Below are 227291 nucleotides of genomic sequence, written 5' to 3'. Positions count from 1 at the left end.
GACCAGCGCCGGATCCACCCCGCGCAGCCCGACGATGGCGTTACGCACGACCGGCAGCAGCCCGTACAGGGTCAGCGCGATGACGGTCGGGGCGACGCCGAGGCCGACGATCGGGATCAGCAGACCGATCAGGGCCAGCGAGGGGATGGTCAGGACGGTGGCGGTCGTGGTGGTGGCGAGATTGCCCGCCCATTCGCTGCGGTAGGTGACGACGCCGATGAAGACCCCCAGCAGGGTGGCGATCACCATGCACTGGAAGACCGCGCTGGCGTGCTGATACGTATCCGTCAGCAGCTGCGCGTGCCGACTGCCGACGTACTCCCAGAAGCTCACCCGTCGCTCTCCTCGGTTGGCCGGTCAGTCTCCTGATGCCTGCTTCACCAGCGGGATGATCCGCAACGGAACCGGATTTTCCATGACGATCGCCGTTGACGCCCGCACAATCCCATCAAAGCCCACAACCCGGTCGATCACCCGCTGTAGATCGGCGTTGGATCTGGCGACGAGCCTGCAGAGCATGTCCCCATGTCCCGTCGTTGTATGCAGCTCCAGCACCTCGGGAACGGTCGTCAAGTGCGCCCGTACGTCATTTCCTTGACCCTGTTTGATCTCCAGGGTCGCGAAAGCGGTCACGGGATAGCCGATCGCCGCCGGGTCCACATCCGGCCCGAAGCCCCGGATCACTCCATTCGACTGAAGCCGGTCGAGCCTGGCCTGGACCGTTCCGCGCGCCACCCCCAGCCGCCGGGACGCTTCCAGAACGCCGATCCGCGGTTCCTGGGCGAGCAGCTCCAGCAGCGCCCCGTCCAAATGATCGATCGTCATCGTCCGCTCCTTCGATTTCGATGGTCATCATGTACAGATAGCCCGGCGATACTGTCCTCTCGCTATGCATAATGCCCAAGGGATTCGCGAACTATTGCGCACCTTGTGGATCGGAGGGACTCTGCGACCATGGCAGACACCACGATGCACACCCAGCCCACCACCCCCAGCTCGGCCCGGCAGGCGGACCCCTTCCCGGTCAAGGGGATGGACGCGGTCGTCTTCGCCGTCGGGAACGCCAAGCAGGCCGCGCACTACTACTCGACCGCCTTCGGCATGCGGCGCGTCGCCTACTCCGGGCCGGAGAACGGCAGCCGCGAGACCGCGAGTTATGTGCTCGAATCCGGCGGCGCCCGGTTCGTGTTCACCTCCGTCATCAAGCCCACCACCGCCTGGGGCCACTTCCTCGCCGAGCATGTCGCCGCCCACGGCGACGGCGTCGTCGACCTCGCCATCGAGGTCCCGGACGCCCGCGCCGCCTACGAGTACGCCGTCGCCCACGGCGCCACCGGCCTGGAGGAGCCCTACGACCTCAAGGACGAGCACGGCACCGTCGTCCTGGCGGCCATCGCCACCTACGGCCGGACCCGGCACACCCTCGTCGAGCGCACCGGCTACGACGGCCCCTACCTGCCCGGCTTCGTCGCCGCGACGCCTGTCGTCGAGCCGCCGGAGAAGAGGTTCTTCCAGGCCATCGACCACTGCGTCGGCAACGTCGAACTCGGCAGGATGAACGAGTGGGTGGCCTTCTACAACAAGGTCATGGGCTTCACCAACATGAAGGAGTTCGTCGGCGACGACATCGCCACCGAGTACTCCGCCCTGATGTCGAAGGTCGTCGCCGACGGCACCAAGAAGGTCAAATTCCCGATCAATGAGCCGGCGATCGCCAAGAAGAAGTCGCAGATCGACGAGTACCTGGAGTTCTACGGCGGCCCGGGCGTGCAGCACATCGCCCTCGCCACCAACGACATCGTCGCAACGGTCCGGCAGATGCGCGCCGCGGGCGTCGACTTCCTCGATGTGCCCGATTCGTACTACGACACCCTCGGCGAGTGGGTGGGCGACACCCGCGTACCCCTCGACGAGCTGCGTGAGCTGAAGATCCTCGCCGACCGGGACGAGGACGGCTACCTCCTGCAGATCTTCACCAAGCCGGTCCAGGACCGCCCGACCGTCTTCTTCGAGATGATCGAGCGGCACGGCTCCCTGGGCTTCGGCAAGGGCAACTTCAAGGCCCTCTTCGAAGCCATCGAGCGCGAGCAGGAGCGGCGCGGCAACCTCTGACCGCCCGCCCGTCACCCGACCTCCACCCCCAGAAGACAGCGCTGCGCGCCGACCGCCCGCCCGTCGCCCGACCTCCACCCCCAGAAGACAGCGCTGCGCGCCGACCGCCCGCCCGTCGCCCGACCTCCACCCCCAGAAGACAGCGCCGCGCGCAGACCGGACCCGTGGGCCGTACACGATCTTCCGTGTACGGCCCACGGATGCGAGGCTGGAGGCATGGACCTCATCGCACGTCTGCGCGCCGGACTTCCGGGCGAAGCGATCCTCACCGACCCCGACGTCACCGGCTCCTACGCCAACGACATGGCGAGCTTCTGCGAGGCCGGCACGCCCGCCGTGGTCGTCCTGCCGCGCACCGTCGAACAGGTCCAGCACATCATGCGGACCGCCACCGAACTCCGCGTGCCGGTCGTCCCCCAGGGCGCGCGCACCGGCCTGTCCGGGGCCGCCAACGCCTCCGACGGCTGCATCGTGCTCTCGCTCGTCAAGATGGACCGGATCATCGAGATCAACCCCGTCGACCGGATCGCGGTCGTCGAACCGGGTGTGATCAACGCCGTCCTCTCCCGCGCCGTGAACGCACACGGCCTCTACTACCCGCCCGACCCCTCCAGTTGGGAACAGTGCTCCATCGGCGGCAACATCGGCACCGCCTCCGGCGGCCTGTGCTGCGTCAAATACGGCGTCACCGCCGAGTACGTCCTCGGCCTGGACATCGTCCTCGCCGACGGACGGCTGCTGACGACCGGTCGGCGCACCGCCAAGGGCGTTGCCGGCTACGACCTCACCCGGCTGTTCGTCGGCTCCGAGGGGAGCCTGGGCATCGTCGTACGCGCCGTCCTCGCCCTCAAGCCGGAACCGCCCGAGCAGCTCGCGCTGGCCGCCGAGTTCCCCTCCACCGCGGCCGCCTGCGAGGCCGTCTGCGAGATCATGGCGCGCGGCCACGCCCCCTCGCTGCTGGAACTGATGGACCGTACGAGCATCCGCGCCGTCAACGACATGGCGCAGATGGGGCTCCCGGACACCACCGAGGCGCTGCTGCTGGCCGCCTTCGACACCCCCGAGCCGGCCGCCGACCTCGCCGCCGTCGGCGAGCTGTGCACCGCCGCCGGCGCCACCCAGGTCGTGCCCGCCGAGACCGCCGCCGAGTCCGACCTGCTGTTGCAGGCCCGCCGGTTGACCCTGACCGCACTGGAACGGGTCAAATCCGCCACCATGATCGACGACGTCTGTGTACCGCGCTCCCGGCTCGCCGAGATGCTCGACGGCACCGCCGCCATCGCCGAGAAGTACGGCCTGACCATCGGCGTCTGCGCGCACGCCGGCGACGGCAACACCCACCCCACGGTCTGCTTCGACGCCGCCGACCCCGACGAGTCCCGCCGGGCCCGCGAATCCTTCGACGACATCATGGCCCTCGGCCTCCAACTGGGCGGCACGATCACCGGCGAACACGGCGTCGGCGTACTGAAGAAGGAGTGGCTGGCGCGCGAACTGGGCCCGATGGGCCTGGAGTTGCAGCGCGGCATCAAGCAAGTCTTCGACCCCCTGGGCATTCTCAACCCCGGAAAGTTGTTCTGAGGACCACAGGGGGCGCACCTCCCTGTCGTGTCCATGGCCCCAGCCCCACGAGCCCTGCCCACCGCCTCGTAAGGTTTCCGCATGGACTCCTTGCTCCCCGGAATAGCCCTGCTCGTGATCGCCCTCGCCATGGTGGCCTCGTCCACCGACCGCCGCTCCAAGACCCTGGACCGCCGGCTGCAGCGACTGGAGCGGAAGGTGGACCTGCTGCTGGCGCACGCCGGCATCGAGGAGCCGCAGGACGCCAGGATGACCGAGATCGACGAGCTGCTGCGGCAGGGCAAGAAGATCCAGGCGATCAAGGTGCACCGCGAGCTGACCGGCGCCGGACTCGCCGAGGCCAAGGAAGCGGTCGAACGCCGGATGCGCTGACGCCGCAGTGGGCAGAGGATGGCCAGAAGGACCACCGGGGCCCACCGGGCCACTCCTGACCGCGCAGGGAGCGAGAGCCGATGGCAGCGACCGAAGCGACCAAAGCCGCCGATGAGGCCTATGACGTCATCGTGCTGGGGGCGGGTCCGACCGGCGAGAACCTCGCCGACCGGGCGCATGCCGCCGGGCTGAGCGCGGTGATCGTGGAGAGCGAGCTGGTCGGCGGCGAATGCTCCTACTGGGCGTGCATCCCCAGCAAGGCCTTGCTACGCCCGGTCACCGCCCGCTCCGAGGCGCGCCGGGTGCCCGGCCTCAGGGACGCGGCGGACGTCGCGCTGGACTCCTCCGCGGTGCTCGCCCACCGTGACGAGTTCGCGGCCTACTGGAAGGACGACGGACAGGTCCGCTGGCTGGACTCGGTCGGCATCGACCTGGTGCGCGGGCAGGCCCGGCTGGCCGGGCCCCGGCGGGTGGTCGTCGACGGCGGCCGGGTGCTCAGCGCACGGCACGCGGTCGCGGTGTGCACCGGCAGCCGCGCCGTACTGCCCAACATCCCGGGACTTGCCCAGGCCAGGCCCTGGACCAGCCGCGATGCGACCAGCGCGAAGAACGTGCCGGGCCGCCTGGTGGTGGTCGGCGGCGGCGTGGTCGGCGTCGAGATGGCCACCGCCTGGCGGGCGCTGGGCGCCTCCGTGACACTGCTGGTACGCGGCGACGGACTGTTGCCCCGGATGGAACCGTTCGCCGGCCACCTCGTCGCCGAATCGCTCGCCGAGGCGGGCGCCTTCCTGCGCACCGGCGTCGAGGTGCGCGAGGTACGCCGTGAAGCCCCGGGCGGCCCGGTGACCGTCGTCCTGGACTCTCCCCCTGGGCCTGGCGGCCCGGGAGGTACCCCCAGCGACGAGATCATCGCCGATGAACTCCTGATCGCCACCGGCCGGGCCCCGCGTACCGAGGACCTCGGCCTGGAGACGGTCGGCCTTACGCCCGGCTCCTGGCTGGACGTCGACGACAGCTGCCGGGTGAAGGGGGTGACCGGCGGCTGGCTCTACGGCGTCGGCGACGTCAACCACCGCGCGCTCCTGACCCACCAGGGCAAATACCAGGCCAGGATCGCCGGCGCCGCGATCGCCGCGCGTGCCCGGGGCGTCCCGATCCTGGAGTCCGACCGCTGGGGCGCACACACCGCCACCGCGGACACCCTCGCCGTCCCGCAGGTCGTCTTCAGCGACCCCGAAGCCGCCTCGGTGGGCCTGACCGCCGCCGCGGCCGAGCGGGCCGGGTACCGGATCCGGGTCGTCGACCAGGACCTGGCGGCGGTGGCCGGGGCGTCCTTGTACGCGGACGGCTACCGCGGCCGCGCCCGGATGGTCGTCGATCTGGACCGTGAGGTGCTGCTCGGCGCGACCTTCGTCGGCCCCGGCGTCGGCGAACTGCTGCACTCCGCGACGGTCGCGGTGGCCGGCGAGGTCCCCATCGAGCGGCTGTGGCACGCGGTGCCCGCCTTTCCGACGATCAGCGAGGTCTGGCTGCGGCTGCTGGAGGCCTACCGCGGCTGACCGCCCGGTTTTCGGCCCGGTCGTCAGGTCCGTGCGCCGGGACCGCTCGCGCTCAGGCGCCGTCCGCACCCAGCGCCGCGGCGAGCCGCAGCTGTCCGGCGGCCTCGGCCGCGCGGCCCTGGCGCTCCAGGGTGCGGCCGAGCATCAGATGGGCGTACGACTCCACCGGGTCGCGGTCCAGCACGGCCCGCAACTCGGTCTCCGCGCGGTGCAGTTGGGCGGAGTGGTAGTAGGCGCGGGCGAGCAGCAGCCGGGGCGCGACCGGCTGCGGGTCGTCGTCGACCAGGCCGCGCAGGATCCGCGCCGCGGCGTTGAAGTCCTTCGCCTCGAAGAAGAGCTGGGCCCGCGCCCAGCGGTCGGCGGCGGCGCCGTGCTCGTAGTAGCCGGCGTCATGCGCCGCGGAGCCGGAGTCGTACGCCGTGACAGCGGTGTCGTACTCCGGAAGCTCGGTCTCGTGTCCCGTACGTGCGAGGCGGTTCTCGGTCATGCCGGCTCCAACACCACGGCTTGGTTGAACATTCCACAAGTCTGGCCGGCGCGGCACGTGGCTGCGCCGGCCTCCCCGTCCAAGGCCTAAGGCCGCACCCCCGGTGGGCTTCCCGGGCACCCCTTACGCCCCGGGCTCCGGCGACTCGTCCGAAGGACGGCTGTCACCGGGCCACAGGTCCTCCCGCGACGCCATCGCGAACAGTTCGCCCAGCCCTTTGTCGAGGCCCAGATGCCGCTGCTCGGACCCCGGCGGGACCAGCCGCAAGGTGCGCTCCAGCCACGCCGACACCGCCGCGGCCGGCGCCTGCAGCAGCGCCTCGCCGTCCGGCGAGTTCAGCGCCATGCAGACCAGGCTGCGGCCGTCCACCTTCGTCGGCCACACCCGCACATCACCGTTGCCGCACGGCCGGAACACGCCCTCGACGAGCAGCTCGCGGGCGAAGGTCCAGTTGACCGGGGAGTCCGAACCGATATGAAAGGTGACATGGACGGCGTACGGGTCATCCGACCGGTACGTCAGCCGGGCCGGCACCGGAATGCTTCTCTCCGGCGACAGGACCAGGCCCAGTTCCAGCTCTCGTTCCACCACGGTGTGCATGACGTCCGCCTCTCTTCGTTCCCTGCGGACACCCGGAAACGGGCCCGCACAGAGTAGAGAGGCGCCCGGTGCCGGACTCTTACGCGACTTCGTACAACTTTTTTCCCGGGCCTCTTCCAGGTGGTCGTGGGCGGGCATGGACACCGATGCGACCCGGGGTCTGATAGATGTGGACGCTGCGTTGCGGCAGACTGCACCCCAACACCCACCAGGCCGAGAACAGATACGGGACTTCGGACATGAGCGCCCCTACCTCAGGATCCGCCGGCGGCAGCCCCACGCCAGGCTTCTACCCGGACCCGTCCATCCCCGGCTACATCCGGTACTGGAACGGTGCCGCATGGGTGCCGGGCACCAGTCGGCCGGCCCCGGCCGAGGGTGAGGCGATGCCCGCACCGCCGCCCGGCGCGGCCCCACCGTCCGCGCCCGCCGTCGAGGAGACCGGCCCGGTCTTCTTCGACGAGGAGGCGGCCGGCGACGCCGCGCTGCCGGCGGTACGCCGGAGCGGCGAGATCGAGACCCGGCCCGCCGCCAGTTGGGACGATCCGTCCCGGCTGCACGGCACCAGCCCGGAAGCAGCCTCCGCCTGGCAGGCCGACGCCTCCCGGCAGGCCGGCTTCGGCGGTGAGACGGACCGCCGGATCTCCTGGGGTTCGCCCGACCAGGCACCCTCGGGGACGCCGTCGGGCGCCGCCTCGTGGGGCTCGGTGCCGCCGCAGCGCGACGAGCAGGGCGACGGGTCCGCGTCCGGCGATCTGCCCGGCACGCCCTCGTCCGCCTCGCCCGCCCCGGGCAAGCCCGGGGTCCCGGCCGACGGGACGGTCGCCATCCGCGCGGTCAACCCGGCCGCGCGCCGTGGCGGAAACTCCGGCGACCAGGGCACCACCGCGATCCGTGCGGTACGGCCGGACGCCAACAAGCCCGCCAAGCCCGCCAAGGCCAACGAGACGATGGCGATCCGCGTCGCGGGCGGCGCCGGGACGCCGTCCGCCGGGTCCGGTACCGGCACCCCGCAGTCGCTCCCGTCCGTCGGAGCCCAGCAGGGCCGCCCGGCATCGCAGAACCAAGCGCCCCAGCAGCAGACGCCCCAGCATCAGGCACCGCAGCACCAGACGCCGCAGAATCCGGCGCCACAGAACTCCGCACCGCAGAACCCGGTGCAGCAGCAGCCCGGTCAGCAGCCGCCCGCACCCTCGTCCGGCTTCCCGGCGCAGGGTGGTGCCGCGCCCGGACCGCAGGGCGCGGGCGCCGAGGGCGTCATCCCCTGGAAGCCGCCGGCCGCCGCCGACCCCTTCTTCGCGGCCGCGCAGGCCGCACAGGGCCACCCGGCCGGGCTCGGCCGCAGGCTCGCGGCCCGGCTGATCGACACCCTGGTGCTGGGCGCGGCCACCGCCGCGGTGGCCGTCCCCATGTGGGGCACGGTCACGGACCACATCGACGCCAAGGTCGAGGCGGCCAAGCAGTCCGGCCGCCAGGTGACGGTCTATCTGATCGACGGCACCACCGCGCCGGTCTTTGCCACGATCCTGGCCGTCCTGCTGGTCGGCGGCGCGCTCTACGAGGCGCTGCCGACCTTCAAGTGGGGCCGCACCCTGGGCAAGAAGCTGTGCGGCGTGCGGGTGCTCGACATCGAGAGCCATGACACCCCGCTGCTCGCCGCCGCGCTCAAGCGCTGGTTCCTCTACAGCGTCCTCGGTATCCTCGCCGTCGGTGTGCTCAACGTCGTCTGGTGCCTCTTCGACCAGCCGTGGCGCCAGTGCTGGCACGACAAGCTGGCACGGACGTTCGTCGCCGCCGACAAGGCCTAGCCGCCCGGCCGCCCACCGGCGATTTCTCGTTCGGCCGATCCGCCGGGCGCCAGCGGTCCCCCGAACGGACTTCGCCGGATGCGCCCGGCCGTGACAAGGGGTCGACTCGGGCCATGAGCACCGACCAGCCCCGGCCCGGCCCCGGTGAGCCGCCGGAGAACGATCCGTTCCTGAAGAAGCCGCAGGAGCCCCCGGCGGGCGGCGCTCCTCGCAACAGCTCTCCTCGTAGCAACGGCTCCCCTCGTGACGACTCACCGCAGGGCGGCGGCACGGGCGGGGGTGAGGGCGGTACACCACCTCCGGGCGGCACACCACCGCCCCCTCCGGGCGGTACGAAAGGCCCGCCGCCTCCCGGGGGCACGCCGCCCTATGGAGGAGCCCCGCCGTATGCCGGTGATCCCTACGGGGGGCAGTACGGGCCGGCCGATCCGCTGGCCGGAATGCCGCCGCTGGCGAACCGGGGCCGCCGGCTGGTCGCGCGCATCATCGACGCGATTCTCATCGGTGTGCCGGTGTCCTTGATCATGACGTTGATCGTCGGCGGGGTGGATTACTTCAGCACCAGCAACGTGGAGGCCGGCAAGCAGTCGACGGTATCGGGTGTCACGATGCTGGCGTATCTCATCTACGAAGGGCTGATGCTGACCAGTCGCGGCCAGACCGTCGGCAAGATGGCGATGAAGATCCGGGTGGCGATGCTCTCGAACGGCTCGATCCCGACCGCCCAGGCGGGCTGGATCCGGGCCGCGGTCTATACGCTGCCGGAGATCGTGCCGTGCTGCGGCTTCATCTTCTGGCTGGTCAACGTCCTGTGGTGTACCTGGGACAAGCCGTATCAGCAGTGTCTGCACGACAAGGCGGCGAAGACCGTGGTGGTCTCCACGGAGCCTGCGTAGCGCGGGTGTCCCCGTGCGCGCGCCCGTCCGGGTGCGCGGTGGTGCGCGCGCTCGTCGGCGCGCGTGCCCGGCGGTGAGAGTTGCCCGTCAGTGAGAGTGCTCGCCGACCCGTGCCTCGACGGCGGCCGGTTCGGTGAGCCGGGCCCGCGGCATGCGGTCGGACGGCGTCGGTACGGGCCTCAACGGGGCGGGCACGGCGGGCGACTTGGCGCGTACGACATGCCGGCGGACCACTCGTGACACCCCCGGCATCGGTGCCGTCATGGCGACGAGCAGACCGAGCCCCAACCCGGCGATGGCGATGACCGCGACCCCGATCCCGGTCTGCGTCTGTGAGAGCAGCAGCATCGCGAGGGTGGAGAAGAAGACGGTGGCCGAACCGTAGGCGAGCTGGGTGGCAGTCGGACGAGGCATGGCGAAATCCGTCCTCGGAGGGTCGGCAGGGGGTGTCGGTCAAAGAGGCGCCATCAAACGAGCCTACGGTCCTTACTGCCCGAGCGGAACGCCAAGTAAGCGTGACCTAACCCACGGGGCGGTGCACAGGGGGCGCACGAACAGCCGCTCGCTCGAACGCGCGTTGCTGTCATGGCTGTTGAGGGCGGGGGCGCATGCCCCGCAGGCATATACACCCGGGTCCTGCCCGCCCGGGGGAGTACCGGTACGGCATGGCCGTCCGGTGTCCGATAGCTGAAACCAGCGGATCGAGAAACGTACTTCGCTGACGTGCGCAAGTCAAGATCTGTCTTTTCCCCTGTATTTCCGGTCGAATGCCCTTCGACCAGTGGGACCGCTCAAAGGGGAGGACAGCGCCAAGTGAGAGACAACAGAAGGGTGTTCAGATCGGCCGCCCTGGCCACGGCAATCGCCGCGATCGGGGCGGCCGCTTTGTCTTCGGGGGTGGCCACGGCCGACGCGCAGGGGCCGTCGCCCGTCGCCAAGCGCCAAGACCCGGCCCCCGAGCGGTCCGTGGACCACGACCTGGCGGGCCCGTTCAGCGAACGGCAGGCGGCCGAGCGCAAGGAAGCCCTCCAGCAGGTCATGTCCGGCGACGCCAAGGCCACCGAACGGGGTGGTTCGAAGGTCGTCAAGCTCGGCAGGAGCAAGTACGTCGAGCTGGCCCGGCAGAAGACCGACAAGATCTTCACCGTCCTCGTGGACTTCGGCGACAAGGTCGACGACACCACGATGTTCGACCCGGACGGCGACGGCCCCAAGCCGCCGGTGAAGAAGTACGGCGGCGAGGCCGGCCCGGCGCACAACCAGATAGCCGAGCCGGACCGTGCCAAGGACAACAGCACGGCCTGGCAGAAGGACTTCAACCAGAAGCACTTCCAGGACCTCTACTTCTCGCACGACAAGAAGAAGCAGTCGCTGGCCAAGTACTACGAGAAGCAGTCCTCGGGCCGCTACTCCGTCCAGGGCGAGGTCTCCGACTGGGTCAAGGTCGACTGGAACGAGGCCCGGTACGGTTCCAACTACTGTGGCCAGACCAACTGCGCCAGCGCCTGGGACCTGATCCGCGACGGCGTCAACCAGTGGGCCAAGGACCAGAAGGCGGCCGGCCGTACCGACGCGCAGATCAAGACCGATCTCGCCAAGTACGACCAGTGGGACCGCTACGACCACGACGGCGACGGCAACTTCAACGAGCCCGACGGCTACATCGACCACTTCCAGATCGTGCACGCCGGCGAGGACGAGTCCGCAGGCGGCGGTGTCCAGAAGACCAACGCCATCTGGGCGCACCGCTGGTACGCGTACGGCACCGACGCCGGCAAGACCGGACCGGGTGAGAACAAGGCCGGCGGTACCCAGATCGGTGACACCGGCATCTGGGTCGGCGACTACACCATGCAGCCGGAGAACGGCGGCCTCGGCGTCTTCGCCCACGAGTACGGTCACGACCTGGGCCTGCCGGACGAGTACGACACCACCGGCACCGGCGAATCCTCGGTGGACTTCTGGTCGCTGATGTCGGGCGGCTCCTGGCTCGGCAGGGGCAAGGACTCCATCGGCGACCTGCCCGGCGACATGAGCGCCTGGGACAAGCTGCAGCTGGGCTGGCTCAACTACGGCAAGGCCAAGGCCGCCAGCAAGTCGACCCACAAGCTGGGCGTCGCGGAGTACAACACCAAGGACAAGCAGGCGGTGGTCGTCGAACTGCCCGCCAAGGCGGTCAAGACGGACATCGTCCAGCCCGCGGAAGGCTCCAAGCAGTGGTGGAGCGACATGGGCAACGATCTGAAGAACACCCTGTCCCGGCCGGTGGACCTCACCGGTAAGGCCAAGGCGTCGCTGACGCTCAAGGGCTGGTGGGACATCGAGAAGGACTACGACTACCTCTACGCCGAGGTCTCCACCGACGGTGGCAGCAACTGGACGGCCCTGGACGGCACCGCGAACGGCAAGGCCATTTCGCGCGACGGCAGCGACAAGCCCGCACTGACCGGCACCGTCGCCGCCTACCAGGACCTCGCCTACCCGCTGGACGCCTACGCGGGCAAGAAGATCGACCTCCGCTTCCGGTACCAGACCGACGGCGGCGCGGCCCAGAAGGGCTTCGCGGCCGACACCGTCAGCGTGGTCGCCGACGGCAAGCCGCTGTTCAGCGACAGCGCCGAGGGCGACGACAACGGCTGGACCAGCAAGGGCTTCTCGCGCATCGGCGCGTCCTTCACCAAGGACTACCCGCAGTACTACATCGCCGAGAACCGCCAGTACGTGTCGTACGACAAGACCCTCAAGGTCGGCCCGTACAACTTCGGCTGGACCACCGACAAGCCGAGCTGGGTGGAGCACTTCCCGTACCAGAACGGTGTGCTGATCTGGCTGTGGGACACCTCGCAGGCGGACAACAACGTCGGCCAGCACCCCGGCTCCGGGCAGATCCTCCCGGTCGACGCGCACCCGAAGGCCGAGCGCTGGGCCGACGGCAAGCTGATGCGCAACCGCTTCCAGTCCTACGACTCGACCTTCACCCGCTTCGCGACCGACGCCCTCACCCTCCACAAGGACGGCAAGCCGGTCACGATCACGTCGAAGAAGGGCGTGACGCTCTTCGACGACCGGAACGGCGTCTACTACGACAAGGCGAACCCCACCGGTGGTGTGATCGTTCCTGACACCAACACCCGGATCAAGATCACCAAGGAGGCCAGGGACGGCTCCTCGGTGACGGTTCTGGTCGGCCCCGCCGGTAAGTAAAAGGTAAAATCGCAGGTCAAAAGGTAATCGGCCGTCGCCCACTAGCGGGCGGCGGCCGATTCGCGTTTAGATGCGTCCTACAGTTCCTTGTTGACGCCGAGTCTCACGGGGGAGATATGTCGATGTCCGGTGGTGGCTTCATCAGGCTTCCTGACGGAAGTGTGGTGGTCGCCCTCTCGCTGCCCAGACCGAGCCATGCCCCGTTGTCCGGCCCGTACGACTGCGGCTGCCGGGTCCGGGTCCTGGTCCATGCCGTGAACCGCCAGCGCGCCCTGACCAGGCTGCGCAACCTCGGGCTGCGGCGGGTCTATCTGCGCGGCAACACCGTGCCGCCCACACCCGACGAGATCACGGCCGTACTGCATCACCCGGACGGCCTGGTCTGGCGCGAGACCCCGGACGACGACACGGAGTCCTGGCATCCGATACGGGCCCTGCTGCGGCCGCAAGCCGTCGTTCCGGCACCTCCGGCCCGGCTGGGGGTCGCCCCGGCGGCGCTGGGGGAGTTCGAGGACACGCTGGCCGAAGGCCACGGGCGCGCCGCGCCGGCCGCGTAACGCGGCTCACCCGCCGATGAGCACCGGCTTACCGGTCAGCTCGGCGCCCGCCGCCCGCAGCTCGTCGAGCGCCCGCTCGGTGGTGTGGGCGGCGACCCCGGCCGTCAGATCCAGCAGGACATGGGTGTGCAGCCCGGCGCCGATCGCGTCCAGGGCGGTGGCGCGCACGCAGTGGTCGGTGGCGATACCGACCACATCGACCTCGGTGACGCCGTGCTGGTGCAGCCAGTCCGCGAGCGGTGTGCCGTTCTCGTCCGTGCCCTCGAATCCGCTGTACGCGGCGGTGTGGGCGCCCTTGTCGAAGACCGTGTCGATCGCGCCGGACGCGATGGCCGGGGCGAAATTGGGGTGGAAGCCGCTGCCTTCCGTGCCGGCCACGCAGTGCACCGGCCAGGAGTGCTCGTAGTCCGGGTGGTCGGAGAAGTGATCGCCCGGGTCGATGTGGTGGTCCCGGGTGGCCACGACATACCGGTAGCAGCCGCCGGCCGCCTGCCCGATCAGATCGGTGATGGCCGCCGCGACATCCGCACCTCCCGCCACCGCGAGGCTGCCGCCCTCGCAGAAGTCGTTCTGCACATCAACGACGATCAATGCCCGGTGCATGGTGCGTGCCTTCCGGCTGGGAACTGGAGGAGGAGGGGCGCGAAGTGGTGGTGTGACCGAGGGTAGCCACTGGAGGGGGATTGCGGGAGTGGGGCGGAGGCGTACGCGCCGGCCGCAGGCGACGGCCCGTACGCCCCGCCCTCCCCTGAATCCGTACCGGGCTCAGACGTACTCGGTCGGCAGCACGGCCTCACCGCGCGAGAGCTGCGTCGCCGACAGCGGCAGCTGGGCACGGGCGGTGATATGCCGGTCGCGGGCGGCGTCCAGCGGCTCGCGGGCCACCACGTCGCCGCCGCTCACCAGCGGCACCTGTAGCCGGCGGTCGGCCAGCTCCGCGGGGACCGGACCGGTGCCGACGACCTCGGCCTCGGCGATGCCGTCCTCGTCGAGCCGGCGGGCGGCCCACTTGCGGCCGCCGATCGAGGTCTTGGCGCCCATCGACTTCTTCGCGACCGGCCGCAGCGGGGCGCCGGGCTCGTCGCTCTCGGCCCGGGCGACCAGCTTGTAGACCATCGAGCAGGTCGGGTGGCCGCTGCCGGTCACCAGCTGGGTGCCGACGCCGTACGCGTCCACCGGCGCGGCGGCCAGCGAGGCGATGGCGTACTCGTCCAGATCGCTGGTCACCACGATCTTGGTCTTCTTGGCGCCCAGCTCGTCCAGCTGCTGGCGCACCCGGTGGGCGATCAGCAGCAGGTCGCCGGAGTCGATCCGGACGGCGCCGAGGCCGGGCCCGGCCACCTCCACGGCGGTACGCACCGCCTCGGTGACGTCGAAGGTGTCCACGAGCAGCGTCGTGCCGCTGCCGAGGGTGTCGACCTGCGCGGTGAAGGCGTCCCGCTCGGTGTCGTGCAGCAGGGTGAAGGCGTGCGCGCTGGTGCCGACGGTGGGGATGTTGTAGCGGAAGCCGGCCGCCAGGTCCGAGGTGGTGTGGAAGCCGCCGACGTACGCGGCTCGGGCCGCGGCCACCGCCGACAGCTCGTGGGTGCGGCGGGCGCCCATCTCCATCAGCGGGCGGTCGCCGGCCGCCACCGACATCCGGGAGGCGGCCGCGGCCACCGCGGAGTCGTGGTTGAGGATCGAGAGGATCACCGTCTCCAGGAGCACCGCCTCGGCGAAGGTGCCCTCGACGCGCATGATCGGGGAGCCGGGGAAGTAGACCTCGCCCTCCGGGTAGCCCCAGATGTCGCCGCGGAAGCGGAAGTCGGCCAGCCACTTCAGCGTGGGCTCGTCGAGGATGCCGCGCTCGCGCAGGAAGCCGAGGATCGTCGCGTCGAAACGGAAGTTCTCCACCGCGTCCAGCACCCGGCCGGTGCCGGCCACCACGCCGTAGCGGCGGCCCTCGGGCAGCCGGCGGGTGAAGACCTCGAAGACCGAGCGCCGGTCCGCGGTGCCGGACCGCAACGCGGCCTGCAGCATGGTGAGTTCGTACTGGTCGGTGAAGAGCGCAGTCGACGGCACGGCCACCGGCAGCCCCAGGTCTGCTGTGTTCATGAGGGAGATGCTACCCCCATTACTCGTCACTTTGACGATAGTGGGGTGAGTGCTGCCGGAGGCGCTCCGGAGCGGGGGCGCGCGGCTCGCCGACGCGACCGTACGAGGGGCATTTGTGCACCGCCCGCCCCCGGGTGGCAGCATGGGGCCTGTGAGCGCCCACCCGTCACCCACGATCACGCCTCGGCCGCATCACTGCACGCTCAGTGTCCCGGTCGAGATCGAGCGTCCAGAGTCGAGCGAGGCTCCCTTCGAGGTACCCGAACCCGACGTCCCGTGGGTCACGATCGTCCACAACGACCCCGTCAACCTCATGAGCTACGTCTCCTATGTCTTCCAGACGTACTTCGGTTACTCCAAGGACAAGGCGCACCAGCTGATGCTCGACGTCCATCACAAGGGCCGCGCGGTCGTCTCCAGCGGCAGTCGCGAGGAGATGGAACGCGACGTACAGGCCATGCACGGCTACGGCCTGTGGGCGACCCTTCAGCAGGACCGCCGATGACCGGTCACTTCGAGCCGCTGCCCGACGGCGGCGCCGCCGTACCGCTCGACGAGATCGAGATCTCCATCCTGCGCAGCCTCGCCGTCCAGCTGATCGAGCTGCTCGGCCCGGGCGAGGAGGCGGGCGGCAGTGAGAGCGACGACCTGCTCGCCTCGATCTTCAACGACGGCCCCAGTGAGCCGCCCGCCGACCCGGTCCTGGCCCGGCTCTTCCCCGACGCCTACGGAGGCCCCGACCTCGTCCCCGACGACGACGTACGCGCCGCCTCCGCCGAGTTCCGCCGCTACACCGAGAACGATCTGCGCTCCCGTAAGCGCGAGGACGCCCTCGCGCTGATCCGCGCGCTGGACACGCTCTCGCCCGAAGGCGGCAGCGCCCAGCTGCGGCTGAAGCCCGACGAGTGCCGGCGGTGGCTGGGGGCCCTCAACGACCTCAGGCTGGCCATCGGGACCCGCCTGGAGGTCACCGACGAGGAGGACGGCGGCGAGCTGCTGCGCCTCCCGGACAGCGATCCGCGCAAGCCGATGGTGATGGCCTACCTCTGGCTCGGCGGGCTGCAGGAGACCCTCGTCGAGTCACTGATGGGCTGATATCGGGACGTACCGTCCGTGAGTGTTTGCGTGGTGTTCGCTCAGCGGATGCTCAAATCCGCATAACGATCGCGTCACCACGCCTGTGTGTTGTGCTGCCACTTTTGGCCTTTGTCCCATTTTCCCCGTGGTTTCCCTCACGGCCGTACTGGTCGATCTTTAAACGGCCGTGATAAATGTTCACGATCTGCCGTGAGTGACACCACCCCTGTCGCTGCGGGAGCGCTTAGCCGGCCGACCGTCGGCGTGCAGGAACTCCATCCGGGGGGTCGGGACCCGACCCGGACAGACCGGGTCGGTATGGAGAAAGGCACACCACACATGACCTCTGTGCAGGTCGACAAGCAACACGACGGCAACGAGGCCGCTGGGACCGCTCCTGAAGAGGGCTACCAGCGGGGTCTGGGAAACCGCCAGATCCAGATGATCGCCATTGGTGGCGCCATCGGTACCGGCCTGTTCCTCGGAGCGGGCAAGGCGATCTCCATGGCGGGGCCGAGCATCATCCTGGCCTACGCCATCGTCGGTCTGGTCATCTTCTTCATCATGCGGGCCCTGGGCGAACTGCTCATGTACCGGCCCGTATCCGGCTCCTTCTCCGAGTACGGCCGTGAATTCCTCGGCCCGTTCATCGGCTTCGTGACCGGCTGGACGTACTGGCTCTTCTGGGTCGTCACCGGCATCACGGAAGTGACTGCGGCTGCCACCTATGTGCAGTACTGGAACAAGGGCATACCGCAATGGGCCTCGGCACTCGTCTTCACGTGTGCGCTCTTCGGTATCAACCTGATCTCCGTGAAGATCTTCGGTGAGCTGGAATTCTGGTTCTCGATGGTCAAGGTCACCGCGATCCTCGGCATGATCCTGATCGGCCTCGGCGTGATCACCCTCGGCTTCTCCAACGCCGGTGACACCGCCTCCTTCACCAACCTGTGGTCCCACGGCGGGTTCTTCCCCAAGGGCATCGGCGGCACGCTGATGACGCTGCAGATTGTGATGTTCGCCTTCCTCGCCGTCGAACTCGTCGGCGTCACCGCGGGCGAGGCGACCAACCCGAAGAAGGTCCTGCCCAAGGCGATCAACACCGTGCCGTGGCGGATCGGTCTCTTCTACATCGGCGCGCTGATCATCATCCTGTCCGTCGTCAGCTGGACGGTCTTCGAGCCGGGCGTCAGCCCGTTCGTCCGCGCCTTCCAGGAGATCGGCCTGCCCGCCGGCGCCGGCATCGTCAACTTCGTGGTGCTGACCGCGGCGCTCTCCTCGGCCAACTCCGGCATGTACTCCACCGGCCGGATGCTGCGCGACCTCGCGCTCAACGGCCAGGGCCCGAAGCTCTTCACCAAGCTCAGCAAGAACGGCCTGCCCACCTGGGGCACCGGAGTGTCGGTCGGCATGATGCTGTTCGGCGTCTGGATCAACTACCAGTGGCCGGGCGACGCCTTCAACTACGTCGTCTCCTTCGCCACCATCTCCGGTATGTGGGCCTGGATCGTCATCCTCGCCTCCCAGCTGCGCTACCGCGCCAAGGCGAACCGAGGCGAGCTGCCGCAGTCCGAGTTCAAGGCTCCCGGCAGCCCCTACACCTCGGTCTTCGCACTGGCCTTCATCGCCATGGTGATCGTGATGATGGGCGTCGACCCGGACGCCCGGATCTCCCTCTACGCCGCCCCCGTGTGGGCGCTCATCCTGGGCGTGGGCTACCTCTGCATCAAGCGGCGCGAAGCGGCGAACGGCCTGGCGGCCGATGCTGCCCCGCAGGAGGTCCCCGCCAAGGACGCGAAGAACTGAGGCCGCGGTCGGGGTGGGACCACCACCCCGGCCGGACGGGCTGATTCCGTTCAGCTGTCCAGCATGCGGGCCCGTGCGTACCATCCCTCGGTACGCGCGGGCCCGCATGCTTATTCTTGGCGCCATGCTGACCCTTACCAAGGCCCTGTACGACCAGATCGTCGAGCACTCCCGCCAGGACCACCCCGACGAGGCGTGCGGTGTGGTCGCGGGCCCGGCCGGCAGCGGCCGCCCCGAGCGGTTCATCCCGATGCTGAACGCCGCCCGCTCGCCCACGTTCTACGAATTCGACTCCTCGGACCTGCTCAAGCTCTACCGCGAGATGGACGACCGGGACGAGGAGCCGGTGATCATCTACCACTCGCACACCGCCACCGAGGCCTACCCCTCGCGTACCGACATCTTGTATGCGAACGAGCCCGATGCCCACTATGTCCTGGTCTCCACCGCCGACACCGACGACGCCGGACCCTTCCAGTTCCGCTCGTTCCGTATCGTCGATGGCGAGGTCACGGAGGAAGACGTCGAGGTCGTGGCGGCGTACTCCTGATCGCGTCCCACCTGGTGTACACCGATCGTCCGCATCATGGGACGAGGTTCCAATACCCGGACCGGGAATCGATACGATGACCGCATGGTTGACCACGACGTGAGCGAGAAGAGGCCGGGCATGCTGCTGCTCGCTCCGCTCGCCACGCGTCGCTCCGCATCTGCCCTGCTGGGCGCGTTCGGCTGCGGAGCCGCACGGCTGCACGTGGATCTGTGCCGCCTTTCCAGCGCCATCTGTCCGCGCTGCGCCGCCGCCTGACCCGGGCCCGCACCGGGCGCGCGGCGCGCGCCGGTCCGCACCCCGCACCGCGTCACCCGACGCCCCCCGGCACGCCGTACCGCCGTGCACCCGGGACGCACCAGCCCCGCCACCGCACTCACTCCGACAGGAGCACTCCCCATGGCCATCGAGGTCCGAATCCCGACCATCCTGCGCACCTACACCGACGGCCAGAAGGCCGTCGAGGGCAGCGGAGAGACCCTCGCCGACCTCTTCACCGACCTGGACAGCCGGCACGTCGGCATCCGTGAGCGCCTTGTCGACGGCGAGCAGCTGCGCCGCTTCGTGAACGTCTACCTCAACGACGAGGACGTGCGCTTCCTCGAAGGCATCTCCACCAAGCTGGCCGACGGCGACAGCGTGACGATCCTCCCGGCCGTCGCCGGCGGAATGGTCTGACAGTGCGGTACGACTCCCCGCTGGCGGCGGTCGGGAACACCCCCCTCGTCCGCCTCCCGCGCCTCTCGCCCTCCGAGGACGTCCGCATCTGGGCGAAGCTGGAGGACCGGAATCCCACGGGCTCGGTCAAGGACCGGCCCGCGCTCCACATGATCGAACAGGCCGAGAAGCACGGCCGGCTCACCCCCGGCTGCACGATCCTTGAGCCGACCAGCGGCAACACCGGCATCTCGCTCGCCATGGCGGCCAAGCTCAAGGGCTACCGCATGGTGTGCGTCATGCCGGAGAACACCTCGTCCGAGCGGCGGGAGCTGCTCGCCATGTGGGGTGCCGAGATCATCTCCTCGCCCGCGGCCGGCGGCTCCAACACCGCCGTCCGGGTCGCCAAGGAGCTCGCCGCCGAGCACCCCGACTGGGTGATGCTCTACCAGTACGGGAACCCCGACAACGCGGGTGCGCACTACGCCACCACCGGCCCCGAGATCCTCGCCGACCTCCCCTCCATCACCCACTTCGTGGCCGGCCTGGGCACCACGGGCACGCTGATGGGCGTCGGCCGCTTTCTGCGCGAGCGGGTCCCCGGCGTCCAGATCGTCGCCGCCGAGCCGCGCTACGACGATGTCGTCTACGGTCTGCGCAACCTCGACGAGGGCTTCATCCCCGAGCTCTACGACGAGTCCGTGCTCACCACCCGCTTCTCGGTCGGCTCCGAGGACGCGGTCCGCCGCACCCGCGAACTCCTCGCCGAGGAAGGCATCTTCGCGGGCATCTCCACGGGCGCGGCGCTGCATGCCGCGATCGGCGTCGGCAAGAAGGCGCTGCGCGCCGGACAGAGCGCCGACATCGCCTTCGTCGTCGCCGACGGTGGCTGGAAGTACCTCTCCACCGGCGTCTACACCGCCGAGACGACGGAAGCGGCGATCGCCACGCTGCACGGCCAGCTCTGGGCATAACCGCCTGCCGGCGGGCTGCGCCGCATATGCCCGGGGGTGTCCCAGTAACGCTGGGGCGCCCCCGCAGAACTTCAGGCCGCATGGCGATTCAGCCACCGCGTCCAGGGCCCGGCGGAATGAATGCGGCGGTGGCCACTACGTACGGGCGTACGGGGCGTCAGCCCGGACTGGTGATTCCGCCCACAGCTCGCCCCGCTGGAGGCGCCACAGGACCTTTTGCGCCTTACGCTCGTGGGCACCGCACAGACCGCCCAGGACCCGGCAGAACCCGGCACGGCCCCGCCGGGAAGACCCGCCGGCCGCCGGCCGCCGCCCCCGCCCACGGAGGTTCACGCCCGTATGAAGCTCACTGTCGTCGGATGCTCGGGGTCGTTCCCTTCCATGGAATCGGCCTGCTCGAGCTACCTCCTGGAGGCCGACGGCTTCAGGCTGCTCCTCGACATGGGCAACGGCGCCCTGGGCGAGCTGCAGCGCCACTCCGGCCTCTATGACCTGGATGCCGTACTCCTGTCGCATCTGCATGCAGATCACTGCATCGATCTGTGCGGCTACTTCGTCGTGCGGTACTACCGCCCGGACGGCGGCCGTTGCGCGCCGATGCCGGTCTACGGGCCGGCCGGCACCGAGCAGCGGCTGACCGTGGCACACGCCGATCTGCCCCACGAGGGCGCGATGAGCGAGGTCTTCGAGTTCCGCACCCTGACGCCGGGCACGTTCACCATCGGGCCGTTCACGATCCGTACGGAGCGGGTCAGCCACCCGGTGGAGGCGTTCGGCTTCCGTATCGAGCACGACGGCAGGTCCCTGACGTACTCCGGGGACACCGGCGTCTGCGACGCGCTGGACTCCCTCGCCGCGGGCACCGACTTCTTCCTGTGCGAGGCGTCCTTCACCTACGGCAAGGAAGACATCCCGGATCTGCACCTCAACGGCCGGGAGGCCGGCGAGCACGCCCGGCGGGCCGGTGCGGGCCGGCTGGTGCTGACCCATATCCCGCCGTGGACCGACCCGGACATCAACATCCGCGATGCGCAGAAGGTCTACGACGGACAGGTCGAGGTCGCCAAGGCGGGCGCGGTGTACGAGATCTGAGGCGGCCGCCCCCCTGATCTGAGCCGGCCGTCCCCTCATACGACGAAGGGCCCCGGAACCGTGGGTACGGTTCCGGGGCCCTTCGTGTGCCAGGGGCCTGTGCGGCCTTGCGGCCTACGCCTTCGTCAGGTCCTCGACCTCTTCCTCGGGCTCCCGGCCCGGGGTGGTGAGGTTGAACTTGGTGATCGCGAAGCGGAAGAGCAGGTAGTAGACCGCCGCGAAGACCAGGCCGATCGGAATGATCATCCAGGGCTTGGTGGCCAGGTTCCAGTTCAGCGCGTAGTCGATGAAGCCCGCGGAGAAGGTGAAGCCGTCGTGCACGCCGAGCGCCCAGGTGACGGCCATCGAGACGGCGGTCAGCAGCGCGTGGATCGCGTACAGCACCGGCGCGATGAACATGAACGAGAACTCGATCGGCTCGGTGATACCGCAGACGAAGGAGGTCAGCGCCAGCGAGATCATCATGCCCAGGACGGCCTTGCGGCGCTCGGGGCGGGCGGTGTGCGCGATGGCCAGCGCGGCGGCCGGCAGGCCGAACATCATGATCGGGAAGAAGCCGGACATGAACTGTCCGGCGGACGGGTCGCCGGCGAAGAAGCGGCCGATGTCGCCGTGCGCGACCTTGCCCGCGGCATCGGTGAAGTCACCGAGCTGGAACCACGAGACGGTGTTGACGAACTGGTGCATACCGATCGGCAGCAGTGCGCGGTTGATGAGGCCGAAGAGGCCGGCGCCGCCGGCACCCAGGCCGGTCATCCACTCGCCGAAGCTGGAGATGCCGCTGCCGATGGGCTCCCAGACCAGCAGGAAGAGCACGCCGACGGCGGTGCCCACGAACGCCATGATGATCGGGACGAGCCGGCGGCCGTTGAAGAAGCCCAGCCAGTCCACCAGCTTCTTGCGGTGGTAGCGCTGCCACAGGATCGCGGACAGCAGACCCATCACGATGCCGCCGAGGACACCGGGATTGTTGACGACCGGTTCGACCCACTTGCCGGCCTCGATGTGGCCTTCGGTGACCGGGAACGCCTTGAGAACATTGCTGTAGACCAGGAAGCCGACCAGGGCGGCGAGCGCCGTCGAGCCGTCGGACTTCTTCGCGAAGCCGATGGCGACGCCTATGCAGAACAGCAGCGGCAGATTGTCGAAGACGGCGCCACCGGCCGCGGCGAAGACCTTGCTGACGTCGATCCAGCCCAGGCCCTTCTCACCGAAGACGTCCGGCTGGCCGAGGCGGTTGAGGATGCCCGCGGCGGGCAGTACGGCGATCGGCAGCTGGAGGCTGCGGCCGATCTTCTGCAGGCCCTGGAACAGGCCGGAGCCCCGCTTCTTCGCGGGGGCCGCCTTCGTAGCGGTGGCCGAACTCATCGGATTCCTCCTGGTGAGGCGGGCACTCGGGGAAGGGGGGACGGCCCGCTGTCTGGTCTACACCTTGGTCTACACCACTGGTGGTTTAGACCATTCTTAGCATGTAGCCCGGGCATAAAGGAATCCATTCTTCCAAGTGGTGTGGACCACATGACGACCGGCCCCCGAGTCCCAGGACTCGGGGGCCGGCGGATGCGGCACGGAAGGCCAGGTGGGGGCTGTAAAAGCCGCTACCGGCGCGGGTTTCCCGCGGGTGGTCCGCTCACCTACTTGATGTTCTCCCGCTCCATCGCATCGCCCACCTCGTCCGGCTCGCGGCCCGGGGTCGGCAGATTGAACTTCGTGATCACGAAACGGAAGAGGGCGTAGTACACCGCCGCGAAACACAGCCCGATGGGAATGATCAACCAGGGCTTGGTCGCCAGCCCCCAGTTGATGACGTAGTCGATCAGGCCCGCCGAGAAAGTGAAGCTGTCGTGCACCCCCAGCGCCCAGCTCACCGCCATCGACACACCCGTCAGCAGGGCATGCATCGCGTACAGCACCGGCGCGACGAACATGAACGAATACTCGATCGGCTCGGTCACACCCGTCACGAACGATGTCAGACCGACCGACAGCATCATGCCCGCGATCTCCTTACGGCGATGCGGCTTGGCGCAGTGCGCAATCGCCAGCGCCGCGGCCGGCAGCGCAAACATCATGATCGGGAAGAACCCGGTGGTGAACTGCCCCGCATCAGGATCGCCCGCAAAGAACCGGTTGATATCACCGTGGACGACCGTGCCGTCCGGCTGGGTGAAACTGCCGAACTGGAACCACACAAAGACGTTCAGGAACTGATGCAGGCCGATCACCAGCAGCGCACGGTTGGCGACGCCGAAAATGCCCGAACCCCACGCACCCAGCGCCGACAGCCACTCACTGAAACTCGTCAGCGCGGCGCCGATCGGGGGCCAGACGAACAGGCACACCACCGCGAATGCCACACCGACAAAGGCCATGATGATCGGCACGAGCCGACGGCCGTTGAAAAAGCCCAGCCAGTCCACCAACTTCACCCGGTGAAAGCGCTGCCAGAGCCAGGCGGACAGAAAACCCATGACGATGCCGCCGAACACACCCGGATTCTGGAAGGTGGCCAGGGTGACCGTGAGGGTCTTGTCCACGCACACCCCGCTCCAGTGGCCCGCCTGTGTGTACTTCTGGCCCGGGACGCAGCTCGACGGGAACGCGTGCAGCACCGAGTAATAGACGAGAAAGCCGACCACCGCGGCCAGCGCCGTCGAACCGTCCGCCTTCTTGGCCATACCGATCGCCACACCGATGCAGAACAGCAGCGGCAGACCGAGCCCCGAATCCAGCAGCGCACCACCCGCGGCCGCGAACACCTTCGCGACGGCGGTCCAGCCCAGCCCGTCCGCACCGAACACATCCTTCTGGCCAAGACGGATGAGAATGCCCGCAGCGGGCAGGACGGCAATCGGCAACTGCAGACTGCGCCCCATCTTCTGCAGGCTCTGGAAGAGACTCGATGCCCAGCTCTTCCCCGGTGCCGCCGACGCTGCGTTCGAGCTCATCCACGTCCTCCCGGCAGTCGGCCCGTCGACAACCGGCCCGGTGCTTGCCGCATACTGGTGGTGTAGACCACTTGTGGGTGCGCGCCGGCCGCCGTTGCGGTCGTCCGGTGCACATTCCGGTGATCGCCATCCTTCGTCAGACAGCGGACAAACGCCCAGATAGTTGGGCTGAACGTGCGTTACGGTGTGAAAACCGCACGGCATAACCGCCGGCGGCCGAGACAAGCAGGAGTGGACATGGCCAGCAAGGCTGAGAAGATCGTCGCCGGGCTCGGCGGACTCGACAACATCGAAGAGGTCGAGGGCTGCATCACCCGCCTTCGCACCGAGGTCGTCGACTCCTCCCTCGTCGACGATGCCGCCCTCAAGGCCGCCGGCGCCCACGGCGTCGTGAAGATGGGCACCGCGATCCAGGTGGTCATCGGCACCGACGCCGACCCCATCGCCGCCGAGATCGAAGACATGATGTGAGCTGACGAGCCGGCCTCAGGCCGCTCCCCGAAGGCCCCGCACCGGACCATCCACCGCCCGGAGTGGGGCCCTCGCCATTCCCGATAGGGTCTACGCCATGTCTCGCATCGACGGCCGCACCCCCGAACAGCTCCGACCGGTCACCATCGAACGCGGCTGGAGCAAGCACGCCGAAGGCTCCGTCCTCATCGCCTTCGGTGACACCAAAGTCTTCTGCACCGCATCCGTCACCGAAGGCGTTCCGCGCTGGCGCAAGGGCACCGGCGAAGGATGGGTCACCGCCGAATACTCGATGCTGCCCCGCTCCACCAACACCCGCGGCGACCGCGAATCCGTACGCGGCAAAATCGGCGGCCGCACCCACGAAATCAGCCGCCTCATCGGCCGCTCCCTGCGCGCCGTCATCGATTACAAGGCCCTCGGCGAAAACACCATCGTCCTGGACTGCGATGTCCTGCAAGCCGACGGCGGCACCCGCACCGCCGCCATCACCGGCGCCTACGTCGCCCTCGCCGACGCCATCACCTGGGCCAAGGACAAGAAGCTCATCCGCCACGGCCGCCAGCCCCTGACCGGAACCGTCTCCGCCGTCAGCGTCGGCATCGTCGACGGCGCCCCCCTCCTCGACCTCTGCTACGAGGAAGACGTCCGCGCCGAAACCGATATGAACGTCGTCTGCACCGGCGACGGCCGCTTCGTCGAGGTCCAGGGCACCGCCGAGGCCGAACCCTTCGCCCGCGAGGAGCTCAACTCCCTCCTCGACCTCGCCGTCGCCGGCTGCGCCGAACTCGACGGCGCCCAGCGAGCGGCACTGGCACTGACCCTCTGACAGCACGACAGCACGACAGCACGACAGCGCGACAGCGCGACAGCACGACAGCACGAGACCAAGACGGCACGAGAGCACGACAGCGGGGCCAGGGCGCGAGCGCGGACACGAGGCACACCAGCCACCCACCCGCGCCCGCCCCCTGTCACCCTCATCGCCCCTCTCCGCCCTCTCCTCCCCCTCGCCCCTGTCCGAACCTCGCCCCCGGCCACACCCACCGGGCAACCAAACAACCCCACTCCGCGTTTCTTCCTTTGCCCGAGCATGACCCAACGGAAGGAACCGCTCCATGGCCCCCCGTACGCGCCGGCACCGCCGCCCCGCCACCACCGCACTCGCCGCGTTAGCCGCCGCCACCCTCGCGATACCGCTGCTCTCCGCCTGCGGAGCGGTCCAGAAGGCCATGGATTGCGCCAAAACCGCCACCGCCGTCGTCAACGCCGTCGACAAACTCCAGCAGGCCGCGGACAACGCCCTCCTCGACCCCGACAAAGCCGAAGAGGCCCTCGACAAGATCGACAAGAGCCTGAAGAAGGTCAGCACCGAGTCGAGCGACCCGGAGCTGTCGAAGGCCATCGACAAGGTCAACAACGGCATCAAGGACGCCCGCAAGGACATCAAGAACAAAAAGGCCCCCGACATCAAGCCGATCATCGACGGGACCGGCGAGATGACCAAGATCTGCACACCGGGATAATCACTCCCCATGCAGCCACGAACCGGCGGGCGCCCCGCAACTCCCCGCCTCATCCTCGCCACCCGCAACGCCGGCAAGGTCAGCGAACTCCGCGCCATCCTGGAAGCGGCCGACCTCGACGTCGAACTCGTCGGTGCCGACGCCTACCCCGACATCCCTGACGTCAAGGAAACCGGCGTCACCTTCGCCGAGAACGCCCTCCTCAAGGCCCACGCCCTCGCCCGGGCCACCGGCCACCCCGCCGTCGCCGACGACTCCGGCCTCTGTGTCGACGTCCTCGGCGGCGCCCCCGGCATCTTCTCCGCCCGCTGGGCCGGCACCCACGGCGACGACCGGGCCAACCTGTCCCTGCTCCTCGCCCAGCTCGCCGACATCTCCGACGAACACCGCGCCGCCCACTTCGCCTGCGCCGCGGCCCTCGCCCTCCCCGACGGCACCCATCGCGTCGTCGAGGGCAAACTCGAAGGCACCCTCCGCCACGCCCCCTCCGGCACCGGCGGCTTCGGCTACGACCCCATCCTCCAGCCCCTAGGCGACACCCGCACCTGCGCCGAACTGACCCCCGACGAAAAAAACGCCATCAGCCACCGAGGCCAGGCCTTCCGCGCGCTGGCACCGGTGGTACGGGAGTTGTTGGGCTGATCCCGCACAGCAAAACGGCCTCCCTGTCCAAAGACAGGGAGGCCGTACGCGTAGGTGGGCCCGGTGGGACTCGAACCCACGACACACCGGACCTAAACCGGCGCCCTCTGGCCAGCTGGGGTACGGGCCCGCCGCGCTTACTTTACTGTGCTCGGCCGCGCCGCTGCGAAGGGATGGGTATGTGCGGTGAACGGCGGGAGAAAGTCCTGGTCTGGCTGTGGCAGGAGGGGCACAGGTAACGCAGGTTGGTCACGCGATTGTCCAGCCGGTCACCGTTGATGTGGTCAATCTCCAGGACGAGCCGCCGGCCCTGCCAGGTGTCCCCGAGCCGGCACTCGGCGCACTCGTGGACCACCCCCTTCTCATCGAGGGCACGGCGCAGAAGTACGGTCTTCTCCCGCCGGGCACCTGGTTCGAGACACCGCAGGATGTCGTCCGCCGACCTGCGGGCCGGGGAAGGCAGGCCACGTCGGTGTGCCTGGCCGGTGAAATGCGCGGTCGACAGGCCGTACGTCTCGATGCTGTTCTTCACGGCTCTTCGGGACACGCCACTGCGGGTCCGGGTGAGGCGTCTGAGAGCCTCGGCGAAGCTCCGCGAGGCGGCCACGGCCTTCGCCACTTCGCCGCGTGGGAGGAGAGAGCTCTCTCCGCGGCTGGTGAAGTGCGGGGTTTCGATGCCGAACTGGTCCAGCTTCTTGCGGAGGTAGCTGTACGCGCTTCCGTACGGCGGAACTTCCAGGTACTCCAGCATTTCCCGGATGCTGTGGGAATGAGAGGCGGCCTCTCTCAGCAACGCTTCTGTGTACGAACGGCGTTGACGACGGGGGAGCGGCTCGTCGACAAAGTGCATGGTGTTGATGCCGTAGTGCTCAAGCCGGGCACGTAGGTATCTGCGGGGACCGCTGCCCAACGGTGTGTCGAGTCGGCGCAGCATGTCGACCAGACTGGTGGAGACGGCCGCTGTACGGGTCAGCAGGTCTCGGCTGTAAGTGACGCGCTGGGGCATCGTCGACACGTCACTTCCGACGCGGCTTGCGGCCACGGTAAGTATCCGTCACCGCATGGCAGTTGGGACACAACAACCGTAAGTTGCCCGGGCGGTTGTCCCACCAGTCACCGTTGCGATGGTCGACTTCCAGTCGTAGCGGTTTCCCGCGCCACACCGCGCCCGTGCGGCACATCGCGCACCGTTCCGGAACTCCCTGTCGCAGCAATTCCTTACGAAGACGCTCTCCCCCGATGCGGCCGTCGGCTGGTGACCCCAGAACCAGACGATGCCCCGCCGCGATGCTGGGGCGCCGCCTGGGTGCGGCGGTGAAGTGGGAGGTATCAATGCCCAGTTCGGCAATACGTCGGCCGATGTTCCCGCCGACCGGACTGATGCCGAGGCGGCGTACGACCTCGGCGATGCTGTGTGAGCAGGCCGCCAGTTCGCGGAGGGTGACTTCGGTGTGGCGTACGCCGCCCAAGGTGAAGTGCGAGGTGTCGATGGCTTCCGCGGTCATCCTGGCGCGCAGATAGCGACGGCTGCCCGGTGTCGGCGTCCCCCCGAACCACCGCACGGCGTCGTCGTACGACGACGATGCGCGCGCCGCTGCCGCCAGCGCCTCGCGGGTGTATTTGACCGGCATGCTTCCCCCGTCCCGCGCACCAGGCCCACCCCCGTGCGCTTCCTCGAACTGAACAACGATCGAACGCGGGGGCGGTTACGCAGGGCAAGGGAAAAGAGGCCCCGGAGGCGGCGGCCCGAGGCCTCAGTTGCGTCGATCCGCAGGTCAGAAGCGCGGTTCCGGGGTCTGGGTCGTGATGAGTTCGACGGCTTCCTGCTTGGTGGCTACGGAGGGTGGGGAGCCTTCGAGGGGTTGTTGGGCGGTTTCCTTCATGAAGGTGATGGCGATGGCGCCTACGAGGGCGGCGGCCATCGTGTAGTAGGCGGGGACCATGACGTTCTTGTCGACGGCGTCCATGAGGGCGGTGATCACCAGGGGAGTGGTGCCGCCGAAGAGGGAGACGGCCAGGTTGTAGCCGATGGAGAGCGAGCCGTAGCGGACGTTGGTGGGGAAGAGGGCGGGGAGGGCGGCGGACATGGTGCCCAGGTGGCAGACCAGGGAGAGGCCGAGGAGGGCCATACCGCCGCAGACGGCCGGGATGCCGCCCTGTTTGACCAGGAGGAAGGCCGGGATCGCGAGGATGAAGAAGCCGAGCATGCCGGCCATCAGGAGGGGCTTGCGGCCGTAGCGGTCGTTGAGTTTGCCGACGGTGGTGATGACGCACATCAGGGCGATCATGATGCCGAGGAGGATCAGTAGGCCGTGGGACTCCTCGTGGTGGAGGGTGTCCGTGAGGTACGTCGGCATGTACGACAGCAGCATGTAGTCGGTGATGTTGTACGCGCCGACCAGGGCGACGCAGAGGATGAGGGTGGGCCATTGCTGGGCGAAGATCTCGCCCAGTTTTTTCTTGGGGGCGTTTTCGGAGAGGTGGGAGAACTCCGCTTCCGCCTCGACGACGGAGCCCGTCGCGCTGTGGGTGTGGGCCGCCTCGAATTTCTGGAAGGCGGGGGTCTCGTCGAGCTTGATCCGGAGGTAGAGGCCGACGAGGCCGAGCGGGCCGGCGATGAGGAACGGGAGGCGCCAGCCCCAGGCGAGCATGGCGTCGTCGCCGAGGGTGGTGTTGAGGAGCAGGACGATGCCGGCGGCGCCCGTGTAGCCGATGAGGGTGCCCAGTTCGAGGAAGCTGCCGAAGAAGCCGCGCTTCTTGTCGGGGGCGTATTCGGCGATGAAGGTGGAGGCGCCGCCGTATTCGCCGCCGGTGGAGAAACCCTGGACGAGTCGGAAGGCGATGAGGAGGACGGGGGACCAGAAGCCGATGGCGGCGTAGGAGGGGATCAGTCCGATGCAGAAGGTGCCCGGCGCCATCATGATCATGGTGAGGACGAGCACCTTCTTGCGGCCGACGCGGTCGCCGAGCGGGCCGAAGTAGGCGCCGCCCAGGGGCCGTACGAGGAAGGCGACGGCGAAGGTGGCGAAGGACGACAGCAGGCTGGTGGTGTCGCTGCCGCCGGGGAAGAAGACCTTGCCGATGGTGACCGCGAGGTAGCTGTAGATCCCGAAGTCGAACCATTCCATGGCGTTACCGAGGGCGGCGGCCTTCACGGCGCGCTTGACGACGCGTTCGTCGGTGACGGTGATGTCGGTGCGCCGTAGTTTGGGGTTCCGGCGGCGGGCGACGGCGCGGAACAGCGCCCGGTGCGCTTTTGCGCTTCGCGGTCCAGAGCTCGGAAGCGGGGTCGGCTTCGGTGCTGCCCATCGGCACGAGGCGGTCCTCTCGGTCGGTCGGCGCGCGATGCGCGGTGGGGTACGACGGATACGACAGGTGCGCCTGTGCAGTTGAGCGCGGAGCAAACCCCTCGGGCGGGACGAAGCGATGTACGTCACGACGTCACGCGAGGCTGCGCCGTCCGGATCACCGGGTCGGCGCGAGCGCCGGAATAGCGGCGCGCCAGAGGTATGGCGAGGCTTGTTACAGGACTGGTACACAGCCGCGCGGTCACCGCAGTATTCGGGCAATCAGCCTGTGTGGCGGGGGCGGGAGAGTGGCATCGCCGGTCGCGGCATTCGTGTTTGCTGGTGGGGGTACGGGGCGTTGTCCCCGGGAGGAGATCGTGATGACCGACCGCGAGGGGTCCCGCTGGGTTCGGGGCCGTACCGCGCTGGCGGCTTTCGTCGTGGTGACGGCGCTGGCGGCCGGCGGGGTGTGGTTCAGCCAGGCGCCGGACCGGGCGTCGGCGGTGGATGCGGCGCCGAAGACGTCGGCGGTGCAGGACATCAAGCAGGACGCCAAGCAGCCCGTGGGGCTTCCGGGGGTGCGGGACTGCGGGTTCGGCGAGCCCGAGGTCAAGCCCCAGGTCATCACGCTGACCTGCGCGGATTCGGGCATGGTGGCGACCGCGATCACATGGAAGAAGTACGGGTCGCGGGATGCGTTGGGGGTCGGTGTGGTGCAGGTGGAGAAGACGGCGGCGGGGGTCGGGACGGATTCCGGTTTCCCGGCCACCTTCCGGCTCTACGGGCCGAAGGCGGTCGACGGCGAGCTGGCCTTCACGGGGCTCGAGGTGACGTACGAGGGCTCGACGCCGCTCGGTGACACGACGGAGATGTACAACCTCGCGTGATGGGCATTCGAGGCCGGATCGCCCTGGCCATTTCATGTATGACGGCGCTGGCTGTGGTGGTGCTCGGGTTTGCCGTGCACCACATAGCGGACGCGGAGCGCGAGCGCTCGGCGCGGGCGTATCAGGACGACCGGCTGAGTGCGGCGCTGCAGATATACGAGCGGGACGGCACGCTGGCGCTCGGCGCGCAGTTGGACGATGCGACGTTGCCGTCGCCGCTGCGGGAAGCGGTGTTCAAGAACCGGTCGGGGACGTATGTCAGCGGCGGTGAGGATCCGCGGGTGTGGGCGGCGACCGGGGTCGGTGACGGTGGCGGGAGCGCCCCGGCGCGGACGTTGTCGGTGTCGGCGGCGTATCCGGCGCAGATGACGCTGGACCGGGCGCTGCTGATCGCGGGGTGCGGCACGGTCACGTTGATGGCGGTGGTGTCGTGGTTCGTGGCGCAGCGGCTGTCGCGGCGGCTGCGGCTGAGTGCGGCGGCGGCGCGGCGGATCGCCGCGGGTGAGGCGCCGGACGCGGATGCGCTGGCGAGCCATGGCCGGGACGAGGTGGCCGAGTTGGGCCGCAGTGTGCATCACATGGCGACGTCGCTGGCGGCCCAGGCGCAGGCGGAGCGGGAGTTCACCGCGGATGTGGCGCATGAGCTGCGGACGCCGGTGGCCGGTCTGGTGGCGGCGGCGGAGCTGTTGCCGCAGCCGCGTGCGGTGGAGCTGGTGCGCGACCGGGCGCAGGCGATGCGGCGGCTGGTGGAGGATCTGCTGGAGGTCTCGCGGCTGGACGCGGGGGTGGAGCGGGCGGATCTGGACGCCTGTGAACTGCCGTCGCTGGTGCGCGGGATCGTGAAGCGGGCGGCGCGGCAGCGCGGGGTGGACGACGGGGCGGACGAGGTGTCGGTGACCGTCGAGGGCGAGCCGCGGATCGTGGAGACGGACCGGCGGCGGGTGGAGCGGGTGCTGGTGAATCTGCTGGCGAACGCGGCCAAGCACGGGAAGCCGCCGATCGAGGTGGTGGTGGCCGGGTCGCGGATCGTGGTGCGCGATCACGGTCCGGGCTATCCGGCGGAGCTGTGTGCGGAGGGGCCGCGGCGGTTCCGTACGGCCGCGCCGGAGCGGGGGACCGGGCACGGTCTGGGGCTGACGATCGCGGCCGGCCAGGCCGATGTGCTGGGGGCGCGGCTGGACTTCGGCGCCGCCGCGGAGGGCGGCGCCGAGGCCGTGCTGGAGCTGCCGGACCGGGCGCTTACAGGCCCAGGTCCTTGATGATCTTGGCGACGTGGCCGGTGGCCTTGACGTTGTAGAGGGCGCGCTCGACCTTGCCGTCCTCGTCGAGGATGACGGTGGAGCGGATGACGCCGGTGACGGTCTTGCCGTAGAGCTTCTTCTCGCCGAAGGCGCCGTACGCGGTGAGGACCTCCTTGTCGGGGTCACCGAGCAGGGTGACCTTGAGGTCTTCCTTCTCCCGGAACTTGGCGAGCTTCTCCGGCTTGTCGGGGGAGATGCCGATGACGTCGTAGCCGTGGCCGGCGAGGAAGTCGAGGTTGTCGGTGAAGTCGCAGGCCTGCTTCGTGCAGCCGGGGGTCAGCGCGGCCGGGTAGAAGTAGACGATGACCTTGCGGCCCTTGTGGTCGGCGAGCGAGACCTGCTTGCCGTCCGCGTCGGACAGGGTGAAGGCGGGGGCGGTGTCGCCGGGCTGCAGTCGCTCGCTCATGGCTCTCCTTAAGCGTGGGTCCTTACGCCCCCGACATTAGCCAGCCGGGGCGCGGAACGGAGCCGGGGGCGCCTCGGGTGCGCGAAACGGGGGTGCTGTGGGGCGTGTGAGGGTGTGAGCTGACAGACTGTCCATCACGAATCGGCAGTCAGCAATGTGGCCGGTTCCGTACGGGGCCCAGTGCCCCTGTACGCATCGGCGCGAGATGACGGAGGCAGCGCGGTGGCGGAGGCCAGGACCCCGGCGCAGATCGAGGCGGACATCGTTCGCAGGCGGCAGGAGCTCGCCGTCACGCTCGACGAGATCGGTGTGCGGCTGCACCCGAAGACGATCATGGACGATGCGAAGGCGAGGGCGTCGGCCGCCGTGGACCGTACGGCCGGGCGGGCATATGTGGTCGCCAACCGCGCGGTGTCGGATGTGCGGGCGCAGCTGGTGTCGACGGACGGGGCGCCGCGGCTGGAGCGCATCGTTCCGGTGGCGATGATCGGGCTGGCCGTGGTGGGCCTGCTGACGCTGCGCGCCAAGCGGCGGCGGTAGGGCGTAGGGCCGGCGGGCGGGCACGCAGTCGGGTTGCGGGCCGCCGTTGCCCGGCTCGACCCGGCCCGCGGTGCGTGCTGGGCCTCGCCGGGCAGGTACGGTCATGCCGTGAGCCCGAATAACACCAAGGACACCCACGACAAGCTGCCGATCCGGATGCTGCACGACCGTGTGCTGGTCCGGACGGACATCCCCGAGGGCGAGCGCCGCTCGTCGGGGGGCATCGTCATTCCCGCGACCGCGGCCGTCGGCCGCCGCCTGGCCTGGGCCGAGGTGGTCGCGGTCGGGCAGAACGTGCGGACCGTCGAGGTAGGTGACCGGGTGCTGTACGACCCGGAGGACCGGGCCGAGGTCGAGGTGCGCGGTGTGGCGTATGTGCTGATGCGCGAGCGCGATCTGCATGCGGTGGCCGCGGAGCGGCTGGAGGGCGCGGACGACGCGACCGGGCTGTATCTCTAGCCCGCGGTAGCGGTATCCCCTGACCGGGCAGTGACGGGCGGTGACCGGGGTCACCGCCCGTTCGCCTGCTCTTTTGCTAGCCTCGGAAGACCCCGACGAGACGCGCCGTACCGGGTCATGACAAGACGACGCACCCCTGTTGAAGCTCTTTTCACGGAGGTGCCGTCATGGCATGGATCCTGCTCATGGCCGCCGGTCTGTTGGAGGTCGGCTGGTCGATCGGGATGAAGTTCACCGACGGTTTCACCCGGCTGTGGCCCAGTGTGTTCACCGGCGCGGGCATCGTCGCCAGCATGCTGCTGCTCTCGTACGCGGCCCGGACCCTGCCGATCGGTACCGCCTACGGCGTATGGGTCGGCATCGGCGCGGCCGGTGCGGCGGTGGTCGGGATGCTGGTGCTCGGCGAGCCGGCCACGGCGGCCCGGATCTTCTTCATCTGTCTGCTGTTGGTGGCGGTGGTCGGGCTCAAGGCGACCTCCGGCCACTGACCGTACGTATCGCCCGGCGCCCCGTCCGTCCGTCCGTATGGGGCGTGCGCTACCCGCCCCACCGTGACCGCAGCCGCCACTCCAGGTCGTCGCTCTGCGGTCCCACCGTCGGGAAATCGTCGGTGGGCTCGCTCGTCGGCGGTGTCTCGGTGGGGAAGGTGGGGCTGGGCGCCTCGGTGGTCGGCGGGGTCGGGGCGCCGGTGGGCGGCGTCGTGGGTTCGGTGGGGGAGCCGGTCGGGCCGGTGGACGGCGCGCCCGACTCGCTGGGCGAGGCCGAGTCGCTGTCGGACGGCTCGGGTGACGGCGACTCCGCGCCCTTCGCCAGCCGCAGATGGAAGTCGTGGACCGGGCGTCCGGCCAGGGCCGCCGCGGTGTAGTCGGCCCAGATCTCGGCGGGGAAGTCGCCGCCGTTGACCCGCGGCAGGCCCGCCGCGCCGTACAGCGGCTCCTGTGCGGCGCTCTCCGGGTTCTGGCCCAGCACCGCGACGACGGTGGCGAGATCGGGGGTGTAGCCCGCGAACCACGCGGCCTTGTCCTCCTCCGCGGTGCCTGTCTTGCCGGCCGCGGGCCGCCCGGCGCCCTGGGCGGCGGTGCCGGTGCCGCCGTCGACGACGCTGCGCAGGATCGAGGTGGTGGTGTCGGCGGCATCGCGCGCAAGGGCGGTGCTCACGGGGCGCTCGGGGAGTTCGAGCTCGTCGTCGGACTTGCTGACCTTGTCGACGAGTGTGTACGGCCGCTGTTTTCCGTGGTGCGCGAGGGTTGCGTAGACCTGGGTCATGTCCAGGACGCTGGGGGTGGCGGTGCCCAGCGAGATCGCGCCCTGGGAGGAGGCGAGGCTGGGGGTGTCGGCGGGGATGCCCAGGTCGACGGCGGTGTCCTTGACCTTGCCGGGGCCGACGTCGATACCCATCTGGGCGTAGACGGCGTTGACGGATTTGTCGGTGGCCTCGGTGACGGTGATCGGGCCGTAGGAGCGGTCGTCCTCGTTGGCCGGTGCGAAGCCGGTGGGACGGCCGTGACTGATCGTCATCCGTTTGTTGTCGCCGTCGTAGAGGGTGTGGGGGGTGATGCGGGCGCCGTCCTGGGTCGTGGAGTGGTGGGCCACGGCGGAGGCGAAGACGATCGGTTTGAAGGTGGAGCCGACCTGGTAGTCGCTGCGGGTGGCGCCGTTGACGTACTGCTTGGCGTAGTCGATGCCGCCGTAGAGGGCGACGACCCGGCCGCTCGCGGGGTCGATGGAGGCGCCGCCGGCCCGGACGTAGGTGTCGACCTTCCGGGAGTCGTCGAGCCGGTCCATCAGGCGGGTGTTGACCGCCTTGACGAAGGCGTTCTGGCGCTTCTTGCTGATGGTGGTGGTGATGCGGTAGCCGCCGGCCCGCAGGGTGTCCTCGCCGAGGATCTTGTGGTCGGTGAGGTAGTCCTTGACCGCTTCGACGAGATAGCCGCGCTGGCCGGTCAGGCCGGGGGAGGTCCTGGCGGGGCTGGGTGTGGGGAAGCGCATCGCGGCCCGCTCGGCGGGGGCCAGCCACTTCTGCTTCACCATGCCGTCCAGGACGTAGTTCCAACGGGCCAGCACCCGCGGCCTGTTCCCGGGGTGGGCGGTGATGTCGTAGGCGCTGGGGGCGTTGAGCAGGGTGGCGAGGTAGGCGCCCTGGGCGGTGGTCAGCTGTTCCGAATTCCGGCCGTAGTAGGCCTGGGCGGCGGCCTGGATGCCGTAGGCGTTGCGGCCGTAGTAGCTGGAGTTGAGGTAGCCCTCCAGGATGTTGTCCTTGCTCACCTCGCGGTCCAGTTTGATGGCGATGAAGAACTCCTTGGCCTTACGGGTGACGGTCTGTTCCTGGCCGAGGTAGTAGTTCTTCACGTACTGCTGGGTGATGGTGGAGCCGGACTGTTTGCCCTTGCCGGTGACGGTGTTCCAGGCGGCCCGCAGCATCGCGGCGGGGTCGACCGCGGACTCGGAGTAGAAGTCGCGGTCCTCGGCGGCGAGTACGGCCTGCTGGACGGACCGGGGGACCTGACTGAGCGTGACGTTCTGCCGGTTGACGTCGCCGTCGCGGGCCAGCTCGGAGCCGTCGGAGTAGAGGTAGACATTGCTCTGCGCCTTGGCGGCACTGTTGGCCGGCGGGATGTCGACGAGGAGATAGCCGGCGATCAGACCGCCGACGACGAGCAGCAGGAAAAGCAGCACGGTGCCCAGCATCGTGCGCCAGGTGGGGAGGACACGGCGCCAGCCTGTGCGTTGTCCGCTCATGTCTGTATGGACTCCTCGGCCGCCGCCGAAGGTTGTACTGCGGCGGATCGGTGTCGTATCAGGGGGTTCGCGCCGTACGCCGGAAAAGCAACTGTCGCCCGTTGGGAAACTCTCGCATCATGTGTCCCGGTCGGGAGGGGTGGCGCGCACCTGAAGCCGCCACCTGACCGGCTGATTGGCGCCCCTCGCTCACCCGAACCGGTGATAATTCGATGGTGCCCGCCGCGTTCACGACTTAGGCTCCGGTGCTTTGCTGTCCGAAGAGAGCGGGGCGGGTGAGCGCGGCTGTGTGGTGTGTAGCGGTGGCGGCCGGCAGCTTCCGGCGGTACGCCACGTATCGGATCGCCACGGTGGCGGGCGTGTTCACCAACACCGTTTTCGGCTTCATCGTCGCCTACACCTATATCGCCCTGTGGGACGCCCGGCCGCATCTGGGCGGTTACGACCAGGCGCAGGCGTTGACGTTCGTGTGGACCGCGCAGGCGCTGCTGGCGGCCTCGGCGCTGATGGCCGGCGGTGGCATCGACGAGCTGCAGGAGCGGATCCGTAGCGGCGATATCGCGGTGGACCTCTACCGGCCGGCGGATCTGCAGCTGTGGTGGCTGGCCGCGGATCTGGGGCGGGCCGCGCTGCAGCTGATCGGCCGCGGGGTGGCGCCGATGACGGTGGGCGCCCTGGTCTTCCCGCTGGCGCTGCCCTCCGATCCGCTGACATGGGGCTGGTTCCTGCTGTCCGTGACGCTCGGCGTGGTCGTCAGTTTCGCGCTGCGGTATCTGGTCGCGCTGGCGTCGTTCTGGCTGCTGGACGGCTCGGGGCTGGCCCTGATCAGCGGGCTGGCCTGCATGTTCTTCTCGGGGATGGTGCTGCCGCTGCGGGTCTTCCCCGGTGATTTCGGTGCGGTCGCCCAGCTGCTGCCGTGGGCGGGGATCCTCCAGGTGCCGGCCGATGTGCTGGTCGGCGCGCGGAGCGGGGCCGCGCTGGTGTCGGGGCTGCTGTTCCAGGCGGCGTGGGGTGTGGCGCTGCTGGCGTTGGGCCGGCTGGTGCAGACGGCGGCGACCCGCAAGGTGGTGGTGCACGGTGGCTAGGCCCTGTCGTCGAACTCCCGTCGTTCGCCCGAAGGGCGGGCCCCGCGGCGTCTGGTGCACTACATTCGCTCCGCTCATTCCGTCTCGGCTCTTTCGATCCTTCTTCGGAAGCCGAGCGCGATCGCAAGGCGGAGGGTCGCCCCGATACTGGGTGTATCGGGGTGATCCCGACAACGCGGCGAGCGCGCGTGCCAGGCGTCGCGGGGCAGGCGGGAGTTTGACGACAGGGCCTAGCGACGGGCCGGCGGACGGCAGGGGCGGCGGCCGGGCGGCGGCGATGGCCCAGGGGCTGCGCGCGTACGGGCTGATCGTACGGATGTGGGTGCGCTCCACCCTCGCCTACCGGGCGTCGTTCGTGATGATGGCGTTCGGCAACTTCGCCGCCACCGCCCTGGACTTCGTCGCGATCATGCTGATGTTCTCGCAGATCGACGCCCTCGGCGGATTCTCGCTGCCCGAAGTGGCCTTTCTGTACGGCACGTCCGGGGTCTCGCTGGGCCTGGCGGATCTGCTGCTGGGCAGCATGGACCGGCTGGGCCGGCGGGTCCGTGACGGCACCCTCGACACCCTGCTGCTGCGCCCGGCACCGGTCTTCGCGCAGGTCGCCGCCGACCGTTTCGCGCTGCGCCGGCTGGGCCGGATCACCCAGTCGCTGCTGGTGCTCGGCTGGTCGCTGACCCGTCTCGATGTGGACTGGACCGTGGGCCGGATGCTGATGGTGCCGTTGATGGCCGTCTGCGGAACGGCCATCTTCGGGGCGGTGTTCACCGCGGGGGCCGCCTTCCAGTTCTGGGCGCAGGACGCGGCCGAGGTGCAGAACTCCTTCACCTACGGTGGCAACGCCATGCTGCAGTACCCGCCGACGGTGTTCGCCAAGGACCTGGTGCGCGGGGTCACCTTCCTCGTCCCGCTGGCCTTTGTGAACTGGCTGCCCGCGCTGCGGCTGCTGGGCCGCCCCGATCCGCTGGGGCTGCCGGGCTGGGCGGACTTCCTGGGGCCCGCGGTGGCGGCGCTGATGTGCGCGGGTGCCGCGGTGGCCTGGCGGTTCGGGCTCCGGGCGTACCGCAGCACCGGTAGCTGATGAGGCGTCAGGTGCTGTATCGCGACGGGGACGACGTCGTATGGCAACGGGGACGACAAGGAGGGCACATGATGAGCGGTGCTGCCGCGGCGGAGCAGCTGATCGAGGTGGACGGCGTCGAGAAGGTCTTCTCGGTGCGGCGCAAGGCGGGCCGGCTGCGACGGGTGCGCCACGAGGTGCGCGCCGTGGACGGCATCACCTTCCAGGTGCCGCGCGGCGAGATGGTCGGCTACATCGGGCCGAACGGCGCCGGGAAGTCCACCACCATCAAGATGCTGACGGGCATTCTGGTGCCCAGCGGCGGCCGGCTCCGGGTCGCCGGTATCGACCCGGCACGGGAGCGGACCCGGCTCGCCCGCCGGATCGGGGTGGTGTTCGGCCAGCGCACCACGCTGTGGTGGGACCTGCCGCTGAAGGACTCCTACGAGCTGGTGCGGCGGATGTACCGGGTCCCGGACGCCGTCCACCGCGCCAACCTGGACCGCTGCGTCGAACTGCTGGATCTGGGCCCGCTGCTGTCCGTACCGGTACGGCAGTTGTCGCTGGGGCAGCGGATGCGCGGCGATATCGCGGCGGCGCTGCTGCACGACCCCGAGGTGCTCTATCTCGACGAGCCGACCATCGGCCTCGATGTGATCAGCAAGGCGAAGGTGCGCGAATTCCTGCGCGAGGTGAACGCCGAACGGGGCACCACGGTCCTGCTGACCACCCATGACCTGACCGACATCGAGCAGCTGTGCCGCCGGGTGATGGTCATCGACCACGGACACCTGGTCTACGACGGCGGGCTGGACGGGCTGCGGGCCGCCGGGGACGGCGAACGGACCCTGGTGGTCGACCTGGAGCGCGAGCTGCCGCCGATCGAGGGCGTCCCGGGGGCCCGTACGGTCAAGGTGGAGGGCCCCCGCCAGTGGCTGGCGTTCCCGGCGGCGCAGAGCGCGGCGCCGCTGGTCGCCGCGGTCGCCGAGCGCTATCCGCTGGTGGATCTGTCGGTGCGGGAGCCGGACATCGAGGATGTGATCGCGACGCTGTACGCCGGCGGCCGGGTCCCCGAGGGGCGCGCGGTGGCCGATCCGGCGTGATCCGCACCGATCGATCCGGCACGCCGTAACCTGTTCGTATGACTGACGAACTCCCCGAGTTGCGGGCCTCCGACGCCGACCGCGAGCGGGTCGCCGAGATCCTGCGGGACGCCCTCACGGAGGGCCGGCTGGTGATGGAGGAGTTCGACGAGCGGCTCGAAGCGACGTACAAGGCGCGTACGTACGGGGAGTTGGAGCCCATCACCGCCGATCTGCCGGCGGCCGCGGGGCCGCCGGCCGCCTCCGCGCGGCTGTCGCTGCGCAAGGACAGCGGTGCGCCGACGGCCTGGTCCGAGCGGATCGTGAGCGGTACGGAAGGGGCCTCGGCGGGCGTCGGCATCCTGGGCGGCTTCCAGCGCAAGGGGCGGTGGACCATCGGGCGCCGCTTCACGGCCCTCTGCTGCATGGGCGGCGGCGAGATCGACCTGCGCGAGGCGAACTTCGCCGGCCCCGAGGTCGTCATCGACTGCTGGGCCATCATGGGCGGGGTGAACATCGTGGTGCCGCCCGGCGTCGAGGTCGATGTACGCGGCCTCGGCATCATGGGCGGCTTCGACTCCGCGGAGGACGGGGTACCGGGCGACCCCGGCGCACCCCGCGTGATCGTCAAGGGCCTGGCCCTGATGGGCGGCGTGAACGTCGAGCGCAAACTCCTCAAGGCCGAGCGGCGCCGCCTCAAGGAGGAACAGCGCCGCCTCGACGCCGAGGAGCAGGGCCGGCGCAAGGAACTGGGCTGAGGCCGGGGCGGGGCCGCTCCCGCTAGTCGGTCGACTTCCCGGCGGGTGGCATCTCGGCGGCAGCCTCGCCCTTGCGCTTGCCGAGAAGGAAGGTGGCCGCGGCGACGGCCGGGGTCATCGCCGTACCCAGCGCCGTGATCCAGGTGGGCGCCGCACCTCTCGTCTGCCCGAGCTCTACGGCGATGTTGACCGGTCCGACAGCCACTTGAGGGCTGGGTGACGGCCGTGGCGTCGACGGGGGTTCGGACGGCGTCGCGGGAGGACTGCTCTCCGGCGGCGTGGACGACGGCGTGAAGGGGTTCGGCCCCAATTCCGAGGCCGGCTGGAGGAATACCTCGGACGGGCCGGCGGACGAGACCAACAGCAGCGGGACCGACAGCAGCGATCCGACGACCGCCACGAGAATCGCCAGTGCCGTTGCGACCCACCGTACGTCGTGGAGGCGTGAGGTGAGCCAGGCTCCGGCCGGTCGGTCGCTCCGGCGCTTGTGTTCCTCCATGTCGAAGAAGTATCCGGGGCAGGCCGATCACCCACGGCAGAACGCGCCAGGCGCGAGGCTCACTTCGCGTCACCACCTGCTTGGAGCAATCGGCCGACAGCCGAAGGCGCTACAGCGACGCGGGCGCCGACTGCTTGAGGTGGTCGAGGTTTACGGCGTTGGCCATGGCCAGGAAGCCCTCGTCGCTCGGGTGGAGGTGGTCGCCGGAGTCGTAGGCGGGCCGTAGGCGGACCGGTGCGGACGGGTCGCGCAGCGCCTTGTCGAAGTCGACGACCTCGTCGTAGACGGTGCCGGAGCGGATGAGGCGGTTGACCTGTTCGCGGACCGAATTCAGCTGGGTGGAGTAACCGCGGTGTCCGCCGAACGGCGTAAGGGTGCTGCCGGTGACCCGCAGTCCGCGGGCGTGTGCCTCGCGGACGATCTCCCGCATGCCCGCGACGATCTTCTGCGGGTCGAGCTGGCGCGGGGACTTGAACAGGTCGTTCAGCCCGATCTCGACGATCACCGCCTTCACGCCGGTGCGCGAGAGCGCGTCGCGGTCCAGGCGGGACAGCACGCTGGGTCCGTTGTTCGGCGAGAACCTGCTGCCGTTGACCAGCAGGCGGTTGCCGCTGATGCCCTGGTTGAGGACGCCGTAGCGGGGCGCGCCGGGCTCGTTGCGGAGCCTCGCTGCGAGGAAGTCCGTCCAGCGGTGGTTGGCGCCCGCGGTGGAGGTGATGCCGTCGGTGATCGAGTCGCCGATGGCGACGACCGAGCCGCGGGCCTCGGTGCTCCATACGTCCACGCCGGTCAGGTAGCGCCAGTAGGGGCTCTGCTCGGTGTAGGCGGCGCCGGTGGCGTCCTCGGCGCGGTCGCCGCGCGCCAGGTAGGAGGTCTGGCGGGCGTACGGGTGGTAGGTGGCGGGGCCCGAGGGGGAGGGGGAGTAGGTGGTGACCAGGAGGTCGGCGTCGGCCGGCACCTTCAGCCGGGTCGGGTCGCTGGTGACCGCGCCGCCCGCCGGGATGGTCACCGCGGGTTTGCCGCCGAAGGTCAGCCGGCGCATGGTGCCGGTCGCGGCGGTGGGGTTGCTGGGGGCCGCGGCCAGCGCCAGCGAGGCGTGGCTGACCACCAGCGGGCGGGTGCCGTAGAGGTTGGAGAGCTGGATACGGACGCCGGTGCCGCCCACGCTGGTGTGCACGACATTGCGTATCGACATTCCCGCGTAGCCGTCCAGGGTGCCGGGCTCGGCCGCCGCCGCGGCCGCCGACCAGGTGCCGACCCACTGTCCGGAGACCGCCGGTGCCACCGGATCGCGCGGCTTGTGCGGAGAGCTGCCCGGTCCGCCGCCGTCGCCGCCGAAGCCGACGAATATCGCGGTCGAGATCAGCATCACCACCGCCGCCAGACCGGCGAGCAGGGCGTAACCCACACTTTTCTTCATGCGGGAGAGGTCTCCTGGGGAAAGCGGAGCAACTCGCTCCGGGCGGGCAAGGGCAGCGGATGATCAGCGGCACCGTTGCGGTCCGATCGGTGCTCCATGATCCCACGGACCTCCGGGGAGCCGCCCGGCGCCCCGCTCGGTGCCGGCCCGGCCCGGACTCGATGCCGTCATGGCATGGACGTGGGGAACTCGTGGTTCGTTCCGGGAGTAGGTCACAGTGGGACATACGGCCGGATCGGCGGCCGGACGTGCGGCGTGGGATGGGCCGTATGGATGGCGGGGGCACGGTGGGAGCGGTGGAGCGGATGGAACGCACGAAAGCGGACATGGCGCCGAATGCGGAGCGGGCCCCGGTGGCGGGCGCGGTGCCGGCGGGCCGGGCGATGACGGCCGACGGCTTCGCGTACGGCGTGGCCGACGAGGAGCGCCGGCGCGCCGTACGCCGGATGAAGACGCTGGCCACCAGCCTGCTGCTGGCCGTCGCGCTGGTCTATGTGCTGGCGAAATGGGCCGGGTCCTTGGGGGCGGGCGGCTGGACCGGGTTTGTCGCGGCGGCCGCGGAGGCCGGCATGGTCGGTGCGCTGGCCGACTGGTTCGCGGTCACCGCACTGTTCAAGCGGCCGATGGGACTGCCGATCCCGCACACCGCCATCATTCCGACGAAGAAGGACCAACTGGGTCAGAGCCTGGGTGATTTCGTCGGGGAGAACTTCCTCTCCGGTGAGGTCGTACGGCGTCGGCTGCGCTCCGTCGGCATCGGCCGGCGCCTCGGCGGCTGGCTCGCCGAGCCGAAGAACGCCGACCGGGTCACCGCCGAGCTGTCCACCGCGCTGCGCGGCGCGCTGACCGTGCTGCGCGACTCCGATGTGCAGGCGGTGGTCGGCGAGGCGATCACCCGTCGCGCGGACGCCCAGGAGATCGCGCCCGGTATCGGCGCGATGCTGGAGAAGGTGGTCGCCGAGGGCGGCCACAAGCGGGTGGTGGATCTGATCGTCGCCCGCGGCCACGACTGGTTGGTCGAGCACGGCGATTCCGTCATGACGGCGGTCTCCGGCGGCGCCCCCGGATGGACCCCGCGGTTCGTCGACCGCAAGGTGGGCGACCGGGTCTACAAGGAGCTGCTGCGCTTCGTCACCGAGATGCGGGACATGCCCGAGCATCCGGCGCGCGGTGCGATCGACCGCTTCCTGAAGGACTTCGCGGGCGATCTGCAGTCCGACCCGGACACCAGGGCCAGGGTCGAGCACCTGAAGTCCGAGGTGCTGGGGCGCGGCGAGGTGCAGGACCTGATCGCCTCGGCCTGGGGCTCGGTGCGCGCGATGATCGTGGCCGCCGCCGAGGACGAGCGCAGCGAACTGCGGCTGCGGGTACGGGCGGCGCTGCTGTCCCTGGGCCGGCGGCTGTCCGGCGAGGAGCGGCTGCAGGGCAAGGTGGACGGCTGGCTGGAGGGCGCGGCCGTCTATGTGGTGACGACGTATCAGAGCGAGATCACCTCCCTGATCACCGAGACCGTCGCCGGCTGGGACGCCGAGCAGACCTCGCAGAAGATCGAGGCGCACATCGGCCGTGACCTGCAGTTCATCCGGATCAACGGCACGGTCGTCGGTGCGCTGGCCGGGCTGTGCATCTACGCCGTCTCGCAGGCCTTCGGCGGCTGACGCCCGTAAGCGCACAGGGGGTGTGTGCTGCCTCTGGTGACCTGCGCCCGTAGGGCTTACGGTGCCCGCGTGCGGGAGCGGATACCGGTAGTCGTGCAGGGGCGGCGCACCCGTCGCTCCCGCGCCGCGCGGGCGCTGTGGACGGGTGCGGAGCTGGCCGTGACGCTCGGCGCCGTACTGCTGCTGCTCGTCGTCCACCAGCTGTGGTGGACGAACCGTCAGGCGCAGCACTCGGCACAGGACCAGGTGGACCGGCTGGAGCGGCGGTGGGGCGCCAGGCCGCCGTCCTTCGCCGCGACCCCGGCGCCCGAGGACGACGGAGCGGGGGCGCGGGGGTCCGGCAAAAGCACCCCTCCGCCTGGGACGACCGGTCGCCGCGCGGCCGACCGGCCCCTGCCGCCGCAGGACCTGGCGTACGCCGTCCTCCGCATCCCCCGGATCGGCGTCACCGCCCCCATCGCCCAGGGCGTCGGCAAGGCCGCGGTCCTCAACAAGGGCTATGTCGGGCACTATCCGCACAGTGCGCAGCCGGGCGAGGCCGGCAATGTCGCGCTGGCCGGGCATCGCAACACCCATGGGGAACCGTTCCGGTATATCGGCCGGCTGCGGCCCGGCGACACCGTCGTCATCGACACCGCCGAGGCCCGCTACACCTACGCCGTCCGCCGCACCCTGCCCGAGACCACACCCGGCGACGGCACGGTCCTCGCCAAGGTCCCCTACAGCAGCGTGCACCCCGCCTACCGCTTCACCGCGCCCGGCGCGTATCTGACGCTGACGACCTGTACGCCGGAGTACACCTCGACCTACCGGCTGGTGGTCTGGGGCGTGTTGCGGTCGACACAGTCCCGGTGAGACCGGCCGTGCGTCGCCTAGGCTCTTGCCACGTGCGAAATCAGTCCTCCGGCGGTCGATCCCCGGGCTCCCGAAAGCGCCCCGCGCTGCTGTGGCTGCTGCTGCCGTATGTGCTGTTCCTGGCGGTGCTGCCGCTGGTGAACCGGGTGACACCGTCCGTGCTGGGACTGCCGTTCCTGTTCTTCTGGATGCTGCTGGCGACGCTCGCCACACCGCTGGCGGTGTGGCTGGCGCGGCGCGCCGACCTCAAGCGGGGCCGGTCATGAACGCCGCCGTCGCCACCGCCATCTTCGGCGCCTTCATGGTGCTCACCGTCGCCCTCGGACTGCTCGCGGTACGCGGCCGCGGCTCCGGCGGGGGCCTCACCGAGTGGTCGGTGGGCGGCCGCAGTCTGGGCACCGTCTTCATCTGGGTGCTGATGGCCGGCGAGAGCTATACGAGCTTCAGCTACCTCGGCGCGGCCGGCTGGGGCTACAACTTCGGTGCCCCGGTGCTCTATGTGCTGGCCTATATGTCCTGCGGCTACGGGATCGGGTACGTCGTCGGGCCGATGCTGTGGGCCTACGCCCGCCGGCACGGCCTGGTCGGCATCACCGACATCGTCGCGCACCGCTACCGGCGGCCCTGGCTCGGCGCCGCCGTCGCCCTCCTCGCCACCGTCTGTCTGCTGCCGTACATCCAGTTGCAGATCACCGGCATGGGCGTGGTCGTCTCCACCATTTCCTACGGTGCCATCAGCCTCAACTGGGCCTACTTCACAGGCTTCGCCGTCACCACCGGCTTTGTCGTGATCAGCGGACTGCGCGGCAGCGCCTGGGTCTCGGTGCTCAAGGACATCCTCGTCATCGGCACCCTCGGCTTCCTCGCCGTCTACGTTCCGTTGCACTACTTCGACGGCTACGGGCCCTTCCTGCAGCGGATCGTCGCCGAGAAGCCGCAGTGGCTGACCTTCCCCGGCCATGCGTCGGGCGGACTGGGCCAGCTCTGGTTCATCACCACCACCGTCATCAACTCCCTTACGGTGGTGATCTTCCCGACGACCGTGGCCGGCTACCTCGGTGCCCGCAACGCCGATGCGCTGCGCCGTAACGCCATGTACCTCCCCTTCTACAACGTGCTGTTGTTCGTGCCGATGCTGCTGGGGCTGGCCGCGCTGTTCGTGGTGCCCGGGCTGACCGGCGCGGACTCCAATCTCGCGCTGTTCAAGCTGGTGGTGGACTCCCTTCCGGCCTGGGCCGTGGGCCTGATCGGGGTGGCCGCCGCCCTCTCCTCCATCGTGCCGATGGCCGTGTTCATGCTGGTCATCGGCACGATGTGGGGGAGGAGCGTAGTGGGCGCGATCCCACGGTTCGCGGGCCGGGAGAAACTGTGGTCCCAAGTGGTCGTGGTGGTGGCCGGAGCGCTGGCGCTGGTGCTGACCTACACCGCCCCCAACACCCTCGTCCGGCTGTCCCTGATTTCGTACGAGGGCATGGCGCAGCTCGTGCCGATGCTGCTGCTGGGGCTGGTGTGGCGGCGGCTGACGGTGCACGCCGCGGTGAGCGGCCTGGTGGCGGGCTTCGCTCTGGTCTGTGTCCTGGTCTTCGGGGGACACGACCCGGTGTGGGGGATGAACGCGGGGATCGTCGGGCTCGCCGTGAATGTGGTGGTGGCGCTCGCGGTCACCTGGCTGGGGCCGCGCGATACGGACGAGCGGCCGGATGCCCAGGTGCTGGCGCTGGACGACGAGTTCCCCCGCGACGAGGCGCTCCCGCAGGGCGGGCCGGTCAGCCCGTCGGCGTCGACGTGATCTTCTTGCCGTCCTTGGAGACCGCGAACCACAGGCCCATCTTGCCCTGGCCGTTGATGTCACCGGGCTGCTTGTCGCCGGTGAAGGTGTAGACCGGCCAGCAGTCGACGGCCAGCTGACGGAGGCCGTCGGGGCGGGTGACGGTGGAGATGAGCTTGGACGGGATGCCCTTCAGCTTGGAGCGGTCGGCGGGCTTGGCGGGCTTCCAGGTGTCCAGGCAGGCGTCGTTGCAGCCGAACTTCATCGGCCAGGCGCTGTCCTTGTTGAAGCGGTAGAGGGTCAGGCCCTTGCCGTCGACGAGGAGGTCGCCGAGCTCGGGCTGGTTGAGCACCGAGACATCGCCGGGCTCCTGGGCGACGGCCTTCTTGCCCTCGGCGGTCAGCGCGTTCCAGGTGCCGCCGACGCCCTGGCCCTTGGTGTCGCCGGGCTGGGTGTCCTTGGCGTAGCGGTAGGCGGGCCAGCCGCCGATGGTCAGCTGCTTGGTGCCGTCGGCGCGGGTGACCGAGCCCAGTGCGCTCTTGGCGATGCCCGCGGGGGCCGTCGCGCCGTCGGCGGGGACCGGCGGCCAGGCGGTGGCGCAGGAGCCCGAGCAGTTGGACTTGGGCGGCTTGGCGGTGTCCTTGTCGAAGCGGTAGAGGGTCATGCCCTTGGCGTCGGCCACGATCGGGCCGAGCTTGGCGTCCTGGTGCAGTGCCAGCGTCCCCGCGCTGGGCCCGGTCTGCGGGGCCTTGCCGCTGTCGCCGCCCGCCTGGCCGCCGTACGGGTCGTCGCCCTGGCCGGAGCCGGAGGAGCCGTAGTCGCTGGTGCCCTGGCCTGCCGGCTGGACGGTGTCGGTGGTGGGGGTGCCGGCGCTCTGGTTGCCGCTGGTGCCGCAGGCGGCGGTCAGCGCCAGGGTGGCGAGCGCGGTGGCCGCGAGTCCCGCACGACGTCGAGTGATCATTGGTGTCTCCTCTGTCGGTTGCCGGTTCCGTCGCTTGCTGAGTGACGTGCTTGGTGCGTGTGCTGTTGCCGGTCGGTCCCGGCCGGGTGGTCTCGCCGGGGGAATACGGGCTACGGGGTGCCGGGCGTTCAACGGGCGCGAAGTTTTTCTTCGTCGGGTCAAGAAGCCAGCGCAGAGGCTCAGTTGCCGCCCTGCACCCGGAGCGCCAGCGCCGGGCAGCGCCGTACCGCGAGCTGCGCCCGTCGCCGCATCCGGGCCGGCAGCGGCATGCTGGCCTGCTGCGGATAGCCGTCCGGGCCCAGCTTCACGACGCCGGGCACCACATCCGCGCACAGGCCGTGGCCGCGGCACAGCGTCCAGTCGACCAGCAGCCGCTCCTGCGGCGGCGCCGGCGCGGCGGCGGGCGTGGCGACCGGTGGCGGCTGGTGCCCGGTGACCGGCAGCGCTCCGGTCACCGGGCGGCCGCACCCGAACCCCTGCGCATGGCGCTCGAACTCCTCGGGGAAGGCGGCGAGGGCCGAGGCGACGAAGCGCGAGGTGCCGTCCGGGTGGCTGCAGGCGCCGCGCTTCTCCACCGCCCGCATCCGGGCGCGCACCGCTTCCAGGGCGGAGTCGCCGCCGCCCCGTACGGCGCGGGCGAGTTCATCGGCGAGCGCGGGCAGGCCCAGTACGCAGGGGCCGCACTGGCCGGCCGACTCGGCGGCCATCCACTGCGCGACGCGTACGGTCTCGCCCGCCGGACAGGTGTCGTACGGCATCGGCAGCACCGCGCCGGCGCCGAGCACCGCACCGTAGGCGGTCAGCGCATCCCGCGAGAGCGTCGCGGTCTGCGCGTCGGCGGGGGAGATGAAGGTGCCGTGATAGCCGCCCAGCAGGACGCCCTGCCCCGGGTCGGATCCGCACAGGGCGAGGACCCGGGTGAGCGGCACCCCGTAGGGGACCTCCACGACCCTGCTGCCGCCGACCGTCAGCAGCAGGGTGCCGGGCTCCGCGGGCAGGCCCGCATTGCGGTAGCCGAGCGCTCCCATGCGGGCGGCCACCGCGAGTTGGGCGTAGGTCTCGGTGTTCGACAGCAGCGTCGGCACCCCGTTCAGACCGCGCTCGCTGGAGCGGACCTTACGGCCCGAGGGCAGGCCGGGGCCGCCGCCCAGCCCGTTGGTCATCGCGGTGCCCTCGCCCGTGACGAACCGCTCCGTCAGCAGGGTGACCCGTAACGTCGGCCGGACCGGGCCGCGTTCGCCGATGGCACGCCGCACCGAGTCCTCGACGTCCTTACGGGTCACCCCGATGGCGACCTCCTGCGCACCGAGCGCCTCGGCGGCCAGCAGTGCGCCGTCGATCACCAGATGCGGGGCGTGCAGCAGCAGCGCGGTGTCCTTGAGGCAACTCGGTTCGCCCTCACTGCCGTTGACGACCACCGCGCCCTTGCCGTCGGACCGTTTTATACCGTCCATGACGGCCGTCAGCTTGCGGGCGAAGGGGAAGCCCGCGCCGCCGCGGCCGCGCAGATCGGTGTCCTCGGCCAGCGCCACCAGCTCTTGAGGGGACAGCTGGGGCAGGCTGCCGTGCCGGGCCAGATGCGCCACCCGGTCCATGCGCGGTGCCTCGTCGAGGCCGGCCAGCAGCCGCGGTGGGCCGAAGGACGCCAGCGTCGGCACGGGCTCCGGGCCCGGGAGGGCCGGCAGCAGACGGGTGGGGGCGGGGGCGGTCATGGGAGTTCTCCTGAGTTCCTGCGTGAGTCGCGCAGCCGCAGTGCGAGCCGTACGGCTACCGCGGCGAGACAGATGGCGTATCCGGCCAGCGCCCAACCGGCGGCGGCACGCCCCGATTTGAGGCCGTGCACCAGGGCCAGCGCCCAGGCGAGGTAGGCGCTCATGTGCAGTGCCCGCCACCAGCGGGAGGCGGCGATGCCGGTGAACGCGCCGCGCACCGCGCCGGTCACCGCGACGGCGAGGAACACATACGCGGCGAGTGTGCCCAGGCCGATGAGCACCGGCCGGGCGCCGTCGGTGAACGGCACCGCCGCGGAGGCCGAGTTGGTGTGCCCCTCGGCGATCTTCACCCAGATGTGCAGGCCCAGGAAGCCGAGTCCGGCGACGCCGGTGCCGCGGTGCACGGCCTGGGCGAGCAGCCGGTGGCCGGAGTGCAGCACCATCCGGTCGGTGGCGGCCAGCCCCCACAGCACCGTGACCGACAGCGAGACCAGCGCGAGCACCCCGGCGCCGAAGTCCAGAAAGCGCATGAGGGTGTCCATCGCGCCGGAGTGCAGGGTGACGGCGATGAAGAGCAGCAGTGCGGCCGGAAGTGCGGGGCGCAGCATGGCAGTTCCGTTGATCCCGCCGGCCGGACGGCGAACCGGCGGGCCGGGTTCGTTCGGCGGGCGCCGGGGGCGGGGCAGTGTGGGCGAGGGCCTGGCGCGGTGTGCTGCCCGTCGGTTCTGCAAACGCGGTGCGGACATCGGACCTCCCGGTGTCGGGGCACGGGTGCGGGATGCGAATTTCCATGAAATCTCCCGGCGGCGGTATTTGCCCCGGGGCTTTTGTTCGGGTGACCCCCGGTAACACTAAACATTCTGTAACCGGGTGGATACGCAGGGCCGTAATCCGGATGTGCAAAAGCATCTACGAGCGTGTTCAGGATTTCGTAAGCTTTATCGTGCTGTGACAAATTCCTGCACCGGCGTCGCGGTCGCGCGGCGGTACTCCGGATGATGCCCAATCAGGCGCACGGGGGCGCCGCCCATCTCCTGTCCCACCAGCACCCCCCGCCAGGATCGAGGTAGCGATGTCTGATCTCCTGAACCGCATCTGGTCGCGTCCCCGAGGCGAGTGGACCCGGGTAGTGAGAAATGAACTCCCGGACCTCGCTGAGGAGGTGGTAGCGGAGTTGCAGCGCGGTTTTCCCGCATTGTCCGCACTTCTCGGTGATACTCCCGTAGAAGAGGCGCAATGGGCACTTGAACAGGCCCTGCTGACAGTTCTTGGGTACCAAAACGAGTCGGAAAGTAAACGTCCGGCCGTCCCGTCGGTGGTCACCCCGATGCCCGTGGCGCGGGCCCGTCAGGACCTCTTTGACGTTCTCGCCGGCAAACGCGGGGTACCGGACGAGGGGTTGAACGACCTGGCCCGCGCGGCCGGCTGGCCCGTCCCCGACACCCTCCAGGCCGTCGTTCTCGCCACCCCCGCCGAGGCACCCCAACTGGCCGCCGCTCTGGGCCATGCCCTCATCGGCACCGTCGACGGCTACACCTGCCTCTTCGTCCCCGACCCGGCCACCCAGACCCGGCCCCGCCTGGAGGCAGCCCTCAAGGGTCGCGCGGCCGCCGTCGGACACGCCGTACCGTCCACCGACACCGCCTCCTCTCTCCGTTGGGCCCGCTATCTGCTCACCCTGGCCCCCGGAAGGGTCGGCCCGGAGACCCGACCCGCGTTCGTCGACGACCACCTTTCGGCGCTCCTGCTCCTCCAGGACGAGTCCCTGGCCGACGCCCTGACCTCCCGTTGGCTCGGCCCCCTGGAGGAACTGACACCCCGTCAGAGCGAACGCCTCGAAGTCACCCTGCTCGCCTGGCTGGAGGGTGGCGGCGCGCCGGAGGCCGCCAAACTCCTCCATGTACACCCGCAGACGGTCCGCTACCGCCTCCGCCAGATCGAGAAGCTCTTCGGCCCCGTACTTCGCGACCCCCGCGCCCGCTTCGAACTCGAAATGGCCCTGCGCAGCCGCCGTCTGATGGCCCATGTCCGCAGCTACCGCGCCCGCGCCGGCCGCCGTGCCCGCGCCGTCGGCTCCTCCATCCGTCCCTTGGGAATGGCGCGCGAGGCCCGCGTCAACGGCCTTTGAAACACCGGAAGATGACGCACCGCCCCCGTTGATCTGACCACAGCCACTCAACGCGGACCAGCGGCCCCGATCCCCGTGACAACGGGCTCGGGGCCGCTGTGCTGTACGGCCTCGCGTCCGTACGGCCCTCGTTTCACACCCTCACCACGATCTTGCCGGTATGGGTGTTGGACTCCATCAGACGATGGGCGTCAGCGATCTGCTCCAGGCCGTCGAAGGTCTCGGCGATCACGGGCGCCAGCGCACCGCTCGCCAGGCCCGAGCCGATGAACGCGGCGGCGCGGCGGCGGTAGGCCTCCTTGCGGGCCAGGACTCCATTGGCATACGTGTGGACGGTGAGCGGCCAGTTCATCGACAGCTGGATGGGGCGCGGGTCCAGCCAGCCGTAGAGCACCGCCGTGCCGCCGGGCATCAGCGCGTCACCGAGGGCCGCGAAACCGGGGCCGCCCACCGCGTCGAAGGCCAGCCGCGCGCCCTGGCCGCCCGTGATTCGTTTGACCTCCTTCACCAGGTCCTCGGAGTCCGTGGTGATCACATGGGCCGCGCCGAGCTCCAGGAGCCGCTGCCGCTTGGCCTCGCCGCGCGTGGTGGCGATCGGGACGGCGCCCATCCGCAGGGCCGTCTGGATCGCGGCCGTACCCACACCGCTGGACGCGCTCGTGATCACCACATGGTCGCCGGGGGCCAGCTCGCCCGTCGCCACCAAGCCGCCGTACGCCGTCGAGTACGTCAGCCACGCCGCCGCGGACGTCACCGCGTCCACTCCGTCGGGCCTGCGCACCACCGACTCCTCCGGCAGGACGACCCGTTCGCCGTACACCCCGTGGACACCGAAGTCGAAGTTGGCCGCGGCCATCACCGCATCGCCGGGCACGAACGCGCTCACGCCCTCGCCGACCGCCTCGACCACCCCGGCCGCCTCATAGCCGAGCCGGGACCCCGGCAGCGTCGGCCGGTAGTAGTACGTGCCCGCACGGAACAGCGCCTCGGCCCGGTTGAGCCCGATCGCCTCCACCCGGAAGAGAACCTCGCCGGCACCGGGCTCGGGCAGAGGCACCTCCTCCACCTTCAGAACCTCGGGCCCCCCGAGCTCATGAAAGAGAACGGCCTTCGTCACCGCCTCCGTAGCGGCCTTCGTCGCGGCCTTGCCGGTGACTGCCTTGCCGTCGGCTGCCCTGTCGTTGACTGCCGTGTCCGCAGAAGAAGTTGTCATGGAAAAGACCGTACGGAGCACCCACGAGACGATCCATATCTCAAACCCTCCCCTTCATATCTCATCGTCCTTCATCCGCTGCGCTACGGTGCACTCATGGACGTACTGAGCGATGCGATCGCCGTCATGCGCACCGGACGCCCCCACTCCTCGCGCACGGTCAAGCACGCCCCCTGGGGTGTCCGTTTCCCCGCCTCCGACGGGGCCGGGTTCCATGTCGTGCTCCAGGGCTCGGCCTGGCTGCTGCCGCCCGAGGGCGCCGATCCCGTCCGGCTCGGCCCCGGAGATGTCGTCTTCCTGGCTCATGGCTACGGTCACGGTCTCGCCGACCGGCCCGAAACCCCGCTGGAGGACGCCCAGTTGGCACCGGACGGCTCCTGGCCCACGCTCCGCCACCGCGGGCCCGTCCACGGTGACGACACCCTCATGCTGTGCGGCGCCTACCAGCTGAACAAGGCGAGGGCTCATCCCCTCCTCACCGACCTGCCGCCCTTCATCCACTTCCCGGCCCGCGTCGGCGCCCACGACCGGCTGCGCTCCGCCGTCGATCTGCTCGGCGCCGAACTCGCCGAACCCCAACCAGGCTCCGACGCCATCGTGCCCGCGCTCCTCGACACCCTGCTGCTGTATCTGCTGCGCACCTGGTGGCTGGCCGAGCGCCCGGAGGAACCGACCGGGTGGGCGGGCGCCCTGAGCGACCCGGCCGTCAGCGCCGCGCTGCACGCCATCCACGACGCCCCCGCGAGGCCCTGGACGGTCGAGGAACTCGGCGCCCGGGCGGGCCTGTCCCGCGCCGCGTTCGCCCGCCGTTTCACCGCGCTGGTCGGCCGGCCACCGCTCGCGTATCTGACCTGGTGGCGCATGACGACGGCGGGCCGACTGCTGCGCCAGGCCGACGCCCCGTTGCGCACCGTCGCCGAACGGTCCGGCTACACCTCGGAGTTCGCCTTCGCCAAGGCCTTCAAACGGGAGTACGGGGTGGCCCCCGGCCAGTACCGCAAACAGGGCGCCACAAGGTCGGCGTGATCCACCGGCTTTCGGGGAGGACGGCACGGCCGGGCCAGGCCCGCGGCTATGACTGTCCCGACCTTGACGGCGATACGCCCTGGCCGTCCGCCCCGTACAGCTCGGCGCGGATTCGCTGGGCGGCCCGTGCGGCGACCGAGATGCCGGTGGCCTTGTCGCCGCCGGCATGGACGAGGGCGAGCACGCCGCCGACCCGGACGTCGACGGCGTAGGACGGGGCGCCGTCGTATGCGTCGCCGCCGGTGGACCGCGAGATCTCGCACAGCGCCTGGTCGCCGAGGCCGGTGATCTCCCGGGCCTCATGGTGCTCCTGGACGGGGGCGGCCTCCGTGTCGACGTCGACTTCGGGGCAGGTCTCGTGGAGCAGGCGCCGGACCTCCAGGTAGCGCGCGCTGCGACGGGCGGGCATCGAGACCAGCTGGACGGTGACGATCCGGCGGCCGTACCCGGCGGCGGGTGCGAGGCGTACGGTCTGCTGGGCGCCGGCTCCCTCGAAGCCGGTCAGCTCCTCGCGCAGTTCGCCGCCGGGCTCGCACCCGGTCCAGTCGCCGCCGCCGTACCGGCCGAAGGTCCCCAGATCCGTCCCGGTCACCTTCGCGCGCCCGCCGAACGCCCCGACGGGCAGGAGCGCGGCCTCCAGGTCGGCTTCGGTGAAGACCCGGTCCGGGTCGGCCTTGCCGTCGACGCCGGGCGCGGTGGAGGGGGCGCCCGACGGCGCCCCCGACGCGGCGGGAGGCTCTGGATCGGCCGTCGCCTGCGTATTGCCGCATCCGCTGAGGAGACTCGTCAGCGCGACGGCACAACCTGCGATTCCCGCGCCCGCGGCAGCTCGCACGGCGCCTCCCCGGTTCGGTGAACAGTTCGACCGGCACCCTAGATGATCGATTCCAAGGAGTCAGTGATCGTACGAGGTAGGTGAGCGGAGGGTGGCTCGTCCGCCGCGTGGTTGCCCAGCCACACGCCGACGACGGTGAGCACCACCAGCAGGGCCACGGCATAGGGCCGGCCCGGCGCTCCGCCGGCCGCCGGACCGACGACCGGCTGAGCGGCGCAGCCCCACGGGCCTGACCACAGCTCGATCCGTTCCACGACCGGCAGACGGTGTCCGGCCGCCGCCCAAGCGGTCTGCGCGCCCAGCAGAACCAGCACCGAAACCGCCGCGGAACTCCAGGACTTGACCTTCCGGGCCCGGTCCACCGGCCGGCCCAGCAACCACGCCGCGTCGCTCGCGGGCACGACCACCGGCCCCCGCCCCAGGGCGTCCCGCGCGGCGACCAGAGCAAGGCCCGGCCCGACCAGGGTTGGACCGGCGGGCAGGGACCGGCCGATCATCTCGACGGTGTCGCCCTGCGCTGCGCTGCCCTGCAGACTCCTGACGAAGCGATAGGCGAAGGTGCTGCCGTAGCCGCCGGCCAGCAGGACCAGGGCATAGGCGGTCACCGCCAGGTCGGCCACCGACTCGGCGAGGTCGGCCTGGTGTGTTGCCGGCAGCACTGCCACACCGTCCTTCTTCTCACCGATCAGCAGCTCGGCCAGGCGCCTGCGCGCATCCGGGTCGAGCCGCTGCTCAGGCTCGTCGAGGATCAGCAGGCGCGTCGGCGGGCATCGCCGCCGGTCCGGGACGGACCAGATCGCCACCCTTCTATACGCCACATGTATACATGCGGGTTATAGTCAGCTTGCCCGGCGATCTCGCCACCGTTCTGGAGAAACCCCTGTGCACAAAGGCAGTTCGACGCTTTCCGTCCAACGCAGAACCGGCCTCGACGAGGCTCCCGCCGACCGTAGAGGCGAGCGGAAGCCGAGCAGGCCGGCCGGGGGGACGCGGCTGGCCGCCATCGACGGACTGCGCCTCGTGGCCGCCCTCGCGGTGGCCGCCTACCACTACGTGGGCACGACGACGCCCAACTTCTGGGGCGCCAACGACCCCAAACAGTTCGCTCCGGCATTGCACGAGATCAGCCGGTACGGCTGGCTGGGCGTGGAGTTCTTCTTCATGATCAGCGGATTCGTCATCTGCCTGAGCTGCTGGGGACGCACCCCCGTGCAGTTCGTCGTCTCCCGCGTCTCCCGGCTGTTCCCGTCGTACTGGTGCGCCGTGCTGATGGTCGTCGGCCTGGTCCTCGTCGCCCGGCTCGTCCATCTTCAGGCAGCCACACCGATCGACCCCCGAACCGTCCTGGGGAACCTGACGATGGTCCCCGGGCCGCTGGGGCTCCAGTTGATCGCGGGAGTTGCCTGGACGCTGTGGGTGGAGGCCCGTTTCTACCTGCTGATGGCGATCATGCTGTTCTTCGGGCTCACCTACCGCCGCATGATCGCCTTCTGCGGGGCATGGCTCACCCTCGCGGTCATCGCACGCGAACTGGACTCGACCGTCCTCGACGAGCTCTTCGTCAGCCAGTACGCGGGCCTCTTCATCACGGGAATAGCGCTCTACCTGATGCACCGCTTCGGACAGAACCTCGTACTGTGGCTGCTGGCCGGATTCGCCTGGTGCTACGAACTCACGGTACTCAATGACCGGGTGACCGCCCACGCCGTGAAACCCGCTGACGGCGGCGCCATCTCCTGGGCCGTCTGCGCCGCGATACTGACCTGCTTCCTCGCCGTCCTCGCACTCGCCGGAATCGGCCCACTCGCCCGACTCCGTTGGCGGTGGCTGGTGACCGCCGGCGCGCTCACCTACCCCTTCTATCTGGTGCACCAGAGCATCGGCATACCCGTGGCAAAGGGGCTGCTGCAGACGGTCCCCGCGCTCGGCGTCCTCCCGTCGATGGCTGTGGGGGCCGTCTTCTCCCTGCTGCTTTCGGGCGCCGTCTACCGCATGGTCGAAAACCCCCTCATGCGCGTGCTGCGCCGCCAGCTCACACGCGGCATGAGCCCCCGGCAACCCTCGACGGACACCACGGCGTCACGCCAGGACGAACAAGGCGGCACCCGACGGCAGTTGACCCCACCGGCGGGACAGAGCACGAAACCGGCCATCCCCGCAGATGCCGACAGCGTCCGAAGCGACGCGTGAACCAAAGCGGTACACGCCCCTCTCGTGGCGGGCGGCCGCTGCCGGCGAAGGCGAATTGGTCACCCTGGCGATGATGCAGACGATGCTCGGTTTCACCTCCGAGGTCAGGTGGCTCCGGCACGCCGGGGCCACCCGGCACCTGGCCACCAGCACCTCGGTGTGGAGCGACGATGTATGGATCGTGGACTCCACACCCGTGGAATGCGGCCGCTCGCGGGAGACCGTCAAACGCTCCGACCTGGCCGGATGGGCCCAGTACGGCTACTGCGCCAGCCACAGCCGCTTCTTCTGGGGCCTACGGCCGCACCTCCTCGCCGCCCGGCCCGGCCAGACACTGATCGGCGACAAGAACTACTTCGGCCGCGACTTCGAACACGAACTCGCCCAGCAGGGAGTCCAGTTGCTACGGCCGCTGACGGCCTACGATCACTGACCCCTTGGTGAGGGGCTGGACGCGTTGAAGGCCCCGGCCGCGACGGCGGTCTTCGGACGGTTCGAGGCCGACGGCCCCAACGAGTTGTGGACCGGCGATGCCCTGCACGGGCCAATGGTCGCCGGCCGCAAAACGTATCTGTTCGCGTTCGTCGACTCGTGGTTGCTGTGGGCCTGCGCGAAACTCGGCATCAAGCTGGTGCACTCCACCCCAGGGCGCCCGCAGGGCAGAGGCAAGATCGAGCGGTTCTTCCGCACCATGAACGGCGAATTCGTCGTCGAGATCGCCTCCGGTGACGGTCAGGCCGGACGGCAGATCGACAGCCTGCTGGAGATGAACCGCCTGTTCACGGCCTGGACCGAGAACGTCTGCCACCGCCGGGTGCACTCCGAGACGGGAGCCGCCCCGCTGGCCCGCTGGATGAACGGCCACCAACCGGAGAGCGCGGCCCCGACGCCGGGGCTTCCCGTAGTCCGGGAAGGCCGGTCGGGGCCGTCGCCCGTCAGGGGTGGGGTTCCCCTGAGGTCTAGAAGCGCATCACTTGCACTCCTGCCCGTTGTTGATGCAGTTGACCGCCTTGCTCATCAGGTTGTCCGGCATCACGTTGATGAAGTCGCCGTGGTCGGTCACCGGCTTGTGGAGCTGTTCGGGGAAGCTGTCCACCGCGAAGCTGTTGCCCTGGGGGACGTCGTAGGTGATGCGCTGGACGAGTTGCGGGATGGCCGTGAAGCCGTTGGGGCAGTTGCCGTTCTGGTCCGAGAAGGTCACGTGGTCGCGGTGGTTGGCGCTGTCGATGTCGCGGCCGTCCCAGCAGTTCTGGAAGGCGAAGGTGCGGACGACCTGGGAGCCGCTGGGGCAGAGCGGGTACTTGTCCTTCAGCTGCCGGTCCTCGAAGCCGGTGCAGCTCCAGGAGGCGTTGGCGTTCTTCGTGCCGTTGGTGAAGGCCTTGGCGTCGCCGGTGATGATGCGCAGGAAGCGGGGCATCGCCTGGACCTGGCCGGCCTGGCTGCCGCGGAAGGTGAGGGTCACCGTGGCCGGGGTCAGGGTCGTGCCGACGTTGGCGTCCTGCGCGGCGCCCGGCTTCTGCTCCGCGTTTCCGTCCAGCTTGCGCAGCACCGGCCAGTAGTGGGTGGACTGGTCGCCGTTGGTGCAGGTGGTGTCGGACTGGGCGAGCTTCTGGTCGTTGGCGAAGGCGTCGGTGGCCTTGTTGCCGACGTAGTCGTGGGTGTGGTGGGCGCCGTTGCTCACCCCCGGGGTGACGATGACGTTGTCGGAGTTGAAGTGGCCGTCCTCATTGCGGCCGCATTCGGTGGTGAAGGTGCCGGTCGAGGCGCCGTTGCCCCGGGGAGCGGCGAACGGCGGGGTGCCGGCGTTGGGCTGGACGGTGGTGATGTCGATGAAGTCGTCGGGGGAGGGGCCGCCGGGCTGGCCCTGCTGCCCGCCGTTCTGACCCTGGTCCTGTCCCTGGTCCTGTCCCTGGTTCTGGCCCGGATCTTGGTTCTGGTTCTGGTTCTGGTCTTGGGGCTGGGGCTGGGGCTGGTTCTGGTACCAGCCGTTCTTCGTGGTTTTTGTGGAGTCGTAGCCGCCGGAGCCGGCCGCCTCGTCGACGGGCTTGGTGGTACAGCCGCTCATCTTCAGCAGATAGCTGGGCCGTTTGGCGTTCTTGGCGATGGCGGTGACCATCGTGCCGATCGTCTTCTGCCGCTGCTGCTTGAGCCGGACGAGGACGGTGCTGCTGCTGCCCTCCATCATCTTGTGGTAGGCGTCGTGCACTTGGCGGTCGAGCGAGGACAGCCCCTTGGACACCTGGAGCTGGGCGCTGCGCGGCACCTCGCGCAACCGGTCGCCCACGTCGGGGCAGGAGATGGTCGTGGCGGTGATGGTGTGCGGGTGGCCGGCCGCCGGCTCCGGGCCGGAGTTGCCGGCCAGTGCTGTGGTGGCGACCGCCGCCAGTCCGCCGCCGCCGAGCAGGAGCGCGGCCGCGCCCACGAGCATTCTGTTCGTCAATCGCGAGCGTTTATGGGACTGGGCCTGTTGCCGTTGCCTCATGGGATCACTTCGCTTCGTCCGGTGTGAGGGGTGTCGGTTGCTGCGGGTGTCGATTGCAAAGGGTGCTGCGGGTGTCGTTTCGGTCGGTTCGCAGGTGGTCAGGGGCGGCCGGGCGTCGTCCGGCGTCGGGGCCGGTGTCGCCGCCGTCGTGACACGTCCGCGCGCCCGGCTCAGCTGCTGTGCAGGGTGTTGAAGTCGACGTTTCCGGTCTTCTCCAGCACCGTGATGTGGTCCAGGACGACGGTGTTGGCCCGGTTCGCCAGCGCGCGCACCATCGAGTTGCGGGTCTGGTCCCGGACCATCGCGACCAGCCCGAAGACCTTGCCGTGGGCGCGGCGCAGCAGTTCGGCGAAGAGCGGGCCGAAGTCGTTGCCCTGGGCGGCGTTCAGCTGCCCGAGCCAGCCCTGCTGATCGGCGTTGGGCTGGTTGGGCAGCGGGATGCCCAGCGCCCGTCCGGCCTCGATCGAGCGGCGGTCCAGCTCGGTGTGCCCGGCGACGAGGTGGGCGCCGGCCGTGCGCACCGCGGCGGTCGTGCCGCGTTCCTGCGCCTGGCGGCCCGCGGGCAGCTCCCACAGGCCGGCCAGTCTGACCTTGCGTACGAAGTCCCGGTCCATCGCGGTCAGCGGGCCGTAGCGGGTGTTCACCGTCCCGCCGCCGTCATCCTCGTACGTGACCGTGTTGGTCGCCGCCGATGCGGTCTCACCGAAGAGCTGGATGGGCAGCAACAGTGCCGCAAGCGTGGCCATGAGAGCGGCGACCACCAGTCCGGTGGCGATGGTCCGCCCGGATGTTGCGGAGTTGCTGAGGATCGACCGCACACGGCCTCCCGGTTCGTCCTACTGGAATGCCACCGGACGCTAGGGGCCGCGCCCGGTCCACGGACGCGGGTCCTCACCCCTGGACAAATAACGGCCGGGTCCGCCGCGACACTGCTACGGTGCCGTGTGCGGGCCCGGCTGCGTGACGGGTGACGTACGCCGGTCGGCGCATGCCCGAAGTAGCGTGTGGCACAAGGTGGTTGGGGGTTGCGTTCAGCGCGCGTACAGTCCCGCCGCCGCCCACCGACGGCGCTCTTTCCGGGTGTCCGGCGCCTCGCGCTCGCCCTGTGCGTACAGGGCGTCGATCTCCGCCGTATACGCCCGTACGATCGCCGCCCGCCGCAGCTTCCGCGACGGCGTCATCAGCCCGGAGTCCTGGCTGAACTCGCCCGGCAGCACACGGAACGCCCGGATCGACTCGGCCCGCGACACCGACGCGTTGGCGCGCGCCACCGCCCGCCGCACCTCGGCCTGCAGCTGCTCCTCCGGCGACGGTCCCTCGCCGGCCTCGCACGGCTCACCGCGCAACTGCCGCCACTGCTCCAGCGCCTCCGGATCCAGGGTGATCAGCGCGGTCACATACGGCCGGTTGTCGCCGACCACCACACACTGCGAGATCAGCGGATGGGTGCACAGCCGCTGCTCCAGCCCCTGCGGGGCCACGCTCTTGCCGTTGCTGGTGATGATGGTGTCCTTCTTGCGGCCGGTGATGACGAGATAGCCCTCCTCGTCCAGGTGCCCGAGGTCACCGGTCGGCAGCCAGCCGTCGTACAGCCCGTTGCCCGGCTCGCCGTCGTCGAGATAGCCGGCGAAGACCACCGGGCCACGCACCCACACCTCCCCGTCCAGCGCCAGATGCACCGCGCTGCCCGGCAGCGGCAGGCCCACCGTCCCGAACCGCACCCTGCCCGGCGGCTGCACGGTGATCGCCCCGGTGGTCTCCGTCAGGCCGTAGCCGTCGTAGACGGTGATACCGATGCCGGCGAAGAGCAGTCCCAGCTCCCGGAAGAGAGGTGAGCCGCCGGAGACCGCCGTGCGTACCCGGCCGCCGAGCAGCTCGCGGATGCGGGAGTACACCAGCCGGTCGTAGAGCGCGTGCCGGGCCCGCAGGAACGGGTCGGGGCCGCGCCCGGTGCCCTGCGCCTGCTCGGCGAGCGCCTCCGCGTGGCGCACCGCCACCGTCATCGCCGCGTCGAACGTCCGCTGCCGGCCCGCCCGTTCGGCGGCCAGCCGGGCGCGGGCGCAGATCTTCTCGAAGACGTACGGCACCGCGAACAGGAACGTCGGACGGAAGGACGCCAGGGCCGGCAGCAGCTCGTCCGAGGACGGGTCGGGCTGGTGCGCCAGCTTCACCCCGCCGCGCAGACACGCCACCTGCACCATCAGCCCGTAGACATGCGCGAACGGCAGAAAGGCCAGCAGCGAGGGGCGCTCGCCCGGCGCGGCCAGCAGACCGCCCCAGCCCGCGTAGAGGGTGTCGCACTGGGCGGCGAGATTGGCGTGTGTGATCACACAGCCGCGCGGGCGACCCGTGGTGCCCGAGGTGTGGACGATCGCGGCGATACCGCCCGGCGTGACCGCATGGCGCAGCCGGTGCACCTCCGCCTCGGGCAGCCGGGTGCCCTCCTCCACCAGCCGCTGTACGCAGTCCAGGTCCAGCTGCCACAGCCGGCGCAGCCGGGAGCGCTCGTCGCAGGCCTCCGCCACGGTCATGGCCTGCGCCTCGTTCTCGACGATGATCGCGGTGACCTCCGCCCCCGCGAGGATGCAGCGCAGTTGCTCGGCCGACGCGGTCGGGTAGACCGGTACGAGCTGGCCGCCGATGGCCCACAGCGCATAGCTGAACAGCGTCCACTCGTAGCGGGTACGGGACATCAGCGCGACCCGTGTGCCGGGCCGCACCCCGTCCGCCAGCAGCCCCCTTGCCAGCGCCATGACCTCGTCGCGGAATTCCGCCGCGGTAACCTCCTGCCAGTTGCCGGATCCATCGGTGTCGCGGCGGGCGAGCTGAGCGAAGTCCGGCTGGTGGGCGGCGGTTTCGAAGACGGAGTCGGCCAGACCGCCGGTCCGCAGTGGAGCCGCCAGGGCCGGAACGCTGATGTCGCGCACAGCACCTCCTAGGTGTTCCCCCTTGGTTCCCCCCTGGTCCACCGCCGTCCCAGCGGCAGCGAGGGCAAGTTACCGGCCGGTCTCCCGGCTGCCCAGATCTATGGCTACTCTTGAGCGGAAGACGACAAGTCTTGGAACGAGCCATACGCGAGGAGGGCGCCTGATGTACCGCATCGTCGATGCCTGGCGCCTCTACACCTCCGCGCTCTTCTTCCTCCTCGCCGGACTCCTGCTCGCGCAGAGCGGTCTGACGACGGCTCTGACCGCCGCCGCGACCACCGCCGCCGTGCTGCTCCTGTGCAGCGCCTTCCTGATCGCGGCCTGCGCCGGGCCCGTACCACCGGGCCGGATCCGGACCGCCATCCGCGACCGCGAGCGACGTACGGCCTTCCTTCCGCAGCGCGATCCCGATGCGGCCGGCCGGCCGCGCCCCCGAGCACCGGGCCGTCCCCTCCCGACGGCCGCGTAGGCGCACGCTCCGGGCAACACCCCGCTTTTGCGTCCGCGCGGCTCGTCACGCCGAATCCACATCCCGGCACGACGAGACCCGTGGAGGGCTCACCCATGTCCGTTTTCGGCTTTCTCGGCGATGCGCTGACGCGTGGCGCCCAAGCGATCGATCCGCTCTTCGGCACCGCCGCCATGGCCGTCGCCATCGTCCTCTTCACCCTTGGCGTACGCGCCGCGCTGCATCCGCTCGCCCGCGCCGCGGCCCGTGGTGAGAAGGCCCGCTCCGCACTCGCCCCGCAGATCGCCGAGCTGCAGCGCAAGCACAAGGGCAACCCCGAGCGGCTGCAGAAGGCGATGTCCGACCTCTACGCCAAGACCGGCTCCTCACCCCTGGCCGGGTGCCTGCCGACCCTGCTCCAACTGCCCGTCTTCTTCCTCATGTACCACCTCTTCTCCACCGGGGGCGGCGGGCTGCTCGACCACACGCTGCTGGGTGCGCCGCTCGGCGGCCACTGGCGCGAGGCGCTCGCCGACGGTGGTCTCTTCGGCCCGCAGGGCCTGGTCTACCTCGCGCTGTTCGCCCTGGTCGCGGCCGTCGCCACCTGGAACTTCCGGCGTGCGCGGGCCGCGGTGGCCAAGGCTCCGGCACCGGCCGCGGGCGGCAGCGGGGGGAGCGCCGCACTGCCCGGCATGGCCTCCATGGCGAAGGTGATGCCGCTGCTGTCGTTCGGCACGCTGATCACGGTGGCCGTGGTGCCGCTGGCCGCCGGGCTCTACATGGTCACCACGACGATCTGGACGGCGTGCGAACGGGCGCTGCTGCACCGGGACCGGGAGCCGGGTGCGCAGCGGTCGGCCGCCGTGGCCGTACCGGCCGAGGCGAAGGCGTCCGCACCGGCCGGCGACGCGTCCGGTGACGGCGCCGCGCGGCAGCGCTCCACCCAGCAGCGCTCCACCCAGCAGCGCCCCGCCCAGCAGCGTTCGCCGAAGAGCCGCGCGGCCCGGCAGCGGGCGGCCCGGGCCAGGGCCAATTCCCAGGCCAAGGCCCGCTCCGCCGGCGCCGCGAAGCCACGGGAGGCCGCCCCCGAGGAGATCGTTACTACCGCTCAGTAACGATCCAGTCCTTGAACGGGGTCTTGCGGACTGGACCCCGTTCTTGGAGGATCGGCCAAATCGCTCGATGGCCGTCCCCCATCGGCCGGCCCGGAAGGCCCCTTCCAGGGCCGACCTTCGACCACGGGAGTTGAACCGATGAAGCTGCTGCGTGTCGGTACGGTGGGGGCGGAACGCCCGGCGCTGCTCGACGAGACGGGGGTCCTGCGGGACCTGTCGGGCCTGGTGCCGGACATCGACGGAGCGCTGCTCGCGGACGACGGGAAGTTGGCCCGGATCCGTGCCGCCGCCGCGTCCGGCGAGCTGCCCGAGCTGGACGCCGCCGGGCTGCGCACCGGTCCGCCGGTCGGCCGGATCGGCAAGATCGTGTGCATCGGGCTGAACTACCACGATCACGCCCGCGAGACGGGGGCCGCGCCCCCCGAGGAGCCGATCATCTTCATGAAGGCCCCGGACACGGTCGTCGGCCCCGACGACACGGTGCTGGTCCCGCGCGGCAGCGTGAAGACCGACTGGGAGGTGGAGCTGGCGGTCGTCATCGGCCGTACCGCCCGCTACCTGGAGAGCGATGAGCAGGCGCTGGCGGCGGTGGCCGGCTATGCGGTGGCGCACGACGTCTCCGAGCGCGCCTTCCAGATCGAGCGCGGCGGCCAGTGGGACAAGGGCAAGAACTGCGAGACGTTCAACCCGCTGGGCCCGTGGCTGGTGACCGCCGACGAGGTGCCCGACCCGCAGGCGCTCGGCGTACGGCTGTGGGTCAACGGCGAGTTGAAGCAGGACGGCACCACCGCCGAGCAGATCTTCCCGGTGGCCGAAGTGGTCCGCTACGTCAGCCATTTCATGACGCTGTACCCGGGCGATGTCATCAACACCGGCACCCCGGCCGGCGTCGCGATGGGCCGGCCGGAGCCCAAGCCGTACCTGCGGGCCGGCGATGTCGTGGAGCTGGAGATCGACGGTCTGGGCCGTCAGCGTCAGGAGCTCAAGGACGCCTGACGCTGCGCTTGGCTGCCTTCCCACGTTTTCGGCTGTCCCGCCGTGGTGGTGGTTCACCGTTGCGCCTGCGGCGGGCGTGGGTTGTCGGGTGCGGTGACGGCCCTCCGGGGCAGGGTGTCCGGACTGCTTCGCTTTACGTCCGGACACCCTGCCCCTCCGGCCCGTCCCCTCCCGTGGGTGGGTGGGGAGAGGCCGGTGGGGGGCGGGCGTGGTCCGTCGGCTGCGCGCGCGTGATCGCTTATGTGCACCCCCACCGGTCTTTTTCCCTCCCCAACGGGAGGGGGCGGACCGCAGGACGGAGGGCCGGTTCCGCAGTCGAACAGCCCCGCGCAGCGGCACCAGCCCGCCGCGTGCGCGCCCTTTAGGCCGTGGGGGAGCAACGGCGGGACCGCCGAACACGCGGGGATCAGCGAAGCGCAGCGGAGGGGCCCGCCTCGACCCGCACCGTACGGCCTTCGGCGGCCGAGAGCTTGGCGGCCTCCAGGACGCGCAGCGCGGCCGCGGCCTCGGTGGCGGTCACCGGCGGCTCGCCGCCCTCGCGCAGGGCCCGGGCGATCGCGGCGTAGTACGCGGGGTAGTCGCCCGGGAGGGTCGGCACCGGCTCACCGCCGCCGTTGCGCGGGGACGCCCCGGCGCCCATCCGGCCCCAGCGGGACTTCGGCTCCACGCCCCACTCCTCGCCCTCGTCGCCGGGGCGCCGGCCCTCGCGCAGCGCCTCCTCCTGTGGGTCCAGGCCGTGCTTGGTGTAGCCCGCCTTGCTGCCCAGCACCCGGAAGCGGGGGCCCAGCAGGGCGGCGGTGGCGCTCACCCACAGATGCGAGCGGACGCCGCCTGCGTGGGTGAGGGCGATGAAGGTGTCGTCGTCGGCCTCCGCACCCGGGCGGCGGATGTCGGACTCGGCGTAGACCTGGACGACCGGGCCGAAGAGAGTCAGCGCCTGGTCGGCGAGGTGGCTGCCGAGGTCGTAGAGCAGCCCGCCGATCTCCGCCGGGTCGCCGGACTCCCGCCAGCCGCCCTTGGGCTGCGGCCGCCAGCGCTCGAAGCGGGACTCGAAGCGCTGGATGTCGCCGAGCGCGCCGTCCTCGATCAGCTTGCGGACGGTGCGGAAGTCGTTGTCCCAGCGGCGGTTCTGGAAGACGGAGAGCAGCAGCCCGCGGTCCTCGGCGAGCGCGGCGAGCTTCTCCGCCTCGGCGGCGGTCGCGGCCAGCGGCTTGTCGACGACCACCGGCAGACCGGCCTCCAGCGCGGCGGTGGCGAGCGGCACATGCGTCTTGTTCGGCGTCGCCAGCACGATCAGATCGAGGTCGGCGGCGCGGTCGAGCACCGCCTCCGGGGTGTCGACCGTACGGACCTGCGGATGCTCGGCGCGGGCCTGCGCCTGCCGTTCCGGATCGGCGGTCGAGACGGTGTCGAGCAGCAGGTCTTCGGTGGCCGCGATCAGCGGGGCGTGGAAGACCGAGCCCGCCAGGCCGTAGCCGATGAGGCCGACGCGGAGCGGGCCGTGGGGGGTGGAGGTGCCGGTGGAGTCGCTCATGCCCTCCACTTAAGCAACGCTGTTGCCAAAGTGCAAGCGATGCGGACAATGGGTGGGTGAGCAGCAACGACATCACCCACGGCGGCTTCACCGGCAACCCGGGCGCCAACCTCCCCGCACTCCGCGGCCACAACACCGCGCTGGTGCTGGGGCTGCTGCGCGCGGCCGGCGAGGAGGGGGTCAGCCGTCTGGAGCTCGCCGCGCAGACCGGCCTCACCCCGCAGGCCGTCAGCAAGATCACCGCACGGCTGCGGGCCGAGGGGCTGGCCGCCGAGGCGGGTCGCCGCGCCTCCACGGGCGGCAAGCCCGCCACCGTCCTACGGCTGGTCCCCGGTGCGCGGCACGCCGTCGGGCTGCATCTGGACCGCGATGAGCTCACCGCCGTACTCGCCGACCTCGCCGGTGACGCGGTCGCCGTACGGCGCGCCCCGCTGGCCTTCGAGGCGGGCGCCGAACAGGTCCTCGCCACCGCGGCACGGGAGGTCGCGGCGCTGCGTGCGGCGGCCGGCGGCCCGTTGGTCCTGGGAGCCGGCGTGGCCTGCCCCGGCCCGCTGGACCACACCACCGGAGTGCTGCACCGGGTCACCGGCGCGCCCCGGTGGGACGGCTTCCCCCTACGGGACGCGCTCGCCGAACGCCTCGGTCTGCCCGTCGCGCTCGACAAGGACACCAACGCGGCCGCACTCGGCCTGGCCCAGGGCATACGGGCCGGCGCCGGCTCCTTCGGCTATCTGCACCTGGGCACCGGCCTCGGCGCCGGACTCGTACTGGGCGGCAGCCTCTACCGCGGGCCGCGCACCGGCGCCGGTGAATTCGGCCACCAGGTCGTGCAGTTGGACGGGCCGCTGTGCGGCTGCGGGCAGCGCGGCTGCATCGAGGCGCTGTGCCTGGCGGCGGTGGCCCGCGGCGATCTGCCGGGCGCGGCACACGCACTGGGTGTGGGCGCCGCCAACCTCGTCGAGCTCCTGGACATCGACCGTGTGCTGCTCGGCGGCCGGACCGTACTGGAAAACCCCGACGCCTTCCTGACCGGCGTGGCCCAGGCCCTCGCCACCCAGGCCCGCCTCCGCGGCCGAACCGGGCCCGGCACCGGCCTTGCGGCCGCGGTACCGGTGGCCCTCGCCCGGGGCGGCGCGCGGGCGGTCGCGGACGGGGCCGCGGAGCTGGTGCTGGCACCGCTGTTCGGGGCGTGACAGCCCGACCTCGCGGCGGGGCGGGGCGCGGAGATCTACGCGGAGGTGGCCGGCTTCGGCGTCCTGGCCGAGCCGGCTCCGCGCTCAGACGCGGACATCGGCGGCGTGGCGTTCGGCCACGATGCCGCCCCACTGCTCGGCGAACGCACCCCAGAGCGCACGCAACCTGGTCTCCTCGCGAGCCACCTCCGCGACGACACCGGCGGGGTCGAGTCCGAGGGCATGCAGCGCACCGACGTCCGACGTCCCCCAGGTGCGGATGTCGTCGGCCAGCACCTCGGGGTGGAACTGCACACACCAGACAGCTGTGCCGATCCGATACGCCTGGTGGGCGCAGCGCTCGCTGGTGAGCAGCGGAACGGCGCCCTCGGGCAGGGTGCTGGTCTCTTCCCAGTGCCATTGCACCGCGCGCAACCACATGCCCGGGTCCGCGAGGGGTCCGAACAGCCGGTCTCCGGCGGCCTCCTGGAGTGGCATCAGTTCACAGAGCCCGACCTCGGGTCGTGCGGCGTGCCGGACCTCGCCGCCGCAGGCCACGGTGAGCAGTTCCATACCCAGGCAGATCCCCAGCGTGGGCAGGTCCCGGTCCACGGCCTGCCGCAGCAGTTCCCGCACCGTCGGAAGCCAGGGCGCCTGCTCCTCGTCGTGCGGGCCCATGGATCCGCCGAGGACCAGCAGCGCGTCGTGGCCGTCCAGAGTCCGGGGCAGCACGTCTCCCGCCCAGGGGCGGCACAGGTCGATCACCAGCCCCTGCCCGGCCAGGCGTTCACCGACCTGGGCCGGGCCCGTACCGTCCTCGTGCTCGACGACGAGCACCCGCGCGCCGCTCACAGTCGCCCCGCCTCGACGATGCGGCGCAGGAAGGCGCGGGTGCGCTCCTGCTGCGGGTCGCCGAATATCTGCTCCGGCGGCCCTTCCTCCAGCAGTACGCCCTGATGCAAGAAGCACACCTTGTTCGACACCTCCCGGGCAAAGCCCATCTCGTGGGTGGCCAGCAGCATGGTCATGCCGCCTTCGGCCAGTTCGCGCACAATGGCCAGCACTTCGGCGACGAGTTCGGGGTCGAGGGCCGAGGTGATCTCGTCGAGCAGCAGGGCGCGTGGCCCGGTGGCCAGGGCGCGCACGATGGCCACGCGCTGCTGCTGCCCACCCGAGAGCTGATCGGGCATGCTGTCGGCCTTGTCGGCGAGGCCGACCCGCTTGAGCAGCACGCGGGCCTGTTCCTCGGCCATGGCCCGCGGCACCCCGCCCACGCGCATCGGCCCGAGTGCGACGTTGCGCACCACGCTCATGTGCGGGAAGAGATTGAAGTGCTGGAAGACCATGCCGACATCGCAGCGCAGCCGGTCCAGGTCGGTGCCACGTCCGGAGGCGGCATCACCGTCGACCCGGATCTGACCCGCGCTGATCTCCTCCAGCCCGTTGATGCAGCGCAGCAGGGTGGACTTGCCGCTGCCGGAGGCGCCGATCAGGGTCACCACCTGGTGCTGTTCCACGTTCAGGTCGATGCCTCGGAGTACGGGGACGTCCCCATAACTCTTGTGCACCGCGTCGATCTCGATGAAGGCCATGTCAGGCTCCCTTGCCGCGGCGCTGCTCACGGGCCACAAGCCGGTCGACCAGCCGGGCCTGCGGAATGGTGATGAGGATGAAGAGCGCCGCGACCACGGTCACCGAGGAGAGGTTGAAGTGGTTGGAGGCGAAGATCTTCGACTGGTTGAAGGCATCGATGGTGCCGATGACATTCACCAGCGCGGTGTCTTTCTGCAGGCTGATGAAGTCATTGAGCAGCGGCGGTACGACGCGGCGGGTGGCCTGTGGCAGCACCACATGGCGCAGTGTGGCGCTCTGCGAGAGGCCGAGCGAACGGGCGGCCGCACTCTGTCCGGGCGCGATGGACTCGATGCCGGCCCGGAACACCTCGGCGACGTACGCGCCGTAGGTGAGGGTGAGCGCCAGGATCGCGAACCAGACCGGGCTGAGCGAGCTGAGGAACGGCACCTTGGCCAGCGGCAGTCCGAAGCCGATCAGATAGATGATGATGATTGCCGGTACGGCACGGAAGCCGTCGATGTAGGTGGTGGCGAGCAGCCGCAGCGGGCGGCCGGCCCGGCCCGGCGCCATCCGGGCGAGGGCGAGCGCCAGTCCCCAGATCAGGATCAGCACCTGAGCGACGACGGCGATGAACAGGTTGGTACCGAAGGCGGAGGCGATCTCCGGGATACTGATCCCGATCACTTCGCCGTCGAAGAACGTTTGCTGCACGGCACGGTCGTTGGCGAACAGGAACCAGACCGCGCCGAGCAGGACGAGTGCGGTCAGGCACCAGCCCAGTACGGTCCAGGCGTCCTCGCGGGCCTCGGACGCGGCCCGCCGGGCGTCGGCCCGCCGGTCCTCGGACCAGGCCTTGGTGGCTGTACGGCTCGAACGCACCGCCCGTAGCGCGGGCCGCAGTTGCGTGAGGACGGCGGCGGCCACCACGAGGGCGCAGACGGCCACCGGCAGGCTGAAGCCGGGCAGGGCCGCGCTCACGGACCGCGCGGTCGCCGCGGTCAGCGCCACGGCGACCAGGACGCCGGCCACCGCGGCGGCCGCGAGCGGCAGGGCCGGCCGGGGCGGGGTGGCCACCCGCGGCGTGGTCCGCTCGGTGGTCAACAGATCGGATGTGACGGTCACTTGGCGCTCCAGGTGGGGATTGCGGACGGGTCTCCGCCGAACGCCTTGGTCAGGTAGGTGGAGGAGAGTTTGTCGAGCGTGCCGTCCTTCTTCATCGCCTCGATGGCCGCGTCGAGGGCGGAGGAGTTCTTGCTGCCCTTGGGGTAGAGCGCTCCGTAGGACTCGCCGGTGTGGTACTGACCGATGACGCGGAGCTTGCCCTTGGACGCCTGAGCCTTCCCGAGCACGATGGCGACGTCGGTGAGCGCGGCGTCGATCTGGCCTGCCTGGAGGGCGGCCTGCAGCTCGACATCGCCGGTGAAGACCTTCGGTTGGCTCTTCGGGCGGAGGTGGTCGCGGACGAAGTCAGCGCCGGTGGTGCCCTGCTTCACGCCGAGCCGCAGGCCCGCGATGTTCTCTTTGGTGGCCTTGGACTCCGATGTCACCAGGACGCCGATGTTGGAGGCGAAGTACGGGGCGGAGAAGTCCACCACCTTGCGGCGGGGGGCAGTGATGGAGATTTCGGCGAGCGCCATGTCGAAGTCCTGGGCCTTGCCCGCGACGAGCGCATCGAAGGACACATTGCGCACGGTGAGCTTGGGCAGACCGGCCCGGTAGGCGAGATTCGCGGCCATGCAGTACTCGTAGCCGTCTGCGATCTGCCGCACGGTGTCGCCGTTCCACCAGCCGGGGCTGGGGAGGTCACCGACGACGGTGAGGGTGTCCTTCTCGACGGTCGTGAGGTGGATCGAGCCGCGGGCTCCGGTCACCTTGCACTTGCCGTAGTCGCGGGACCCCTTGGAGTCGGTGGTGTGGGTGGTGGAGTCGCCGCTGCCCGCCGCGGAACCGCCGCATGCGGTGAGGGCTGCCAGCATCAGAGCGGTGAGTGCGGGCACGGCAGACGTACGGATGCTGCGCATGGTGCTCCTAGGGAAAGTGCTGGGAACCAGTGGTGCGCTACAGTGCCCAAAACGTTTTGGGCACGTCAAGACCCCGAGCTCAACGCAACAAAAACGTTTTGGGCACCAAGGTCGGAAAGCGGGTCTCCGGCACCCTCTGGAGGCCGCACGGTGAACGACACGGAGAGGCGGACCGCGGCATGACCAGCCGGAAATCGACACGGGCCGAGACGGCGGGCCGGCGTCCCGGAATCCGCGATGTGGCGCGGGCCACCGGGCTGTCCATCACCACGGTGTCCCACGCCCTCAGCGGTAAGGGACAGATCGCCCCGGCCACCCGTGAGCGGGTGCGCAGCGCCGCCGAGAAGCTCGGCTACCGCCCCGACCCCGTCGCCCAGGGTCTGGTGTCCGGGCGCACCGGCATCATCGGGCTGGCCGTCGGCCATATGACGGACCGCCCGTGGGCCAGCACCTACCGCCCGTACTACGCGGCGTTCTCTGCCGGGGCCACCATGGCCGCGGTCGAGCGCGACTACGCCCTCGTCGTCGTCCCGGGCGACCCGGCCTCCGGGCTGTGGGCCCGGGTTCCCATGGACGGCCTGATCATCGTCGACCCGGTAAGGGAAGACCCACTGCTCGCCGACTGTGCGCGCCGCGGACTGCCAGTGGTCACCGACGGCCGGCCCATCGATCCGGGGTACGAGGATGTGCCCACCGTGGAGAGCGACTTGGAGAGCGGCATGACCGAGGTCCTCGGTTTTCTGCGGGACGCCGGCGCCACCCGGGTCGGTCTCCTCTCGGGAGCCGAACCCGATGCGTACACCCAGGATTCCGAGCGCCTCTACCGCCAGTGGTGCGGCGCGGCCGGGCAACCGCCGGTCGTGGAGACCCCGGCCGCCTCGGAAGACGTGGTGGAGGCGGCGCTGCGACTGCTGTCCGGCCCCGGACGCCCGGACGCGGTGTATGGCCTCAACGAGACCTACGGCCAGGCCCTGGTGGTCGCGGCACGACGGCTGGGCCTGAACATCCCCGACGATCTGATGATCAGCGTGATGCGCGAGAGTGACCAGTCAGAGGGCGCCGGGGGCTGGGACGTGCCGCTGGTCGCGCTGAACCTGGACGCCCGGCGCCTGGGTGCCGAGTCCGTCGCGATGCTGATCGACGTACTCGACGGGAAGGCACCGCGCAAGGTGGTGGTCCCGTGCACCGTGGTCGTACACGACTCCAAGTGCCGCCCCTGAGCGGTGCGAGGCCGACATACAGCTCTTGGCGCAACGCCGGCACGCGGTCGGCTCCGTGCCGTGGGAGGAAGGGCGGTCGCTCCGAAACGCCGAAGGACGCGCCGGCGAGTACACCCGACCAAGCCCTACCAGTGCCGCATCAGGACTCCGGCCGGTACCTCGTCAGGGCTCCCGCGGTTCCTGGATGCGGCCGCCCTGGTGCGAGGATCACGCCGTGGAGTTCCCGTACGGCCAGGATCCTGGCGCACCCATCAGGTCCGGCGTCCCCGAGCACGGACGCATTCCCAAGTACTACGCGGCCAAGGTCGAAATCGCCGCGCTGCTCGACGAGTTGGGCGAGGGCGAGGTGCTGCCCACCGAGCGTGAGCTGGCGGCGCGCTTCGAGGTCTCCCGCGAGACCCTGCGCCAGGCGCTGCGCGAGCTGATCCTGGAGGGGCGGCTGCGGCGGCTGGGGCGCGGCACGGTCGTCGCCGGGCCCAAGCTGGAGCAGCCGCTGTCCCTGGCCAGCTATACGGAGGGCGTACGCGGCCAGGGGCGCGAGCCGGGGAGGCATCTCGTCGGCCTGGACCGGTTCCCGTGCCCGCCGGTGCTCGCCGGTGATCTGGGGCTCGAAGTGGGCGATGCCGTGTGGCACATGGAGCGGGTGCTGCTCGCCGACGATGAGCGGGTCGGGCTGGAGAGCACCTATGTCGCGGTCGAGCGGGTGCCGGACCTGGCCGCCGACTTCGAACCGGACTCGTCCTTCTACGCCTACCTCCACCAGCGGCTCGGCATCGGCTTCGGTGACGCGGACGAGCGGCTGGAGACCGTACTGGCCACCCCGCGCGAGGCGCTGCTGATCGGTACGCCGGGCGCGCTGCCGATGCTGCTGATCCATCGTCTGTCACGGGACACACAGGGGCGTCCGCTGGAGCGGGTGCGCTCGCTCTACCGGGGGGACCGGTTCTCGTTCACCACCCACTTGGGGAAGCCGACGCCGGGCTGAGGCGGCCGTCCGCGGTCCGTAACCCGACCCCCTGAATATCACGAGAAGATAACGGGTCTAGGCCAACTTTGAGGCCCTGTTCACCATCGCGTCGCCGAGTCGCCCCCCACGGGCCACCCACCGCCACGACCGTCTGGGGCATGCGAGTCATAGTTGTCGGAGCCGGCGTGCTGGGAACCATGCACGCCTGGCACGCGGTCGAGCGGGGCCACGAGGTCCTGCACATCGAGCGGGAGGCCGAGGCCCGCGGCGCCTCGGTCCGTAACTTCGGACAGATCTGGGTCAGCGGCCGGGCCGGCGGCGAGGAGCTGGCCACCGCGCTGCGCGCCCGCGAACTGTGGGAGGGCATCGGCGCCCGCGTCCCCGGGATCGGCTTCCGTGCCATCGGCTCGCTGACCGTCGTCAAGAACGACGCCGAGCGGGCGGTCGCCGAGGCCGCCACCCGCCGCCCCGACGCCGCCGCCCGCGGCTACGAGCTGCTGGACGCCGACCGGGCCCGCGCCCTCAACCCCGCCCTGCGCGGCGAGTTCGCCGGCGCCCTGTGGTGCGAGCGGGACGCCGCCGTCGAGCCCCGGGTCGCCCAACGCGCCCTGAAAACAGGGCTGTTGGAGTCGGGCCGGTACACCTACCTCGGCGGCCGCGAGGTCCGTGAGGTGGTCGGTGAGCGCGCCGTACGCGACGACCACGGCGATCTCCACCACGGCGACGCCGTCATCCTGTGCACCGGCGCCTGGCTCGGCGGCCTGGTCCGCGAGCTGATCCCCGACCTCCCGGTGCGCCGCGTACGGCTACAGATGATGCAGACCGACCCGCTCGGCGAGCCGCTGACCACCTCCGTCGCCGACGCCGACAGCTTCCGCTACTACCCGGCCTACGCGAGCGACGCACTGGAGGCGATGGCCGCCGCGCAGTCCCAGGCGCCGACCGCCGCCGAGCACAAGATGCAGCTGCTGATGGTCCAGCGCGCCGACGGCGGACTGACCATCGGCGACACCCACGAGTACGAGACGCCGTTCGCCTTCGACACCGTCGAGGAGCCGTACGAGCATCTGACCGGCGTCGTCGAGTCGATCCTGGGCCGCCCGCTGCCCCGCATCCGCCACCGCTGGGCCGGGGTGTACGCGCAGTGCACGGACACGTCCCGCGTCGTGCACCGGCAGCAGGCCCGCGACGGCGTCTGGCTGGTCACCGGGCCCGGCGGGCGCGGCATGACCTGTTCCCCGGCGATCGCCGAACAGACCGCGAACGAACTGGGCTGGTGAGTGAGTTGACCGACAACACCGACAACGCCGACAACACCGACAACGCCGACAACGCCGACAACACCGACAACGCCGACAACACCGACAACGCCGACAACACCGCGATCGAACTGGTCGTCCTCGACATGGCCGGCACCACCGTCGCCGACGGCGGCCTGGTGGAGCAGGCCTTCGACGCCGCCGCCCGCCACCTGGGCGTCGAACCGGGCAGCGCCGACCACGCCGAGAAGCTCGGCTATGTACGCGCCACCATGGGCGAGTCCAAGATCTCCGTCTTCCGCCACCTCTTCGGCGACGAGAGCGCCGCCCGGCGCGCCAACACCGCCTTCGAGACGGCGTACGGGGAGCTGGTCGACGGCGGCAGGATCGCGCCCGTCCCCGGCGCCCGCGAGGCGATCGAGGCGCTGCGGGCGGCCGGCCGCACCGTCGTGCTGTCCACCGGCTTCGCCCGGGTCACCCAGGACGCCATCCTCGACGCACTCGGCTGGCAGGACCTGGTCCCGCTCACCCTCTGCCCGGCCGACGCGGGCGGCCGCGGCCGCCCCTACCCCGACATGGTCCTCACCGCGCTGCTGCGCACCCACGCCACCGACTCCGTCCGGCGGATCGCGGTGGCCGGTGACACCTCGTACGACATGCTCTCCGGGCGGCGGGCCGGCGCCTCGGTCGTCGCCGGTGTGCTCACCGGCGCACACGACAGGGAGCAGCTGGAGTCCGCCGGCGCCACCCATGTCCTGGGTTCGGTCGCCGAACTGCCCGCGCTGCTGGGAGTGGTGTGAGATGACCGTCCCGGCCGCCGCGGCGCCCGCCCGGGCCGTCGCCCCCGACGCGAAGGCCCCCGCGTCGGGCATCCGCTTCGACAATGTGTCCGTCGCCTACGGGAAGCGCGGCGAGCACACCGTTCTGGACTCCTTCGACCTGACCGTCGAGCCGGGTGAGGTGATGGCGCTGCTCGGCCCGTCCGGCTCCGGCAAGACCACCGCGCTGCGGGCGGTCGCCGGGTTCGTCCGGCCGGTCTTTGGGCGGGTGCTGATCGGCGGCCGGGACGTGACCGGGCTGCCGCCCTACAAACGGGGCATCGGCATGGTCGTCCAGCAGTACGCGCTGTTCCCGCACATGAAGGTCGCCGAGAACGTCGCCTTCGGCCTCAAGGCGCAGAAGACGCCGCGCGCCGAGATCCCCGGCCGGGTCGCCGAGGCGCTGGAGATGACCGGGATGGCCGCCTACGCCGGGCGGCACCCCCGGGAGCTGTCCGGCGGCCAGCAGCAGCGGGTCGCCATCGCCCGGGCGCTCGCCATCCGCCCCGGGGTGCTGCTGCTGGACGAACCGCTGTCCGCGCTCGATGCCCAGCTGCGCTCCGGCATGCTCGCCGAACTCGCCCGGCTGCACCGCGAGTTGCCCGACGTATCGATCCTCTACGTCACCCATGACCAGATCGAGGCGCTGACCCTGGCCGACCGGATCGCGGTGCTGGAGGCGGCCCGGCTGCGCGACTGCGGCACCCCGCAGCAGCTCTACCGGCGCCCGCGCACCGAGTTCACCGCCTCCTTCGTCGGTACGGCGAATCTGCTGCCGGTGACGGTGCGCCGGGGCGGCGACGGCGACGGCAGCGGTGACGGTGTCGACTTCGCCGGCCGGAGGCTGACCGTGCCGGTCGGCGACGACGTGGCCGAGGGCGCCACCGCAACCCTGTGCGTACGCCCGCATCTCATCGGCCTGGGTGAGAGTCCGCAGGCGGACGGCAACACGCTGCGCGGCAGGATCACCGAGGTGCAGTGGCGCGGCTCGACCCACCGTCTGTACGTGGCGGTCGACGGCCACCGGGTCATGGCCGATGTCCGCGAACTGCGCGAAACCCCGGCGCTCGGCGACGAGGTCACGCTGCACTTCGCCCCCGAGGACGCGGTCCTCATCCCGGCGGGGCTCGCGGAGTCCCCGGCGGGGCTGGCCGAGTCCCCGGCGGGGCTGGCCGCGTCCCCGGCGGGGCTTGCCGCGGACGGGGCACCGGATGCCTGACACGGAACCGGGCCGCACCAAGGCCCTCTGGGCCCTCCCGCCCGTCGCCGCCCTCGCCCTGGTCTTCCTCTACCCCCTGACCCTGGTGGTGTGGCAGTCCGTCACCCCCGAGGGCGGCGGCCACTCCACCGCCCCCTACACCCAGGTCTTCGCCGAGGCGTCCTTTCGCGACGCCCTCACCACCACCGTGCTGATCGCCGTAGGAGCGACCGTCGGCGCACTCCTGCTGGGCCTGGCGCTCTCCCTCGTGATCGCCTTCGTCCCGTTCCCCGGAGGCAAGGCGCTCACCCGCTTCATCGACATCTTCCTCGCCTTCCCCTCCTTCCTGATCACCCTCGCCCTGCTCTTCCTCTACGGCACGGTCGGCATGGCCAACGGCCTGTGGACGGATGTGACGGGCGCCGCCCACGGCCCGCTGGACTTCCTGCACACTCCCTGGGGCGTACTGCTGGCCGAGGTCACCTACTTCACCCCGTTCGTGATGCGACCGCTGCTCGCCGCCTTCTCGCAGGTGGAGACCGGGCAGGTGGAGGCCGCCGCATCGCTGGGCGCCCGGCCGTGGCGGATCGCAGGGAAGGTGATCCTGCCGGAGGCGCTGCCCTCACTCGCGGCGGGCGGCGCGCTGGTCCTCGTCCTCTGTCTCAACGAGTTCGGCATCGTCCTGTTCACCGGCGCCAAGGACGTCGTCACGCTCCCGATGCTCGTCTACACCAAGGCGATTCTCGACGGTGACTACACCGGAGCCTGCGTCGTCGCCGTCGTCAACATCGCCCTGTCCGTCGCGCTCTACGCCCTCTACCGGACCGTGATGTCCCGTACGGGCGGCGGCGCCGGCTCGCGCACAGGAGGTGCGCCACACCGTGCTGGTGCATAGCAAGCCCGCCCGCCGGGCCGTCCACACCCTCTTCTTCCTTCTCTTCGTCCCCGTCTTCGCACTGCCCCTGCTGGTGATCGTCGCCGCGTCCTTCGCGAGCAGCTGGAGCGGAGCACTGCCCTCCGGCGCGACCCTGGCGCACTATCGGGACATCGCGCAGGGCGATGCGCTGAACGCCCTGCTCACCAGCGTCCTGACCGCACTGACGGCGAGCATCGCCGCGCTCACCGCCGGCACCTGGGCCGCCCTCGCCGCCGAAAAACTCGGCCGTCGCACCCGCCGTCTCCTCGACGGCCTCTTCCTCCTCCCCGTGGCCGTCCCCTCCGTGGTCGTCGGCCTCTCCCTCCTCGTGGCCTTCTCCCGGCCGCCCGTCCTGCTCAACGGCACCCCACAGATCGTGATCACCGCCCACACCGTGCTGGTCACCGCCTTCGCCCACCAGTCCGTGACGGCCGCACTGGCCCGTCTCGACCCGGCGTACGAACAGAGCGCGGCCGGCCTCGGCGCCCGCCCCGCCTACGTCCTGTGGCGGGTCAAACTCCCCCTGCTGCTGCCGTCCCTCACCGCGGCCGCCGGCCTCTGCTTCGCCCTCTCCATGGGCGAACTGAGCGCCACGATGATGCTCTATCCCCCCGACTGGATGCCCCTCCCCGTCCAGATCTTCGCCGCCACCGACCGCGGCTCCCTCTTCGCGGGCGCCGCACTGGCCGTGGCCCTGATGGCCACCACCCTGCTCGTCCTCCTCGGCGTCTCCCGCATCCGCACCAAAGCCTCCTACCGCTAGGGCCTGTCTTCAAAGTCCCGTCTGCCTCGCGGCGCCTGGCACGCACGCTCACCGCGTTGTCGGGATCATCCCGGTACACCCAGTACCGGGACGACCCTCCGCCTTGCGATCGCACGCACCAGACGCCGCGAGGCCCGCCCTACGGGCGAACGACGGGACTTTGAAGACAGGCCCTAGCCCAACGCCCTTGCCGCCCTTAGGAGTTACCGCGCCATGTCACCCTCCCGCCCCCTCCTCAAGCCGCTCGCCGCCTGCTGTGGCGCCCTCACCCTCGGCGCCACGCTCACCGCCTGCGGCGGCGCCTCCACCGCCGACCCCAACGCCAAGGAGATCACCGTCTACAGCGCCGACGGCCTCAAGAGCGAGAAGGGCGACGGCTTTTACGACACGGTCTTCAAGGACTTCGAGAAGAAGACCGGCATCAAGGTCAACTACGTCGAGTCGGGCTCGGGCGCGGCCGTCCAGCGGCTGGTCCGCGAGCGCGCCAACACCAAGGCGGATGTGATCGTCACCCTTCCGCCGTTCATCCAGCAGGCCGACGGCAAGGGCCTGCTGGACACCTACCGCCCCAAGGGCTCCGACCAGGTCGCGGCCGCGGACAAGGACCCGGCCGGCAGGTGGACCTCGATCGTCAACAACTATTTCTGCTTCATCTACAACAAGAAGGAGCTGAAGCAGGCCCCCGCCACCTGGCAGGACCTGCTGGACGCCACGTACAAGAACAAGCTCCAGTACTCCACGCCGGGTGTCGCCGGCGACGGCACCGCCGTCCTCATCAAGGCCCTGCACGACTTCGGCGGCCAGGGCCCGGCCATGAACTTCCTCAAGAAGCTCCAGGCCAACAACGTCGGCCCGTCCTCCTCCACCGGCCAGCTCGCCCCCAAGACCGACAAGGGCGAACTCCTGGTCGCCAACGGCGATGTCCAGATGAACTACGCCAACATGAAGTCCATGCCGAACCAGGGCATCTTCTTCCCCGCCGCCGAGCCCGGCGCCAAGCCCACCACCTTCGCGCTCCCCTACGCCGCCGGCCTGGTCAAGAACGCCCCGCACAGCGCCAACGCCAAGAAGTTCCTCGACCACCTCCTCTCCACCCCCGTCCAGCGCCAGGTCTCCTCCGTCGGCGGCGGCTTCACCTCCCGCAAGGACGTCAAGCCCACCGACCCCCACGCCACCGAACTCGCCAAGATCATGAACGGCGTCGACATCTTCCACCCGGACTGGAACGACATCGACGAGAACCTGGACACCTATGTCGATGCGTGGAGGGCGGCTACGGGGGGCTGAGCCGCTGTTCGCTGGTGAGCCGTGCCCGCCTTCCCGGGCGGGCACGGGACTCACTCGCCGGTGAACTCGTACTGCACCTCGTAGAGGTGTCCTGCCTTGACCATCGCTGTGACCTCGATGGGCCGTTCGTGGTCGCTGTAGACGACGCGGAGGGTGCGCAGCACGGGCAGATCGCCCGGCAGCCGCAGCGCTGTGAACTGCTCCTGGGTGGGCACCCGGGCCGAGACCCGGTCCACGCTGAGCCGGGGCGGGTATCCCAGCTCAGCGAGGAGGACCGGGGTACCACCCTTGATCTTCTGGCGCTTCGTGATCGCTGTGCCGCGCGCTATCTCTATCGGGTAGTAGGAGCTCACGAGTTCTACCGGATCGTCGTCGATCAGGAGAAGCTGGTGACGGAGCAGTGCTGTGCCACCCTCTGGGAGCTTCAGTAGCGCGGACACATCGGCCGGTGGAGCGACTTCCGCTACCCGGAGCAGCTTGCTGCGCGCATGGCTGCCGTGCGTCTCGGCTTCTGTGAGCCATCGATAGCGATCGCCGGCGGTGGCCGGGGCCATGTACGAGGCGGGCCGCATGGTCCGCTGGCGGCGTTCACGTACGGAGACCGATGCTCCCGGGCGTCCGATGACCAAGCGTTCGTCCTTCAGGAGCCGCAGGGCCTTTTGAACAGTTGCGTTCGAGGCGCTGAACCTCGCTGTGAGCTGGGCTGTGGACGGTACTTTGGCGCCGGGCGCGAGGTCGCCATTCATGATCTCGTCACGCAGATCGGCGGCGATCCGCTCGTGCAGTGAGCGGCTGTCGAAGGTGTCGGTCTCGTCGTTCGGCACGGTCATCAGATCCTGACGGTGTAGCGCAGTTGCTGAAGCTGGGCGGGCATGACCATCTTGTCCACCTGGATCGGCCGGTCCTGAGCATCGAACGTGAGCCGGAGCAGCTGCATGACCGGCTGCGTCAATTCGGCCTCCAGGGACTCGGCTTCCTCGCTGTTGGGCAATCGTGCGCTCACGTCCTCGCGGGCCCGGACCCCGGTATACCCGAGTTCGGCGAGCAGCGTGATCGCCCCTCCCGGGATCTTCGCCGTCCCGGCGAGACGGGTGCCGCGGGCGATGGCCAGTGGGTAGTAGGTGTCCGTCAACTCGCAGGGTCGTCCGTCGAGGTACATGATGCGTCGGCGTACGACGACACCGTCCCCCTGCTTCAAGCCCAGCGCCTCCACGATCTCGGCGGGTGCGGCCACTTCCCCCGCCTGCACGATGCGCTGGCTGCCCCGGCGCCCTTCGGCTGCGGCCTCGGCACTCCAGGCGTCGGGCTGTCCTTTCTCCCGTGGAGTCAGGTACGGCACTGACGTGCTGATCCATTCGACACTGCTCACGGTGCCCTCCGAGGTGACGGTTATTCCACCAACCTTGCCGGAACGAGGCGGAGGTCCACCATGTCCCTGCAGCATCCACAGCACGCCCGGCTTCTGCCGTGGTCAGGCCCTGAAGGCAAACGCTGCTACGTCTTAGGTGACGGAAGCGGCCCCGTATCGCGTCTGGTCGACGAGATGGAGGCGGCGCAGCTCGGAATGGGGGCCGACTTACTCGGCCACGCCCGAGAGATGCTCAACGACCGCCGGGTGTCGAACGGCGAGCTGCGTTTCCTCGGTGAGCGGCTGACCGAGGCACTGCGCGACGTCCTGCGGATCGCCGAGAGCCGGGGTGCGGGGCGTGCTGTGGCCGCGGAAGATCAGAAGTGATCGTCGGGGTCACGTCACCCTGGGCTGACTTACGCTGGGGGACGTCGACCGTACGTACGACGCGTGGGTCACTCGCGTGACCCACGATGCGTGTCCGAGGCGGTCGGCGCCCCTGGTCATCACGCACGGCAGGAGTCCGGCAGTGGCAGAGCGCAAGCCGATCGAGTCATGGCTCACCGACATGGACGGCGTCCTGATGCACGAGGGCGTTCCGGTTCCTGGGGCGGAGGCCTTCATCAAGCGGCTGCGCGAATCGGGCAAGCCTTTTCTTGTGCTGACCAACAACTCCATCTACACCCCGCGCGACCTGCACGCCCGGCTGAGCCGGATCGGGCTGGACGTGCCCTGGCAGTCGATCTGGACGTCCGCGCTGGCCACCGCGAAGTTCCTGGAGGAGCAGCGGCCGGGCGGCACCGCGTACGTCATCGGGGAGGCGGGCCTGACCACCGCCCTGCACGACATCGGCTATGTGCTGACCGACCACGCCCCGGACTATGTCGTTCTCGGCGAGACCCGCACCTACAGCTTCGAGGCGCTGACGAAGGCGATCCGGCTGATCAACGACGGGGCCCGGTTCATCGCGACCAACCCCGACGAGACCGGCCCCTCGCCGCAGGGTGCGCTGCCCGCCACCGGGTCGGTGGCCGCGCTGATCACCAAGGCCACGGGCGTCGAGCCGTACTTCGTCGGCAAGCCCAATCCGCTGATGATGCGGCACGGGCTGAATGTCATCGGCGCCCACTCCGAGACCTCCGCGATGATCGGTGACCGGATGGACACCGATGTGCTGGCCGGCCTGGAGGCGGGCATGGAGACCTTCCTCGTGCTGACCGGGCTGACCCGCCCCGAGGAGGTCGACCGGCACCCGTTCCGGCCCTCCCGTGTGGTGGACTCCATCGCGGACCTCATCGACCTGGTGTGAGTCCGGGGCGTGGTGTGAGTCCGGGGTCTGATGTGAGCCCGGGGGCCGGTGTGGGCCCGGGGGCCGGTGTGGGCCCGGAGCCTGGCATGAGCCCGGGGTCTGGTGTGAGTCCGGGGTAGCTCTCCGGTCCGTGGCTCCGGGGTGGCCGCGTCCCCGCGTCGCGGACCTCCAGGAGCCCGGGCCCCACCCGAACGGCGCAGTCTCGGACCGCACCGGATGCGGCCGGGCTCGCGCGGGCGGACCTTCGGAGTTATCGGAGGTTCACCATGCGCTCACCGCAACTTGCTTTCTGTGCCGCGGTCGCGGCGTGCGCGGTGACGACGGCGCCCGCGTACGGCGGGGATGCGCGCGGCGCCGGGACCGGCACCGGAACGGTCTCCGTCACCCCGGCCGTGGCCGCCGCGTCCGGCAGCGCGGGCACGGGGGCTGTGCCGAGTGCGGGGCCCAATGCCGTGCCGCGAGCCGTGCCCAGTGCCGTGCCGCCGCACGGTCGCCCCGGTCCGGCCACCGAAGCCGGCCCGCGCCGTGAGCTGAGCAGTACCTCGGCCGTCGGACTGGTGCTGGCCGGCGGCACCGTCCTGGTCATCGCGGGACAGCTGCTGCGGCTCCGGCTGCGGCTGCGCCGCGAGCGGCAGGGCGACGTCGATGAGAGCTGAGGAGGAGGGCCGGGCCATGGCACCGGCCGAAGCCGGCACACTCGCCACACGCAGCTCACACAGCACACCCGCCGCGACGAGAACCGGTACCGGCCCCGCCCCCGGGCGCCTGCTGGCCGGCGTGGCCTGGGCGCTACTGCTGCTGGGACTGTGGCTGTGGGGCCGCGATCTGCCGGGCGGGATGGCCGCACAGCTCGCCACGACCGGTGATGTCGCCGCCGTCGGCCGCCCGTTGGGCCGTCACGGGCCCCCGCACGCGCACGCCCCGGTGCCCGCCTCCGCCGCCGTCAAGCCCAGCCGGATCAGCATCGACGCCCTCGGCGTACGGGCGGCCGCCATCGTCGAACGAGGCCTCGACGAGAACGGCACCCTGACCCCGTCGCCGGAAACCTCCCCGGAAACCTCCCCGGACAGCTCCTCGGACACCTCCCCGGGCCTCGTCGGCTGGTACGGCGGCGGTCCGCGGCCGGGGGAGGCGGGCGCGGCGCTGCTGGCAGCCCCCGCAGCCCCCACAACCGCCGCCGGCGCTGACGCCGACGTCGGCAGGCCCGCCCAACGGGCCGTCTTCCACTCTCTGGCCGGCATCAAGCCGGGGCAGCGGGTGGAGATCCAGCGCTCCGACGGCAGCACGGTCCGCTTCGTCATCGAGGACGTACAGCTCCACGACCGCGCGCATTTCGACGCCCGCAAGGCCTACGCCGCCCGTGAGCCCGGCCGTTCCGAACTCCGGTTGATCAGCGAGAGCGGCAGCCGCGGCCGCGAAGGGCGCGGCGGTGACGGCACCGTGGTCGTGATCTCCGCGTACCTGACGAGCTATCAGGCTGCCGCGCCCCCGGGGCCGTCGGGCCGCACAGGGCACGGCTGAGTCGCCACGACGGCCATGCGTCAAGCGCCTCGGCAGCCTGTGGACGGCTTATCCACAGGCCGGCCGCGGCAGGCGGGCGGTGTGCCACGATGGATGCGGCCGGTGGTCTCCTGCCGGCTGTGTTCCATGCTCCGAGGGGGGAGTGGATGTACGGCAACCTGCCGTGGACGACGGGGAGCGGGCCGCCGGGCGGGTCCCGCGACGGACGGCGGCGCCCCGCGCATGCCGGTGCGGTATCGGCGAGAGTGGCGGTGGGGGCGCTGGCCCTGCTGCTGCTCGCCGGTTGCTCCTCGTCCGACAGCAACGACGACAGCATCCCGGCCAAGCCGGGCCAACGCCCCAAGTCCGTCACTCCGTTCTGGGTCAACCCGGACAGCAAGGCGGCCCGCCAGGTCTCCACATACGGCGAGGACGACCAGGCAGGCGACGCCCGCCTGGTCAACAAGATCGCGGCGCAGCCGGTCGCCGAATGGATAGGCGTCGACGACCCGCAGGGGCAGGCCCAGGGCTTCACCGAAGCGGCCGCCAAGGCCGACCGTGAGGCGCTGCTCGTCCTCTACAACATCCCGCACCGCGACTGCGGCAGCTACTCCCAGGGCGGCGCCGCCGACGGCAATGCGTACCGGGCCTGGCTGGACGGTGTGGTCAAGGGCATCGGCGACCGCGCCACCACCGTCATCCTGGAGCCCGACGCCCTGCCGCACATCGCGGACAAGTGCACCCCGCAGCAGTTCCACGAGGAGCGCTACGCCCTGCTGAAGGAGGCGGTCGGCAAGCTCAAGGCGCTGCCGCACACCAAGGTCTATCTGGACGCCGGCAATCCGCACTGGATCAAGGACGCGGGCCGGATGGTCGAACCGCTCCAGCGGGCCGGCATCGACCGGGCCGACGGCTTCGCGCTGAACATCTCCAACTACCAGACGACGCAGGAGAACACGAAGTACGGCAAGCAGCTGTCCGCCCTCGTCGGCGGAAAGCACTTCGTCATCGACACCAGCCGTAACGGCAACGGGCCGGCCCCCGGCGGCGACGACCCGGAGAACTGGTGCAATCCGGCCGGCCGCGCCCTGGGCACCCCACCGACGGCCAAGACCGGCGACCCCCTGATAGATGACTACCTCTGGATCAAACGCCCGGGGGAATCGGACGGCACCTGCAAGGGCGGCCCGAAAGCGGGGGACTGGTGGCCCAAGTACGCCCTTGAGCTGGCCCGTAACGCGAAATAGCCGGCCCTGCCGTGACGGCACCCACCATCAGGGTGCCGTCACGGCCGAAGGCCGGGGCGTGTCTTTGGGATCACTGACCCCGCTCCGCCGGCACCTTCACCCACACCGCCTTCGACGGGGTGCCCGCCCCGTCCACCGCGTTCAGCATGTACCACCCCGGCGGCACCAGCGACGGATCCTTGGGCAGGGTGACCGTCACGCCGTCTCCGCCCTTCGTCACCGTGAAGTCCAGCGCGATCGACCGCTGTTCGATATTGGTGACATGGGTGAAGGAGCCGGGGCGGATCAGCCGCATCTTCTTGATCGCGGAGGCCTGCGGGGAGCTGTATGCCGCGCTGCCGCCGAGCGGGATCGTCCTGGAACCCGGGCCGGTCAGCTCGGGACGCGACTTCCGGAAGAGGTACGGCGGCGTGTAGAGGTCGATCTGCTGCTGGAAGACGCCCGGCTTGGTGTTGTCCTTGTCGGCGTAGAGGGAGTCGGAGCCGAAGGTCATCACCCGGCCGTCCGGCAGCAGCAGCGCACCGGAGTGGTAGTTGCGGCCCACCAGCGGATCGGCCACCTGCCGGGCGGTGTTGGCCTTCGGGTCGTACAGCTCCGCCTTGAGGACGTTGGAGTCGCTGCGTCCGCGGTAGTCACCGGAGCCGTTCGTGGTCAGCACCGTGTCGTCCGGCATGATCACGCTGCTCGGGTAGCGGGCCTTCGCATACAGCGGCGGCCCGTCCTTGAAGCGTGGTGAGGGGACGTGCAGATCAACGATCCGGGTCTTGTCCGTGGCCCTCGGGTCCTCGCCGACCCCGCCCCCGCCCAGCACCATGTACCGCTGATCCTGGGCGGGCGGCAGCAGCACCGACATCGACGTCTCCAGGATCTTCGGATCGCTCATCCCGGGCACGACCTGGAACTTGTTGGACTTCAGGTCCCAGATGCCGGGGGTGCGGCCGATGTTGTCCGGGCCGTAGCCGGCGTTGGAGCCGGTGTAGAAGATCCGGCCCTGGTCGGTGAGGAAGAGCGCCGGATAGGTGGGGAAGAAGCGCTGCTTCGGCAGATAGCTCCACTTCTTCGTCTTCGGGTCGTAGACCTCCTGTTTGCCGGGGACGACCTGTCCGATCTCGTCCAGCCCGGAGACGGACAGGACCTTGCCGTCCTGCAGTGTGGTCAGCGTCGGATACCAGCGGGCCTCGTTCATCGGGTCGACGGGAACGTAGCGCTCGGCCACCGGGTCGAACTCGAAGGTGTCCTTGATCCCCTGGAAGTCCTTCTTGTCGAAGGACAGCTTCTGTGCGATGCCGTAGAAGTTACGGGCATCCGCGCCGGTCAGGCCGTGGATGCGGTAGTTGTCCTGGGCACCCGTGGAGTAGTCGCGGCCCTCCTTGAGCGCCTCGACATAGACCCGGGCCTCGCTGTGGACCACGGTGACCTTGCCGGTCGCCGGGTCCTTGGTCTTCTTCGCCCGCGGCACCACGACCGGGTCCTTGGAGGCGAAGGTCTTGCCGTTCTGCTTGCCCGTGAAGAGCGTGCCGGCCGGGAACGTCCTGGGCGCGTCCGGATCCTCGTTGTAGAGGATCATGAGGCCGCCGGCCTTCTTCACATCGCCGCCCAGCTTCTCGTAGCGCTGGGTGCCGCCGGCCACCAGGAGCTTGCCGTCCGGGAGCTGGGTGTGCCCGGAGCAGAAGAGGTCCTTGGGGGTGTCGATGTTCTTGAAGGTGTTCTTCTCCGGGTCCCACAGGACCGTACGGAACGACTTGGCCCGGAAGTTCGCGGCGTTGTTGCCCGAGCCGGCGACCAGCAGCACCTTCCCGGTGTGCAGCAGGGCCGCGTGAATGGTGTTGATGCGGTACTTGTCCGGGACGTCGACGACATCCCAGTGACCGTTCGCCGCCTTGTACTCGGGCTTGTTGATCTTGTACTGGTGGTACTTCTCCGAGGCGAAGCCGTAGAGAGCCGGCCCGTTCATCCCGGCCAGCGCAAGCACCACCGCCGTCGCTATCGCCACTCGGCGGGTGCGACGGCTCGGACGGTACTTCATGTGTGACGTCCCCCAAGGGCGATCTGCAGGGTCTCTTCGGCGGTGGCCGGCTGGTCGGCGGCCGGGGTGGCCGGTTGATCAGCGGCCGTGGTGGCCGGCCGGTCTGCGGCCGTGGTGGAGGGCTCATCGGTGGCCGTGGTGGCGGGCTGGTCACCGGCCGTGGCGGGGGCCTGGCCACCGGCTGCGACCGCGGGACCCTCGCCCCCCGGCGGGCCGTCATCCGCCCGCTCGGCCGCACTCGCCGCACCGGCCGCCGCCCTCCGCTTCCGCTTCTCACCGCGTACGGTCATCCGCCAGGCGATGATCGGTGCGGCGGTGACCAGCAGCGCCAGCGCGGCCCAGGTGATCATCGCCGGATGGCTGTGTCCCAGGACGAACGAGGCACCCAGCGAGCCCCCGAAAATCAGCAGGAAGAACAGGTGCACCCGGAACGTTCCGAAGAGCGTGTCCGGGCTGGAGGAGTCGCCCTTCGGCGTGACCACGAACTTGCTCTTCCGGCGCAATACGGCATCGAACAGCGACCGGGCGTAAATCGGCGCCGACAGCGCGGACATCACCATGCCGGCAATACCGCCGGAACCCTCCGGCTCATGCGGCGAGACATTGTGCCGGCGATTCCACACATACAGGCCGATCTGCAGCGCCGAGGCATTGCCGTAGAGCATCATCCACACCGCCGGATCGATCTGCACACCCGAGGCGCCAAGACCCAGGAACAGCGCACAACTCAGCGCCGCCAGAATCCAGTTCATGGCCGACATCGGGTAGAAGATCACCATCATGGTGTAGTTGAACAGCCGGCCCGGCGGCAGTGTGAACGGCGCCTTCCAGAACTGCTTGAGGATCGTCTCGTACGTCCCGCGCGACCAGCGCAACTGCTGGGTGAAGAAGTCCGTCCAGGCCGTGGGCCCCTCGCCGACCGCCAGCACGTCCGGCGTATAGACCGAACGCCACTTCCGCCCGGTCTGCGGATTGCGGTGCCGGTGCATTTCAAACCCGGTCGCCATGTCCTCGGTGATCGAGTCGTACAGCCCGCCGATCTGCTTGAGCGCGCTGATACGTACGGCGTTGGACGTGCCGACGAACATCGGCGCGCCATAGCGGTTACCGGCCCGCTGGATCAGCGCATGGAAGAGGAATTGCTGCGATTCGGCGGCCTTGGTGACAAAGGTGTCGTAATTCCCGTACACCTGCGGGCCGATGACAAAGCCGACGTCCGGATCGCGGAAGAAACCGAGCATCCGCTCCAGGTAGTTGGGCAGCGGGACATGGTCGGTGTCGACGGACGCGAAGTAGTCGTAGGCATCGCCGTGTGCCTGCAGCCAGGCGTTGTAGTTGCCGTGCTTGGTCTTGGCTCGATGCGGTCCCTTGGCCTGGTTCCACTCCGGTACGCCCTTGCGGCTGAAGTGGTGTACGCCCAGGCGTCGGCAGACCTCCTTGACCTCGGGGTCGTCGCCCTCGTCCAGCAGCCAGACGTGCAGCAGACCGCGGTGGCGCACCTTGACCGCCGCCTCCAGCGTCTTCGTCACCATCTCCAGGGGTTCCTTGCCGGGGACGAAGGAGGTGAGGAAGGCAACGCGGGTGCCGCTCTCCGGTATGACCGGGACGGGGTCGCGGGCGACGAGCGTGGCGTGCGCGTTGGACAGCACATTCATGCACCGGAAGAACTCGATCAGCCCGATCGAGACCAGCATGACGGTGTCCAGCACCGGCAGGAAGTCGAAGGCGGGGTAGTCGCGTTCGGTCCAGTGGGCGGGCTGCAACAGCCACGCCAACAGCCCCAGCGACACCAGCGGCGCCGCGCCGAGCAGCAGCGCCGCCCGGATGCGGTGCGGCTCGTCGGCGAGCAGCGAGCGGTAGCGGACCTTGTAGGGCTTGTCCGGGTCGGGCTGGGTGAGCGGCCCGGCCAGCCGGCTGTAATGCTCGTAGTCGTACCGCGGCAGCGGCTTGCGCTGGGTCCGCCGCTGCCAGTGCTGGCGTGGTACGCGCAGGCGCGCCGTGGCGGACGGATCGTACGGATGCTGCGGCCGAGCGCCCTCAGGCGGCGACGTCATGAGTCCATCCCCCCGCACGCAGCGCACTGCGTGCCGATCGCTGATGGCCCGAGTGCTCGGTCCCCCTCGACCGACTCGGGCTCACTGGTGTCGGCCGCCCGCACCGTCAGACGGTGACGGCCGTGTTCCGGTTGCATGATGAACGCCCCGCGATCCTGCCAAGCGGCGGGTCCCCCGCGTCCACATCACGCCAACCGGCACATCCCCCTGCCTCCAACATCCTGGGATCCAGCCTCTTTTCGGCCGACTTCCCAGGTCAGGGTCCCGAACCCACCCCATGATTGCAAGACGGAACCACAGGGGATACGGACAAGACTGTGCAATGCGGGACGGTGCATGGCGGAGCGCGCATCACTCGCGACCGAGAGCGACCGGCGCAGTCCGGAACCGACCAACTTCCTACGCCACTTGACGCGATGGCCGGTACGGTCCGCTACCTCGTCGCCACGCTCCCGGCCGGCGAAGAGGGCTCCGAGGGCGACCCGGCGTCCGCCGAAGGGTCCGAGAAGGGTGCGAGAAGGGGGGCTGAGAAAGGGGCTGAGAAAGGGCGCTGGAAGCAGCCCAACCGACCGGCCGGATTCCCGACGTCGGCCATGTGATCAAGCAGCTGCCGGGCCCGGCGGTGGCCAGGGCGTCCCTGTCGCTGAACGGGGGTGCCGGGAAAGTCACATCCCGCAATCGACATCTGACCCTATGTGTCGAGGTCGGCGGCGCCCCTCGGACTTGCGATATCGAACAAGCGCACTACCCCGACCGCTCGTCGGCGTGAGGGCGGTCGATTGCCCTCACGGGTCGAGACGCGGGCCGGTGCGGGATCGGCCACCCGGGGGACCGGCCGCCTGGTCGCCCCAATGACTGAGGCCCCTCGCATGGCGAGGGGCCTCAGTGTTACGTGCGCCGCCAGGGACTCGAACCCCGGACCCGCTGATTAAGAGTCAGCTGCTCTAACCAACTGAGCTAGCGGCGCGCGCTGACCTGAAGAACTCTACACGAACTCCGGACGTGCTCTGTACCCGCGACCGCGCAGCTCACGCACTCGGGCCATGTGATCCCTGCCACTCCGGATCGCTTCGGGTGCGGATCTCCATGCCTCGCCCGAATCCCTCCCAATATGGGCCAAAAGCCACTTGATCTTGGGGCCTTCGGCTGGCAGCTCGCCCGGTTTGCTCTATGAAGATCGAGTTCATCGAGTCCGTGGCGGTAGATCATCAGTTGCCCCGTCAACATGCGATATCTCCTACCGGTTGAGAGGCTGAGGGGCGAGCGCCAAAGCGAAAAAACTGAACAAGCCAGGAGCGAGTCGGCCATGGCGTCCGTCACTCCTCCCTCGCCTCTTGCAACCCCACCCTCCACAGCGACGTCTGCCAGGACGCGCGCCCCGGACCGGGTCCCGGGACTCGCCCCTCCGTCGGAAAGGTTGATCGTCATGGTGTCGACAGCCAAGCGCACCCTTGAGATGCAGCTCCTCCTCGGGCCGGACGAAGCGGTTCCGGTAGCGGGTCGGTTCAGCTATCGCAGCGACCGCCCGTACGAGGTCGAGGTCGCCTTCATCAGTCGCGGGCACACGGTCGCCACCTGGCTGTTCGCTCGCGAACTGCTGCTGTGCGGGCTGTACGACGAGGCGGGGGAGGGGGACGTACGGGTGTGGCCGTTCCGCCGGCTGGGCGAAGCGCGTCGCGTACACATCGAGCTGTCCACCGACGACAGTGTCTGCGAGCTGTCGGTGCGGGCGACGGAGCTGACCGCCTGGCTGGAGCAGACCGCGGCGATCGTCCCGCCCGGCCACGAGGAGCGCTACCTCGACATGGACACCCATCTGGCCCGGTTGCTCGCGGGGAAATGCTGAGGGGGAACATGACGATCACGACTGCCACTACGGCTACGGCCAGGGCTACAGCTGAGGATGCGGCTACGACCGTGGAGAGAGCCATGGGTGCGGACGCGGCCGCCGCAGGGGACGGGGCCACAGCCCGTACCGGCACGGCGGCCATGGCCGCGACCGCGGCCTCGCCCGGTGCCGGCATACCGGACGGCGCGGCCGACTCTCCCGCCGCGCCCGCGCCCCACGACCCCCGTGCGCACGGGTTTCTGCCCGAGCGGCCGCCCGTTCGTTCCATGATCGGGACCTGGACCCGGCTGGACGCCATGGCCCGCGCCGCGGCGATCGCGCCCGACCGCGAGGCCGCCATCGCCCTCGTCGAACGCGCCCATCGCGCCGAGGAGTTGTCCGCCCTGCGGCAGCGCGTCTCCCGCCTCTCCACCCGTAACGCGGAAGCCGCCGCCATGCGTATCGCGGTCATCGCGGTCTCGTGCGGATGGTGTGGCCTCGACCCGCAGGCGCCGGCCGCACGTCAGGTCGCCGACGAGGCGTTTCTCGAACTGTGGGCGGCCATCGCGCACCGCATCGACCACGACCAGTTCGTCGCCCTGCCCACCCTCGCGCTCCACAACTGGGCCCCGGAACGCAAACCACGCCGCCACATCCCCATCGACCAACTCGCCCGCACCGAACAACTCGTCCCCATCGTTCGCTGGGCGCCGGAGGGCCAACCGCTCAGCCGTCTGGACCGGTTGATGCTGGCCGCGACCCGGCTGGAGGCGCACGGGATCTGGCTCTTCCGGCTCGCCGAAACCCTCGCGGGACGCTCGCCCGACGACTCCTCCACCCCGACGGCGCTACGCCGTCTGGTCCGCGTCCAGCACGCCCTGCGCGCCCAGCTCCACGCCGAGGCGGCGGAACTCGCGGCCGCGCCGGCCACGCCGCAGCAGCGCGCGGTGCTCGGCGCGCTCGCCGAACAGGGGGCCCTGGAACCGCCGGTACTCCAGGCCGCCGACGCGGTGCTGGGCATCGGCGGCCGCCGCCCGGGCGAGGGCAGGCGCCAGCTCGTACGACGCCACCTCCCGGCGCAACACCGGGCCTGGCTCAGCGCGATGGACCGCCACTGCGCGCCGGTGCGCACCCTCGCCCACCGTGGCGGCCCGGACGCCGCCGTCTACCGGGAGGCCCAGGAGTCCCTGATCGCCCTCCGCCGCACCTACACCGCCCTCGTACAGACCGCCGCCCGCCCTACGACGACCCCGCTCCCGGCGGCGGCCTGACGTCCCCGGCCCCGACGACATCGACCTCGCCTTTGGCCCGACATCGACCGTGACATTGACCGCGACACCGACTGCGGCATTGACCGCGACATTGGTCTGGACATGACCAACAGCTCTCACTAGTCTGCGAGTTGGTCTAGACCGCGCTTCACTTCCCCTGCCTCACTACTTCCCCTCAGTCACCACATCCCCTCAGTCACCACATCGCCTCACCTCACGTCACACAGCTCACGGAACTCCCCCCACGTTCTCCAGGAGCAAGCATGCGCAAAAAGCTCAGCGCTGCCGTGATCGGCCTCGGCGTCATCGGTGTCTCCCTGCTCTCGACGGGCAGCGCCTCCAGCCACGGCTACAGCGACGCACCCCCCAGTCGGCAGGCGCTCTGCGCCAATGGCACCGTCAAGGACTGCGGTGCGATCCAGTACGAACCGCAGAGCGTCGAGGCCCCCAAGGGCTTCCCGGCCGCCGGCCCCGCCGACGGCAAGATCTGTTCCGGCGGACATGAGAACTTCGCCGAACTGGACGATCCGCGCGGCGGCAACTGGCCCGGCACCAAGCTCTCCCCGGGGCAGGGCTACACCTTCACCTGGCGACTGACCGCACGTCACTCCACCGCGGACTTCGAATACTTCATCACCAAGGACGGCTACGACCCCAGCAAGCCGCTCACCCGCGCCGACCTCGAACCCGAACCGTTCATGACCGTCCCCATGGGCGGGGCGCAACCGGGTGAGACCGTCCAGCACCAGGGCACCGTTCCCACCCAGAAGTCCGGCCGCCACATCATCCTGGGCGTCTGGAACATCGCCGACACGGGCAACGCGTTCTACGCCTGCTCGGACGTCGACCTCTCCTGACGCCCCCGGTCCACCGGGCGACGACGTCGGCAACCCCTCCCACCGGGCCTCCCCGCTTCCCCCGGGGAGGCCCCGTCTTCCGCCCCCTTCCTGCCGGCAGGCGGCTCGCCCTGGGAATCTGACGCTACGTCAGCTACCCTCCGGCGCCATGGCAGCCAACGGCACCGGCAATGCCGGCACCATCGCCGAGCTCGTACGCGCACAATGGGGCGACCACCGGATCGGTGCGAAGTACGGGGACCGCGTCCTTACCCACCATGAGCTTGCGGGCGGTGCTGCCGCGCGGGCGGCGTTGCTCGGGGAGCTGTTGCCACGGGGAGCGGAGCCGCATGTCGGGGTGCTGCTCGACAATGTTCCGGAGTATCCGCTGTGGCTGAGCGCGGCGGCGCTCGCCGGGGCTGCCGTGGCCGGGATCAACCCCACCCGCCGCGGGCCGGAGCTCGCTCGTGACATCAGCCATACCGACTGCGCGCTGTTGATCACCGAACGCGCCCACCTGCCGCTGCTGGCCGGTCCGGCTCTCCCTCTTCCGCCCGAGCGGGTCCTCGTCGTGGACGACCCGGCGTACGAGGAGCTGCTCGCACCGTACGAGGGCACGCCGCCCGCCGAGATCGTGACCGGCTCCACCGCGGCCCGCCCGCCGACGCCCGACTCCCGGATGCTGCTCTACTTCACCTCCGGCTCCACCGGTGCACCCAAGGCCGCCCTCTGCTCCCAGGGCAGGCTGGCCGCCGCCGGCCAGTCGCTGGTCGGGTATTTCGGGGTGCGGCGGGACGATGTGCACTACCTCTGTATGCCGATGTTCCACGGCAACGCCGTGATCGCCGGCTGGGCCCCGGCGCTCGCCGGCGGCGCCGCCATCGCGCTGCGCCGCCGTTTCTCCGCCTCCGCCTTCCTCCCCGACGTACGCCGGTACGGGGCCACGTACTTCACCTACGTCGGCCGGTCCGTGCAGTATCTGCTCGCGACCCCGCCCGCCCCCGACGACCGGGACAATCCGCTGCGCACCGGTTTCGGCACCGAGGCGGGCGCCGTGGACGCCGCCCGCTTCGCCGCACGGTTCGGCGTCCGCCTGATCGAGGGGTACGGCTCGTCCGAGGGCGGCGCCGCGATCCAGCGCACGCCGGACACCCCGCCCGGCGCCATCGGACGGCCCGCCCCCGGCGACGACCTCGCCGTCGTCGACCCGGAGACCGGCGCCGAGCTGCCGCGCGCCCGCCGCGACCCGGCCGGCCGGCTGCTGAACGGGGAGCAGGCGATAGGAGAGCTGGTCAACCGCGGCCGCAGCTCCTTCGAGGGCTACTGGCGCAACCCCGAGGCGACCGCGGCACGCACCCGCGGCCGGGCCGAGGGGCGGGTCGGCGCGGGCTGGTACTGGACCGGGGATCTTTTCTTCCGGGACACCGAGGGGTTCTTCCACTTCGCCGGGCGTACGGATGACCGGCTGCGGGTCGACAGCGAGAATCTCGCCGCCGCGATGATCGAGAACATCCTCGCCCGTTACGCCCCGGCCGCCGGCGTCGCCGTGTACGCCGTGCCCGATCCGGTCGCCGGGGACCAGGTCATGGCAGCCCTGGCCCTCCATGAAGGCGCCGTGTTCGACCCCGATGACTTCGCGGCCTTTCTTGCCGCCCAGCCCGATCTCGGTACGAAGATGGCGCCCCGGTTCGTCCGGACGGTGGCGGCGCTGCCGGTGACCGCCACGAACAAGGTGCACCGGGTGGCCCTGCGGCGGGCCGGCTTCCGGTGCCCGGAGCCGGTCTGGTGGTCGCCGGTCACGTCCGCGGCCCGCACGGCTCCCGCCGGAAGCGGGTACCGCCCGTTCACCGACGAGGACCGGGTCGCCCTCCTGGCGCTGTATCGCGATCACGGCCGTGCCCATCTCCTGGACCAATGACCCTCATGATCCCGATGAGTGATCGACACACAACGAAATGGGCGCCCCCGGAGAACCGAGAACGCCCACTTCTATACGTGCGCCGCCAGGGACTCGAACCCCGGACCCGCTGATTAAGAGTCAGCTGCTCTAACCAACTGAGCTAGCGGCGCGCGCTGACGAAAGAAATACTACCTGGTCGAGAGGGGTGCTCATGACCACGGTCGGAACCACGTCAGATCGCCAGTGACAGCAGCACCGGTGCGGCCTTGCGGTTGAGGGCGTCGGCGGCCTGGCGCAGGCGATGGGCGTGTTCGAGCGGCATGGACAGCGCGAGGCAGCCGACCGTCGAACCGGCGGTGATCGGTACGGCCGCGCAGACCGTGCCGACGGCGTACTCCTGGAGGTCCAGGACGGGGACCGTGGGCGGCTGGCTGTCGAGCTTGTGGAACAGGACCTTCTCGTTGGTGATCGTCCGGGAGGTGAGCCGGGCGGTCTTGTGGCGGGAGAGGTGGTCCTTGCGGCCGTCGTGGTCCAGCTGTGCGAGCAGGCATTTGCCGACCGCGCTGGCGTGTGCCGTGCGGTGGAATTCGGCCCACTCGTTGACCTTGGGAGCCAGCGGTCCGTCGGCGTAGTGGAGGATCTTGACCTCGCCGTCGATGTACCGGCTGATGTAGACCGCCGCGCCGACCGAATCGCGCAGCTGGTCGAGGGTGAGTTGCAGTTTTTCGCGCAGGGCCCGGTCGCGGTCGCCACCGGATCCCAGGAGCAGTAGCGATTCGCCGACGACATACGCCCCGTCGGAGACCTGCTCGACATAGCCCTCGCGCCGGAGCATCGCCAGCATGTGGGCGAGCTGACCAGAGGACAGGCTGGTTTCGCGGGCGATCTGCACATCGGTCACGCCACCGGCGTGCCGGGAGATCGTTTCGAGCACGCGAAGTGCGTACTGCACCGAATGGAACGGCGCGGTCGGCTCGGGCTTCAGCGCCACGGTGTCCCCCTAGCAGGTTGTTACCGCTTGCGTCGTGGCCGTCGTTGTTGGCACGGCCGACGTATGCGCGACCGCTCCCGGACAACGGGGCTGCTATCACGATAGCGGTCAACGGCCCTCGATGGAGGGGGTCTTGACCGAAAAGAGGTGGGCCTCGGTTTTCTGTACTGCGGCTCGAGACTGTGGCATATGCCAAGGTCACGGAGCCGCGTACCCAGGGGTTTTGCTCCCCCGAGGACACCCGGTCATCCCGGCGCGGGCCCGGGGAGCGCCTCTGGAGGGAGCGGAACCAGCCATTTCCCTGGCCGGTTCCGTGAGCGGTCCATCGGGAGCAGGTCACCCGGTCGGGATCGACAACTCCCTTGTTCCACCCCGGTCATGAGGTGGTGTCATGAGCGCCGCGTGGGCGGTCCATGGTGCCGGTGTGCGGAAAGGGGAAAGGGTGGCGCGCCCCGACCCGATGAAGGGGGCACACCACCCGAATCCGTCGCCTACCGCGCGCCGTTCACCGCGCGATACGCACCGCGTTCACAGCACCGCACTCAGGAATTCCCGGGTGCGCTCGTGCTCCGGGTCCGTGAAGATCTTCTCCGGGGAACCGGATTCGATGACCCGGCCGGCGTCGAACATCAGCACATCGTCGGAGATGTCCCGGGCGAAGTTCATCTCGTGGGTGACGCACAGCATCGTGATGTCCGTGGTGTGCGCGATGTCCCGCAGCACGTCCAGCACACCGGCCACCAGCTCCGGGTCGAGCGCGGAGGTCACCTCGTCCAGCAGCAGCACCTGTGGGCGCATCGCCAGCGCCCGGGCGATGGCGACCCGCTGCTGCTGGCCGCCGGAGAGCTGGGTGGGGTACTTGTCGAGGTGTTCGGTCAGGCCCACCAGGTCCAGCAGTTCGCGGGCGCGCTCCTCGGCGGCGTCCTTGTCCAGGCCGAGGACGTGCACCGGGGCCTCGGTGATGTTCCGCAGCACCTTCATGTTCGGGAAGAGATTGAACTGCTGGAACACCATGCCGATGTTCTTGCGGACCTCGCGGATGTGCTTCTCCCCGGCCGGTACGAGCTTGCCGCCCTTCTCCTCGTGCATCAGATACTCGCCGCCGACCTTGATGGTGCCCTCGTCCGGCTTCAACAGCGTCATCAGCAGCCGCAGAATCGTGGTCTTGCCGGATCCGGACGGGCCGATGAGGGTGACGTGCTTGCCCGAGGAGACGGTGAAGTCCAGCGAGTCGAGGACCGTGTTGGACCCGAACCGCTTGGTGACCTTGTCGAAGCGGATCAGCTCGGTGCCTCCCCCGGACTCCGTCCGGGAGGTGCTTTCATCCGCGGGGTTGGCGGTTTCTTTCGAGGGGGTGCTGTCAGCGGACAAGGCGACGCTCCAGAGCTCGCAGAAGGAGAGAGGTGGGGTAGGAGATGACCACGAAGAGGATGCCGACGACGGTGATCGGCTCCAGGTAGTCGAAGGTGGTGGCGCTGATGCTGTTCGCCTGGAAGAGCATGTCGGCGACGGTGATGCCGGCCAGCAGCGGCGTGTCCTTGAACATCGCGATGACGTAGTTGCCGAGCGCGGGCACCACCCGGCGGAACGCCTGCGGCAGGATCACCGCGGTCCAGGTGCGCCGGCGCGGCAGGCTCAGCGCCGTGGCGGCCTCCCACTGGCCGGGCGGGACGCCGTCGATGCCGGCGCGGTAGACCTCGGCGGTGTACGTCGAGTAGTGCAGGCCCAGGCCGATGACACCGGTGGTCAGCGGCGCGAAGGTCAGCCCCCAGGCCGGCAGGACGAAGAACAGGAAGAACAGCTGCACCAGCAGCGGGGTGTTGCGGATGAACTCGACGACGATGCTGACCGGCCAGGTCACCCAGCGGCTCGGCGAGCGCAGGGCCAGCGCCCACACCAGCCCGAGCGCGAAGGCCACCAGCGAGCCGTAGATCGTGGCCTGGACGGTGATCCACAGCCCTTTGAGGAGGTCGGGCATGATCTCGCCGACGTAGCTCCATGACCAGTTGTTCACGGCTTGCCTCCGGTGGCCAGCGCCTCAGGGCCCTGCTTTTCGACGGGCAGCTTGCGGGAGAACCAGCCCTCGCCCTTGGGTACCGCCCGGCCGATCGAAGCCTTGGCGCGGCGCTCCAGCACCCGCATGATCCGGGTCATCACGAACGCGACCACGAAGTACAGGACGAGGATGATTCCGTAGACCTGGGCGCTCTGGCCGGTCGACAGCCGGGCGAGCTTGGCCTGGAAGGTGAGCTCGCCGATGGACAGCAGCGACGCCAGCGCGGTGCCCTTGAGCAGCTCGATCAGCAGGTTGTTGAACGGCGGCATCATCTCGGGCACGGCCTGCGGCAGGATCACCTTCTGCAGCCGCTGCCAGGGCGAGAAGCTCAGTGCGATGGCCGCCTCACGTTGGGCGGGCGCCACCGCCTGGATGGCGCCGCGGACGATCTCGGAGCCGTACGCCCCGTAGGACAGGCCCAGTGCCAGGGTGCCCGCCCAGATGCCGACGAGCTGCCAGCCCAGCAGCGGCAGCGCGAAGAACAGCCAGAACATCAGCACCAGCGCCGAGGTGCCGCGGAAGAATTCCACATACACACCCGACAGGAAGCGGACGGTCTTGAACCGCGAGGTACGGGCCAGGCCGATACCGAAGGCGACGGCGGCGGCCAGGGCGGCGCTGTAGACCATCAGCTGGATGGTGATCCACAGTCCCTTGAAGAAGAGTTCCCACAGCGCTCCGGTCACTTTTTGCAGAGCTCCTTCGCGGTGAGGTCGGTCATGAACTCCTCGGTGAAGCCGAAAGGCCGGGCGATACGCAGGAGTTCGCCGCTCTTCTTCATCTTGTGCAGCTCGCGGTTGAAGGCGTCGCGCAGCTTGGTCTCGCCGATCCGGAAGCCGTATCCGCCGCCGTCCCGCTGGGGTTTCCCGTCGACCTCCGGCGTGAACGGCCGGGTCATCGTCACCTTGGGGTGCTGACCGGTCTTCAGCGCCTCGATCATGGTCAGCGCAGTGCCGGCGAAGGCGTCGATACGGCCCGCCTCCAGGGCCTCCATTCCGGCGATCTGATCGCCGTACGTCTGGATGGCGCTCTTCTTGACGCCGTTTCCGACCGCGTAGTCGATCTCCGCATAGCCGATTCCGGAGCCCATCCGGAATTCGCCCTTGGCGATATCCGCATACGAGTCGATCTTCTTCGGGTTTCCCTTGAGTACGAGGAAGGCGTCCTTGTTCTCGTAATCCGGGTCGGAGAAGAGTACCGCCGCGCAGCGCGCTTTGTTGATGAACATGCCCGCGACGATCACGTCGTACTGGAACGAGTGCAGACCGGGCACCAGCGCACCGAATTCGACCGGTACCGGCTCGAAGTTCTTGATCCCCAGCCGTCGGAAGATCGTCTTGGCGACCGCGGGCGCCTCGCCGGTCAGCTCGCCCTTGTTGTTGATGGAGGCGTAGGGCGGCTCACTGGCGATTCCCATGCGTACGGTGCCCTTGCGGCGCAGATCGTCGAGCAGATGTCCGCCGTCCGTCGCCCCGGAGACGTCGACCCGTGAGCATCCCGTGGCCGCTCCCACCGCCCCCGCTGCGCCGAGCGCCGCTACCCCCGCGAGCAGCGAGCGGCGGCGGATGCCGCTTGTCGATTTTCCTTTGATCACTGTGGTGTTCTCCTGTGGTGGAGCCATGGGCGCGCGGCTACCCGAACGCCTCACACATATGCCGATCGTTTCCGGCCCTTGATGTAAGCGCCGTGGAGTTGTTCCGTACGTCGGTATTGCCCACCTACGATCGGGACATGACCGATCGCTTCATCGAAGTCACCCTGGACAAGCGCGGCGTGAGCTGCACGGCCAAGTTGCTCGACGACCGCGCGCCGATCACCTGCAATGCCGTATGGGACGCCCTCCCGCTGGGCGGCGACGTTTACCACGCCAAATACGCCCGCAACGAGATCTACACCCTGGTTCCGCCGTTCGCTCCCGAGGAGCCGCCGCTGGAGAACCCGACGATCACTCCGATCCCCGGTGATCTGTGCTATTTCACCTTCAGCGACACCCAATTGGGTACCAAGTCCTACGGATACGAGAGCCAGGCCAAGCACCAGGGCCGCGCCACCGTCGTCGATCTCGCGCTGTTCTACGAGCGCAACAATCTGCTGATCAACGGTGACGCGGGCTGGGTCCCCGGCATCGTGTGGGGCAGCGTCGTCGACGGCCTGGACCGGATGGCCGACGCCTGCCAGGACCTGTGGCGGGCCGGCGCCCTGGGTGAGACGCTCAACTTCCGGCGGGTCTAAGGCCTGGAGGCCGGGGGCGCGGGGATCTCCGCGGCCCCCGCCTCGTAGAGGGCGTGCGCGACGCGCAGCACCAGCGCGTCCGCGTGCCTCGCCCCGATCAGCTGGACGCCGATCGGCAGCCCGTCGCCGTCCACCCCGCAGGGCACGGTCGCGGCCGGCTGCTGGGTGAGGTTGAAGGGGTAGGTGAACGGCGTCCAGCCCGTCCAGCGGGTGTGGCCCGATCCGGACGGGACCTCCGCGCCCGCCTCGAAAGCGGTGATCGGCTCGGTCGGTGTCACCAGCAGGTCGTAGGCGCTGTGGAAGCGGCCCATCGCCTGGCCGAGCGCCATCCGCGTATCGACCGCCGCCAGATAGTCCAGCGCGCTGTAACGGGCGCCCTGCTCGCAGATCTCCCGCAGCCCCGGGTCCAGCAGTTCGCGGTCCGCGTCGCCCAGATGCTGCACCACCCGCGCCGCGCCGCTGAACCACAGCGTGTGGAACGCCTCCACGGGGTCGGCGATGCCCGGGTCGATCTCCTCGACGTACGCGCCGAGCCCGGCGAGCGTGTCGACGGCCCCGCGCACCGCCGCGGCGACCTCCGGAGCCACCGGCACGTCCCAGCCGAGCGACGGGCTGTAGGCCACCCGAAGCCCGGAGACCGGACCGGCCAGCGCCGCCCGGAACGAACCGGCGGCCGGCCCCAGCTGCGACCAGTCCCGCCAGTCCGCGCCGACGATCACATCCATCATCAGCGCCGCGTCCGCCGCGTCCCGGGTCATCGGCCCGACATGCGCCAGCGTCCCGAACGGGCTCGCCGGATACAGCGGCACCCGCCCGTAGGTCGCCTTGAGCGCGAAGATCCCGCAGAAGGACGCCGGGATACGGACCGAGCCGCCGCCGTCCGTGCCCAGGCTCAGCGGCCCGGCGCCCAGCGCCACCGCCGCCGCACTGCCCCCGCTGGAGCCGCCCGCGGTGCGCCCCGGGTCGTACGGATTGCCCGTCACCCCGTGCCGCGGACTGTCGGTGACACCCTTCCAGCCGAACTCCGGGGTGGTCGTCTTGCCGACGAACACCGCACCGGACGCCCGCAGCCGGGCCACCGACGGCGCGTCCTCCTCCCACGGCCCCTCGGCCCGCACCGTCCGTGAACCGCGCAGCGTCGGTGTGCCCCGGGTCAGGATCAGATCCTTGACGGTGACCGGCACCCCGTCCACCGGACCGGCCGGATCCCCGGCCCGCCAGCGCTCCGCCGACTCCTTGGCGCTCGCCAGCGCCTCGTCCGCGTCGATCAGGGTGAAGCAGTTGGTGGCGGCCTGGGCGGCCTCGGCGCGCTCCAGGACCGCCCGGGTGACCTCGACGGGGGAGAACTCGCCGGCCGCGTACCCGGCCGTGAGGCGGGTGGCGCCGAGGTCGGCGAGGTGGGTCGGTTCGGTGGTCATGCGTCCTCCGAGCGTTGGCCGCCAGTGCTAGGGTCCTTGGCATCCGGGCTGGTCTCAACCCGGCTGGTGTTGATCGCGTAAGACTCGATTGCTCGCTGAAGCTACCGAGCGGCGTGAGCCAGGAATCCCCCGCTCGCGGGGGAGGGGTCAATGCACCGGTACGTACCCGAGCCGCTTATCGACGATGTTGATAAGCGGCTCGCCGGCCGCCCACCGGTCGAAGTTGTCCTGGAACTGCTCGGCGAGCGCGTCCCGCCAGCCCAAGGTGTCCCCGCTCATGTGCGGTGAGACGATCAGATGCGGCACGTCCCACAGAGGGCTGTCCGCGGGCAGCGGCTCCTGCTCGAAGACGTCCAGCGCCGCCGCCGCGATCCGCCATTCGCGCAGCGCCGCGACCAGCGCGTCCTCGACGACCAGCGGCCCGCGTCCGACATTGATGAACCGGGCCCGCGGCGGCATCCGGGAGAACGCCGCCTTGTCGAAGAGACCGCGGGTGGCGTCGGTCAGGGGTGCGGCACAGACGACCCAATCGGCGTGCGGCAACAGGCCGTTCAGCGCGTCACTCGCATGTACGAGGCCGAATTGCGGGTCGTCCGAGCGCTCCCGGCGGCCGACCAGATCGACCTTGACACCCAGTGCCAGGAGGGTGGCGCCGATGGCCCGGCCGATCGGCCCGGAGCCCACCACGACCGCCCGGGTGCCGGCCAGCCGCAGCGTCTCGCGATGCTGCCAGCGCCGCTGCCGCTGCAGCTCCCAACTTCCGTAGAAGTCCTTGGCCATGGCGATCACCAGTCCGGCGACGTACTCGGCGATCGGCTGCTCGAAGACGCCGCGGGCGTTGGTCACCAGGGTGTCGTCGGCGATCAGCGCGGGGCACAGCAGCTGATCCACGCCCGCGCTCGCGGTGTGCACCCACCGGGGTTTGGGCCCCTTCTCGGGCCATGCCGCGCGGATCGCATCGGAGGTGAAGTCCCAGGCCAACAGTACGTCGGCGGTGGGGAGTCGGTCGGCCAGCGAGGCCTCGTCGGTGAAGATCACCCGGGCCCGGCCGGTCAGCCGGTCGAGCTTCGGCGGCGGGTCGGAACCAAGGACGAGGACGGTACTTTCGGACATAGGCCAGAAACCGTTCTGAAACGTGAGCCCCCTTCACTGAAAGGAGGGCGCCGACAGATGCCTGAGATGCGAGGATTGACCACGCTAAGAAGTCGTATCTACCGTGTCAACAACGGCTCTGTCCCGACGTCCCGGCTTGCTCCGGCTGCTCCTCATCCCCGGCCACTGGCCTGGCCAATCCAGCCCTTCGTTTCTAGGGGCCTTCAATGGACGTCTCCTTTCTGGGTGGTCCCCAGCCACAGCTCGGCGTGGGCGTTGTCGCCCCTTTTGACTTCGCGCTCGATCGCGAGCTGTGGCGCTGGGTGCCCGACGATGTATCCCTCCACCTCACCCGAACCCCTTTCGTGCCCGTCGAGGTCAGCCTCGATCTGGCCCGTCTGGTCAGCGAGCACGAAACGCTGGACGCTGCCGTCCAGGCGTTGTGCGCGGTATCACCGCAGGTCGTCACCTACGCCTGCACCTCCGGCAGCTTCGTCGGCGGTGTGGCGGGAGAGCGGGCCATGTGTGCCGCCATGGCCCAGGCGGGGGAGGTTCCCTCCCTCACCACATCGGGCGCGCTGATCGAAGCGCTGCGCGAGATCGGCGCACGGCGCATCGCCGTGGTCACGCCCTATACGAAATCGGTCACCGACTCACTGGAGGACTATCTCGGTGAGGCGGGCATCACGGTCACCGGCCGCGCCTACCTCGGGCTGACCCGGCACATCTGGAAGGTGCCCTACCGCGACGTCGTCGACATGGCCCGCGCGGCCGTCGTCGGCGCCGCCGACGCACTCTTCATCAGCTGTACCAACCTGCCGACCTACGACGTCATCCCGCAGCTGGAGGCCGAGCTGCGGATGCCGGTGCTGTCCGCCAATCAGGTCACGATGTGGGCAGCGCTGCGCGTCATCGGCGTCCAGGCGGTGGGCCCGTACCAAGCGCTGCTCGATCCGGTGGCGCGGCGCGGCCCGGCCGCGATGACCGGGTCGGAGCCGGCAGGGCCGGGTGACGGAGGGCCGCGGGTGACCCCTGAGGCCGCCTTCGCCGGGCCTCCCGCGCCCCCGGAGGGGGAGCCGCTCGACGGCATCGATCCGCCGCCGTATCCGCCCGAGGATCCGGGACCGCTGCCCCCGGTGTGAGGCCGGTCCGAACCCGACCCCTCCCCGGACCGCTGCCGGCGTCGCCCCTCTCGCCGGCAGCGCTTCTCCCCACCCGCACCGCACCACCCGTGAACGCACCCGCACCCACGAACGCCCCGGCACCCGCAGCCGTACACGCAAGGGAGACCCGCATGGCATCGGTCGGCTTCCTCTACCCCGGCCACTCCGCGGAGGACGACTACCCCCGGCTCGAAACGCTCCTGGGCGGCGCGGTCCGCCTGCCGCTCGTGCACACCGACATCGGCGAGGACGCCCACCGGGCCGACGCGCTGCTGGAGATGGGCTCCGCCGCGCGGTTGGCGGCCGGCGTCGCCGAGCTCAAGGAACGCGGCGCCGAGGCCGTCGTATGGGCCTGTACGAGCGCCAGCTTCATCTTCGGCTGGGAGGGCGCCCACGAACAGGTCAGGGAGCTGTCCGCCACCGCCGGCCTGCCGGCCTCCAGTACGTCCTTCGCCTTCGCGCATGCCATCCAGGCGCTCGGCGCCCGACGGGTCGCGATCGCCGCCACCTACCCCGCCGATGTGGCCGAGTACTTCCACGCGTTCTTGAAGTCCGCCGGTACGGAGGTCGTCTCGACCCGCGGCAGCGGCATCATCACCGCCGCCGAGGTCGGCACGTGGGGCCGCGAGGAGGTGCTGGCGCTCGCCCGCGCCGGTGACCATCCGGACGCCGAAGCGGTGCTGCTGCCCGACACCGCCCTGCACACCGCCGAGCATCTGCCCGCGCTCGAAGCGGAGCTGCGCAAGCCGGTGCTCACCGCCAATCAGGTGACGGCCTGGGAGGGGCTGCGGCTCCTGGACCGCACGCTGTCCTGCCCGGAACTGGGCACCCTCTTCTCGCGGACCGGGAGCTGACCCGGGAATAAACGGAGATTCTCTCCGGTTGTCCTCCTGGCAGACCAGCGACGCGAGGAGGACCCGCACCGTGAGCGGCGAAGACGACCAGACCCGGGGCAGTGGCGAGGCGATCGAGGACGGCAAGGACGGGATACGGGGCGCCGCCCGGGGCAGCGCGCCCGTGCCGCTGTCGGTGCTCGACCTGGTGACGGTCGGCGCCGGCCACACCGCATCCGATGCGGTGCGCACCGCCGTCGACATCGCCCGTACGGCCGAACGCCGCGGCTTCCATCGCTACTGGGTCGCCGAGCACCACTCCATGCCCGGCGTCGCCTCCTCCTCACCCGCGGTGCTGCTCGCCCACCTCGCCGCGCACACCGAGCGCATCCGGCTCGGCTCCGGCGGCGTCATGCTGCCCAACCACGCCCCGCTGGTCATCGCCGAGCAGTTCGGCACGCTGGAGGCGATGGCCCCCGGCCGGATCGACCTGGGCCTGGGCCGCGCGCCGGGCACGGACGGCGCCACCGCCGCGGCGCTGCGGCGGACGGAGCGGCTGCATGAGGGCGCAATGGGGTCTCCCCTGCTTGAGCGAAGCCGAGAGCTTGGGGATGAATTCCCGCAGCAGCTGGCCGAGTTGACCCGCTTCCTGGACGACTCCTTCCCCGACGGCCACCCGTACGCCAAGATCCACGCGGTCCCCGGCCCGGTCCAGGCCACCTCGCCCGGTGGCGTCCAGGCTGCGCACCGGCCGCCCCTGTGGCTGCTGGGCTCCTCCGGCTTCAGCGCCCGGCTCGCCGGCTCCCTCGGCCTGCCGTTCGCCTTCGCGCACCACTTCTCCGCGGCCAACACCGTTCCCGCGCTGGACCTCTACCGCGCGTCGTTCCGCCCCTCCGAGGTGCTCTCCGAGCCGTACGCCCTGATCGGGGTCGCGGCGCTGGCCGCCGAGGAGGAGCGCGAGGCCCGCCGTCAGGTCATGACCGGCGCGCTGTCCATGGTCCGGCTGCGCACCGGCCGCCCCGGCCTGGTCCCCAGCCCGGAGGAGGCCGAGGCGTACCGCTTCAACGAGTTGGAGCGGGGCTTCGTCGACAGCTGGCTCGGCAATGTCGTCCACGGCACCCCGGACGCCGTCCGCCAGGGCCTGGACGATCTCGCCAAGCGCACCGGCGCCGACGAACTGATGATCACCGCCAACGCGCACGGCGGCGCGGCCCGGCTGAGGTCCTACGAGCTGATCGCGGACGCGTACGGCCTGCCGCGGGCCTAGGGCGGCGTACGTTGGCCGACTGCCGTCGTTGATTCCGCCGGACCCTCGCCGTGGTGGCGCTGGCGAGCAACCCCAGTGGCGAGGGCCCGGCGGCATGTGTACGGCCGATGAGGCGCGTTCGGCCGGAGCCGCCGCGCCGGCTTTCAGCCGTCGGTGCGCCGTCCCGCGTCGAGAAGCGCCTCGACGCGGTCGGGGGCGACCGGGCGGGAGTAGAGCCAGCCCTGGCCGGTGTCGCAGCCGATGCGGCGGAGGCGTTCGGCCTGTTCGGCGCTCTCCACGCACTCGGCGGTGACGGTCAGACCCAGCCGGTGCGCCAACGCCACCAGGGCTTCCACGATCATCTCGTCCGCCGGGTTCGGATGCTCCTGCGAGCGGAAGCCGCGGACGAAGGAGCCGTCCAACTTCAGCACGGACACCGGAAGGCGGCTGAGGTAGGCGAGGTTGGAGTAGCCGGTGCCGAAGTCGTCGATGGCGATCCGTACGCCCATGTCGCTGAGCGCCTGCAAGGCCTGTAGCGGCCGCCCGGCCGAGCCCATCACCGCCGACTCGGTCAGCTCCAGCTGGAGCAGCCGCGGCGGCAGCCCGGTCTCGGCGAGGATCCCGGCCACGTCCGCGACCAGGTCGGAGTCCCACACCTGACGTACGGCCACATTGACGCTGACGAACAGCGGCTCGTCACCGGGGTGCGCCAGCTGCCAGGCGCGTGCCTGGTAGCAGGCCCGTTCCAGCACCCAGCGGCCCAGCTCGACGATCGCGCCGTTCTCCTCGGCCAGCGCGATGAACCGATTCGGCGACAGCGTCCCGAACTGCGGATGCCGCCAGCGCACCAGCGCCTCCACGCCCTGCGCCCGGCCGTCACCCAGTCCGACCAGCGGCTGGTACTCCAGGGTGAATTCGCCGCGGTCCACGGCCGGCCGCAGCGTGCTGGACAGCGCCTGCCGGGTCATCCGGTGGGCGTTGCGCTCCGGGTCGAAGAGCGTCCAGCGGGCCTTGCCGTCCTCCTTGGCCCAGTACAGCGTGGTGTCCGCGGCCTGCATCAGACCGGTCGCGGTGGTGCCGGTGGCGGCCCGCTCCACGACGCCGATGCTCGCCGACACCGACAGCCGCTGCCCGGCCAGGTCGAACGGGCGCTGCAACGCGTCCAGCACACACTGGGCCAGCTCGGCCAGCTGCTCGGTTCCGGTGGAGTCCTCCACCAGAAGAGCGAATTCATCACCGCCGAGCCGCGCCACCAGATGCCCGCCGCGGCCCGCCCCGCAGTCCGCCGCGCTCTCCGCGCAGCGCGTCAGACGCTGCGCCACCGCGCTCAGCAGCCGGTCGCCGACGCGGTGCCCGAGGGTGTCGTTGACGGCCTTGAAGCCGTCCAGGTCGAGGTAGCACAGCCCGATCCGGCCGGTGCCGGACGGTTCGAATGCGGCGGTCTCCAGCGCGGTGGAGAGCCGCTCGAAGAACAGCGCGCGGTTGGGCAGCCGGGTCACCGGGTCGTGCATCTGCAGGTGCCGCAGCCGGGCCAGCAGATCGTGCCGGTCGCTGATGTCCGCGACCGACAGCAGCATCCGCTCCTCACCGCTGAGCGGCTCCGGCGTCAACGGCTCGACGGTCACTTCCACCCATACGGAATGTCCCTCGGGGTGTTTGAGGCGGCGGGTGCAGCGCAGCCGGTCGCTGCGGCCGCACAGCACCTCGCGGTAGGCGGTCCACACCCGTGGGTCCGCGCCGAGGTCGGTGAGGTCCGCGGCGGTGGCCGCGACCAGCTCGTCCGGGTCGGTGCCGACCAGCTCGCCGAAGGCCGGGTTGGCGGCCAGGACCAGGCCGTCGCGGTTGAGGACGGCCATCGCCAGGCGCCCGGCATGGAAGGCGGCGCGATAGTCGCCGAGCGAGGCGGCACCGTCGTCGCAGTGGCTGCTGGGGGTGTGCCGGGTCTCGGCGGATTCTTTGGTCGTACCGTTACGCTCCGTCACTGAGGGCAGCGTCGCTCCGGGCATGCGGCCCGGGCTGTCGGGGTGTCCGCTCACTGCTCGCTCCCGCATGGCGCTTGTCTCGTGATGGAGGGTGGATCTCGCGCTGGAAAGTGTGGCGATCATAGAGGCTGGCACGACGGCCGATCCAGCGACGCAGCCGTGATCGTCGGTGCGCATGACGGAACTTCAGCCATTTCTGTCCGTCTCTGTTCGTGACGATTGCCCCGTTGGTCGTTTGTGACTTTCCGTTACGGGGCGGCTGAGACTCGCCGGTCACTCGTCTGGGCCTTCAAAACAGGACGAATAGCATTAAATCGCCACAGGGTAGATGAGGTCTCCGAATCCGTCCCTGGAGGTATATGTGCCGCGCGCCCGGACACCTGACGGGGTGGACCGCCGCCTGCGGCGCGTGGCCGCCGTCGTCACGTCCCTGAGCGCCCTCATCGCGACGTCCATCGTCGCCGGACCCGCCACCGCCTCCGAGGCCGCCCTCTCCTGCGCGCTGGGGCGCACCGACGCACACCACTCCGAAGGTGTCGATGGCTGGAACGACGCCTATCCGCGCCCGGACCGCGCGATCAACGCCGTCATGATCTTTCTGTCCTTCCCGGACTCCCGGCCGCTCGCCGCCCCGCAGCAGCTGTCCCGCGACTACTTCCCCGCCACCTCGGGCTTCTTCCAGCGCGCCTCCTACGGCGCCTTCCGGCTGCGCCCGCACATCCACCACACCTGGGTGCGGATGCCGCGGACGTCCACCGCGTACGGGATACAGCGCGACTGGGACGCAAGCCGGCGCGCGGCCTACCTGCGGGACGCGGTGGCCGCCGCCGATCCGTCGGTGGACTTCGGTCGCTACGACGTGGTCTATTTCGTCGCCGATCCGGAAGCACCCGGTGTCGATTCGGACGCGACCAAAGTCGTCAATCTCGAACAGCCGATGCACGCCGACGATCACGATCTGCGCCGGTTCGTGACCGTCTTCGAGCAGAGTCCGCCCGACCGCAACGTCCTCGCCCACGAGACCGGACACGTCTTCGACCTTCCGGACCTCTACCACCGGCCGGAGGACGGCAAGGGTGACTGGGACACCTACGTCGGCGACTGGGACCTCATGGGCAGCCAGTTCGGCCTGGCGCCGGATTTCTTTGCCTGGCACAAGTGGAAGCTCGGCTGGATCGCCGACAACCAGGTTGACTGCGTCGAGCTGGCCGGCCCCACCATCCACTCGCTGCGCACGCTGTCCGCACCGAAGGAGGCCGGCGGCCGGCGCCGCCCGCGGCTCCTTGTGGTCCGTACCGGGCCCGACAGCGCGCTCGCCATCGAGGCACGCGGTGCCACGGGAAACGACCGCTCGCTGTGCACCGAAGGCGTCCTGGTCTATCGCGTGCACAGCGAGACCCCCTCCGGTTCGGGGCCCGTACACGTCCTCGACGGGCACCCCGGCACCTCGGCCTGCTGGGGCACCTCCGTCTACCCGCCGCTCGCGGACGCGCCGCTGGGCGTGGGGGAGAGCATGGACGACGGCGAGGACGGCGTACGTGTCCAGGTCGAGGGGCGGTCGAGCGACGGGGACTGGGCGGTCAAGGTGGGGCGCGGCTGACGGCTCCGGACGCGCACAGATGTCACGCGCACGGAACATCACGCGCAGAACATCACGCACGGAAAATGCGGACATGACGAAGGCCCCCACCGGAGTGAGGGCCTTCGACTGTCTGTGCGCCGCCAGGGACTCGAACCCCGGACCCGCTGATTAAGAGTCAGCTGCTCTAACCAACTGAGCTAGCGGCGCCTGCTGACGGGGAAAACATTAGCATCCTGATCGGGGAGGACAAAAATCGGTTTGTCGCAGCCCTACGAGAGCACCGAAACAGGGTGCTGAGCTGCGGCTTCGCGCTCGTAACCGGCCACCGAGCGGGCGGCGCGGACACAGGCCCACAGCAGTACGTCGGGGCCGGGCAGCCAGGGATTGCGGACGTCCGGGGCCACCAGCCAGCGGGAGACGGTTGGGCCGACCGGGTCATCGATCGCCGGAAGGGCGCCGTCCGCGCGCGTGCCGGCGGCCGTGCCGGGGCGGGGGTGCAGCGGCGGGACGGTCACCGCGTCGCCGCTGCCGTGGCACAGCAGCGGCGGGACGGCCGCGGCCCACTCCTCCCAGACGAGCAGGGCGGGCAGCCGCTGGGCCGTGCCCGGCGCGGCGAACAGCAGGATCCGGCCGCGGTGCGCCGCGACCGGACCCGAGCCGGGGCCGTCGGACCATAAGCGGTCCACCATCCGCCGCCCGAAGAGCGCCGGGGCGTTGATCACGTCGAAGGCGGAGCCGCAGGGCAGCACGCTGGGCGCTGCCGGCTGGGTGGCCCACAGTGCGTGCATCTCGTCCGGATGAGGGCTGGCGGAGGCGAGCCATTCGGCTCCCGCGAGCGTGACATATGCGGCGGTGGGAAAGGCCAGGGTGCGGGGGGTCTCGGGCAGCCAGTCGCTCATGGGGACAGGTCTACCGATGCGAGGCGTAGCGGCTTGGCTGATTGCCGGAAACCGGGACAGCGTCGGCCGGGGGCCGGTATCTTGCCCGCTCGCATATGCCAGCGGCTCATGGTCATGGACCATGAGCCGTAGTGAGGCGTGTGGGGTGGGTGTGAATCGGCGGATGTGTCGGTGGGTGGGATCCGGCCTACGAGCTCGGGCCTATGAGGTCCTGCCTACGAGGTCCTACCTACGAGTTCCTGCCTATGAGGTTCGGCCAACGGGACCGGCGACCGGTCATTCCATGTCGCCCAGCAGGGTGCTGCCGCTCCGCATCAGGCTGCGGCCGAACTCGACCATCTTCTGTGCGTAGTCCTCGGTCCACTCGGCCTGCTCGGCGAGCACGGCCAGCGGCAGCCGGTCGAACCGGCTGGGGTCGGCCAGCTGGGCCGCGGCCAGCGCCTGGAACTCCGTGGCGCGATCGGCCGCGGCGCGGAAGGCCAAGGTCAGCTCCGTGGCGCGGCTGAGCAGCTCGCGCGGGTCCTCTATCGACTCCAGGTCGAAGAAGTGCTCGGGGTCGGCAACGGCCTCGGGTGGCTCGAAGAGCAGTTGCGCGGGCTTCATGCGCCGTGGTCTCGGCGCCGTACCACGTGGGTCGGGAGCCGGTCGCGGCTCGGACATGTACCTACCTCCAGATCGTGTGCCGCATTCCATTGTCCCGCCCTGCGCAAGGGGGCCTGAAATCTCCGCTCGTCCGGGAGCACTCCCTGCGGCGGCCGGGGGAGTGTGGCGATGAGGCGACCGTAGGCCGCGCGGCGCACCGGCGACGTGTGGCGGCGGCACTACGGGCGCCATACGACGCGATGTTCGTTCAGATGCGCCAGCACGGAGTGATTGGCCTCCCAGCCGTCCGGGAATTTGACCGTGACACCCAGACGGACCGGCTCCGTCGAAGGGTGTTCGTCCAGCAGGTCGGCGACGCCCGCGCGGCACACCACGATGCAGGCATGGCGATGGCGGGAGGCGAGGACGCACAGCCGGCCGGTTTCCAGGTGGAAGGCGGTGGCATCGGGGCGGCCGGAGAGCGGGTGCAGGACGACCGTGACATCGAACTCGCGGCCCTGGAGCCGGTTGGCGGTGTCCACCGCGACACCGGTCACGCCCAGGCCGGCGAGCGCGGTGCGGACGGCCGCCGCCTGATCGCGATGGGCCGTGCCGACCGCGATCCGGCCGGCGGTGAGGGGCACCGGGTCAGCGGTCCCGCCGGCCGAATCCGGGGATTCGCTGGTCGCGGCGCCGCCCCGGTCCAGCAGCCGGCGCACCACCTGGGCCACCGCACGCACCGCCTCCGGATCCGTACGCGGCGTATGGCGGGCGGGCAGCTCCAGCAGACCCCAGCCGGACTCGGCGGCCTCGTCCAGGACACGGTCCACGCCCGAGCCGTCCCCCGGCACGCCGAACGCCAGCCGGCGGTCACCGTGGCCGGTGCCGCTGCGGAACGGGGTGTACGGATAGAACGCCGCGGAGACCAGCGGCGCGGCCGAGGCGGGCAGCCGCCAGGAGACCGGCAGCCGGTGCTGCGGCAGATCGGGATTGTGGGCCAGGAGCGTGGACACCGCGCTCGACGAGGGGTCGTACGCCAGCCCCGCCCACTGCTCGGCGCCGACCACGCTGAAGGGATCCAGCTGGCCCGGGTCGCCGACGAACAGCGCCCGCTCGAAGAGCCCGGCGACGCTCAGCAGCGCATCGGAGCGCATTTGGTAGGCCTCGTCCACGATGGCGTGCCGCCAGGGCTCGTCGACCTTGGTGTAGGCCCATTTCGCGGCCGTCGAGACGACGACGTCCATCCCGGCCAGATCGGCGATCTTCGCGGACGTACGGACCGCGGGCAGCTCGGCCAGCGCCGGATCGAACGCGCCGGGCTCACTGCTGTGCAGCCGGCCGACCGGCAGCTCGGGGTCCTTCCCGGCGAGCCGCAGGACGAGATCGTCGACCTGGGCGTTGGTCTGCGCCACCACCATCAACGGACGCCCCGCGGCGGCCAGTTCGCGGGCCGCGCGGACCACGAGAGTGGACTTTCCGGCGCCGGGCGGGGAGTCCACGACCACGCCGCGCCTGGTGCCCTGCAGCGTGTCGCGCAGGATCGCGTCGGTCGCCGCGGCGGCCGCGGCGGCGGGGTCGAAGGGCCGGTCGGTGGTGGACCGGGGGTCCTGAGTGGCCGTCATACGGCGGTGTTCTCCAGGGCGGTCGAGTGCCGGGCGCGGATCACAGGAAGTCCTCCGCGGTCACGGGGTCGGGGGCGGCGTGCGGCGAATCCCCGGCGGCGGGCGGCGGGCCGCCGTGGGTCCAGGGGATGTCCTCGGGGTCCGGCAGCTCCGGGCCGCCGCGCGGGGCGTGCTCGAACAGCGTCCAGCACACCACGTCGGCCGGCTCCGGCACCGAACCGGGCTCCGGCGTCTTCCCGCGCCCCATCCCGCCCGTCAGCCGCACCACCAGCACACCCGGCTCCTCGGCCGCGTACGCGCAGAACTCGCCGGGCTGGGTCCTGCCGTCCGCCAGCGGGCGGTAGAGCTTGGCGCCCTCGGCCAGATGGGGGCGGTCGGCCGTGCGGAGCGTGACCAGTGGGCGCGGCATCGGACGCCGGCCCTCGGACATGGCCATCTCGACGTCGATGACCGTGCCCTGGAACGCCTCGCCGGCCAGCCGGCGCCCCGCCATCACCAACGGGTCGTCCAGCGCTTCCTGGGCGTCCAGTTGGGCCTGCGCGCTCTCCCGCGCGGAGAGCTTCTGCGCGGCGGTGACCGCATCGTCCTGCTTGGGCTGCGGCGGCTCCCCGGCGCGCACCCGGTCGCGGTGCGCCGTGTACGACCAGCGGTCACGCTTCCAGCGGTCGGCGACCCGCGCGCCCACCGGGAGCGCGCGCAGCAGATCGATGCCCTGCCACACGGCGTCCCAGGTCGGCCGCAGCTGACCTTCGACGAGGGTGCGCAGCTCGTCCTCGGCGCCCGGCAGCCCGGCGTCGTAACGCGCCATCGCCGGGGCGAGCAGCCGGTTGTCGAACGCCGGGTCGGTGGCCGGGCCGGCCGGCGGGCACAGCAGCTGTCCGGCCGTGTCACGCGCCGACTCCGCGCGCTCGGCCGCCTCCCGGCCCGACAGCCCCGGCGGAGGGTCGATCCAGGCCAGCAGCGCACCCAGATGCTGGTCCTCCAGCACGCTCTGCCCACTGGCCCAATGGCGGGTCAGCAGGCCCGTCATGGACAGCAGCAGACCGGCGCCCGGGACCCGGGCCCGCTCGCCGAAGTGGGTCAGCCAGCGGCCCAGCAGCGGGACATGCGGCGGCGCGGGAAACGGCGCCTCCGGCTCCTGCTCGGCCGTCCGCCGAAAGCGCATCGAGCGGCCCAGCAGTCGTACGTACTCGATACCGGCGGCGCTCGGCACGATCAACTGCGGTGCGTCCGCGCACAGTTCGACCTGCACCGGGACCTTTTTGCCGGTCTCCGGGTCGGTCTCCTTGCGTTCCTCCCACTCGATGGCGTCGGCGAAGCCGTCCACATACGGCAGCACCGTCTCGGCCAGCTCGGCGAGGAACGCGAACCGCAGATCGCGGTCGCGCGGCTGCGGAACGGCCAGCAGCGCCGGCTTCTCGCGGTCCGTGCCGACCAGCGCGCCCAGCGGGGCGCCGGCCTCGCCCGCGGTGGTCAACGGGACGAAGACCAGTGGCCGTTCGGACAGATGGCGGTGGCGGACCGTGCACCGCGGCCGGGCGCGGCCGGCCGCCACCGCCTCCATCCTGGCCAGCGTCTCGATCAGCGACATCCCGCCTCCTCCGTCCGCTGCGTCGGCACCGCGGTGCCCGCCAGCGCCTCGGCACGCAGCGCGGCGGCCCGGCGCAGCGCGACCACGGCCGGATCGTCCGGATCGGAGGCCCCGAGGCCGCTCGCGTCCTCCGGGCCGGCCGCCGCCAGCACCTCTTCGATGGTGCGCAGCCCGCCCAACTCGCCCCGTACGCCACGCCCCAGCGCCTCCACCGCGCCGTCCTGACGGGACCGCTTACGGCAGTGGAAGGCCAGCTCGCACGCGGCCAGGCACTCGGGGGCGTAGGCCGCGTCGACCGTCTCGACGGCCTTCGCCAGTTCCTCGGGCGGACGGGTCGCCGTGCCGTCGTCCGTGAGCCGCAGGTCGAAGGTGGTCTCAGCCGGCAGAGTGGCGGCGATCTCCTCGACCCGGGTGAGGCGGGCCAGCTGCCGGCGGGTCGTGGCCAGCTGCTTGCGGACATCGACGGCCGCGGCCGTGGGGAGGTTGGAGAAGTCCTTCGGGCAGACCAGCAGCACCCGGTCGCGGACCCGGACCGCGCGGCCGGTGTGCGCGCCGACATGCCCCGCGACCGGCTCCAGGGCCAGCACATAGACCGCCGCCTGGCGCGCGGCGGCGCCCACCTTGGCGGCGTCCGCCGAACCGTCGATCATCGGGAAGGACTTGATCTCGACGACCGTCCAGCTGCCGTCCGGATGCACCACCACCGCATCCGGCTCCACATAGGCCGGCGAGCCGGCCACCTCGACGGCCAGCATCGGATGGTCCAGCAGCGCCCAGCCGCCGGCCGCGGTCGCCTCGCGCAGCGCCAGCGCCGAGGGCCGCCCGGCCCTCGGGACCGGCCGCGGACAGATCGGGGGTGGCGACCGTCTCCGGCTCGGGCGGCGGGGTGCCGGGCGCCAGGCGCTCGTGCAGCAGCCGCAGCAGCTCCGTGCCGCCGTCGCCCTTCACCCGGGCCTCGAACGCATTGCCCCGGACTATCGCGAACTGCGACTGGCCGTATGCCGCGGGCGAGCCCAGCGCCTGGGCCAGCGCGCCCTTGTCGATGCCCGCGCCGTCCAGCAGTGCGCGGCGCCGGCAGCCGGGGTTGGCGGCCAGCGCGGCGAGCGCGCGGGCGTCCAGGGAGCGGGGGCGAACACCGGGACCGCGCAGCTCGGTGAGCCTCTGGCGCAGGCTCGGCGTCGGCGTCGGCGGCGCCCCCGGAGGGGCGGCCGACGCGGGTCGACTGTCGCGGGAAACGTTCACCTGCGGAAGTCTCGCATCCGGCACTGACATGCGGGGCGCCCGGCCGCGAATCGGCGGCACGCGTGCCGTCTGTCCCGGGGTGAGCGCCGTATGGCGCGAGGTCCTCGGCGGGGCGCCGTGGTGCCTTCCCGGCAGGGCCGCGACGCCTCGGCGGCCTCCCCGCCCACGGACAAATCGACCCGATGCGCGATGATGGAAGGCCCGCGGTCAATGCCGCCCGCACCGAGCAACGATCAGCCGAGAAATCGGCGAGAGGTACGACCCATGGCAGCGCGCATATTCCTGGCCAGGCACGGGCAGACCGAGTGGTCCCTTTCCGGCAGGCACACCGGCCGTACGGACATCCCGCTTCTGGACGAGGGCCGGCGCGGCGCCAAGCTGCTGGGCGAGCGGTTGCACCGCGCCCCCTGGGACGGCCTGCCGGGCGTCGAGGTCCGCACCAGCCCCCTGGTACGCGCCAAGGAGACCTGCGAACTGGCCGGTTTCGGCGACCGGGCGCACGAGTGGGACGCGCTGATGGAGGTCGACTACGGCGCGTACGAGGGTCTGACGCCGGCCGAGATCAAGGCCGGCCGGCCGGACTGGCTCATCTGGCGCGACGGCGTGCCCGAGGGGGAGACGCTCGCCGAGGTCGCCGCGCGGGCGGACGAGGTCGTCGCCTGGGCGCGGTCGGCCGACCGCGATGTGCTGGTCTTCGCCCACGGCCACATCCTGCGCGCCCTGGGCGCCCGCTGGCTGGGCCTGGACATCTCCTTCGGCGCCCGGATCCGGCTGGAGCCGACGTCCCTGTCGGTGCTCGGCTGGGCCTACGGGGAGCCCGCGATCGAGCGCTGGAACGACACCGGGCACCTCGGCTGACGGAGCCGCCGGCGGCCGCGCCTCAGGCCTGCTGACGGGCCGTCGGGGCGCCGGCCGACTCCGCGTGCCGCGCCAGGAACCCGGCGACCGGAGCGCTGTCCCGGTGCGCCCGCAGTCTGCGGGCCGTGCCGTCGAGCATCGTACGGATACGGGCCGAGCGGACCTGCTCCAGCAGCGCCAGCACCTGCATCCCGGCCACGGCGGCCTCCTCCGGCGCACCGGAGGCCGCCAGATCGGCCGCGAGCTCCGCGGTGAACAGGGCGATGTTGCGGGTGAAGTGCGGATCCTGCAGAGCCACCGCCCGGCGGGCGTGGTCCGCCGCCCGCTCCGCGTCGCCCAACGCCGCCCAGCACTGCGCCTCCAGGCCCGCCAGCTCGGCCTCGCCGTAGAACGTCATCCACTCCGGGTCGCCGTCCCGCGGCCCGACCGCGAACAGCCGCTCGGCCCGGGCCAGCGCCTGCTCACAGCCGGCCCGGTCCGAAAGCCCCGCCCAGCCGCCCGCCTCCCGCAACGCCAGCAGCGACAACAGCCGCGGTGAGGCGAGCTGCTTGGCGGCCTGCTGTGCGGCCTGCGCGGCGCGCACCGCCTCGCGCGGCCGGCCGGCATCACGGGCGAGAAAGGCCGTATTGCAGAAGGCGTGCGCCTCCAGGGCGGCATCGCCGCAGACCCGGGCGGTGGCCAGCGCCTCGGCGTAGTGCGAGCGGGCGTCGTCGAAACGGCCCGAGTCGTGCGCCAGCCATCCGACGGTGATGGCGAGTTCACCCGCTCCGGCGTGCAGCCGGTCGGAGACCGAGCGGCGCTGCACATCGGAGTCCAGCAGTTCGTAGGCGGCGCGCAGCGGCTGGGTGGCGAGGCGGTAGATGCCCTCCGCGCCGTGCCGGTCGTCCAGCAGTCGGATCTGGCGGACGGCTTGCTCGACGGCGGTGGCCTCGGCAGCACCGGCCCGGCCGCCGGGCGGCGTACGCGGGCCCGGGAAAGGGGCGGATGTGGCGGCGGCAGCGGCCTCGATGGGGTGCAGGGCGGCAATGCCCAGGGCTGCGGCCGGGCCGCCGGTGATGAACGCGCGACGCAGCACGTCGCTCTCCTCGCAGATCTGGATACAGGTATCGCGGTGGTCGGGGTCGGTTGCCAGGGGCGCGGCGCTGACCGCCGCCGTACGCGCCCCCCGTCCGCGTACCGCCTCGCGTGACGCGAACCCCATGTCGGGCAGCGTCAGCCCGGGGAACATGTGCCGGAACACCCGCTCGTAGGCGTAGTTCGGACACCGGATCTCCCCGGACTCGACGCGCCCCACATAGCGGGCGTCGCACGAGACCTGCTCGCCGATCTCACGGGCGGACCGTCGGACCGCCGCCGCGAACTCGCCGGGTGACAGCCGGCCGCGCAGCTGTCGAAAGGCGATGTTCGGGCGAGCGGGTACGGTGCGGGACGACGCTGATCTTGCTGTTGGCGACGCCATGGCGGACCCTCTCCGTGCCCTCTCCGTGCCATCTTGTGGCGATGCCGTTCCTGGCGGTGCGGCGGGACGACCGTACCGGCTGTGACGGCTCCGATACGCACAGTTTGGCTACAAATCGGATATCTCGCGCGTGATCTGCCATGAACTGCCATCCTTTGCAGCGTTACGCCGCCGTAGCTGTTGACACGCCTGACCGTTGAACTCGGTGTAAAGGGTGGCGCGTGCAGGAGGAGGGGTTCTCCGTGTGGGAGACCGGCGTGAGCAGGGGCGGCAGCGGGTCCGCGGGCCAGGCCGGCGACGGGCGGGGGCAGATCGTCCCGGTCGGCGGGGCACCCGTCGTGGTGGCACAGCCCTGTGACCTTGTCACGGTGCCCGCCCGGCAGGGGCTGGAGGCCGTGGACATCCTGCGGCTGCGGGACGGCGTCGGCCCGGTCCTGCACGACGGCGCCTGCGACACCCTCGGCTTTCTGGTGCCCCCGGGCACGGCGGACGGCTGGGACGTGCCGGGCAGCGCATGCACCCAGACCTACGGGCGCGGGATCGCGCTGGGCGCGCTGTGCGACGAAGGGGTCACGGTGGAGCCCCCGGTGACCGGCACCGGCTGGCTGGTGTCCCCGGAGGGCGCGGGCGCCGCCGCCACCGACCCCGCCGTGCTGCGGGCGGCGCTCGGCGAGGCGGCCCGGACCATCGAGGCCGTCGACCGCTGCCAGTGAGCGCGTGACCTGTAGAACCTCAAAGACCCGACCTGTGCGGCCTGACCTGTCAGACCTGACGCGTCGAAGGGGCCGCCCCGGGGGGGGCGGCCCCTCAGGCGTGGGACGGGGCGCGACTCCGTCAGTGCGCGGGTTCGCCGGCCGTCGTGTCCGGTGCGGGACCGCTCGCCGCGACCGGTACGCCGTTCCTGGCCGGCCGGGGGATGGTGGCGGTGCCGCGCCGGTCACCGAGCCGGCGCTGTACGCCGCGCAGCAGCCGTGCCGCGGTGAAGGCCGCGCCGTACACGAAGCGCATCGACGGGCCGTACGACGGCGCGGTCAGCAGCCCCGCGAAGAACAGGCCGGGCCAGGACGATTCGAAGCCGGAGCTCAGCTCGGGGGCGCGGCTGCCGCCCACCGTCCGCAGCGTGGTGCGCACCCGGGGGTGGAGCAGCCGCAGCCGGCCGAGGTCGGGTGTGAAGCCGGTCGCCGCCACCACATGGGCGGATTCCAGGGTCTCGGTGCGGCCATCCGTATGGGTGAGATGGAGCCGCACCCCCTCGCCATGGGGAGCCGCGGCCCGGATCCGGTGGCCCAGCAGGACCGGCACCGTGGGCTCGAAGCGCTCCCGCAGCCACCAGGCGCCGGCCGGGCCCAGCGCGGTCTCCGCGATCTGCACCCGGGTGGCAGAGGGCAGCCGGCGCACCGCCCAGGGGATCTCCGACCACACCCAGCTCGGCCAGCCGGTGCCCAATCCGCAGTGCGGGTCGCGCAGCGCGCGCAGGAAGCCGCGCTCCAGCGGCTGCGGCACGGTGTCCCAGTGCAGCCGGTCGGCGCGGGCCACGACGCGGGGCCGTGCGCCCTGTTCGGCCAGCAGGGTCGCGGTCTCCAGCGCGGCCTGCCCGGAGCCGATCACGGTGACGTCCTGGCCGGCGAAGCGGCGCAGATCGCGGTGGTCGCTGCTGTGCGAGGCGAGTTCCGGGGGCAGTTCGAGCAGCGGCCAGGGGCGATTGACGAACGGCATCACGCCGACGGCGAGCGCGACGTTCCGGGCCAAGATCAGCTCCCCGGTGTCCGTCTCCACCTGGAAGCCGTCGTCGTCCGGGCGTACGGCGGTGACGGTGACCTCCTCGATCCGGGGCACCGCCCGCTCGCCGAACCATCGGCCGTACGCGGTGAAGGTGTCGAGCGGCAGCGGGACGCCGTGCTCGGCGGTGAGGTCGTGGGCGGCGCAGTAGTCCGCCAGGGTGTGGCCGCCGGCCGGGTCGGACAGATTGGAGGAGCAGGGCTCGGACTTGAGGAGCATGCCGTCGGGCATGTGGTCGCGCCACGATGCCATCGGCCGGCCCAGGACCCGTAGCCGCAGTCCGGCCGCCGCCGCGTGTGCGGCGATCGAGAGTCCGTAGGGGCCGGCGCCCACCACCACCAGGTCGTACATGGGTGTTTCCTGCTCTTTCTCATCGTGCGGTCGTCAATGTCAGGGCCCGCGGCCGTCACGGCTGTTGAGGCGCGGCGATCGCGCCACGGTCGTCCAGGGGAAGGGGGACGGCCGGTCTGCCGATGCCGTCGGAGATATCGCGCGGCATGTCCGGCAACGGGGCGGGCGCCACCGTCCCGGCCGGGAGTTCGTATGCCCGGTGCAGGTACCGGGACCGGCCCACCGGACCGCGCGCCGATTCGACCACGGCATGGACCTCGATTCCCGCCCGGCCCGGTGATCCGATCGCGCCGAGGGTGCCGTGAGGAAAGGGATGGGGATCGAGGCGGAGCAGCAGTACGGGCACATCGGTATCGAACGACGACATGGTGGGGAAGCCTTCACTTCGATGGACCGTGTGGGGGACGGGATTCACCGATGGGCTATCAGAATGCGTTCGGGCGGGCCGTACGGGTTATCTCCTGAACGCCGTCAGGGGATCAGCGCGCTGACCTTCCGGCGTCCCCGGAGGAGTCACCATGTCCCGGCGAAGCCGGAGACCGGCGGGCACCGCAATCGGGGCGATCACGATCTGTCTGCTCGCCGCCGGTCCTCTCGTGTCCACCACCGGCCGCACCGGCGGCCCGCGCCCGGCCGTCCATCCGGCACCCGGCCGGCATCGCATCACCGTTGCCGGCCAACTCCCGGGTGGCGCACGCCAGATGCGCGGCGAACCGCTCCGGGTCGCGGCACGGCGCGGTCGTCATCGCACGGCTTCCCCGGCCGCCGGTACCGCCCCCGAGGCGGCCGCGGCGGGCGCCGGCGCCGGGACCACCCCCGCGCGCCCGGCCGAAGGCTCCGCCTGCTGCCGCTTCCGCCGCCGTACGAGCAGCAGCAGACCGCCCAGCAGGCCGCCCGCGCAGCCGCCCACCCCGATGGACAGCGGCACGGACGGTGAGACCGGGTCGGTCGGAGCCGAGGCGCGGGAGAGGACCAGCAGCGCGGCGCCGGTACGGGCGGCCGTGTCGTTGGCGGTCCGGGTCAGCGAGCGGGCCACCGCGTTGGCGAGCTTCGCCGAGGTGCGCGGATCGTGCGCGGTGCCGGTGACCTCGATCATCGGGGCGTCCGGCGAGGTCATCGCGCGCACCCCGCCGCGCAGCGCGGCAATCGGTACGCCGAAGGCCTGGTGTGCGTCGGCGAGCACCTCCCCGCCGGTCGCGACCCGGCCGTAGGCCTGCGCGAGGCCGAGCGTGCCGGCGGGGTCGGAGCCCTTGGCGGGCACCACCACGACATAGCTGGTCGCTGTGTACCGAGGCGGCTCCAGCAGCCCGTACGACGCGCCGGCGGCCGCGCCGAGCAGCGCGCACAGCGGCAGCGGCCACCAGCGCGGCAGCCGGCGCAGCCGGGCCCGCAGCCGGCCGCCCGCCCGCCACGCTCCCGGTGCGGGCACGGTCGCCCCGTCCCTTCCCGTCGCCGTCTCTTTCCGCATGTTCTCGGCCATGGCGAGGCCTACCTGTTCGAGAGCTGGGACGGGGCGGGCGGCCGGGCCGGATCCGGCAGCGATACGCCCGGCGCTTCGAGCGCCACGGCCCGGCCCTGTGGCGGGGGCACCGCCACAGGGCTCCGCCACCGTGCCGGGGCGGCGGCCACGGCCTGCTCGTACACGGACATCAGCGCCTCGGCGCTGCGCGTGATGTCGTAGCGCCGCACCACCGGCGGGACCGGCAGCCGGCCCGGCCCGTGCCGCCGCAACTCCCGCAGAGCGGTGGCCAGTTCATGGACTCCGGGGCTGAAGCGGCGGGCGCCGGGTGCCTGGTCCTGGGGCAGTTCGTCCACCGCCGGGCAGCTGCCGTACAGCACATGCAGCCCGGAGGCGAGCGCCTCCAGGACGGCCAGACCGAAAGCCTCGTCCGGGGACGGTGAGACAAAGACGTCGATGGCCGCCAGCAGACCGGGGATGTCGGGCCCGGCGCCCGGCCCGTCGTCGGCGACCGGGTCGACCGGGCCGCCGCGCTCGCCCAGCAGATGGATCCGGTCGCCCGAACCGAACTGCTCCGCCATCCGCCGCAGCATCTCCCGCTCCGGCCCCTCGCCCGCCAACAGCAGGTGTACGCCCGGGAGTTGGGTCACCGCCCGGACCAGGACATCGAACCGTTTGCCGGGCACCAGCCGGCCGACACCGCCGACCACGAAGGCGTCCAGCGGCAGCCCGAGCCGGGTGCGGACCAGGGCGCGGGCGGCCGGGTCGAAGCCGAAGCGGTGCGCCTCGATGCCGTTGGGCACCACATGGATCCGCTGCTCCGGCACGCCCCAGCGGCGCAGCCGGGCGGCGACGGTGTCCGAGACGGCGACCGTCGCCGTCCCCAGCCGTTCGGTCGCCCGGTAGAGCGTGCGCACGCCACGGGTCAGCCGGCGGCCCTCGATGACCGCATCGCCCAGGGAGTGCTCGGTGGCGACCACGGCCCGTACGCCGGCCAGCCGGGCGGCGATCCGGCCGTAGACACAGGCCCGGTAGAGGTGGGTGTGCACCAGGTCGTAACCGCCGCCGCGGATCAGTCCGGTGAGCCGGGGGAGCGCGGTCAGATCGCGGTTGCCGGTCATGCCGAGGTGGGTGACGGGCGTGCCGTCTGCCTCGATGCCCTCGGCGACCGCGCCCGGATTGGTCAGGGTGATGACCTCGCACTGCGCGGGCAGCCGGCGCAGCAGCAGACGCAGCTGCTGCTCGGCGCCGCCCATGTCGAGGCCCGTGATGACATGCAGAACCTTCATCTGATGCCTCCAGTGGTGGCGGCCGGGGTGGTGGTCTCTTCGGCGGGGACGGGCGCGGGGGCGCGGGGCGGCGCAGGTTCAACGGGCATGGGCGAGCTTTCCTTTGACGGCGACGAGCAACGGCCGGACCTCGGGGGCCCGAACGGTCAAGGCGGTACCGGCGAAGGCGACGGGCACCAGCGGCGCGGCCGGCCGCAGCCGGCGCGGCGCACCGGCATCCGGAGTAAGGCCCAGCGCGAGCGCGAGCGCGGCCGTCAGGCCGTACCCGACGACCGTGGCCGTCCCCATGACGTCCAGCGGGCCGAAGGTGCCGACCGCCCGGAGGGCGCGCCCTATATAAGAGGCACCGGTCGCGGTCGGATACCGGTGGACTCCGCTCAGGACCGGCACGGCCGTACGGCTCAGCGTGGACGCCGGCGCGCCCGCGCTCATCTGTCCTCCAGCCGGAACAGCCAGGCCACCGTGCGCAGCATGATCCGGATGTCCTGCCACAGCGACCAGCTGTCGATATAGAGGTTGTCGAAGCGGGCCCGGTCCTCGATGGAGGTGTCACCGTGCAGCCCGTGTACCTGGGCAAGTCCCGTGATGCCCGGCGGCATCCGGTGCCGGGCGCCGTACTCGGCGTAGCTCCGGGTGAACTGCTGGACGAAGAAGGGGCGCTCCGGACGCGGTCCGACCAGGCTCATATGGCCCCGCAGGACGTTCCACAGCTGAGGCAGTTCGTCCAGCGAGGTACGCCGCAGCAGCCGGCCGACCCGGGTCATCCGGCCGTCGTCCGCCACGCTCCACCGCGTTGCCGCCTCGTGCGCGTCGCAGGGGGGCAGCGTGCGGAACTTCAGCAGGGTGAAGCCGCGGCCGCCGCGGCCGATACGTTCCTGCCGGAAGATCACCCCCGGCCCGTCGCCGAGCCGCACCGCCAGCGCGCAGCCCAGCAGCACCGGGGCCGCGGCCACCAGCGCGAGCGCGGCCAGCACGATGTCCAGTGCCCGCTTGGCCCAACTGCCGTGCCGTGGCGGTGCGGTGTCCAGCGGCCGGCAGGCGAAGCCCCACAGGTGGTCGGGGTCCGGATGCGGCGGGCGGCCCTCGCGGGCGGCCGCGGCGCCGGCCAGCCAGATGGCCGAGCCCTGGTCGATGAACCGGCGCAGCAGCGCGAAGGTGTGCGGGTCGGCGTACGGCGGCAGCGTGAACACCGCGTCCCGCACGGTGTGCTGGATGACGGCCCGGGTGATGTCCTGTGCGGAGGTGAGCCGCGGCAGCGGCAGTCCGACGCCGGCCGGGGGCGCGTCGGGCACGGCGGGCAGCATCGACGACGGCGTGACCAGGCCCACCGGGCTCATCCCGTACTCGGGGTGGGCGTGCAGTGCGGCGGCGAGCTGCCGCGCGGCCGGGTCGGTGCCGACGATCAGCGCCGCGCGGGGTGTGCGGCGGGCGGCGCCGCGGCGCGCCCGGTAGACCGCGCCCCGGCCGCCGCACCCCAGCACGGTGTGCGCCGCCACCGCGCACACCAGCAGGGCAAGCGGCAGCGCCTGCCCGGGGCGTACGGCGGCGACCACCGCGGCCGTCGCGCACCAGCAGACGGCGGCCCGGCCCAGCAGCGCCGGCAGATCGCCCAGCGCGCTCGGCGCGGGCCCGGGACGGTAGAGCCCGGCCCGGGCGTGGAGCAGCAGCAGTGTCAGGGCCATGGCGCCGAGCAGCGTCGGCGGGGTGTCCGGGCCCAGCACGAGGAGCGCGGTGCCCGTGGTGGCAAGGCAGTCGGCGGCCATCAGCGGGGCGACGGTCCGCCGCCGTACGCCGCGGCCGGGCCGGGGCGGCGGCAGGGTCTCCAGGCCCGGCCCGCGCGGCGGATGGACCGCGACGGTCGCCGGCCGGGGGGCCGCCGACGGGGGCAGGACCCGGGCGGCATGAGGTGCATCCGCGCTCTCCGTCGTCATCGCCTGATCCGCTCCCTGCTTTCCGTGCACGGCACACCGAGCAGTTCGCCGTACAGGTCGAGGACCGCCGCCGCGGTGCGCCGCACGTCGTGTCCCGCCCGTACGTGTTCCAGGGCCCGGCGGCCCAGCGCCAGGCGCAGCCGGGGATGCGTCAGCAGGTCACGTACGGCCCGGGCGAGGGCGGACGGGTCCGCGGGCGGCACCAGAGCGTGCGGCAGGGCCTCCGGCGGCAGGCTCTCCCGGGCCCCGCCCACATCGGTGACCACTACGGGGCGGCCGCAGGCCATCGCCTCCAGAGGGGGCAGCGCCATGCCCTCCCAGCGCGACGGCAGGACGACCAGATCCGCCGCCCGGTACCAGGGGACGATGTCCTCGGTCGCGCCCGCGAAGCGCACACCGGGCGGTGCGGCCGCATGCAGCCGCTCCCGGTCCGGCCCGTCGCCGACCAGCACCAGCCGGGCGTCGGGGACGGCCGCGCCGATCGCGGGCCACGCCCGCAGCAGCACCGACTGGCCCTTTTGCGGGCACAGCCGCCCCACGCACACCACCAGTGGCGCGTCCGGCGCCAGCCCGCTGAGTGCGGGCAGCGCGCCGCGCAGTGCCCGCCGGGCCGCGTCATCGCTGTACGCGGGGGAGTAGCGGTCCAGGTCCACACCGTTGCGGATCACCGCCCACCGGGCCGGCACACCCGCTTCGATCCCGCGCAGCCGCTCCGCCTCGCTCACACACAGCACCCGGTGCGCCCAGCGCGCGGCATACCGTTCCCAGCCGAGCGCCGGCCCCGCCACCGGCCCGCCGGCCCCCTCGAAGGGCCAGACGTGCGGCTGATGGACCGTCGGGATCCGGCCGCGTACCGCCAGCCGGGCGGCGAGCCCGGCCTTGGCGCTGTGCGTATGGACGAGGTCCGGGCCCAGGCGCCGGACCAGCCGGGCCAGCCGCCCGGTCTCACCGGCCAGCGCGGGCCCGGGGGAGCGGTGCGCGGGCCAGGAGGCGACCTCGGCGCCCGCCGCCACGGCCTCCCGGTGCAGCCCGCCGCCGGGCGGCGCGGCCACCACGGCCCGCAGTCCCGCCGCCACTTGGGCCCGCACCAGGTCGGCGACGACCCGGGCGACCCCGCCGTCGACGGGCTGGGAGACATGGAGCACCGTGGGCCGCTCTTGGGACTGCAGGTCTTGCGTCAGCACGCACTGCTCCCCTGATTACCGGGCTGACAGAACTCTCCGCGGGATGTGCGGTGGGCGCCGCTCAGCGCTTGGTGTCGGCCTGGACGAAGAGCGCGCCGAGCAGATATCCCCGATTGCCGGTGGTGAAACGGAAAGTGAGCTGATCGCCGCCGGACCGCAGTGCGGGCTTGATGGTGAATACGTCGGAATCAAATCCGAGGGTGTTCCGGTAAGCGGGCTGCCGCCTCGACTCCCGGCCGAATTCGGTGACCGTCGAATTCATCACGTCTGTCGCCGGGTTGGCGGTGTCCCGCAGTGCATGCGGGTGGCGGCGGTCGGTCTGTACGGAGAGCGAGTCCTTTCCGCGGCCGCGGTCGCCGTCGTACGCCACCACACCCACCCGGCCACTCGAATGCGCCGGGATCCGCAGCTCTTTCAGCCGCACCGAAAGCGCCCGGCGGTCCCCACCCAGCGACTCGAAGCCGTCCCACAGTGCGAGTGTGCGCAGCGGCAGCTTCTTGTTCTCGTACGCGGCCACCAGCGTCCAGCCGCCCCAGGCACCGGCCTTGGAGCGGCCCCTCGCGATATTGATCTGGCTCACCGTGTACGAGCCCGCGCCGCTCTTTTGCACCAGCTCGGTGACGTCCGCGGACGCCTGGAAGCCATCGGCCCTGGAGCCGGTGCGGTGGCCGGTCATGGTGTCGGCGAGCACCTTCTTGTACCGGCCGCCGGGCTCGGCGATCAGCACCCGGCCGTTGCCCTCGGCCGGCTTCCGCTTGCCGGCCCGCAGATTGCCGCTCCAGTAGAGCCGGGCGTAGCTCACCCGGGAGCCGGCCGGGATCCGCAGGTGCGCGCGGCTGGAGTTGTAGGTGCGGGTGTCGGAGTCGACGTCGATGTACGCCATCCGGTAGCGGCCGTTGACGCCGGCGCCGCCCTGCTGGGCCGCCGCGCACGGTGTGTCCGCGCGGCCGGCCGGCCGGCCGCAGGTGATCGAGGAGTTGGCCGCCCGCGCGATACCGCCGTGCTGCGTCACATGAAAGCGTTCCGCGAAAGGAATGCGTGCGGATTCCTTGGGAGTCGGCGCGGCCGCCGCCGAAGACAGGGCGGCCGACAATGCCAAGGACGCCAGCGCGCATACGACGCCGCGCCCGGTGCGGTCCATCGACTTCCGCATGTCTTCCTCTCCGCCTTCTATCAGTCAAACAGGAGAGCACTCTGACAGAAATCATGTTGGAAACCGCGGCAGGCACGCCGGATCCTGTCAGGGATTCCGATCAACGGAATACCGGACTTCGTCGATGTACCTGCTGTCTTCTGCCAAAAGGGCTAACGATTTCTCGTAAGAGGGAACGACCGCATCTCTGACTCATTCCGTTCGTTGTGACCGGGTGCCCCATTCGCGAACTGAAAGGAGAATGGGATGAAGCGGTTTGTTACGGCCGCCGCGATGGCTACGGCCAGCTGTGCCATGGTGCTAAGTGGCGCCGGCATCGCCTCTGCAGGTGATCACGGCCGTGGTCACCACGACCATCACGACCACTACCGTCACGACTCCCGTGGTCTGTACAACCACCGCAGTGGTGCCAACGCCGCCGGGTTTGCCGCGGGCTCCCCGGGCATCCTCAGCGGCAACAATGTCCAGGTTCCGATCAACATCCCGATCAACATCTGCGGTAACAGCATCAACATTCTCGCGGCGCTGAACCCGTCGTTCGGGACTGCCTGCGTCAATAGGTGACCCGCCCGCCGGTCCGGATGGACATCGGGCCGGCACGGGTCATGGTGTGCAGCTGGCGGATCACCCGTGACCTCGGTCGTGGGTGGTCCGCCACTCTGCTCCGCACGCCCGGCCCCCTGGCCTCCGGACGCCGCTATCGCGCTGACCAGCGGATACGGCAACCCGGACGCAGGCCATACTGGAGGGCATGGCGAAGAGCAGGCGTGGGCGCGGCGGCCCGGAGTCCGTCACGGAGACGGTGGACGGCGGGCTCGCGGAGCTACGGCCCGACCGGGACCGGCCGCGCGGCTGGACCCTGCTGATCGACGGCGCACCCCAGTCGCATGTCGATCTCGACGACCCGGCCTACCTGGACTTCTCCTACCAGCGGCGGCTCGGGCACATCGCCGACCTCGCCGGACCGCCCGGCAAACCGCTGCGCGCCGTCCATCTCGGCGGCGGCGCGCTGACCCTGCCCCGCTATGTCGCCGCGACCCGCCCGCGGTCCACCCAGCAGGTGGTGGAGATCGACGCGCCACTGGTCCAACTCGTCCGCCGGCACCTGCCGTTGGACGCCGGCTGGCGGATCCGGGTGCGCGGTGGCGACGCCCGCGCGGGTCTGGCGAAGATCCCGGACGGCTGGGCGGATCTGATCATCGCCGATGTCTTCGGCGGGGCACGCACGCCCGCGCACCTGACCAGCACCGAGTTCGTGGCAGAGGTGCGCAGGGCGCTGCGGCCCGGCGGCTACTACGCGGCGAATCTCGCGGACGGGCCGCCGCTGCGGTTTCTGCGCGGCCAGATCGCCACCGTCGGCACGGTCTTCCCCGAGCTGTGTCTGACCGCCGACCCGGCCGTACTGCGCGGCAAGCGCTTCGGCAACGCCGTCCTGCTGGCCGCCGACACGGAGTTGCCGATCGCCGAACTGACCCGGCGGGCGGCGACCGACCCGCAGACCGGCCGGGTCGAACACGGCCGTGCGCTGCGGGACTTCGCCGGGGGCGCGGCACCGGTCACCGACGCCACGGCCGTCGCCTCGCCCGCCCCGCCGGCGAAGACCTTCGACTGACGCCGGCCCCCCCGGGGCGGATCCGTCCTACGTCGCGTTGTTGCTGGTCTCCACGATCGGCGGATGCCCGTTCCAGGTGCAGATCACGGACGTATGCGCGGTGCCTCCGGTGAAGTCGACGCGGATCCACTGGTCCTGCTTCCACACCTGCATCTCCCAGCCCGAGTTCGGGGTCGCCGACACCAGCTCGGCGGACCGGTTGTCCAGGTCGAAGACGACCCGGCCGCCCGACGTGGAGTAGCTCTTGATCCGCCCGTCGGAGGCCGGTGCGGAGCTGCCCGGCGGGCTGGTGGCCGGGTGCTGCGGCCGGGTCGCGCCGGTGGGGGACGGCGTGGCCGATTTTGACGGTTTGTCATCGGTGTGCGACGGGCCGCGGCCGGCCGAAGTGGACGGTCTGGGACGGTGGGTGGAGGAGACGCGCGGTGAGGCACCGCCGTCCGCCTGCGCCCCCGAGGACGCCACCTGGTCGGAAAGGGGCAGCGCGCGCGGTGCGTCGTACGCCGTGCCGGACAGTACGGTGTGCACGCCGAACCACGACAGCGTGACCGCGGCGCCGGTCGCCAGAGTCCAGGCCGCCGCGTGAACCAGACCTCGTTGCATTTGGCTCATACTGCACCACCGTCCCACCCGGTCGCAGCCCGTCCACAACGGCGGAGGACACCGCTCCGGTGTCAATCTCAGGTAAAGAACCTGGCCCGAATGGCGTACGGTGCCGCCCATGGCAAGTGTGCTCGTGGTCGAGGACGACCAGTTCGTACGCTCGGCCCTCATCCGGCATCTGACCGAGGCCGCCCACACGGTACGCAGCGTCGGAACCGCTCTGGAGGCGCTGCGCGAGGTGGCGCACGTCGGATTCGACGTCGTCATTCTCGACCTCGGCCTGCCCGATCTGGACGGGGGCGAGGCGCTCAAGATGCTCCGCGGGATCACCGATGTCCCGGTGATCATCGCCACCGCCCGGGACGACGAGGCGGAGATCGTGCGGCTGCTGAACGACGGCGCCGACGACTACCTCACCAAGCCGTTCTCCGTCGAGCACCTCTCGGCCCGGATGGCGGCCGTACTGCGCCGCTCCCGGGCCACCGCGGCCGGCGCGGAACCGCCCTCACGAGTGATCCAGGTCGGCGGTCTGTCCATCGACCCGCTGCGCCGACAGGCCGAACTGGACGGCGTAGCACTCGATCTGACCCGCCGGGAGTTCGACCTGCTGGCCTTCCTCGCCGGGCGCCCCGGCGTCGTCGTCGCGCGCCGGGAACTCCTCGCCGAGGTCTGGCAGCAGTCCTACGGCGACGACCAGACCATCGACGTCCATCTGTCCTGGCTCCGCCGAAAACTGGGCGAAACCGCGGCCAAGCCCCGCTATTTGCACACCCTGCGGGGTGTCGGCGTGAAGCTGGAGCCACCGCGGTGAGATGGGCCCTGGTCAAGGTGGCGCTGGCGGTCACCACGATGGTCGTGGTCGCCTTCGCCGTCCCGCTCGGGCTCGTCGTCAAGGAGCTGGCCCGTGACCGCGCCTACGGAAGCGCCGAACGCCAGGCCGCCACCATCGGCCCGGTCCTCGCCATCACCACCGACCGCACCCAGCTGGAGCGGGCCGTGGCCAGCGCCGAGACCGGTCCCGGCGGCCGGATCGGCGTCCATGTCCCGGCCGGCGGCAAGAGCGGCACGCCCGTCGAGATCGGCTCCCGGCGTGCCGCGCCGGCGGATGTGGCGGCCGTCGTGAAGCTCGGCCGGGCCTCCATCTCCCCGGTCCCCGGCGGCTCTTCGCTGCTGCAGCCCACCGCCGTCGCCTCCGGCATCGCGGTCGTCGAGGTCTTCGTCCCCGACGCCGCGCTGACCAACGGCGTCACCACCTCCTGGGTGGTACTGGCCGGCGTCGGCCTCGCCCTGATCATCGGCTCGGTCGCGGTCGCCGACCGGCTCGGCACCCGGATGGTGCGGCCGGCGGAGCGGCTGGCCGGCGCCGCCCACGACCTCGGCAAGGGCAAACTCGGCGTACGCGTACCGGAGGACGGCCCCAAGGAGCTGCGGTCCGCGGCCAGCGCCTTCAACTCCATGGCCGACCAGGTCGTCCAACTGCTCGCCAACGAACGCGAACTGGCCGCCGACCTCTCACACCGGCTGCGCACCCCGCTGACCGTGCTCCGGCTCAACACCGCCTCGCTCGGCGACACCCCGGCCGCCGAACAGACCCGGGCCGCCGTCGAACAACTGGAGCGCGAGGTCGACCAGATCATCCGCACCGCCCGTGAGCAGAAGGCCCAGACCCGGCAGGCGGCGGCCGCGGCCGGCTGCGACGCCGCCGAGGTGATCCGCGAGCGGATGGCCTTCTGGTCGGCGCTCGCCGAGGACGAGGGACGCACCGTGCGCATCGCCGGCGCGGACCGCCCCGTACGCATCCCCGTCGCCCGCCCCGAACTCGCCGCCGCCCTGGACGCGATGCTCGGCAACGTCTTCCGGCACACCCCCGAGGGCACCGCCTTCGCGGTCGATGTCCACAACGCGGAAGACGCGGTGATCGTGCTGGTCTCGGACGCCGGCCCCGGCATCGCCGACCCGGACGCGGCGCTGCGCCGCGGCTGGTCGGGCGGCGGCCGGGGGCACCCCCACCCAGCGGCAGCCGGGGGAGGCTCCACCGGCCTCGGCCTGGACATCGTGCGGCGGCTGGCCGAGTCCACCGGCGGTGACGTCCGCATCGGCCGCTCCGTCCTCGGCGGCACCGAGGTGCGGGTCTGGCTGGCGCTGGACGACCGGCGCGCCCACCACGGCGTACGACGCGGCCACCGGCTGCGCCGCACACTCGGCTCCCGGCGGCGGCGGACGGCGCGAGCCGGCAGCTCCTGAGCGGGCCGCGCACCGGCTCCTGACCGGGCCGCGCACCGGCTCCTGACCGGGCCGCGCACCGGCTCCTGACCGGGCCGCGCACCGGCTCCTGACCGGGGCACGTGCCGGTGGCTCTTAACCACCCCCTTCCGCTTCCTTAAGGCCGCCATAATTCCGCCAACCTCCGTACCGAACCAGGCATTTGTCCGTTTCCCGGCCGCTAGCGTGCGGGACGCACCACGGTGCACCCCAGCCCCCCACGTGACGACAGGCAGGCACGAGATGAGTTCCTCGGCACACCGCCGGCGTATGAGCCGCACCACCAAGCTGATCACCACCGGCGCGGCGGCCGTGGTCGCGGCCGGCGGTGCCTTCGCCGTCGCCGGTTCGGCCATGGCCTCCAAGGCGCCGCAGCGCACCGACGCCCCCGCGAAGGCCGCGGCCGGCTTCGCCCCGTTCGTCGACACCTCCCTCGCCCCCGCCTACGACCTGGCCGACACCGCCAAGAAGACCGGGGTGAAGAACTTCAACCTCGCGTTCATCACCTCCGGCGGCGGCTGCAACCCCAAGTGGGGCGGCTCCGGAGAGCTGGGCAACGACCCGGTCGCCCAGCAGATACCCGCGCTGCGCAAGGCCGGCGGCGACGTCCGGGTCTCCTTCGGCGGCGCCAACGGCTCCGAGCTCGGTGTGGCCTGCGGCTCCGCGAACGAACTGGCCGCGGCCTACGGCAAGGTCATCGACCGGTTCAAGCTCACCAAGGTCGACTTCGACATCGAGGGCGGCGCGCTGCCCAACACCGCCGCCAACACCCGCCGCGCCCAGGCCATCGCCCAGCTCCAGAAGAAGCACCCCGGCCTGGATGTGTCCTTCACCCTGCCGGCCATGCCCGAGGGCCTGACCCAGGACGGTGTGAACCTGGTCGCCGACGCCAAGAAGAACGGCGTCAAGACCTCCGCCGTCAACATCATGGCGATGGACTACGGCGCCTCCTACAGCGGCGACATGGGCACCTACGCCACCCAGGCCGCCACCGCCACCCAGGGCCAGATCAAGAAGGCGCTCGGCCTGAGCGACGCGGCCGCCTGGAAGACGGTGGCGGTGACCCCGATGATCGGCGTCAACGACGTCCAGAACGAGGTCTTCAAGCTCGAGGACGCCACCCAGCTGGTGAAGTTCGCCAAGGACAAGCACCTGGGCTGGCTGTCGATGTGGTCCTCGACCCGCGACAAGGCCTGCGAGGGCGGCACCTCCCCGTCCGCGCAGCCGACCTGCAGCTCCATCGAGCAGGGCCCGCTGGCCTTCACCAAGGCGTTCGGCGTGTACACCGGCTGACCCCCACCGGCGATCCGGGCGCCGTCCCGGACCGTCCGCCCCCGGGCGGGGCGCAGCGGGCCTTCCCCCCACCCGCTGCGCCCCGCCGCTTCTTTCGCTCGCGCCGGCCCTCCCGTACGCGGCAACTGCTCAGCCCGCGCCGCCCCGTACCGTCACCCGGAAGGTGATCGGGGTGGTGCCCGTCTGCCGCTGGAAGTACTTGCTGAAGTTGGTGGCATCGGCGAAGCCCAGCCGGTCCGCTATCCGGGCCGCCGACTGGTCGCCGTGTGCCAGCAGCCGCTTGGCCTCCAGGACCACCCGGCGGTCGATGAACTCCTTCGCCCCGACGCCCGCGGTGGCCTCGGTGGCACGGGAGAGGGTGCGCGGCGCGTACCCCAGCGAGCGGGCGTAGTCGGCGACCCGGCGACTGCGGGTGAAGTCCCGCTCCACCGCGTCCCGGAAGCGCAGATAGGTCTCGCTCGCCTCACAGGCCCCGCTTCCGTCCGCCGCCTCGCCCGCCGGCCCGCCCGGATACGCGGCCCGCAGCACCAGGACGGCCAGCAGATGCCGCAGCACCTCGATATGTATCTCCAGCGGCAGCCCGCCCAGCGCCCCGAACTCGCGGTGCAGCTGCCGCATCGCCTCGTCCAGACGCCGCGCCGCGGCACCCTCCGGATGCCGTACGGGTGGCCCGTACCAGTCCTCGATCCGGGCGGCGGCCGCGGTGGCCGGGTCCAGGAACCCGGCCTCGAAGAGCACCAGCCGCCCCTCCGCGCCCGTCAGATCACCGAAGTGCTGGACCTGCCCGGGGCGCGACCACAGCAGATCGCCCGGGCTCAGTACGTGCTCGCGGAAGTCGACGCTGTGCACCAGCCGGCCGCTGTCCAGGGTCAGCAGATGGTGGAAGCCGGGGCGGTGCGGGATGGACAGCTGACAGGCGTTCGCGCGCTCACGCAGCTCGGCGAGCGTCATCACCTCCACCCCCGCGGGCCGCCCGGCCGGCGCGGAGAACGCCACCTCCCGGATCTCCGGTACGGGCTCCACGCCCTCCTGTCGTTTTTTGACCATCACTGGTCCCCTCGCTACCCCGAAATGCCCCGCTGGTCCCCCTAGCGTAGAAGACGTCAGCACGGCCGCTGGCGGAAAACGGAAGTCCGTAGAGCCGGACACACAGCACAGCTGGGAGACCCACCATGTCCACGATCGCCATCTTCGGGGCCAACGGCACCATCGGCAGCCGCATCCTCGACGAGGCCCTCCAGCGCGGTCACCAGGTCACCGCCGTCGTCCGGGACCCCGCGAAGATCACCACGACCCACCCGAACCTGACCGTGACCACCGGCGACGTCCTCGACCCGGCCTCCGTCGCCGCCGTCGCCAAGGACCAGGACGTCCTGATCAGCGCGGTCGGCGGGGGTGACGGCCCGGGCCATCTCGCCACGATCAAGCCCGCCGCCGAGTCCCTCGTCGCCGGACTGCGCCCCCTCGGCGACGCGGCGCCCCGCCTGATCACGGTCGGCGGCGCCGGCTCGCTGCGCACCCCGGACGGCAAGCAGGTCTGGGACGCCGAGGGCCTGCCCGAGTTCCTGCTGCAGATCATGCACGCCCACGGCGACGCGCTGGACTTCTACCGCTCGGTCTCCGACGTGCGCTGGACCAACCTCAGCCCGGCCGCCTCCATCGAGCCCGGCGAGCGCACCGGCAGCTACCGCACCGCCACCGACGATCTGGTCACCGCTGCTGACGGGAGCAGCCGGATCTCCACCGAGGACTACGCCGTTGCCGTCCTCGACGAGGTCGAGCAGCCCCGTCACCTCGGCGAGCGCTTCACCGTCGGCTACTGAGCCGCGCGCCCGCCCCCTATAGCCGCCCGTCCCCTTATATACGCCAAGGCCCCCGACCTGAGGTCGGGGGCCTTGAAGTGGGGTGAGTAACGGGACTTGAACCCGCGACATCCTGGACCACAACCAGGTGCTCTACCAGCTGAGCTATACCCACCATGACCGGTGCTGTGTGGTTCTTTTTCCCCACCGGCTGAGAAAAAGTGTACAGGGTCCGGAGGGGTGCTCGCGCCCAGGTTTCGAGTCCCGGTGCGAGGGCGTGTCGTGTGGGTCCCCGCAGATCCGCGGGGACCCACACGACACGCTCCGGCTGCCTTGCTACGAAGTGGCCTGCTGCGGCTCGGCCGGCAGGACGTACTTGGCGGCGATGGCCTTGGCGGTCTCCGAGTCGGGGCCGGGCTGCGGCACGAAGACCGCCTCCCGGTAGTAGCGCAGCTCCGCGATGGATTCGCGGATGTCCGCCAGCGCCCGATGGTTGCCGTTCTTGTCCGGACTGTTGAAGTAGGCCCTCGGGAACCAGCGCCGGGCCAGTTCCTTCACGGACGAGACATCGACGATCCGGTAGTGGAGGTAGCTCTCCAGCGTCGGCATGTCACGCAGCAGGAAGCCGCGGTCGGTGCCGACGGAATTGCCGCACAGCGGCGCCTTCCTCGGGTCCGGCACATGCTGCTTGATATACGCAAGCACCTGCGCCTCGGCCGCCTCCAGCGTCGTCCCGCCGTCCAGCTCCTCCAGCAGTCCGGAGGCGGTGTGCATCTGGCGCACCACCTCCGGCATGGTGCCGAGCGACTCGGCCGGAGGGCGGATCACCACATCCACCCCGTCGCCCAGCACATTCAGCTCTGAGTCGGTGACCAGTGCGGCCACCTCGATGAGCGCGTCATTCGCCAGCGAGAGTCCGGTCATCTCGCAGTCGATCCACACCATGCGATCGTTCATACATCTCACCCTACGGGGCGCTCGCGCTGACCGGGCAGCACGGGCCGTCCCGCTCCCCGGCCGACCGGGGTTTCCGGCAGCCGGGAGGCGTACGCGTCCGACTGCGGTTTGCCCGGATCGCCCGCTTCGGCGGTCGCCAGCCCATGGCCGGCCAGCGAGGCGGCGGAGAACCGGTCCGCGCCGCCCGCCCCCAGCGCCGCCCGCTCGCGCTCCGGCCGCTCGGCACGCTCGGCCCGCTCCGGTCTGAGCGCGGGCTCGGGCGCCCCGTTCTGCGGCCGGCGCGCACGGTAGGCCGCCCGGTAGGCGGCGGGCGAGGCGCCCAGCTGCCGCCGGAAGTGGCCGCGCAGGGCGACCGGCGAGCGGAATCCGCAGCGCCCGGCGACCTCGTCCACCGAATAGTCGGAGGTCTCCAGCAGCCGCTGGGCCTGGAGGACCCGCTGGGTGATCAGCCACTGGAGCGGAGCGCTTCCCGTAAGGGAGCGGAAGCGCCGGTCGAAGGTGCGACGGCTCATGTATGCGCGCGCGGCCAGCGTCTCCACGTCGAACTGCTCGTGGAGGTGCTCCAGCGCCCAGGCGACGACCTCGGCGAGCGGGTCGGCGCCGATCTCTTCAGGTAATGACCGGTCGAGATAGCGCTGGTGCCCCAGGTCGGAGGCGGTACGGCGGGGCGGCACGACGAGCCGGCGGGCCAGCGCGTTCGCGGCGTCCGCGCCGTGGTCGGTGCGCACGATGTGCAGACACAGATCGATGCCGGCCGCCGTCCCCGCGGAGGTGAGCACATCGCCGTCGTCGACGAAGAGCTCGCGGGGATCCACATGGACGGACGGATAACGCTTGGCGAGCGTCGGCGCGTACATCCAATGGGTCGTGGCCGGGCGGCCGTCGAGCAGTCCGGCCGCGGCGAGGACGAACGCCCCCGTGCACAGCCCGACGATTCTGGCCCCTTCTTCATGCGCGCGGCGCAGCGCGTCGAGCGCTGCGGGCGGCGGAGCCTGGGTGATGGAACGCCAGGCCGGTACGACGACCGTCCCGGCACGGGAGATCGCCTCCAGCCCGTAGGGGGCTGATAGTTCGAGCCCCCCGGTCGTGCGCAAAGGCGCGTCTTCGCCCGCGCACACAAGTAGCCGGTACCGCGGAACGCCTGCGTCTTGGCGGTCGATGCCGAAGACCGAGAGCGGAATGGAGCTCTCGAAAATGGGGCCGCCGCTGAAGAGGAGCACCGCGACTATTTCGCGGCGTCGTCGGGCGGCGAGCTTGCGTGCGGCATCTGGTACGGCAGCGGAGTCCTGGCTCATGGCACTTAAGCCCCCCTCGGTCGTCTCGCCCTCTCGGTCCTGCACAGTTCCCCCGCCGTTACTACCAAGATCGAATTTACTGTGTCCCGTGAGGATGGAGTGCCAAGTTCACCACCCACTGGTATGTCGATATGGCAACTTGGCGCGAAGCATTCGATCACGAAGCGTTCCACTCGTCGGGCCTACATGGGAAGTACGCGTCTCGGCTCTGCCCGTTCGCAGTAGGGCACAACCATGCCCAGCGGTCCTTTCCTCCCTGCTCACACCAGGGTTGAGGGGTGCTCAGGACAAGGGAGGGGCCCTGGCCGGAAGTTGGCTGAAAATGGTCGCGCGCAGACTTGCGGGCGCCTCAATCGACCGGCGTACGCCTTTCGGAGTGCCGCCCGCCCCCGTGCGCCGTCGGCCCCGAACGTCCGCTTCTGTCCCGGTGTCGTCCCGCGTCACGGACGCGGATCCGCGCCGCGGTGCGTTCGGATTGCCTCAGCAGTGCGCGACAGGCACAGGTCACCGCGGCCAGACCGGCGGCGGTGCCGGCCGCACCGATCCAGGAGGCGCCGCTGACGATCAGCACGAGGGGCACCAGGGCGCAGCTGAACGCGCCCCAGCGCACGACATCGCTCACTGGGTCGGGTGATCTGCCGGACGGCAACGGCACCTCGCACTCCCCTCGGACGGGCTGCTACTACAACGCCGCCGACGATCATGGGTCACCGCGAGGGGTACGTACGGGGGCAGGCCGGGGCATTGCCATCCGCGCCACGCTCCGGCATGCTCCGGGGAACGTTCGAGGCCGCTACCCGCCTCCACCCACCTTGCGCGGACGCCGGGCGTCCGCGGCGAGCTCTGGGCAGCGGGGGAGTGGCGCCGTACTCTTGGGGTATCTGGTTGGGAAGATGATTCCCAGTCGTATCGTTCCTCTTTGAACTATGGCTCCCGCACCTCGATCGAGCCAGCTCAGTCAACTGCCGGATCAAGTCAATCGCCGTTCCCCGTTCGCCCCTCCGCAAGAGGACGTCCTCGCCGAGACATCAATGGCCGGTCACGAAATCCCCGAACCCGCGGACCGCAAGCAGGTCGCCGATCCGATGGCGGACCTCGAAGCGGCGGAAAAGACGCGCCACTCCTGCGACCCCGCGTTCCGGCACGGCGTCGTGGTCGGCTTCGACGGCTCCATGTCGAGCGAGCGAGCGTTGGCGTATGCAATCGGTATGGCCCGGCGCCTCGGCTCCGGGTTGATCATCGTCCATGTGGCCAATCGGCTGCCGACGACCGTCTGGGCGGGCTGTGAGCCCCCGGTCTTCGTGGACGTACCGGATCACCGCACGGAAGTGCTCGGCCTGGAACTGGCCTGCGCCGACCACCTCACCGAGGTGCCCTGGATCCTCGTCGAGCGCGGCGGGGACATCTGCCACGAGCTGGAAGAGGTCGGCCGGGAGTACGAGGCCGATGCGATCGTGGTCGGCTCCACGCACGGCATCGTCGGCCGGATCTTCGGCTCGGTCGCCGGACGGCTGGCCCGCCGGGCGCAGCGCCCGGTGATCGTGATTCCCTGACGCGCCCCGGCGCCTTCCGGTGAACCCCTCGCGCCGGCTCGGGACTTCGGCGCGCACGCCGGTTCGGCGCGCGATCGACTCTCCCCGTCATGCGCACAGTTGAGGGGGCGTCATGAGGATTGTGCGCAGCCGTATTTCTTCTGCCGCGTACAGGTGGATTGTGCGCTTGTGAGGGGTAGAAAACCGTCACGTGGGCGCGCCGCATCACGGGCCCGGCGGCCGCGCGCACGGCAACTTCGTGCTGCCGGCCGGGAGGTGACGGTTCCCGGGGCGGCGGCATCCTGCCGGCGATCGGGCGATGCCGGCAAAAGGGGAGGCGGCGGCTTCGCGCGCGTATGGTGGCACGCGCGCGAAGCTCGCCGCCCGCTGTGCGCCTGAACCGGCGCCGCTCTCGCGGAGCTGGTTGCCCGCCGCGAGGGTTGCTCGGTTACCGCTTCGGTGGTCCTGGGAGAGTTACTCCACCGTGACGGACTTTGCGAGGTTCCTGGGCTTGTCGATGTCCCGGCCGAGGGACAACGCCGTGTGGTAGGCGAGGAGTTGCAGCGGGATGCCCATCAGGATCGGGTCCAGCTCCGGCTCGTTCTTCGGCACGACGATGGTGTGGTCGGCCTTCTCCTGCTCCTGGTGCGCGACCGCCAGGATGCGGCCGTGGCGGGCCTTGATCTCCTCCAGCGCGGCGCGGTTCTTCTCCAGCAGGTCGTCGTCCGGGACGATCGCGACGGTCGGCATCGCGGGCTCGATGAGCGCCAGCGGGCCGTGCTTGAGCTCGGAGGCCGGGTAGGCCTCGGCGTGGATGTAGGAGACCTCCTTGAGCTTCAGCGAGGCCTCGCGCGCCACCGGGTAGCCGCGCACCCGGCCGATGAACATCATCGACTTGGCGTCCGCGTACTGGGCCGCCAGCTTCTTGATGTCCTCCTCGCCCTTGAGGATCTCGTCGATCTGCCCGGGGAGCTTGCGCAGGCCCTCGATGATCCGCTTGCCGTCCGAGACGGACAGGTCGCGGATCCGGCCCAGGTGCAGGGCGAGCAGCGCGAAGGAGACCACCATGTTGGTGAAGCACTTGGTGGAGACCACGCAGACCTCGGGGCCGGCGTGCACGTAGATGCCGCCGTCGGTCTCCCGGGCGATCGCCGAGCCGACCACGTTCACCAGGCCCAGCACCCGCGCGCCCTTGCGCTTGAGCTCCTGGACGGCCGCCAGCACGTCGTAGGTCTCACCGGACTGGGAGACCGCCACGTACAGCGTGTCGGGGTCCACGACCGGGTCGCGGTAGCGGAACTCGGAGGCCGGCTCGGCGTCCGAGGGGATACGGGCCAGCTCCTCGATCATCTGCGCGCCGATCTGGCCCGCGTGGTACGAGGTGCCGCAGCCCAGGATCTTCACCCGGCGCACCCCGCGCGCCTCGCGGGCGTCGAGGTTCAGACCGCCGAGGTGGACGGTGGAGAAACGGTCGTCGATCCGCCCGCGCAGCGCGCGGTCCACCGCGTCGGCCTGCTCGGAGATCTCCTTGTGCATGTACGTGTCGTGGCCGCCCATGTCGTACGACTCGGCCGCGTACTCGACGGTCTCCGGCGTCGCCGTCGTACGGGAGCCCTCGGTGGTGTACGTGCGGTAGTCGTCGGCCTTGAGGGTGGCCATCTCGCCGTCGTCGAGGGTGACGACCTGGCGGGTGTGCGAGACCAGCGCGGCGACGTCCGAGGAGACGAACATCTCGTGCTCGCCGATGCCGAGCACGACCGGGGAGCCGTTGCGGGCGACCACGATCCGGTCGTCGAAGTCGGCGTGCAGCACGGCGATGCCGTAGGTGCCCTCGATGTGCCGCAGCGCCTCGCGGACCTTCTCCTCCAGCGTCTCGGCCTGGGAGCGGCCGATCAGGTGCGCCAGGACCTCGGTGTCGGTCTCGGAGGCGAAGGTGATGCCGTCGGCGGTCAGGCGGGTGCGCAGCTCGGAGGCGTTGTCGATGATGCCGTTGTGGACGACCGCGACCTTGCCCTCGGTGTCGAGGTGCGGGTGGGCGTTCTCGTCGGTGGGCGCGCCGTGGGTGGCCCAGCGGGTGTGCGCGATGCCGGTGGTGCCCGCGAACCGCTTCGGCAGCCGGGACTCCAGCTCACGGACCCGGCCCTTGGCCTTGGCGGTCTTCAGGCCGCCCGCGGCCTTGCCGGAGCCGCCTGCGTGGATGGCGATGCCCGCCGAGTCGTAGCCGCGGTACTCCAGGCGCTGCAGGCCCTCCAGGAGCAGGGGAGCAACATCACGTTTGCCGATATAGCCGACGATCCCGCACATACAGTGACCCTCCGAGAAAAAACGTTGTGGCGGTTGTGGTTGCCCGGCGCCCCGGGCGTGAACGTCAGCCGTAGACGAGGCGGCGCAGCTGGCGGGCCGAGAGATCGGGCGGGGCCACGGCGCGGTGCGGCATCTCGTGGCGGATCCGTTCGAAGATCTCTTCGTTGCGCAGTCCCTGGGACTGCAGCTCCCGATGGCGCCGGCGGACGAATTCCTCCGTGGTCTCGTCGAAGTACGCCAGCACATCGAGCACCACCCGGGCGGCCTCACCGCGCTGCAGCGGTGTGCTGCGCACCAGGTGGTCCACCAGGTCTTCGTGCGGCGCGTCAGCGCTGCGGTTACGGCGTTCGAGCACCCGTTGATACTGCTGGGCGCCGCCAAGATTCGCAAGAAATCTGCCCGATATCGGGCACGTCCCCAGTTTGGGGGTCGGAAAGTGGTCTAAACCTTGACCGGAATCGAGGCTCACGGTACGCATGGTCACCGTTCGGTCGCTCCATGCCATGCACGATGCCATGCACGCCATGCACCACGCCATGCACGACGTTCGCCGAAGGGACCGTCGATGAGACGACGCAGACTGCTGTTCTCGCTGCTGCTGGTCGCGGCGGCGGGGCTGGGAACCGCCGCCGTACCGCCACCGGGCGCCGCCGCCCCGGCCGCCGCCCCCGTTCCCCTGGACCAGGTGATCCCCGCGCCCGCGTCCGTGCACAGCGGAGGGAGCGCGTTCATCCTCGGCGACCGCACCCGGATCCGGGTGCCCGGCGGGTCCGGCGAGGCCAAGAAGATCGCCGGCCATCTGGCCGGGCTGCTGCGGCCCGCCACCGGCTTCGACCTCCCCGTGACCACCAAGGACGGCCGGGACGGCATCGTCCTCCGGCTCGGCGGCCGCGGCACCAAGAGCCTCGGCGACGAGGGCTACCGGCTGACCTCCGGCAGCCGCGCGGTCACCATCAGCGCCGCCCGCCCCGCCGGCCTCTTCCACGGCGTACAGACGCTGCGCCAGCTGCTGCCCGCCGACGTCGAGCGGCAGAGCACCCAGCGCGGGCCCTGGCGGATCGCCGGCGGCACCATCGCCGACTCCCCGCGCTACGCCTACCGCGGCGCGATGCTGGACGTCTCCCGGCACTTCTTCACCGTCGCGCAGGTCAAGCGCTATATCGACCAGCTCGCCATGTACAAGATCAACAAGCTGCATCTGCATCTCTCGGACGACCAGGGCTGGCGGATCGCCATCAAGTCCTGGCCGCGGCTGGCGACCTACGGCGGCTCCACCCAGGTCGGCGGCGGCGCCGGCGGCTACTACACCAAGGACGACTACCGCGAGATCGTCCGCTATGCCGCCGACCGCTATCTGACCGTCGTCCCCGAGATCGACATGCCGGGCCACACCAACGCCGCGCTGGCCTCCTACGCCCAGCTCAACTGCAACGGCCAGGCGCCGCCGCTGTACACCGGCACCGAGGTCGGCTTCAGCTCGCTGTGTGTGCCGAAGCAGGAGACGTACGACTTCATCGACGACGTCATCCGGGAGATCGCGGCGCTCACACCCGGCCCGTACCTCCACATCGGCGGCGACGAGGCGCACTCCACCAGCCATGAGGACTACGTCGCCTTCATGGACAAGGTGCAGCCGGTGGTCGCCAAATACGGCAAGACCGCGATCGGCTGGCACCAGCTGACCGGCGCGCACCCCGCGAAGGGCGCCGTCGCCCAGTACTGGGGCTATGACAAGACCGGCGCGGCGGAGCGCCGGCAGGTCGCCGACGCCGCCAAGAACGGCACCCGGCTGATCCTCTCGCCCGCCGACCGTGCCTACCTCGACATGAAGTACGACAGGAACACGCCGCTTGGCCTGGCCTGGGCCGGCTATGTCGACGCCAAGCGCTCCTACGACTGGAACCCGGGCACCTATCTGCCGGACGCTCCCGCGCAGTCCATCCTCGGCGTCGAGGCGCCCCTGTGGTCCGAGACCCTCTCGACCTCGGCGCACATCGAGTACATGGCCTTCCCGCGGCTGCCGGGTATCGCGGAGCTGGGCTGGTCGCCGGCGAGCACGCACGACTGGGCGTCGTACCGCGAGAGGCTCGCGGCCCAGGGGCCGCGGTGGGACGCGCTGGGCATCGACTACTACCGCTCACCGGAAGTGCCCTGGCCCGCGGAGTGAGCCGGCCGGCCGGGCGTTGTCCGACGCCCGGCCGGTCCCCGGCTAGACCCCCAACTCCCGCGCGATCAGCATCCGCTGGACCTCGCTGGTGCCCTCGCCGATCTCCAGGATCTTGGCGTCCCGCCACATCCGGGCGACCGGGTACTCGTTCATGAAGCCGTAGCCGCCGTGGATCTGGGTGGCCTCGCGGGCGTTGTCCACCGCGATCTCGGACGAGTAGAGCTTGGCGAGCGCGGCCTCCTTCTTGAAGGGCTCGCCGTGCACCAGCCGGGAGGCGGCATCGCGCCAGGACAGCCGGGCGGTGTGGGCGCGCATCTCCATGTCGGCGAGCTTGAACTGGATCGCCTGGTTGGCGCCGATCGGCCGGCCGAAGGCCTGCCGCTGCTTGGCGTACGCCACCGATTCGTCCACACAGCCCTGGGCCAGGCCGGTGGCCAGCGCCGCGATCGCGATCCGGCCCTCGTCGAGGATGCGCAGGAACTGGGCGTAGCCGCGGCCCTCCTCACCGAGCAGGTTGGCGGCCGGCACCCGGACGTCGGAGAACGACAGCTCGCGGGTGTCCGAGGCGCTCCAGCCGACCTTGGAGTACGGGGCGCCGACCGTGAAGCCGGGCGTCCCGGACGGCACGATGATCGAGGAGATCAGCGGGGCGCCGTCCGCCTTGCGGCCCGTCACCGCCGTGACCGTCACCAGGCCGGTGATGTCCGTACCGGAGTTGGTGATGAAGCACTTGCTGCCGTTGATCACCCAATAGTCGCCGTCGCGCACCGCGGTCGTCCGCGTGGCGCCCGCGTCCGAGCCGCCGTCCGGCTCGGTGAGGCCGAAGGCGCCGAGCATCTCGCCGCTGCACAGCTTGGGCAGCCATGCGCGCTTCTGCTCCTCCGTGCCGAACTGGTAGATCGGCATGGCGCCCAGGGAGACGCCGGCCTCCAGGGTGATGGCCACCGAGGAGTCGACCCGGGCCAGCTCCTCCAGGGCGATGCCGAGCGCGAGATAGTCGCCGCCCATCCCGCCGTACTCCTCGGGGAACGGCAGGCCGAACAGGCCCATCCGGCCCATCTCCTGCACGATCTCGTACGGGAACGCATGCTGCTCGTAGTACTCGCCGATCTTGGGGGCGATGACGTCATGCGCGAACGCCTCGACGGTGCGCCGGAGTTCTTCCAGCTCGGCGGGCAGACGGTGGTCCAGGGACATGAGGGTCACTCCTTGTGGGAGAGGGCACGGAGGGTACGCGAGGGGCTGGGCCGGCCCAGGGCCTCGGCCATCCACACGCTGGTGGCGGTCAGTCGGTCCAGGTCGACCCCGGTCTCGATGCCGAGGCCGTGCAGCATCCACACGAGGTCTTCGGTGGCGAGGTTGCCGGTGGCGCTCTTGGCGTAGGGGCAGCCGCCGAGGCCGCCCGCCGAGGCGTCGACGGTGGTGACGCCGTGCTGGAGCGCGGCGAAGGTGTTGGCGAGGGCCTGCCCGTAGGTGTCGTGGAAGTGGACGCCCAGACGGGAGGTGGGCACGCCCGCCTCGTTCAGGGCTGCGAGCAGGTGCTGGACATGGCCGGGGGTGGCGACGCCGATGGTGTCGCCCAGGCTCAGCTCGTCGCAGCCCAGGTCGAGCAGCGCCCGGCAGACCCGCACCGTCTGCGCGAGGGGCACCGGCCCCTCCCACGGGTCGCCGAAGCACATCGAGAGATAGCCGCGGACATGCACCTTGGCGTCCTTCGCCCGCGCGAGGACCGGCGCGAACATCGCCAGCGCCTCGTCGACCGTGCGGTTGAGGTTGGCCTTGGCGAACGATTCGGTGGCGCTGCCGAACACCGCGATCCGGCGGGCGCCCAGGGCCAGCGCACGGTCCAGTCCGCGTTCGTTGGGCACCAGCACCGGGAGCCGGTGCGGGGCGATATCGCCCAGCAGCGGGAACAGCTGCTCCGCGTCGGCGAGTTGGGGCACCCACTTGGGGTGCACGAAGCTGGTGGCCTCGACGACCGGCAGGCCCGCGTCGGCGAGCCGGTGGATGAACTCGGCCTTGATCTCCGTGGGAACGACGGTCTTCTCGTTCTGCAGGCCGTCGCGCGCGCCGACCTCATGGATCCGTACGCGGGTGGGCAGCCCCTCCGCGGTGACCTCCATCGGCAGTCCGACTGCGGTCATGATGCGCTCTCCTGCTCGCCCTCGGATGCGGTCGCGGACTCCCCGGCCGGCTCGTGCGGGGCGACCACGGCCAGGATCTGGTCCATGGCGACGGTCGTGCCCGCGGTGACGTCCAGCTCGGTGACGGTCCCGGCGTGCGGTGCGGAGATGACGTGCTCCATCTTCATCGCCTCCACCACCAGCAGGCCCTGCCCGGCGGCCACCTCGTCGCCGACGGCGACCTTGACGACGGTGACGGTGCCGGGCATCGGGGCGGCGAGGGTGTCCGCGCCATGCGCCCCGGCGGCCCCGCGCAGCGCCGCGGCCACCGGGTCGTGAGCGGTCACCTGCCAGGAGTCACCGTCCCGGCCGAGCCAGTCGCCGCTGCGGTGGAAGGTGTGCAGCACACCGTCGACGGTGATCCGTACGCGGTCCGGCTCGATCTGCGCGGCCACCGTGCCCGGCTCCCCGGGCCGGATGTCGTACGCGACGGGGTCATGACCCGGCACCCGCAGCCAGTGGCGGACCGGGGCACGCTCGCCGCCGAGCCGGAAGCCGCTCGGCGCGGCGAACGGGTCGCGCCAGCCGCCGTCGGCCACCGGCGGCTCCAGCGCGGCCTGGCGGACCGCGGCGGCCGCCGCATACACCTCGTCCGGCACCTCCCCGTCGACCAGACCGGCCGCCTCCCGCTCCACCAGCCCGGTGTCCAGCTCGCCGGAGACCACGTCAGGGTGGGCCAGCAGCCGCCGCAGGAAGCCGGCGTTCGTCGTCACACCGAGGGTGACCGTCCCGGCGAGTGCGGCCCGCAGCGCGCGCAGTGCGCTCGCCCGGTCCGGGCCGTGGGCGATGACCTTGGAGAGCATCGGGTCGTAGCGGCTGCCGACCTCGACGCCCTGCGACAGGCCGGAGTCCGTGCGCACTCCGTTGCCCTGCGCCTCGTGCAGCGCCAGCACCGTGCCGCCGGTCGGCAGGAAGTCACGCGTGGGGTCCTCGGCGCAGATCCGGGCCTCGATGGCGTGCCCGGTCAGGGTGATGTCCTCCTGGACGTACGGGAGACGCTCACCGGCCGCGACCCGCAGCTGCCACTCCACCAGGTCGATACCGCGCACTCCCGCGAGGGTCGCCGTGAGCTCGGTGACCGGGTGCTCCACCTGGAGGCGGGTGTTCATCTCCATGAAGTAGTACGAGGCGGGGTCCTTGCCCGGGACGATGAACTCCACGGTGCCGGCGCCGCGGTAGCCGCAGGAGCGGGCCGCCTGGACGGCCGCCTCGCCCATCGCGGCGCGGGTGGCCTCGTCCAGCAGGACCGACGGGGCCTCCTCGATGACCTTCTGGTGGCGGCGCTGCAGGGAGCACTCGCGCTCGCCGAGGTGGATCACGTTGCCGTGGCCGTCCGCCAGGACCTGGATCTCGATGTGCCGCGGCCGGTCGATCCAGCGCTCGACGAGCAGGGTGTCGTCGCCGAACGAGGAGCGGGCCTCGCGCCGGGCGGCGGCGATCTCGTCGGCCAGCAGCGCCTCGTCGCGGACCAGCCGCATGCCCTTGCCGCCGCCGCCCGCGGACGGCTTGAGCAGCACCGGCACGCCGATCTCCCGTGCCGCGGCGGCCAGTTGGGCATCGTCCAGATCGCTGCCCGAGGAGCCGGGCACGACCGGGACACCGGCCGTACGCACCGTCTCCTTGGCGCGGATCTTGTCGCCCATCAGCTCGATGGCCTCGGCGGACGGGCCGATGAAGACCAGCCCGGCGTCCGCGCAGGCACGGGCGAAGGCGGCGTTCTCGGCGAGGAAGCCATAGCCCGGGTGGATGGCCTGCGCACCGGTCCGCGCGGCCGCCGCCAGCAGCCGCTCCACGGACAGATAGCTCTCGGCGGCCGGCGCCGGACCGATCCGTACGGCCGTATCGGCCTCGCGGACATGCCGGGCATCGGCGTCCGCATCGCTGAAGACGGCGACCGAGCGGATGCCGAGGGCGCGCAGCGTACGGATGACGCGGACCGCGATCTCGCCGCGGTTGGCGATCAGGACGGTGTCGAAGTTGGTGGGCATTCCTGTGGACATCCCTCTCACATCCGGAAGACGCCGTAGCCGGGCGCGGTGCTGTCCTTCTGGGGAAGCGGCGCGTTGGCACAGGCGGTCAGCGCCAGCCCCAGCACCTGCCGGGTCTCCAGCGGGTCGATGACGCCGTCGTCCCACAGCCGCGCGGTCGCGTAATAGGCGTTGCCCTGGGTCTCGTACTGCTCGCGCACCGGCGCCTTGAAGGCGGCCTCCTCCTCGGCGCTCCACTCCCCGCCGTGCGCCTCCAACTGGTCGCGCTTGACGGTGGCGAGGACGGATGCGGCCTGTTCGCCGCCCATCACCGAGATCTTGGCGTTCGGCCACATCCACAGGAAGCGCGGCGAATAGGCCCGGCCGCACATGGAGTAGTTGCCCGCCCCGTACGAGCCGCCGATGACGACCGTCAGCTTCGGGACGCGGGCGCAGGCCACCGCCGTCACCATCTTCGCGCCGTGTTTGGCGATACCGCCCGCCTCGTACGACCGGCCGACCATGAAGCCGGAGATGTTCTGCAGGAACAGCAGCGGGATGCCGCGCTGGTCGCACAGCTCGATGAAGTGGGCGCCCTTCTGGGCGGATTCGGAGAACAGGATGCCGTTGTTGGCGATGATGCCGACCGGGTGGCCGTGCACATGGGCGAAGCCGGTGACCAGCGTCGTGCCGTACTCGGCCTTGAACTCCGCGAAGCGGGAGCCGTCGACGATCCGCGCGATCACCTCCCGTACGTCATAGGGCGTACGGGAGTCCGCGGGCACCGCGCCGTACAGACCGGCCGGGTCGACCTTGGGCTCCTCGACGGTCCGCACCGACCAGGGGAGCGGGGCGCGCTCGCCGAGGGTGGAGACGATGGTGCGCACGATGCGCAGCGCATGGGCGTCGTCCTCGGCGAGATGGTCGGTGACCCCGGAGGTCTTGGAGTGCACCTCGCCGCCGCCCAGCTCCTCGGCGGTGACGACCTCACCGGTGGCGGCCTTCACCAGCGGCGGCCCGCCCAGGAAGATCGTGCCCTGGTTCCGGACGATCACGGCCTCGTCGCTCATGGCCGGGACATACGCGCCGCCCGCCGTACAGGAGCCGAGGACGGCGGCGATCTGCGGAATGCCCGCCCCCGACATCCGGGCCTGGTTGTAGAAGATCCGCCCGAAGTGCTCCCGGTCGGGGAACACCTCGTCCTGCATCGGCAGGAAGGCACCGCCGGAGTCCACGAGATACAGACAGGGGAGACGGTTCTCCAGGGCGATCTCCTGCGCCCGCAGATGCTTCTTGACCGTCATCGGGTAGTACGTGCCGCCCTTGACCGTGGCGTCGTTGGCGATGATCAGCGTCTCGCGGCCGGAGACCCGCCCGATGCCGGCGATCACTCCGGCGGCCGGTGCGGACCCGCCGTACATCCCCTCCGCGGCCAGCGGCGCCAGCTCCAGGAACGGCGACCCGGGGTCCAGCAGGGCGTCCACCCGGTCGCGGGGCAGCAGCTTGCCGCGCGCGGTGTGCCGCGCCCGGGCCTTCTCGCCGCCGCCCAGCCGGGCCGCCGCGAGCTTCTCGCGCAGCTCGGCGGCCAGCTCGCGGTGCGCGGCCTCGTTGGCCCGCCAGGAGTCGGACGCCGGGTCGGCGGCACTCCCCAGCACCGGTGCCTGCTCCATCAGTACGAGCCCCCTTGCTCGGTCAGCTGTCCCGGGGCCGCGGTCCGCGGCTGCCGGGCCATCCGGGTTAATGGGCGTTAACCTCATCTCCTTCAGGTTAACGAGCACTAACCCGGCTGTCTACAATCGACGGCATGAGTAATGCGCAGGCTCCCGACCGGACCAGCCGCCGTGAGCAGATCCTCAAGGAGGCGGCCCGGCTCTTCGCGGAGCGCGGCTTCCACGGCGTCGGCGTGGACGAGATAGGGGCGGCCGTGGGCATCTCCGGCCCCGGCCTCTACCGGCACTTCGCCGGCAAGGACGCGATGCTGGCCGAGCTGCTGGTCGGGATCAGTGAGCGGCTGCTCACGGGCGGCCGGATGCGGGTCGCGGAGGGCGGTGAGAGTCCCGAGGCGGTGCTGGACGCGCTGATCGACGGGCATATCGACTTCGCGCTGGACGACCGGCCGCTGATCACCGTGCACGACCGCGAGCTGGACCGGCTGAGGGAGGCCGACCGCAAGCGGGTGCGCCAGCTCCAGCGGCAGTACGTCGAGCTGTGGGTGGGGGTCGTCCGCCGGGTCCACCCCGGCCCCTCCGAGTCCCAGGCCCGCGCCGCGGTGCACGCCGTCTTCGGCCTGCTGAACTCCACCCCGCACCTCGGCCGCCCCGGCGCCCTCCCGGGCCGTACGGAAATGGCGGAGCTGCTGCACCGGCTGGCGCTGGGGGCGTTCGGCGCGGTGGCGGGGGAGTCGGTGACGGGGGAGTCGGTGGGGGCGGGGGTCCCGGGGGCGTAGGGCCGGCCCCGGTTCGCACAGGGTTTCGTTCACCTCTGGACAGCTTCGGTAACTGGCCGGTAGCTTTCGCTGAGCAAGCGCTTAGACATGCGTTTGACCGGCGACCTGGAGGAGGCGACGTAGCAATGCGCCGTACGGTGTTCAACGAGGATCACGAGGCGTTCCGGGAGACCCTGCGGGCCTTCATCGAGGCCGAGGTCGTCCCCGTGTACGACGAGTGGTTCGCCGCGGGCCAGGCGCCGCGCGACTTCTACTACAAGCTCGCCGAGCTGGGCATATTCGGCATCCGCGTCGACGAGGAGTACGGCGGCGCGGGTATCGACTCGTACAAGTTCGAGGCCGTGATGTACGAGGAGACCGCGCGCGCGGGTGTCTCCTTCGGCGGCTCCGGCGTGCATGTGCTGCTCGGTCTGCCGTACATCAAGATGCTCGCCACCGACGAGCAGAAGAAGCGCTTTCTGCCGAAGTTCGTCTCCGGTGAGGAGATGTGGGCCCTCGCGATGACCGAGCCGGGCACCGGCTCCGACGTCGCGGGCATGAAGACCACCGCGAAGCTCTCCGAGGACGGCACGCACTACGTCCTCAACGGCGCCAAGACCTTCATCACCGGCGGTGTGCACGCCGACCGCGTGATCGTGTGCGCCCGTACCGCCGCGCCGAAGGAGGACGACCGCCGCTTCGGCATCTCCCTGTTCGCCGTGGACACCAAGTCCGAGGGCTACTCCGTCGGCCGCAAGCTGGACAAGCTCGGCCTGAAGGTCTCCGACACCGCCGAGCTGGCGTTCGTCGATGTGAAGGTGCCGGTCGAGGACCTGCTCGGCGAGGAGAACAAGGGCTTCGGCTACCTGGGCATCAACCTCGCCTCGGAGCGCTGGGGCATCGCCTTCGGTGCGTACGCGCAGGCCGCGGCGGCCGTCCGGTTCGCCAAGGAGTACGTGCAGGAGCGCACCGTCTTCGGCAAGCCGGTCGCCGCCTTCCAGAACACCAAGTTCGAGCTGGCCGCCTGCCAGGCCGAGGTGGACGCCGCGCAGGCCGTCGCCGACCGCACCCTGGAGGCCCTCGACGCGGGCGAGCTGTCCCCGGCCGAGGCGGCTTCGGCCAAGCTCTTCTGCACCGAGGTCGCGCACCGCGTCATCGACAAGTGCCTCCAGCTGCACGGCGGCTACGGCTACATGAACGAGTACCCGATCGCCCGCCTGTACGCCGACAACCGCGTCAACCGGATCTACGGCGGTACCAGCGAGGTCATGAAGTCGATCATCGCCAAGTCGATGGGCCTCTAGGCCGTACCGCAGAGCGATACGAACGACACGAGCGATACGGCGATACGTACGTGAACGACGCACTCCGGTCCCTGCTCGATCTGCTCGCCCTGGAGCGGATCGAGCAGGACATCTTCCGTGGCCAGAGCCGCGCGGCGGTCGTCCCCCGGGTCTTCGGAGGCCAGGTCGCCGCACAGGCGCTGGTCGCGGCCGGCCGGACGGTCCCCGCCGACCGTCCGCCGCACTCCCTGCACGCGTACTTCCTGCGCCCCGGTGACCCCGGCGCGCCCATCGTCTACACCGTCGACCGCATCCGCGACGGCCGGTCCTTCACCACCCGCCGGGTCGTCGCCGTCCAGCACGGCCAGCCGATCTTCCACCTCTCGGCCTCCTTCCAGTCCCACGAGGAGGGCCTGGAACACCAGGAGCCGATGCCGTCGGCGCCGGATCCGCTGACCCTGCCCACGGCCGCCGAGATGCTGCCGCGCTACGCCGACCGGTTCGTCGAACCGGGCGTCACCGAGCGGCTGCTGGAGGCGCGGGAGGCGATCGATCTGCGGTACGTGGACGAGCCGCCGTTCGGCACCGTGGGCCAGGCCCGCGAACCGCGCTCCCAGGTGTGGTTCCGTACGAACGGCGACCTGGACAAGGCGCTCGCGGACGGCGCCGGCTGCGGCGACACCGTCACCCGCCCCCTGCTGGACATCTGCCTGGTCACCTACGTCTCCGACATGACGCTCCTGGACTCGATCCTGCTCGCGCACGGCCGGGGCGGCTGGGCGGTCGGCGATGTGGTCGGCGCGAGCCTGGACCACGCCATGTGGTTCCACCGTCCGCTGCGCGCCGACGACTGGCTGCTGTACGACCAGGAGTCACCCACCGCCCAGGGCGGCCGGGGCCTGGGCAAGGGCCGGATCTTCACGGCCGATGGGCTGTTGGCGGTCTCGGTGATTCAGGAGGGGGTTATTCGGGTGCCGCGGGGGTAGCCGGGTGGGCAGAGCAGGGGTGGGGCCATTGCTGGGCATCGCGTTGTACGCCCTCGGGGGTGTCGTTGCCCATAGGGCACGGCACCCCCGCCACCCAGCGGACGGTTCCGTTGAACCCCATCAAACGCCTCTGGTTTGCCAGTTCGCCGCTACAGTCGCCGTATGACTGACTTTCTTCAGGTGTCCACCGCGACGGAGAACCGCGACGCGGCTGTGAGGCTGGCGCAGTCGGTCGTCTCCGCACGGCTCGCAGCTGGGGCACAGATTGTCGGGCCGGTCGGATCCGTGTTCTGGCACCAGGGCGAGTTCGGCTCAGGCGAGGAATGGCAGCTCGTCCTCAAGATCCACTCCGACCGGTACGCCGAGGTCGAGGCGCATCTGCTCAAGCACCACCCCTGGCAGAACCCGGAAGTCTCCGCAGTTCCGATCGTTGCCGGGTCGGATGCGTATCTGCACTGGCTGGAGACGACCACGGCACAGGACTGACCTCAGGTCTGTGCCAGTTCCAGTACCTCGGCCACTGCTGGCAGTTCGCGGTGCGAGCTGAGTCGGCGCAGGGTCGGTTCGATGCGCTGACGTGGGCGCACGGACGCCACGCCGGCCGAGAGTTCCAGGGAACGTCGGGCGGTGCTTGCTGCTTGCTCGACCTCACCGGCGGACATGTACGAGTCGGCGAGCCAAGAAAGGTACAGGCTCTTGTCGCGGGCGTGGGTGTCCTCGTACTTGGCCAGGGCGTCTTCCAAAACGGGCACAGCGCGGAGCGGACGGCGCAACTCTGTCCAGCAGCGGCCAGTCATGATCTGGAGTTCGTTGTGGTCAACCCATGCCGCCCAGTCAGGCTGCGGCATCCCGTCGTGTTCGTTGAGCGCGGTCTCTGCATCGTTGAGAGCTTGTTCCGTCCCGTTCACCTGCCCTGCGGCGGCGTAAGCCCACGCAAGACGTTCATGCAGCAGAGCACGGACGACAGGTGGGGCGTCGGGACCTGCAGTGCGGCATGCAGTGCGAGCGGTCTCGATTCCCGCTTCCCGGTCCCCACTGATCTTCTGATAGGAGAGGAAGGCCAAGGCGTTGCCAGCGAGGGCGGTATCTCCGGCCTGAGTGGCGGCTTGGTGGCTGTCCTCGTACAGGCTGCGGGCGTCGGTGTGGTTACCTCCGTCGAATGCGGCCCACCCGGCTTGTTGCGCCTGTTCGGCGAGCACCGAGAGGAGGGCGAGCCCCGTCTCCTCGCTGTAGTCGCAGTCTCGGATCAGGCGTTTGGTGGCCAGTTGCTCGCCGAGATAGACGCGGTAGGTGTCACCCCCACCCAGAAAATCGTCAAGGCGTCGCAGGCGTGCTGTGCGCTTTCGCAGCTGGTCGGGGACGGCGCGGCCGATCCGTCGGCCGGTGCTGATCTGACTGAACTCTGGCAGACCAACGGCTAAACCAGCGCCGGCCGATGCTGTGAAGAACTCCCTACGCCGCACTGTGTCTTCTCCGTCCCGGCTCTTGGTGATGGTGTGTGCGGACACGACGGGCGGGCGGCCGGGTTGCGTGATCGACTCCCACGCGCGAGGAGCGAGGCCGAGCATGTCACCCGGGATGCGTAGGGCATCTGCGATCTTGGCGATCTTTTCGAAGGTCGTGACACTGCCGTGACCGCGCGCCAGAGCGCCAACTCGTTCGGGTTTGATATCGGACTCAGCCGCAATCTTTGAATAGCTGATCCCGGCCTCGCTGCGTGCGATACGGAACACCGTGCCGAAATCATGAGCCGCAATCGCGGTTCTCACGTCGTCCCGGCCCAGTAAGTCTCGCGGTAACGCTGTGGCCGGTTGGTAAGCGGTCATGGAAGGTCCCGTCGCGCCTGCTGGTGACAGTGTGCCGCAATGGTCTGGTCGGCAGCCTACCCATGATGGGGATACCCACGGATGGGAAGACGACTGCTTGCCATGGCGCGACAGTTGCGGCGAAGAGACCCCCGCGACCGTGTTGGGACGGCCCGGGGGAATGGCCAACCTGAGGAAAGCAGGTCGACATGCCGAACTGTATCGCCCGCACCTTCGAGCCGCTGTTGCGGCGATTGACGCCAGCCCCGGGACGCCATCGGTCGGCGGACGCGTACCCGTACGCCTCCGTGCCGCCGCGTACGGATCGGCAACGGACGGTTGCGCACGCGGTGGAGGTGGCCGCGCGATGAGCGAGCACCACACGACTACCCGACTCCTGCCCTGGACGACCCCGGAAGGGAAGACCTGCTTCCTCATGAGCGACGACAGAGGAGAGGGCGGCCTCTCCCGCGTCGCCGACCGCATCGAAGCCGTACAGCTCGACATGGCGGACGGGCTGCTCGACCACGCGGCCGACATGCTCGGGGACAACAAGGCGACGGAACCGGAACTCCGCTTTCTCGGGCGTCAGTTGAGTGCTGCTCTGCGTGACGTACATCGCGTCGCGGAGAGCAGAGGTGCACGTCCGAGCCGGTGACGAGTGGCAGCTGATCGCGTCTCATCGTCGGCACGACGCTCGCCACACCGGCCCTCAGTCCTGGACAGCCTGAGCGGTCGGGGTGGGTAGCACGTACAGGGCACCACCAACTGAATGAAGAAGAGGAGCACGTGATGCGCATGCAGGTCGTCACCACTGCCGATGGCGGGCAGTACAGCGGAGAAGGAGACGGCGGGGACGGGCACCCCGGCCAGCCCTGGACGCCGCCCCCGCCGCCGCCCCCGGACGGTGACATGCCGCCCGGCGACGGGACGCACCGCAAGTGACGCTCAACTCTCGGCAGGAGCACCGCGCCAGTGCCGAGCTGGCGCGGTCCCTCCTCGAAGCAGGAGCCCTGACGCCAGATTGGGCGGAGACGTTCAGGGCCGTTCCGCGATCGATGTTCCTGCCGGATCTCGTCTGGGCTCACGACATGGCGACCGGCCGAAGTGTGTCCGTCTCCCGGAGCAACGACCCCGCAGGGTGGGAGCGGGCCGCGTACGCGAACGTCCCGCTCGTCACCCAGTGGGACGACGGACAGCACACGGGTAGCGAGCCTGGGACCGTGCCGACCAGTTCGGCGAGCATGCCGTCAGTCGTGGCCGCGATGCTGCGCGACCTGGACGTGAGCGACGGTATGCGGGTGCTCGAAGTCGGCACCGGCACGGGGTGGAACGCCGGACTCCTCGCTCACCGGCTGGGCAGCGGGAACGTGGTCAGCGTCGAGATCGACGAGGCGGTGACCGATCGAGCCCGAGGAGCGTTGCTGCGCGCCGGACTCCACCCCGAGACAGTCCACGGGGACGGCGGGGACGGGTGGCCGGACGGGGCGCCGTATGACCGTGTGATCGTCACGGCAGGGGTGCGAACCGTGCCGCCGCGTTGGTTGGAGCAGTCACGGCCGGGCGGGGTCATCCTTGCCCCCTGGGGCACCCACTACAGCGACCAGGACGCACTGATCCGGTTGACCGTGCGGGAGGACGGCTCCGCGTCGGGTCCGTTCCTGCGCATGGTCGAGTTCATGAAGCTGCGGGATCAGCGCTTGGACTGGAACCGGTTCAGGGAGCACGTTCCGGAGTTCCCCGGCGACGCCGACGTCTCCGGTACGACGGTCGCTTTGACGGACCTGGGGGACCGCTACGAGCCCGCACGGTTCGTCATGGGGCTGTGCGTGCCCGACTGTGCCCATGTCATCAACAGGTCAGACGGGGGGACTGCTAAGGCGTGGTTCTTCGACCTGACGAGTCAGTCATGGGCCGCCGCCGTGTTCCGCAGCGGCGAGCCGGACGCCACGGTCTACCAGTCGGGGCCGCGTCGCCTGTGGGACGAAGTAGCGGCGGCCTACCGATGGTGGGTCGGCCGGGGCGAGCCGGACCACACCCGGTTCGGTCTCACCGTCACGCCGGAGGGACAGCGGGCGTGGCTGGACGACCCGGCCGACTCCTGGGCCGTGTGACGAACTGAACCGGCCCCGTCCGCGCGCTGTCCTCCGTGGCGCGGTGGGCGGGGCCTTCGCATGCTCTGGCCAGCCGCTGTGCTCCAGAGCTCGCCCTTACCCGGGATTCACCGCGCGGCCTTCGCTCCCGTGGAGACGCCGAGCCGGGAGACAAGCCTCAGGGGTCGTTCAGCCTAGCGGGCCCCCTCAGCCCAGCCCCGCCGCATCCAGCAGATAGGCGGTCAGCGGGTCGTAGTAGCGCGGGCTCAGGACATGGTCGTCCAGGGGGATCGTCACCTGTAGCGTGCCCTCGGCCTCGGCCAGGAACAGGGCCGGGTCGTTGGAGTCCGCGAAGCCCACCGCCTCGATGCCGCGCTGGGCCGCGCAGCCCGCCCAGCCGTGGTCGGCCATCACCAGATCCGGCTGCGGCCGGCCCTCGCGCTCCAGTCCGTCCAGGATCGCGGCCATCGGCTCGGGGGAGTGGGTGTGCCACAGCGTCGCACCGCGCTCCAGCACCGCCACGTCGGCGAACTGGAAGACCAAGCCGTCATCCGCCCGCAGCCCGTCCGGGATGACGATGATCTCGCAGCCCTGGGCCCGCAGCGCCTGCGCCGTCGCGCGGTGCACATCGAGCAGCCCGCCCGGGTGGCCGGTCGCGAACAGCACCCGCTGCCGGTCGGCGGCCGCCTTGCGCAGCACCGCCGCCGTACGGTCCAGTGCGTCCACCGTCAGCTCCGGGTCGATGGTGTCCTGCCCCTGTCGGTGGTGCGGATCGTCACTCACCCCGCAGCGCTCCGCCATCACGGCCAGCACATCCTGCTCGTCCGCCCACCGGTCGCCGAATTCCAGGCCGAACCAGTAGTAGCGGTCGCCGTTGGCGAGTCTGCGGTAGTGGGAGAGGTTGTTCTCGCGGGGAGTGGCGACGTCACCGGCGATCCGGGTCCGTACGAGATGATCGACGAGTTCGGCGCGCGTGGGGGCGGCGGCTGCAGAGGCTATCGGCATAGCGCCATTGTGCCCGGACGCCTGTTCCGGGGCGGGGGAGTTCCGCAGCCCGGACACGGGAGTGCGGATGCCGGTGGGGGGACTCCGCGGCGCGGACATCCACGGCCCGGGGGCACCGAGGCGCGGACATCCACCGGCCCGCTGGACAAAATGTCGAATGCCTGTCGCTCGTCCTCCCGGAAATGTCCATGTGCCACGCCGGGGGATGTCCCTACTCTCCCCTTTATGACCACCGCAGCCAGCGCATCCAACGAGCCCGTAGGCCCCGTCGACTCCTCCCGCATCCCGCGCTACGCCGGACCGGCGACCTTCGCCCGTCTGCCCCGACTCGACGAGGTCGGTGGCCGGGCCGATGTGGCCGTCGTCGGTGTCCCCTTCGACAGCGGCGTCTCCTACCGCCCCGGCGCCCGCTTCGGTGGCAACGCCATCCGCGAGGCCTCCCGCCTTCTGCGCCCGTACAACCCGGCCCAGGACGCGTCCCCGTTCGCGCTGGCGCAGGTCGCCGACGCCGGTGACATCGCCGCGAACCCCTTCAACATCAACGAGGCCGTGGAAACGGTCGAGGCCGCCGCGGACGACCTGCTCGCCTCCGGTGCCCGCATGATGACCCTCGGTGGCGACCACACCATCGCCCTGCCCCTGCTCCGCTCGGTCGCCAAGAAGCACGGCCCGGTCGCCCTGCTCCACTTCGACGCCCACCTGGACACCTGGGACACGTACTTCGGTGCCGAGTACACCCACGGCACCCCCTTCCGCCGCGCCGTCGAGGAAGGCATCCTCGACACCTCCGCGCTCTCCCACGTCGGTACCCGCGGTCCGCTGTACGGCAAGAAGGACCTCGACGACGACGAGAAGATGGGCTTCGGCATCGTCACCTCCGCGGATGTCATGCGCCGCGGTGTCGACGAGGTCGCCGACCAGCTGCGCCAGCGCATCGGCGACCGCCCGCTCTACATCTCCATCGACATCGACGTGCTGGACCCGGCCCACGCCCCCGGCACCGGCACCCCTGAGGCCGGCGGCCTCACCTCCCGCGAACTCCTGGAGATCTTGCGCGGGCTGGCCTCCTGCAACCTGGTCTCGGCCGATGTCGTCGAGGTCGCCCCGGCGTACGACCACGCGGAGATCACTTGCGTGGCCGCCTCCCACACGGCGTACGAGCTGACGACGATCATGTCCCGGCAGATCGCGGCCGGCCGGCAGGGTCAGTAGGCGCAGCGGCTGGGGCCAGTAGGCGCAGTGGCTGGGGTGTGCGGCTGACCGGCCTGCGCCCGCACGACGACCGGCCCGCCACGGATTCGGATTCCGTGGCGGGCCGGTCGTCGTCGGCGCTTCAGGTCAGGTGTTGGGCGCCTTGAAGCTGGTGATCAGCTGGCTCTGCGCCTCGGCGTTCGCCACGTGCTGCTTCATCAGCGACTCGTTGAAGTCCTCGTCGGCCTGGTGGTTGTCGGCCATGGTGTTCAGGGCGCCGCCGATCTCCTGGAGCTTGGCGGCCAGATGCCCCATCGACTCGTACATGCCGTCGCGCAGGCCCTCGTAGACCACGCCGAACTTCTCGCCGATCTCGTCATCGCCCCACGGCGGGGTGTCCTGGCCCTCCAGGCCGGTCAGCGTGTTCTTCAGCTTCTCCACCTCGGTCTGGTAGCGCTGACCGACGTTGGTGAAGTCCTTGCCCCCGCTTTTCAGCGACGGGATGTCCGCCTGCAGTCCGTCTCCGGCCACAACTTCCCCCGATCAGGGTGCCCGTGGTGTCGTATGGCACAGCGTCCGGCAAGTTTAGGCACGCTCGCCCGTATTGCCTCAAGGTGTGGACTGTCACAAGGCCGTCACCGATGGCGGGGCGGGGCACTCCCGCGCTCCCCGCGCAAGTTGCCGTGAACAGCCGGTATATGGCGCTGCGTCAGGATGCTCGCACTCACGCCTGAGGGGTGGTGCCGTCCCGGTCGAGGGAGCGGAGGGCGAACCACAGCTCCATGCGGACGTCGGGGTCGTCCAGATCGGCATCGAGAAGCCCGGCGATACGGGCGATGCGCTGGCGGACGGTATTGCGGTGGATTCCCAGGGCGGTCGCCGTGCGGTCCCAACTGCCGTGCAACGAGAGCCAGTTGTGGAGGGTGGAGAGGAGGGGCGGGGAGTCGGCCAGCGGGGCGAGCAGGGCCTGGGCGTGCTGCCGGGCGTCCGCGGGGGCGACGAGGGAGGCGATGCCGTGGGGGCCCGGGGCGCGATGGCGTACGAGGGAGGTGCGGCGGGCCAGGGCGCGGCGCAGTGCGGTGGCGGCGTGCCGGTCGGCGGCCGGCAGCTCCTCGACCGGGACGGGTTCGCTGACGCCGAGCGTCCAGCCGGGGTGCGCGGTGACCTTGCGGCCGGCCGGGACCAGGGCCCGTAGGACGGGGGCCGTCGCCGCCCCGGCGTCCGGCTCCGAGGCGACGAGCGAGGTGCCGAGGGCGGCGGCCAGCGCGGTCGGCGACTCCGTCGTGTCGCGGCGCCGCTCGGCGTGTACGACGGTCCACAGCGGCGGGCCGAGGAGCGCGGCGACCTCGGCCGGGCGGGCGCCGAGGAGCAGGCGGACCAGGGCCGCGGAGTGCTCGGCCTCGGCCGGGCCGCGGTCGGCGGCCGGGCCGGTGATCAGGGAGAGAAGCACGGCGGCGACGCCCGCGATGGCATGCGCGGGCGGGTCGTGCGGGTCCGCGGAGACCACCAGGGCGAGCGCCGGCCGGCGGGGGTCGCGCCCTGTCAGGGCGTATGCGGACAGCTGTGTGCCGGGGAGCGTATCGGTGGCCGAGGACGGGCCGCCGGCGCCGACGACCTGCGCGAGCCGGTCGGCCGCGGCCCGGACGGCGGCGGTGGGACGGGGCCCGGCAAAGCCGTGTTCCGCGCCGTCCGGGGCGAGCAGCGCGGTCCAGCCGTGCACATGGCGGGCCAGCGCGCGCAGCACGGCGGACGCCGGATCGGGGCGGGCGGCGGCCGCGGCCAGGGCGCGCTGCGCCTCGCTGAGCCGGGTCAGCTCGCGGTGCCTGGCCTCCGTGACGGCCTGCCATACGGCGCTCTCCACGGCGGTGAACGGGGTGCCCGCCGGGACCTCGACGAGCGGCAGACCGTGCCGGTCGCAGGCCTCCACCAGGGCCCGGGGGACGGTGTCGTGCACCGGCGCGATCCCGAAGCCGAGGGCCGCGGCACCGGCCGCGACGGTGCGGGCGGCATAGCCGTCCAGATAGGCGTCGAGGGCGCCCGCACCCCCTGTCACCTCCGCCAGGTGCACGCCCGCCGTCAGCAGCATCTCGCCGCCCAGGAGGTACGGCACCGGGTCGGCCATCTCGGACGTGTGCACCCAGTGGATCGCGACGCCCTCGCGGGGCCCGGCCACCTGGCGCAGACCCAGATCCGTACGCGCGAGGAGATCGGCCAGCGGCACCGGCGGGGTGGACGGCGCGGGCAAGAGGTGCGGCATGTGCGAACCCTCCACATCGGCGGTTGGTGAGTGGAGGAAACGTACACTTCAGCGCCGCCTTCCCGCCTCCTAGGGTCAACCCCCGGGACGAGGCGCTTGGCCGAGACCCCCGCTCGCCAAGCGCCGTCGTCTCCCCTCACGTCGCACCACCTCCCTCTCCCTCCCTCCCCCCTCGGCGCAGCTGGAAGGTATGGCCCATGGCTGTCGACTATGCGGTGATCGTGCTCTATTTGGCCGGAATGCTCGCCATGGGCTGGTGGGGAATGCGGCGCGCCAAATCCAAGAGCGACTTCCTGGTCGCGGGGCGCCGCCTCGGCCCCGCGATGTACTCGGGAACCATGGCGGCGATCGTGCTCGGCGGCGCGTCCACCATCGGTGGGGTCAGGCTCGGCTACCAGTACGGTCTGTCCGGCGCCTGGATGGTCTTCACCATCGGCCTCGGACTGCTCGCGCTGAGCATCTTCTTCTCGGCCCGGATCGCCCGGCTGAAGGTCTACACGGTCTCCGAGATGCTCGATCTGCGCTACGGCGGCTCCGCCGGGCTCATCTCCGGCGTCGTGATGTGGGCGTACACGCTGATGCTGGCGGTGACCTCGACCATCGCCTACGCGACCATCTTCGATGTGCTCTTCGGCCTGGACCGGTCGCTCTCGATCATCCTCGGCGGGGCGATCGTCGTCGCGTACTCGACGCTCGGCGGGATGTGGTCGATCACCCTCACCGACATGGTCCAGTTCGTCGTCAAGACGATCGGTGTGCTGCTGCTCCTGCTGCCGATCGCCGTCATCAAGGCGGGCGGCTTCGCCGAGATGAAGGCGCAGCTGCCGGACGACTACTTCGCGCCGCTCGGCATCGGCGGCCAGACGGTCTTCACGTACGTCCTGATCTACTCCTTCGGCATGCTGATCGGGCAGGACATCTGGCAGCGGGTGTTCACCGCGCGCGGCGACAAGGTGGCGCGCCTGGGCGGTACCGCGGCCGGTACGTACTGTCTGGCCTACGCACTGGCCGGTGCGGTCATCGGCACCGCGGCCAAGGTGCTCTACCCCCATCTGGGCAGCCCGGACGACGCCTTCGCGACGATCGTCAAGGACGCGCTGCCGGTGGGCGTGCGCGGGCTGGTGCTGGCCGCGGCGCTGTCCGCGGTGATGTCCACGTCCTCGGGCGCACTGATCGCCTGTGCCACGGTCGCCAACAACGACATCTGGGCGCGGGTGAAGGGCTTCGCCTCGGGGCGGCGGGAGGAATCCGCGCAGCCGCATGACGAGGTGCGCGGCAACCGGGTCTTCATCCTCCTCATGGGCGTCGCGGTCATCGTCATCGCGATCGCGCTCAACAATGTCGTCGAGGCGCTCACCCTCGCCTACAACGTCCTGGTCGGCGGTCTGCTGGTGCCCATCCTCGGCGGCCTGGTGTGGAAGCGGGGCACCGCCGCCGGCGCGCTCGCCTCGGTCGTGGTCGGCGGCGTGACCGTCATCGGCCTGATGATCACGCTCGGCGTCCTCGCCAACGAGCCGATCTATTACGGGCTGATCGCCTCGCTCGTGGCCTACCTGGCGGTCAGCCTGGCCACCAAGCCGACGGACGCGGCGGTGCTGGCCGCTTGGCGGGCGCGGCTGGCCGGGCGGCCGGACGCCGCTACGGACGCCGATCCGGTCGGGGGAGCGGCGCCGGCCACCCGGACTGCTGCCGAACCGTCCTGACCCCCCACTCCCGGCTTCTCCCGTTCGCCGCACGTCGTCCCCACCCCACGTCCTCCGCCCCACGTCCTCCGCCCCACGTACGCCCCGGCAAGGAAGGCAGCACGTATCCATGAGCACCACCCACCCCACGGCGAACCAGCACCGGCGCAACGGCGGCGACCTGGTCGTCGAGTCGCTGGCCGCACTCGGCGCGAGCACCGTCTTCGGACTGCCGGGGCAGCACGCGCTGGGGGTGTTCGACGCGCTGCGCCGCTCCGCGCTGCGCTATGTGGGGCTGCGGGTGGAGAACAACGCGGGCTTCGCCGCCGATGCCTACGCCAGGACCACGCACGGCGTCGCCCCGCTGCTGGTCTCCACCGGCCCCGGCGCGCTGATGACGCTGGCCGCGCTGCAGGAGGCGGCGGCCGGCTCGGCCGCCGTACTGGCCATCGGCAGCCAGGTGCCGCTGGCCGGGATCGGCGGCGGACGCCATGGCTATCTGCATGAACTCACCGACCAGAGCGCCTCGTTCCGGGGCGTGGTCAAGTCCGTCCACACGGCCCGTACCGCCTCGCAGATCCCGTCCGCGGTGGCCGCCGCCTGGGAGTCGGCGCTGAGCGCCCCGCACGGGCCGGTGTGGCTGGAGATTCCGCAGGATGTGCTGCTGGCGGAGGTGGACGTACCGCCGGTGACGCAACTCGACGCCACACCGGGGGAGTTGGTGCCCCGCCCCGAGCTGATCGCGGCGGCGGCGGACCGGCTGACGCAGGCCGGGCGGCCGGTGATCCTGGCCGGCGGCGGAGTCGTACGGGCCGGGGCCGAGGCGGAACTGCTGGCGCTCGCCGAGCAGCTGCGGGCACCGGTGGTCACCACCTTCGGCGGCAAGGGCGCCTTCCCGTGGGAGCATCCGCTCTCCCTCCAGTCCTGGCTGGAGGACCGCTACACCACGGCCTTCCTTGAGGACGCGGACACCCTGCTGGTCGTCGGCTCGGGGCTGGGCGAACTCTCCTCGAACTACCACACGTTCCGGCCGCGCGGCCGCGTCGTACAGATCGAGGCGGACCTCGGCAAGCTGGAGTCGAACCATGCCGCGCTGGGCATCCACGCGGATGCGCGACCGGCGCTGGCCGCGTTGGTCAAGGAGGTGGGGGAACGCGACGCCGGAGGCGTCGGCACCGCCTACGCGCCCACCCCCGAGGCCGCCGTCTCCGACCTCCTGGCGCGCGTCCGTGACCGTATCGCCGGACAGCACCTCGACCTGGAGCAGCAGGTCCTGGCCTCGGTGCGGGACGCGCTGCCCGATGGCGCGGTCAGCTGCTGGGACATGACGATCCTCGCCTACTGGGCCTGGTCCGCCTTCGATCCGCGGCGGACCAACGCCCTGCACTCCGCGCAGGGCGCCGGTGGCCTGGGATACGGCTTCCCGGCGGCGCTGGGTGTGGCCGTCGCCGACCCGGCGCGGCCGGTGCTGGCGGTCTCCGGCGACGGCGGCGCGATGTACTCGATCGCCGAACTGGCCACCGCCCGGCAGTACGACCTGCCGGTGACCTGGCTCATCGTGGACGACGGCGGCTACGGCATCCTGCGCGAATACATGACCGACGCCTTCGGCGAGGCCACCGCCACCGAACTCACCCGGCCGGACTTCGTCGCGCTGGCCGAGTCGTTCGGCGTCCCCGCGGTCCGTACGAGCCCGGAGCAACTGCGTACGGACCTGGCAGCGGCGCTCGCCGCCCCCGGCCCCTCCGTCGTCGTACTCCCGGCCCATCTGCGGATGTTCGCACCCACGCATCTGAATTCCTGACCCATGCTCCTGAGTTCCGGATCCACGCAGCCGATTTCCTGACGTCTTCCTGGCGATTTCTTAACCTGAACAAACTCCCCCTCAGGCCCCCGTCAAGATCACGTCAGGTGACCGCAAATCTCTCCCCGTGCTTCTTACCTCGCCGCACCGGGCGCTCGTAGCGTGCCCGGGACGAACCGGGAACAGCAACGGGGGAATGGCACATGTCATCCGAGCACTTCGAGGTACACCCCGAAGGCATACGGGAATTAGCGTCGGAGTTCCGCACCGCCGCGGAGGAGATCGACAGCCGGGTCAAGGGATTCGCCGCGCAGGCCGGCCGGATCGGCACCGCATTCGGGTTGTTGGGCGCGTGCACGGGAGTCACCTCCCAGTACACGGAGATGCTGAACCACACCGACGAGGGCCTGGTCGAACTCGCCGGACTGCTGCGGCATTCCGGCGCCGGCCTGGAGCACTCGGCCGCCAATTACGACGCGGTCGAATCGCACACGGTCTCCACGATGGACGGCCGGGCATGAGCCTCAACAGCTTTCTCGTCGACAAGATCACCCCGGTCCTGGAGATGCTGGACATCCCCTGGCCCGGCGGTGACCCGGAAACCCTCCGCGATCTCGCCGCCCGCTGGCACACCTTCGGCCAGGATCTCCACCAGACCGCGGAACACCTCAACGGAAAGGTGAACGCGGTCGTCGGCGACACCTGGAACGGCGCGGCGGCCGATTCCTTCAAGAAGCACTGGCAGCAGCAGTACAAGGCGCTCCAGGACACCTCTAAGAACTTCGCCGAGGTCCGTAAGGAACTCGACGCCTACGCGGACGAGGCCGAGGCGATTCTCAAGGAGATCGTCGAAATCGCCCTCGAAATCGCCGAGATGGAGTTGGCCGGCGCCCTGCTGACCGTGGTCACGGCGGGTATCTCGGACGTGGTGGCGACGGCCGCCTCCGGGGCGCGGGCGATGAAAATCATCAGCTTGGTGGAGAAGTTCGCGGCGCTGGCGAAGCGGGCTGAGATGGCCGTACAGAAACTGGTCGGCGATTCCAGAGTCCTCAAGCACCTGGTCAAGGGGCTGACCAAGCTTCTCGGAGATGCCCTCAAGAACACCGCAATGAACTACGCGGGCACGGTGGGTACGAAATTGGCCACGGGCAAGCCGAGCGAGGGGTTCGGCCTCGGCTGGCAGGATCTGCAGAACGCGGCGGTCGCGGGCACCGTGGCGGCCGCTCCCGGTGCGCTCGGCAAGGGGGTCAGCTCGGTCGGCAGGCACGCGGCGCCTGGTATGGCGGGCAAGATATTGAGCGGTGACGGGCTGACGGGAGGCGCCGCAACCGCGCAGAAGGTCGTCTCCGGTGCCGCGGGGAGTGCGGCCGGCACCGCGGTCGCGGAGCAGTTCGACCCGAATGCGTCGACGGTGGGCGCCGATACGGCGACGAGCGCCCTTACCGGCGGCTTGGGTGCGGCCCGCGGAAACCTCTATCCGGGCAAGAACGAGCCCAAGGATGTACAGGGGCAGATCCGCAACGGTTATGAGATCGGTGCGAACGGTATTACTTACGCAGAGGGGCGGCGCCGTCGAAACCACTATCAACAACGGCTCCGGTCTTCCGAAGGCAAGGGCCGAAATGACCGATGAAGACGGCGCGGTGGACCTTCCGGGCCAATGATGCGATCCGGAGCGGAAGGTGGCGGCGGGCATGTGGCCCTTTGGTAAGAACCAGCGCCGGGGCACCGGCCGCAGGAGGCGGATGGACGGAGCGCCTCCGCCGCCGCCCGTCACCTACAGGGTGTGGGCGGAGAAGTGGGACAACGTCCGTCCGGAATGGCGGGCGTTGCCGAAGTTCAACGACCTGATGGCCGCGCATAAACGTGTTCAACGCGCGCAGCCCTTCAACTATGGAGGCTATGCCTTCGACCACGCCACGGTCGGCGAGACCCCCGATCCACGGGGCTCGGAGCAGCCGGTGGAAGTGCTCCTCTGGCAGCTCACGCAGCACTACTCCGACCTGGGGCACCTCCAGTACGACCTGCGTTCGTCCGGTGTCGTCCTGTGGTTCCCCTATCGGCTCCCGACGTTCGGCGTATATCCCGAGAGCCCGCATTGGAAGCCGAGGATGAAGGACTTTTCGGCGTACACCGAGTACCTGCTCTTCGAAGGGGACGCGGAGGTGGCCGGGCTGCGTTTCGCCGGAACGAAGGTGGTGGCGGCCGATGCGGGGAGCGTGGCGGCGCTGATGACGCCGGAAGTGCTCGGACTTCCCCAACTGGGCGGCCGACATTGGCGTCTGGACGGAAATACCGCGATCGCCTGGTCCAAGGGCCACAAGAGCCCCGACATGCTGGCCGAAGCCGTCGTGGACATCTGCGCCATGGTCGCCGGAATTCCCCAGGAATTGCTGAACATTGCTGAACTTGGCCGCCGGGGCCGCCCAGGCACCCCAGGACCTGTCCGGCGGATCATGTGACCGCCCTGGGCTGAGTCGTCGGCGTGTTCATGGGTCGGGGAGATCCGACGAACGATGAATGGGCGCGGCTGCAGCCGCATCTACCGGAGTCCGGTCAGCGGGGTGGGCGTTGGGCGAGCCATCGCAGAGTGACAAACGGAATCCTCTTTCGACAGCGCACCGGGGTGCCATGGCGGGATCTGCCGGCGCGGTTCGGTAAAGGGAAGACCGTGTACGAGCGGCACAGAAGCTGGTCGGCGGACGGCATGTGGGACAAGGTTTACGCGGCCGTCCTGGCCGACGCCGACACGGAAGGCCGTATCGACCGGTCCATGGTGAGTATGGACTCGACCTCCTGCCGGGCCCACCAGCACGCCGCCGGGGCACGAGAGAGACCCCCGCGGTGCCGGGAAGAGACGCACGCCCCGGGAGCACCGCCCCGACGAGGGACTCGGACGCTCCCGGGGCGTCCTCACCTGCAAGAGCCATCTCGCCGGAGAAGGCGGGCGCCGCGCCTTGGCCCTGCTGATCACCCCCGGCCAGTAGGGCGACGCCCCGCAACTCATCCCCGTCATGGAACGTATCCGCGTCGGCCGCCTCGGTGGCGGGAGCCCCCGCACCCGACCGGACCATCTCGGCGGTGACAAGGCTTGCTCCTCCCGGCGCAACCGCTGCTACCTGCGGCGACGCCAGATCGAACACACCATCCCCGAGCCGCCGTTGCCGCGATCCGACTGTGGCTCAGGACGTGGTCGAACGGACGGAATTCAGAGCCACCGCTGTGCCGCCTCGACGCTGTCCCCACCACTGGTGTTGAACGCAATGGCGGCCTGGGGCGCATGGCGGTGGATCAGGTTCACGATCTGCTCGAAGAGCGGAAGCAGTTGCTCGGTCTTGCGGATCCCGCCGCCGACGACCACGACATCCCACGGGCGCTCGGTCAGCGACGCGACGAGGGTGGACTCGGCCGATTCATCGAACACGACCAGCGTCATGGCCGCGTCGATGCCGTGCTCGCCAAACCGGGCCAGCTCCGCATCGAGAGCCGCGCCAAGAGCCTCCCTGTCGATGCCGGGTATCGCCTGCGGGTCGTAACCAACAACAAGTACAGAAGACATGCGGTCAACCTACCGGGCCCTGCCCGATCGTGATCCGCCGGGCAGGCCCTGGCTCCCCGCACACGAACGGCCCGTGCCCAGGGGACGGGCCGTTAGCTGTTCACTCGCTACGGGCGAGGTGAGTACCGTTCTGGTGTCGAGCCTGAACGCACTCGGCCATCCCGAGCTGATCGCCACCGCGTGCGAGCGTGCGTCCTGGGCGTCCCGGCTTTCCGGCGATCCGGTCATGCCTGCGGTCGCGGACTGGATGCGGGCGTGGGACATGTGGGCCACGGCCGACCGCGCCGACTCCGGCAGCCGGCTGCCGGTCGATGACCGGCACTCGCTCACGTTCTCCACCGGAAACGTGGGCCGACCCGGCTGACGGCTCGATTTCCGTAGCGGCGACCTGCGAGCACTCCGAGCCGTCGCCCGCGGGGTGCGGTGCCGACTGCTCGAACACCGGACCCGACTGATCCGTCGCCCTGTGCCCGCTCCCCAACGGCTCTACTGTCGTTGGGGAGCGGAGGAGACTGACATGAGTGAATGGATCAGCCCACAGCACGCGGCGACGGTGTCCGCCTACCGCAAGAGCGTTGATGCGGGCAGCCACCCCCGCCCACCCCGTAGCAAGTGGGGCAAGCATCGGCAGCGCCGGTGCTCCGGATGCGTGATGGTGGTGGACACGGCGACCGGAACGCCCTACACGGTGGCCTGCGCTTGCCCGAGCGGGCCCGCATAGGAGTGCGTTTGCTCCGGGTGTGTCCGAATGTTCGGAGGAAGCAAACGGTCGCCGCCTGTGGGCCCTTGTGGCCCGGTCAGCAGGACCCGTCGGCGCGGCCCTGGCGCGCCGCCCCGCTCACCCGCCCCTGTACCAACCGCGACAGCGACGCGTGCACGTCCTCGACCGATCGGTCCGGCTGGAAGGACTGCCAGTCCAGGGCGGCCACCAGGACCATGCCGAGGAGGGCGGAGGCGGTGAGGGGGATGTCGAGTTCTTCGGTGAGTTCGCCGGTGCGGACGGCGTCGCGCAGGACGGACTCGACGACCGTCAGTGCCCGGCCGCGCACCGACATCAAGGTGGTGCGCCAGGTGCGGTTGGTGCGCCAGAGTTCGGCGACGTAGAGCTGGGTGAGGGCGGGGGAGCGGGCGATGAAGTCCAGGCCCGCGCGGATCATGGCGTCCAGGGCGTCGACCCGGGTGCCGCCGCGGGCCGCTGTGGTGTCGGCCGCCTGCCGCAGCGAGTCGGTGAGCAGATCGATACCGTCGCGCAGCAGCTCCTCGTAGAGGACGTTCTTGCTGGGGAAGTTGTAGTAGACGGTGCCTTTGGCGACGCCTGCGCGGTCGGCGATCTCGTCGACGGTGGTGGCGGAGAAGCCCTGTTCGGCGATGAGGGTGACGGCGGCGTCGAAGAGCCGGCGCCGGGTCGATGCGCGGCGGGGGCCGGGGGCGGCCCCGGGGGCGGTGCCGTTGCCGGCACCGCCCCGTCGGTCTGAGCGAACGCTCATGCCGAGACTCCCCCAGCCTTCGGCCGGGGGGACCCCCACGCGCGCTCGGCTTCGCATGCGCTCAGTGCGCACCTCTCCATGGTGAGCTCACTTCGTTCGCTCACAGGCTGAGCTCCGGATGCAGATCCTTCATCCGTACGACCTGCCGGCCGCGCGCCGCGAGTGCGGTGAGGGCCAGCGCGCCGAGGGTGAACGCCGCGAGGACCGCGCAGCCCTGCCAGACGACGGTGACATCGCCGCCGGTGATCAGGCGGCGCAGGCCGTCGACGACGTAACTCATCGGCAGGAAGGGGTGGATGGCGCCGAAGAACCCGGGGCTGGTCTGCACCGGGTAGGTGCCGCCCGCCGAGGTCAGCTGGAGCATCAGGACGACCAGGGTCAGCACCCGGCCGGCCGGTCCGAAGAACGCGCTCAGCAGCTGGATGATCGCCGTGAAACACGCCGTGGCCAGCAGCAGGAAGCCGATGGTGGCGCCCGAGCGGGCCATCTCCAGGCCGAGGCCCCAGTGGAGTACGGCCATCAGGGCCAGCACCTGTACGGCGCCGATGGCGAAGGCCGGCAGCCATGAGCCGAGCGCGATCCGCCAGCCGGGGGCGCCCGCGGCCAGTGCGCGCTTGCTCAGCGGCTGGAGCAGCATGAACGCGACCATCGCGCCGACCCAGAGGGACAGCGGGATGAAGTACGGCGCCAGGCCGGTGCCGTAGTTGGGCGCCTTGTGCAGCGACTTGGCGGCCAGCTCGACGGGGTCGGCCATCACCTCGGTGCGGGCGTCCCGGTCCTTCTTGTCGTAGTCCGGGATCTTGGCGACGCCGCTGTGCAGCCCGCTCGCCAGCTGGTTGGAGCCGTCCTTGAGCTTGAAGAGACCGCCGGTGAGCTTCTCGGCGCCGTCCTTGGCGTCGCCGAGCTTGTCGTGCACCTGGCCCGCGCCGTCGGCCACCTTGCCGGTGCCGTCGGCGAGCTGACCGGCACCGTCGGCGAGCCGGCCGGTGCCCGCGGCGATCTTCCCGGCACCGTCGGACACCTGGTGGGCGCCGCTGTTCAGCTGGTTGATCTTGGCGACGGCGGCCTCCAGGTCCTGCTGGGAGGTCGGCGCGCGCTCGGCGACCAGGTTGGCCACCCGCTCAAGGGTGTGCAGATCGCCGGTCAGCCTGTCGATGTCGGAGGAGTGCGACGCGACGATGGAGTTGACCTTTTCCGCCGTGTCGGCGGCCAGTTCGGTGGCGTCCTTGGCCCGCTTCAGCGCGGGGCAGTCGGGGTCCAGGCCGACGGCGCCGGAACAGCGCTGTTCGTACATCTCGGCCAGCTGGTCGGCCGACTCACGGGCGTCCTGGGCGGCCTTGGAGGTGTCCTGCGGCAGCTTGCGGAGGTCGGCGGCGAGGGCGCGGGAGGCGTCGGCGACCAGCCGGGCCTTCTCGCCCAGGTCCTTGGCGTACTTCTTGAGGACCGGACGGGCCTTGCCAGCCGCGTCGTTGGCACGGTCGGCGAGCTGCTGGGTGCCGTCCGCGATCCGGCGGGCGCCCTGGCTGAGCTCCAGCATCTTGGAGCGGGCGGTGCCGACGCCGTTCTTCAGGTCCTCGGCGCCCTGGTGTGCCTTGCCCGCGCCGTCGCTGACCGCCCCGGCGCCCTTGCCGAGCTTGCCGAGGCCGTCCGCGAGTTCGCCGGAGCCCTTCTTGGCCGAGCCGACGCCCTTGTCGAGCTTGCCGGCGCCGTCGGCGGCCTTGGCGGTCTGGTCGTGCAGGTCGGAGAAGGACACAAAGATCTTGTCGAGCATGGCCCGCGACGACGTCGCCGAGGTCTTGGCGCGGAGCTCGGAGAAGACGGTCTTGGAGATCGAGCCGACGACGTAGTTGTTGGCGTCGTTCGTACGGACCTGGAGCGCACCGGTCTGCGGGTCGTCACCGGAGCTGGAGGCGATCCGCTGGCTGAAGTTCTTCGGAACGGTCAGGGAGAGGTAGTACGTGCCGTTCTCGACGCCCTTGGCGGCGTCCGCGGCGCTGACCTCCTCCCAGTTGAAGGTCTTGCTGTCCTTGACCTTCTCGGCCAGGTCGTCGCCCGCGGTGATCTTCTTGCCGTCGGCGGTGGCGCCCCGGTCGTCGTTGACGAGTGCCACCGGGATCTTGTCCAGGCGGGCGTAGGGGTCCCAGAAGGAGCAGAGGTAGAGCGCTCCGTACAGCAGGGGGATCAGCATCAGGGCCACCAGGCCCAGCCGGGGCAGCTTTCCCCTGCCGAAGCGCCTGAGCTCAAGCGCGGCCAGTTTCGGCGAACGCATGCGCCGCTTCCTCCTTGGGAGTGTGGGGGTGGGGGTCGGCCGGCTCGTCCTCGCCGGGTGCGGGGGTTGCGCTGTCCGCGGGCGCGGTGCGCACGATCAGGGCGTCCGAGGGGGCGTCGCTGCCGGTGGCCACCACGGTGGTGCCCTCCAGCGCGAGGTCCCGCAACAGCTGCCAGGCCAGGGCCCGTTCGGCCGCGGACAGCTTGAGGTCGACATCGTCGACGGCCAGCAGATGCGGGCCGTGCATGGCCGCGAGCGCGATCGACAGCCGCAGCGCTTCGAGCCGTTCCAGATCGCGGACGGTCGTACGCAGGCCCTTGGGCAGGGTCTCGGGGTCGAGCCGGGCGGCCGCGAGGGCGGCGTCGAGCCGGGCCCGGGTGGTCTCCTTGTGGCGCTTGCCCCAGGGGAGCGCGCCGCTCAGGGATCCGTTGAGGCGGTGGCCCAACAGGGCCTGTTCCTGGAGGTGTTCGCCGACGGTGAGGGCCGGTTCGAGGTCGGCGACGCCCGGTACGTGGGCGATGGCGGTACGGCTGCGCACCGTACCCATCCGCTTGGGCAGCGGGAGGCCGGCGACCGTCGCCTCGCCCTCGGTGATCCGCATCCGGCCGGTGAGAGCCAGCAGCAGACAGGTGCGACCGGAGCCCGAGGGGCCCTGGACGGCGATCAGCGCGCCCGGATCCGCGGTGATGTCGACGCCTCTGAAGGCCCACCCCCGTGGGCCCTCCACTCCGATCCCTCTGGCGTTGACCGCCGCCCCCTGGCGGGTGGTGTTCACAAACACCCCTCCCCTTTTGATCTGACTGGTCAGTCTAAAAGTGTGCCGCACGAATGGCTCGTTGACAAAAAACGGGCGGAATCGGTCGCCCCGCCAGGACATCCCGCCGACTGGCTGACTCCCCCCTGCGTGCGGACCTAGGGTCGAAGACGCTTGTGATGTTGAAGGTGACGTCCGTGCCGAAGGCGCGGTACGGGCCGCGTACGTACGACGGAGAACCATGGAGCACTCGGAACCCCACCCCGTGGACCGGCCACCGCGGCAGCCGGCGGAGCAACGGCCCGGGCCCGTGGCCCGCCGCTCGCGCAAGGCGGTCGCCCCGCTGGTCGCGGGGGCGCTGGTCGCGGTCCTCGCGCCCGTATCGGCCTCGGCCTCGGCGCCGATGCCCACCCCGGGGCCACAACCGGCCCACACCGCACACGGATCCTGCACCAAGGGGCCCGACGGCGACGGCTGGACCGCCACCGCCACCAGGATCGACACCAAAGACAGCCACCACGCCTTCGTCGGCAACGGCTATCTGGGGCAGCGGGTGCCGCCCAACGGCACCGGATACGCCGCGCCCGGCGGCGAGACCGGCTGGCCCCTCAAGACGCCCGAATACGACGGATCGTTCGTCTCCGGGCTGTACGCCAAGGGGCCCAGGAACGTCGAGGGCCGGCAGGCCATCGCCGCGATCCCCACCTGGACCACCCTCGATGTCGCCACCGGCGGCCCGCACCCCGACACCTTCTCCTCCGCCACGAAGCCCGGCCGCATCTCCCACTACCGCCAGACGCTCTCGCTGCGCTGCGGCTTCGTCCGTACGTCGCTGACCTGGACGGCCGCCGACGGCCGCACCACCGACCTGGTCTACGACGTGCTCGCCGACCGCAACGACGCGCACACCGGTGCCGTACGCCTGCGGATGACGCCCCACTGGAGCGGATCGGCCACGGTCACCGACGCCCTCGACGGACGCGGCGCCCGCCGGATGACGCCCGCCGCCGGCCGGTCCGGCGCCGGCGGCAAGGAGACCGGCCGCACCATGGACGTCGCCTTCCGTACGGACGGGACGAAGACCGAAGGCGCGGTGGCCTCCACCCTGCGCACCGGTCCCGGGGTTCGCGCCGGCCGGATGTCACCGGCCCCGCAGGCAAGCGGGTTGAGCAACCGGCGGCAGCTGACGTTCCCGGTCCGCAGCGGCCGCTCGTACGAGCTGACCAAGTACGTCGGCGTGGACACCGCGCTCACCTCCCGCTCCCCGCGCGCCGCCGCCGACGCCGCCTCGCGCCGGGCCGCGGACCGCGGCTGGGACGCCCTGTTCGCCCGGCACACCGCCGCCTGGCAGCGGCTGTGGCGCAGCGACATCGAGGTGAAGGGGCAGCGCGAGCTGCAGTCCTGGGTGCGCTCGGCGCAGTACGGGCTGCTGTCCTCCGCGCGCGCCGGCGGCGACAACAGCATCGGACCCACCGGCCTGACCAGCGACAACTACGCCGGCGAGATCTTCTGGGACGCCGAGACCTGGATGTACCCGGGCCTGCTGGCGAGCCACCCCGAACTCGCCCGGTCGATCGTCGACTACCGCTACAAGACCCGGGCCGGGGCCCGCGCCAACGCCAGGAAGCTCGGCTACGACGGGCTGTTCTACTCCTGGACCAGCGGCAGCAAGGGCGATCTGTGGAACGAGTGCCACAGCTGGGACCCGCCGCACTGCAAGACCCAGAACCATCTGATGGGCGATATCTCCCTCGCCGCCTGGCAGTACTACCTCGCCACCAAGGACACCGCCTGGCTGCGCTCACGCGGCTGGCCGGTCCTCAAGGGCATCGCCGAATTCTGGGCCTCGCGAGCCACCCGTAACACCGACGGCAGCTACTCCGTCAAGAACGTCGCCGGGCCGGACGAGTACAGCAACGGCGTCACCGACGGTGTGTTCACCAACGCCGGCGCCGCCACCGCGCTGCGACACGCCACCCGCGCCGCCGCCGTCCTCGGCGAAAGGGCGCCGGCCGCCTGGCAGACCATCGCCGACAAGCTGCGGATCCCCTACGACAGCAAGAACAAGGTTTTCGAGCAGTACGCCGGTTACCGGGGCACGACCATCAAGCAGGCCGACACCGTGCTGCTGATGTATCCGCTGGAATGGCCGATGTCGCGGCGGCAGGCCTCCGCCACGCTGGACTTCTACGCCGCGCGCACCGACCCGGACGGCCCGGCCATGACGGACTCGGTGCACGCCATCGACGCGGCCGGGATCGGCGAGGCCGGCTGCTCGACGTACACCTATCTGCTGCGGTCCATCAAGCCGTTCGTCCGCGGGCCGTTCGCGCAGTTCTCCGAGGCGCGCGGCGAGAAGGCCGGCGCCGAGGACCCGCACGCCGGCAGGCCCGCCCAGGACTTCCTCACCGGCAAGGGCGGCTTCCTGCAGACCTTCACCCAGGGGCTGACCGGGCTGCGGCTGCGCGAGGACACGGTGCGTCTCGACCCGATGCTGCCGCCGCAGCTGTCCGACGGCGTCACGCTGCGCGGTCTGCACTGGCAGGGGCGGACGTACGACGTGGTGATCGGTGCGCACCAGACCACCGTGCGGCTGACCGCCGGTGCGCCGATGCGGATCGAGTCGCCGGAGGGCGAGCGGGTGATCAGCCGGGGCGTGCCGGCCGTGCTGAAGACCCGCCGCCCGGATCTGGCGGCGACCTCCAACGCGGCCCGCTGCACCCGGGCCACGGCGACCTCGGACGAGCCCGGGATGTACCCGGCCGCCGCGGTGGACGGCAATACCACCACCGCCTGGGTGCCCAACGCCGCCACCGGCACCCTCACCGTCGACCTCGGCCGGATCACCCGCGTCGGACAGATCACCCCGCACTGGAACGCGACCCGGCCCCGGCACTGGAACGTCCAGGTCTCGCAGGACGGACAGCACTGGTCAGGGACCGGATACGCGGGTCGCACCCCGGCCCGGTACGTACGGGTCGTGGTGGAGGGTGACCGGACCCCGGCGGCCAAGGGGAAGCCCGCGCCGCATCCGGGGATCGCGGAGCTGACGGTGGAGCGGGTGAAGTGATCACGCGCCGGCGCCGGCCGACCGCCGGCGCCGGCCGACCGCCGGCGCCGGCCGACCGCGGCCCGGACGCTGCCCGGACCGGCCGGTGAATTGTTGCGGCGGGATGAAATCCGCTCCCCGCGGTGTTGGTGCCTTGCGGTAAGGCGTCGATGCGTGGGAGGCACCGGGTGGCGGGGACGGATACGGAACGAGTGGGCTGGGCGCGGCGACTGACCCGCGACTGCTGGCAGTACAGGAAAGATGTGCTGCTCGCCCTCGGCTCCTCGCTCGCCGGGATGGCCGTGATGGCCCTGGTCCCGCTCGTACCGAAGCTGATCATCGACGATGTCATCGTCCAGCACGAGCGCTCCCTCGCCCCCTGGGCGAGCCTGCTGATCGCCGCCGCCGTCGTGGTCTACGTCCTCACCTACATCCGCCGCTTCTACGGCGGCCGGCTCGCCCTGGACGCACAGCACGATCTGCGGACCCGGATGTTCGGTGCGATCGCCCGGCTCGACGGCCGGCGGCAGGACGAGCTGAGCACCGGCCAGGTCGTCGGCCGCGCCACCAGCGACCTTCAGCTGATCCAGGGCCTGCTGTTCATGGTCCCGATGATGATCGGGAACGTCCTGCTGTTCGTGATCTCGCTGATCGTGATGGCGGTGCTGTCGCCGCTGCTCACCGTCGTCGCGCTGGCCGTCGCCCCCGCCCTGTGGTTCATCGCCAAGCGCAGCCGCACCCGGCTCTTCCCCGCCACCTGGTACGCCCAGGGGCAGGCGGCCGCGGTCGCCGGTGTCGTGGACGGCGCGGTCTCCGGCGTCCGGGTCGTCAAGGGCTTCGGGCAGGAGGAGCAGGAGACCGGCAAGCTGCGCGAGGTCGGCCGCCGGCTGTTCGCCGGGCGGCTGCGCACGGTCCGGCTCAACGCCCGCTACACCCCCGCGCTACAGGCCGTACCGGCGCTGGGCCAGGTCGCGATGCTGGCCCTCGGCGGCTGGATGGCCGCCCGGGGCCAGGTCACCCTCGGTACCTTCGTCGCCTTCTCCACGTATCTGGCGCAGCTGGTCGGACCGGTCAGGATGCTGGCGATGATGCTCACCGTCGGGCAGCAGGCGCGGGCCGGTGTGGAGCGGGTCTACGAGCTGATCGACACCGAACCGTCGATCGAGGAGCGGCCGGATGCGCGCGAGCTGCCCGCGGACGCCCCGGCCACCGTCGAGTTCGACCGGGTCACGTTCGGTTATGGACGGCCGCACGACGACGGGGAGAGCGAGGGCCACCGCCCCGTCCTCGACGATTTCTCGCTGCGCATCGAGGCCGGTGAGACGGTCGCCGTGGTCGGCACGTCCGGCAGCGGCAAGTCCACCGTCTCGCTGCTGCTGCCCCGCTTCTACGACGTCTCCGCGGGCCGCATCCTGGTCGGCGGCCACGATGTACGTGACCTGACGCTGGAGTCGCTGCGGGCGGCCATCGGCCTGGTCCCCGAGAGCAGCTTCCTGTTCTCCGACTCCGTACGCGACAACATCGCCTACGGCCATCCGGACGCCACCGACAAGGAGGTGCGCGCCGCGGCCCGCGCCGCCCAGGCCGACGGCTTCATATCCGAGCTTCCCGAGGGCTATGACACCAAGGTCGGCGAGCAGGGACTGACCCTGTCCGGCGGCCAGCGGCAGCGCGTCGCCCTGGCCCGCGCCATCCTCACCGACCCCCGGCTGCTGGTCCTGGACGATGCGACCTCCGCGGTCGACGCCCGGGTCGAGCACGAGATCCATGAGGCGCTGCGCGGCGTGATGGCGGGCCGTACGACCCTGCTCATCGCGCACCGCGCCTCCACCCTGGCGCTCGCCGACCGGGTCGCCGTCCTCGACGGCGGGCGGCTGGTCGACATCGGCACCCAGGAGGAGCTGGAGGACCGCTGTCCGCTCTACCGCAAGCTGCTGACCGACCCGGAGGAGCTGGGCGGTGTGGAGCGCGACCCGGCGGGCGAGCTGGCCGGCGCCTTCGACGGAGAATTCACCGCCACCGGGCTGCTGGAACGGGCACCGGACGCCGTCGGGCGCGCCGAGCTCGACGGTGAGGCGGAGGACGCGGCGGAGCGGGCCGGGACGGTCGGCGCCATCACCCCCGAGCTGTGGGTGCGCCGGGAGCAGGACGCCGAGGCGGGCGCGGCCGACGTGGCCCCTCGCACGGCCGCCGCCGGGCCCGGAATCGCCGCGACGATGGCCGGCACGCCCGGGACGCCCGAGCTGCTCGCCCAGGTCGCCGCGCTGCCGCCGGCCACGGACACCCCCGACATCGACGAGGACCGCGCCGTACGCCCCGAGCGCGCCTACGGGCTGCGCCGGCTGCTGCACGGCTTCGGCGGGCCGCTGGCCGTTGCGCTGGCACTGGTCGCCGTGGACGCCATCGCAGGGTTGTTGCTGCCGGTACTGATCCGGCAGGGCATCGACGAGGGCGTCCGCCGCGGCGCCTTGGTCGGCGTCTGGACGGCCGCGGTGCTCGCCCTGATCGTGGTCCTCGTCCAGTGGGCGGCGCAGATCGGTGGCAACCGCATGACCGGACGCACCGGCGAGCGGGTCCTCTACTCCCTCCGCCTCAAGATCTTCGCGCAGCTCCAGCGCCTCGGCCTCGACTACTACGAGCGCGAACTGACCGGCAAGATCATGACCAGGATGACGACCGATGTTGACGCTTTGTCGACATTTCTGCAGACCGGCCTGGTCACCGCCCTGGTCTCGATGCTGACCTTCTTCGGCATACTCGTCGCGCTGCTCGCCATCGACATCCAGCTGGCCCTGGTCGTCTTCGCCACCCTTCCGCCGCTCATCATCGGCACGTACTTCTTCCGCAAGCAGAGCGTGAAGGCCTACGAGCTGGCCCGCGAGCGGATCAGCACCGTCAACGGCGACCTCCAGGAGAGCGTGGCCGGACTGCGGATCGTCCAGGCGTTCCGGCGCGAGCGGCGCGGCCAGGAGCGGTTCGCCGCCCGCAGCGACGCCTACCGCCAGGCCCGGATCCGCGGCCAGTTCCTGATATCCGTCTACTTCCCGTTCGTCCAGCTGCTGTCCTCGGTGGCGGCGGCGCTGGTGCTGATAGTCGGGGCCGACCGAGTCGGCTCCCACACCCTCACCGCCGGCGCGCTGGTCGCCTATCTGCTCTACATCGACCTGTTCTTCGCCCCCGTCCAGCAGCTCTCCCAGGTCTTCGACGGCTACCAGCAGGCGTCCGTCTCCCTCGGCCGCATCCAGGAGCTGCTGCGCGAGCCCACCACCACCCCGGCCGCCGAACAACCCCGCGAGGTGCCCGCGCTGCGCGGCGACATCGCCTTCGACGATGTGCACTTCCACTACGGCGAGAGCGGCGAACCGGCGCTGGCCGGCATAGACCTGACCATCCCCGCCGGCCAGACCGTGGCCTTCGTCGGCGAGACCGGCGCCGGCAAGTCCACCCTGGTCAAACTGGTCGCACGGTTCTACGACCCATCATCGGGCGCCGTCCGTATCGACGGCACGGATCTGCGCGAGCTGGATCTGACCGGCTACCGCCACCGCCTCGGCGTGGTCCCCCAGGAGTCCTACCTCTTCGCCGGCACGGTCCGCGACGCCATCGCCTACGGCCGCCCGGACGCCACCGACGCCGAGGTGGAGGCCGCCGCCCGCGCGGTCGGCGCACACGCCATGATCGCCACGCTCGACGGCGGCTACCTCCACGAGGTCGCCGAACGCGGCCGCAACCTCTCCGCCGGCCAGCGCCAGCTGCTGGCGCTGGCCCGGGCCGAACTCGTCGACCCGGACGTGCTGTTGCTCGACGAGGCCACCGCGGCCCTGGACCTCGCCACCGAAGCCGTCGTCAACCAGGCCACCGACCGCCTCGTCGGCCGCCGCACCACCCTCGTCGTCGCCCACCGGCTGACCACCGCGGCCCGCGCGGACCGGGTCGTGGTGCTCGACCACGGCCGGATAGCCGAGGACGGTAGCCACGCCCAACTCCTCGCCCGCGGCGGCCGCTATGCGGAGCTGTGGCGCACCTTCACCGGCGAGGAGGAGCTGGTGGCCTGAGGCCCCGGCGGCCGTCCCGCGAAGATCCGCCGGACGGCCCTCGGGGCTGGTGGTCCCCCCGTAGCGCCGATAGGTTCAGCCCGACCTTTGCTATCCCAAGGGGAGGGTGCATGCGCAAGGCCACCAGATGGCTGCTGTCGCTCGCCGTGCTCATAGGCACGGTAGGAGCCGGCAGCGCGTCGGCAGGAGCGGCCACCGCCGCCGAGCCGAAGACCGAGGACATCAAGGACCGGATCCTGGCGATTCCGGGCATGAGCTTCACCGAAGAGAAGCCGGTCGACGGCTACCGCTACTTCGTCCTGAACTACACGCAGCCGATCGACCACCGGCACCCCTCGAAGGGGACCTTCCAGCAGCGGCTGACCGTGCTGCACAAGTCGGTGGACCGCCCGACGGTGTTCTTCACCTCCGGCTACAACGTCAGTACCACGCCGTCCCGCAGCGAGCCCACGAAGATCATCGACGGCAATCAAGTCTCCCTGGAATACCGCTACTTCACCCCGTCGCGGCCCGCGCCCGCCGACTGGAAGAAGCTGGACATCCGGCAGGCGGCCAACGACCAGCACCGTATCTTCGAGGCGCTGCACCGCATCTACGGCAAGAACTGGATCGCCACCGGCGGCAGCAAGGGCGGCATGACCGCCACGTACTACCGCCGCTTCTTCCCGCACGATATGAACGGCACCGTCGCCTACGTCGCGCCCAACGACGTCCGCAACGACGAGGACTCCGCCTACGACCGGTTCTTCCGGAACGTCGGCACCGCGCAGTGCCGCGCCGACCTCGCCGCCATCGAGCGCGAGGCCCTGGTGCGCCGCGGGGAGATGGTCGGGCGCTTCCAGGACTGGGCCGACAAGGAGAAGCAGACCTTCGAGAAGGTCGGCAGCGCCGACCGGGCCTATGAAGTCATGGTCACGGACCTGGTGTTCGGGTTCTGGCAGTACCAGCCGGCCGAGACCGCCTGCGCCGAGGTGCCCAAGCCGACCGTCTCCACGGACGACCTGTGGAAGTGGATGGACAAGGTCGGCGGCTTCGACAGCTACACCGACCAGGGCATGGAGTCGTACACGCCGTACTACTACCAGGCGGGCACCCAGCTCGGGGAGCCCGGCTACGGCTACCCGCAGCTGGCCGATCTGCTCAAGTACCCCGGGATCAACAACTCCCGGTCGTTCGTGCCGAAGGACATCCCGATGCGCTTCGACAAGCGCGCGATGCCCGACGTCGATCGCTGGGTGCGTCACCACGCCGACCGGATGATGTTCGTCAACGGCCAGTACGACCCCTGGAGTTCGGAGCACTTCGAGCTCGGCAAGGGCGCCCGGGACTCGTATGTCTTCACCGTGCCCGGCGGCAACCACGGCTCGAACATCGCCAAGTTGAAGGACGCCGACCGCACCAAGGCCACCGCCGAGCTTCTCGACTGGGCCGGCGTCCAGGCCCCGAGCGGCGAGGCCACCCCGCTGGCCCCGTACGACAAGAAGCTGGACAAGCAGGAGGTCCGGCGGATGCCGATGCTGCGGCCGTAAGGCCGTAAGGCCGTAAGGCCGTAAGGCCGTAGGGCCGTAGGACCGCAGGGCTTGTAGGGCTTGCAGGGCCGTAGGACAGCAGGGCGGCCCGTGACGGATGCGGCGCGCTCCCCGAGGGTGGGGAGCGCGCCGTACCTGTCCGCGGGCTCAGTACGACAGTCCGTGCCCGATCTGGTAGAGCGCCTGGTCCGGAGTGTCGGCGCGCATTATCGCGACCGGCAGCCTGCCCGTCGGATCCCGCCGGCCGGCGATCACCCGGGCCGCGGCCCGCAGCTCCACATCCGTCCAGGAGTAGCTCGCCAGGGCAGCCCTGACACCGTCCAACCGGGCGATGTCGTAAGGGTTGCGGACCGCCAGCTGCACCACCGGCTTGCCCGTGTCCAGGAGGGCGCCCACCAGCTTCCGCTGCGGCGACTGCGCGCTCACGTTGTACGTGGCCACCACCACCGCATCCCGCTCGCCGAGCGCCGCCACCGCCGCGTCGATCTGCTGCTGGGTCGGCGCCAGGCCCGTGGAGAGCGCGAGGGCCGAGAAGCCGAGCTCGGTGAGGGTCTTCGCGAGGACCGTGGTGGGCGGCCCGCCGGTGCCGGACGGCGCGGCCGCATCGACGCCCACCACCAGCACCCTGCGCTCCCGCCGCCGGGACAGCGGCAGAATGTCGGCGTCGTTGCGCAGCAGCGTGGTGGTGCGGTCCGCGATCCGGTCCGCGGTGGTGAGATGGCTGCGGGTGCCGACCACCCGGTCCACGTCCCGGTGTGTGGTGTACGGGTCCTTGAACAGTCCGCGCCGCTCCTTGAGCAGCAGGATGCGCATCAGCCTGGTGTCGATATCGCGCTCGGTCAGCTCGCCCTCCTGGATCGCCTTGAGGACGGCCGCATGCGCGAGGGACAGGTCCGGGGGGTTCAGCAGCTGGTCGACGCCGGCCTTGAGGGCGAGCACCGGCACCCGGGCATCGCCGTACTTCACCCGTACGCCCTCCATGCCGAGCGAATCCGTCACCACCACACCGTCGTAGCCGAGCCGTTCGCGCAGGATGCCGGTGAGGATCGGCCGGGAGAGCGTGGCCGGGTCCTCGCTGGAATCGAAGGCGGGGACGACGATATGCGCCGTCATGATCGAATCGATACCGGCGGCGATCGCGGCCTTGAAGGGCGGTGCGTCCAGCCGCTCCCACTGCTCGGCGGTGTGGTGGATGTACGGCAGCCCGACATGGCTGTCGGTGTCGGTGTCGCCGTGCCCGGGGAAGTGCTTGGCGCAGGAGGCGATGCCGGCGCCCTGATAACCCTTCACCTCGGCGGAGACCATACGGGCCACGGCCTGCGGATCGGCGCCGAAGGAACGGACGCCGATGACCGGGTTGGCCGGGTTGACATTGACATCGGCGTCCGGCGCGTAGTTCTGCCGGATGCCCATGGCGTACAGCTCCTCGCCGGCGATCCTGGCGGCTGTGCGGGCATCGTCGCGGGACCCGCCCGCGCCGAGCGCCATCGCCCCGGGGAAGAGCGTCGCGGGCGCGCCGACGCGGGCCACTATGCCGTGTTCCTGGTCGGTGGAGATCAGCAGCGGGATGGGGACGCGCTGGGCGGCGGCGGCCTTCTGGATGCCGTTGGAGAGGTCGGCGATCTGGTGCGGCTCACGGGTGTTGTGGGCCCAGCCGAAGTAGATGATGCCGCCGACGTGGTACTTGGCGATCAGCTCCGCGGCGTTGGCGACCCCGATCTCCTTCTGGTTCGCCGCGACATCGGCCGGGTCGGGGTCGGTGGCGGAGTGCCCGTAGACCCGCATCACAAAGAGCTGGCCGACCTTTTCCTCCGGAGTCATACGGGAGATGAGGCGGCGCAGTCGGGCCCGGGTGGCGGCGGAGGGGGCGGGGGCGGCCGCGGGGGCGGAGGGCTGGGTTCCGATGGTGGGCGCTGCGGCGTGCGCGGGGGTGGCGCCCGTGGCACAGGCGGCGGCTGCGGCTGCGGCGGTGGTCAGGACGGTACGTCTGGAGTGCATCTGCGCTCCTTCCGGAGGGCTTCCTCGGCTCATTGAAGGAAACTTCCAAGGAGACACGGATAGCCGGAAAACTATTGTCGGTCAATGACTCGATCCGTGGTGGCGCTCAGGTATTGCGGGGCGGCCGGGGGTGTGTGATGGGGCGTCGGGGGCGGTGGGGAGGCGAGGGGGCTTCGGGGGGAGGCGGCAGGCCGAGGTCAGGTGCCCGCGGGGGCGTCCGGAGCGGTGCCCTTGAGGAGGCGTTGGAGGTGGGCGCGGCCGGGGGCCAGGAGGGCGGGGAGCTCGGCCGCCTCGGGGTACCAGCGCTTCTCGTACTCCCAGCAGAGCCAGCCGCCCGAGCCCTGGTCGTAGATGCCCTCGGGCGTCGGCACCGGGCCGTGGGCGTCGCGGGGTTCTTGGCCGAGCGTGGCCAGGACGGCCGCGAGCGGCAGGGCGCCGGCGCCGAGCGGCAGGGGCGTGCTGTCCTCGGCCGAGGCGACGTCCTTGACCTGGACGTAGCCCAGATGCGGGGCGAGCACGGCATGGGTGTCGACGGGCTCCTCGCCGCCGAGCCAGCTGTGCAGCACATCCCAGAGCGCACCGATCTGACGATGGCCCACGGGCCCCAGGATGCGGGCGGCGGCCGCGCCCGTACGGTGCGAGTCATGGGTCTCCAGCAGCACGCGGACGCCCCGCTCGGCCGCGAGCGGCGCCACCGTGGCGAGCCGGCGGGCGGCATCCGCGTCCGCCTCGGCCGCCGGCCGGTCACCGCCGCCGGGGAACACCCGCACATACGGCGCCCCCAGATCGGCGGCGAGGAGCACCAGCTCACGCAGCTCCTGCGCCAGCTCCTCCTCACCCGCAGCGTCCCGGGCGGCGGCGACCCTGGCGTACCCGGCGACGGCCAGGATCTCGACCCCGGCGTCCGCGAACCGGCCGCGCACGGCGGCCCGTTCCCGCGCCCCGATCAGCGGATGCACCGGCTCCTCCGGATGGGCCCGCAGCTCCACCCCCTGATACCCGGCCTCGACGGCCAGCCGCAGCACGTCGGCCACCGGCATCCCCGGCACCCCGAGGGTGGAGAAGGCGAACCGCATCGTGGGGGTGAGGTCATCCGTGCCGCCGCCAGTGGTGCCCGTGCCGTTGCTGCCCATGCCGCGCTCCTCCGTCTCGCTCACGTACATGCTGCTGACGTCCGTACCGCTGACGTCCGTGCTGCTGACGTCCGTACTGCTCACGTCCATGCCGCTGACGTACGTGTTGCCTATGCCCTGGGCACGTATGCCCCTGCGGCCCGCGTCAACGCCGTCACCCTGGCCATCACAGCGCCAGCCGCCAGTCCTGGCCGGCCAGGTCCTGTCCGAAGCTGTGGTGCGCCGACTCGGCGACCAGCTCGAATCCGGCCCGCTGATAGATGCTGCGGGCCGCGCCGAGTATGGAGTTGGTCCACAGCACCAGCTCGGCATATCCGGCGTCCCGCGCGAACTCCACGCAGACATCGACCAGTTGACGGCCCACGCCATGCCCACGGGCGCCCGGCTCCACGAGCAGCAGCCGCAACCGGGCAACCCCCGGCCTGCCGTCCCGTACGCACATCACCGCGCCCGCCCTCTCGCCGCCCAGCTCCGCTATCCAGGTGCGGTCCCACCGCGGGTCGAAGGCCTCGGCGTACTCCGCGACGATCCGGGCCACCAGCGCCTCGTAGCTCAGATCGAAGCCGTACTCGGCGGCGTAGAGGGCGGCGTTGCGCTCCACCATCCAGCCGAGGTCCCCGGGGCGGGTGGTACGCAGCGTGACCTCGGGGGCGGGGGCCGTCGATGCCCGGTCCGCGTCCTCGTCGAGCAGCGTGCGGATGGTCCGCATCGAGGCCACCAGACGGGCCCGGTCCGCGACCGGCAGCCGCTCCAGCAGCGACCCCGCGGCGTCCTGCGAACGCTCCTCCAGCAGACCGGCCGCATTCCGGCCGTCCTTGGTCAGCGTGATGCGCTGACGGCGTGGATCCCGCTCGGATTTACCGCGGGTGATCAGCTCGCGGTCCTCGAACTTGCCGAGCAGCCGGCTGAGATAGCCGGCGTCCAGCGACAGCGATGCGCGCAGATCCGCGGCGTCCACCCGCTGCTGGTGGGCGAGCTCGTAGAGCACCCGGGCCTCGGTGAGGGTGAACGGGGTGTAGAGATGCCGGCCGTAGTCGAGCGCGCCGATCAGGTTCGTATAGAAGCGGTTGAATCTGCGCAGCTCACGGACGTCGGCTGCGGTGTCGGACGCCTCGCCGGCCGCCGGGCCGGGCTGCGCGCCGGATGTCGTATCGGATGTCGTCCCGGTTGTCATCGTCGACCCACTCACCCTTGACTGAGTCAAGGGTACGCGACCGAGGCCGATCCGCGCACCTTGGCGTCCAACACAGCGGACGCCGCAGCTTCGTGGCTGCGCGCCAAGGATGGGCTAGCCTCCGGCTGAAGTGGGGGTGCGCTCAAGAACAGCGATCACGACTCCAATCCCGAGAGGGGCCGACCGTGACACGCACGACCGTACGCATTGCCATGAACGGCGTGACCGGGCGCATGGGACATCGCCAGCACCTGGTCCGCTCCCTCCTCGCCCTGCGCGCACAGGGCGGCCTCGAACTGGCCGACGGGACGGTGATCTGGCCGGAGCCGGTGCTCGTCGGCCGCTCCCCGCACAAGCTGCGCGCACTGGCCGAACGGCACGGCCTGGAGCACTGGAGCTGCGACCTCGACGCCGTACTCGCCGACGACAGCATCGACGTCTACTTCGACGCACAGGTCACCGCCGCCCGCGCGGAGGCCGTGAAGAAGGCGATTGCCGCCGGAAAGCACCTCTACGTCGAAAAGCCCACCGCAAGCGACCTCGCGGGCGCGCTGGAGCTGGCCCGCCTGGCCCGGGACGCCGGCGTCAAACACGGCGTGGTCCAGGACAAGCTCTTCCTGCCCGGTCTCCGCAAGCTCCGCCGCCTCGTCGAGGGCGGCTTCTTCGGCCGCATCCTGTCCGTACGGGGCGAGTTCGGCTACTGGGTCTTCGAGGGTGACTGGCAGCAGGCGCAGCGCCCCTCCTGGAACTACCGCGCCGAGGACGGCGGCGGCATCACGGCCGATATGTTCCCGCACTGGGAGTACGTCCTGCACGAGCTGTTCGGGCCGGTCAGGACCGTCCAGGCGCATATCACCACGCATGTCCCGCGCCGCTGGGACGAGTCGGGCACGCCGTACGACGCCACCGCCGACGACGCCGCGTACGGCATCTTCGAGCTGACCGGCGGCATCGTCGCGCAGATCAACTCCTCGTGGGCGGTCCGGGTGCACCGCGACGAACTGGTGGAGTTCCAGGTGGACGGCACCGAGGGATCGGCCGTGGCCGGGCTGCGCCGCTGCCGGGTCCAGCACCGTTCCAGCACTCCCAAACCGGTCTGGAACCCGGATATTCCGGCCGCCGAACCGTTCCGCGACCAGTGGCAGGAGGTTCCCGACAACGCCGACTTCGACAACGGCTTCAAGGCGCAGTGGGAGCTGTTTCTGCGGCATGTCGTACGCGACGAGCCCTGGCGCTGGGACCTGGCGGCCGGAGCCCGGGGTGTCCAACTCGCCGAACTGGGGCTGCGGTCGTCGGCGCAGGGCCGCCGCCTGGAGGTACCGGAGCTGACCCTGTGAACGCGGCGCCGGCCTCGTCCGATGCCGCCACCGGGTCCGCCACCGGGTCCGTCAGCGCGTCCGTCACCGCGTCCGTCACCGCGTCCGCCACCGGGTCCGTCACCGAGCCCGCCACCGGGTCCGAAGGTGCGACTCCCCGGCCCTCGTTGCGCTCCCGTACGGTCTTCGCCGCCGCCCATGTGGTCGTCGATCCGCTCGCCGACACCACCCCGGACGGCCCTGCCGCACTCGACTGGGACGCCACCCTCGCCTTCCGCCACCACCTGTGGGCGCAGGGCCTGGGCGTGGCCGAGGCGATGGACACCGCGCAGCGCGGGACGGGCCTGGACTGGGGAGGCGCCGCCGAACTGATCCGGCGCTCGGCGGCCGAGGCCAAGGCGGTCGGCGGCCTGCTCGCCTGCGGAGCCGGCACCGACCAACTCCCGCCTCATGGCTCCTCCTTGACGGACGTCCGAGAGGCGTACGAGGAGCAACTCGCACTTGTGGAGGACGCCGGAGCCCGGCCGATCCTGATGGCGTCCCGTCAGCTCGCCGCGGCCGCCACCGGACCGGCCGACTACCTGGAGCTGTACGGCCATCTGCTGCGCCAGACCGCCCGGCCGGTGATCCTGCACTGGCTCGGCCCGATGTTCGACCCGGCGCTCGACGGCTACTGGGGCAGCGCCGAACTCGATGCCGCCACCGAGACGTTTCTGCAGATCATCGCCGCACACCCCGACAAGGTGGACGGCGTCAAGGTCTCCCTGCTGGACGCCGACCGCGAGGTACGGCTGCGCCGCCGGCTGCCGGAGACCGTGCGCTGTTACACCGGCGACGACTTCCACTACCCGGAGCTGATCGCCGGCGACGACCACGGCTTCAGCCATGCGCTGCTGGGCATCTTCGACCCGCTCGCCCCACTGGCCGCCGAGGCCGTACGCCACCTGGACACAGGGGACACCGCGGGGTTCCGGGCCGCCCTGGACCCGACCGTCGCGCTCTCCCGGCACCTCTTCCAGGCGCCCACCCGCTACTACAAGACCGGCATCGTCCTGCTGGCCTGGCTGGCGGGGCACCAATCGCACTTCACCATGGCCGGCGGCCTGCAGTCGGCCCGCTCGCTGCCGCATCTGCGGCGCGCCTACGAACTGGCCGACGGGCTCGGCCTGTTCCCGGACCCGGAGCTGGCCGCCGACCGGATGGGGAAGCTGCTCGCCGTATATGGGGTGGGGGAGACGGCGGCGGAGAAGAGGGGGGAGGAGACATGAGCGGCGACACCGAGCCGCTGAAGCACCGGACCACGGCCGATTCCGCCGACTCCGCCGGTTCCGCCGACTCCGCCGACTCCGCCGACTCCGCTGACTCCCTCCTCGCCCGTCTGAGCCTCAATCAGCGGACCGTCAAACAGTGGTCACTGCCCGATCTGGCCGACGGGTGTGCGCGGGCGGGCGTACGGGGCGTGGGACTGTGGCGTGCGCCGGTGCAGGAGTACGGGGTGGCCGCGGCCGCCCGGCTCGTACGGGACGCCGGGCTGCGGGTCACCAGCCTGTGCCGGGGCGGGTTCTTCACCGCCCTGGACCTGGCTGAGCGGGCCGCGGCGCTGGACGACAACCGGGCGGCCATCGAGGAGGCGGCCGTGCTCGGGACCGACACCCTGGTCCTGGTCTCCGGCGGACTGCCCACCGGCAGCCGGGATCTGCCCGGTGCCCGGGAGCGGATCGCGGACGCGCTGGGCGAGTTGGGGCCGTACGCCGCGGAGCGGGGCATACGGCTGGCGATCGAACCGCTGCATCCGATGTTCGCGGCCGACCGGTGTGTGGTCTCGACGCTCGCGCAGGCGCTGGATCTCGCCGAGCGGTTCCCCGTCGAGCAGGTGGGGGTGGTCGTCGACACCTACCACCTGTGGTGGGACGACACGGTCGGCGCGCAGATCGAGCGCGCGGGGAAGGAGCCCGGCGGCGGGGCCCGTTCGAGGATCGCCGCCTTCCAGCTCGCCGACTGGATCACCCCGCTGCCCGAGGGCGTCCTCCTGGGGCGTGGGCAGCTCGGTGACGGTTCGGTGGATCTGCGGTGGTTCCGGGAGCGGGTCGAGGCGGCCGGCTACCAGGGGCCGATCGAGGTGGAGATCTTCAACCCGGCGCTGTGGGCGCGGGAGGGTGCGGAGGTGCTCGCCGAGATCGTGGACCGCTTCCGGGCGCATGTGGGATGACGGCGGGAATTCGTGCAGCAGGTGTACATCGGGTGAGGGGGAAATAACTCAGCGAAGGCGCACAACCGTTGGCCGCCTACAAAGGTCATAGCTGACGCTGGTCCCGATATGGGGAGGGATCCGGGGGGATCCGGGGCCGGCATGGAGGGGGAATCGAGGGGCCCGACCATCGGACGGGCCCCTCGATGGTGTTCCGCCGGGGCTCCGGCTCACTGTCCTCGGAGCCGTGCTTCGTGCGGGGCTTCGCTCTCTGCCCCCGGAGCCGTGCTTTGCGCGGGGCTTCGCTCACTGTCCCCGGAGCCGTGCTTCGCGCGGGGCCTCGCTCTCCGCCCCCGAAACCTTGCTTCGCGCGGGGCTTCGCTCCCCCACCCCCGAACCCACCCCCCGCCCCCTCCCCCGAAGGGGGAGAGGGGGAGGGGGCGGGGGAGGCGTTTCGAGGCGCGGGGAGGCGCTTCGAGGCGGGTTGTCAGACCTCGGCGGTGTGGGTTGTCAGACCTCGGCGGTACCGTCGTTCCATGGTCAACGCAGCCGTCGTGGAAGGGGTCCTGGAGCGGATCACCTACGCCAATGAGGAGAGCGGCTATACGGTCGCGCGGGTTGATACGGGCCGCGGTTCGGGTGATCTGCTGACCGTTGTGGGTGCGTTGCTCGGGGCGCAGCCGGGGGAATCGCTGCGTATGGAGGGGCGCTGGGGCTCCCATCCGCAGTACGGCAAGCAGTTCACGGTCGAGAACTACACCACCCTCCTGCCCGCCACGATCCAGGGCATCCGCCGCTATCTGGGCTCCGGCCTGATCAAGGGCATCGGTCCGCGGATCGCGGACCGCATCGTCGAGCACTTCGGTACGGACACCCTCGACGTCATCGAGAGCGAGCCCGAGCGCCTCGTCGAGGTGCCGGGTCTGGGCCCCAAGCGGACGAAGATGATCGGGGCGGCCTGGGAGGAGCAGAAGGCCATCAAGGAGGTCATGGTCTTCCTCCAGGGCGTCGGTGTGTCCACCTCCATCGCGGTGCGGATCTACAAGAAGTACGGCGATGCCTCGATCTCCGTGGTCCGTAACGAGCCCTATCGGCTGGCCGCGGATGTGTGGGGCATCGGCTTTCTGACCGCCGACCGCATCGCCCAGTCCGTCGGCATCCCGCACGACAGCCCGGACCGGGTCAAGGCGGGCCTGCAGTACGCGCTGTCGCAGTCCACCGACCAGGGCCACTGCTTCCTCCCCGAGGAGCAACTGATCGCGGACGCGGTGAAGTTGCTACAGGTGGACACCGGACTGGTCATCGACTGTCTGGGCGAGCTGGCCGCGGACCCGGAGGGGGTGGTCCGGGAGAAGGTGCCGGGCGGCGCGGACGAGGCGCCGGTCACCGCCGTCTATCTGGTGCCGTTCCATCGCGCCGAGATCTCGCTCGCCGGCCGGCTGACCCGGCTGCTGCGTACGGACGAGGACCGGATGCCGGCGTTCCGGGACGTCGACTGGGACAAGGCGCTGGCGTGGCTGGCGCGGCGTACGGGTGCCGAGCTGGCGCCCGAGCAGCAGGAGGCGGTACGGCTGGCGCTGACGCAGAAGGTCGCGGTGCTCACCGGCGGCCCGGGCTGCGGCAAGTCCTTCACGGTCCGGTCGGTGGTCGAGCTGGCCCGCGCCAAGAAGGCCAAGGTGGTGCTGGCGGCTCCCACGGGCCGGGCGGCCAAGCGGCTCTCGGAGCTGACCGGGGCGGAGGCCTCCACGGTCCACCGCCTCCTGGAGCTGAAGCCGGGCGGGGACGCCGCGTACGACGCCGACCGGCCGCTGGACGCCGATCTGGTGGTGGTCGACGAGGCCTCGATGCTGGATCTGCTGCTGGCCAACAAGCTCGTCAAGGCGGTGCCGCCGGGCGCCCATCTGCTGCTGGTCGGGGATGTGGACCAGCTGCCGTCGGTGGGGGCCGGTGAGGTCCTGCGGGACATGCTCTCCGAGGGAGGGCCCGTTCCCGCCGTCCGGCTGACCCGGATCTTCCGGCAGGCCCAGCAGTCCGGCGTGGTCACCAACGCCCACCGCATCAACTCCGGCGTCCCGCCGCTGACGACCGGGCTGGCGGATTTCTTTCTGTTCGTCGAGGAGGACAACGAGGAGGCCGGGCGGCTGACGGTGGATGTGGCGGCGCGCCGGATCCCGGCGAAGTTCGGCCTCGACCCGCGCCGCGACGTTCAGGTACTGACCCCGATGCACCGCGGTCCGGCCGGTGCGGGCGCCCTGAACGGTCTGCTCCAGCAGGCCGTCACCCCCGCCCGCCCCGATCTGCCCGAGCGCCGCTTCGGCGGCCGGGTCTTCCGGGTCGGCGACAAAGTCACCCAGATCCGGAACAACTACGAAAAGGGCCGCAACGGCGTCTTCAACGGCACGGTCGGTGTCGTCACCGCGCTGGACTCCGACGAGCAGCGGCTGACGGTGCGGACCGACGAGGGCGAGGAGGTTCCGTACGACTTCGACGAACTCGACGAACTCGCGCACGCCTATGCCGTGACGATCCATCGCTCGCAGGGTAGTGAGTATCCAGCGGTGGTGATTCCGGTCACCACCAGTGCCTGGATGATGCTGCAGCGCAATTTGCTGTATACCGCCGTGACCCGGGCAAAGCGCTTGGTGGTGCTGGTCGGCTCCCGGAAGGCCCTGGGGCAGGCCGTCCGCACCGTATCCGCCGGTCGGCGGTGTACGGCGCTCGCTCACCGGCTCGCCGGGGCCATGTGATGTCACTCCTCTTTCCCAATCGGGGCGAAGGGGAGCAGGATGGACACTCACGCGGCACTGAGTGCCGCAATGAGGCCCTATGGCCGACCCCGAGTGCACATCCAAGGTCCAAATGGGGGAAGGTATAGGCAGTCAGGGCACCTCGAAGAAGAGGCACAACGTCGGTGAGGGATGACGTGAGCGACAACTCTGTAGTACTGCGTTACGGGGACGGCGAATACAGCTACCCGGTCGTCGACAGCAGCGTCGGCGACAAGGGCTTCGACATCTCGAAGCTGCGCGCCCAGACCGGTCTGGTGACCCTGGATTCCGGTTACGGCAACACCGCGGCATATAAATCCGCGATCACCTATCTCGATGGTGAACAGGGCATTCTTCGTTACCGCGGGTATCCGATCGAGCAGCTCGCAGAGCGCAGCACGTTCGTCGAGACCGCGTACCTCCTCATCAACGGCGAGCTGCCCACCGTCGATGAGCTGGCGAACTTCAAGCAGGACATCACGTACCACACCCTGCTTCACGAGGACGTCAAGCGCTTCTACGACGGCTTCCCCCGGGACGCTCACCCGATGGCGATGCTGTCGTCGGTCGTCAGCGCGCTGTCGACGTTCTACCAGGACAGCCACAACCCGTTCGACGAGCAGCAGCGCCACATCTCCACGATCCGGCTGCTGGCCAAGCTCCCGACGATCGCGGCCTACGCGTACAAGAAGTCGGTCGGCCACCCGGTCGTCTACCCGAGCAACGACCTCGGGTACGTCGAGAACTTCCTGCGTATGACCTTCTCGGTGCCCGCCGCGGACTACGACCTCGACCCGGTCGTGGTCAGCGCCCTCGACAAGCTGCTGATCCTGCACGCGGACCACGAGCAGAACTGCTCGACCTCCACGGTGCGTCTGGTCGGCTCCTCGCAGGCGAACCTCTTCGCCTCGATCTCGGCCGGCATCAACGCCCTGTGGGGCCCCCTGCACGGCGGTGCCAACCAGTCCGTGCTGGAGATGCTGGAGGGCATCCAGCGCGACGGCGGCGACGTCGACTCCTTCATCCGCAAGGTGAAGAACAAGGAAGACGGCGTGAAGCTCATGGGCTTCGGGCACCGCGTCTACAAGAACTTCGACCCCCGGGCGAAGATCATCAAGGCGGCGGCGCACGATGTCCTCTCCGCGCTCGGCAAGTCCGACGAGCTGCTGGACATCGCCCTCAAGCTGGAGGAGCACGCGCTCTCCGACGACTACTTCGTCTCGCGCAAGCTCTACCCGAACGTCGACTTCTACACCGGCCTGATCTACCGGGCCATGGGCTTCCCGACCGAGATGTTCACCGTGCTCTTCGCGCTCGGCCGGCTGCCCGGCTGGATCGCCCAGTGGCACGAGATGATCAAGGAGCCCGGCTCCCGCATCGGCCGCCCGCGGCAGATCTACACCGGTGTCGTCGAGCGCAACTTCGTGCCGGTCGAGGAGCGCTGACGGCCGCCTTCTGAGGGCAGGCCCTGACGCGCACAAACGAAAAGCGCCCCGCCTCCGGATCCCCCCACGGGTCCAGAGTGCGGGGCGCTTCCCTGTTCCCGGGTCGGATTCCCCCCACGGGATCCGTCCGGGCGCTCCGGGTCGCACCGCGCTCCGCCGGGACGCGCACATTCGGGAGGGCCGCTCAAAGCTCCCCGGGCGCGTCGCCCCGGCCACGCGTAGCCGGACATGATCCCCCAAGATCAGCACGGCTGGTGCAGTGCAAGACCCGCCGGGGTGCCTGCACTGCCCGGTTAGACTCGCGACCCCCCTCAATGGTTACGTTCCGATGAGTGTGATCTGCGTCTCTTGCCATATAGGGGCGAATGCGGTCAAGGGTCACGAGTTGGAGATCGAGGCCCTGAGGTATGGGTGTTGTGTCAGTTGTAAGAGCAATGTGAATTTTCGTTGTCGCAGGCTGTTGCCGGCTGCCTCGGTGGCGGCCGGCGCCTCTCGCGGCTTTGGCTGCCGGTGCCTCCCGCGGCTTCGGCGGCAGCTCGACCCCGGCCTCTTCGGTCGCTCGCGCACGAGGCGCAGGCCTTCCCGCCGATGGCGAGCTCGACCTGCGCCTGCGTGGTGGAGCCGGGCACCGTGATCAGGCAGCCTGCCCCACGAGCTCGTAGCCGGCCTCGTCGATGGCCGCGCGCACGGCCTCCTCGTCCAGCGGGGCCTTGGACGTGACGGTCACCAGGCCGGTGGCTGCGACCGCCTGCACCGAGCTGACCCCGGCGATCTCGCCGATCTCGGACGACACCGCACCCTCGCAGTGGCCGCAGGTCATGCCGGTGACCTTGTACGTGGTGGTCACCTCGCCGACCTGGACGTCGGTGCCGCCGGAGTGGCAGGAGCCTTCCGGGGTGCAGCAGGAGCTGTTCTCAGCCATGGGGGATTCTCCTTGTGGTGCCGATGTGTTCCGTGTGGTGCACGGTGCCAGGGTGTCGGAGCGCGCCGCGAGAGGCCCGGGCGGCTGCCGGTGTCTCCCGACCTTAGTCACTGTATACCCCTAGGGGGTATCAATCCAGGCCGGTGGCACGCCCATCACGTTGCCGTGCGCCCCCTCACGCGTCAGCCTTGGGATACGGACTCGGGGCGATCCGAGGAGGCGGCCGGATGGACGTACTCGCCCTCTACGGCCTGCTGGTGCTCACGACACTGCCGCCGCTGGTCCCCAACTCCGCGCTGCTGGTCTCCGCCGGCGTGCTCGCCTCCCGCGGAGAGGCGTTCCTCCCGCTGATCCTGCTGGTCGTGGCGGCCAGCGCCCTGCTGGGGGACCTGCTCATGTACCTCGTGGCCCGGCGGTTCGGCGAACCCGTACGCCGCTGGATGCGCCGCACCCCGCGCAGCCGGGCGCTGCTGGAGTGGACCTCGCAGCGCATCCAGCGGTACGGCGTGCCGTTCGTGATCGCCGTACGGTTCCTGCCCAGCGGGCGGATCGCCGGCGCACTCGCCTCCGGGGTGCTGCGCTATCCGGTGCGCAAGTACATGCTCGGCGCCGGTATCGCCGAGGTGTCCTGGGCGACGTACTCGGTCGGACTCGGCTACCTCGGCAGCGCCGCCGCCGGCCGCCCGCTCTACGCCGCCGGGATCGGCCTGGGCGTCTCCTGTGCGGTCGCCGCCGTGGGCACCGCGATCCAGTGGGCCGCCCGTCGGCGCGCCCTGCGCGAGGCGCCCAAGGGCAGCGGTGAGGGCGAGAGCGGCGGGACCTGCAAGGGGGACGGTGAGGGGCGTGGCGACCGGGCCTCGTCCGTCGTGGCCATATGACCGGTACGGGGGGGACGGCCCGGGCCTGACCTCGGGCCGTCCCCCCCGTATCAGCGCAGCAGATTCACGCCGGAGAGCGCGGTGAACAGCAGCACCAGCCGCGCGAAGACGGCCTGATCGATGCGGTGCACCACGGCCCGCCCGATCAGCGCGCCGGCCGGCACGGCGAGCGCGAGGACCGCGTCCAGCGCGAGCGCATCGGGCGTGACCAGCCCCAGCGCGATGCTGAACGGCAGCTTGAAGAGGTTGACGATCAGGAAGAACCACGCCCCGGTGCCCAGGAAGCCGAGCATGGTGAAGCCCGAGGCGAGCAGGTAGAGCGACATCGCGGGGCCGCCGGCGTTGGCGACCATGGTGGCGAAACCGGCGAGGAGACCGAAGAGCAGCGTGTGGCCGCGCCGCGGCCCGGCCGCCCGGTCCGTGTCCGCGTCCGTGCCGCCCGACGCCCGGCGCTCGCGGGCCCGCCGCGACAGCCGGTGGCGCCACACGTGGTGCAGCACGATCGTCAGCAGCAGTACGCCGATCGTGCGGCGGACGACGGTGTCATCGGTGACGGCGACAAAGGCGACACCGAGGAGCACACCGACCGCGACCGAGGGCATCAGCCGCAGCAGGGCGGGCCAGTCGGTGTGCTTGCGATAGGCCCGGACCGCCAGGACGTCGCCGACCAGGAGCAGCGGCAACAGGGCGCCGGTGGACTCCTTGGCGGGCAGTACGGCGGCGAAGAGCGCGACGCTCAGCGCGCCGACGCCGCTGATGGCGGTCTTGGAGACCCCCACCAACAGCGCGGCCAGGACCAGGGTGGCGAGCGATATGACCCCGAGGTCGCTCACGCGTCCGGGGTCGCGCCGCCGGCGGTGGCCCGGACGTCGGCGACGGCGACCGGTGCGCCGGTCCGGCGCGAGCGCTCACAGGCCTCGGCGACATAGAGCGCCTCCAACGCCTCCGCGGGCGAGCAGGGGCTCGGCGTCCGGCCCGCGGCGACCTCGGTGAAGACGCCCAGCTCGGTGACGTAGGCGTCGTGGAAGCGCTCCATGAACGTGGCGTACGGGGCGGCCGCCCGCTGCCACGACAGCTTCGGCTCCGCGGTCGGCAGCGGTGCGCGGTCGTCGAGGCCCACGAAACGGGCGCCCTCGGAGCCGCAGACCTCCAGCCGGACGTCGTGGCCGGCGCCGTTGTAGCGGGTCGCGGTGACGGTGGCCAGGGTGTCGTCGTCGAAGCGCAGCAGCGCGGCGCAGGTGTCGACATCGTCGCCGTCGGCGAAGAAGGACGCGCCGCGGTTGGCGCCCTGGGCGTAGACCGAGACCACCTCGCGGCCCGTGAGCCAGCGCAGGATGTCGAAGTCGTGGATGCTGCAGTCCCGGAACAGCCCGCCGGAGGTCGGGATATAGCCGGCCGGCGGCGGTGTCTGATCGCTGGTGCAGGCGCGCAGGGTGTGCAGCCAGCCCAGCTCGCCGGAGCGCAGCGCCTCACGGGCGGCGCGGTAGCCCGCGTCGAAGCGACGCTGGAAGCCGATCTGTACGGGGACGGTGCCGGACTGCGCCCGCTCCACCACCCCGAGGGTGCCCGGCACGTCCAGCGCGACCGGCTTCTCGCAGAACACCGGCACCCCGGCGTCCAGGGCCTGATGGATCAGCGTGGCGTGCGCGCTGGTCGCGGCGGTGATCACCACGCCGTCCAGGCCGTCCGCGTACATCTCCTCGATGCTTGGGGCGGCCCGTACCCCGAGGGTGTCCGCCAGCGACGCGGCGCGCGCGGTGTCCACATCCGCGACCACGATGCCGGTGACACCCGGGACGCTCCGGAGGGTCTTGGCGTGGAACGCGCCGATGCGCCCGGTGCCGATCAGGCCGATCTTCATGCTCGGTCCTTCCCGAGAGGAATGGGACGGTGAATTGGAACGGTCCAACGCTGTCCTCCTCGGCACCCTGCATGTCCTGATGTCGGCATGTCAACCCTTGTGCAGGGGTGCGGCGGTGCCTATTGCGGCCGAGGGGCGGCGATTGACGCCCGACCTGACCCGATGGAAGGATTTCCGTTCATGGAACGGTCCAATGAGCTGGCCGAGGGGCGGGGCGGCGGGCGAGTCGCTGGGCAGGCCGATGGGCGGCGCCCTCCGACGATCCGCGGTGTCGCCGAGCGCGCGGGCGTCTCCAAATCGCTGGTCTCGCTCGTCCTCCAGGGCTCGCCGCGGGTCAGCGACGCCAAGCGGCAGGCCGTGCTGGACGCCATCGAGGAGCTGGGCTACCGGCCGAACGCCGCCGCCCGCAGCCTTGTCGCACGCCGTACGCACACCGTCGGCGTGCTGCTGAACGATATGCGCAACCCCTGGTTCGTCGAGGTCCTCGACGGTCTGAACTCGCTGCTGGAGGCGCACGGTCTGCGGATGCTGATGGCCGACGGGCGGCTCGACCGGCGGGCCGGCCAGGACTTCGCCCGCACCTTCCAGGAACTGCGGGTCGACGGCCTCGTCGTCGTCGGCACACTCCCGGACACCGATGGGCTCGCCGAGGTCGCCGAGCGGCTGCCGACGGTCATCGCGGGCAACCACGAACCCCGGCTGCCGCACGTCGACATCGTCGCCAACGACGACGAGCGCGGCGCCCGGCTCGCCACCGAGCACCTGATCGCCCTCGGCCACCGGCGGATCGCCCATATCGCCGGGCAGGGGCTGGTCGGCGAGCTGCGCCGACGCGGCTTCGAGGCCGCCGTACGCGCCCACGGCCTGGCGGCGAGCGCCGTCGTGGAGAGCGGTGACGGGACCGAGGAGGGCGGCTACCGCGCCGCCGTCCGGCTGCTCAACCCGTCGCGCGGCACCGAACGCCCCACCGGCGTCTTCGCGTTCAATGACATCTCCTGCGTCGGCGCGCTGTCCGCCGCCCAGGAACTGGGCCTGGACGTACCCGCCGACCTCTCTCTCGTCGGCTACGACAACACCTACCTCGCCCGCATCCGCCACCTCTGGCTGAACTCGGTGAACAACGCCAGCCACGAGATCGGCCGCCGGGCGGCGCGCTGCCTCTTGGACCGTATGGACTGCCCCGACACCCCGGCCGGTCATCAACTCGTCGCCCCGGAGCTGGAGATCAGGGGATCGACGGCGCCGCCCAAGCCCTGACCTCCGGGCCCGGCTCCGGCTCCCTGGCCCCAGGAGTTGTCGTCAAAGTGTCACGCCCACATCAGGAGCGACTCAGGCAGGCCCTAAGGGATATCCGACTGACAGCGGCGACGGTAGTAGGCGTAGGTCAGGACCAGCAGCAAAGGGCCCCACAAGGTGAACAAGCCGCTGACCGTGATCGCCAGCGTGTCCCACCCATCGGCGTACGGGAAGCCGCTCGCGCCGCCGATGCGGAAAGCGCCGAACGCCCAGTGCACCATCAGCGCGAGGAAGGCGAGCCCGGCGAGGGCCCCGGGGGCGATCACCGCGAAGGGCGGGATGCGCTTGCCGCCCACCTTGGGGATCCAGTCGGGCACGACCTCTCCCCAACGGCGCACCAGACCGAAGGTGAGCAGGGCGAACGACTCGGAGAGGACGCTGAGTCCGACGACGTAAGGGGCGTTGAACCACGCCGGGGGCAGGACCGCCCCACCCATGCCGTAGCCGAAACCGATCGGCAGCCGCCACAGGCACACCGGCAGCGCCACCAGCGGGATGAGGTGGGCGACGATCTCCGCCCAGCGTGGGACAGGTCGCTCGGTGTCGTGTGTGGTCGAGGCCGGGGTGGATCCGTCGATCGCTGTCATGATCCTCAGCATCTTCGATCGCCGGTGACCGGTCCTCACGCCTACGGCGGATCGCCCCTCACCGCATGGGTGAGCCCCTGTCAGCCTTCGGGAGGAGCAGTCCGAGAGAAGTCCCGCCCGACCGGCCCGGACCCTGAGGGTGTGTCAGGGTCGGTCGCTCCGAAGGATTACGACTGACGCGACTTGGGGGTGATTACTCCCCCGCTCCACGCCACTAGCTTTTGTTGCTGTCACAAGATCGCAGGGGCGGACCGCAGGGCCCACGGGACCGCCGCACAGCGGGGACAGCGGGAGTGGAGAGATGGAATCGGAAACGAAGCGGCGCAGGGTGTCGCGTGCTCGTCGGATGCGGGCCGGTGCGTTCCTCGGCGCGGCCGTGGTCGGTGTGAGCGCGGCCCTGGGCGCGGCGGGGACGGCCCAGGCCATGTCCGGCGGTACGCAGTTGCCGCGGCCGGGGGCGGCTCCGTGGCTTGCGACGCTGGCCGTGAAGGGCGACGCCCCACTGCTGGCACGGGCCTCGTGCGGGGGCGCGCTGATCGCACCCGACCGCGTGCTCACCGCGGCCCACTGTCTCGACGGCGTGGACGTCAAGAAGATCGAGGTGCACATCGGGTCCTCGGTGCTGTCGCAGGATCCGGGCACCGTACGCGACATCCGCAGCGCCGAACCGCACCCGGGCTACAAGCTGTTGCCCTCCCCGGTGGACCCCGATCGCCCCGAACTGTCCTCGGCGGCCTACGACATGGCGGAGATCCGCCTCACCGCCCCGGTTCGCGGCGTCAAGCCGCTCCCGATCGCGAAGCAGCGGCCGCGCCCCGGAACGAAGGCTTCGATCTTCGCCCATGGCATCACGGCCGCGCCGGATCCGAGCCAGCCGGACAAGGAGATCCGCGGCGATGTGCTGCGTCGAGGGGACCTGACCGTACGGAGTCATGCGCAGTGCGCCGCCCAGACTCCGGCGGTGGTGGACGACGCGTCGATGTTCTGCGCCCGCGACCTGGACGGCGGCGGCGCGACGATGTGCTTCGGCGACAGTGGGAGTCCGCTGGTCGTGCGGGGGCAGCGAGGGCCGGAGCTGGTCGGCGTCTTCAGCTTTGCCGGCGAGACGGCCGGCAAGGTGTGCGGACAGGCCGCCGATGCCGCGTTCGCCGATGTGCCGGGATTGCGGGGACCGAGGGCGTCGGAGTCGATAGCGGGTTCCTAGAACGACAGGGCCTGGCCCTGCTCGCCCCGCAGTTCGCGGTCGAGTGCGCGCAGCAGGGTCAGCAGCATCCGGTTCAACGGGGTCGCGATGCCGTGCCGTTCGCCGGCCCTGACCACCGCGCCGGTGAGGAACTCGTGCTCCAGCGGGCGGCCCGCGAGGCGGTCGTAGAGCATCGAGGAGCCGCCGTCCGGCGGTGCGGTGGCGTACAGCTCCAGCGTCCTGGTGACGTCCGCTTCGCCGATGTCCGCGCCCTCGGCGCGCGCGACGGCGGCCGCCTCGCGCAGCAGATCGCGGGTGAGCGCGGCCATCTCGGGGTCGGCGAAGATCCCTATCCGCTGCTGGAGCAGGGCGGTGATCGGGTTGGCCGCGAGGTTGGTGAACAGCTTGCGCCAGGCGGCCGTGGTGAAGTCCCGGACGGGATGCACCCGTAGCTCGCTGCCGGCCAGCAGGGCGGCGAACCGGTCGGCCAACGGGCCCTCGGGTACATGCAGTTCGCTGGCGACATGGTGCCGGATCCGGCCGGGGGCGATGCGCTCCGCCGAGATGTAGACCACGGTCGGCAGGATGTCGGTGCCCTCGGGGACGATCGGGGCGACCCGCTCCTCCTGGCCGATACCGTTCTGCAGCACCGCGACGGCGGTGTCCGGGCCGCACAGCCTCCGCAGCCAGCCCTCGGCGCTCACGGTGTCCTGTGCCTTGGTGGTCAGCAGTACCCAGTCGACCGGCGTCACCTGCGCGGGGTCGGTGGCGATGCGTACCGCCGCGGGCCGGGTCCCGCCCTCGCTCTCGATGGTCAGTCCGGGCAGCGGGCTGCGGACGCACAGTGTGACGTCGAGGCCGGCCCACTGGGCCTGGGCGGCGGTGTAGCCGCCGATCGCGCCGGCGCCGATCACCGCGATCCGGGTGGGCGCCGCGGCCTGGGAGGTGCGGGGCATACCACGATCGTAGAGGCCCCGGAGGCTTCCCGGGCGCCTGCCGCGCTTGGCCCCCGGCGCCGGGCCGGGCGCCGGGGACAGGGTCTGTTCGGTGGATCTCAGCGTCGGCCGCGCTGGCCGGGACGCTGGGCCACCCATGCTCTGACCGTGTCGGCGAACCAGTACGGTTTTCCGCCCTCCACCAGATCCGGTTCGGGCAACAGTCCGTGCTTGCGGTACGAGCGCACGGTGTCCGGCTGCACCTGGATGTGTGCGGCGATCTCCTTGTAGGACCAGAGCCTGCGGTCGGTCATCTCTGCCACCTCCTGAGGGCCGTACGCAGGGTCGGCCCGGGGGAGCCGGCGCGGGGGCCGCGTACGGCCTGGTGATCACTCACCCTGTGCCTGGACAACGACACCGAGTGACCGCCGGGGAGGGGCTGTTGAACGGCTGTGACGGAAGGACCGCTCAACGGTGACAGTCGTGACGCGGGGCGGATGGCTGTGACGGAGGCGGGACGGGACAGGCCGGGGCGGGTGGGGCGGATGGGGCAATCCCAGGGGCAGCCCCTGCGCGCGCCCCGTCCGGAGCCCGGCCGTCGCCCCGGCCGGAGCCCGGCCGTCGCCCCGCCCGGCGTCCGGCCGTCGCCCCGCCCGGCGCCCGGCCGGCACCGCGGCCGACGCCCCGTCAGCCCGCCTTCGCCTCCGCCGTCTTCCGCAGCTCGTGCTCCAGGTCCTCCAGCGCCAGCCCCTTCGTCTCCGGTGCGTACCGCTTGCAGAAGAGCAGGGACAGTACGCACATCACGCCGAAGAACCAGAAGGTGGTGCTCGCGCCGACCGCGTCCAGCAGTACCGGGAAGACCAGCGCGACCGCGAAGTTGACCACCCACATCACGAACACCGCGGCGCCCATGGCCAGTCCGCGGACCTTGAGCGGGAACATCTCGGCGAGCAGCAGCCAGACGCCGGTGTTGAGGGTGGCCTGCATGAAGGCCATGTAGAGGACCATCAGGCAGAGCACCAGCACGCTGACGGCACCGGAGTGCGGGAGGTGGAAGGCCGCGCCCAGCAGGGCGAGCGAGACGGTCATCCCGGCCAGGCCGTTGATCAGCAGGGGCCGCCGGCCGACCCGGTCGATCAGCGACATCCCGATCGTGGTGGCGAGGACGGAGATGGCGCCGATCGCGATGGTGGCGGTGATCGCCGCGCCGGTTCCCAGGCCGGTGGACGCCAGGATCTTGGGCGCGAAGTAGACGACGGCATTGACGCCGGTGATCTGCTGGACCGCCGCCAGACCGATGCCGACCAGCAGCAGCCGCCGCACCCAGGGCGTGCGCAGCTGCTCCCAGGCGCCGCGCCGGGCATCGGCCTCCAGGTTGCGGGCCTGGTCGATACGGGCCAGCTCGGCGGGCACGTCCTCGACGGGCAGCGTACGGCGCAGCACCCCGGCCGCGTCGTCCTGCCGGCCCTTGCTGATGTACCAGCGGGGTGTGTCGGGCAGGAAGAAGAGCCCGACGAACAGAGCCACGGCGGGCAGTGCGGCCAGGCCCAGCATCCAGCGCCAGGCCGCCCAGTGCGCCAGGACGGCGTTGACGAGGTAGGCGAGCAGCTGGCCGCTGACGATCATCAGGGAGTTGAAGGAGACCAGCCGGCCGCGGATGTGCGGGGGTGCGATCTCGGAGAGGTAGAGCGGGGTGATCACCGAGGCGCTGCCCACGGCGAGGCCGAGGACGAAGCGCGCCACGGTCATGAAGGGGAGGGTGGGGGAGAGCGCTACGGCCAGCGCGCCGCCGATGAACACGGCGCCCGCCCACAGCAGGGAGTTGCGCCGGCCCAGCGCATCGGACATCCGGCCGCCGATCAGCGAGCCGAAGGCCGCGCCGATCAGCAGCGCGCTGGTGATGATGCCCTCGCCCAGGGAGGTGAGACCGAAGTGGTCCTCCATGAAGGGAAGGGCGCCGGAGATCACTCCGGTGTCGTAGCCGAAGAGGGCGCCGCCGAGGGCGGCGATGGCAGCGATGCCGACGATGAAGCGCTTGGCGTTGCGGGCCTGTGCGCTGACGCGCGGGCCGGCGGACGCCGCCTGGCTGGTCGCAGCGGCCATCGTCAGCTCCGGTCCGCCCCGCCGGTCAACGTGCCGACCGGGGCGGGGGGTTGGCACAGGGGTATGAGGTGGAGCGGAGCGGCATGGCGGGCGTGGGGCACGGTGCGGGGCCTTTCGGTGGATCGTGGGGCGGGCGCGGCCGGCCCGGCCGGGCGCGCCCGCCCCGGCGGTACGGCGTGGCGCGGTGGCGGGCGGGCCTCAGCGGTAGAGCGCGGGCCGCTCGATCATGTCGACCACCACCCGCTCGCCGGTGGCCTGGGCGAGCACGCCCGCCTCGCACACCGCGGCCGCCGCATAGCCGTCCCAGCAGCTGGGGCCCTCGACCTCGCCGCGCAGGGTGGCGTTCACCCAGCGCTGCACCTGCCGGTCGTAGGCCTCCTCGAAGCGCTCCACGAAGCCGGGGGTGATGGCGCCGCCCCAGTGGCCCGCGGTGTTGGTGAACACCCCGTGGTCGTCGCCGATCCTGGCGGTGCCGCCCTCGCAGACCGCCTCGCAGCTGACCTGGTAGCCGAAGCGGCAGTTGACGAAGAGTTCGGTGTCCACGACCTTTCCGCCCGCGGTCTCGAAGAGGATCAGCTGCGGGTCGCTGAGGCCCTCGGGCGCGTTGCCGGTGGGGGCCGGGCGCAGCACGCGGACCGCGGCGATCTCCTCCTCCAGCAGCCAGCGGGTCACATCGATCTCGTGCACCACCGAGTCGTTGATCATCATCGCGTTGGTGAAGCCGGGCGGGGTGTCGGCGTTGCGGTGCTTGTTGTGCAGCATCAGCGGACGACCGTAAGTGCCCTGGTCCAGAAGGGACTTGAGGGTGCGGTAGTCGGCGTCGTAGCGGCGCATGAAGCCCACCTGGACGCGGCGGTGGCCGAGCGCCTGCTCGGCCTCCAGGACGCGCAGTGCGGAGGCGGCGTCCGGCGTCAGCGGCTTCTCGCACAGCACGGGCAGATCGCGCGCGAAGGCGTCCAGCAGCGCCGCCTCGTGGGCGGGGCCCGGTGAGGCGATCAGTACGGCGTCCACCGCGGGGTCGTCCATGGCGGCGGCCGGGTCGGTGTACGGGGTACACCCCTCGATGCCGCCGGCGAGGTGCTTGACCCGGTCGGCGTCGATGTCGACCACTGCCGCCACCCGGGCGCCGCTGATCACCTCGTTGATCCGGCGTACGTGGTCGGCACCCATCCGGCCGGTGCCGATGACCGCCACGCCGAGGGTCTGCTGCGGGCTCATCAGTTGTCTCTCCTTGGCTCGGTGGAGGTGTCAGGCGCCGCAGGAGCGCAGGAACCGGCGGGTGCGCTCGGCGATCGGGAACGGCTGGTCGGGCGGGCAGGGGTACATGTCCTGCTCGACGATGGCGAAGAGGTCGACATTCAGTTCCTGGGCGGCCTCCAGGACGGGCGGCAGCGCGGGCACACCGAGCGGCGGTTCGCACATCACGCCCTGCTGGACGGCGGGCCCGAAGGGCGTGCCCTTGGCGACGACCTCGCTGAGGATGTCCGGGTCGACCTGCTTGAGGTGGAGGTAGCCGATCCGCTCGCCGTAGGTGCGGATCAGCTTGACGCTGTCGCCGCCGCAGTAGGCGTAGTGGCCGGTGTCCAGGCAGAGGTTGACCAGATCGGAGTCGGTGACGTCCAGGAACCGCTCGACATGTTCCTCTGTGTCGATATGGGTGTCGGCGTGCGGGTGTACGACGATGTCCAGGCCGAATTCGTCCCGTACCCGCTTGCCCAGCCGCTCCATACCGGTGGTCAGATGCTTCCACTGCTCGACGGTCAGCTCGCGCGGCTCGATCTCCTCGGCGGTCTTGTCGTCCCGCCAGAAGGACGGGATGACGACAAGGTGCCCCGCGCCCATCGCCTGGGTGAGCGTGGCGACCTCGGAGACATGCGCCCAGGTCTTGTCCCATACGGACGGGCCGTGGTGCATCGAGGTGAAGATCGTGCCGGCCGAGACCTTGAGGCTGCGGCGGGCGATCTCGTCGTGCAGGACGGCCGGGTCGGTGGGCAGATAGCCGTACGGACCGAGCTCGATCCACTCATAGCCGGCCGTGGCGACCTCGTCCAGGAAGCGCTGCCAGGGGACCTGCTGGTCGTCGTCGGGGAACCACACTCCCCATGAGTCGGGGGCGGAACCGACGCGAATACGGTCCAGAACGGGCGGGGCGGCATGGGGATGGGACATGCTGCGGCTCTCCTCTCACCGGTCGGCGGTGACCGGGAAGGCGCTGGGGTGGGGTTGTGGGGCACAGCCTCTCTGCCGCCCCGGGGAGTGTCAAGACTTCGTCCTGACATAAGGACTTAAGGACTTTGTAACTCAGCGCGTGTGCCGGGGGTGCGCGCCAGGCGGGTCAACTCCCCCGGCCGGACGGGCCCGCCCCTTGTCGCCGTCTTGCCGTCGTCCGAATTCCGACCACCTTCCTCCTTGACGTCAGAATGTAAGGACAAACTATTGACAGGGTCTGACCCGCACCGTTAGACCTTTCCTCAGAGCCGAACCCGCCGAACCCGCCGCGCCGGCCGACCCGAAGGGGCGCACATGACCGAGCCGTACGACCTGATCACCATGGGCCGCATCGGAGTCGACATCTATCCGCTCCAGACCGGCGTGTCGCTGGCCCAGGTGGAGACCTTCGGAAAGTTCCTCGGCGGCTCCGCCACCAATGTCGCGGTCGCCGCCGCCCGGCTCGGCCGCCGTAGCGCCGTGATCAGCCGCACCGGCCGCGACCCCTTCGGCGACTACATTCATCAGGCGCTGCGCGACTTCGGCGTGGACGACCGCTGGGTGACCCCCGTCGACGCCTACCCGACACCGGTCACCTTCTGCGAGATCTTCCCGCCGGACGACTTCCCGCTCTACTTCTACCGCCGCCCCAAGGCCCCCGACCTTGTCATCCGCCCCGAAGAACTCGACCAGGATGCCATCGCGGCCGCCCGAATCTTCTGGATCACCGGTACCGGACTGTGCGAGGAGCCCAGCCGCAGCGCCACCCTTGCCGCGCTGGAGGCCCGCGCCGGAGCCTCGCCGGGCGCCACCACCGTCTTCGACCTCGACTGGCGGCCGATGTTCTGGGGCGGCGAGGGCGGCGCCTCCGGGGACGGCGGTGCGACCGGCGCCACGGCGATGGCCACCGCCCGTCCGTACTACGAAGCCGCCCTGAAGCACGCCACCGTCGCGGTCGGCAACCTCGACGAGGCCGAGGTCGCCACCGGACTGCGCGATCCCAAGGCCTGTGCCCAGGCCCTGCTGGACATGGGCGTCGAACTCGCCGTCATCAAACAGGGCCCCAAGGGTGTGCTCGCCGTCCACCGTGACGGCCGCACCGCCGAGGTCCCGCCCACCCCCGTCGAGGTCGTCAACGGCCTGGGCGCCGGCGACTCGTTCGGCGGCTCGCTCTGCCACGGGCTGCTGGCCGGCTGGGAGCTGGAGCCGATGATGCGCTACGCCAACGCCGCCGGCGCCATCGTCGCCTCCCGCCTCGCCTGCTCCTCCGCGATGCCCACGGCCGACGAGGTCGAGGCGTTCCTCGCAGGCCGGTGACGCCCCCAGCCGTGCCCCCGCGGCCACCCCGCCCCACCTGTGCACTCAAGAAGGTGAGTTGAGCCTTGACCCCTCGGATCAGTGACCTCGCGACGCTGCGGGCCCGGCACCCCGAAGCCGTCGCGGAGGCCGCCGCCCGCCGCACCCGTCGCCCGCTCCTCGGCGACAGCGGCCGGCTGATGATCGTCGCCGCCGACCACCCGGCCCGCGGCGCGCTCGCCGTCGGCGACCGGCGGCTCGCCATGGCCAACCGCCTCGACCTGCTCGAACGCCTGGTCCTCGCGCTGTCCCGGCCCGGCGTGGACGGTGTGCTCGCCACCGCCGACATTCTTGAGGACCTGCTGCTGCTCGGCGCCCTCGAAGGCAAGGTCGTGATGGGCTCCATGAACCGCGGCGGGATCGCCGGCGCCGCCTTCGAGATGGACGACCGGTTCACCGGCCACCGCCCCCAGGACATCGCCCGGCTCCGCTTCGACGCCGGCAAACTGCTGCTGCGCATCGACTACGACGACCCCGGCTCGCTGACCACGATGGAGACCACCGCCCGCGCCATCGACGCGATGGCCGAATTGGAACTGCCCACCTTCGTCGAGCCGTTCCTCTCCTCCCGGATAGAGGGCAAGGTCCGCAACGACCTCAGTCCCGAGGCCGTCACCCGCTCCGTGGCCATCGCCTCCGGCCTCGGCGGCACCTCCGCGTACACCTGGCTCAAGCTGCCGGTCACCGACGACCCCGACGCGATGGCCCGGGTCTGCGAGACCTCGACCCTGCCGACCGTGCTGCTCGGCGGCGACATCGGCACCACCGTCCAGCACCAGGAAGCCGCCTACGAGAAATGGCGCAAGGCGCTGCGGCTGCCCACCGTGCACGGCCTGGTCGTCGGCCGCTCCCTGCTCTACCCGGCCGACGGCGATGTCGCGGCCGCCGTGGACACCGCCGTAGGCCTGCTGTGAACGCCGCGATTTCCGCAGGAGACTCAAGACATGAGCACTGAATTCCACCTGAAGGCCGGAGCTGCGGCACAGGGCCCCTACGCCCTGGACATCGATCCGAAGCGGGCCGGCTGGGGCCACTCCTCACTGCGCGTCCTCGACCTGCCGCCCGGTGGCCACCACTCCTTCGCCACCGGCGACAGCGAATGGATCGTGCTGCCGCTCTCCGGCGGCTGCACGGTGCTGACCGACAGCGGCGAGACCCTCGAACTGGCCGGACGCGAGAGCGTGTTCAGCGGCGTCACGGACTTCGCGTACGTACCGCGCGACGCCCATGTACAGATCGCCAGCGGCGCCGGCGGCCGCTTCGCGCTCACCGGCGCCCGCTGCGAGCGCCGCCTCCCCGCCCGCTACGGCGCCGCCTGTGACGTCCCCGTGGAACTGCGCGGCACCGGCAACTGCTCCCGCCAGGTCAACAACTTCGGCGCGGCCGGCACGTTCGAGTGCGACAAACTCATCGCGGTGGAAGTGCTCACCCCCGGCGGCAACTGGTCCTCCTATCCGCCGCACAAGCACGACACCTGCCGCCCCGGCGAGGAGTCCGAACTCGAAGAGATCTACTACTTCGAGATCGCGCCCGCACACGGCAAGGAAGGCGTCGGCTACCAGCGTGTCACCCCCTCCGGACACGGCCGCGGCACCGACGTGCTGGCCGAGGTCCGCAGCGGCGACGCCGTCCTCATCCCCGACGGCTGGCACGGCCCGTCCATCGCCGCCCCCGGCCACGCCATGTACTACCTCAACGTCATGGCAGGACCCGGCGAAGAGCGCGAGTGGCTGATCTGCGACCACCCCGACCACGGCTGGATCCGCGCCACCTGGCCCGACCAGCCCGTCGACCCCCGCCTCCCCCTCTACCAAGCGCCCGCAGGAGACGCCCGATGAACGCCCCGACGACGCGCCGTCTTACGGTCGCGCAGGCCCTGGTCGAGTTCCTCGCCCACCAGTACACCGAGCGGGACGGCCGGCGGCACCGCCTGATCAACGCCTGCTGGGGCATCTTCGGCCACGGCAATGTCGCCGGCATCGGCCAGGCCCTGCTGGAATCCCAGGAGGCGCTGCCCTACCTCCAGGGCCGCAACGAACAGGCCATGGTGCACGCCGCCGTCGGCTACGCCCGGCAGTGCGACCGGCTCTCCGCACAGGCCGTCACCACCTCCATCGGCCCCGGCGCCACCAACCTCGTCACCGGCGCCGCGCTCGCCACCGTCAACCGCCTCCCGGTCCTGCTGCTGCCCGGCGACACCTTCGCCACCCGGCCCGCCGACCCCGTCCTCCAGCAGCTCGAAGTGCCCTACGCCGGCGATGTCACCGTCAATGACGCGCTGCGCCCGGTCTCCCGCTACTTCGACCGGGTCACCCGCCCCGAAGCGCTGATCCCCGCCGCCCTCCAGGCCATGCGGGTGCTCGCCGACCCCGTCGACACCGGCGCCGTCACCCTCGCGCTGCCCCAGGACGTCCAGGCCGAGGCGTACGACTGGCCGGAGGAGTTCTTCGCCGACCGCGTCTGGCGGGTCACCCGGCCGGCCCCCGACCCGCACTCCCTCGCCGACGCCGTACACGCCATCCGCGGCGCCCGCCGGCCGCTGCTCATCGCCGGCGGCGGCGTCCACCACAGCGAGGCCGAGGACGCGCTGCGCGCCTTCGCCGACACCACCGGCATCCCCGTGGCCTCCACCCAGGCCGGCAAGGGCTCCCTCCGCCACGACCACCCCGCCGACATCGGCGGCATCGGCCACACCGGCACCGCCACCGCCGACGCGCTGGCCCGCGAGGCCGACCTGATCATTGGCGTCGGCACCCGCTACACCGACTTCACCACCGCCTCCGCGACCCTCTTCGCGGCGCCCGGCGTCCGCTTCCTCAACCTCAACATCGCCTCCTTCGACTCCCACAAGCTCGGTGCCACCTCCTTCGTCGCCGACGCCCGCGCCGGACTCGAAGCGCTCACCATGGCGCTGTCCGAACACCGCGTCGACGCGGAGTACGAGGCCGCCTACGGAGCGGCGAAGGCGGACTGGGAGCGCCGGGTGGATGCCGCGTACGGCGCGGACGACGAGTCCGTGCGCCCCTCCCAGACCCAGGTCCTCGGCGCCCTGGACGCCCTCGTCGACGACACCGACGTGATCATCAACGCCGCCGGATCCCTCCCCGGTGACCTGCACAAACTCTGGCGCGCCCGGTCCCGCAGGCAGTACCACCTGGAATACGGCTACTCCTGCATGGGCTACGAGATCCCCGCCGCGATCGGCGTCCGGCTCGCCGCCCCCGACCGGCCGGTGTGGGCGCTGGTCGGCGACGGTACATATCTGATGAACCCCACCGAGATCGTCACCGCGGTCCAGGAGGGCATCCACATCAATGTCGTCCTCATCCAGAACCATGGCTATGCCTCGATCGGCGGGCTCTCCGAGCAGACCGGCGCCGAACGCTTCGGGACGGCGTACCGCTTCCGGGCCAAGGACGGCACGTATACGGGCGCGCCGCTGCCCGTCGATCTCGCCGCCAACGCCGCCTCGCTCGGCATGCATGTCATCCGGGCCGCCACGGTCGCCGAGCTGCGCGCCGCGCTCGCCGAGGCGCGGGGCGCGAACCGGCCCACATGTGTCTATGTCGAGACCGAAACGGCCGACACTGTGCCGGGCGCGCCGGCCGCTCAGGCCTGGTGGGATGTTCCTGTTGCCGAGACCGCGACGCGTCCGGCGGCGGTCGCCGCCCGTGAGGCGTACGACCGGCACGCCGCCGAACGCCGCCGCCACCTCTGACCCCTGATCGAAGTCGTCACCCCAGAAAGGCCCTCGCATGAAGACCATCAGCCACTGGATCGGCGGCAAGCCCGTCGAGGGCGTCTCCGGCAACTTCGGCCCGGTCTACAACCCGGCCACCGGCGCCCAGGAGAAGCAGGTCGCCTTCGCCTCCGTGGACGAGGTCGACGCCGCCGTCACCGCCGCCAAGGAAGCCTTCAAGACCTGGGGCACCAGCTCCCTGGCCAAGCGCACCTCGGTGCTGTTCAAGTACCGCGAGCTGGTCGACGCGCACCGCGACGAGATCGCCGCTCTGATCACCGCCGAGCACGGCAAGGTGCACTCCGACGCGCTCGGCGAGGTCGCCCGCGGTCTGGAGATCATCGAGCTGGCCTGCGGTATCCCCGAGAAGCTCAAGGGCGAGCTGTCCACCCAGGTCTCCACCCGCGTCGACGTCTCCTCGATCCGCCAGTCGCTCGGCGTGGTCGCCGGCATCACGCCGTTCAACTTCCCCGCGATGGTGCCGCTGTGGATGTTCCCGCTCGCCATCGCCTGCGGCAACACCTTCGTCCTCAAGCCGAGTGAGAAGGTACCCAGCGCCGCCTTCAAGCTCGCCGAGCTGGCCGCCGAGGCGGGCCTGCCCGACGGCGTACTGAACATCGTCAACGGCGACAAGGTGGCCGTCGACGCCATCCTGGAGCACCCCGGCATCGCCGCGGTCTCCTTCGTCGGCTCCACCCCCATCGCCCGCTACATCCACACCACCGGCACCGCCAACGGCAAGCGTGTCCAGGCGCTGGGCGGCGCCAAGAACCACATGCTGGTCCTCCCGGACGCCGACCTCGACCTGGCCGCGGACTCCGCGATCAACGCCGCCTACGGCTCGGCCGGCGAGCGCTGCATGGCCATCTCCGTCGTCGTGGCCGTCGGTGAGACCGCCGACCCGCTGATCGGCAAGATCAAGGAGCGCGCCGACAAGCTGCGGATCGGCCCCGGCGACGACCCGGCCTCCGAGATGGGCCCGCTGATCACCAAGGTCCACCGCGACAAGGTCGCCTCGTACGTCACCGGCGCCGCGGCCCAGGGCGCCGATGTCGTCATCGACGGCACCGGCTACACCGTCGAGGGCTACGAGGACGGCCACTGGCTCGGTGTCTCCCTCCTCGACAACGTCACGCCCGAGATGGACGCCTACCGCGACGAGATCTTCGGCCCGGTGCTGTCCGTGGTCCGCGTCGAGACCTACGACGAGGCCATCGCGCTGATGAACAACTCGCCGTGGGGCAACGGCACCGCGATCTTCACCCGGGACGGCGGCGCGGCCCGCCGCTTCCAGCTGGAGGTCGAGGCCGGCATGGTCGGCGTGAACGTGCCGATCCCGGTGCCGGTGGGCTACCACTCCTTCGGCGGCTGGAAGGACTCGCTCTTCGGTGACCACCACATCTACGGCAACGACGGCGTGCACTTCTACACCCGCGGCAAGGTCGTCACCACCCGCTGGCCCGACCCGTCCGACGGCGGCATCAACCTGGGCTTCCCCAGCAACCACTGACGGACGTCCCTGACCGGACCGCCGGACCCCCTGCCGGACCCCCGCCGGCAGGGGGTCCGGCATGTCCGGGCCGCCGACCGGTACATGTCGGACCGGTACGACAAACCCCAGGTCCGGGGTGAGACCACGGCCCTGCTCGTTGCTACCGTGCTCCCTCGCAGAGCACCGACATCACCGGGGGACGTAATGCCGCAATCCATGGCGCTCGCCAAGGGCGCCCGCATCACCGGCGGGGCATTCTGCCTGCTGTTCTTTCTCTTCACGGCCTACTGGCTGGCCGTCGACCTCGGTGAGTTCGGCGCCGACGGCCTGTGGGCCTCCTGGACCGGCGACCGCGTCCCCGGCACCAACCAGGTCACCGACCCCCTCCAACTCGGCCTCGCCTTCCTGCAGTTGGCCGCGGTGATCGCCGCCTTCGCCGGGCGGCGGGTGGCCGGCGGCCTGCTGGCCGTAGCCACCACCGTCACCTTCGCCACCGCCCTCCAGGCCCTGGTGAGCGTCGGCAACCACACCAGCGACGACCGCTGGTTCCGGAACGCCGAGAGCGCGACCTCGACCTTCGACGGTGTCTTCCTCAGCAGCCTGGCGCTGTTCCCGCTCACCCTCGTCGCCGGCATCGTGCTGCTCGCCGGAATGCGCTCCTGGCCGCGCCCGGCCCCCAGCGACCCGCCGAAGCGGCCCGGCAAGGCGCCCGGTGTGATCGGCGGCCTGGTGCTCGCCGCGATGGCGCTGTGCTACCTGGCCTATCACGGCTACATCCTGGTGCAGGCCGGCACCGGCTCCCTCGACATCTACTACCTCGGCCACGGCGCCCTGCTGTCCCTGCTGGGCCTGGCCCCCGGCTGGTACGCGCTGGTCTTCCTCCTGCTCACCGCGCCGGCCGCACTCAACAGCCTGATCCGCGGCGCCGCGGCCCGCGGTCTGGCCATCGGCCTGGCGATCGTCCTGCTGCCCGGCGCCCTGCTGACGTTCATCGCGATGGCCGGCCACGGGACGCTCTTCAAGCTCAACGACGCCATGCCGGGCCTGAGCCTGCTCAGCAACATCCAGCTCCTGGTCGACCTGCTCGGCTCGCTGGCCCTGCTCGCCCTGATGGCCCGCGGCGAACCGGTCGCCCCCGCCTGGTATCCGCCGGCCCAGGCCCCGCAGTTCGCCGCCCCCGGCTTCGTCCCGCCGCCCGGCCCCCAGGCCCCGCAGTTCGCCACCCCTGGCTTCGTCCCGCCGCCCGGCCCCCAGGCCCCGCCCGCCTGGCAGCCGCCGGTCGGCCCGGTGCCCCCGGTCAGCGGCCCGCCGATGCCGCCGGCCGGTGCCCCGCCGATGCCGCCCGGCACCCCGCCGCCCCCGCAGGGCGGATTCGGGCCGCCGCAGTACTGACGGCCCATATGCCTCACACGTGGCCCGCTCATGAGGGCCGCCCGCGTGGGGCGGCCCTCGTGTGGGGCTTATTGACCCTTGATCTTGTCCTTCATCTTCTGCACAAGGTCCGCTTTGTTCGCCTGCTTCTTGGCGGTGTTCGCGTTGTCCTTGCGGTCAGCCTCGATTTCGTGCCGAACGTTCTTGGGTCGGCCCTTGGACATGCTTTCTCTCTTTCGATCTGTTGGTACTCCCCGTTCCGGCAGCTGGCTGTCCGCTTGTGGTGCCGGGCGGGGCTGGCCCGTCCCCTTGCCGGGCCCTGCATGGGCCTCCGGGACGGGGACGGAATCTGTGGGTCAGCCGGTCGTCGGCTTTCCGTCGAGGCGGTCGCGCATCATTCGGGCGGGGCGACCGGAGACAGGCCACGGCGGCCCCGCCCTGGTCTATGTCACGGGCGGCGCACCGCCCGCCGTCGGGTCGGTCATGGACGTGCCCTCCGACCGGTCCGGAACGTCGCTGACCGCCGCCTGCACTGCGTCGATGCACGCGGTGAGACCGCGCAGCATCTCCGCGAGGTCCTCCTCGGTCAGCTCATCCATCCACGCGGTACGGGCCTTGAGGTCCGCACGCATGTGGTCAAGCTGCCGGTACAGCTCCCGGTACCTGACGTGCCGGTCCCACGCTTCCTCGGCCCGGTCGCGCAGCCGTGTCCACGCGCCCGCGCTCATGGCCGTGCCGCTTTCAGAGTGCGGGCCGGCCTCGCGGCTGTGCGGATGCCGACGCGGCCGAGGTTGATCCGGATGTCTCCCTCGGCGGTGTCGCTGAACGTCAGCTCCGGGAACATCATCTTCGCGTCAGCCAGGGCGAGTTGAAGATCTCTGTGGGTGTCCGCTGCTGCCTGGCCGGCGGTGCGCGCCTCGGTCGTCATCAGCGCACCGCCTTCGTGTGGGGGTGGCGCCGGATCTCTACGTTGCAGTCGATCACCTTGGACTTGTCCCCGACGGCGCGCGCCCCCGCGCGCTGCCCGGCCAGGGCCTGGCACACGTCGCACCCGGCAACGGGCTCGGGCTCCGGTACCGGAAAGGGGTCCTTCGGGTGGACGGTGCGGCAATTGCGGGCCATCAGGCCGTCACCTCCACACCGTGAATCCAGCGCGGTCCGGCATCGATGCCGTACGTCGCGAGGACCAGCGCGCGCCGCCGACCGCGCTGCAACCGCCGCTCCTGCCGCTCCTCGGACGTGAGGACGTACGGGCGGATCAGGGCAACATCCTCACCCCGCAGCAGCCCCGGCTGCTGCACCAGCACGCGGGGAAGTACGAGCGTCGGGGCGTCCTCATGGCTCGCTGCGGGCAGTGCGCCGGTGGACCGGTGACGCCCTCGCGTGGGCAGTAACCAGCGCAACAGAAGTTCGAAGATCCACGCGCTATGTTTGCGCATGTCGTCAACCTCCAGGGGGTTGGTGGCCATGCCCCCGGGCCGCAGCCACGGTCGCGGGGGTCCTTCATCTCTCGCGCCAGGTCCCGGCACTTACGCCCGGTCGGCTGATGCGCTCTCGCTTTAGGCAACCGCTCCGCTACAGGCAGCGGTACCGTTGCACCAGCAGCAGGACTTAAGAGCTTTAAGTGCGCTACCTGCCGAGGGAGTTGAAGGCGAGTGAGCACGCCGGAGCCAAATCGGGGCCTAGAGCGGCTGTTTCGCGAGACGGGCTGGACGCTGCGTCAGTTCGCTTGGGAGATCAACCGCATCGGTACCGAGCGCGGAACTCCGCTGAAGTACCGGGAACCGTCCGTTCACCAATGGCTCAGGGGGCATATCCCGAAGCTGGCGGTGCGCCCGTTGGTCGTTGAAGCCCTGTCGCGGCGGCTCACGCGTCCGATCACGCACGCAGAGGCGGGCTTCCCGCCGCCCGCCGGTGAGCCAAACGCCGGCCCGGGTACGGTTGACGGGCTCATCGACCTTGGCCGGCACGACATGGACCCTTCACGCCGAAGCGTTATAGGTGCCAGCCTCTTCTCCGTCGTGCTCGCTGTGCCTAATTGGCCGGACGTGGTGGGCCGGATGGAATCCACTCAGACCGGGGCGACACAGCGCATAGGAATGCCTGAGGTCGACATGGTCATTGCCATGACCGAGCGAATCTCGGATTTGGACGACCAGTTCGGGGGGCGTCATGCGCGCCCGATGGCGGCATCTTTCCTCGTGAATAGCGTGGCCCCGTATCTTCGAGCTGACGCTAAGGATGATGTCCGAAAAGCAATGATGTCGGCCGCTTCTGACTTGTGCTATCTCACCGGCTATATGGCAGTGGACGAGGGCTTGCATGGCTTGGCTCAGCGGTACTACCTGAAGGCTTTGGAGCTCGCCGGAGCTTCCGAAGACCATTTGACGTACTGCACGACGCTGCGCGGAATGAGTGTTCAGGCGGTCGACCTGGGGCATGGAATGAAGGCCGTGCGGTTGGCTGACGCAGCCGCAGCCGCGTCCCCGCAAGCAGGTCCACGAATGCGGGCATTCCTCGCTGGGCAGCAGGCGCACGCTGCTGCGCAAATTGGCGAGCGGAGTAATGCGCTGATGTACCTTCAGGAAGCGGAGGTTGCCATGGAAAAGGCCGAATCTAGGGGGAAGGCATTCGGCTCCTATGACCCGGCAGCACTCAATTACCATATCAGTCAAGTGCGTTACGAACTGGGTGACACTCACGGAGCCGTCGAGGCGATGCAGCAGTCAGACAAAGTCCGCTTCAGCGTCTACCGCCGCGCTCGCGTACGGCACAGGGCTACGCTCGCGGAACGGCAACTGGAAGTCGGCCACTTGGAAGCCGCCTGCGCTACCTGGCATCAGGCCCTGGACGACTATCCCATGGTGCAGTCCGGCCGCGCCGACGACCGGATCAGGACCATGTTCAGCCGACTTCGTCCGCACCTGAAGAACACCACCGCGCGGGCACTGTACGAGCGGGCGCGTAGCGTCGTTCCGCCACGGCTCCTCACCTGATCAAGCACGGACTGCCCGCCCGGCACGCGGCCCCGTGATGGCGAATTCGAGGAGCCGTTGCTGTGTTGGCACGATGCCGCGCCGTCCGCATCCGGCAACGCGCGGGTTGCTGCGGCTGAGGATGCTTGACACACCGCAGAAAAACAATGTGCCCGGGCGCCCGCCGATCGCTATGGTGCGGCGGTGCGCCCCGAGCGCAATCACTGCTGCGACAAGGGAGGTTGATGAATATGGTCCGCCGGACGCGTCATCAGCATGCCCTTGTCCGGGCCGTCTGAGCGGAAGCCGGAGCCGCAAGCCTGAGCTCCGAGCGCTCCGCACGGCCCGGTCGCCGAAAACGACCAGGAGTGACGAGTGTCCTCTCCCTCTTCTTCGCCTTCCTTCTCCTCCTCCCTCTCTTCCCGCGGTACGGATCTGCTCACCGACCGCCTCGTACTGCGGCCATGGTCCGACGCCGAGACCACCGCCGTCGTCACCGGGACCCGGCAGCCGCACTGGGCGGCCGACTTCCCCGCCGACGGCGACCGCGTCATCGCCGGCTTCACCGCCGAACACCCGCAAGCGCGCGGCCCGTACGGCCAGCGGCAGATCATCGAGCGGGCGAGCGGCCTGGTGGTCGGCGCCATCGGACTGTTCTGGCCGCCGGACGAGGGCTCGGTCGAGTTCGGGTACGGCATCGTGCCGTCCCGGCGGGGACGCGGCTATGCGCCCGAGGCGGCCCGCGCCCTGGTGGCGTTCGCGTTCACCGCGCCGGGCGTGCACACGGTCTGCGCGGACGTCGAGCTGTCGAACCCGGCCTCCTGCCGCGTGCTGGAAAAGGCCGGACTGGAGCGCTGGAGCAGCGATGACAAGCTGGCGCGGTTCCGTGTGACGGCGCCCGAGCGGTAGGGCCCCGGCCCGGCCGGTCTCGTACCGCGTTCGTGGTACGAGGCCGGCGAACCCTACTCCCGGGGGAGACCGCCGGGTTCAGCCCGGGGTACCGGCCGCCCGCTCCGGCCCGTACCTAGGATTCACGGTATGGATCTCCGAGGTCTCAGACTGCGCGGACGGCGCCTGTATGCCACGGTGGGCGCGCTGGCCGTCCTCATGGGAGGCGGCACCTGGGCGGCCGCCTCCTCGGACACCACACCCGCCGTGCACCGCGAGGACCGGCTGCTGACCATGCCCGAGACGCCGGGCGGCAAGAAGGCGGTACGGATCGACACCTCCTTCTTCACCGCCGGGGGAGGGGCAACCGGGGGCGGCTCCGGCGCCCGCCGCCCCGCGGTGCTGCTCGGCCACGGCTTCGGCGGCAGCAAGGCCGATCTGCGGGCCCAGGCCCAGCAACTGGCCCGGGACGGCTACGCCGTCCTCACCTGGTCGGCGCGCGGCTTCGGGAGGTCCACCGGGAAGATCGGACTGAACGACCCGGACGGCGAGGTCGCCGACGTCAGCCGGCTGATCGACTGGCTGGCCAAGCGGCCCGAGGTGCAGCTCGACAAGGCCGGCGACCCCCGGGTCGGCGTCGCCGGCGCCTCGTACGGCGGCGCGATCTCCCTGCTGGCGGCCGGTCACGACCCGCGCGTCGACGCCATCGCCCCGCAGATCACGTACTGGAACCTCGCCGACGCACTCTTCCCCCACGGTGTGTTCAAGAAGCTGTGGGCGGGGATCTTCTTCACCACCGGCTCGGCCGGCGCTCCCACCGGCGCTCCGGGCGCCGCGCCCGTCACGTCCGGCGGCTGCGGGAAGTTCGAGCCCGCGCTGTGCCGGATGTACGAGCGGGTCGCCGTCGCCGGCAAGCCGGACGCCGCGGCCCGCCGCCTGCTGGAGGCCCGCAGCCCGTCCGCCGTCGGCGACCGCATCAAGGTGCCGACCCTGATCATGCAGGGCCAGACCGATTCGCTGTTCACCCTCGACCAGGCCGACGCCATGCAGCAGGCGATCCGCAAGAACGGCGCACCGGTCGACGTCGACTGGATCGCCGGCGGCCACGACGGCGGGGACCGCGAGACCGCCCGCCTCCAGGCCCGTACGAAGGCCTGGTTCGACCGGTATCTGAAGGGCGACAAGGGCGCCGACACCGGGCCCGCGTTCCGGATCAGCCGCACCGGGGGAGTGGACTCCACCGACGGCGCGGTGCGGCTGCGCGGCGCGAGCGCGGACCGCTATGCCGGCCTGGACCACGATCCACGGCGGATCCGGTTGGCCGGCCGCACCCAGACCTTCGGCAACCCGGCCGGCGCCGGACCGCCCGCCATCTCCGCGGTGCCCGGCGTCGGCGCGCTCGGCAACCTCTCCGCCCTCGGCGCGGGCGGTCTGTCCCTGGACTTCCCCGGCCAGTACGCCCGCTTCGAATCGGCGCCGCTGCCCGACCCCGTCCACCTCACCGGCAGCCCCACCGCCACCGTGCGGGTGCGCGCCGACTCCGGGGACGCGGTGTTCTTCGCCAAGCTCTACGACGTCGCCCCGGACGGCCGCCGCCAGGTGCTGCCCGCCCAGCTCGTCACGCCGTACCGCGTCGAGGACGCCCGCGACGGCAGGACCGTGCGGCTCCAACTGCCCGCCGTCGACCATGATTTCGCGGCCGGCCACCGGCTGCGGCTGGTGCTGTCCGCCACCGACCTCGGCTATGCCTCACCGGCCGAGCCCGCCACCTACACCGTCTCCCTCAAGGACGGCGGCATCAGTGTGCCCACCGCACCCCAGGTGCGCAGCGCGGCCGCCCCGCTGCCCGCCTGGACCTGGGCGCTGCCCGCCGCGGCCGCGGTGATCGCCGCGCTGCTGCTGCTCACCGCCCGCCGCAGGACCGCGGCGCCCGCCCCCGACCCGGCGCTCGCCGAAGTCCCGCTGCAGATCAGCGAATTGAGCAAGCGCTACGCCAAGTCCGCCGACAGGTACGCCGTACGGGACCTGTCCTTCCGCGTCGAGAAGGGCCAGGTGCTGGGCCTGCTGGGGCCCAACGGCGCCGGCAAGACCACCACGCTGCGGATGCTGATGGGCCTGATCACGCCCGACGAGGGCGAGATCAGGATCTTCGGGCAGGCGATCCGTCCGGGCGCCCCGGTGCTGTCGCGGGTCGGCGCGTTCGTGGAGGGCGCCGGCTTCCTGCCGCATCTGTCCGGCCGGGCCAACCTCGATCTGTACTGGCAGGCCACCGGGCGGCCCGCCGCCGATGCGCATCTCGACGAGGCGCTGGCGATCGCCGGCCTCGGCGACGCCCTGCAACGCGCCGTGCGCACCTATTCCCAGGGCATGCGGCAGCGCCTGGCCATCGCCCAGGCCATGCTCGGCCTGCCGGATCTGCTGATCCTCGACGAACCGACCAACGGGCTGGACCCGCCGCAGATCCGTGAGATGCGCGATGTGATGATCCGTTACGCCGCCGCCGGACGCACCGTCATCGTCTCCAGCCATCTGCTGTCCGAGGTCGAACAGAGCTGTACCCATCTGGTCGTCATGGACCGCGGACAGCTCGTGCAGGCCGGGCCGGTCGCCGAGATCACCGGTTCCGGTGACACCCTGCTGGTCGGCGTCGCCGGTACGGAGCCGCTCTCCGACGCCCTGGTGGAGAAGGTCGATGCGCTGCCCGGCGTCGCCTCCGCCGTACGCGCCGACGAGGGTCTGCTGGTCCGCCTCGCCGACCCGGCCGGCGCCCCGCAACTGCTCGCCGAGCTCCTCAGGCTGGAGATCCCCGTGGACCGTATCGGCCCGCACCGCCGCCTTGAGGATGCCTTCCTCACCCTGATCGGAGGTGACCGATGACCGCGACCCCCGTGGCGCGGGCGCCGGGCTACCGTGCCCGCCGCACCCTGCCGCTGCGCGTCGAGGCCCGGCGCCAGCTGCTGCGCCGCCGCACGCTGGTGATCGCCGCCATCCTGGCGCTGCTGCCGTTCGTGCTGGTGGCGGCGTTCGCGATCGGCGGTGACCCGAGCAGCCGCAACAACGGCCGGATCACCCTGATGGACAGCGCCACCGCCTCCGGCGGCAACTTCGCCGCCACCGTGCTGTTCGTCTCCGCGGGCTTCCTGCTGGTGGTCCCGGTGGCGCTGTTCTGCGGCGACACGGTCGCCTCGGAAGCGAGCTGGTCCTCGTTGCGCTATCTGCTCGCCGCGCCGGTCCCACGGGCCCGGCTGCTGCTGAGCAAGCTGACCGTCGGGCTGCTGTTCAGCGCCGCCGCGATGCTGCTGCTGCCGCTGGTCGCACTGGGCGTGGGCATCGCCGCGTACGGCTGGGGACCGCTGCAACTGCCCACCGGCGGCGCGCTGTCCGCGGGTGAGGCGGTGCCGCGGCTGGCTGTCGTGGTCGGCTACATCTTCGTCAGCCAACTGGTCACCGCGGCGCTCGCCTTCTGGCTGTCGACGGTGACCGACGCACCGCTGGGCGCGGTCGGCGGCGCCGTCGGTCTGACCATCGTCGGCAATGTCCTCGACCAGGTCACCGCCCTCGGCGACTGGCGCGACGTGCTGCCCGCCCACTGGCAGTACTCCTGGGCGGACGCCCTGCAGCCCCGGATGGAGTGGTCCGGGATGATCCAGGGCTCCGCGGTCTCGGTGTCGTATGCGCTGGTGCTCTGCGCGCTGGCGTTCCGCGGGTTCGCGCGCAAGGACGTGGTGTCCTGACGGCGCACGCGCCGCTGCCGGTGGCCGGCGGGCGAACATCCGTCCTGCTGACCCTGACCCTGACCCTGACCCTCGCCGCCTCCGGCCCGGCCGCCGCCCACCCGCGGACCGCGCCGGCCGCGGACACCGTCCGCTCCGACCCCAACGGCCGGCACACCGCCGCCGAGATCCACCGCTTCCTGACCGCCTTCTACGGTCACCACGGCCCCAGCAGCTGGGCCCGTGAGCACCGGGTCTCCGACCACCTCAAGGACCGGGCCGCCCACACCGAGGGCTACGACCTGCTGCTGTGCGCCCAGAACACCCCGCGGGAGATCACCATCGGCAAGGTGACCACCGCCCAGTCCGCGGGCGTCGGCCGGGCGACGGTCACCACCTTCTGGGACGGCAATGCCCGCCACTCCTTCACCGCCTACGTGGGCCTGGATTCCCACCCGATCGAACTGCAGGACGTCGACTGCGCGCCATGAGCCGCGGCCGTCGCCGTACGTCCGGGGGCCGGCCGGCCGTGTCAGGCGGTCGGCCCCTGCATGTGCGCACTGACCCACCGCATCGTGCCCTCGCCCAGGCCCTGCACATAGGTCGCGGCGCTGTGCGTGCCGCCCGGCACGATCTGCAGCCGCGTCCGCACCGGACCGTGCCCGTACTGCGCGATGAACTTCCGCACCTTCGGCAGCACCGTGTACTCCCGGGAGCCGTCCTGGAAGGCGAGGTAGACCTCCGGACCGCCGCGCGCCATCAGCCGGCGGGCGAGCACCTCCGGGTTGTTCCCCCGCTCCTCCCTGGCGTGGCCGTTCCACAGCGGTGAGTCGGGCACGATGTCCGGCCCGTTGGGGATCGCCACCTTGAACGTGTCCGGGTGCTGGAGCACGTTCTTCAGCGCCGCGAACCCGCCCGACGAGGAGCCCATGATCGCCCAGGCGTCACGGGTCTTGAGGGTGCGGAAGTTCTGCCGTACGAGATCGGGCACGTCCTGGCTGAGCCAGGTGCCGATCTTGGGCTGGCCCGGTATGTCGCTGCCGTCGTAGTACTGCTTGTCATTGGGGTTGAGCACCGGCATGACGACGATGAACGGCAGGCTGGTGCCGTTCTTGGACCACTGGGCGAGGTTCTCCTCCAGCTTGAGGTCGGAGCCGATCCAGTAGTTCACGGGGTAGCCGTATGCGCCGGGCAGCGCCTCCATCACCGGGAAGCCCTTGTTCGCGTTCCGCTTCTCGTAGTACTCCGGCGGCGCCCACACCCACACCTTCCCGGTGAAGCCCGACTTCGGACCGTGGAAGGTGGTCACCGCTATCGGAGTGTTCTCCCCGGCCCCGCCGACCCGGCTCACCTCCTCGAAGCTGATCGGATGCGTGGGCCACTGCACCAGCGACCGCTTCCCCGGTGGCGTGGCATGCAGCGCGGCGCCCGTCTTGGGGCCGCCGAACCGTACGGGGGAAGCCTGGGAGGCGCTGGTGCCACAGCCGGCCGTACCGACGAGAACGGTCAGGGCGATCAGCGCGATCACCGGATGGAACAGTGCTTTGCGCACGGGGCCTTCTCCTTGCCGAACACGCCGGGAGCTGTCCCGGCTGACCAGCAAGAGGGAGCCCGGGCGGGCCGTGGTTTCCCTTCCGGGGTGTCGGCTTGCTCGCACCGCCCACCCGGAATCGGTGCATCCCCTTGGTGACCTGGGATGTTTTACGCGCGCCGGAAGGGCGGTTTACCGGGATTTTCCCGGTGGGAGGGGCGCAGGAGACGCCGGACAAGGCCCGCCCCGACCACTCCGGAACCCCCGCTTTCGGCCCTTATCCTCTCGCTATGACCTGGTCGCGTGCGCTCAAGGAAGCCGCCCGCTCCGGGCTGACCATCGAGCGGACCAAGCTCACCCCGCTGATCGCCGTCCGTGGCTCGGCCGGCGTCGCGATCGTCATCGGCCTGTGCCTGTGGCGCGGAGACCCGATCCTCGCGGTCTCCTCCGCCTTCGGCGCCTTCGCCGCCGGCATCGTCACCTTCCAGCGCAGCATGCGGCCGCGCCCCGTACTGGCGCTCGCCGTCGCCGGCGCGCTGGCGGTCTCCACCTTCCTCGGCTACCTGGCCGCCGCCCATGTCGTCGCCTTCGTCCTGTTGCTCGCCGGCTGGACCTTCCTCGCCGGGATGGCCTGGGCGATCGGCCCGGTCTCCGGACTGGTCGGCACCCAGGCCGTGGCGATCATGCTGGTCACCGTCACCCTGCCGACATCCGTCCTCGGCGCACTGGAACACGCCGCCCTGATCTTCTTCGGCGGCCTCGTCCAGGCCACCCTCATCGTCGTCTTCCCGGTCCGCCCCTGGGGCATCCAGCGCGATGCGCTCGCCGACGCGCTGGCCGCCGAGGCGGACTACGCCCGGCGGCTGCGGCACGACCCCGTCGCCCCGTTCGACCCCTCGCCCCTGATGGACGCCCGGCTGGCCTCCGCCGTGACCCCACGTCAGGCCAAGCGCCGCCCCGCCCAACTGCACGGCCCCCGCGGCCTCGCCGAACGCGTCCGGCCGCTCCTCGCCTCACTCGCCGACCCGGTCATCGGCGCCCCCCTGGAAGGGCCCGAACGCGACCGCGCCCGCGACCTGCTCGGCGCCGCGGCCACCGTCCTGGACGCCGTCGCGCACGCCGTGCGGCACGCCAAACCGGTCCGGCTGCCCCCCGAAGCGATGGCCACCCTCGAAGTCCCCGCAACCGGCCCGATGCTCCAGGGCGCGGCCCGCCGCGCCGCGTACCGCCTGATCTCCCTGCTCGCCGACGCCGTCGAACTCACCGACGAGCCGGTCCAGGCCACCCGCCCCACCACCGAGGCCGAACGCGGCCATCTGCTGCGCCCCAGCATCCCCCGACTGGTGCCGGCCGCGCTGCGCGCCCTGCACCGCGAGGCACGCTGGTCCTCGCACATCTTCCGGCACGCCCTCCGCGTCTGCGCGGTCTCCGCCGCCGGCTTTCTGCTGGGCACCGCGCTCCCGTTCGGCCACGGCTACTGGGCACCGCTCGCCTCCGTCATGGTCATGCGCCCCGACTTCGCCCAGACCTACTCCCGCGGCGTCGCCCGCTTCACCGGCACCCTCGTCGGCGTCACCGTCGGGGGCCTGGTGATGGCGCTCGCCCACCCCGGCGTGTACGTCAGCGCCGGCCTCGCCGTCGTCTGCGTATGGCTCATGTACCTGCTGATGCGCACCGGCTTCTCGGTGACCTCGGCATGCGTGGCCGCCTATGTCGTCTTCCTGCTCGGCATCGCCGGCGAGGGCTGGGAACAGACCGTCCAGGAACGCATCGTGCTCACCCTCGTCGGCGGACTGCTCGCGATGCTGTCGTACGCGCTGTTCCCCGCCTGGGAGACCCCCAAGCTGCGCGACCGCCTCGCCGCATGGCTGGCCGCCAACGGGCGCTACGCACTGGCCGTGTTCGAGGCCTGCGCCCACCCCGCCGAACGCCGCCCACGGCAGGTCCGCGAGGCCCTGCTGGACGCCCGCGCCGCCCGCCTCGCCTGGGAGGAGAGCGAGGCCCGGGCCGAGAAGGAACCCGTACGCCACCGCGGACTGTCGCTCACCTCGGCCAAGGCGGCCAGCGCCGCGCTGGCCACGATGGGCCGGGTCACCATGATCCTGGAGGCCCATCTCCCCGACAAGGACGCCGAACCCTCGGCCGGCGCCGCCGCGTTCACCGCCGAACTGCGCCCCTCCCTGGAGCGCGCCGTGCGGGCCGTCCGGGAGGGGGAGCCACTGAACTGGAGCGCGCTGCGCGCCGTATGGGAGCAGTGGGACACCGAGGCCGAGAGCGAGGGCGTCGCACTGCGCGTCGCGGAGCTGCTGCTCGACGCCCTCGACGACCTGGCCGAGGCGCTGCCCACGGGAACCATTGCGCAGCCCCGGTAGTCTTATCAATTGCCCGCAATGATCCTCATTGGCATCCAATGGGGTTGTCTGCCACGCAATGCCCGAGGAATGTCCCCACCCCGTCGCGAGAGAGCACACGAACTCCCCATGGCGTCCAGCACTTCGTCCGGTACATACGACATAGGCATCGACCTCGGCACGGCCAACACCCTGGTGTACGCCCGCGGCAAGGGCGTGGTGCTGAACGAGCCGTCCGTCGTCGCGGTCAACGCCTCCGGCGAGGTTATCGCCGTAGGTGCGGAGGCCAAACGGACCATCGGCCGCACGCCGTCCGGCATCACCGCGATGCGCCCCCTCAAGGAAGGCGTCATCGCCGACTTCGACGCCGCCGAGCGGATGCTGCGCGCCCTGATGAAGAAGGCCCTGCCCAGCCGCCGCTTCTCCAGGCCGCGGGTGGTCATCTGCGTCCCCTCCGGCATCACGGGCGTCGAACGGCGCGCCGTCATCGACTCGGCCCGGGGCGCCGGGGCCCGCGAAGTGCACCTCATAGAAGAGCCGATGGCCGCCGCGATCGGCGCCGGCCTTCCGGTGGACGAGCCGGTCGGCTGCATGGTGGTGGACATCGGCGGCGGCACCACCGAGGTCGCCGTCGTCTCCATGGGCGGCCTGGTCACCTCCCAGTCCCTACGGGTCGCCGGCGACGCGCTGGACGCCGCCATCGCCACCTACATCAAGAAGAAGCACTCACTCGCCATCGGCGAGCGCACCGCCGAGGACATCAAAATCGCCATCGGCTCGGCCGCCTGGACCCCGGTAGACGTCGATGAGGAAGGCGAACCGGAACGCCACACCTCCTACACCGTCCGCGGCCGCGACCACGTCAGCGGCCTGCCCCGGATCCAGGAGATCACCGAGGAGGAGATCCGCGACGCACTGGCCGAACCGGTCGAGGCGATCGTCCGCGCCGTCCACCGCACCCTCGACGAATGCCCCCCGGAGCTCTCCGGCGACATCATCGAACGCGGCATCGCCCTCACCGGCGGCGGCGCTCTCCTCCGCGGCCTGGACCAGCGACTGCGCCAGGAGATGGGCGTCCCCGTCATGGTCGCCGACCAGCCCCTGGACTGCGTGGTCAACGGCACCGCCAAGTGCGTGGACGAATTCGCCACGCTGCACGGGCTGCTGACGGGGGCCAAGGAACAGCCGAGGAGGACGGTGCGGTTGTAGGTGGGGAGTGTTGGTGGCTGTTATAGGCAGGCGGGCTGCCGGCCTCGGCCGTTTTGCCACTCCGGCGTTTTGCCACTCCGGCAAGAATTCTCGCGCTCGCCGTGATGACGCCCCATCATCGTGGCGGAGCGGCCACGATGGCTCTGATGGCTACGGTCCCTGACGATCCGTTGCCCCGTGCCGGAGTCATCGGCCATCGGCGATCGGCCATCGGCGATCGAGGGTCGGTAGTCGTGGTCGCCCATCCGCCATGGCTGAAGGCCACCGTCACCACTGCCACCGTCACCACTGCCACCAGCGCCGCGAGCCCCAAGAGCGCCGAACTCCCCAGGGAGGATGCATGTCGCAGTCCGCCAAGCCGACGCCCACACCGTCCGACTCCCCGTCCGACTCCCCGTCCGGCCCCTCCACCCCGCCGCCGGACGTCGTCCACCGCTCCGTGGAGGCCCCGGGCGGCCGAATCCACCTGGTGGAGCAGGGCACCGGCCCCCTCGTCCTCATGGTTCACGGCTTCCCCGAGTCGTGGTACTCCTGGCGCCACCAACTCCCCGCGCTCGCCGCCGCCGGCTATCGGGCGGTCGCCATCGACGTACGCGGCTACGGGCGCTCCTCCAAGCCTCGCGAGGTGTCGGCGTACCGGATGCTGGCGCATGTCGCCGACAACGTCGCCGTGCTGCGCGCCCTCGGCGAAGAGACCGCGATCATCGTGGGCCACGACTGGGGCTCACCCATCGCCGCCCATACGGCACTGCTCAGGCCCGACCTCTTCACGGCCGTCGCGCTGCTGAGTGTTCCCTACGCGCCCCGGGGCGGGATCCGGCCCACCGAAGCCTTCGCGCGGCTCGGCGGTACCGAGGAGTTCTACATCAACTACTTCCAGGAGCCGGGCCGGGCGGAGGCGGAGATCGAACCCGATGTCCGTAGTTGGCTCGCGGGCTTCTACGCCGGACTCTCGGGCGACGCGAAGTCACCGTCCGGCCAGGGCCACGTCAACCTCTTCTCCGTGGCCCCGGGCGGCAAACTCTCCGACCGCTTCCCCGCCGACACCACCACCCTGTCCTCCTGGCTCACCGAGGCCGATCTCGACTTCTACGCGGACGAGTTCGAGCGGACCGGCCTGACCGGCGGGCTCAACCGCTACCGCAACGTCGACCGCGACTGGGAAGACCTCGCCGCCTGGGCCGGGGCACCGCTCACCCAGCCCGCGCTCTTCATCGGCGGGGAACACGACGCCCCCACCACCTGGATGGCCGACGCCATCAAGGCGTTCCCCACCACCCTCCCCGGCCTCTCCTCCTCCCACATCCTCGAAGGCTGCGGCCACTGGGTCCAACAGGAACGCCCCGACGAGGTCAACCGCCTCCTCCTCGACTGGCTGCGCTCCTTGCCCGCCCCCCGCGCCTGAAGGAACCGCTAGCCTCTTCGCCCACGCGAGATATAGGCCTCCAGCCCGTCCAGGATGCGCTCCAGGCCGAACTCCCATGCCTGGTCGTGTGAGGTGTCGTCGGCCCCGGTGGACGCGACGGCCGCGCTGACCGCCGGAAAGCGATCGGTGCGACCGACGAGCAGCTCGTTCAGCGCCGCGCTCATGACCTGCTCGGGTTCCTTCGCCCGCGCGCTGTCCAGCCCCATCGAGGCCGACACCTGGGCGATGGCCCGGATATGGCCGTTCACCACGACCACGGCGTCGAGCTGCTCGCCGCCGGTCAGCCCGGTGTCCGCGAGGGCGGCGACGGCGCGTTCCGTCCAGCCGAGTTCGTTGGGCCCCATGACCCGGGGCCCAACGGCCGCGCCCAGAAGCCACGGATGCCGGTGGTACATCGCCGCCAGCGCTTCCGCCCACTCCCGCAACGCGACGCGCCACCACCCGCTGTCGCCCGGCCGTCCGGCGGCGTCCGGCCGTCCGGCGGCGTCCGGCGAAGGCGCGGCCGGCGGCTCGCCCATCGCCATATCGATCATCAGTGCGACCAGTTCGCTCTTGCCCGGCACATAGCGGTACAAGGACATCTTGGTGAAGTCCAGTTCGCCCGCGACCCGCTGCATGGAGACCGCCCCCAGCCCGCCGGCATCGGCGAGGGCGATGGCCGTACGCGTGATCCGCTCCAGGCTCAGCGCCGGCTTGGGGCCACGACTGGGCCGCTCACGCCCGCCCCACAGCAGCTCGACGCTGCCCGCCTGATCCCCGAACACGCTGCTCTTCTCGTCGTCTCCAGCCACCCCCGCATCCTAAAACTGCGTCCGGGGTACACAAAGCAGTGTCCGTCGGATACAGTTTCTCTTGCCGTGATGACGGATCGACGAGGGGAGCGTTCGATGACACGCCAACCGACAACACACCGCACAGTCCTGATCTCCGGCGCCAGCGTTGCCGGCCCCGCCCTGGCCTACTGGCTCAGCCGCTACGGCTGCCGGCCCACCGTGATCGAGGTGGCCCCCGCCCTGCGCGGCGGCGGCTTCGCGGTCGACTTCCGCGGTGCGGCGCAGCTGACGGTCCTGGAACGCATGGGCGTCCTGAACGACATCAAAACCCACAACACCGGCACCGGCACCGCACTGAGCTTCATCAACGGC

203 protein-coding genes, 5 tRNA genes, 6 pseudogenes and 1 riboswitch (2 of these 215 cut by a window edge) are annotated in these 227291 nt (G+C 70.8%); of the genes and pseudogenes, 114 read left to right on the top strand and 100 right to left on the bottom strand.

Annotated elements, in window-relative coordinates:
• Positions 1 to 333: the 5' portion of an ABC transporter permease gene (locus KI385_RS17870; RefSeq protein WP_238573185.1), read on the bottom strand. Its footprint begins 315 nt before the window's first position; 333 of the gene's 648 nt are visible here — the first part of the coding sequence; it begins with the start codon at positions 331 to 333; the stop codon falls past the left edge of the window.
• A gap of 24 nt (positions 334 to 357) precedes the next feature.
• Positions 358 to 825: an Lrp/AsnC family transcriptional regulator gene (locus KI385_RS17865; protein ID WP_128508497.1), complete on the bottom strand. Its 468-nt coding sequence runs from the start codon at positions 823 to 825 to the stop codon at positions 358 to 360.
• A 129-nt stretch (positions 826 to 954) separates the two neighbouring features.
• Between KI385_RS17865 and hppD the strand changes: the two genes are divergently transcribed.
• The 4 genes from hppD to KI385_RS17845 all read left to right on the top strand — a co-directional run bounded on the left by hppD (position 955) and on the right by KI385_RS17845 (position 5624).
• Complete coding sequence (hppD, locus tag KI385_RS17860; protein ID WP_238573184.1) at positions 955 to 2112, top strand: 4-hydroxyphenylpyruvate dioxygenase; 1158 nt, start codon at positions 955 to 957, stop codon at positions 2110 to 2112.
• Positions 2113 to 2328: 216 nt separating this feature from the next.
• Positions 2329 to 3693 (top strand): FAD-binding oxidoreductase, encoded by a 1365-nt coding sequence (locus tag KI385_RS17855; RefSeq protein WP_238573183.1) that lies wholly within the window; start codon positions 2329 to 2331, stop codon positions 3691 to 3693.
• A gap of 81 nt (positions 3694 to 3774) precedes the next feature.
• Positions 3775 to 4065, top strand: coding sequence for a ribosomal protein L7/L12 (locus KI385_RS17850; RefSeq protein ID WP_238573182.1), 291 nt, complete (start codon positions 3775 to 3777; stop codon positions 4063 to 4065).
• An 80-nt stretch (positions 4066 to 4145) separates the two neighbouring features.
• The gene (locus tag KI385_RS17845) at positions 4146 to 5624 is read left to right on the top strand and encodes a dihydrolipoyl dehydrogenase family protein (RefSeq protein ID WP_238573181.1); all 1479 of its coding nucleotides are present in this window, start codon (positions 4146 to 4148) and stop codon (positions 5622 to 5624) included.
• A 52-nt stretch (positions 5625 to 5676) separates the two neighbouring features.
• Here KI385_RS17845 and KI385_RS17840 read toward each other — a convergent pair.
• A pseudogene (locus tag KI385_RS17840) lies at positions 5677 to 6006 on the bottom strand (tetratricopeptide repeat protein); the annotation flags it as partial.
• 228 nt (positions 6007 to 6234) lie between these two features.
• Positions 6235 to 6711 carry an SsgA family sporulation/cell division regulator gene (locus KI385_RS17835; protein ID WP_238573179.1) on the bottom strand — a complete coding sequence of 159 codons (477 nt, stop codon included), beginning with the start codon at positions 6709 to 6711 and terminating at the stop codon, positions 6235 to 6237.
• Between the two features lie 239 nt (positions 6712 to 6950).
• Between KI385_RS17835 and KI385_RS17830 the strand changes: the two genes are divergently transcribed.
• The gene (locus KI385_RS17830) at positions 6951 to 8519 is read left to right on the top strand and encodes an RDD family protein (protein ID WP_238573178.1); all 1569 of its coding nucleotides are present in this window, start codon (positions 6951 to 6953) and stop codon (positions 8517 to 8519) included.
• Positions 8520 to 8632: 113 nt separating this feature from the next.
• A complete protein-coding gene (locus KI385_RS17825; protein WP_238573177.1) occupies positions 8633 to 9415 on the top strand; it encodes an RDD family protein in 783 nt (260 codons plus the stop codon).
• 87 nt (positions 9416 to 9502) lie between these two features.
• Here the strand turns inward: KI385_RS17825 and KI385_RS17820 are convergent, their stop codons facing one another.
• Positions 9503 to 9829, bottom strand: coding sequence for a hypothetical protein (locus tag KI385_RS17820; RefSeq protein WP_238573176.1), 327 nt, complete (start codon positions 9827 to 9829; stop codon positions 9503 to 9505).
• Positions 9830 to 10228: 399 nt separating this feature from the next.
• Here KI385_RS17820 and KI385_RS17815 point away from each other — a divergent pair, with 399 nt between their 5' ends.
• Positions 10229 to 12619 carry an immune inhibitor A domain-containing protein gene (locus tag KI385_RS17815; RefSeq protein WP_238573175.1) on the top strand — a complete coding sequence of 797 codons (2391 nt, stop codon included), beginning with the start codon at positions 10229 to 10231 and terminating at the stop codon, positions 12617 to 12619.
• 122 nt (positions 12620 to 12741) lie between these two features.
• Positions 12742 to 13176 (top strand): hypothetical protein, encoded by a 435-nt coding sequence (locus KI385_RS17810; protein WP_238573174.1) that lies wholly within the window; start codon positions 12742 to 12744, stop codon positions 13174 to 13176.
• Positions 13177 to 13182: 6 nt separating this feature from the next.
• Here KI385_RS17810 and KI385_RS17805 read toward each other — a convergent pair whose 3' ends face one another.
• Both KI385_RS17805 and KI385_RS17800 read right to left on the bottom strand, forming a co-directional pair.
• Positions 13183 to 13779, bottom strand: a complete 597-nt coding sequence (locus tag KI385_RS17805) for an isochorismatase family protein (RefSeq protein ID WP_238573173.1) — start codon at positions 13777 to 13779, stop codon at positions 13183 to 13185.
• Positions 13780 to 13941: 162 nt separating this feature from the next.
• On the bottom strand, positions 13942 to 15270 hold the full coding sequence (locus KI385_RS17800) for a nicotinate phosphoribosyltransferase (protein ID WP_238573172.1): 1329 nt from the start codon (positions 15268 to 15270) through the stop codon (positions 13942 to 13944).
• Between the two features lie 151 nt (positions 15271 to 15421).
• On the opposite strand from KI385_RS17800, the gene clpS reads away from it, so the two are divergent.
• The 8 genes from clpS (at position 15422) to KI385_RS17760 (ending at position 21426) form a co-directional block, all read left to right on the top strand.
• Positions 15422 to 15775 (top strand): ATP-dependent Clp protease adapter ClpS, encoded by a 354-nt coding sequence (clpS, locus tag KI385_RS17795; RefSeq protein ID WP_128508486.1) that lies wholly within the window; start codon positions 15422 to 15424, stop codon positions 15773 to 15775.
• Complete coding sequence (locus tag KI385_RS17790; protein WP_238573171.1) at positions 15772 to 16365, top strand: DUF2017 domain-containing protein; 594 nt, start codon at positions 15772 to 15774, stop codon at positions 16363 to 16365. Before clpS ends, KI385_RS17790 begins: the two co-directional genes overlap by 4 nt.
• Before the next feature lie 321 nt (positions 16366 to 16686).
• Positions 16687 to 18153, top strand: a complete 1467-nt coding sequence (locus tag KI385_RS17785) for an amino acid permease (protein WP_238573170.1) — start codon at positions 16687 to 16689, stop codon at positions 18151 to 18153.
• Between the two features lie 124 nt (positions 18154 to 18277).
• Complete coding sequence (locus KI385_RS17780; RefSeq protein ID WP_238573169.1) at positions 18278 to 18703, top strand: M67 family metallopeptidase; 426 nt, start codon at positions 18278 to 18280, stop codon at positions 18701 to 18703.
• Positions 18704 to 18787: 84 nt separating this feature from the next.
• Positions 18788 to 18961 carry a putative leader peptide gene (locus KI385_RS17775; RefSeq protein WP_107426016.1) on the top strand — a complete coding sequence of 58 codons (174 nt, stop codon included), beginning with the start codon at positions 18788 to 18790 and terminating at the stop codon, positions 18959 to 18961.
• Positions 18962 to 19102: 141 nt separating this feature from the next.
• The gene (locus KI385_RS17770; RefSeq protein WP_238573168.1) at positions 19103 to 19381 is read left to right on the top strand and encodes a MoaD/ThiS family protein; all 279 of its coding nucleotides are present in this window, start codon (positions 19103 to 19105) and stop codon (positions 19379 to 19381) included.
• A gap of 2 nt (positions 19382 to 19383) precedes the next feature.
• Positions 19384 to 20334, top strand: a complete 951-nt coding sequence (locus KI385_RS17765) for a PLP-dependent cysteine synthase family protein (RefSeq protein WP_238573167.1) — start codon at positions 19384 to 19386, stop codon at positions 20332 to 20334.
• 339 nt (positions 20335 to 20673) lie between these two features.
• Complete coding sequence (locus KI385_RS17760) at positions 20674 to 21426, top strand: MBL fold metallo-hydrolase (protein WP_238573166.1); 753 nt, start codon at positions 20674 to 20676, stop codon at positions 21424 to 21426.
• Between the two features lie 114 nt (positions 21427 to 21540).
• Here the strand turns inward: KI385_RS17760 and KI385_RS17755 are convergent, their stop codons facing one another.
• Together KI385_RS17755 and KI385_RS17750 are read right to left on the bottom strand one after the other, a co-directional pair.
• The gene (locus KI385_RS17755) at positions 21541 to 22794 is read right to left on the bottom strand and encodes a PTS transporter subunit EIIC (protein WP_238573165.1); all 1254 of its coding nucleotides are present in this window, start codon (positions 22792 to 22794) and stop codon (positions 21541 to 21543) included.
• A gap of 266 nt (positions 22795 to 23060) precedes the next feature.
• Positions 23061 to 24374, bottom strand: coding sequence for a PTS transporter subunit EIIC (locus tag KI385_RS17750; protein WP_238573164.1), 1314 nt, complete (start codon positions 24372 to 24374; stop codon positions 23061 to 23063).
• Between the two features lie 237 nt (positions 24375 to 24611).
• Here KI385_RS17750 and KI385_RS17745 point away from each other — a divergent pair, with 237 nt between their 5' ends.
• From KI385_RS17745 to rdgB, 4 genes are all read left to right on the top strand, one after another.
• Entirely contained in the window at positions 24612 to 24845 is a 234-nt protein-coding gene (locus KI385_RS17745) for a PTS sugar transporter subunit IIB (protein ID WP_238573163.1), read from the top strand.
• Positions 24846 to 24942: 97 nt separating this feature from the next.
• On the top strand, positions 24943 to 25674 hold the full coding sequence (gene rph, locus KI385_RS17740; RefSeq protein WP_238573162.1) for a ribonuclease PH: 732 nt from the start codon (positions 24943 to 24945) through the stop codon (positions 25672 to 25674).
• 289 nt (positions 25675 to 25963) lie between these two features.
• Positions 25964 to 26371 carry a hypothetical protein gene (locus tag KI385_RS17735; RefSeq protein ID WP_238573161.1) on the top strand — a complete coding sequence of 136 codons (408 nt, stop codon included), beginning with the start codon at positions 25964 to 25966 and terminating at the stop codon, positions 26369 to 26371.
• A 9-nt stretch (positions 26372 to 26380) separates the two neighbouring features.
• Complete coding sequence (rdgB, locus tag KI385_RS17730) at positions 26381 to 27013, top strand: RdgB/HAM1 family non-canonical purine NTP pyrophosphatase (RefSeq protein ID WP_238573160.1); 633 nt, start codon at positions 26381 to 26383, stop codon at positions 27011 to 27013.
• A 55-nt stretch (positions 27014 to 27068) separates the two neighbouring features.
• On the opposite strand, the gene KI385_RS17725 is transcribed toward rdgB, so the two are convergent.
• The 4 genes from KI385_RS17725 to KI385_RS17710 all read right to left on the bottom strand — a co-directional run bounded on the left by KI385_RS17725 (position 27069) and on the right by KI385_RS17710 (position 30141).
• Positions 27069 to 27143, bottom strand: a tRNA-Leu gene (locus KI385_RS17725).
• 12 nt (positions 27144 to 27155) lie between these two features.
• Positions 27156 to 28019 carry an HNH endonuclease signature motif containing protein gene (locus KI385_RS17720; RefSeq protein ID WP_238577728.1) on the bottom strand — a complete coding sequence of 288 codons (864 nt, stop codon included), beginning with the start codon at positions 28017 to 28019 and terminating at the stop codon, positions 27156 to 27158.
• A gap of 10 nt (positions 28020 to 28029) precedes the next feature.
• Entirely contained in the window at positions 28030 to 28644 is a 615-nt protein-coding gene (locus KI385_RS17715; RefSeq protein ID WP_238573159.1) for an HNH endonuclease, read from the bottom strand.
• 144 nt (positions 28645 to 28788) lie between these two features.
• Positions 28789 to 30141 (bottom strand): MFS transporter, encoded by a 1353-nt coding sequence (locus KI385_RS17710; protein WP_425356921.1) that lies wholly within the window; start codon positions 30139 to 30141, stop codon positions 28789 to 28791.
• A gap of 539 nt (positions 30142 to 30680) precedes the next feature.
• Between KI385_RS17710 and KI385_RS17705 the strand changes: the two genes are divergently transcribed.
• Positions 30681 to 31187 (top strand): hypothetical protein, encoded by a 507-nt coding sequence (locus KI385_RS17705; protein WP_238573158.1) that lies wholly within the window; start codon positions 30681 to 30683, stop codon positions 31185 to 31187.
• A complete protein-coding gene (locus tag KI385_RS17700) occupies positions 31187 to 32446 on the top strand; it encodes a sensor histidine kinase (protein ID WP_238573157.1) in 1260 nt (419 codons plus the stop codon). The genes KI385_RS17705 and KI385_RS17700 overlap by 1 nt, the downstream gene beginning before the upstream one ends.
• Here the strand turns inward: KI385_RS17700 and bcp are convergent.
• The gene (gene bcp / locus KI385_RS17695; RefSeq protein ID WP_238573156.1) at positions 32427 to 32894 is read right to left on the bottom strand and encodes a thioredoxin-dependent thiol peroxidase; all 468 of its coding nucleotides are present in this window, start codon (positions 32892 to 32894) and stop codon (positions 32427 to 32429) included. The two genes, KI385_RS17700 and bcp, sit on opposite strands and share 20 nt — an antisense overlap.
• Before the next feature lie 222 nt (positions 32895 to 33116).
• Between bcp and KI385_RS17690 the strand changes: the two genes are divergently transcribed.
• The 3 genes from KI385_RS17690 (at position 33117) to KI385_RS17680 (ending at position 34381) form a co-directional block, all read left to right on the top strand.
• Entirely contained in the window at positions 33117 to 33434 is a 318-nt protein-coding gene (locus KI385_RS17690) for a DUF3618 domain-containing protein (RefSeq protein ID WP_238573155.1), read from the top strand.
• A 156-nt stretch (positions 33435 to 33590) separates the two neighbouring features.
• Positions 33591 to 33893, top strand: coding sequence for a GroES family chaperonin (locus tag KI385_RS17685; protein ID WP_051798423.1), 303 nt, complete (start codon positions 33591 to 33593; stop codon positions 33891 to 33893).
• Between the two features lie 67 nt (positions 33894 to 33960).
• Positions 33961 to 34028: riboswitch (guanidine-III (ykkC-III) riboswitch) on the top strand.
• Positions 34029 to 34060: 32 nt separating this feature from the next.
• The gene (locus KI385_RS17680) at positions 34061 to 34381 is read left to right on the top strand and encodes a DMT family transporter (RefSeq protein ID WP_238573154.1); all 321 of its coding nucleotides are present in this window, start codon (positions 34061 to 34063) and stop codon (positions 34379 to 34381) included.
• Between the two features lie 49 nt (positions 34382 to 34430).
• On the opposite strand, the gene KI385_RS17675 is transcribed toward KI385_RS17680, so the two are convergent.
• Positions 34431 to 36632: a transglycosylase domain-containing protein gene (locus KI385_RS17675; protein WP_238573153.1), complete on the bottom strand. Its 2202-nt coding sequence runs from the start codon at positions 36630 to 36632 to the stop codon at positions 34431 to 34433.
• A 287-nt stretch (positions 36633 to 36919) separates the two neighbouring features.
• Here KI385_RS17675 and KI385_RS17670 point away from each other — a divergent pair, with 287 nt between their 5' ends.
• The 4 genes from KI385_RS17670 (at position 36920) to KI385_RS17655 (ending at position 40617) form a co-directional block, all read left to right on the top strand.
• Positions 36920 to 37717, top strand: a complete 798-nt coding sequence (locus KI385_RS17670; RefSeq protein WP_238577726.1) for an ABC transporter permease — start codon at positions 36920 to 36922, stop codon at positions 37715 to 37717.
• Between the two features lie 277 nt (positions 37718 to 37994).
• Positions 37995 to 38798 (top strand): ABC transporter permease, encoded by an 804-nt coding sequence (locus KI385_RS17665; RefSeq protein WP_238577725.1) that lies wholly within the window; start codon positions 37995 to 37997, stop codon positions 38796 to 38798.
• 68 nt (positions 38799 to 38866) lie between these two features.
• Positions 38867 to 39880 carry an ABC transporter ATP-binding protein gene (locus KI385_RS17660; RefSeq protein ID WP_238573152.1) on the top strand — a complete coding sequence of 338 codons (1014 nt, stop codon included), beginning with the start codon at positions 38867 to 38869 and terminating at the stop codon, positions 39878 to 39880.
• Positions 39881 to 39918: 38 nt separating this feature from the next.
• The gene (locus KI385_RS17655; protein WP_238573151.1) at positions 39919 to 40617 is read left to right on the top strand and encodes a DUF1707 SHOCT-like domain-containing protein; all 699 of its coding nucleotides are present in this window, start codon (positions 39919 to 39921) and stop codon (positions 40615 to 40617) included.
• 22 nt (positions 40618 to 40639) lie between these two features.
• Here KI385_RS17655 and KI385_RS17650 read toward each other — a convergent pair whose 3' ends face one another.
• Complete coding sequence (locus KI385_RS17650; protein WP_238573150.1) at positions 40640 to 41116, bottom strand: hypothetical protein; 477 nt, start codon at positions 41114 to 41116, stop codon at positions 40640 to 40642.
• Between the two features lie 109 nt (positions 41117 to 41225).
• Positions 41226 to 42536: an SGNH/GDSL hydrolase family protein gene (locus KI385_RS17645; protein WP_238573149.1), complete on the bottom strand. Its 1311-nt coding sequence runs from the start codon at positions 42534 to 42536 to the stop codon at positions 41226 to 41228.
• A 305-nt stretch (positions 42537 to 42841) separates the two neighbouring features.
• Between KI385_RS17645 and KI385_RS17640 the strand changes: the two genes are divergently transcribed.
• From KI385_RS17640 to KI385_RS17625, 4 genes are all read left to right on the top strand, one after another.
• On the top strand, positions 42842 to 44194 hold the full coding sequence (locus tag KI385_RS17640; protein WP_425356920.1) for a DUF445 domain-containing protein: 1353 nt from the start codon (positions 42842 to 42844) through the stop codon (positions 44192 to 44194).
• A gap of 69 nt (positions 44195 to 44263) precedes the next feature.
• Positions 44264 to 45049, top strand: coding sequence for a class E sortase (locus KI385_RS17635; RefSeq protein WP_238573148.1), 786 nt, complete (start codon positions 44264 to 44266; stop codon positions 45047 to 45049).
• 32 nt (positions 45050 to 45081) lie between these two features.
• Positions 45082 to 45315, top strand: a complete 234-nt coding sequence (locus tag KI385_RS17630) for a DUF3311 domain-containing protein (protein ID WP_238573147.1) — start codon at positions 45082 to 45084, stop codon at positions 45313 to 45315.
• Positions 45312 to 46838, top strand: coding sequence for a sodium:solute symporter family protein (locus KI385_RS17625; protein ID WP_238573146.1), 1527 nt, complete (start codon positions 45312 to 45314; stop codon positions 46836 to 46838). Before KI385_RS17630 ends, KI385_RS17625 begins: the two co-directional genes overlap by 4 nt.
• Here the strand turns inward: KI385_RS17625 and KI385_RS17620 are convergent.
• The 3 genes from KI385_RS17620 to KI385_RS17610 form a co-directional block, all read right to left on the bottom strand.
• A complete protein-coding gene (locus KI385_RS17620) occupies positions 46816 to 47778 on the bottom strand; it encodes an SCO0930 family lipoprotein (protein WP_238573145.1) in 963 nt (320 codons plus the stop codon). The genes KI385_RS17625 and KI385_RS17620 overlap by 23 nt on opposite strands.
• A gap of 179 nt (positions 47779 to 47957) precedes the next feature.
• Positions 47958 to 49490, bottom strand: coding sequence for an NADH-quinone oxidoreductase subunit NuoF family protein (locus KI385_RS17615; RefSeq protein WP_238573144.1), 1533 nt, complete (start codon positions 49488 to 49490; stop codon positions 47958 to 47960).
• On the bottom strand, positions 49487 to 50098 hold the full coding sequence (locus KI385_RS17610) for a hypothetical protein (RefSeq protein ID WP_238573143.1): 612 nt from the start codon (positions 50096 to 50098) through the stop codon (positions 49487 to 49489). The genes KI385_RS17615 and KI385_RS17610 overlap by 4 nt, the downstream gene beginning before the upstream one ends.
• Positions 50099 to 50817: 719 nt before the next feature.
• On the opposite strand from KI385_RS17610, the gene KI385_RS17605 reads away from it, so the two are divergent.
• The gene (locus KI385_RS17605; RefSeq protein WP_238573142.1) at positions 50818 to 51618 is read left to right on the top strand and encodes a PucR family transcriptional regulator; all 801 of its coding nucleotides are present in this window, start codon (positions 50818 to 50820) and stop codon (positions 51616 to 51618) included.
• 133 nt (positions 51619 to 51751) lie between these two features.
• Here the strand turns inward: KI385_RS17605 and KI385_RS17600 are convergent, their stop codons facing one another.
• Positions 51752 to 52831 (bottom strand): zinc-dependent alcohol dehydrogenase family protein, encoded by a 1080-nt coding sequence (locus tag KI385_RS17600; RefSeq protein WP_238573141.1) that lies wholly within the window; start codon positions 52829 to 52831, stop codon positions 51752 to 51754.
• 96 nt (positions 52832 to 52927) lie between these two features.
• On the opposite strand from KI385_RS17600, the gene KI385_RS17595 reads away from it, so the two are divergent.
• The gene (locus tag KI385_RS17595; RefSeq protein WP_238573140.1) at positions 52928 to 53857 is read left to right on the top strand and encodes an AraC family transcriptional regulator; all 930 of its coding nucleotides are present in this window, start codon (positions 52928 to 52930) and stop codon (positions 53855 to 53857) included.
• Positions 53858 to 53903: 46 nt separating this feature from the next.
• Here KI385_RS17595 and KI385_RS17590 read toward each other — a convergent pair whose 3' ends face one another.
• A complete protein-coding gene (locus tag KI385_RS17590) occupies positions 53904 to 54692 on the bottom strand; it encodes a hypothetical protein (protein ID WP_238573139.1) in 789 nt (262 codons plus the stop codon).
• A 38-nt stretch (positions 54693 to 54730) separates the two neighbouring features.
• The gene (locus tag KI385_RS44605) at positions 54731 to 55495 is read right to left on the bottom strand and encodes an AAA family ATPase (protein ID WP_425356919.1); all 765 of its coding nucleotides are present in this window, start codon (positions 55493 to 55495) and stop codon (positions 54731 to 54733) included.
• 79 nt (positions 55496 to 55574) lie between these two features.
• Here KI385_RS44605 and KI385_RS17580 point away from each other — a divergent pair, with 79 nt between their 5' ends.
• Both KI385_RS17580 and KI385_RS17575 read left to right on the top strand, forming a co-directional pair.
• Positions 55575 to 56882: an acyltransferase family protein gene (locus tag KI385_RS17580; RefSeq protein WP_238573138.1), complete on the top strand. Its 1308-nt coding sequence runs from the start codon at positions 55575 to 55577 to the stop codon at positions 56880 to 56882.
• A 31-nt stretch (positions 56883 to 56913) separates the two neighbouring features.
• Positions 56914 to 57294 (top strand): annotated as a pseudogene (locus KI385_RS17575) (transposase family protein); the annotation flags it as partial.
• Here the strand turns inward: KI385_RS17575 and KI385_RS44215 are convergent.
• The 4 genes from KI385_RS44215 to KI385_RS17555 form a co-directional block, all read right to left on the bottom strand.
• Positions 57286 to 57690 (bottom strand): hypothetical protein, encoded by a 405-nt coding sequence (locus tag KI385_RS44215; RefSeq protein ID WP_342593459.1) that lies wholly within the window; start codon positions 57688 to 57690, stop codon positions 57286 to 57288. The pseudogene KI385_RS17575 and the gene KI385_RS44215 overlap by 9 nt on opposite strands.
• A 162-nt stretch (positions 57691 to 57852) precedes the next feature.
• Entirely contained in the window at positions 57853 to 59310 is a 1458-nt protein-coding gene (locus tag KI385_RS17565) for a DUF1996 domain-containing protein (protein WP_238577723.1), read from the bottom strand.
• A 224-nt stretch (positions 59311 to 59534) separates the two neighbouring features.
• Complete coding sequence (locus tag KI385_RS17560) at positions 59535 to 60182, bottom strand: DUF4142 domain-containing protein (protein ID WP_238573137.1); 648 nt, start codon at positions 60180 to 60182, stop codon at positions 59535 to 59537.
• Between the two features lie 213 nt (positions 60183 to 60395).
• Positions 60396 to 62291: an AMP-dependent synthetase/ligase gene (locus KI385_RS17555; protein ID WP_238573136.1), complete on the bottom strand. Its 1896-nt coding sequence runs from the start codon at positions 62289 to 62291 to the stop codon at positions 60396 to 60398.
• A 163-nt stretch (positions 62292 to 62454) separates the two neighbouring features.
• Here KI385_RS17555 and KI385_RS17550 point away from each other — a divergent pair, with 163 nt between their 5' ends.
• The 3 genes from KI385_RS17550 to KI385_RS17540 all read left to right on the top strand — a co-directional run bounded on the left by KI385_RS17550 (position 62455) and on the right by KI385_RS17540 (position 64850).
• A complete protein-coding gene (locus KI385_RS17550) occupies positions 62455 to 62760 on the top strand; it encodes a DUF6412 domain-containing protein (RefSeq protein WP_238573135.1) in 306 nt (101 codons plus the stop codon).
• Between the two features lie 95 nt (positions 62761 to 62855).
• Positions 62856 to 63854, top strand: a complete 999-nt coding sequence (locus KI385_RS17545) for a YidC/Oxa1 family membrane protein insertase (RefSeq protein WP_342593458.1) — start codon at positions 62856 to 62858, stop codon at positions 63852 to 63854.
• A 138-nt stretch (positions 63855 to 63992) separates the two neighbouring features.
• Positions 63993 to 64850 (top strand): fumarylacetoacetate hydrolase family protein, encoded by an 858-nt coding sequence (locus KI385_RS17540; protein ID WP_238573134.1) that lies wholly within the window; start codon positions 63993 to 63995, stop codon positions 64848 to 64850.
• A 406-nt stretch (positions 64851 to 65256) separates the two neighbouring features.
• Here KI385_RS17540 and KI385_RS17535 read toward each other — a convergent pair whose 3' ends face one another.
• Positions 65257 to 66384 carry a Gfo/Idh/MocA family oxidoreductase gene (locus KI385_RS17535; RefSeq protein ID WP_238573133.1) on the bottom strand — a complete coding sequence of 376 codons (1128 nt, stop codon included), beginning with the start codon at positions 66382 to 66384 and terminating at the stop codon, positions 65257 to 65259.
• Between the two features lie 56 nt (positions 66385 to 66440).
• Here KI385_RS17535 and KI385_RS17530 point away from each other — a divergent pair, with 56 nt between their 5' ends.
• Entirely contained in the window at positions 66441 to 67577 is a 1137-nt protein-coding gene (locus KI385_RS17530; protein WP_238573132.1) for an ROK family transcriptional regulator, read from the top strand.
• 84 nt (positions 67578 to 67661) lie between these two features.
• Here KI385_RS17530 and KI385_RS17525 read toward each other — a convergent pair whose 3' ends face one another.
• The 4 genes from KI385_RS17525 to KI385_RS17510 are packed head-to-tail and all read right to left on the bottom strand — an operon-like array spanning position 67662 to position 71152.
• Positions 67662 to 68408 (bottom strand): type 1 glutamine amidotransferase, encoded by a 747-nt coding sequence (locus KI385_RS17525; protein WP_238573131.1) that lies wholly within the window; start codon positions 68406 to 68408, stop codon positions 67662 to 67664.
• Positions 68405 to 69148, bottom strand: a complete 744-nt coding sequence (locus KI385_RS17520; RefSeq protein ID WP_238573130.1) for an amino acid ABC transporter ATP-binding protein — start codon at positions 69146 to 69148, stop codon at positions 68405 to 68407. Before KI385_RS17520 ends, KI385_RS17525 begins: the two co-directional genes overlap by 4 nt.
• 1 nt (position 69149) lies before the next feature.
• Entirely contained in the window at positions 69150 to 70253 is a 1104-nt protein-coding gene (locus tag KI385_RS17515) for an amino acid ABC transporter permease (RefSeq protein ID WP_238573129.1), read from the bottom strand.
• Positions 70250 to 71152 carry an ABC transporter substrate-binding protein gene (locus KI385_RS17510; RefSeq protein WP_238573128.1) on the bottom strand — a complete coding sequence of 301 codons (903 nt, stop codon included), beginning with the start codon at positions 71150 to 71152 and terminating at the stop codon, positions 70250 to 70252. The genes KI385_RS17515 and KI385_RS17510 overlap by 4 nt, the downstream gene beginning before the upstream one ends.
• Before the next feature lie 179 nt (positions 71153 to 71331).
• On the opposite strand from KI385_RS17510, the gene KI385_RS17505 reads away from it, so the two are divergent.
• From KI385_RS17505 to KI385_RS17470, 8 genes are all read left to right on the top strand, one after another.
• A complete protein-coding gene (locus tag KI385_RS17505; protein ID WP_238573127.1) occupies positions 71332 to 72372 on the top strand; it encodes a LacI family DNA-binding transcriptional regulator in 1041 nt (346 codons plus the stop codon).
• A 214-nt stretch (positions 72373 to 72586) separates the two neighbouring features.
• Positions 72587 to 73357, top strand: coding sequence for a GntR family transcriptional regulator (locus KI385_RS17500; RefSeq protein ID WP_238573126.1), 771 nt, complete (start codon positions 72587 to 72589; stop codon positions 73355 to 73357).
• Between the two features lie 140 nt (positions 73358 to 73497).
• Positions 73498 to 74619: a TIGR03364 family FAD-dependent oxidoreductase gene (locus tag KI385_RS17495; RefSeq protein WP_238573125.1), complete on the top strand. Its 1122-nt coding sequence runs from the start codon at positions 73498 to 73500 to the stop codon at positions 74617 to 74619.
• A gap of 125 nt (positions 74620 to 74744) precedes the next feature.
• The gene (locus KI385_RS17490; protein WP_238577722.1) at positions 74745 to 75398 is read left to right on the top strand and encodes a phosphonatase-like hydrolase; all 654 of its coding nucleotides are present in this window, start codon (positions 74745 to 74747) and stop codon (positions 75396 to 75398) included.
• 1 nt (position 75399) lies between these two features.
• A complete protein-coding gene (locus KI385_RS17485; protein ID WP_238573124.1) occupies positions 75400 to 76635 on the top strand; it encodes an ABC transporter ATP-binding protein in 1236 nt (411 codons plus the stop codon).
• Positions 76628 to 77509: a 2-aminoethylphosphonate ABC transporter permease subunit gene (locus KI385_RS17480; protein ID WP_238573123.1), complete on the top strand. Its 882-nt coding sequence runs from the start codon at positions 76628 to 76630 to the stop codon at positions 77507 to 77509. Before KI385_RS17485 ends, KI385_RS17480 begins: the two co-directional genes overlap by 8 nt.
• Complete coding sequence (locus KI385_RS17475; RefSeq protein WP_238573122.1) at positions 77496 to 78293, top strand: ABC transporter permease; 798 nt, start codon at positions 77496 to 77498, stop codon at positions 78291 to 78293. The genes KI385_RS17480 and KI385_RS17475 overlap by 14 nt, the downstream gene beginning before the upstream one ends.
• A 213-nt stretch (positions 78294 to 78506) precedes the next feature.
• Positions 78507 to 79580, top strand: coding sequence for a 2-aminoethylphosphonate ABC transporter substrate-binding protein (locus tag KI385_RS17470; protein WP_238573121.1), 1074 nt, complete (start codon positions 78507 to 78509; stop codon positions 79578 to 79580).
• A gap of 50 nt (positions 79581 to 79630) precedes the next feature.
• On the opposite strand, the gene KI385_RS17465 is transcribed toward KI385_RS17470, so the two are convergent.
• Positions 79631 to 80410 carry a GntR family transcriptional regulator gene (locus KI385_RS17465; protein WP_238573120.1) on the bottom strand — a complete coding sequence of 260 codons (780 nt, stop codon included), beginning with the start codon at positions 80408 to 80410 and terminating at the stop codon, positions 79631 to 79633.
• On the bottom strand, positions 80410 to 80949 hold the full coding sequence (locus KI385_RS17460) for a UTRA domain-containing protein (RefSeq protein ID WP_238573119.1): 540 nt from the start codon (positions 80947 to 80949) through the stop codon (positions 80410 to 80412). Before KI385_RS17460 ends, KI385_RS17465 begins: the two co-directional genes overlap by 1 nt.
• Positions 80950 to 81009: 60 nt before the next feature.
• On the opposite strand from KI385_RS17460, the gene KI385_RS17455 reads away from it, so the two are divergent.
• From KI385_RS17455 to KI385_RS17435, 5 genes are all read left to right on the top strand, one after another.
• Positions 81010 to 81315 (top strand): hypothetical protein, encoded by a 306-nt coding sequence (locus tag KI385_RS17455; protein ID WP_238573118.1) that lies wholly within the window; start codon positions 81010 to 81012, stop codon positions 81313 to 81315.
• A gap of 142 nt (positions 81316 to 81457) precedes the next feature.
• Entirely contained in the window at positions 81458 to 82237 is a 780-nt protein-coding gene (locus KI385_RS17450) for an HAD-IIA family hydrolase (RefSeq protein ID WP_238573117.1), read from the top strand.
• Between the two features lie 266 nt (positions 82238 to 82503).
• Complete coding sequence (locus KI385_RS17445; RefSeq protein WP_238573116.1) at positions 82504 to 82893, top strand: hypothetical protein; 390 nt, start codon at positions 82504 to 82506, stop codon at positions 82891 to 82893.
• Positions 82894 to 82909: 16 nt separating this feature from the next.
• Positions 82910 to 83758 (top strand): class F sortase, encoded by an 849-nt coding sequence (locus KI385_RS17440; RefSeq protein ID WP_238573115.1) that lies wholly within the window; start codon positions 82910 to 82912, stop codon positions 83756 to 83758.
• Between the two features lie 146 nt (positions 83759 to 83904).
• Positions 83905 to 84984: a glycoside hydrolase family 6 protein gene (locus KI385_RS17435; protein ID WP_238573114.1), complete on the top strand. Its 1080-nt coding sequence runs from the start codon at positions 83905 to 83907 to the stop codon at positions 84982 to 84984.
• A 70-nt stretch (positions 84985 to 85054) separates the two neighbouring features.
• Here the strand turns inward: KI385_RS17435 and glxA are convergent, their stop codons facing one another.
• The 3 genes from glxA to KI385_RS17420 form a co-directional block, all read right to left on the bottom strand.
• Positions 85055 to 87010, bottom strand: a complete 1956-nt coding sequence (gene glxA / locus KI385_RS17430) for a radical copper oxidase GlxA (protein WP_238573113.1) — start codon at positions 87008 to 87010, stop codon at positions 85055 to 85057.
• Positions 87007 to 89064 (bottom strand): glycosyltransferase family 2 protein, encoded by a 2058-nt coding sequence (locus KI385_RS17425; RefSeq protein ID WP_238573112.1) that lies wholly within the window; start codon positions 89062 to 89064, stop codon positions 87007 to 87009. Before KI385_RS17425 ends, glxA begins: the two co-directional genes overlap by 4 nt.
• A gap of 893 nt (positions 89065 to 89957) precedes the next feature.
• Positions 89958 to 90031: transfer RNA gene (locus KI385_RS17420), tRNA-Lys, on the bottom strand.
• A gap of 459 nt (positions 90032 to 90490) precedes the next feature.
• On the opposite strand from KI385_RS17420, the gene KI385_RS17415 reads away from it, so the two are divergent.
• From KI385_RS17415 to KI385_RS17400, 4 genes are all read left to right on the top strand, one after another.
• The gene (locus KI385_RS17415) at positions 90491 to 90910 is read left to right on the top strand and encodes an SsgA family sporulation/cell division regulator (protein ID WP_238573111.1); all 420 of its coding nucleotides are present in this window, start codon (positions 90491 to 90493) and stop codon (positions 90908 to 90910) included.
• An 83-nt stretch (positions 90911 to 90993) separates the two neighbouring features.
• Positions 90994 to 92163: a hypothetical protein gene (locus tag KI385_RS17410; protein ID WP_238573110.1), complete on the top strand. Its 1170-nt coding sequence runs from the start codon at positions 90994 to 90996 to the stop codon at positions 92161 to 92163.
• Between the two features lie 263 nt (positions 92164 to 92426).
• The gene (locus KI385_RS17405; protein ID WP_238573109.1) at positions 92427 to 93020 is read left to right on the top strand and encodes a lytic polysaccharide monooxygenase auxiliary activity family 9 protein; all 594 of its coding nucleotides are present in this window, start codon (positions 92427 to 92429) and stop codon (positions 93018 to 93020) included.
• Positions 93021 to 93168: 148 nt separating this feature from the next.
• Positions 93169 to 94917 (top strand): AMP-binding protein, encoded by a 1749-nt coding sequence (locus tag KI385_RS17400; protein WP_238573108.1) that lies wholly within the window; start codon positions 93169 to 93171, stop codon positions 94915 to 94917.
• A gap of 78 nt (positions 94918 to 94995) precedes the next feature.
• On the opposite strand, the gene KI385_RS17395 is transcribed toward KI385_RS17400, so the two are convergent.
• The 6 genes from KI385_RS17395 to ehuB all read right to left on the bottom strand — a co-directional run bounded on the left by KI385_RS17395 (position 94996) and on the right by ehuB (position 99567).
• Positions 94996 to 95069, bottom strand: a tRNA-Lys gene (locus tag KI385_RS17395).
• Between the two features lie 62 nt (positions 95070 to 95131).
• Positions 95132 to 95890, bottom strand: coding sequence for an IclR family transcriptional regulator (locus tag KI385_RS17390; RefSeq protein WP_238573107.1), 759 nt, complete (start codon positions 95888 to 95890; stop codon positions 95132 to 95134).
• 528 nt (positions 95891 to 96418) lie between these two features.
• Positions 96419 to 97261, bottom strand: coding sequence for an ectoine/hydroxyectoine ABC transporter ATP-binding protein EhuA (gene ehuA, locus KI385_RS17385; protein ID WP_238573106.1), 843 nt, complete (start codon positions 97259 to 97261; stop codon positions 96419 to 96421).
• Entirely contained in the window at positions 97251 to 97868 is a 618-nt protein-coding gene (gene ehuD, locus KI385_RS17380) for an ectoine/hydroxyectoine ABC transporter permease subunit EhuD (protein ID WP_238577721.1), read from the bottom strand. Before ehuD ends, ehuA begins: the two co-directional genes overlap by 11 nt.
• A 32-nt stretch (positions 97869 to 97900) precedes the next feature.
• Complete coding sequence (ehuC, locus tag KI385_RS17375; RefSeq protein ID WP_128504686.1) at positions 97901 to 98632, bottom strand: ectoine/hydroxyectoine ABC transporter permease subunit EhuC; 732 nt, start codon at positions 98630 to 98632, stop codon at positions 97901 to 97903.
• Positions 98629 to 99567 (bottom strand): ectoine/hydroxyectoine ABC transporter substrate-binding protein EhuB, encoded by a 939-nt coding sequence (gene ehuB / locus KI385_RS17370; RefSeq protein ID WP_238573105.1) that lies wholly within the window; start codon positions 99565 to 99567, stop codon positions 98629 to 98631. Before ehuB ends, ehuC begins: the two co-directional genes overlap by 4 nt.
• A 110-nt stretch (positions 99568 to 99677) precedes the next feature.
• Here ehuB and KI385_RS17365 point away from each other — a divergent pair, with 110 nt between their 5' ends.
• The gene (locus KI385_RS17365; RefSeq protein WP_128504690.1) at positions 99678 to 100178 is read left to right on the top strand and encodes a DUF3830 family protein; all 501 of its coding nucleotides are present in this window, start codon (positions 99678 to 99680) and stop codon (positions 100176 to 100178) included.
• Here KI385_RS17365 and KI385_RS17360 read toward each other — a convergent pair.
• Positions 100175 to 101596, bottom strand: a complete 1422-nt coding sequence (locus KI385_RS17360; RefSeq protein WP_238573104.1) for an amidase — start codon at positions 101594 to 101596, stop codon at positions 100175 to 100177. The genes KI385_RS17365 and KI385_RS17360 overlap by 4 nt on opposite strands.
• A 147-nt stretch (positions 101597 to 101743) precedes the next feature.
• On the bottom strand, positions 101744 to 102709 hold the full coding sequence (locus tag KI385_RS17355; RefSeq protein WP_238573103.1) for a D-2-hydroxyacid dehydrogenase: 966 nt from the start codon (positions 102707 to 102709) through the stop codon (positions 101744 to 101746).
• 206 nt (positions 102710 to 102915) lie between these two features.
• Between KI385_RS17355 and KI385_RS17350 the strand changes: the two genes are divergently transcribed.
• From KI385_RS17350 to KI385_RS17340, 3 genes are all read left to right on the top strand, one after another.
• Complete coding sequence (locus tag KI385_RS17350; RefSeq protein WP_238573102.1) at positions 102916 to 103830, top strand: maleate cis-trans isomerase family protein; 915 nt, start codon at positions 102916 to 102918, stop codon at positions 103828 to 103830.
• 152 nt (positions 103831 to 103982) lie between these two features.
• Entirely contained in the window at positions 103983 to 104705 is a 723-nt protein-coding gene (locus tag KI385_RS17345; protein WP_238573101.1) for a maleate cis-trans isomerase family protein, read from the top strand.
• 70 nt (positions 104706 to 104775) lie between these two features.
• Positions 104776 to 105951: an LLM class flavin-dependent oxidoreductase gene (locus KI385_RS17340; protein WP_238573100.1), complete on the top strand. Its 1176-nt coding sequence runs from the start codon at positions 104776 to 104778 to the stop codon at positions 105949 to 105951.
• A gap of 143 nt (positions 105952 to 106094) precedes the next feature.
• On the opposite strand, the gene KI385_RS17335 is transcribed toward KI385_RS17340, so the two are convergent.
• The gene (locus tag KI385_RS17335; RefSeq protein ID WP_238573099.1) at positions 106095 to 107912 is read right to left on the bottom strand and encodes a putative bifunctional diguanylate cyclase/phosphodiesterase; all 1818 of its coding nucleotides are present in this window, start codon (positions 107910 to 107912) and stop codon (positions 106095 to 106097) included.
• 328 nt (positions 107913 to 108240) lie between these two features.
• Between KI385_RS17335 and KI385_RS17330 the strand changes: the two genes are divergently transcribed.
• Positions 108241 to 109512 (top strand): M6 family metalloprotease domain-containing protein, encoded by a 1272-nt coding sequence (locus KI385_RS17330; protein WP_425356918.1) that lies wholly within the window; start codon positions 108241 to 108243, stop codon positions 109510 to 109512.
• A gap of 115 nt (positions 109513 to 109627) precedes the next feature.
• On the opposite strand, the gene KI385_RS17325 is transcribed toward KI385_RS17330, so the two are convergent.
• The 6 genes and pseudogenes from KI385_RS17325 to KI385_RS17300 all read right to left on the bottom strand — a co-directional run bounded on the left by KI385_RS17325 (position 109628) and on the right by KI385_RS17300 (position 115460).
• A tRNA-Lys gene (locus KI385_RS17325) sits at positions 109628 to 109701 on the bottom strand.
• Positions 109702 to 109763: 62 nt separating this feature from the next.
• Positions 109764 to 110393, bottom strand: a complete 630-nt coding sequence (locus tag KI385_RS17320) for a bifunctional DNA primase/polymerase (protein ID WP_238573098.1) — start codon at positions 110391 to 110393, stop codon at positions 109764 to 109766.
• Positions 110394 to 110669: 276 nt separating this feature from the next.
• Positions 110670 to 111053: a hypothetical protein gene (locus tag KI385_RS17315; RefSeq protein ID WP_181923559.1), complete on the bottom strand. Its 384-nt coding sequence runs from the start codon at positions 111051 to 111053 to the stop codon at positions 110670 to 110672.
• A 161-nt stretch (positions 111054 to 111214) separates the two neighbouring features.
• Positions 111215 to 112597: an AAA domain-containing protein gene (locus KI385_RS17310; protein WP_238573097.1), complete on the bottom strand. Its 1383-nt coding sequence runs from the start codon at positions 112595 to 112597 to the stop codon at positions 111215 to 111217.
• Positions 112598 to 112637: 40 nt separating this feature from the next.
• Entirely contained in the window at positions 112638 to 114188 is a 1551-nt protein-coding gene (locus tag KI385_RS17305; protein WP_238573096.1) for a hypothetical protein, read from the bottom strand.
• Positions 114179 to 115460: pseudogene (locus KI385_RS17300) on the bottom strand (hypothetical protein). The gene KI385_RS17305 and the pseudogene KI385_RS17300 overlap by 10 nt, the downstream one beginning before the upstream one ends.
• A 234-nt stretch (positions 115461 to 115694) precedes the next feature.
• Between KI385_RS17300 and KI385_RS17295 the strand changes: the two are divergent.
• Positions 115695 to 116288, top strand: a complete 594-nt coding sequence (locus tag KI385_RS17295) for a histidine phosphatase family protein (protein WP_128504725.1) — start codon at positions 115695 to 115697, stop codon at positions 116286 to 116288.
• Positions 116289 to 116310: 22 nt separating this feature from the next.
• On the opposite strand, the gene KI385_RS17290 is transcribed toward KI385_RS17295, so the two are convergent.
• Positions 116311 to 117747 carry an NsdA family TPR-like regulatory protein gene (locus KI385_RS17290; protein ID WP_238573095.1) on the bottom strand — a complete coding sequence of 479 codons (1437 nt, stop codon included), beginning with the start codon at positions 117745 to 117747 and terminating at the stop codon, positions 116311 to 116313.
• A gap of 221 nt (positions 117748 to 117968) precedes the next feature.
• On the opposite strand from KI385_RS17290, the gene KI385_RS17285 reads away from it, so the two are divergent.
• Positions 117969 to 118460: a hypothetical protein gene (locus tag KI385_RS17285; RefSeq protein WP_238573094.1), complete on the top strand. Its 492-nt coding sequence runs from the start codon at positions 117969 to 117971 to the stop codon at positions 118458 to 118460.
• Between the two features lie 121 nt (positions 118461 to 118581).
• Here the strand turns inward: KI385_RS17285 and KI385_RS17280 are convergent, their stop codons facing one another.
• The 8 genes from KI385_RS17280 to KI385_RS17245 all read right to left on the bottom strand — a co-directional run bounded on the left by KI385_RS17280 (position 118582) and on the right by KI385_RS17245 (position 126893).
• Positions 118582 to 119877 carry an NAD(P)-binding domain-containing protein gene (locus tag KI385_RS17280; RefSeq protein ID WP_238573093.1) on the bottom strand — a complete coding sequence of 432 codons (1296 nt, stop codon included), beginning with the start codon at positions 119875 to 119877 and terminating at the stop codon, positions 118582 to 118584.
• A gap of 55 nt (positions 119878 to 119932) precedes the next feature.
• Positions 119933 to 120244 carry a hypothetical protein gene (locus KI385_RS17275; RefSeq protein WP_238573092.1) on the bottom strand — a complete coding sequence of 104 codons (312 nt, stop codon included), beginning with the start codon at positions 120242 to 120244 and terminating at the stop codon, positions 119933 to 119935.
• A gap of 375 nt (positions 120245 to 120619) precedes the next feature.
• On the bottom strand, positions 120620 to 121357 hold the full coding sequence (locus KI385_RS17270; protein ID WP_238573091.1) for a YveK family protein: 738 nt from the start codon (positions 121355 to 121357) through the stop codon (positions 120620 to 120622).
• An 8-nt stretch (positions 121358 to 121365) separates the two neighbouring features.
• Positions 121366 to 122625, bottom strand: a complete 1260-nt coding sequence (locus KI385_RS17265) for a glycosyltransferase (protein ID WP_238573090.1) — start codon at positions 122623 to 122625, stop codon at positions 121366 to 121368.
• A gap of 78 nt (positions 122626 to 122703) precedes the next feature.
• Positions 122704 to 123057 carry a hypothetical protein gene (locus KI385_RS44600; protein WP_425356917.1) on the bottom strand — a complete coding sequence of 118 codons (354 nt, stop codon included), beginning with the start codon at positions 123055 to 123057 and terminating at the stop codon, positions 122704 to 122706.
• The gene (locus KI385_RS17255; protein ID WP_238573089.1) at positions 123054 to 124556 is read right to left on the bottom strand and encodes an exopolysaccharide biosynthesis polyprenyl glycosylphosphotransferase; all 1503 of its coding nucleotides are present in this window, start codon (positions 124554 to 124556) and stop codon (positions 123054 to 123056) included. The genes KI385_RS44600 and KI385_RS17255 overlap by 4 nt, the downstream gene beginning before the upstream one ends.
• The gene (locus tag KI385_RS17250) at positions 124553 to 125737 is read right to left on the bottom strand and encodes a glycosyltransferase family 4 protein (RefSeq protein WP_425357078.1); all 1185 of its coding nucleotides are present in this window, start codon (positions 125735 to 125737) and stop codon (positions 124553 to 124555) included. Before KI385_RS17250 ends, KI385_RS17255 begins: the two co-directional genes overlap by 4 nt.
• 64 nt (positions 125738 to 125801) lie before the next feature.
• The gene (locus KI385_RS17245; protein ID WP_238573087.1) at positions 125802 to 126893 is read right to left on the bottom strand and encodes a DUF3344 domain-containing protein; all 1092 of its coding nucleotides are present in this window, start codon (positions 126891 to 126893) and stop codon (positions 125802 to 125804) included.
• A 246-nt stretch (positions 126894 to 127139) separates the two neighbouring features.
• On the opposite strand from KI385_RS17245, the gene KI385_RS17240 reads away from it, so the two are divergent.
• Complete coding sequence (locus KI385_RS17240; RefSeq protein ID WP_238573086.1) at positions 127140 to 127457, top strand: chaplin; 318 nt, start codon at positions 127140 to 127142, stop codon at positions 127455 to 127457.
• A gap of 187 nt (positions 127458 to 127644) precedes the next feature.
• On the top strand, positions 127645 to 128505 hold the full coding sequence (locus tag KI385_RS17235) for a spermidine synthase (protein WP_238573085.1): 861 nt from the start codon (positions 127645 to 127647) through the stop codon (positions 128503 to 128505).
• Between the two features lie 27 nt (positions 128506 to 128532).
• Here the strand turns inward: KI385_RS17235 and KI385_RS17230 are convergent, their stop codons facing one another.
• Positions 128533 to 129114, bottom strand: coding sequence for a hypothetical protein (locus KI385_RS17230; protein WP_238573084.1), 582 nt, complete (start codon positions 129112 to 129114; stop codon positions 128533 to 128535).
• 109 nt (positions 129115 to 129223) lie between these two features.
• On the opposite strand from KI385_RS17230, the gene KI385_RS17225 reads away from it, so the two are divergent.
• The 3 genes and pseudogenes from KI385_RS17225 to KI385_RS17215 form a co-directional block, all read left to right on the top strand.
• Positions 129224 to 129916 (top strand): response regulator transcription factor, encoded by a 693-nt coding sequence (locus KI385_RS17225; RefSeq protein WP_238573083.1) that lies wholly within the window; start codon positions 129224 to 129226, stop codon positions 129914 to 129916.
• The gene (locus KI385_RS17220; RefSeq protein ID WP_238573082.1) at positions 129913 to 131349 is read left to right on the top strand and encodes a sensor histidine kinase; all 1437 of its coding nucleotides are present in this window, start codon (positions 129913 to 129915) and stop codon (positions 131347 to 131349) included. Before KI385_RS17225 ends, KI385_RS17220 begins: the two co-directional genes overlap by 4 nt.
• Before the next feature lie 417 nt (positions 131350 to 131766).
• A pseudogene (locus tag KI385_RS17215) lies at positions 131767 to 132660 on the top strand (chitinase); the annotation flags it as partial.
• A 129-nt stretch (positions 132661 to 132789) separates the two neighbouring features.
• Here KI385_RS17215 and KI385_RS17210 read toward each other — a convergent pair.
• Positions 132790 to 133707 (bottom strand): helix-turn-helix domain-containing protein, encoded by a 918-nt coding sequence (locus tag KI385_RS17210; protein ID WP_238573081.1) that lies wholly within the window; start codon positions 133705 to 133707, stop codon positions 132790 to 132792.
• 125 nt (positions 133708 to 133832) lie between these two features.
• Between KI385_RS17210 and KI385_RS17205 the strand changes: the two genes are divergently transcribed.
• Complete coding sequence (locus tag KI385_RS17205) at positions 133833 to 134483, top strand: NAD(P)-dependent oxidoreductase (RefSeq protein ID WP_238573080.1); 651 nt, start codon at positions 133833 to 133835, stop codon at positions 134481 to 134483.
• A gap of 78 nt (positions 134484 to 134561) precedes the next feature.
• Here KI385_RS17205 and KI385_RS17200 read toward each other — a convergent pair.
• The 4 genes from KI385_RS17200 to KI385_RS17185 form a co-directional block, all read right to left on the bottom strand.
• Positions 134562 to 134637 (bottom strand) — tRNA-His (locus KI385_RS17200).
• Between the two features lie 161 nt (positions 134638 to 134798).
• On the bottom strand, positions 134799 to 135419 hold the full coding sequence (gene orn / locus KI385_RS17195; RefSeq protein WP_238573079.1) for an oligoribonuclease: 621 nt from the start codon (positions 135417 to 135419) through the stop codon (positions 134799 to 134801).
• A 5-nt stretch (positions 135420 to 135424) separates the two neighbouring features.
• A complete protein-coding gene (locus KI385_RS17190; RefSeq protein WP_238573078.1) occupies positions 135425 to 136714 on the bottom strand; it encodes a GlxA family transcriptional regulator in 1290 nt (429 codons plus the stop codon).
• A 349-nt stretch (positions 136715 to 137063) separates the two neighbouring features.
• Positions 137064 to 137336, bottom strand: coding sequence for a hypothetical protein (locus tag KI385_RS17185; protein ID WP_128505404.1), 273 nt, complete (start codon positions 137334 to 137336; stop codon positions 137064 to 137066).
• Positions 137337 to 137745: 409 nt separating this feature from the next.
• On the opposite strand from KI385_RS17185, the gene KI385_RS17180 reads away from it, so the two are divergent.
• Entirely contained in the window at positions 137746 to 138267 is a 522-nt protein-coding gene (locus KI385_RS17180; protein ID WP_018093093.1) for a universal stress protein, read from the top strand.
• A gap of 453 nt (positions 138268 to 138720) precedes the next feature.
• On the opposite strand, the gene glmS is transcribed toward KI385_RS17180, so the two are convergent.
• Together glmS and KI385_RS17170 are read right to left on the bottom strand one after the other, a co-directional pair.
• On the bottom strand, positions 138721 to 140550 hold the full coding sequence (gene glmS, locus KI385_RS17175) for a glutamine--fructose-6-phosphate transaminase (isomerizing) (RefSeq protein WP_238573077.1): 1830 nt from the start codon (positions 140548 to 140550) through the stop codon (positions 138721 to 138723).
• Positions 140551 to 140614: 64 nt separating this feature from the next.
• Positions 140615 to 140905, bottom strand: coding sequence for a hypothetical protein (locus tag KI385_RS17170; RefSeq protein ID WP_006605447.1), 291 nt, complete (start codon positions 140903 to 140905; stop codon positions 140615 to 140617).
• Between the two features lie 210 nt (positions 140906 to 141115).
• On the opposite strand from KI385_RS17170, the gene KI385_RS17165 reads away from it, so the two are divergent.
• The gene (locus tag KI385_RS17165) at positions 141116 to 142717 is read left to right on the top strand and encodes a beta-N-acetylhexosaminidase (protein WP_238573076.1); all 1602 of its coding nucleotides are present in this window, start codon (positions 141116 to 141118) and stop codon (positions 142715 to 142717) included.
• A gap of 42 nt (positions 142718 to 142759) precedes the next feature.
• Here KI385_RS17165 and KI385_RS17160 read toward each other — a convergent pair whose 3' ends face one another.
• From KI385_RS17160 to KI385_RS17145, 4 genes are read right to left on the bottom strand one after another with little or no spacing between them, the layout of a single operon-like run.
• Positions 142760 to 143914, bottom strand: a complete 1155-nt coding sequence (locus tag KI385_RS17160; protein WP_238573075.1) for an acyl-CoA dehydrogenase family protein — start codon at positions 143912 to 143914, stop codon at positions 142760 to 142762.
• Positions 143915 to 143919: 5 nt separating this feature from the next.
• Complete coding sequence (locus tag KI385_RS17155; protein ID WP_238573074.1) at positions 143920 to 144861, bottom strand: hydroxymethylglutaryl-CoA lyase; 942 nt, start codon at positions 144859 to 144861, stop codon at positions 143920 to 143922.
• Positions 144858 to 146888 (bottom strand): ATP-binding protein, encoded by a 2031-nt coding sequence (locus KI385_RS17150; RefSeq protein WP_238573073.1) that lies wholly within the window; start codon positions 146886 to 146888, stop codon positions 144858 to 144860. The genes KI385_RS17155 and KI385_RS17150 overlap by 4 nt, the downstream gene beginning before the upstream one ends.
• 17 nt (positions 146889 to 146905) lie before the next feature.
• Entirely contained in the window at positions 146906 to 148537 is a 1632-nt protein-coding gene (locus KI385_RS17145) for a carboxyl transferase domain-containing protein (protein ID WP_238573072.1), read from the bottom strand.
• Positions 148538 to 148671: 134 nt separating this feature from the next.
• Here KI385_RS17145 and KI385_RS17140 point away from each other — a divergent pair, with 134 nt between their 5' ends.
• The 4 genes from KI385_RS17140 to cutA all read left to right on the top strand — a co-directional run bounded on the left by KI385_RS17140 (position 148672) and on the right by cutA (position 152047).
• Entirely contained in the window at positions 148672 to 149313 is a 642-nt protein-coding gene (locus KI385_RS17140) for an SACE_7040 family transcriptional regulator (protein WP_238573071.1), read from the top strand.
• 125 nt (positions 149314 to 149438) lie between these two features.
• Positions 149439 to 150596, top strand: a complete 1158-nt coding sequence (locus tag KI385_RS17135) for an acyl-CoA dehydrogenase family protein (protein WP_238573070.1) — start codon at positions 149439 to 149441, stop codon at positions 150594 to 150596.
• A gap of 50 nt (positions 150597 to 150646) precedes the next feature.
• The gene (locus KI385_RS17130) at positions 150647 to 151561 is read left to right on the top strand and encodes an acyl-CoA thioesterase (protein WP_238573069.1); all 915 of its coding nucleotides are present in this window, start codon (positions 150647 to 150649) and stop codon (positions 151559 to 151561) included.
• A 162-nt stretch (positions 151562 to 151723) separates the two neighbouring features.
• Positions 151724 to 152047, top strand: a complete 324-nt coding sequence (gene cutA / locus KI385_RS17125) for a divalent-cation tolerance protein CutA (protein ID WP_238573068.1) — start codon at positions 151724 to 151726, stop codon at positions 152045 to 152047.
• A 2-nt stretch (positions 152048 to 152049) separates the two neighbouring features.
• Here the strand turns inward: cutA and KI385_RS17120 are convergent, their stop codons facing one another.
• Positions 152050 to 153387, bottom strand: a complete 1338-nt coding sequence (locus KI385_RS17120; RefSeq protein WP_238573067.1) for a helix-turn-helix domain-containing protein — start codon at positions 153385 to 153387, stop codon at positions 152050 to 152052.
• A 346-nt stretch (positions 153388 to 153733) separates the two neighbouring features.
• On the opposite strand from KI385_RS17120, the gene KI385_RS17115 reads away from it, so the two are divergent.
• The 3 genes from KI385_RS17115 (at position 153734) to KI385_RS17105 (ending at position 155480) form a co-directional block, all read left to right on the top strand.
• Entirely contained in the window at positions 153734 to 154024 is a 291-nt protein-coding gene (locus KI385_RS17115) for a hypothetical protein (RefSeq protein WP_238573066.1), read from the top strand.
• A 134-nt stretch (positions 154025 to 154158) separates the two neighbouring features.
• Positions 154159 to 154311, top strand: coding sequence for a hypothetical protein (locus tag KI385_RS17110; RefSeq protein WP_238573065.1), 153 nt, complete (start codon positions 154159 to 154161; stop codon positions 154309 to 154311).
• Positions 154308 to 155480 carry a methyltransferase domain-containing protein gene (locus tag KI385_RS17105; protein WP_238573064.1) on the top strand — a complete coding sequence of 391 codons (1173 nt, stop codon included), beginning with the start codon at positions 154308 to 154310 and terminating at the stop codon, positions 155478 to 155480. The genes KI385_RS17110 and KI385_RS17105 overlap by 4 nt, the downstream gene beginning before the upstream one ends.
• A 186-nt stretch (positions 155481 to 155666) precedes the next feature.
• On the opposite strand, the gene KI385_RS17100 is transcribed toward KI385_RS17105, so the two are convergent.
• The gene (locus KI385_RS17100) at positions 155667 to 156464 is read right to left on the bottom strand and encodes a phosphatase (protein WP_238573063.1); all 798 of its coding nucleotides are present in this window, start codon (positions 156462 to 156464) and stop codon (positions 155667 to 155669) included.
• A 225-nt stretch (positions 156465 to 156689) separates the two neighbouring features.
• Between KI385_RS17100 and speB the strand changes: the two genes are divergently transcribed.
• The gene (gene speB / locus KI385_RS17095; protein WP_128508085.1) at positions 156690 to 157676 is read left to right on the top strand and encodes an agmatinase; all 987 of its coding nucleotides are present in this window, start codon (positions 156690 to 156692) and stop codon (positions 157674 to 157676) included.
• Between the two features lie 126 nt (positions 157677 to 157802).
• On the opposite strand, the gene KI385_RS17090 is transcribed toward speB, so the two are convergent.
• Together KI385_RS17090 and KI385_RS17085 are read right to left on the bottom strand one after the other, a co-directional pair.
• Positions 157803 to 158186, bottom strand: a complete 384-nt coding sequence (locus KI385_RS17090) for a WXG100 family type VII secretion target (RefSeq protein ID WP_238573062.1) — start codon at positions 158184 to 158186, stop codon at positions 157803 to 157805.
• A gap of 193 nt (positions 158187 to 158379) precedes the next feature.
• The gene (locus KI385_RS17085) at positions 158380 to 159912 is read right to left on the bottom strand and encodes a PucR family transcriptional regulator (protein WP_238573061.1); all 1533 of its coding nucleotides are present in this window, start codon (positions 159910 to 159912) and stop codon (positions 158380 to 158382) included.
• Between the two features lie 197 nt (positions 159913 to 160109).
• On the opposite strand from KI385_RS17085, the gene KI385_RS17080 reads away from it, so the two are divergent.
• From KI385_RS17080 to KI385_RS17055, 6 genes and pseudogenes are all read left to right on the top strand, one after another.
• The gene (locus tag KI385_RS17080) at positions 160110 to 161615 is read left to right on the top strand and encodes a sodium:solute symporter family protein (protein WP_238573060.1); all 1506 of its coding nucleotides are present in this window, start codon (positions 160110 to 160112) and stop codon (positions 161613 to 161615) included.
• Between the two features lie 109 nt (positions 161616 to 161724).
• Complete coding sequence (locus tag KI385_RS17075) at positions 161725 to 163398, top strand: thiamine pyrophosphate-binding protein (protein WP_238573059.1); 1674 nt, start codon at positions 161725 to 161727, stop codon at positions 163396 to 163398.
• Between the two features lie 203 nt (positions 163399 to 163601).
• Complete coding sequence (locus tag KI385_RS17070; protein ID WP_238573058.1) at positions 163602 to 163919, top strand: type VII secretion target; 318 nt, start codon at positions 163602 to 163604, stop codon at positions 163917 to 163919.
• A complete protein-coding gene (locus KI385_RS17065; RefSeq protein WP_238573057.1) occupies positions 163916 to 165031 on the top strand; it encodes a WXG100 family type VII secretion target in 1116 nt (371 codons plus the stop codon). The genes KI385_RS17070 and KI385_RS17065 overlap by 4 nt, the downstream gene beginning before the upstream one ends.
• A gap of 112 nt (positions 165032 to 165143) precedes the next feature.
• Positions 165144 to 165860, top strand: a complete 717-nt coding sequence (locus tag KI385_RS17060) for a hypothetical protein (protein ID WP_238573056.1) — start codon at positions 165144 to 165146, stop codon at positions 165858 to 165860.
• A 29-nt stretch (positions 165861 to 165889) separates the two neighbouring features.
• Positions 165890 to 166604: pseudogene (locus tag KI385_RS17055) on the top strand (IS5 family transposase); the annotation flags it as partial.
• 2 nt (positions 166605 to 166606) lie between these two features.
• Here the strand turns inward: KI385_RS17055 and KI385_RS17050 are convergent.
• Complete coding sequence (locus tag KI385_RS17050; protein WP_238573055.1) at positions 166607 to 166957, bottom strand: hypothetical protein; 351 nt, start codon at positions 166955 to 166957, stop codon at positions 166607 to 166609.
• A 136-nt stretch (positions 166958 to 167093) separates the two neighbouring features.
• Between KI385_RS17050 and KI385_RS17045 the strand changes: the two are divergent.
• A pseudogene (locus tag KI385_RS17045) lies at positions 167094 to 167249 on the top strand (helix-turn-helix domain-containing protein); the annotation flags it as partial.
• Positions 167250 to 167754: 505 nt separating this feature from the next.
• On the opposite strand, the gene KI385_RS17040 reads toward KI385_RS17045, so the two are convergent.
• The 3 genes from KI385_RS17040 to KI385_RS17030 all read right to left on the bottom strand — a co-directional run bounded on the left by KI385_RS17040 (position 167755) and on the right by KI385_RS17030 (position 171488).
• Positions 167755 to 168444, bottom strand: coding sequence for a TetR/AcrR family transcriptional regulator (locus KI385_RS17040; RefSeq protein ID WP_238573054.1), 690 nt, complete (start codon positions 168442 to 168444; stop codon positions 167755 to 167757).
• A 100-nt stretch (positions 168445 to 168544) separates the two neighbouring features.
• Positions 168545 to 170713 carry a YhgE/Pip domain-containing protein gene (locus KI385_RS17035; RefSeq protein ID WP_238573053.1) on the bottom strand — a complete coding sequence of 723 codons (2169 nt, stop codon included), beginning with the start codon at positions 170711 to 170713 and terminating at the stop codon, positions 168545 to 168547.
• A complete protein-coding gene (locus tag KI385_RS17030) occupies positions 170685 to 171488 on the bottom strand; it encodes an ATP-binding cassette domain-containing protein (protein ID WP_238573052.1) in 804 nt (267 codons plus the stop codon). The genes KI385_RS17035 and KI385_RS17030 overlap by 29 nt, the downstream gene beginning before the upstream one ends.
• Positions 171489 to 171708: 220 nt before the next feature.
• Here KI385_RS17030 and KI385_RS17025 point away from each other — a divergent pair, with 220 nt between their 5' ends.
• From KI385_RS17025 to KI385_RS17015, 3 genes are all read left to right on the top strand, one after another.
• The gene (locus KI385_RS17025) at positions 171709 to 174537 is read left to right on the top strand and encodes a discoidin domain-containing protein (RefSeq protein ID WP_238573051.1); all 2829 of its coding nucleotides are present in this window, start codon (positions 171709 to 171711) and stop codon (positions 174535 to 174537) included.
• A 149-nt stretch (positions 174538 to 174686) separates the two neighbouring features.
• A complete protein-coding gene (locus tag KI385_RS17020; protein WP_238573050.1) occupies positions 174687 to 178571 on the top strand; it encodes an ABC transporter ATP-binding protein in 3885 nt (1294 codons plus the stop codon).
• A 110-nt stretch (positions 178572 to 178681) separates the two neighbouring features.
• The gene (locus KI385_RS17015; RefSeq protein WP_238573049.1) at positions 178682 to 180100 is read left to right on the top strand and encodes a S28 family serine protease; all 1419 of its coding nucleotides are present in this window, start codon (positions 178682 to 178684) and stop codon (positions 180098 to 180100) included.
• 147 nt (positions 180101 to 180247) lie between these two features.
• Here the strand turns inward: KI385_RS17015 and KI385_RS17010 are convergent, their stop codons facing one another.
• The 3 genes from KI385_RS17010 to KI385_RS17000 all read right to left on the bottom strand — a co-directional run bounded on the left by KI385_RS17010 (position 180248) and on the right by KI385_RS17000 (position 184405).
• A complete protein-coding gene (locus KI385_RS17010; protein ID WP_238573048.1) occupies positions 180248 to 182098 on the bottom strand; it encodes a glycoside hydrolase family 3 protein in 1851 nt (616 codons plus the stop codon).
• A 197-nt stretch (positions 182099 to 182295) separates the two neighbouring features.
• Positions 182296 to 183174 carry a sugar phosphate isomerase/epimerase family protein gene (locus KI385_RS17005; protein WP_238577719.1) on the bottom strand — a complete coding sequence of 293 codons (879 nt, stop codon included), beginning with the start codon at positions 183172 to 183174 and terminating at the stop codon, positions 182296 to 182298.
• A 223-nt stretch (positions 183175 to 183397) separates the two neighbouring features.
• Positions 183398 to 184405, bottom strand: a complete 1008-nt coding sequence (locus KI385_RS17000) for a bifunctional helix-turn-helix transcriptional regulator/GNAT family N-acetyltransferase (RefSeq protein WP_238573047.1) — start codon at positions 184403 to 184405, stop codon at positions 183398 to 183400.
• Between the two features lie 185 nt (positions 184406 to 184590).
• Here KI385_RS17000 and KI385_RS16995 point away from each other — a divergent pair, with 185 nt between their 5' ends.
• The 5 genes from KI385_RS16995 (at position 184591) to KI385_RS16975 (ending at position 192122) form a co-directional block, all read left to right on the top strand.
• Positions 184591 to 185742, top strand: a complete 1152-nt coding sequence (locus tag KI385_RS16995; RefSeq protein ID WP_238573046.1) for a Gfo/Idh/MocA family protein — start codon at positions 184591 to 184593, stop codon at positions 185740 to 185742.
• A gap of 146 nt (positions 185743 to 185888) precedes the next feature.
• The gene (locus KI385_RS16990; protein WP_238577718.1) at positions 185889 to 186989 is read left to right on the top strand and encodes a dihydrodipicolinate synthase family protein; all 1101 of its coding nucleotides are present in this window, start codon (positions 185889 to 185891) and stop codon (positions 186987 to 186989) included.
• A complete protein-coding gene (locus tag KI385_RS16985) occupies positions 186986 to 187930 on the top strand; it encodes a sugar phosphate isomerase/epimerase family protein (RefSeq protein ID WP_238573045.1) in 945 nt (314 codons plus the stop codon). Before KI385_RS16990 ends, KI385_RS16985 begins: the two co-directional genes overlap by 4 nt.
• A gap of 515 nt (positions 187931 to 188445) precedes the next feature.
• Positions 188446 to 190656: an SF1B family DNA helicase RecD2 gene (gene recD2, locus KI385_RS16980; protein WP_238573044.1), complete on the top strand. Its 2211-nt coding sequence runs from the start codon at positions 188446 to 188448 to the stop codon at positions 190654 to 190656.
• Positions 190657 to 190832: 176 nt separating this feature from the next.
• Positions 190833 to 192122, top strand: a complete 1290-nt coding sequence (locus KI385_RS16975; protein ID WP_128511447.1) for a citrate synthase — start codon at positions 190833 to 190835, stop codon at positions 192120 to 192122.
• A 634-nt stretch (positions 192123 to 192756) separates the two neighbouring features.
• On the opposite strand, the gene KI385_RS16970 is transcribed toward KI385_RS16975, so the two are convergent.
• Entirely contained in the window at positions 192757 to 193044 is a 288-nt protein-coding gene (locus KI385_RS16970; RefSeq protein ID WP_238573043.1) for a heavy-metal-associated domain-containing protein, read from the bottom strand.
• Between the two features lie 227 nt (positions 193045 to 193271).
• Between KI385_RS16970 and KI385_RS16965 the strand changes: the two genes are divergently transcribed.
• On the top strand, positions 193272 to 193922 hold the full coding sequence (locus KI385_RS16965) for a DedA family protein (RefSeq protein WP_238573042.1): 651 nt from the start codon (positions 193272 to 193274) through the stop codon (positions 193920 to 193922).
• 50 nt (positions 193923 to 193972) lie between these two features.
• On the opposite strand, the gene KI385_RS16960 is transcribed toward KI385_RS16965, so the two are convergent.
• Positions 193973 to 194755 carry a sulfite exporter TauE/SafE family protein gene (locus KI385_RS16960; RefSeq protein WP_238573041.1) on the bottom strand — a complete coding sequence of 261 codons (783 nt, stop codon included), beginning with the start codon at positions 194753 to 194755 and terminating at the stop codon, positions 193973 to 193975.
• Positions 194752 to 195783 (bottom strand): Gfo/Idh/MocA family protein, encoded by a 1032-nt coding sequence (locus tag KI385_RS16955; RefSeq protein ID WP_238573040.1) that lies wholly within the window; start codon positions 195781 to 195783, stop codon positions 194752 to 194754. Before KI385_RS16955 ends, KI385_RS16960 begins: the two co-directional genes overlap by 4 nt.
• 180 nt (positions 195784 to 195963) lie before the next feature.
• Between KI385_RS16955 and KI385_RS16950 the strand changes: the two genes are divergently transcribed.
• Entirely contained in the window at positions 195964 to 197040 is a 1077-nt protein-coding gene (locus tag KI385_RS16950) for a LacI family DNA-binding transcriptional regulator (RefSeq protein ID WP_238573039.1), read from the top strand.
• 83 nt (positions 197041 to 197123) lie between these two features.
• On the opposite strand, the gene KI385_RS16945 is transcribed toward KI385_RS16950, so the two are convergent.
• Positions 197124 to 197666: a hypothetical protein gene (locus tag KI385_RS16945; RefSeq protein ID WP_238573038.1), complete on the bottom strand. Its 543-nt coding sequence runs from the start codon at positions 197664 to 197666 to the stop codon at positions 197124 to 197126.
• Between the two features lie 301 nt (positions 197667 to 197967).
• Between KI385_RS16945 and KI385_RS16940 the strand changes: the two genes are divergently transcribed.
• Positions 197968 to 198870, top strand: a complete 903-nt coding sequence (locus KI385_RS16940; RefSeq protein ID WP_238573037.1) for a S1 family peptidase — start codon at positions 197968 to 197970, stop codon at positions 198868 to 198870.
• Here KI385_RS16940 and KI385_RS16935 read toward each other — a convergent pair.
• From KI385_RS16935 to KI385_RS16915, 5 genes are all read right to left on the bottom strand, one after another.
• Positions 198867 to 199805, bottom strand: a complete 939-nt coding sequence (locus KI385_RS16935) for a 2-dehydropantoate 2-reductase (RefSeq protein WP_238573036.1) — start codon at positions 199803 to 199805, stop codon at positions 198867 to 198869. The genes KI385_RS16940 and KI385_RS16935 overlap by 4 nt on opposite strands.
• 98 nt (positions 199806 to 199903) lie before the next feature.
• Positions 199904 to 200098 (bottom strand): helix-turn-helix transcriptional regulator, encoded by a 195-nt coding sequence (locus KI385_RS16930; RefSeq protein WP_033265761.1) that lies wholly within the window; start codon positions 200096 to 200098, stop codon positions 199904 to 199906.
• A 373-nt stretch (positions 200099 to 200471) separates the two neighbouring features.
• Entirely contained in the window at positions 200472 to 201887 is a 1416-nt protein-coding gene (locus KI385_RS16925; protein WP_238573035.1) for a sugar porter family MFS transporter, read from the bottom strand.
• A gap of 198 nt (positions 201888 to 202085) precedes the next feature.
• Complete coding sequence (locus tag KI385_RS16920; RefSeq protein WP_238573034.1) at positions 202086 to 203105, bottom strand: Gfo/Idh/MocA family protein; 1020 nt, start codon at positions 203103 to 203105, stop codon at positions 202086 to 202088.
• Between the two features lie 30 nt (positions 203106 to 203135).
• Entirely contained in the window at positions 203136 to 204056 is a 921-nt protein-coding gene (locus KI385_RS16915; RefSeq protein ID WP_128511352.1) for a sugar phosphate isomerase/epimerase family protein, read from the bottom strand.
• A gap of 354 nt (positions 204057 to 204410) precedes the next feature.
• Here KI385_RS16915 and iolC point away from each other — a divergent pair, with 354 nt between their 5' ends.
• The 6 genes from iolC (at position 204411) to KI385_RS16885 (ending at position 212074) form a co-directional block, all read left to right on the top strand.
• A complete protein-coding gene (iolC, locus tag KI385_RS16910) occupies positions 204411 to 205412 on the top strand; it encodes a 5-dehydro-2-deoxygluconokinase (protein WP_238573033.1) in 1002 nt (333 codons plus the stop codon).
• A 65-nt stretch (positions 205413 to 205477) separates the two neighbouring features.
• Positions 205478 to 206365: a Cgl0159 family (beta/alpha)8-fold protein gene (locus KI385_RS16905; RefSeq protein ID WP_238573032.1), complete on the top strand. Its 888-nt coding sequence runs from the start codon at positions 205478 to 205480 to the stop codon at positions 206363 to 206365.
• A 30-nt stretch (positions 206366 to 206395) separates the two neighbouring features.
• Positions 206396 to 207289, top strand: coding sequence for a 5-deoxy-glucuronate isomerase (gene iolB / locus KI385_RS16900; RefSeq protein ID WP_238573031.1), 894 nt, complete (start codon positions 206396 to 206398; stop codon positions 207287 to 207289).
• Positions 207286 to 209169 carry a 3D-(3,5/4)-trihydroxycyclohexane-1,2-dione acylhydrolase (decyclizing) gene (iolD, locus tag KI385_RS16895; protein ID WP_238573030.1) on the top strand — a complete coding sequence of 628 codons (1884 nt, stop codon included), beginning with the start codon at positions 207286 to 207288 and terminating at the stop codon, positions 209167 to 209169. Before iolB ends, iolD begins: the two co-directional genes overlap by 4 nt.
• A gap of 37 nt (positions 209170 to 209206) precedes the next feature.
• Complete coding sequence (locus KI385_RS16890) at positions 209207 to 210700, top strand: CoA-acylating methylmalonate-semialdehyde dehydrogenase (protein ID WP_238573029.1); 1494 nt, start codon at positions 209207 to 209209, stop codon at positions 210698 to 210700.
• Between the two features lie 186 nt (positions 210701 to 210886).
• Positions 210887 to 212074, top strand: coding sequence for a hypothetical protein (locus tag KI385_RS16885; RefSeq protein WP_238578098.1), 1188 nt, complete (start codon positions 210887 to 210889; stop codon positions 212072 to 212074).
• A gap of 68 nt (positions 212075 to 212142) precedes the next feature.
• On the opposite strand, the gene KI385_RS43940 is transcribed toward KI385_RS16885, so the two are convergent.
• From KI385_RS43940 to KI385_RS16865, 5 genes are all read right to left on the bottom strand, one after another.
• Positions 212143 to 212277: a hypothetical protein gene (locus tag KI385_RS43940; RefSeq protein ID WP_281066870.1), complete on the bottom strand. Its 135-nt coding sequence runs from the start codon at positions 212275 to 212277 to the stop codon at positions 212143 to 212145.
• Between the two features lie 219 nt (positions 212278 to 212496).
• On the bottom strand, positions 212497 to 212781 hold the full coding sequence (locus tag KI385_RS16880) for a hypothetical protein (RefSeq protein WP_238573028.1): 285 nt from the start codon (positions 212779 to 212781) through the stop codon (positions 212497 to 212499).
• Complete coding sequence (locus KI385_RS16875) at positions 212778 to 212981, bottom strand: hypothetical protein (protein ID WP_238573027.1); 204 nt, start codon at positions 212979 to 212981, stop codon at positions 212778 to 212780. The genes KI385_RS16880 and KI385_RS16875 overlap by 4 nt, the downstream gene beginning before the upstream one ends.
• Positions 212981 to 213175, bottom strand: a complete 195-nt coding sequence (locus KI385_RS16870) for a hypothetical protein (RefSeq protein WP_238573026.1) — start codon at positions 213173 to 213175, stop codon at positions 212981 to 212983. Before KI385_RS16870 ends, KI385_RS16875 begins: the two co-directional genes overlap by 1 nt.
• On the bottom strand, positions 213175 to 213492 hold the full coding sequence (locus KI385_RS16865) for a hypothetical protein (protein WP_238573025.1): 318 nt from the start codon (positions 213490 to 213492) through the stop codon (positions 213175 to 213177). The genes KI385_RS16870 and KI385_RS16865 overlap by 1 nt, the downstream gene beginning before the upstream one ends.
• A 216-nt stretch (positions 213493 to 213708) precedes the next feature.
• Here KI385_RS16865 and KI385_RS16860 point away from each other — a divergent pair, with 216 nt between their 5' ends.
• From KI385_RS16860 to KI385_RS16840, 5 genes are all read left to right on the top strand, one after another.
• Positions 213709 to 215049 carry an NsdA family TPR-like regulatory protein gene (locus KI385_RS16860; RefSeq protein ID WP_238573024.1) on the top strand — a complete coding sequence of 447 codons (1341 nt, stop codon included), beginning with the start codon at positions 213709 to 213711 and terminating at the stop codon, positions 215047 to 215049.
• A gap of 354 nt (positions 215050 to 215403) precedes the next feature.
• Positions 215404 to 215937 (top strand): GNAT family N-acetyltransferase, encoded by a 534-nt coding sequence (locus KI385_RS16855; RefSeq protein WP_238573023.1) that lies wholly within the window; start codon positions 215404 to 215406, stop codon positions 215935 to 215937.
• Between the two features lie 129 nt (positions 215938 to 216066).
• Entirely contained in the window at positions 216067 to 218793 is a 2727-nt protein-coding gene (locus KI385_RS16850) for an alpha/beta fold hydrolase (protein WP_238573022.1), read from the top strand.
• Positions 218790 to 219650, top strand: a complete 861-nt coding sequence (locus KI385_RS16845; protein WP_238573021.1) for an ABC transporter permease — start codon at positions 218790 to 218792, stop codon at positions 219648 to 219650. Before KI385_RS16850 ends, KI385_RS16845 begins: the two co-directional genes overlap by 4 nt.
• A gap of 20 nt (positions 219651 to 219670) precedes the next feature.
• Positions 219671 to 220120 (top strand): hypothetical protein, encoded by a 450-nt coding sequence (locus KI385_RS16840; protein ID WP_238573020.1) that lies wholly within the window; start codon positions 219671 to 219673, stop codon positions 220118 to 220120.
• Between the two features lie 41 nt (positions 220121 to 220161).
• Here KI385_RS16840 and KI385_RS16835 read toward each other — a convergent pair whose 3' ends face one another.
• Entirely contained in the window at positions 220162 to 221181 is a 1020-nt protein-coding gene (locus KI385_RS16835; RefSeq protein WP_238573019.1) for an alpha/beta hydrolase, read from the bottom strand.
• 269 nt (positions 221182 to 221450) lie between these two features.
• On the opposite strand from KI385_RS16835, the gene KI385_RS16830 reads away from it, so the two are divergent.
• The 3 genes from KI385_RS16830 (at position 221451) to KI385_RS16820 (ending at position 226125) form a co-directional block, all read left to right on the top strand.
• Positions 221451 to 223532 (top strand): FUSC family protein, encoded by a 2082-nt coding sequence (locus KI385_RS16830; protein WP_238573018.1) that lies wholly within the window; start codon positions 221451 to 221453, stop codon positions 223530 to 223532.
• Between the two features lie 108 nt (positions 223533 to 223640).
• Positions 223641 to 224720 (top strand): rod shape-determining protein, encoded by a 1080-nt coding sequence (gene mreB, locus KI385_RS16825; protein ID WP_238573017.1) that lies wholly within the window; start codon positions 223641 to 223643, stop codon positions 224718 to 224720.
• A 340-nt stretch (positions 224721 to 225060) separates the two neighbouring features.
• Positions 225061 to 226125: an alpha/beta fold hydrolase gene (locus tag KI385_RS16820; protein WP_238573016.1), complete on the top strand. Its 1065-nt coding sequence runs from the start codon at positions 225061 to 225063 to the stop codon at positions 226123 to 226125.
• A gap of 8 nt (positions 226126 to 226133) precedes the next feature.
• Here the strand turns inward: KI385_RS16820 and KI385_RS16815 are convergent, their stop codons facing one another.
• Positions 226134 to 226937 (bottom strand): TetR/AcrR family transcriptional regulator, encoded by an 804-nt coding sequence (locus tag KI385_RS16815; protein WP_238573015.1) that lies wholly within the window; start codon positions 226935 to 226937, stop codon positions 226134 to 226136.
• 96 nt (positions 226938 to 227033) lie between these two features.
• Here KI385_RS16815 and KI385_RS16810 point away from each other — a divergent pair, with 96 nt between their 5' ends.
• Positions 227034 to 227291: the 5' portion of an FAD-dependent monooxygenase gene (locus KI385_RS16810; RefSeq protein WP_238573014.1), read on the top strand. The gene runs 1002 nt beyond the window's last position; 258 of the gene's 1260 nt are visible here — the first part of the coding sequence; it begins with the start codon at positions 227034 to 227036; its stop codon lies off the right edge, out of view.

The sequence above is a fragment of the Streptomyces inhibens genome (assembly GCF_022221585.1).
Classification (GTDB): Bacteria; Actinomycetota; Actinomycetes; order Streptomycetales; family Streptomycetaceae; genus Streptomyces; species Streptomyces inhibens.
The sequence above is the reverse complement of the archived record's forward strand: the minus strand, read 5'-3'. Positions and strand labels throughout refer to the sequence as shown.

Bases quoted from the DNA above. Each gene is read 5' to 3' on its own strand.
- KI385_RS17085 (WP_238573061.1), bottom strand. From the start codon at position 159,912: ATGCCGCACCTCTTGCCCGCGCCGTCCACCCCGCCGGTGCCGCTGGCC.
- KI385_RS17145 (WP_238573072.1), bottom strand. From the start codon at position 148,537: ATGGAGCAGGCACCGGTGCTGGGGAGTGCCGCCGACCCGGCGTCCGAC.
- KI385_RS17700 (WP_238573157.1), top strand. From the start codon at position 31,187: ATGGGCATTCGAGGCCGGATCGCCCTGGCCATTTCATGTATGACGGCG.
- KI385_RS17440 (WP_238573115.1), top strand. From the start codon at position 82,910: ATGGCACCGGCCGAAGCCGGCACACTCGCCACACGCAGCTCACACAGC.
- KI385_RS17305 (WP_238573096.1), bottom strand. From the start codon at position 114,188: ATGTCGCTGATCGAGACGCTGGCCAGGATGGAGGCGGTGGCGGCCGGC.
- KI385_RS17835 (WP_238573179.1), bottom strand. From the start codon at position 6,711: ATGCACACCGTGGTGGAACGAGAGCTGGAACTGGGCCTGGTCCTGTCG.
- KI385_RS17865 (WP_128508497.1), bottom strand. From the start codon at position 825: ATGACGATCGATCATTTGGACGGGGCGCTGCTGGAGCTGCTCGCCCAG.
- KI385_RS17520 (WP_238573130.1), bottom strand. From the start codon at position 69,148: ATGGCCTTCATCGAGATCGACGCGGTGCACAAGAGTTATGGGGACGTC.
- KI385_RS17540 (WP_238573134.1), top strand. From the start codon at position 63,993: ATGAAGCTGCTGCGTGTCGGTACGGTGGGGGCGGAACGCCCGGCGCTG.
- KI385_RS17490 (WP_238577722.1), top strand. From the start codon at position 74,745: ATGGCCGGCACCACCGTCGCCGACGGCGGCCTGGTGGAGCAGGCCTTC.
- KI385_RS16955 (WP_238573040.1), bottom strand. From the start codon at position 195,783: ATGAAGATCGGCCTGATCGGCACCGGGCGCATCGGCGCGTTCCACGCC.
- KI385_RS17850 (WP_238573182.1), top strand. From the start codon at position 3,775: ATGGACTCCTTGCTCCCCGGAATAGCCCTGCTCGTGATCGCCCTCGCC.
- KI385_RS17240 (WP_238573086.1), top strand. From the start codon at position 127,140: ATGAAGCGGTTTGTTACGGCCGCCGCGATGGCTACGGCCAGCTGTGCC.
- KI385_RS17180 (WP_018093093.1), top strand. From the start codon at position 137,746: ATGGCCGGTCACGAAATCCCCGAACCCGCGGACCGCAAGCAGGTCGCC.
- KI385_RS17445 (WP_238573116.1), top strand. From the start codon at position 82,504: ATGCGCTCACCGCAACTTGCTTTCTGTGCCGCGGTCGCGGCGTGCGCG.
- KI385_RS17355 (WP_238573103.1), bottom strand. From the start codon at position 102,709: ATGTCCGAAAGTACCGTCCTCGTCCTTGGTTCCGACCCGCCGCCGAAG.
- KI385_RS17160 (WP_238573075.1), bottom strand. From the start codon at position 143,914: ATGTCCCTGGACCACCGTCTGCCCGCCGAGCTGGAAGAACTCCGGCGC.
- KI385_RS17255 (WP_238573089.1), bottom strand. From the start codon at position 124,556: ATGACGACGGAGAGCGCGGATGCACCTCATGCCGCCCGGGTCCTGCCC.
- KI385_RS17465 (WP_238573120.1), bottom strand. From the start codon at position 80,410: ATGACCGTGCCGAACGACGAGACCGACACCTTCGACAGCCGCTCACTG.
- KI385_RS17775 (WP_107426016.1), top strand. From the start codon at position 18,788: ATGGTTGACCACGACGTGAGCGAGAAGAGGCCGGGCATGCTGCTGCTC.
- KI385_RS16935 (WP_238573036.1), bottom strand. From the start codon at position 199,805: ATGCCCCGCACCTCCCAGGCCGCGGCGCCCACCCGGATCGCGGTGATC.
- KI385_RS17075 (WP_238573059.1), top strand. From the start codon at position 161,725: ATGAGCACCACCCACCCCACGGCGAACCAGCACCGGCGCAACGGCGGC.
- KI385_RS17165 (WP_238573076.1), top strand. From the start codon at position 141,116: ATGAGACGACGCAGACTGCTGTTCTCGCTGCTGCTGGTCGCGGCGGCG.
- KI385_RS17755 (WP_238573165.1), bottom strand. From the start codon at position 22,794: ATGAGTTCGGCCACCGCTACGAAGGCGGCCCCCGCGAAGAAGCGGGGC.
- KI385_RS17710 (WP_425356921.1), bottom strand. From the start codon at position 30,141: ATGGAATGGTTCGACTTCGGGATCTACAGCTACCTCGCGGTCACCATC.
- KI385_RS16985 (WP_238573045.1), top strand. From the start codon at position 186,986: ATGAGCGGCGACACCGAGCCGCTGAAGCACCGGACCACGGCCGATTCC.
- KI385_RS17365 (WP_128504690.1), top strand. From the start codon at position 99,678: ATGACCGATCGCTTCATCGAAGTCACCCTGGACAAGCGCGGCGTGAGC.
- KI385_RS16880 (WP_238573028.1), bottom strand. From the start codon at position 212,781: ATGAGCGCGGGCGCGTGGACACGGCTGCGCGACCGGGCCGAGGAAGCG.
- iolB (WP_238573031.1), top strand. From the start codon at position 206,396: ATGAGCACTGAATTCCACCTGAAGGCCGGAGCTGCGGCACAGGGCCCC.
- KI385_RS17110 (WP_238573065.1), top strand. From the start codon at position 154,159: ATGCGCATGCAGGTCGTCACCACTGCCGATGGCGGGCAGTACAGCGGA.
- KI385_RS16850 (WP_238573022.1), top strand. From the start codon at position 216,067: ATGGATCTCCGAGGTCTCAGACTGCGCGGACGGCGCCTGTATGCCACG.
- KI385_RS17760 (WP_238573166.1), top strand. From the start codon at position 20,674: ATGAAGCTCACTGTCGTCGGATGCTCGGGGTCGTTCCCTTCCATGGAA.
- KI385_RS17620 (WP_238573145.1), bottom strand. From the start codon at position 47,778: ATGATCACTCGACGTCGTGCGGGACTCGCGGCCACCGCGCTCGCCACC.
- KI385_RS17625 (WP_238573146.1), top strand. From the start codon at position 45,312: ATGAACGCCGCCGTCGCCACCGCCATCTTCGGCGCCTTCATGGTGCTC.
- ehuB (WP_238573105.1), bottom strand. From the start codon at position 99,567: ATGGCTCCACCACAGGAGAACACCACAGTGATCAAAGGAAAATCGACA.
- KI385_RS17810 (WP_238573174.1), top strand. From the start codon at position 12,742: ATGTCCGGTGGTGGCTTCATCAGGCTTCCTGACGGAAGTGTGGTGGTC.
- KI385_RS16930 (WP_033265761.1), bottom strand. From the start codon at position 200,098: ATGACCGACCGCAGGCTCTGGTCCTACAAGGAGATCGCCGCACACATC.
- KI385_RS16945 (WP_238573038.1), bottom strand. From the start codon at position 197,666: ATGACAGCGATCGACGGATCCACCCCGGCCTCGACCACACACGACACC.
- KI385_RS17005 (WP_238577719.1), bottom strand. From the start codon at position 183,174: ATGCGGTTCGCCTTCTCCACCCTCGGGGTGCCGGGGATGCCGGTGGCC.
- KI385_RS17505 (WP_238573127.1), top strand. From the start codon at position 71,332: ATGACCAGCCGGAAATCGACACGGGCCGAGACGGCGGGCCGGCGTCCC.
- KI385_RS17230 (WP_238573084.1), bottom strand. From the start codon at position 129,114: ATGAGCCAAATGCAACGAGGTCTGGTTCACGCGGCGGCCTGGACTCTG.
- KI385_RS17235 (WP_238573085.1), top strand. From the start codon at position 127,645: ATGGCGAAGAGCAGGCGTGGGCGCGGCGGCCCGGAGTCCGTCACGGAG.
- KI385_RS16920 (WP_238573034.1), bottom strand. From the start codon at position 203,105: ATGAGCCCGCAGCAGACCCTCGGCGTGGCGGTCATCGGCACCGGCCGG.
- KI385_RS16845 (WP_238573021.1), top strand. From the start codon at position 218,790: ATGACCGCGACCCCCGTGGCGCGGGCGCCGGGCTACCGTGCCCGCCGC.
- KI385_RS17350 (WP_238573102.1), top strand. From the start codon at position 102,916: ATGGACGTCTCCTTTCTGGGTGGTCCCCAGCCACAGCTCGGCGTGGGC.
- KI385_RS17080 (WP_238573060.1), top strand. From the start codon at position 160,110: ATGGCTGTCGACTATGCGGTGATCGTGCTCTATTTGGCCGGAATGCTC.
- KI385_RS16865 (WP_238573025.1), bottom strand. From the start codon at position 213,492: ATGCGCAAACATAGCGCGTGGATCTTCGAACTTCTGTTGCGCTGGTTA.
- ehuD (WP_238577721.1), bottom strand. From the start codon at position 97,868: ATGCCCGACCTCCTCAAAGGGCTGTGGATCACCGTCCAGGCCACGATC.
- KI385_RS17470 (WP_238573121.1), top strand. From the start codon at position 78,507: ATGTCACCCTCCCGCCCCCTCCTCAAGCCGCTCGCCGCCTGCTGTGGC.
- rph (WP_238573162.1), top strand. From the start codon at position 24,943: ATGTCTCGCATCGACGGCCGCACCCCCGAACAGCTCCGACCGGTCACC.
- KI385_RS17410 (WP_238573110.1), top strand. From the start codon at position 90,994: ATGGGTGCGGACGCGGCCGCCGCAGGGGACGGGGCCACAGCCCGTACC.
- KI385_RS17360 (WP_238573104.1), bottom strand. From the start codon at position 101,596: ATGACCACCGAACCGACCCACCTCGCCGACCTCGGCGCCACCCGCCTC.
- KI385_RS17050 (WP_238573055.1), bottom strand. From the start codon at position 166,957: ATGTCTTCTGTACTTGTTGTTGGTTACGACCCGCAGGCGATACCCGGC.
- KI385_RS17455 (WP_238573118.1), top strand. From the start codon at position 81,010: ATGTCCCTGCAGCATCCACAGCACGCCCGGCTTCTGCCGTGGTCAGGC.
- KI385_RS17495 (WP_238573125.1), top strand. From the start codon at position 73,498: ATGCGAGTCATAGTTGTCGGAGCCGGCGTGCTGGGAACCATGCACGCC.
- KI385_RS17715 (WP_238573159.1), bottom strand. From the start codon at position 28,644: ATGCCGGTCAAATACACCCGCGAGGCGCTGGCGGCAGCGGCGCGCGCA.
- KI385_RS17720 (WP_238577728.1), bottom strand. From the start codon at position 28,019: ATGCCCCAGCGCGTCACTTACAGCCGAGACCTGCTGACCCGTACAGCG.
- KI385_RS17640 (WP_425356920.1), top strand. From the start codon at position 42,842: ATGGAACGCACGAAAGCGGACATGGCGCCGAATGCGGAGCGGGCCCCG.
- cutA (WP_238573068.1), top strand. From the start codon at position 151,724: ATGACTGACTTTCTTCAGGTGTCCACCGCGACGGAGAACCGCGACGCG.
- KI385_RS17025 (WP_238573051.1), top strand. From the start codon at position 171,709: ATGGAGCACTCGGAACCCCACCCCGTGGACCGGCCACCGCGGCAGCCG.
- KI385_RS17210 (WP_238573081.1), bottom strand. From the start codon at position 133,707: ATGGTCAAAAAACGACAGGAGGGCGTGGAGCCCGTACCGGAGATCCGG.
- KI385_RS44600 (WP_425356917.1), bottom strand. From the start codon at position 123,057: ATGAGCGCGGGCGCGCCGGCGTCCACGCTGAGCCGTACGGCCGTGCCG.
- KI385_RS17830 (WP_238573178.1), top strand. From the start codon at position 6,951: ATGAGCGCCCCTACCTCAGGATCCGCCGGCGGCAGCCCCACGCCAGGC.
- KI385_RS17320 (WP_238573098.1), bottom strand. From the start codon at position 110,393: ATGAGCGACTGGCTGCCCGAGACCCCCCGCACCCTGGCCTTTCCCACC.
- KI385_RS17665 (WP_238577725.1), top strand. From the start codon at position 37,995: ATGGCCCAGGGGCTGCGCGCGTACGGGCTGATCGTACGGATGTGGGTG.
- KI385_RS17140 (WP_238573071.1), top strand. From the start codon at position 148,672: ATGAGTAATGCGCAGGCTCCCGACCGGACCAGCCGCCGTGAGCAGATC.
- KI385_RS43940 (WP_281066870.1), bottom strand. From the start codon at position 212,277: ATGTCCAAGGGCCGACCCAAGAACGTTCGGCACGAAATCGAGGCTGAC.
- KI385_RS17400 (WP_238573108.1), top strand. From the start codon at position 93,169: ATGGCAGCCAACGGCACCGGCAATGCCGGCACCATCGCCGAGCTCGTA.
- KI385_RS17770 (WP_238573168.1), top strand. From the start codon at position 19,103: ATGGCCATCGAGGTCCGAATCCCGACCATCCTGCGCACCTACACCGAC.
- KI385_RS17845 (WP_238573181.1), top strand. From the start codon at position 4,146: ATGGCAGCGACCGAAGCGACCAAAGCCGCCGATGAGGCCTATGACGTC.
- KI385_RS17015 (WP_238573049.1), top strand. From the start codon at position 178,682: ATGCGCAAGGCCACCAGATGGCTGCTGTCGCTCGCCGTGCTCATAGGC.
- KI385_RS17705 (WP_238573158.1), top strand. From the start codon at position 30,681: ATGACCGACCGCGAGGGGTCCCGCTGGGTTCGGGGCCGTACCGCGCTG.
- KI385_RS17565 (WP_238577723.1), bottom strand. From the start codon at position 59,310: ATGCTCGTGGGCGCGGCCGCGCTCCTGCTCGGCGGCGGCGGACTGGCG.
- hppD (WP_238573184.1), top strand. From the start codon at position 955: ATGGCAGACACCACGATGCACACCCAGCCCACCACCCCCAGCTCGGCC.
- KI385_RS17825 (WP_238573177.1), top strand. From the start codon at position 8,633: ATGAGCACCGACCAGCCCCGGCCCGGCCCCGGTGAGCCGCCGGAGAAC.
- KI385_RS17100 (WP_238573063.1), bottom strand. From the start codon at position 156,464: ATGCCGATAGCCTCTGCAGCCGCCGCCCCCACGCGCGCCGAACTCGTC.
- KI385_RS17265 (WP_238573090.1), bottom strand. From the start codon at position 122,625: ATGAAGGTTCTGCATGTCATCACGGGCCTCGACATGGGCGGCGCCGAG.
- KI385_RS17780 (WP_238573169.1), top strand. From the start codon at position 18,278: ATGCTGACCCTTACCAAGGCCCTGTACGACCAGATCGTCGAGCACTCC.
- KI385_RS17295 (WP_128504725.1), top strand. From the start codon at position 115,695: ATGGCAGCGCGCATATTCCTGGCCAGGCACGGGCAGACCGAGTGGTCC.
- KI385_RS17685 (WP_051798423.1), top strand. From the start codon at position 33,591: ATGCTGCACGACCGTGTGCTGGTCCGGACGGACATCCCCGAGGGCGAG.
- mreB (WP_238573017.1), top strand. From the start codon at position 223,641: ATGGCGTCCAGCACTTCGTCCGGTACATACGACATAGGCATCGACCTC.
- KI385_RS16965 (WP_238573042.1), top strand. From the start codon at position 193,272: ATGGACGTACTCGCCCTCTACGGCCTGCTGGTGCTCACGACACTGCCG.
- KI385_RS16820 (WP_238573016.1), top strand. From the start codon at position 225,061: ATGTCGCAGTCCGCCAAGCCGACGCCCACACCGTCCGACTCCCCGTCC.
- KI385_RS17225 (WP_238573083.1), top strand. From the start codon at position 129,224: ATGGCAAGTGTGCTCGTGGTCGAGGACGACCAGTTCGTACGCTCGGCC.
- KI385_RS17405 (WP_238573109.1), top strand. From the start codon at position 92,427: ATGCGCAAAAAGCTCAGCGCTGCCGTGATCGGCCTCGGCGTCATCGGT.
- KI385_RS17425 (WP_238573112.1), bottom strand. From the start codon at position 89,064: ATGACGTCGCCGCCTGAGGGCGCTCGGCCGCAGCATCCGTACGATCCG.
- KI385_RS17805 (WP_238573173.1), bottom strand. From the start codon at position 13,779: ATGCACCGGGCATTGATCGTCGTTGATGTGCAGAACGACTTCTGCGAG.
- KI385_RS17310 (WP_238573097.1), bottom strand. From the start codon at position 112,597: ATGACGGCCACTCAGGACCCCCGGTCCACCACCGACCGGCCCTTCGAC.
- KI385_RS17735 (WP_238573161.1), top strand. From the start codon at position 25,964: ATGGCCCCCCGTACGCGCCGGCACCGCCGCCCCGCCACCACCGCACTC.
- KI385_RS17655 (WP_238573151.1), top strand. From the start codon at position 39,919: ATGACTGACGAACTCCCCGAGTTGCGGGCCTCCGACGCCGACCGCGAG.
- KI385_RS17135 (WP_238573070.1), top strand. From the start codon at position 149,439: ATGCGCCGTACGGTGTTCAACGAGGATCACGAGGCGTTCCGGGAGACC.
- speB (WP_128508085.1), top strand. From the start codon at position 156,690: ATGACCACCGCAGCCAGCGCATCCAACGAGCCCGTAGGCCCCGTCGAC.
- KI385_RS17750 (WP_238573164.1), bottom strand. From the start codon at position 24,374: ATGAGCTCGAACGCAGCGTCGGCGGCACCGGGGAAGAGCTGGGCATCG.
- KI385_RS17280 (WP_238573093.1), bottom strand. From the start codon at position 119,877: ATGTACGACCTGGTGGTGGTGGGCGCCGGCCCCTACGGACTCTCGATC.
- KI385_RS17800 (WP_238573172.1), bottom strand. From the start codon at position 15,270: ATGAACACAGCAGACCTGGGGCTGCCGGTGGCCGTGCCGTCGACTGCG.
- KI385_RS17820 (WP_238573176.1), bottom strand. From the start codon at position 9,829: ATGCCTCGTCCGACTGCCACCCAGCTCGCCTACGGTTCGGCCACCGTC.
- KI385_RS16915 (WP_128511352.1), bottom strand. From the start codon at position 204,056: ATGTCCCATCCCCATGCCGCCCCGCCCGTTCTGGACCGTATTCGCGTC.
- KI385_RS17415 (WP_238573111.1), top strand. From the start codon at position 90,491: ATGGTGTCGACAGCCAAGCGCACCCTTGAGATGCAGCTCCTCCTCGGG.
- KI385_RS17315 (WP_181923559.1), bottom strand. From the start codon at position 111,053: ATGTCCGAGCCGCGACCGGCTCCCGACCCACGTGGTACGGCGCCGAGA.
- KI385_RS17040 (WP_238573054.1), bottom strand. From the start codon at position 168,444: ATGAGCGTTCGCTCAGACCGACGGGGCGGTGCCGGCAACGGCACCGCC.
- KI385_RS17435 (WP_238573114.1), top strand. From the start codon at position 83,905: ATGTACGGCAACCTGCCGTGGACGACGGGGAGCGGGCCGCCGGGCGGG.
- recD2 (WP_238573044.1), top strand. From the start codon at position 188,446: ATGGTCAACGCAGCCGTCGTGGAAGGGGTCCTGGAGCGGATCACCTAC.
- KI385_RS16875 (WP_238573027.1), bottom strand. From the start codon at position 212,981: ATGACGACCGAGGCGCGCACCGCCGGCCAGGCAGCAGCGGACACCCAC.
- KI385_RS17070 (WP_238573058.1), top strand. From the start codon at position 163,602: ATGTCATCCGAGCACTTCGAGGTACACCCCGAAGGCATACGGGAATTA.
- rdgB (WP_238573160.1), top strand. From the start codon at position 26,381: ATGCAGCCACGAACCGGCGGGCGCCCCGCAACTCCCCGCCTCATCCTC.
- iolC (WP_238573033.1), top strand. From the start codon at position 204,411: ATGACCGAGCCGTACGACCTGATCACCATGGGCCGCATCGGAGTCGAC.
- KI385_RS17615 (WP_238573144.1), bottom strand. From the start codon at position 49,490: ATGACCGCCCCCGCCCCCACCCGTCTGCTGCCGGCCCTCCCGGGCCCG.
- glxA (WP_238573113.1), bottom strand. From the start codon at position 87,010: ATGAAGTACCGTCCGAGCCGTCGCACCCGCCGAGTGGCGATAGCGACG.
- KI385_RS17115 (WP_238573066.1), top strand. From the start codon at position 153,734: ATGAGCGAGCACCACACGACTACCCGACTCCTGCCCTGGACGACCCCG.
- KI385_RS16970 (WP_238573043.1), bottom strand. From the start codon at position 193,044: ATGGCTGAGAACAGCTCCTGCTGCACCCCGGAAGGCTCCTGCCACTCC.
- KI385_RS17610 (WP_238573143.1), bottom strand. From the start codon at position 50,098: ATGCTGCGCCCCGCACTTCCGGCCGCACTGCTGCTCTTCATCGCCGTC.
- KI385_RS16870 (WP_238573026.1), bottom strand. From the start codon at position 213,175: ATGGCCCGCAATTGCCGCACCGTCCACCCGAAGGACCCCTTTCCGGTA.
- KI385_RS17275 (WP_238573092.1), bottom strand. From the start codon at position 120,244: ATGTCGTCGTTCGATACCGATGTGCCCGTACTGCTGCTCCGCCTCGAT.
- KI385_RS17595 (WP_238573140.1), top strand. From the start codon at position 52,928: ATGGACGTACTGAGCGATGCGATCGCCGTCATGCGCACCGGACGCCCC.
- KI385_RS17020 (WP_238573050.1), top strand. From the start codon at position 174,687: ATGCGTGGGAGGCACCGGGTGGCGGGGACGGATACGGAACGAGTGGGC.
- iolD (WP_238573030.1), top strand. From the start codon at position 207,286: ATGAACGCCCCGACGACGCGCCGTCTTACGGTCGCGCAGGCCCTGGTC.
- KI385_RS17155 (WP_238573074.1), bottom strand. From the start codon at position 144,861: ATGACCGCAGTCGGACTGCCGATGGAGGTCACCGCGGAGGGGCTGCCC.
- KI385_RS17790 (WP_238573171.1), top strand. From the start codon at position 15,772: ATGACCGGTCACTTCGAGCCGCTGCCCGACGGCGGCGCCGCCGTACCG.
- KI385_RS17205 (WP_238573080.1), top strand. From the start codon at position 133,833: ATGTCCACGATCGCCATCTTCGGGGCCAACGGCACCATCGGCAGCCGC.
- KI385_RS16950 (WP_238573039.1), top strand. From the start codon at position 195,964: ATGGAACGGTCCAATGAGCTGGCCGAGGGGCGGGGCGGCGGGCGAGTC.
- KI385_RS17290 (WP_238573095.1), bottom strand. From the start codon at position 117,747: ATGGCGTCGCCAACAGCAAGATCAGCGTCGTCCCGCACCGTACCCGCT.
- KI385_RS17600 (WP_238573141.1), bottom strand. From the start codon at position 52,831: ATGACAACTTCTTCTGCGGACACGGCAGTCAACGACAGGGCAGCCGAC.
- KI385_RS17035 (WP_238573053.1), bottom strand. From the start codon at position 170,713: ATGCGTTCGCCGAAACTGGCCGCGCTTGAGCTCAGGCGCTTCGGCAGG.
- KI385_RS16885 (WP_238578098.1), top strand. From the start codon at position 210,887: ATGCCGCAATCCATGGCGCTCGCCAAGGGCGCCCGCATCACCGGCGGG.
- KI385_RS17270 (WP_238573091.1), bottom strand. From the start codon at position 121,357: ATGGCCGAGAACATGCGGAAAGAGACGGCGACGGGAAGGGACGGGGCG.
- glmS (WP_238573077.1), bottom strand. From the start codon at position 140,550: ATGTGCGGGATCGTCGGCTATATCGGCAAACGTGATGTTGCTCCCCTG.
- KI385_RS17605 (WP_238573142.1), top strand. From the start codon at position 50,818: ATGCCCGTGGCGCGGGCCCGTCAGGACCTCTTTGACGTTCTCGCCGGC.
- KI385_RS17785 (WP_238573170.1), top strand. From the start codon at position 16,687: ATGACCTCTGTGCAGGTCGACAAGCAACACGACGGCAACGAGGCCGCT.
- KI385_RS17510 (WP_238573128.1), bottom strand. From the start codon at position 71,152: ATGCGCAGCATCCGTACGTCTGCCGTGCCCGCACTCACCGCTCTGATG.
- bcp (WP_238573156.1), bottom strand. From the start codon at position 32,894: ATGAGCGAGCGACTGCAGCCCGGCGACACCGCCCCCGCCTTCACCCTG.
- KI385_RS17120 (WP_238573067.1), bottom strand. From the start codon at position 153,387: ATGACCGCTTACCAACCGGCCACAGCGTTACCGCGAGACTTACTGGGC.
- KI385_RS17745 (WP_238573163.1), top strand. From the start codon at position 24,612: ATGGCCAGCAAGGCTGAGAAGATCGTCGCCGGGCTCGGCGGACTCGAC.
- KI385_RS17855 (WP_238573183.1), top strand. From the start codon at position 2,329: ATGGACCTCATCGCACGTCTGCGCGCCGGACTTCCGGGCGAAGCGATC.
- KI385_RS17345 (WP_238573101.1), top strand. From the start codon at position 103,983: ATGGCATCGGTCGGCTTCCTCTACCCCGGCCACTCCGCGGAGGACGAC.
- KI385_RS17010 (WP_238573048.1), bottom strand. From the start codon at position 182,098: ATGCACTCCAGACGTACCGTCCTGACCACCGCCGCAGCCGCAGCCGCC.
- KI385_RS17190 (WP_238573078.1), bottom strand. From the start codon at position 136,714: ATGAGCCAGGACTCCGCTGCCGTACCAGATGCCGCACGCAAGCTCGCC.
- KI385_RS17330 (WP_425356918.1), top strand. From the start codon at position 108,241: ATGAGGTCTCCGAATCCGTCCCTGGAGGTATATGTGCCGCGCGCCCGG.
- KI385_RS17480 (WP_238573123.1), top strand. From the start codon at position 76,628: ATGCCTGACACGGAACCGGGCCGCACCAAGGCCCTCTGGGCCCTCCCG.
- KI385_RS17060 (WP_238573056.1), top strand. From the start codon at position 165,144: ATGGACGGAGCGCCTCCGCCGCCGCCCGTCACCTACAGGGTGTGGGCG.
- KI385_RS16890 (WP_238573029.1), top strand. From the start codon at position 209,207: ATGAAGACCATCAGCCACTGGATCGGCGGCAAGCCCGTCGAGGGCGTC.
- KI385_RS17550 (WP_238573135.1), top strand. From the start codon at position 62,455: ATGTACCGCATCGTCGATGCCTGGCGCCTCTACACCTCCGCGCTCTTC.
- KI385_RS16940 (WP_238573037.1), top strand. From the start codon at position 197,968: ATGGAATCGGAAACGAAGCGGCGCAGGGTGTCGCGTGCTCGTCGGATG.
- KI385_RS16925 (WP_238573035.1), bottom strand. From the start codon at position 201,887: ATGGCCGCTGCGACCAGCCAGGCGGCGTCCGCCGGCCCGCGCGTCAGC.
- KI385_RS17545 (WP_342593458.1), top strand. From the start codon at position 62,856: ATGTCCGTTTTCGGCTTTCTCGGCGATGCGCTGACGCGTGGCGCCCAA.
- KI385_RS17535 (WP_238573133.1), bottom strand. From the start codon at position 66,384: ATGAGCGACTCCACCGGCACCTCCACCCCCCACGGCCCGCTCCGCGTC.
- KI385_RS17650 (WP_238573150.1), bottom strand. From the start codon at position 41,116: ATGGAGGAACACAAGCGCCGGAGCGACCGACCGGCCGGAGCCTGGCTC.
- KI385_RS17245 (WP_238573087.1), bottom strand. From the start codon at position 126,893: ATGCGGAAGTCGATGGACCGCACCGGGCGCGGCGTCGTATGCGCGCTG.
- KI385_RS17680 (WP_238573154.1), top strand. From the start codon at position 34,061: ATGGCATGGATCCTGCTCATGGCCGCCGGTCTGTTGGAGGTCGGCTGG.
- KI385_RS17645 (WP_238573149.1), bottom strand. From the start codon at position 42,536: ATGAAGAAAAGTGTGGGTTACGCCCTGCTCGCCGGTCTGGCGGCGGTG.
- KI385_RS16830 (WP_238573018.1), top strand. From the start codon at position 221,451: ATGACCTGGTCGCGTGCGCTCAAGGAAGCCGCCCGCTCCGGGCTGACC.
- KI385_RS17485 (WP_238573124.1), top strand. From the start codon at position 75,400: ATGACCGTCCCGGCCGCCGCGGCGCCCGCCCGGGCCGTCGCCCCCGAC.
- KI385_RS17000 (WP_238573047.1), bottom strand. From the start codon at position 184,405: ATGACAACCGGGACGACATCCGATACGACATCCGGCGCGCAGCCCGGC.
- KI385_RS17660 (WP_238573152.1), top strand. From the start codon at position 38,867: ATGATGAGCGGTGCTGCCGCGGCGGAGCAGCTGATCGAGGTGGACGGC.
- KI385_RS17065 (WP_238573057.1), top strand. From the start codon at position 163,916: ATGAGCCTCAACAGCTTTCTCGTCGACAAGATCACCCCGGTCCTGGAG.
- KI385_RS17675 (WP_238573153.1), bottom strand. From the start codon at position 36,632: ATGAGCGGACAACGCACAGGCTGGCGCCGTGTCCTCCCCACCTGGCGC.
- orn (WP_238573079.1), bottom strand. From the start codon at position 135,419: ATGAACGATCGCATGGTGTGGATCGACTGCGAGATGACCGGACTCTCG.
- KI385_RS17150 (WP_238573073.1), bottom strand. From the start codon at position 146,888: ATGCCCACCAACTTCGACACCGTCCTGATCGCCAACCGCGGCGAGATC.